Raw genomic sequence first — 225,507 nt, 5'->3', positions numbered from 1 at the left:
GTCACGAAGCCGCGGCGCACACCGGGCAGTTGCGTGCCGAATTAGCCAGACTAGATCAGCAAATCGGTCCCTACGATCAGATGATCGCGGGACATGCGCGCTCCATGGGCCTGATCGTGGTCACCAATAACCGTCGCGAGTTTGACCGAGTGCCAGGCTTGCGTGTCGAAGACTGGGTTACCGCTATAGGGAATTAGCGAGCAAGACGCTCGATCCGCCTTTGTCTGCATCACATGAATAAGGAGCAGCCTGCTCCATAGCGTACAGCCCAGCTGTCAGGCCTAGGAGCATAGCTAATGTCGTAACGATTTCGATACGTCGTTTGTTAATCGATACGGCTGTAGTGGGGTAGCGGGTCAATTGTAACGATTTCGCTACAGCGCAATGCGGGTTCTTTAGCTAACCCCTTGAAAACACTGGCCTTCACTCCTGGCATCACCCTTGCACCACCAGACCTATCTATCCATCAGGACAAAGGTCCGCAGGAGTCTGGTAATGAGTCTGCGCTATACCGAAGAACACGAATGGCTGCGTCAGGAAGCCGATGGCAGCATCACCGTCGGCATCACCGACTATGCTCAGGACTCGCTCGGCGACCTGGTCTTCGTGCAACTGCCGGAGCTGCGCAGCTACGCCCAGGGTGATGAGGTGGCGGTGCTGGAGTCGGTCAAGGCCGCCAGCAACATCACCATGCCGCTGGCGGGCGAGGTCCTGGCAGTCAACGAGGCGCTCAACGATGCGCCCGAGACCATCAACAGCGATCCGCTGAACGCCGGCTGGTTCTTCCGCTTCCAGCCCGCCAATGCCGAAGCCTTCGCCGCGCTGCTCGACGAAGCCGCCTATCAGCAACTGATCAAGGGGTAAGACCGCCATGTCGCTGCACGACACCCTCAGCACCGCCGACGAATTCGTCCCGCGCCACATCGGTCCGCGCGAGCTGGACGAGATCGCCATGCTGAATCTGCTCGGGTACGAGTCCCTGGACGCCATGACCGCCCAGGTGATCCCCGAGAGCATCAAGGGCACCAGCGTGCTGGACCTGCCCGCCGGGCTGTCCGAAGCCGACGCCCTGGCCGAGCTGCGCACCATCGCCGGCAAGAATCGCCTGCTCAAGAGCCTGATCGGCCAGGGCTACTACAACACCCACACCCCGGCGCCGATCCTGCGCAACCTGCTGGAAAATCCGGCCTGGTACACCGCCTACACCCCCTACCAGCCGGAGATCTCCCAGGGTCGCCTAGAGGCGTTGCTCAACTTCCAGACGCTGATAGGCGATCTCACCGGCATGCCGGTGGCCAACGCCTCGCTGCTGGACGAGGGCACCGCCGCCGCCGAGGCCATGACCTTCTGCAAACGCCTGGCGAAAAACAAGGCCAGCGCCTTCTTCGCATCCGTGCATTGCCATCCGCAGACCCTGGACGTCCTGCGTACCCGCGCCGAGCCCCTGGGCATCGAGGTGGTGGTGGGCGTGGAAACCGAGATCGAGGACCACGGCCGCTTCTTTGGTGCGCTGTTCCAGTACCCCATGACCACCGGCGAGATCCGTGACTACCGGGAGAGCATCCAGGCCTTCCAGGCCGCCGGTGCCCTGGTGGCCATGGCCGCCGACCTGCTGGCGCTGACCCTGCTCACCCCGCCCGGCGAGCTGGGCGCGGACGTGGCCATCGGCACCGCCCAGCGCTTTGGCGTACCGCTCGGTTTCGGCGGTCCGCACGCGGCGTACTTCGCCACGCAGGACAAGTACAAGCGCGACATGCCCGGTCGTGTCGTCGGCGTCTCCATCGACCGCCACGGCAACCCGGCCTATCGCCTGGCGCTGCAGACCCGCGAGCAGCACATCCGCCGCGAGAAGGCTACCAGCAACATCTGCACCGCCCAGGTACTGCTGGCCAACATCGCCAGCATGTACGCGGTCTACCACGGTCCCGAAGGCCTGACCCGCATCGCCACCCGGGTGCAGCGCCTCACCAGCCTGCTGGCCGCCGGCCTGCAGCGCCTAGGCCACGAGACCCAGCACACCGCCTTCGACACCCTGACCCTGGTGTTCGGCGCGCGCACCGCTGCCCTGCACGAGGCCGCCCGTGCCCGTGGCTACAACCTGCGCGACGTCAGCGCCGAGGCGCTGGGTGTGTCCCTGGACGAGACCAGCACCCTGGCCGACGTCCAGGCACTGCTGGAGATCCTGGCCGACGGCAAGCCCGCACCCCAGGTCGCCGAGCTGGGCGATGCCCAGGGCGTGGAAGTGCCCGCGGCGCTGCAGCGCCAGTCGGCCTTCCTGACCCATCCGGTGTTCGCCAGCCACAGGTCCGAGACCGAGCTGATGCGCTACCTGCGCAAGCTGGCGGACAAGGACCTGGCGCTGGATCGCACCATGATCCCGCTGGGCTCCTGCACCATGAAGCTCAACGCCGCCAGCGAGATGATCCCGGTCACCTGGGCCGAGTTCGGCGGTATCCACCCCTTCGCCCCGGCCGACCAGGCCGAGGGCTATGCCCAGCTCACCACCGAGCTGGAAGCCATGCTCTGCGCCGCCACCGGCTATGACGCCGTCTCCCTGCAGCCCAACGCCGGCTCCCAGGGCGAGTACGCCGGCCTGCTGGCCATCCGTGCCTATCACGCGAGCCGTGGTGAGAGTGAGCGCGACGTCTGCCTGATCCCGGCGTCGGCGCACGGCACCAACCCGGCCACCGCCAGCATGGTCGACATGCGCGTGGTGGTGGTGGCCTGCGACAAGCGCGGCAACGTCGATCTCGACGACCTGCGCGCCAAGGCCGAGCAGCACAGCGAGCGCCTGGCCGCGCTGATGATCACCTATCCGTCCACCCACGGGGTGTTCGAAGAGGCCATCCGCGAGATCTGCCAGGTGGTCCATGACCACGGTGGCCAGGTCTATATCGACGGCGCCAACATGAACGCCATGGTCGGTCTCTGCGCCCCGGGCCAATTCGGCGGCGACGTCTCCCACCTCAATCTGCACAAGACCTTCTGCATCCCCCACGGCGGCGGCGGTCCGGGCGTCGGCCCCATTGGCGTCAAAGCGCACCTGGCGCCCTTCCTGCCCGGCCATGCCCGGCTGGAACGCAAGGAAGGCGCGGTCTGCGCGGCGCCCTACGGCAGCGCCAGCATCCTGCCGATCTCCTGGATGTACCTGAAGATGATGGGCAGCGCCGGTCTGACCCGCGCCTCACAAATCGCCATCCTCAGCGCCAACTACATCGCCCGCCGGCTGGAAGAGCACTATCCGGTGCTCTACAGCGGCACCGGTGGCCTGGTGGCCCACGAGTGCATCCTCGACCTGCGTCCGCTCAAGGACAGCAGCGGCGTGACCGTGGACGACGTGGCCAAGCGCCTGATCGACTTCGGTTTCCATGCCCCGACCATGTCCTTCCCAGTGGCCGGCACCCTGATGATCGAGCCCACCGAGAGCGAGTCCAAGCAGGAACTGGATCGCTTCTGCGACGCCATGATCGCCATCCGCGAAGAGATCCGCGCCCTGGAAGCCGGCACCCTGGATCCCCAGGACAACCCGCTGAAGAATGCGCCTCATACCGCGCGCGAACTGGCGGGCGAGTGGACCCACCCCTACAGCCGCGAGCAGGCGGTCTTCCCGCTGCCAAGCCTGGTGGACGGCAAGTACTGGCCGCCGGTGGCGCGCATCGACAACGTCTATGGCGATCGCAACCTGGTCTGCTCCTGCCCGCCGATCGAAGCCTACGGCGAGGCCTAGGCCCTCACCCTCGGCTCTCTTCCCCTGGGAGAGGGCCGAGGTGGCGATCGCGTTAGACGTTGCGACCCGACAGTTCAGCGCTTGCTCGCTCCTCTTGCCAGGAGTGAGCAAGCCGCCACCCGACACGGAGCCCCACCATGTCCCTGCTCAAGACTTCGCTGCACGCCCTGCACCTGGAACTCGGCGCCCGCATGGTGCCCTTCGCCGGCTACGAGATGCCGGTGCAATACCCGCTCGGCGTGCTCAAGGAGCACCAGCACACCCGCGCCCAGGCCGGGTTGTTCGATGTGTCCCACATGGGCCAGGTCATGCTCGAAGGCGAGGAAGCCGCCGAGGCGCTGGAGACCCTGGTACCGGTCGACATCATCGACCTGCCCAGCGGCATGCAGCGCTATGCCCTGCTGACCGACGACAACGGCGGCATCCTCGACGACCTCATGGTCGCCAACCTGGGTGACTGCCTCTACCTGGTGGTCAATGCCGCCTGCAAGGAAGCCGACCTCGCCCACCTGGAAAAGCACCTGGGCGATCGCTGCCAGGTGCTGCCGCAATTCGATCGCGCCCTGCTGGCCCTGCAAGGTCCCGCCGCTGCCGCGGTGTTGGCGCGCCTGGCGCCGGAGGTGGCCGAGATGACCTTCATGCAGGTGCGCCGCGTCAAGCTGCTGGACCAGCCCTGCATCGTCAGCCGCAGTGGCTACACGGGCGAAGACGGCTACGAGATCTCGGTGCCGAGCGCTGCCGCCGAAGCCCTGGCACGCCAGCTGCTGGCCGAGCCGGAAGTCGAGGCCATCGGCTTGGGCGCGCGCGACTCCCTGCGCCTGGAAGCCGGTCTGTGCCTCTATGGCCATGACATGGATGCCGGCACCACGCCGGTGATGGCCAACCTGGGGTGGGCGCTGTCCAAGGTGCGTCGTGAAGGCAACGGTCGCGCCGGCGGTTTCCCCGGTGCCGAGCGTATCTTCACCGAGCAGCGTGAGGGCGTGAGCCGCAAGCGCGTCGGTCTGCTGGTGCAGGAGCGGGTGCCGGTGCGCGAAGGCGCGGAGCTGGTGGATGCCAGCGGCGCCAGTATCGGCCGTGTCACCAGTGGCGGCTTCGGCCCGACCCTGGGTGCGCCAGTGGCCATGGGTTATGTCGACAGCGACTTCGCCGCCCTGGATACCCAGCTGTTCGCCGTGGTGCGCGGCAAGCAGGTGCCGGTCAAGGTCGCCAAGACCCCCTTCGTGCCGCAGCGGTATTACCGCGGTTGATCTGCGTGTTGGGCTTCGCGTTGCTCACCCCAACCTACGGCCATGCTCTCTTAGGTTGGGTTGAGCGAAGCGAAGCCCAACGGCCCCTCAAGCCACCGGATAATCCCGGAACACCGACAGGGCCTCCGCTTCGGCGGCCAGGGCCTCCAGCGTCGGGTAATTGCGCCGCTCGATCAGCCCCGGTAGGGCGAAGTGCAGGAAGGTCCAGGCCACGGCCGTGTCGATGGCGTCCTGGCCAATACTGTCTTCACCCAGCGGTGGACGCGGGCCCAGCCAGGCCTTGTCCAGGGCGCCACAGGCCGCGCGCAACTGCCCTTCCACGCGCTGCTGCCAGGGTGCATGTCGCTTCTCCTCCGGCCGCAGGTCACGCTCGTACACCAGTTGCACCGCCTTCTCCGACAGGGCCAGGGCCAGGCCGCTGCGACCGAGGGCGGTCGCCCGGGCCGCATGGCCGCTCGGCCGCAATTGCCGACTGCCGCAGGCGAGATGCTGGGCATAGTCCAGAATCAGCGACGAATCCATCAACCGCTGACCGTCCAGGCAGATCAGCGTGGGGGCCTTGAGTACCGGGTTGAAGCTGCGAAAGCGCTCGACCTCGCGAAACAGCGACACCTGGCGCAGTTCGAAGGGCAGCACCAGCAGGCGAAGGGAGATCGCGACTCGCCGTACATAGGGGGAGTCGAGCATGCCGATGAGTTGCATGGGGCGTCCTGTCAGAAAGAGTGAATCCTGTTTCACGTGGAACGTCACCCTTGCCGTTTGCTTCACGCTGGGTGCCGCTCTGGACAAGACATTAAGGATTCGGCGAAGCTGCCACCAGCAAGAAATTCTGACCGGATCGTTAAGGAAGGCTTACATGTCGCGCGTGCCGCCGCTGAATGCCCTACGTTGCTTCGAGGCGGTTGCCCGTCTGGGCAGCGTGACCCGTGCCGCCAGCGAACTGAACCTCACCCATGCCGCGGTGAGTCAGCAGGTGAAGGGCCTGGAGCATCAGCTGGGCATGGTGCTGTTCGAGCGCCAGGGGCGCGGGATCGAGGTCACGGGCGACGGTCGGGTCTATGCCGAGCAGGTTCGCCAGCTGCTCGACGACCTGGGCGAGGCGACCCGGCGCCTGCAGGCCCGCCCGCGGCGCAACGAACTGGTGTTCGCCACCTTTCCCTCCTTCGCCACCCACTGGCTGCTGCCGCGACTGCCACGTTTTCGCGCCCTGCACCCGGAATATCGCATCCGCATCCAGACCAGCCTGGATTTCCAGGATCTGCGCCAGGGCATGGTGGATATCGGGGTGCGCATGGGGGAGGGACAGTGGGATGGCCTGACGGCGTTGCGGCTGTTCCAGGACGATGTGCTGCTGGTAGCGGCGCCTGGTTACAACGGTGGGCAACTGCCGCGCAGCCTGGACGAGGCCCTCGCGCAGCCGCTGTTGCACACGGAGGAAACCTGGCAGCACTGGGGCGAAACGGCTGGTCTGGGCGAAGCGGCGCCCAATCGCGGCATCAGCGTGAACGACTCCAATGTGGTGCTGGAGGCGCTGCGCCTTGGACAGACGCTGGCGCTAGAGCGGCGCAGCCTGGTGCAGGCCGCGTTGGACGAAGGTCGCCTGGTTCAGCTCAGTCCGGTGGTGGCGCCCTATCCCTATGCCTACTGGCTGGTCTGGCCGGAGCGCGCCGAATCGGCGGACAAGCAGGAGCGGTTCAGCGCCTGGATCCAGGCCGAGGTCGCGACCTATCTGGCCGCGCTGGAGACGCCGACGCCCGCTTAGGGCGTCGGGCGGAAGGTCCTAGCGCAGCAGCAGCTTGCGACGCCCGTCGGGCCAGACTTCCCAGAGTTGATCGTTGATGCGCTGCACCTGGCTGGTGGTACGGCGCATGGCCGCAATGCTGGCCCGCAGGGCCTGGCCGCTGGCGGTGTCGACGAAATTTCCGGCGCCGGTGCTCTCGGCCGTGGCGCGATCCATAGCTACAGTGTTCATTGACGCCTCCCAGAGCTCGGCTAAAGACGGCGAAAGTGCCGTAGCCCAAGGACTGTCCAGCACCGGCAAGATTCCGCGTCCGCGGCGGCCACCGTTCAAGCTGTGATCCACGTCCTGAGTGCGCTGTGGCCTATTGGGCGAATTTGCGCAAAGGCCATTTTCTGTACGGATATACAGATTAGGCCTTGCGCCACTCGCGCAGGCTTTGCATCCTGTGGCGATTCCCCTCGTGCGACGTCCGCCATGCAGCTGTATCTCTGCGAAAAACCCTCCCAGGCCAAGGACATCGCCCGTGTCCTCGGCGCCAGCCGCCGCGGCGAGGGCTGCCTGCAGGGGCAGGGCGTGACCGTGACCTGGTGCATCGGCCACCTGCTGGAAACGGCGCCACCGGACGCCTACGACGCCCGCTACAAGCGCTGGTCGCTGGACGACCTGCCCATCGTCCCCGAGCAGTGGAAGTTGCAGGTCAAGAAGACCACTGGCAGCCAGTTCAAGGCGGTCAAGCGCCTGCTGGGCGAGGCCAGCGAACTGGTGATCGCCACCGACGCCGATCGCGAAGGCGAGATGATCGCCCGCGAGCTGGTGGAGCACTGCCGCTATCGGGGGCCGATTCGCCGGCTGTGGCTGTCGGCGCTGGATGACGTCTCCATCCGCCGCGCCCTGGCCGCGCTCAAACCCGGTGCCGAGACCTATGGGCTCTATCAGTCCGCCCTGGGACGCTCGCGCGCCGACTGGCTGATCGGCATGAACATGAGCCGGTTGTTCACCCTGCTGGGGCGTCGCTCCGGCTACCAAGGCGTGCTCTCGGTCGGGCGGGTACAGACCCCGACCCTGCGCCTGGTGGTGGACCGTGATCGCGCCATCGCCGCCTTCGTGCCAGTGCCCTTCTGGACCGTGGAGGCGACCCTGGACGCCTCGGGTAGTCGCTTCCAAGCGCAGTGGCAGCCGCCAGAGGACGTCTGTGACGACCAGGGTCGCTGCCTAAAGCCCGAGGTGGCCCAGGCGGCGGCGAAGGCCATCGAGGCGGCCGGGCAGGCGCGACTGATCAAGCTCAAGACCGAGCGTATCCGCGAGGCAGCGCCCTTGCCCTTCGATCTGGGCACCCTGCAGGAGGTCTGCTCCAAACGTTTTAATCTCGGCGCCCAACAAACCCTGGACGTGGCCCAGGCGCTCTACGAAAAGTACAAGCTGATCACCTATCCGCGCAGCGATTGCGGCTACCTGCCGCTGTCCCAGCATGCCGAGGCACCGGCGCTATTGGCCGCCTTGCTGAGCGCTGATAGCGGCCTCGCGCCCCTGCGCGACCATCTGGACGCCAGTCGCCGCTCACGGGCCTGGAATGATGCGAAGGTCAGCGCCCACCACGGCATCATCCCGACCCAGGTGACCCGCGACCTGGGGCGTTTGAGTCCGCAGGAGCGCAATGTCTATGGCCTGATCCGCGCCCGCTATCTGGCGCAGTTCCTGCCGCAGCACGAATTCGATCGCACCCAGGCCGACTTCGAGGCGGGCGGCGAACGCCTGCGGGCCACCGGCAAGCGGCTGGTGGAAGCAGGCTGGCGTCGCGCCTTGCCCGAGTCGCTCACGCCGCCCAAGGGCCGCGAGGCGCCGCCGCCCCAGGCGCTGCCCGAGTTGCGCGAGGGTGAGTGCTATCCGGTGGTGGAGGTGCGCTGCAAGGATCAGCTGACCCAGCCGCCCAAGCCCTTCACCGAAGGCGATCTGATCAAGGCGATGAAGAATGTCGCCAAGCTGGTGGAGGATCCGGCGCTCAAGCAGAAGCTCAAGGACACCACCGGCATCGGCACCGAGGCGACCCGCGCCAGCATCATCCAGGGCCTGCTGGACCGCGGCTACCTGGTCAAGCAGGGCAAGGCCCTGGCGGCGACGTCGGCGGCCTTCGGCCTGATCGACGCCGTGCCTCGGGCCATCGCCGATCCGGGCACCACGGCGCTCTGGGAGCAGGCGCTGGATCGGGTGCAGGAAGGCGAATTGAGCCTGGCCGAATTCGTCACCAAGCAATCGGCCTGGATGGGCAAGCAGGTTGAGCGCTGTCTTGGCCTGACCCTGACCATCAGCGGTCCGCCGCCGGCGGGCAAGGGCGCGCCCTGGAAGAAGAAGCGGCGTACCGGCGGGACCAAGGCCAAAGCCAAGCCGGGTGGTGCGCCGACGCGCGCGCGCAAGCCGAGGGTCAAGCCTGGCTGAGGGCGGCGTGGAGATCAGGAGGTGCAGTCGCTGGAGCTGGCCTTAGCCTGGGCGTCGCGAATCACTATCGCAGTAACACTGGAACAATATTGAGACTCACGTCTGGAGGAGAAGCCCACTACCGCTCCAGACCGCTCCCTCTCCCAGTGGGAGAGGGTCGGGGTGGGGGCGCGAGGCCCCGCGTGACTTATTTCTTCTCGAACGCCGCCGCGGCAGTGGCATAGGCCGCTTCGTGATAGTCGAATTCGGCGGACTGCACCAGCAGGGTTTCCTCGTCCTCGGTGAAGGCGATCACCGGGCGATAGGACAGGCCGTCGGCCTTGATCTCGGCTTCGTCGATGAGCTTGGAAAGATCGAAGGCGAAGTCGCCGCAGATGGCCTTGGCCTGGGCGTCGGTGATGCCGTGCTTCTTCAGGGCATCGCGTAGCAGGGTGCTCCACTGGTATTGAAACTGGATACCCAGTTTGGCGTAGCTGGGACCGTAGTCGATTTCCATGAGTGTGTAACCGGGGCTTGGGAGGAGGGGGCGAACTCGCCACAGCGGCCAGCGAAATGACCGTTGTGAGCGCTGCCGGTGGCACTACGATGGCGTGCCCCAAAGCCCAGGCAAAGGGGGGCGGGCCGGACGGCCAAATCTAATGACCGAGAGGCCCGCACCCAGGGACGAGCGGTTATTCGTGGACGATGCGCGAGTGATCGCGGGTGTCCTTCATGAAGACGTAGACCAGCAGCGAGCAGGCGATGCAGCCGGTCACGTACCAGTAGTAGCCGCTTTCCATGCCGATGCTCTTGAACCACAGCGCCAGGTATTCGGCGGTGCCGCCGAAGATGGACACGGTCAGCGCATAGGGCAGGCCGACGCCCAGGGCGCGGATCTCGGTGGGGAACAGCTCGGCCTTCACCACGGCGTTGATCGAGGTGTAGAAGCTGACGATCACCAGCGCCACCATGATCAGGCCGAAGGCGCCCCACCAGGTGGTGACGCTACCCAGGGCGGTCAGGATCGGATAGGTGAACAGCGTGCCGAGCACGCCGAAGGCGATCAGCACCGGGCGCCGGCCGACGCGGTCGGAGAGGGCGCCGACGACGGGCTGCAGCAGCATGAACAGGAACAGCGTCGCCGCCGAGATGGAGGTGGCGTCGGTCTTGCTCATGCCCACCGAGTTGACCAGGTACTTCTGCATGTAGGTGGTGTAGGTGTAGAAGGCCAGGGTACCACCCATGGTCAGGCCGACCACGGTGAGGAATTCCTTGGGGTGGCGTGCCAGGGTGCGCATCAGGGATTCCTTGGACTTCTCGGCCTTCTTGAAGGAGCTGGTCTCTTCCATGCCGCGGCGCAGGTAGAGCGCGGTCACGGCGCAGGCGGCGCCGATCAGGAAGGGAATGCGCCAGCCCCAGCTTTCCAGCTGTTCGACGGTCAGGGTCTGTTGCAGCACGATCAGGGTGGCCAGGGCCAGTAGCTGGCCGGAGATCAGGGTGACGTACTGGAAGCTGGAGTAGAAACCACGGCTTTCCTTGGTCGCCATCTCGCTCAGGTAGGTGGCGGAGGTGCCGTATTCACCGCCGACCGAAAGGCCCTGCAGCAGCCGCGCCAGCACCAGCATGATGGGGGCGGCGACACCGATGGTGGTGTAGCTGGGGGTGAGGGCGATGATCAGCGAGCCGGCGCACATCATGATCACCGAGACCATCAGCGCGGACTTGCGGCCGGCCTTGTCGGCATAGAGGCCCATCAGCCAGCCGCCGATGGGGCGCATGAGAAAGCCCACGGCAAAGATGGCGGCGACGTTGAGCAGCTGGGCGGTCTGGTCGCCCTTGGGAAAGAAGGCCTTGGCGAAATACAGCGAGAAGGCGGCGTAGACGTACCAGTCGTACCATTCGACCAGGTTGCCGACGGAACCGCTGAAGATGGATTTGATGCGCTGCGAGGTGGTCTTGGGCGCGGTCTGGCCGGCCGCGAGGGTAGCGGTGCTATCCACAGGGATGTTCCTCTTGTCGTTGTTATTAGGGCGCTCGGGGCGTCGACAAGGGCTATAGCAGGGGGCGTGCCAGGTCACGAAGCCGCGTCCTGACTGGGTTTTTCAGCGGGGATCGGCGAAAGATCGCCGAAACCCATCTAGCAATGAGCGGATTTCCGCCTATGGCGCCTCAGTCGTCGTCGCGGAAGTCGGCGCGCACCAGACCATGGCGCTGCATCTTCTCGTTGAGGGTGCGCCGCGGCAGTTGCAACTCGTCCATCACCGCCTTGATCTCGCCGCCATGGCGAGCCAGGGCCGCGCGCAGACACTGGGCCTCGAAGGCTTCCAGCTGATCGGCCAGGGAATGGCCCTGGGCCGCGGCCGGCGTGCCCAGGCCGAGCACCTCGCGTTCGGCGGCGTTGGCCAGTTCACGGACATTGCCCGGCCAGCCGTGACCGAGCAACTGGGCCAGCCGCGCCGCGCCGGGCGGGGTGACCGGGCGCCCCAGGCGGGCGCCGGCCTCGGCGAGAAAGTGATCGAACAGCAGCGGAATGTCTTCGCGCCGCGCCCGCAACGGCGGCAGGTGCAGCTCGGCGACGTTGAGGCGGTAGGCCAGGTCCTCGCGAAAGCGCCCGGCGCGGGCCTCTTCCAGCAGGTCCGGCTTGGTGGCGGCGACGATGCGCAGGTCGAGGTCGATGCTCTGGTTGGAACCGAGGCGCTCCAGGCGCTGCTCCTGCAACACGCGCAGCAGCTTGACCTGCTGCGCCAGGGGCATGCTCTCGATCTCGTCGAGAAACAGGGTGCCGCCGTTGGCGTATTCCAGCTTGCCGATGCGCTTGCCCTGGGCACCGGTGAAGGCGCCGCTCTCGTGGCCGAACAACTCGCTCTCGAACAGCTGCTCGGGAATGGCCGCGCAGTTGAGCGCGACGAAGGCCTTGCCGGCTCGGGGACCGAAGTCGTGCAGGCAACGGGCGACCAGTTCCTTGCCGCTGCCGGTCTCGCCGCGCAGCAGCACGTTGACCGGTGTCGGCGCCAGATCGAGGATCTGCTGGCGCAAGCGCACGAGGCCGGGCGAGACGCCGAGCAGCCGGCGGGCGAGGGCGCTCTGGTCGTCGACCCGTCGGTGCAGCTGGCGGTTCTCCAGCACCAGCCGGCGCTTTTCCAGGGCGCGGCCGAGATCGCCGAGCAAGGCCTCGGGGCTGAAGGGTTTTTCCAGGAAGTCGTAGGCGCCCTGGCGCATGGCGCTGACCGCCAGGGCGACATCGCCGTGGGCGGTGAGCAGGATCACCGGCAGGTCGGGATCCAGCGCCTGCAGCCGGCCCAGCAGGGCCAGGCCGTCCATGCCGGGCATGCGCACGTCGCTGACCACCACCCCGGCGAAATCCGGCGTCACTGCCGCCAGGCAGTCCTCGCCGCGGGCGAACAGCCGCACCTGATGCCCCGACAGCTCCAGCCACTGGCGCACCGCTTCGCGGATGCTGGCTTCGTCGTCGACCAGATAGACCTGGGCTTGCATGGGGGCGTCCTCTCGCGGCCGGTGCGCCGCTACCTTGCCCGAACGTTGGCAGCCGGTCGAGTCCCCGACTGAGCGCCGGTTCAGCGGTGCGGCAGTCCGCGTGGGCGCTAGCCGGTTTCGGCCACCGCAGGCAGTCGCAGCTGGAACACCGCGCCCTCCACAGCGTTGCTGGCCGTCAGGCTGCCGCCCTGGGCCTGGACGATGGCCGAGGAGACCGCCAGGCCCAGACCGAGGCCTTCGCCGACCGGCTTGGTGGTAAAGAAGGGATCGAACACCTGGTCGAGGTGCTCGGCGGCGATGCCGCCGCCGTTGTCGGCCACCTCCAGCAACCAGTGTTCGCCCTCCTGCGCGAGGCTGACCCGGACCTGCGGTCGGGGTCGCTCCGCCACGGCGTCCAGGGCGTTGCGCAGCAGGTTGACCAGCACCTGCTCCAGGCGGATGGGGTCGCCCAGCAGCCAGGCCGGACGCGGCAGCTCCAGGATCAGCTCCACGGCCAGCTCGGCGCGGCGCGCCTCCAGCAATTCCAGCGCCTGGTCCACCACCCGGGCCAGATCGACCCGTTCACGCAGACCGGCGGGGGTCTTGCGCGCATAGGTCTTGAGATGGCCGGTGAGACCGCTCATGCGGGTCAGCAGGCCATCGAGGCGTTCCAGGGCGGCGCGGGCTTCGTCCAGCCGACCGTGATCCAGCAGCAGGCGCAGACTCGCCAGGTGCATGCGCTGGGCGGTGAGCGGCTGGTTGAGTTCATGCACCAGGGCCGCCGACATCTGCCCCAGGGCGGCCAGCTTGGCGGCCTGCACCAGGCCGTCCTGGGCGGTGCGGAGTTCCGCGGTGCGGGCCTCCACCAGTTGCTCCAGCTCCAGGCGACTGCGCTGGCGCAGGCGCTGCAGGCGGCGCCGTTGCGCCCACAGGAGACCGGCGCAGACCAGCAGCAGCCAGGCGCAGGCGGCGGCCAGCGCCGCGCCCGGGCCGCCACCCTGCAGGTCGCGGGTGGGCCGCAGCAGGTGCAGGGTCCAGCCTTCGCTGGGCAGCGGCAGGCTGTCCCAGAGGTAGTCGGCGCTGCCTTCGGGAGCCTCGATGTGGGCCACCTGGCGCTGCTCGCCGAGCACTAGCTGCTGGCGATAGGGCAGGGGTTGCAGGGTGCGCCTGTCGTACTGGCGGGTGGTGGCCAGTTCGGCGCGCTCGGCTGGGGTCAGCTCGCGCAGCAGGCGATAGCGCCAGGCCGGGCGATTGGCGGCAAAGACCACGCCGCGCGCATCGCTCACTAGCAGGACCTCGGGATGCTCGCCCCAGCGGGCCTCGATGGCGGGGAATTCCAGCTTGACCACCACCGCGCCGAGAAAGCGCTCCTGGGCGTCCAGCACCGCATGGGAGAGGAAATAGCCGGGAATGCCGGTGGTGACCCCCACGGCATAGAAGCGGCCGCTGCCGCCGGCGAGGGTCTCGCGAAAATAGGGCCGGAAGCCGTAGTTGTGGCCGACATAGCTGGTGGGCAGCCGCCAGTTGCTGGCGCCGATGGCCAGGCCGCTGCGATCCAGCAGCTCCAGGGTCGAGGACTGGGCGGCCGTGTTCAGGCGCTCCAGCTTGAGATTGAGGCGCTCGGTGGCGGCGGCATCGGGCGGGGTGGTGAGCGCGGCGATCAGCTCCGGGTCCTGGGCCAGCACCGTCGGCAGGGCGCGAAAGCGGTCGATCAGGGTTTGCAGGCCGCTGGCATGCAGGCGCAGCTGTTCCTGGCCGAGCAGGCTGGCCTCGGCCAGGCTCGCCTGTTCGGCGCGATGCCAGGCCTGGCTGCCCAGCAGCAGGCAGCCGAGCAGGGCGAGCAGCAGGACCGGCAGCAGGCGCAGGGCTGGAGGCATGACAGGGGACCGTGACCGGGATGGCCGGACGATAGCACGGCGGGGAGGGGACGGCTCAGGCCGAGGCGGCGGTGCGCTGGGCGATCTGTTCGGGCTGGAAATCGCAGGTGAAGCAGCTGCCCTCGCCGGGCACGCTGTGGATGTCCAGGCCGCCACGATGGCGGATCAGCACGTGCTTGACGATGGCCAGGCCCAGGCCCGTCCCGCCGGTACTGGAGGCGCGGCTGGCGTCGAGGCGATAGAAGCGCTCGGTCAGGCGCGGCAGGTGGCGGGCGTCGATGCCGGGGCCGTTGTCCTGCACCGCGACGTGGGCGCCCTCGGCGTCCTGCCAGGCGCGCACCCGCACCTCGCCGCCTTCGGGGCTGTACTTGACGGCATTGAACACCAGGTTGGAAAAGCAGCTGCGCAATTCGGTCTCGCTGCCCAGCAGCGCCAGGCCCGGTTCGCACTCCAGGCTCAGGCGGTGGCCCACGGCGCCGGACAGGGCGCGGCCATCCTGCAGGATGGAGGCGAGCAGCGGCTCCAGCACCACCGGGCGGTTGTCGGCGGGATAATCGGTGGCTTCCAGGCGCGCCAGCAGCAGCAGGTCGTCGATGGTGTGCTGCATGCGTCCGGCCTGCTGCTGCATCTGCCCCAGCGCCCGCCGCCAGCGCGGAGTGGCGTGGTCGGCATTGTCCAGCAGGGTCTCCAGGTAGCCGGTGATGACCGTCAGCGGGGTGCGCAATTCATGGGAGACGTTGGCGACGAAATCCTTGCGCATCTGTTCCAGCTGGTGGAGGCGGGTCACGTCGCGCACCAGCAGCAGCCGATCGCCTTCGCCGAAGCGGGTGACCAGGATGTGCAGGTATTCATCGTCGTTGAGCGGCGAGGCCAGTTCCAGCGGCTCGCCGTAGTCGCCACCGAGAAAGTAGTCGGAAAAGCGCGGGTGGCGCACCAGGTTGGTGATGGGCTGGCCGAGGTCCTGGGGCTGGCGCAGGCCGAGCAGGGTTTCCGCGGCGCGATTCCACCACTCCAGGTTGCCGTGGCGATCCACCAGGATGATGGCGTCGCGCAGGGCCTCGGTGGAGGCCTGGGCACGGCCGATGACGGCGAGCAATTCCTCGCGCTGACGCTGTTCGTGGCGCTGGCGGCGATAGAGCCGGTCGAGCACCTCGCCCCATAGCCCCTCGGCTTCCGGCGGCGCGCCCGGGGCTTCGCTCAGCAGCCAGGCGTGCAGGCGCAGCAGGTGCCTGAGGGTGACCGCCAGATAGACCGCCAGTCCCAGGGCCACCGCCAGGCCGACATGGCCGAAGGGCCAGCCGGCCAGGGCGCAGCCGGCGACCACGGTCGCCAGCTGGGTGGCCAGACGGGAGCGCCAGTTGATGTTCACGGCGGCGGTGATCCCGCGTCAGAGTTTGGTGGAAAAGCGATACCCGGTGCCGCGCACCGTCTGTACCAGGTTCTCGTAGGTTTCGCCGAGGGCCTTGCGCAGGCGGCGGATGTGCACGTCCACGGTACGCTCCTCGACATAGACGTTGCCGCCCCAGACCTGATCCAGCAACTGGCCGCGGGTGTAGGCGCGTTCCTGGTGGGTCATGAAGAACTGCAGCAGCCGGTACTCGGTGGGACCCATCTCTGCGGGGGCGCCGTCGATGGTCACCCGGTGGCTGATCGGATCGAGGATCAGGCCATTGACCTCCAGCGGACCGTCGCTCTCCATGTGGCCAGTGCGGCGCAGCACGGCTTTCAGGCGCGCCACCAGCTCGCGGGGCGAGAAGGGCTTGGTGATGTAGTCGTCGGCGCCGGTTTCCAGGCCCTGAACCTTATTGTCCTCGTCGCCCTTGGCCGTGAGCATGATGATGGGGATGGCGTCGGTCAGCTCGTCGCGCTTGAGGCGGCGGGCCAGTTCCAGGCCGGAGGTGCCGGGCAGCATCCAGTCGAGCAGGATGAGATCGGGCTTGCGATCGACGATCAGGGCGTGGGCGTCCTTGCTGTTGTCCGCCTCCAGGCATTCATAGCCCGCCATTTCCAGGGCCACGGCGATCATCTCGCGAATGGGCGCCTCATCGTCGACGATCAGGATGGATTTACCCGTCATGGAGCGCTCTGCCTCTCGAGTCCTTGCAATGTGCCGTGCATTAGATAGCGCCAATATTGCAGCTATGTGACAAGGCTGTCATATCTAACTTATATCCCACAATATGGGATGACGTATCACATATTGAGATTTCCCTGCGAGGCTTCTAGAGTGAAGGCCATGAACGACAATAATTCCAATAAGGGCGAAGCGCCCAGCGGGGCCCAGGCCCTGTTTCGCGGTCTGGCCGTGCTTGAAGCCGTGGCCGCCGGGGCCGACAGCCTGGCCCAGGTCGGCGCCGCCATCGGCTGCACGCGCAGCACCACCCATCGGCTGGTCGCCGCCCTGACCCAGGCAGGCTATCTGCGCCATGACGGCGGGCGGCTGATCCTGGGCAGCCATCTCATCGCCCTCGGCTACCAGGCCCGCGAGCAGCTGCCGCTGACCGGTGTGGCCCGGCCCCATTTGCAACGCCTGGCCCAGCACTGTGGCGACACCGTGCACCTCGGCGTGCGCGAGGGCGGCGATGTGCTCTATCTCGACAAGCTGCCGGGCAGCCGGGGGCTGGAGATGAGATCTCGCGTCGGCCTGCGCATGCCGCTGGCGCTGACCGGGGTCGGCAAGGCGCTGATGCTCGATCTCGCCGAGGGCGAGTGGGAGGCCCTCTACGGCGAAGGCGTGGCCCGGCGGACCGGCCAGCCCGGCCTGCGCGAGGACTTCCTGCCTTGGGCGGACTATTGCGCGCGGCTGCGGCGCCACGCCGCCGAGGGCTATGCCCTTGATCTGGAAGAGAACGAACTGGGCATCCGCTGCGTGGCCGCACCCATCCGCGGCGCCGACGGCGCCATCGTCGCGGCCCTCAGCGTGGCCAGTGCCATCCCCTATATGCCCGAGGCGCGGCTGCATGAATTGCAGCCCGAGGTCACTGCCTGCGCCCGGGCCATTTCCCGCGAACTCGGCTGGAGTCCCGCATGACCGCCACCCCGCACCTCATCGGCCTCGACTGGGGCACCTCGTCCCTGCGGGCCCAGCTGTTCGACGCCCAGGGCGCCGTGCTGGAAACCCGCAGCCGCCCCTGGGGCATCATGCATGTGCCGGATGGCGACTTCGCCGCGGCCTATCGCACCCTGGTGGGCGACTGGCGCGAGGCCCAGCCGGACCTGCCCGCCATCGCCTGCGGCATGGTCGGCAGCCGCGGCGGCTGGCGCGAGGTGCCCTATGCCGACTGCCCGGCCGACGTCCACAGCCTGGCCGCCGGCCTGCTGCGCCTGGACACGGGTTGCGGCGAGCTTCATCTGGTCCCCGGGGTGATGCAGCGCGGCGCCTTGCCCAACGTCCTGCGCGGCGAGGAAACCCAGGTGTTCGGCGCCCTCGAACTGGAGCCGGACCTGGCCGCCGAAGCCCTGCTGGTGCTGCCCGGCACCCACAGCAAGTGGGTGCGGGTGCGTGACGGTCGCCTGACCGACTTCGCCACCTACATGACCGGCGAGCTGTTCGCCGTCCTGCGCGAGCATTCCATCCTCGGGCGACCGGCTGCCGAAGCCGGTCCCGAGGCCAGCGCCGAAGCCTTCCGCCTGGGCCTGGTCACCGCCCGTGATGCCGGGGCCGAGGGCCTGTTCGGCCGCCTCTTCACCGCTCGCAGCCGGGTGCTGGCCGGAGAGCTGGGCGCGGCGCACAGCCTCGACTACCTGTCCGGCCTGCTGATCGGCGAAGAGCTGCGCAGCCAGGTCGCCGCCCTCAAGGGCGCCCCCTGCCCACCCCTGGTGCTGATCGGCGACGCGGCGCTCTGCCAGCGCTATCGCGACGCCCTGGCGCTGTTCGATATCCACCAGGTCCGCCTGCTGGAGCAGGCCACCCGGGCCGGGCTCTGGCGCCTGGCCCAGGCCGCCGGCCTGCTCCCCATCACTGGAGACTCCCATGCTTGAACCCTATCTCAAGGACCTGCCGTTGATCGCCATCCTGCGCGGCGTCACCCCGGACGAGATCGTCGCGGTCGGCCGTGCCCTGTACGACGCCGGCTTTCGCGTCATCGAGATCCCGCTCAACTCGCCGCAGCCCTTCGAGAGCATCCGCCGACTGACCGCGGAGCTGGGCGAAAGCTGCCTGATCGGCGCCGGCACCGTGCTCACCGAGGCCCAGGTGGCCGAGGTGGACGCCGCCGGTGGCCGGCTGATCGTCTCGCCCAACGCCAACCTGGCGGTGATCCGTGCCAGCAAGGCTGCCGGCCTGGTCAGTGCCCCGGGCGTGGCCACCCCCTCGGAAGGTTTCGCCGCCCTCGACGCCGGCGCCGACAGCCTCAAGCTGTTTCCCGCCGAGCAACTCGGCCCGGCGGTGGTCAAGGCCTGGCGCGCGGTGTTTCCCAAAGAGCTGGCGCTCTTGCCAGTGGGCGGCATCACCCCGGACAACATGGGCCCCTACGTGGCCGCCGGCGCCAACGGCTTCGGCCTCGGCTCGGCGCTGTACAAGCCGGGCCTGAGCGTCGCCCAGGTCAGCGCCAATGCCCAGGCCTTCGCGGCGGGGTGGCGGGCGGTAAAGAACGCTTAAAGCTCGCGGTCATGGACCGCTCCTACAAGAGCCTGTAGGAGCGTTCGCAGCGGCGAACCGCCATGACCGCGAGCTGCTCAATCCCTCGATTCCAATAATTACTGTCGAGATTCCCACACCATGAAGATCACCAAACTCACCACCTATGTCGTCCCGCCGCGCTGGTGCTTTCTCAAGATCGAGACCGACGAGGGCATCCACGGCTGGGGCGAACCCGTGCTGGAAGGCCGCGCCCACAGCGTGGCGGCGGCGGTCGAGGAACTGGCCGACTACCTGATCGGCAAGGACCCGCGCAACATCGAAGACCACTGGACGGTGCTCTATCGCGGCGGCTTCTATCGCGGCGGCGGCATCCACATGAGCGCCCTGGCCGGCATCGACCAGGCTTTGTGGGACATCAAGGGCAAGGCCCTGGGCGTCCCGGTGCACGAATTGCTCGGCGGCCAGGTGCGCGACAGCATCCGCGTCTATTCCTGGATCGGTGGCGACCGCCCGGCGGAGACCGCGGCCCAGGCCCTGGAGCGCCAGGCCAAGGGGTTCACCGCCATCAAGATGAACGCCAGCGAAGAGATGCAGTTCGTCGACACCTACGACAAGGTCGACCAGGTGATCGCCAACGTCGCCGCCATCCGCGACGCCTGCGGACCGCACTTCGGCATCGGCGTGGACTTCCATGGCCGGGTGCACAAGCCCATGGCCAAGGTGCTGGTGAAGGAGCTGGAGCAGTTCCGCCTGATGTTCATCGAGGAGCCGGTGCTCAGCGAGCATCACGAGGCGCTCAAGGAGATCGCCCTGATGAGCAACACGCCCATCGCCCTGGGCGAGCGACTGTATTCGCGCTGGGACTTCAAGCGCATCCTCCAGGAAGGCTACGTCGACATCCTGCAGCCCGATCCGTCCCATGCCGGCGGCATCACCGAGACGCGCAAGATCGCCAACATGGCCGAGGCCTATGACGTGGCCATCGCCCTGCATTGTCCGCTCGGCCCCATCGCCCTGGCGGTCAATCTGCAGCTGGACGCCAACTGCTACAACGCCTTCATCCAGGAGCAGAGCCTGGGCATCCACTACAACCAGGGCAACGACCTGCTGGACTACATCAAGAATCCCGAGGTGTTCAACTACGCCGATGGCCACGTGAAGATCCCCCAGGGACCTGGGCTGGGCGTCGAGGTCAACGAGGAGTTCGTCAAGGAACAGGCCGCCATCGGCCATCGCTGGCGCAATCCGATCTGGCGGCACAAGGACGGCAGTTTCGCCGAGTGGTAAATCTTCGATTCAACGCTGCTGCGCTTGCCGGAGCGGCGTTGAAAGCCGGTTCGAAATGCTCATGCACTCGATGTGCACTCCGCTTGCTCACCGGCTTTCGCCTTGCTCCGCCTGCGCTCGCGACGCGTTGCTTTCGAAGATTGGCGCCGCTGCTCCCTCACCCCAGCCCTCTCCCCAAGGGAGAGGGGGCAAGAGCAGGAGCTACGGCCCCGCCGCTCGCATCCCCTCTCCCTCTGGGAGAGGGCCAGGGTGAGGGAAAAGCAACGCCACTGTTAATGGCCAGACACACCGCTGGCCCCTCACCCCAACCCTCTCCCGAGGGGAGAGGGGGCAAGAGCAGGAGCGCGGGACTCGATCTCCGCACTGACCATCCCCTCTCCCCTTGGGAGAGGGCCAGGGTGAGGGCCGCCGCGGCGCCCTGAACCCCAGACAGCAACAACGCTCGCCACAACGTCAATTACAGGACCCGAGCCATGCCAACCCCTACCCAGGCCTCCCCGGCGGCGGCTACGTCCGCACCGACCCTGGCCAAGCCCAGTCGGGCGCGCTTCTTCATCATGACGCTGCTGTTCGTCACCGTGGTGATCAACTATCTCGACCGCAGCAACCTCTCCATCGCCGCCCCGCACCTGGCCCAGGACCTGGGCATCGAGCCGGTGCACATGGGGCTGATCCTCTCGGCCTTCGGCTGGACCTACGCCGCCATGCAGATCCCCGGCGGCTGGCTGGTGGACAAGGTCGCCCCGCGCATCCTCTACCCGGTGGCCATTGCGCTCTGGTCGCTGGCCACCATCGGCCTAGGTTTTGTCGGCAGCTTCATCGGCCTGATCATCCTGCGTCTCGCCGTGGGCGCCCTGGAGGCACCGGCCTATCCAATCAACAACCGGGTGGTCACCACTTGGTTTCCCGAGCGCGAGCGGGCCACCGCCATCGGCTTCTACACCTCCGGCCAGTTCGTCGGCCTGGCCTTTCTCACCCCGGTGCTGATCTACCTGCAGCAGACCTTTGGCTGGCACATGGTCTTTGTCGTCACCGGTGGCGTCGGCATCCTCTGGGCGGCTGTCTGGTATCTGATCTATCGCGAGCCCAAGGACTTCCGTGGCGCCAATGCCGCCGAGGTCGCGCTGATCCAGGAGGGCGGTGGCTTGGTCGATCTGGAGCAGAAGAATCGCAGCCGCGCCGCCTTCCAGTGGCGTGACCTCTGGAGCGTGCTCAACAAACGCAAGCTCTGGGGCATCTACATCGGGCAGTTCTGCCTCAACTCTACCCTCTGGTTCTTCCTGACCTGGTTCCCCACCTACCTGGTGAAATACCGCGGTATGGACTTCATCAAGGCCGGCTTTCTCGCCTCGCTGCCGTTTCTGGCTGCCTTCCTCGGCGTGATCTGCTCGGGCCTGCTGTCGGACTGGTTGGTCCGCCGCGGCACCTCCGTGGGTCTGGCGCGCAAACTGCCGATCATTGGCGGCCTGCTGATCTCCACCAGCATCGTCGGCGCCAACTTCGTCGACTCGCCCGCCCTGATCATCGCCTGTCTGGCGCTGGCCTTCTTTGGTAACGGCCTGGCCTCCATCACTTGGTCGATGGTTTCGGCCATGGCGCCGGAGCGACTGATCGGCCTCACCGGCGGGATGTTCAACTTCATCGGCAACCTCTCGGCCATCTGCGTGCCCATCGTCATCGGCTTCTTGGTCAAGGACGGCAGTTTCGCCCCGGCCATCGCCTTCATCGGCGTGACCGCGCTGATCGGTGCCCTCTGCTATGGCCTGGTGGTAGGCAAGGTGGAACGTCTGCCCGAATAAGGGCGACTAAAGAAGCGCTCGCAGGAGGCGCCTCCCGTCCTGGATGCGGAGGCGCTCTGCCACCGGCCTTGCCGGACCCATAACGACAACAAAGGAGTCTCCTCATGCCTCTCGCTCGCCGCACCTTTCTTGGCGTGTCCCTGGCCGCCTCGGCCGGTCTGGTCGCCAGTCGCGCCCTGGCCGACGACAAGTTTGGTCTCACCCGCAACTGGGAAGGCAAGCCGCCCATCGTCATGCCCGATCCCGCCTGGGAGATCCACGACCAGGCCTTCAAGGGCCGCCTGGGCAATGCCTTCGTCGAGCGCCTCTGGTCCGGTGGCCTCTGGACCGAAGGGCCGGTGTGGATGGCTGACTGGCGCTGCCTGCTGTTCAGCGACATCCCCAATGCCCGGGTGATGCGCTGGAGCGCCGACGACGGTCACGTCAGCGTCTATGACGACCAGTCCCACAACGCCAACGGCCACACCCGTGATCGCGAGGGCCGGCTGATCAGCTGCGAGCACGACAGCCGCCGCGTCACCCGCCGCGAGTTGAACGGCAGCGTCACGGTGCTGCTCGACCGCTTCGACGGCAAACCACTGAACGCGCCCAACGACGTGGTGGTCGGCGCCGATGGCGCCATCTGGTTCACCGATCCGGGCTACGGCATCCTCGGCGCCTACGAGGGCCACAAGGCCGAATTCGAGCTGCCCACCAACGTCTATCGCATCGATCCCCAGGGCAAGGCCACGGTGGCGGCGGGGGATTTCGGCCGCCCCAACGGCCTGGCCTTCGCGCCTGATGGCAAGCGGCTCTATATCAGCGACACCGCTGGCGGCGGCAATCCCGGCAAGCCCAACCACCTGCGCGCCTTCACGCTGAAGGATGACGGCACTCTGAGTGGTGGCGAGGTGCTGATCGACGCCAAGGAGCAGGGCGTGATCGACGGTTTCCGCGTCGACAGCGACGGCAATCTCTGGTGCAGTTGGGCCGGTTCGGCCGAGCAGAACAGCGTGCGGGTCTTCAATCCGAGCGGTCAGCCGCTGGCCACCCTGCACCTGCCGGAAACCGTCTCCAACGTCGAATTCGGCGGCCTCAAGGGCAATCGTCTGTTCATCACCGGCGGCGGTTCGCTCTATGCCACCTATGTGAACGCCCAGCCCGCGCGGCTCTGGTAAGGGCGTCTCACCGGCCGAACCAAGGGTCGTTAGACAGGTCTGTAACAAGCGGATACGGAACGACCCGCGACAACAAGATCGCCCACAAGGCGAGCGAGGAGCCTCAGTCATGAGCAACACCACTACCAACGCCGATGGTCACGTCACCGAAAAGGCCCAGCCTAAGGCGATCTTCGCCTGCCTGATGGCCGCCCTGGCTGGTCTGATGTTCGGTCTCGACATCGGCGTCATTTCCGGCGCCACCAAATTCATCCAGCAGGAATTCCAGATCTCCGATCAGGTGATCGAATGGATCGTGTCCAGCATGATGGCCGGTGCTGCCCTGGGCGCCCTCGGTGCCGGCTCGCTGTCGGCCAAGCTGGGTCGCAAGAAGTCGCTGATGCTGGGCGCCGTGCTGTTCGTGATCGGCTCGATCCTCTGTGGCCTGGCCACTTCGCCGACCATGCTGATCTTCGCCCGCTTCCTACTCGGCCTGGCCATCGGCATCGCGTCCTTCACCGCGCCGCTGTACCTGGCCGAGGTCGCTCCGGAAAACATCCGCGGCTCAATGATCTCGCTGTACCAGCTGATGATCACCGCCGGCATCCTGATTGCTTTCCTCTCCAACACTGCCTTCAGCTACTACGAAGCCTGGCGCTGGATGCTCGGCATCATCGCCATCCCCGGGGTGCTGTTCCTGATCGGCGTCTTCGCCCTGCCCGACAGCCCGCGCTGGCTGATCATGGCGGGTCGCCGCGAGGAAGCGATCAAGGTCCTGCACCGGCTGCGCGGTGACGAAAAGGTCATCCAGCAAGAGGTCGCCGAGATCGAAGAGCAGCTCAAGGTCCCGCAAAAGGGCTGGTCGCTGTTCAAGGAGAATCCCAACTTCCGCCGCTCGGTGGGCCTGGGCGTGCTCCTGCAGGTGGTGCAGCAGTTCACCGGCATGAACGTGGTGATGTACTACGCGCCGCGCATCTTCGAAGGCATGGGCTACGACACCGCCGCCCAGATGTGGTTTACCGCCGCGGTAGGTCTGACCAACGTGCTGGCCACCTTCATCGCCATCTTCCTGGTCGACAAGTGGGGCCGCAAACCCATCCTCTACACTGGCTTTGTGGTCATGGCCGTGGGTCTGGGCGTGGTCGGCACCATGCTCGGCATGGGCAACCTGAGCCATGGTCAGCAGACCTTTACCGTGATCATGCTGCTGATCTTCATCGTCGGCTTCGCCATGTCGGCCGGTCCGCTGATCTGGACCCTGTGCTCGGAAGTCCAGCCGCTCAAGGGTCGCGACTTCGGTATCGGCTGCTCCACCTTCACCAACTGGATCGCCAACATGATCGTCGGCGCCACCTTCCTGACCATGCTGGGCACCTTGGGGCAGGGCACTACCTTCTGGATCTATGCCGGACTGAACGTGGTGTTCATCTTCCTGGTGTTCCTGCTGGTACCGGAAACCAAGGGTGTCACCCTAGAGCGCATCGAGCGCAATCTGATGCAGGGCAAGCGCTTGCGCGATCTCGGTCAGTAGGTTCGAGCGCACAAGAAAACGCCCGGCAATGCCGGGCGTTTTAGTTAGCGGTCCCAACCTCTATGTCGGTGCTTGGCATGCTTCCAGCCCCTGCCGGGATGGTCGCGATAGCGGCGGTCGTCCCGGCCGCTGTCGCCTAGGTTGTTGCCCAGGGCGCTGCCAGCACCGCCACCCAGGGCGGCGCCAACCAGGCCGCCGGTGCTGCCACCGACACGATTGCCGATCACGTTACCGCCAGCGGCGCCAAGGCCACCGCCAAGGGCGGCCTCGGTACGATTGCGACGGTCCGCGCCCAGTACACCACCTGCTGCACCTCCCACGCCGGCACCGATGGCCGCACCGGTGCTACCGCCGACCTGCTGGCCGACCAGAGTACCGAGCACACCACCTACGGCGCCGCCGAGTCCGGCTTCGGTATTGCCCGCATAAGCTGGGGCAACGCCCGCCAGGGCAAGCAACAAGAACAGGGCTGAAGGTTTCATGGAGTCCACTCCGTGGTAGAGACGAGTCGATCCTCGGCAAAAATCGCTGCCCTGGCAAGTACCGAACGATCGTTTGAATGGTAAAGGTTGTCTTTACCCATTACTTTGATTTCCTTGAACAAACCTATACGGGAATAATAAGTCTCGCGCCGCTGAACGTGTCTGGAACAGGGTCTGCAGCCTGGCCCAGGCTGGTCTAGACTCAAGGCGATCGCGCTGCCAAGGGGACTCCATGATCCGTGCTTGTCTGTTGTCTGTTGTCTGTTGTCTGTTGTCTGTTGTCTGTTGTCTGTTGTCTGGCTGTCTCCTGTTCCTTGCCAGTGCCAGCGCTTCGGCCTGGGAATACACCCTCATCGCTTCCGATAAGCCGGTGCAGAACTGGAGCATCAGCAGCGATCGCCTGGGTCTGCGCGATGGCCTGGCCTTTACCGTCGGCGTGCACCGCCTGAGTGGCGGGCGCCAGGAGGGCTCGGTGCTGATCGAGATCGATACCGGCGCTATGCAACTCACCGTGGTGGCGACCCGCGGCATGAACGTCCTGCGCGCCCAGGCCGGCACCCTGCGACTGGGCTGGGATTCCCCGGTACGCGAGGTGGTCAATCCGGCCTTCGTCAACCTGGAAAGCCGCAATGGCCTGGGCTGGCTGGAAGGCTTCAACGAACTGGTGGCGCGCGCCGGCTTCGAGTGGGTCGGCCATCCGGGCATGGACAGGGGGCAGCTGCTGACCCTGCATGGCCGGGCCAGCTACCTGCCGGCCAGCCAGGTGGTGCTGACCATCGACGAACAGCCACCACACCGCATCAGCCTCAGGGGCGTGCTGCACGAAGAGGCCTTCAAGCAGGCCAACTTCCGCATCGACACCGAACTGGTGACCCAGGCCGGGGCCACCGGCTTCACCCTGCACGACCGCCTGACCAACCAGGGGGCACATACCGCCGAGTACCAGGTGCTCTATCACAGCAACTTCGGTCCGCCGCTGCTCGGCGAGGGCTCCCGGTTCGCCGCTCCGGTGCGGGAGGTGTCACCCTTCGATGCGCGGGCACGCCAGGAGCTGGGGGAATGGCAGGCCTATCGCGCGCCTATGCCGGGCTATGGCGAGACGGTCTACAACCTCTACCCCTGGGGCGACGATCAGGGGCGCAGCCTGGCGGTACTGCACGATCACAGCGCCCACCAGGGCGTGGCGCTGGCCTTCAATGTGCGGGAGCTGCCGGTCTTCACCCTGTGGAAGAACACCGATGCCAAGGCCCAGGGCTATGTCACCGGCCTGGAACCGGGCACCAGCTTTTCCTACAACCGCAGCCAGCAGCGGGCGCTGGGGCTGGTGCCGCGGATCGAAGCCGGCGGCACACGTGACTTCACCCTCGATTATCGGTTGCTGGCCACCGCCGCCGAAGTCCGGCAGGCGCTGGCGCAGGTCGAAGGCATTCGCCACGGACGGCCGACCAAGGTCCGAGAGGCGCCGCTGGCTCAGGAGCCCTAGCGGTCGGGCTAGCGCCGCGCGGGCAACGGCCGGGTGCGACCGCTGCCATCAATGGCGACAAAGACGAACACCGCCTCGGTCACCTTGCTCCATTCGCTGGACAGGGGATCATCGCTCCAGACCTCGATGAGGATCTGGATGGAGCTACGGCCCACCTCCAGGGTGTTGGTATAGAAGGAGAGCTGTGCGCCCACGGGCACCGGCGTCATGAAGGCCATGCGGTCGATGGCCACCGTGGCCACGCGGCCAGCCGCCAGGCGACTGGCCATGGCGCTGCCGGCCAGGTCCATCTGGGCCACCAGCCAGCCGCCGTAGATGTCGCCGAAGCCGTTGGTCTCGCGGGGCAGAGCGGTGATCTGCATGGCCAGGTCGCCCTGGGGGATGGGATCTTCTTGTTCGAGCTCTTCGATCATGACAGGGCCCTCGGGAGCCCGGATAGGTAGGTAACGTTCAGCATCTGCACGCAAGAATGCTGCCAATCTCTCTGGGGAGATCGTTAGGGGGCTACAGTATAACGCCTGGGGCAGGGCGGCTCGACCGCTTTTGCACCAGCATGGAACAGTCATAGCTCGGCAGATGAGCCCTGAATGGGCACTGAATGAATAGCGGAAATTCCTTGCAGATTTGCTATCGTGGAGACCGTGCACGGCCAGGCAATCCAGAGGGTCGTGCACGTCCGATGATCAGGTAATGATCGGTAGACCTGCTGCTGCCGTGCTCCACAAGAGCGCAGGCGGCGCGGTGCAGGTCCGGCGCCCATCCGGCGACCCGCCCGATCCCTGCCAGCCGCCCAGGCGGACGGTCACTCGGGGCCGCGTCTTGTCCGCTACACCCGGAGGGATGCCAGAGGCCGAATTTCCTTTGCGCTCCTCTCTTGTCCGGGATCCTCGATGAAACTGCAATCTGCCTCCGCGCCACTCACGTCGCGCCCTCTGGGCCGCAACGACTATAAGACCCTCTCGCTGTCCGCCCTGGGCGGTGCGCTGGAGTTCTACGACTTCGTCATCTTCGTCTTCTTCGCCGCCGTGGTGGGGAAGCTGTTCTTTCCCGCCGACATGCCCGACTGGCTGCGGCAGATGCAGACCTTCGGCATCTTCGCCGCGGGTTACCTGGCACGCCCGCTGGGCGGCATCATCATGGCCCACTTCGGTGACCTGCTCGGGCGCAAGAAGATGTTCACCCTGAGCATCTTCATGATGGCGCTGCCGACCCTGGGCATGGGCCTGATGCCCACCTACGCCCAGATCGGCGTGGCCGCGCCGATCCTGCTGCTGGTGCTGCGCATCATCCAGGGCGCGGCCATCGGCGGCGAGGTGCCCGGTGCCTGGGTGTTCGTCTCCGAACACGTCCCCGGCAAGCACGTCGGCTATGCCTGCGGCACCCTGACCGCCGGCCTCACCTTCGGCATCCTGCTCGGCTCGCTGATGGCGACCCTGATCAATACCGTCTTCACTCCGCTGGAGGTGACCGACTACGCCTGGCGCTTCCCCTTCATCATCGGCGGTGTCTTCGGCCTGTTCTCGGTCTACCTGCGCCGCTGGCTGCACGAGACGCCGGTGTTCGCCGAACTGGCGATCCACAAGTCGCTGGCCGAGGAAGTGCCGCTCAAGGCGGTGCTGCGCGACCATCGCAGCAGCGTGATCCTGTCCATGCTGCTGACCTGGATGCTCACCGCCGGCATCGTGGTGGTCATCCTCATGACCCCGACCCTGCTGCAGACCCAGTACGGCTTCTCCGCCGCCATGGCGCTCAAGGCCAACAGTCTGGCCATCGTTTTCCTGACCCTAGGCTGCATCGTTTCCGGCGCCCTGTCCGATCGCTTCGGCAGCGGTCCGGTGTTCATCGTCGGCGGCCTGATCCTGGCGCTGGCCAGCTGGTCGCTCTATGCCGGTCTGAAGGTCCATCCGGAATGGCTGTTCCCGCTCTACGCCTTTGCCGGTGCGGCGGTCGGCGTCATCGGCGGCGTGCCGCGGGTGATGGTGCTGGCCTTTCCGCCCAAGGTGCGCTTCTCGGGGCTGTCGTTCTCCTACAACGTTGCCTACGCCATCTTCGGCGGCCTGACGCCCATGGTCGTCACCCTGATGCTCAAGGAGCATCCGCTGGGCCCGGCCTGGTACGTCATGGGGCTGGCCCTGCTGGGCGTGGGTATCGGCTGCTACCTGCTCAGCCGCGAGCGCCGCGCCGCCGCCCTGGCGCCCGCCTGACCCCGACCGTTCACGCCGCCCGCACCGGCGGCGTGAACGGGTTCGCCAGGCCGACCCGCCAGGGCGACCTCGGCATGGCCAAAAACGCCATCCCCACAGACGCCGTGCTTCGCGAGGACTAGGCTCGAACCGCTAGAGCCAGTCCAACAACAACAGCGAGGTGCAACATGTCCGGTAATCGTGGCGTCGTCTATCTGGGCGCGGGCAAGGTCGAGGTGCAGACCATCCCCTACCCGAAGATGGAAACCCCGCAGGGCAAGCGTATCGACCACGGCGTCATCCTGCGCGTGGTCTCCACCAATATCTGTGGTTCCGACCAGCACATGGTGCGTGGCCGGACCACCGCGCCCGAAGGCCTGGTGCTCGGCCACGAGATCACCGGTGAGGTCATCGAAGCGGGCCGTGACGTCGAGACCCTCAAGGTCGGCGATCTGGTTTCGGTGCCCTTCAACGTCGCCTGCGGTCGCTGCCGTACCTGCAAGGAGCAGGACACCGGCGTCTGCCTGACCGTCAATCCCTCGCGCGCCGGCGGTGCCTATGGCTACGTCGACATGGGCGGCTGGGTCGGCGGCCAGGCCGAATACGTGCTGGTCCCCTATGCCGACTTCAACCTGCTCAAGCTGCCGAATCGCGATGCGGCCATGGAAAAGATCCGTGACCTGACCTGCCTGTCCGACATCCTGCCCACCGGCTACCACGGCGCCGTCACCGCCGGCGTCGGCCCGGGCACCAGTGTCTATGTGGCCGGTGCCGGCCCCGTGGGCCTGGCCGCTGCCGCCTCGGCCCGCCTGCTGGGCGCCGCCGTCGTCATCGTCGGCGACGTCAATCCGGTGCGCCTGGCTCACGCCAAGGCCCAGGGCTTCGAGATCGCCGACCTGTCCCTGGATACTCCGCTGCACGAGCAGATCGCCGCGCTGCTGGGCACGCCGGAAGTGGATTGCGCCGTGGATGCCGTCGGCTTCGAAGCCCGTGGCCATGGTCACGAAGGCGCCAAGAGCGAGGCTCCGGCCACGGTGCTGAACTCGCTGATGGGCATCGTGCGGGTGGCCGGCAAGATCGGCATCCCCGGTCTGTACGTCACCGACGATCCGGGCGCGGTCGACGCCGCCGCCAAGCAGGGTGCCCTGAGCATCCGCTTCGGTCTGGGCTGGGCCAAGTCCCACAGCTTCCACACCGGCCAGACCCCGGTGATGAAGTACAACCGCCAGCTGATGCAGGCCATCATGTGGGATCGCATCAAGATCGCCGACATCGTCGGCGTGCAGGTGATCACCCTGGACGAGGCCCCGCGCGGCTACAGCGAGTTCGATGCGGGCGTACCGAAGAAATTCGTCATCGATCCGCACAAGCTGTTCAGCGCGGCCTGACCATCGCGCCGAGGGTTTTGTCCGGGAATGCTGGCCATTTGGCATTCTCGGGCAAAGCCTGCAGTCGTTTGCCACACCAAAGGGTCTACCCTCGCAGCGTCCGATTCGGGCGCTGTTTTTTTTGGTGCTACAGACGAGGCCAGTATGACCCCGCATGTCCTTTCGACCCTTCGCCGTATCCTCCCCTCACTGCTCGTGGCGTCCGTGCTGCTGCTGGGCAGCAACCTGGCCCGTGCCGAGGGCGGTGTGTCCTTTCGCTTTGCCGAAGAAGGGCAGGGCTGGATGCTGCGCGGCCCGGTCGATGTCCTCAAGTGGCCCTTCGTCTATGACCGCAGCCGTGAACGCGTGCGCAACACCCTGGTACGGCTGGACGGCGATACGCAGGTGCGGGTGATCGAGACCCGCTCCTTCCAGCGCTGGAAGCGCATCGAGCTGCAGCAGGATGGCCGTACCGTGCTGGGCTGGGTGGAAAGTTACAGCGTGCCCGAAGCCATGCGCCTCGACTGATCGGGAGCAAAAGGCCACCGCCACCAGTCACACCTCTGGTATCCCACTCATTCCAGAGGAGCGACGCATGTCCGCGATCACCCGTCTTCAGCTCAACGACGGTCACCACATTCCGCAATTCGGTCTGGGGGTCTGGCAGACCGCGGCCGAAGAGACCGCCCAGGTGGTCAAGACGGCCCTCGACCTGGGCTACCGACACATAGATACCGCCGCCATCTACGGCAACGAAGAGGGTGTCGGCAAGGCCATCGCCCAGGCCGGTCTGCCGCGTGACGAGCTGTTCGTCACCACCAAGCTGTGGAATGCCGACCAGGGCTACGACAGCGCCCTGCGCGCCTTCGACACCAGCCTGGCCAAGCTGGGCCTGGAGCATGTCGACCTCTACCTGATCCACTGGCCACTGCCGGAAAAGGGCCTGTTCCTCGACAGCTGGAAGGCGCTGATCGAATTGCGCAACCAGGGTCGGGTGAAGTCCATCGGCGTATCCAACTTCCGTCAGGCCGATATCGAGACCCTGCTGACCGAGACCGGCGTGGTGCCGGTGGTCAACCAGATCGAGTGCCATCCGCTGCTGCAGCAGCAGGAGTTGCGCGACTTCAACACCTACAAGGGCATCGCCACCGAGGCCTGGAGTCCGCTGGCCCAGGGTGGCGAGCTGCTCGGCAGCCCGGTGCTGCAGCAACTGGCCGCCAAGCACGGCAAGACACCGGCCCAGGTGGTGCTGCGCTGGCATATCCAGCTCGGCAATATCATCTTCCCCAAATCCAAGACGCCCAAGCGCATCGAAGAGAACATGCAGATCTTCGACTTCACCCTGGACGACGAGGACCTGCGGCAGATCGCCGGGCTGAATCAGGACAAGCGCCTCGGTCCCGATCCCGCCACCTTCAACGGCTGACGTGCCTGGGGCGCCGCGATGAGCGGCGCCTCTGTATGCCTGGCGTGCAAGGCGCCAGTGCCTGTATGCTGCGCGGCCCTTTCGGGACACCTCATGCCGGATCGGCATAGGGCAGGCGACAGCGGCATTAGACATACCCCGTTACCCTCTGGCAAAAGTGTGACGCCTTGGTGCTCCTCGTCCTTTTCGAGCACCGTTTCCGCAGCCTGAACGCACCCTCCACGTTGGCGTTGCATGCGCTTTGCGCATCACGACCCGGCACGGTGACGTTCGTCCCGAACTCCATCCAAATAGAACAAAGGTGTCGGTACATGACCAAGCCCAAACTCAGCCTCGCGTGGCAGATCCTTATCGGCCTCGTGCTGGGGATCGCCGTCGGCGCACTGCTCAATCACTTCAGCGCCGAGAAGGCCTGGTGGATCTCGAACGTCCTCAAGCCGGCCGGCGACATCTTCATCCGGCTGATCAAGATGATCGTGGTGCCCATCGTCATCGCCACCCTGGTGGTCGGCATCGCCGGCGTCGGCGACTCCAAGAAGCTCGGTCGCATCGGCCTCAAGACCATCCTCTACTTCGAGATCGTCACCACCCTGGCCATCGTCGTCGGCCTGTTCTTCGCCGACAGCGTGCAACCCGGTGCCGGCATCGACATGAGCACCCTGGGCACCACCGACATCTCTCAGTACCAGAAGACCACCGCGGAAGTGCAGCATGACCACGCCTTCATCGCGACCATCCTCAACCTGATCCCGTCCAACGTCTTCGCCGCCGTCGCCCGTGGCGAGATGCTGCCGATCATCTTCTTCGCGGTGATGTTCGGCCTGGGCCTGGGCGCCCTGCCGGAAGCCACCCGCGAGCCGGTGGTGCGCGTCTTCCAAGGCATTTCCGAGGCCATGTTCAAGGTCACCCACATGATCATGAACTACGCCCCCATCGGCGTCTTCGCACTGATCGCGGTGACCGTGGCCAACTTCGGCTTCGCCTCCCTGCTGCCGCTGGCCAAGCTGGTGGTGCTGGTCTACGTCGCCATCGGCTTCTTCGCCCTCGGCGTGCTGGGTCTGGTGGCCAAGCTGTTCGGCTTCTCGATCTTCCGCATCATCCGCATCCTCAAGGACGAGCTGATCCTGGCCTATTCCACCGCCAGTTCGGAAACCGTGCTGCCGCGCATCATCGAGAAGATGGAGGCCTATGGCGCGCCCAAGGCCATCACCAGCTTCGTGGTGCCCACCGGCTACTCCTTCAACCTCGACGGCTCCACCCTCTACCAGAGCATCGCGGCGCTGTTCATCGCCCAGCTCTATGGCATCGACCTGTCGCTGAGCCAGCAACTGCTGCTGGTGCTGACCCTGATGGTCACCTCCAAGGGCATCGCCGGCGTACCGGGCGTCTCCTTCGTGGTGCTCCTGGCCACCTTGGGCAGCGTTGGCATCCCGCTGGAAGGCCTGGCCTTCATCGCCGGGGTGGATCGAATCATGGACATGGCGCGCACCGCCCTGAACGTGATCGGCAACGCCCTGGCTGCGCTGGTCATCGCCAAGTGGGAGGGCCTCTACGACGCCGAGAAGGGCGCCGCCTACTGGGCAGCCCTGCCGCACCTGAAGAGCACCGCCAAGGTCGAGGAGCGTCCTCAGGCCACCCGCGGTGAAGCCCTGCGTGATTGAGTGGCTAGCTAGCTGAGAACGGAGCCCGGCCTTGTGCCGGGCTCCGTCGTTTCAGCGGTCGAGAATGGCCGCGTAGCCTTCGCGATAGCTGGGGTAGCGGGGCGTCCAGCCCAGCGCCCGGGCGCGGGCGTTGCTGCACCTCTTGCTGCCGGCGCGGCGCAGCTGGGCTTCGTCGGACCAGAAGGTGATGCCCAGGCGCGCCCGCAGCCAGTCCACCACCTCGTCCAGCGGCGCCGGATCGTCGTCCACGCCCAGATAGAGAGCGTCCAGGGCGACGCCTTCGCGATCCCGCTGCAGCAGCAGCGCCAGCAGGCCGGCGGCGTCCTCGACGTGGATGCGATTGCCATACAACGGCGGTTCGCGGGTCACCCGGGAGCCCTCGCGCACCTGGCGCAGCAGCGCCTCGCGGCCCGGGCCATAAATGCCGGTCAGGCGGACCACGCTGGCGGGCAGGCCGCTGCCCAGCGCCAAATCCTCCGCCTCGCGCAGGATGCGCCCGGAAAAGCGCTCGGGTTCGGCGGGGGCGGTCTCGTCGACCCAGGCGCCATCGCCCTGGGCATAGACGCCGCTGCTGGAGACGAACAGCAGGCGTTGCGGATGCTGGTCGCAGGCGGCCAGCCAACCCAGCAGGTGGCGCAGGCCATCGACATAGGCGGCGCGATAGCCGGCTTCGTCATGGTGGGTCGCGGCGGTGGCATAGACCACCTGGTCAAGGGGCTCCCGCGGCCAGGCGGCCGGTGGCGTGGGGGAGGCCAGATCGCCCGCGACCGGCAGCAACTCGGCGGGGAGGGCGGCGACGTTGCGTCTGAGGCCGAAGACGCGATGGCCCTGGGCGACCAGTTGCAGACCAAGACGGCTGCCGACATCGCCGCAACCGGCGATCAGGATGGTGCTCATCGGTGTTTCCTTCTGCAAAGGCCTGGACAGACGGCCAGGGTAGCCTGCGCCCGGCTGTGGTCCAACCCGGGAGAACAGGCAGCTGCCCGTCGCGCTTGGCCGTTGATAGAGACAGCCGCTAAGATTGGCCGGCACCCCATGGAATTTGACTATGACCCTGACTGAACTGCGCTATATCGTCACGCTCGCCCAGGAACAGCACTTTGGCCGAGCTGCCGAGCGTTGCCACGTCAGCCAGCCGACGCTGTCGGTGGGCGTCAAGAAGCTCGAGGACGAGCTGGGCATTCTGATCTTCGAGCGCAGCAAGAGTGCCGTGCGTCTCACCCCCACCGGCGAGGGCATCGTCGCCCAGGCGCAGAAGGTGCTGGAGCAGGCCCAGGGTATCCGCGAACTGGCCCAGGCCGGCAAGAACCAGCTCACCGCGCCGCTGAAGATCGGCGCCATCTATACCATCGGGCCCTATCTCTTTCCGCACCTCATCCCGCAGCTCAACCGCGTGGCGCCGGAGATGCCGCTGTACATCGAGGAAAACTTCACCCACCTGCTGCGCGACAAGCTGCGCACCGGTGAGCTGGATGCCGTCATTCTCGCCCTGCCGTTCAACGAGCCGGACGTCCTGACCCTGCCGCTGTACGACGAGCCCTTCTACGTGATGATGCCGGCGCGGCACCCCTGGACCAAGCTCAAGACCATTCCGCAGAACCAGCTGAGCGACAAGAGCCTGCTGCTGCTGGGCGAAGGCCACTGCTTCCGCGACCAGGTCCTGGAAGCCTGTCCGACCGTGCGCAAGCACGAGGAAAACAAGAATTCCACGGTGGAGTCGTCTTCGCTGGAAACCATTCGCCACATGGTGGCCTCGGGCCTGGGTGTCTCGGTGTTGCCGTTCTCGGCGGTGGAGAGTCATCACTATGCGCCGGGGATCATCGAGGTACGGCCCTTCGAGCGGCCGGTGCCCTACCGCACCGTGGCCATCGCCTGGCGCGCCAGCTTTCCGCGGCCCAAGGCCATCGAGGTGCTGGCCGACTCGGTCCGCCTGTGCTCGGTGGCACGGCCTGAAGCCAAGGGCGTCGTGCAGCCAGCATGAGTGAACTGGCCGCGACGCCGGTCACCGCCCTCAAGGGGGTCGGCGCCGCTCTGCAGGAGAAACTCGCGCGGGTCGGCCTGGAAACCCTGCAGGACGTGCTCTTCCACCTGCCGCTGCGCTACCAGGACCGCACCCGCATCGTGCCCATCGGCGCCCTGCGGCCCGGCCAGGACGCCGTGGTGGAGGGCATGGTCGCCTCCGCCGAGGTGCTCATGGGCCGTCGGCGCAGCCTGCTGGTGCGCTTGCAGGACGGCAGCGGCACCCTGTCGCTGAGATTCTTCCACTTCAGCCAGGCGCAAAAGGACGGCCTCAAGCGCGGCACCCTGCTGCGCTGCTATGGCGAGGTGCGCCCCGGCGCCTCGGGCCTGGAGATCTACCACCCCGAATACCGCGCCCAGGACGAGAACGCCCCGGCGCCGGTCGAGCAGACGCTGACGCCCATCTACCCGACCACCGAAGGCCTCACCCAGCTGCGCCTGCGCCAGCTCAGCGCCCAGACGCTGGAGCGGCTCGGGCCCGAATCCCTGCCCGACTGGCTGCCGCCGGAGATGGCCGAGCACTATCGCCTGGGACCGCTGGCCGATGCCCTGCGCTATCTGCACCGACCGCCGCCGGATGCGGACCTGGAAGAGTTGGCCGAGGGTCGCCACTGGGCCCAGGAACGGTTGGTCTTCGAAGAATTGCTGACCCACCAGCTGTCCCTGCAGCGCCTGCGCGAAACCCTGCGCGCCCAGCGCGCGGTGCCCCTGCCGGCCGCTCGCCGGCTGCCGCAGCTGTATCTGGACAACCTCGGCTTCACCCCCACCGGTGCCCAGCAGCGCGTCGGCCGCGAGATCGCCCATGACCTGGCTCAGCCCGAGCCCATGCTGCGGCTGGTGCAGGGCGACGTGGGCGCGGGCAAGACGGTGGTCGCCGCACTGGCCGCCCTGCAGGCTATAGAGGCCGGCTACCAGGTGGCGCTGATGGCGCCCACCGAGATCCTCGCCGAGCAGCACTTCCTCAACTTCCAGCGCTGGTTCGCCGCTCTGGACATCGAGGTGGCCTGGCTGGCCGGCAAGCTCAAGGGCAAGGCCCGTGCCAGCTCCCTGGAGCGCATCGCCGCCGGGGCGCCCATGGTGGTGGGCACCCATGCGCTGTTCCAGGACGAGGTACGCTTCGCCCGCCTGGCCCTGGTGGTGATCGACGAACAGCACCGCTTCGGCGTGCAGCAGCGCCTGGCCCTGCGCCAGAAGGGCGTCGACGGCCGCCTGGCGCCGCACCAGCTGATCATGACCGCCACCCCCATCCCGCGCACCCTGGCCATGAGCGCCTATGCCGACCTGGACACCTCGGTGCTGGACGAACTGCCGCCGGGACGAACGCCGGTCAATACCGTGAGCGTCACCGACAGCCGTCGCGAGGAGGTGGTGGAGCGGGTCCGCGCCGCCTGTCACGAAGGGCGCCAGGCCTACTGGGTCTGCACCCTGATCGAGGAATCCGAGGAACTCACCTGCCAGGCGGCCGAGACCACCTACGAAGAATTGCAGCTGGCCCTGGCCGAATTGCACGTCGGGCTGATCCACGGGCGCATGAAGCCGGCGGAAAAGGCCGCGGTAATGGCCGAGTTCAAGGCCGGCAATCTGCAACTGCTGGTGGCCACCACGGTGATCGAGGTCGGGGTGGATGTGCCCAATGCCAGTCTGATGATCATCGAGAATCCCGAACGCCTGGGTCTGGCCCAGCTGCACCAGTTGCGCGGGCGCGTCGGACGGGGTAGCGCCGTGAGCTATTGCGTGCTGCTGTTCCATCCGCCGCTGTCGCAGATCGGTCGCGAGCGGCTGGCTATCATGCGCGAGACCAACGACGGCTTCATTATCGCCGAGAAGGACCTGGAATTGCGCGGCCCGGGCGAGATGCTGGGGACCCGCCAGACCGGTCTGCTGCAGTTCAAGGTGGCCGACCTGATGCGCGACGCCCACTGGCTGCCGGCGGTCCGGGATGCCGCCCAGGAATTGCTGGCGCGCTGGCCGAGTCATGCCGGTCCGCTGCTGGAGCGCTGGTTGCGCCACGGGCAGCAATACGGCCAGGTTTGACAAAGCTTATACAGACGACGCTACCTGCGGAGCCGAATGGTTATACTCCAGGGTGTACGTGAGGAAGAAAATGCCATGACCGATGTAGCGCTCGCTTCGCCCCTCCCTGAAGTCCCCCCTTCGATCCAGCAGTTGCTTGCCCAGTTGAACCTGGCCTACCGACCCACCCCGGCGACGACGCGCCAGCCGCAGGCGAATCGGGTGCATACGGTGCTCCTGAGCGACAGCGTCGGCATGCTGCTGGTGCTGCTGCCCGAGGATCAGTTGCTGGATCTGCGCCGGCTGGTGGAATTCACCGGGCGGCAGCTGGCGGTGGTGGCGCCGGAGCGGCTGATGCGCACCCTCGAGCGCTACGAACTGGATGTCCTGCCGGGGCTGCCGTCGCTGACCAATTCCCCCTGCCTGTATGACGAGCGCCTGCTGGATGCGCCCCGGCTGCTGCTGGAATCCGGTGAGCGCTCGCTGCTACTGGAAGTTGAAACATCTGACTATAGGCGCCTGCTGAATCAGGCCACCGCCGGCAGCTTCGGCATCCCGGCGGCCGGTATCCAGCCCAATCTGCGGCAACCGGAGCGCGACGAGGCGGAAATTCTCCATGCCGCCACCGCCTTCACCGCGCGACGCATCCGCCAGCGCCTGGAAGAGACGCTGGAAATCCCGCCACTGTCCAAGACCGCGGAAAAGGTCATCAAGCTGCGGGTCGACCCCGACGCCACGGTGGACGACCTGGCCAATGTGGTGGAGACCGATCCGGCGCTGGCGGCCCAGGTGATCAGCTGGGCCGCCTCGCCCTACTATGCCGCGCCTGGCAAGATCCGCTCGGTGGAAGATGCCATCGTGCGGGTGCTGGGCTTCGACCTAGTGATCAACCTGGCCCTGGGCCTGGCCCTGGGCAAGACCCTGAGCCTGCCCAGCGACCAGGCACAGAACGAGACGCCCTACTGGAAGCAGGCCATCTACACCGCCGCCCTGATCGAGGGCCTGGCGCGCGCCATGCCGCGTGCGGAGCGACCGGAGATGGGCCTGGCCTATCTCGGCGGCCTGCTGCACAACTTCGGCTATCTGGTGCTGGCCCACGTCTTTCCGCCGCACTTCTCGCTGATCTGCCGCCATCTGGAGGCCAACCGCCAGCTCGATCACCAGGTGGTCGAGCACCACCTGCTGGGCATCACCCGCGAGCAGATCGGCGCGGCCCTGATGCGCTGCTGGGAGATGCCCGAAGAGGTGGTGACGGCGCTGCGCTTCCAGGGCGATCCGGGCTACCAGGGCGAGCAGGCGGTCTATCCCAACCTGATCTTCCTCGCCGTGCAGCTGCTGCGTGCCGAGGGCATCGGCAACGGCCCGGCCCAGCCGATTCCCGACGAGCTCTATGCGCGCCTGAGCATCGATCCGACCAAGGCGCGGGAATGCATGCAGAAGATCCTTGGCGCCGAAGCCGCCCTGCGCGAGCTGACCGGCCAGTTCAAGTAAGCCGCTGATCGGGCCTCGGCGGCGCCCGCCGCCGGGCCAGACGCCAGACAACAAAAAACCCGCCGAGGCGGGTTTCCTGTTCAAGGGGCGATCAATTACTTGATCTTGCCTTCCTTGTACATGACATGCTTGCGCACGACCGGATCGAATTTCTTGATTTCGATCTTTTCGGGCTTGGTGCGCTTGTTCTTGTCAGTGGTGTAGAAGTGGCCGGTACCGGCACTGGAAATCAAACGGATCAATTCACGCATGACGAATCCCCTTAGAATTTTTCGCCGCGGCTACGCAGCTCGGACAGTACGGTTTCGATACCGCGCTTGTCGATGATACGCATGCCCTTGGCAGAAACGCGCAGACGCACGAAGCGCTTCTCGGATTCTACCCAGAAACGGTGGTGCTGCAGATTCGGCAGGAAACGACGACGGGTTTTGTTGTTAGCGTGGGAAACGTTGTTCCCAGTAATCGGACCCTTACCGGTTACTTGGCAAACTCTCGACATGGCTCAGCCCTCATAAACCTCATGCCAAACCCGGCATGGGTTGGCCGCTTGTAACTGTATTGATTCCTGTTTTGACGGGGAGAGCCGGCAAATGCCGGGGACCTGAAGCGGCCATACCCCGAAAAAAGAGCGCTGTTTTATACCAGAAGTACTCTGGCATAACAAGGTAGGGCGACGGATGAAATGCCCGCGCACCGGGCGCTATGCGAGCCCGGCCGGAATGCCAACCGTTCGTCGGTCAGAAGCATTGTGACGGACGGACGGGTGGTCTAGTTTAGAGCGACTGCCATTTTCAATCCACGTCCGTCAGACGACCGCCCGCGGCGCCCGTCAGCCGTTGCCAGCCACCTGGGCGCCGTCTGCCCACTTCGGATCCACAAGGAATCGTTCTATGCGTCTCGCCGCCTTGCCTCTGCTCTTCGCGCCCCTGCTGGCGCAGGCCGCCACGCTCAGCGTCTGTACCGAAGCCAGTCCGGATGGATTCGACGTGGTGCAGTACAACTCCCTGACCACCACCAATGCCTCGGCCGACGTGCTGATGAATCGCCTGGTGGAATACGACGCCAGCGAAGCCAAGCTGGTGCCGAGCCTGGCGCAGAGCTGGACGGTATCGAGCGACGGCCTGACCTATGATTTCGCCCTGCGGCCGGACGTGAAGTTTCACCACACCGACTACTTCACCCCCAGCCGTACCCTGACCGCCGACGACGTGGTGTTCAGCTTCCAGCGCATGCTGGACAAGGATCACCCCTGGCACGCGGTGGCCAAGAGCGGCTATCCCCATGCCCAGTCGATGCAGTGGCCCAAGCTGATCAAGAGCGTGGAAAAGACCAGTGACCTTGGCGTGCGCATCGTGCTCAACAGCCCGGACGCCACCTTCCTGCCGACCCTGAGCATGGGCTTCGCCTCCATCTATTCCGCCGAATACGCCGAGCAGTTGCTCAAGGCCGGCAAGACCGCCCAACTCAATGACGAACCCATAGGCACCGGTCCCTTCGTCTTCAAGCGCTACCAGAAGGATGCCGCGGTGCGCTACGCGGCCAATCCGGACTACTTTGCCGGCAAGCCCAAGCTGGATGGGCTGATCTATGCCATCACCCCGGATTCGGCGGTGCGCCTGCAGCGACTCAAGCGCGGCGAGTGCCAGATTGCCCTGTCGCCCAAGCCCCAGGATCTGCAGAGCGCCCAGGAGGACAAGAGCCTGCAGGTGCTGCAGACGCCGGCCTTCATGACCGCCTTCGTCGGCATCAACACCAGCCATCCGCCGCTGGACAACATCAAGGTGCGCCAGGCCATCAACCTGGCGTTCGACAAGCAGAGCTATCTGAAGGCGGTGTTCCAGGACACCGCGGTGGCCGCCGACAACGTCTATCCGCCCACCACCTGGGGCTATGCCAAGGACGTGCCGGCCTACCCCTATGACCCGGCCAAGGCCAAGACGCTGCTGGCCCAGGCGGGCCTCAAGGACGGCTTCAAGACCACCATCTGGACGCGCCCCAGCGGCAGCCTGCTCAATCCCAATCCGCAACTGGGTGCCCAGATGCTGCAAGCCGACCTGAAGAAGATCGGCGTCGATGCGCAGATCCAGGTGATCGAGTGGGGTGAACTGATCCGCCGCGCCAAGACCGGCGAGCACGACCTGCTGTTCATGGGCTGGGCCGGCGACAACGGTGATCCGGACAACTACCTGACGCCGCAATTCTCCTGCGCCTCGGTACAGTCGGGGCTGAATTTCGCCCGTTATTGCGACAAGACCCTGGATGGCGCCATCAGCAAGGGCAAGACCCTGTCCGACCAGATGGCACGCGCCACGGTGTATCACCAGGCGCAGCGCATCATCCACGACCAGGCGCTGTGGCTGCCGCTGGCGCACCCGACGGTGACGGTACTGGCGAATAAAGGCGTCGAGGGCTACCAGCCCAATCCCTTCGGCCGCCAGGACTTCAGCAAGGTCAGCGGCGGTCGCTAGGACCGCCTGTAGCCCGACCGCCCGGGCGCGATGAGCGGGCCGTAGCCAGACCTAGCGCCAGGGCCGGCCGTCGGTACGCTCGACCTGCCTGACCTTCTGCTGGATGGCGGCGCGCGCCAGCATGTGGGCGCTGACCGGCGCGGTGATGAAGATGAACAGGGCGATCAGCAGTTCGTGCAGGCTGAGGCCCTCGCCCTGGACGCTGAAGAACAGCATCGAGGCGACGATGGTGCTGCCCACGCCCAGGGTGGTGGCCTTGGTCGGACCGTGCAGGCGCATGAAGAAGTCCGGCAGCCGGTACAGGCCAATGGCGCCGATAAGGGCGAAGCTGCTGCCGATGAGCAGCAGGGCGCAGATCAGGAGTTCGAGCCAGAAGGGCATGGATTTTCCTCTCTAGAAGCTGTTCATGATCTTGCGAGCTAGAGCCAAGCAAGGCGAAAAGACTTGAGGAAGCGGATCGGACTCGCGCCCGAGTTTACGAATGGTAAATGAGCATTCCGAAAGTCTTTTCAACGCCGCTTGGCTGACGCGCAGCTGATCAGGGATAGGTTCTCAGTCGATGATTTCGCCATGCAGCATGTGCTTGCCCAGCGCCACGGTGCCGACGAAGCCGGTCACGGCGATGAGCAGCGCCGCTTCGAAGAAGACGTCGGTGGCCAGCCAGATGCCGAACAGGATGATGATCGCCAGGACATTGATATAGAGCGTATCCAGCGCCAGCACCCGATCCGGGATGTCCGGTCCCTTCACCAGGCGATAGACGTTGAGCACGGCGGCTACGCCCATCATCCCCATACACAGCAGGGTCACGTAGGTGAGCATTCGAAGATCTCCTTGAGCGGGGCTTCATAGCGCGTCTTGACCTGGCGGATCACCTCGTCCTTGTCCGCGACATCGAGACCGTGCAGCAGCAGGGTCTTGCGATCGCCGCTGAGGCCGGACGAAACGGTGCCGGGGGTGAGGGACACCACGCAGGCGAGCAGGGTGAGCAGGAATTCGTCCTCGATGTCGATGGGGACCTCGATGAACGCCGGCTTGAGCGCCTCGGTCCGGCCCAGCACCAGTCGCGCGACGTGCAGATTGGCGACGATGATGTCGTACAGCACCATCAGCATGTAGCGCAGCAGGAGCAGGGGACGGCGCAAGCGAGGGGCGTGCAGCAGGAAGTCCTGGCAGAGCAACGGGATGCCCCAGCCGAGCAGCAGGCCCAGCAGCAGCTGGCCGGGACTCAGGCTGTTGTTGAGCAGCAGCCAGGTCAGGGTCAGCAGGACGGTGAGCAGCGGGTGTGGCAGCAGGCGCCAGCGCTTCATGGGCCAACCCCCCGGACGATGTCGAAGTAGGGTGCGACGTCCAGCAGTTGCCGGGCGGTCTCTAGGACATAGCCATGCAGCGGCGACGCCAGCGCCATCAGCAGCGGGCTGCCCAGCAGCAGGCCGAGGGTGGCGGCGAGCTGGACGGGATCGAGGCGCACCTCCAGGGTCGCGCCCTTGCCGCGCCAGAACAGCGTGGTCCCGGCACGAGACAGGGCGATGAGCATGCCCAGCCCGCCGAGCAGCACCACCGGCCAGATGATCAGTGCCGGCCAGGCGGTACCGGTGGCCTGCAAAAGCATCACCTTGCCGAGAAAGCCGGGGAAGGGCGGCAGGCCGGCAACGGAGATCGCCCCGAGAAAGAACAGGCCGCCGAGCAACCGTGGGTGACGCAACGGCGGACCGCTCTTGAGCAGGTCGCCTTGCCCGCCACGCTGCTGGGCGATGAGATCCGCCAGCAGGAACAGGGCGCCGGCGATCCAGGTGCTGTGGACCAGATAGAACAGCGTGGCGGCCAGGCCGGAGACGCTGCCCAGGGCCACGCCGGTCAGCAGCATCCCCACCGAGATGACCACCAGGTAGCCGAGCAGGGCCTTGAGATGGTGGGCGGCCAGGGCACCGAATACCCCGGCGGCCAGGGTGATCGCCGCCAGTGGCCAGAGCCAGGGCAGCACGTAGTGGGCCAGGGGCCCGGCGGCCGCGCCGAACACCAGCAGGAAGACGCGGACGATGGCGTAGAGCCCGACCTTGGTCATGATGGCGAACAGGGCGGCGACCGGCGCACTGGCCGCCGAATAGGCGCTGGGCAGCCAGAAGTACAGCGGCAGGATGGCGCCCTTGAGGCCGAATACCACCAGCAGCAGGAAGCCCGCGGCGGCCAACAGGGGCGCGCGCTCGGGGTCGGCGCTGGCGACCCTCAGGCCGAGGTCGGCCAGGTTCAGGGTACCGAGCAGGCCGTAGAGCAGGCCGATGCCGATCAGGAACAGCGCCGAGCCCACCAGGTTGAGCACCACGTAGTGCAGGCCGGCGCGTACCCGCGCGGGGCCGGCGCCGTGCACCAGCAGGGCATAGGAAGCGATCAGCAGGATCTCGAAGAAGACGAAGAGATTGAACAGGTCGCCGGTGAGGAAGGCGCCGTTGATACCCAGCAACTGGAACTGGAACAGCGCGTGGAAATCCGGACCGCGCGCGTCGTCGCCGCGGCAGGCGTAGAGCGCCGCGCCCGCGGCCAGTACGGCCACGGTAGCCAGCATCAGCGCGGCCAGGCGATCCAGCAGCAGGACGATGCCGAAGGGCGCCGGCCAGTCGCCGAGGGCATAGACCTCCAGTTGGCCGCTGCCGGCCCGCTGCAGGAGCAGCAGCGCCAGTGGCAGCAGGGTCGCGGTGGCGAGCAGCGATAGCCGGCGCGCGGTACGGGCGGACAGCCGCGGGCGCATGAGCAGGAGGGCGCCCATGAACAGCGGCACGAGGATCGGCAGGATGATCAGGTGCTTCATCGGCGCGGCTCCTCGCCATCCACGTGGTCGGTGCGCAATTCGCCCAGGGCACGCAGCGACAGGGCGACCACGAAGGCGGTCATGGCGAAGCCGATGACGATGGCGGTGAGCACCAGCGCCTGGGGCACCGGATCGGCCTGCTCGGCGGCCTTGCCGATCACCGCCGGCACGCCGGTGCGCAAGCGGCCCATGGCGAACAGGAAGAGGTTGACCGCGTAGGAGAGCAGGGTGAGGCCGAGCACCACCGGATAGAGGCGCGCCCTGAGCAGCAGGTACACGCCGCTGGCGGTGAGCACCCCGAGGGCCGTGCAGAACAGGATCTCCATGCTAGAGCACCTCCTGGCTGGAGCCGTCCGTGTCCTTCTCGTCCCGGCTGACGTGGCCCAGGTTGGAGAGGATCAGGAGGGTGGCGCCGACGACGGCGAGGTAGACCCCGAGATCGAAGATCAGCGCGGTGGCCAGTTCGGTCTTGCCGATCAGGGGGATGGCGAAGTAGTCGAAGGCGGTGGTCAGGAAGGGCCGGCCGAACGCCAGCGAGCCCAGCCCGGTGAGGGCGGCGATCAGCACCCCGAGGCCGCAGAGGGCGTGGTAGCTGATCGGCAGGCGCCGCTGGGTCCAGGTCACGCCATGGGCCACGTATTGCAGGATCAGGGCGATGGCGGTGATCAGGCCGGCGATGAAGCCGCCACCGGGCAGGTTGTGGCCACGCACGAAGATGAAGGCCGACACCAGCAGCGCCAGCGGCAGGAGCACCCGGGCCACGTTGTTGAGGATCATCGGATGGCTGTCGCGCGACCAGGGCGTGCCCTTGGGGTCGACCAGCGGATGCGGCAGGTGCAGGTGCTTGAGCAGGCCATAGACGCCCGCCGCGGCGATGGCCAGCACGGTGATCTCGCCGAGGGTGTCGAAGCCGCGAAAGTCCACTAGGATGACGTTGACCACGTTGTAGCCACCGCCACCGGACACCGAGTTGGCCAGGAAGAAGTCGCCAATGCCGGTATAGGGCCGGGTGAGCACGGCATAGGCCAGCAGCGCTACCAGCAGCCCCAGGCCGCCGGCCAGCAGGACGTCGCGCAGGCCGCGCAGGCTGCTGGATTCGATGGGGGTGCGATCGGGCATGAAGAACAGCGCCAGTACCAGCAGGATGATGGTCACCACCTCCACCGACAACTGGGTCAGCGCCAGGTCGGGCGCCGAATAGCGGGCGAACAGCAGCGAGACGATCAGCCCCACGGTGCTCAGGGTCATCAGCGCCTTGAGTCTATTGCGGTGGAAGAACACCGTCAGCACCGCGGTCAGCATCAGGATGCCCAGGCCCAGGGCGGTGAGTGGATCGAAGGGCGACAGGGCCACCGGGCCGTGAAGGCTGTCCAGGCCGGACAGCGCCGCCACCAGCAGCACCAGGGTGGCAGCCAGCATCAGCGCGATATAGCCCTGCAGCGAGCCGCTTTCCAGGCCGAGGGTCAGGCGCTGGGCGAAGCCAGTCAGCCGACTCATGCTCTTCTCGAAGACCTGGAGGGCATCGATGTCGGGCAGGCCCTGCTGCCAGCGGAACAGCGGCTGGCGGAAGGCATAGACCAGCACGCCGCCGACCATGGCGACGAGGCTCATCACCAGGGCGGTGTTGAAGCCGTGCCAGATGGACAGGCTGTAGTCGGGCAGGCTGCCGCCGAGGGCGGCGCTGGCCCCGGCGGCCAGCAGCGGCGCCACGGTGTAGCCCGGCACCACGCCCACCAGCAGGCAGAGCAGCACCAGAATCTCCACCGGGATCTTCATGTAGCGCGGCGGCTCGTGGGGCGGATAGTGGGGCAGGTCGCGCGGTTCGCCGTTGAAGAAGACGTCGTGGATGAAGCGCAGCGAATAGGCCACCGAGAAGACCCCGTAGAGCACCGCCACCGCCGGCACGATCCAGCTGAAGCTGCCGAACAGGCCGTGGTTGAGGGTCTCGTTGAAGAACATCTCCTTGCTCAGGAAGCCGTTGAGCAGCGGCACCCCGCCCATGGCCGCGGCAGCGACCATGGCCAGCACCGCGGTGTGCGGCATGTAGCGCCAGAGTCCGGCCAGGCGGCGCATGTCGCGGCTGCCGGTCTCGTGGTCGATGATGCCGGCGGCCATGAACAGCGAGGCCTTGAAGGTGGCGTGGTTGAGGATGTGAAACACCGCCGCCACGGTGGACAGCTGGGTGTCGAGGCCGAACAGCAGGGTGATCAGGCCCAGGTGGCTGATGGTGGAGTAGGCCAGCAGGCCTTTGAGGTCGTGCTGGAACAGCGCCAGGATGGCGCCCACCACCAGGGTGGTGAGGCCGGTGAGGGTGACGATGTAGAACCACCATTCCGAATCGGCCAGTGCCGGATAGAGCCGCGCCAGCAGGAAGACTCCGGCCTTGACCATGGTCGCCGAGTGCAGGTAGGCCGAGACCGGCGTCGGCGCGGCCATGGCCTGGGGCAGCCAGAAATGGAAGGGGAATTGCGCGGACTTGGTGAAGACGCCGAGCAGCACCAGGATCAGCGCCAGCGGATAGAGGGCATGGCCGGTGATCAGCGGGCCGGCGGCGAGGACGTCGGTGAGCTCGAAGCTGCCGACGATATGGCCGAGCAGGAGGATGCCGGCGAGCAGGGCCAGGCCGCCGCCGCCGGTGACGGTCAGCGCCATGCGCGCGCCCTGGCGGGCTTCCTTGCTGTGGCTCCAGAAGCCGATCAAGAGGAAGGACGACAGGCTGGTCAGCTCCCAGAACACCAGCAACAGCAGCAGATTCTCCGCCAGCACCACGCCCAGCATGGCGCCCATGAACAGCAGCAGGTAGGCGAAGAAGCGCCCGACCTTTTCATCCTTGCTCAGGTAATAGGTGGCATAGAGGATCACCAGCAGGCCCATGACCAGGATCATCAACGCGAACATCAGCCCCAGGCCGTCCAGGCGCAGGCTGAGGTTCAGCCCCAGCGCCGGCAACCAGTCGACCCGCTGCAGCAGCACGGCGCCATCCAGGACCGCGGGCAGTTGCGTCGCCAGCAGGGCCAGGGCCAGGGCCGGGGCCACGGCGGTGCCCAGGGCGCAGGCGCGCCGGCCGAAGCGATCGGTCGCCAGCGACAGCAGTGTTCCCAGGAAGGGCAACGCGATGATCAGCGCCAATACCATGCCTGCATCCTTTAGCTGAGCGCCTCACGGCGGTTGGTAGATGGGGCTCCCTCAGACCTCGAGCGGCATTCGATCCCTCCACGCGGCGATCGCCAGAATGGCGAAAGGCGGAGAAATCGATGTTCGAGTTTCGTACAAGAACAGAAGGTTTAATAACCTAAGGTGATAATAAAAGAGAGACCACAAAATCCTAGCCCCGTCTCCCTTACAAAATATTAGGAAACAGCCAGGCAGCGTCCAGCACAGGACGCAAACGCCCGACGGGCGCTATTCGGGTCTCACTGAGACCTCTGGGACGGGATTTTGCTCAGATCTGCGCGGAGGAGGGCTACCCGGTGCGGTGCCCAAGGCACCGCACCGGGTAGCGGAAGAAAAAACCCGACACGCCAAAGGAGCAAGAGAACACGCGTGTCGGGGGTAAGCGCCGGCGGTTAGCGCGCCGGCGCGGGGGAAGCGTTGCCCTGGGCGAGACGGGTGGGTTGCACGTCCCAGCCGCCACCCAGGGCCTTGTAGAGGGCGACGATGCCGCGATAGAGCTCGATTTCGCCCTGGGCCTGCTGGTCCTCGGCGGCCAGGCGTTCGCGCTGGGCGTCCAGCAGCACCAGGAAGTCGGTACCCCCCTCGCGGTAGCGGATCTCGGCCTGGTCGGCGGCGGCGCGGCTGGCCACCGACTGGCGGATCAGCGCCTGCAGGCGCTCCTGGCGACGGCCATAGTCGCTAAAGGCGTTGGCACTCTCTTCCAGGGCGGTCAGCACCTGCTGCTCGTAGTTGGCCAGGGCCTCTTCGGAGCCGGCGCGGGCGCCGCGCAAGCGGGCGCGGACGCTGCCCAGGTCGAAGGCCGCCCAGCTGATGCTCGGGCCAAGGCCCCAGGCGCGGGCGGCACTGCTGCCGATCTGCGAGCCGCGTCCGGCGGTAAAGCCGAGAAAGCCCGAGAGACTGACCCGCGGGAAGAGGTCGGCGGTGGCCACGCCAACGTCGGCGGTGGCGGCGGCCAGCCGGCGTTCGGCGGCCGCCACGTCCGGCCGGCGGCGCAGCAGCTCGCCGGGATCGCCGATGGGCAGGCGCTTGGCGATGGCCGGCAGGGCCTTGGGTGCGAGATCCACGCTGAGGGCATCCGGGCGCTGGCCGAGCAGCGTGGCGATGCGGTTGCGCGCGCGGGTGGCCTGGGCCTGGAATTCCGGCAGGCTGGCTTCGGTGGCGGCCAGGCGCGCTTCGCTGCGCTGCACGTCCAGGTCGCTGCCCATGCCTTCATCTCTGAGGGTCACGGTCAGACGGCGCGCTTCGCGCTGGTTGCCGAGGTTGTCGCGGGCAATGCGTTCGCGCAGCTGGGCGCCGCGCAGGTCGCCATAGGCGTCCACTAGTTCGGCGATTAGGCTGACCTGTAGGCCGGCGAGGTCGGAGGCTGCAGCTTCGGCGCGGGCGTCGCTGGCTTCCAGGGTATGGCGCACGCGACCGAACAGATCCAGCTCCCAGGCCATGTCCAGACCCAGGTCATAGCGGTCGCTGTTGACCCGCTCCTCGGTGAAGCCGGGTTGCTGGGCCTTGCCGAGCTGGCTGCTGGCGCGGCTAGTGACCGTAGGATAGAGATCATTGGCGTCGTCGTCCCGCAGCGCGCGAGCGGCACGCAGCCGAGCGAAGGCCGCGCGCAATTCGCGGTTGCCATCTAGGCTACTGGCGACCAGGGCGTTGAGGGCCGGGTCCTCGAACTGGCGCCACCAGAGTGTCTCGAAGCGGCCCTGGTCGTAGACGGCGGGCTGCTGGCTGGCCTGGAGTTGCGCGGGCGCCTGCTCGGGCGCCTGGTAGTGCGGACCGACGGCGCAGGCGGAGACCGCCAGCGCCAGCAGCAGGGGAGCGAAAGCCTTCATGCCTGGGCCTCCTGGGCAACGGCGGAGCGGGCCTGGCGACGCTCCACGAAGGCGCGTACCAGCACATAGAACAGCGGTGTGAGTAGCAGGCCGAAGAAGGTCACCCCGAGCATTCCGGAGAACACGGCGACGCCCATGGCATGGCGCATCTCGGCGCCGGCACCGGTCGAGGTCACCAGGGGCACCACGCCCATGATGAAGGCGAAGCTGGTCATCAGGATGGGTCTCAGGCGCAGGCGGCAGGCCTCCAGCACCGCGGCGACGCGGTCCTTGCCGGTGGCCTGCTGGTCCTTGGCGAACTCGACGATGAGGATGGCGTTCTTGCACGCCAGGCCCACCAATACGATCAGGCCGATCTGGGTGAAGATGTTGTTGTCGCTGCCGGCCAGGATCACTCCGGTGATGGCCGAGAGCAGGGTCATGGGCACGATCAGGATCACCGCCAGCGGCAGACTCCAGCTCTCGTACTGGGCGGCCAGCACCAGGAAGGCCAGCAGCACGCAGAGCGGGAACACCAGCAGGGCGGTATTGCCGGAGAGGATCTGCTGGTAGGTCAGCTCGGTCCATTCGAAGGTCATGCCGTTGGGCAGCTCCTGCTTGAGCAGCCCCTCGATGGCCGCCTGGGCCTGGCCGGAGCTGTAGCCCGGGGCCGGCGCGCCGTTGATCTCGGCGGTCAGGAAGCCGTTGTAGTGCATCACCCGATCGGGGCCGGCGGTGTCGCTGATCTTGACGAAGGTGGACAGGGGCACCATCTCGCCGCGGTCGTTGCGCACCTTGAGCTGGCCGATCTGCTCGGGCTCCAGGCGGAAGCGCTGGTCGGCCTGGACGTTGACCTGGAAGGTACGGCCGAAGCGGTTGAAGTCGTTGGCGTAGACCGAGCCCAGGTAGGCCTGCAGGGTGTCGAAGATGGCGTCGATGGGCACGCCGTGGGTCTTGGCCTTCTCGCGATCGATGTGGGCATCGATCTGCGGCACGTTGACCTGGTAGCTGGTGAACAGCGACTCCGGCGCCAGTTCCGGCAGCTGCCGCGCCTTGGCCAGCACGCTCTGGGTCTGGGCGTAGAGCTCTTCGTAGCCCAGGTTGCCGCGGTCCTCCACCTGCAGGCGGAAGCCGCCGATGCTGCCCAGCCCCTGCACCGGTGGCGGCGGGAAGATGGCGATGATGGACTCCTGGATGGCGGCGAATTCGCCGTTCAGTTGGGCGGCGATGGCGCCAGCCGACAGCGAGGGATCACGGCGCTCCTCGAAGGGCTTGAGGGTCACGAAGACGATGCCGCTGTTGGGGCTGTTGGTGAAGCCGTTGATGGACAGGCCGGGGAAGGCTACGGTGCTTTCCACGCCGGGGTGCTTGAGGGCGATGGCCGACATGCGGCGGATGACCTCTTCGCTGCGATCCAGGGTGGCGGCGTCGGGCAGCTGGGCGAAGGCCACCAGGTACTGCTTGTCCTGGGGCGGCACGAAGCCGGTCGGCGTCTTCACCAGCCCCAGGCCGGTCAGGCCCAGGAGGATCACATAGAGCACCAGCACGATGGAGCCACCGCGCAGCACCCGGCGCACGGCGCCGACATAGCCGTGGCTGGCCTTGTCGAAGAAGCGGTTGAAGGGGGCGAACAGCCAGCCACCGAACAGCCGGTCGAGCAGGCGCGAGAAGCGGTCCTTGGGCGCGTCGTGGCCCTTGAGCAGTACCGCGGCCAGGGCCGGCGACAGGGTCAGGGAGTTGAAGGCCGAGATCACCGTGGAGATGGCGATGGTCAGGGCGAACTGGCGATAGAACTGCCCGGTGAGACCGGAGATGAAGGCGGTCGGCACGAACACCGCGCAGAGCACCAGGGCGGTGGCGATGATGGGCCCGGTCACCTCGCCCATGGCGCGCCGGGTGGCGGCCACCGGATCGAGGCCGAGGCCGATGTTCCGTTCGACGTTTTCCACCACCACGATGGCGTCGTCCACCACGATGCCGATGGCCAGCACCAGGCCGAACAGCGACAGCGCATTGAGCGAGAAGCCGAAGGCGTGCATCACCGCGAAGGTGCCGATCAGCGACACCGGCACCGCCGCCAGCGGAATGATCGAGGCGCGCCAGGTCTGCAGGAACAGGATCACCACCAGTACCACCAGGATGATGGCTTCGAACAGGGTGTGCACCACGGCCTCGATGGAGCCGCGCACGAAGATGGTCGGATCGTAGACGATCTCGTAGTCCATGCCCTGGGGGAAGCCCTGCTTGAGCTCGGCCATCTTGGCGCGCACCTGGTTGGACAAGTCGATGGCATTGCTGCCGGGGCGCTGGAAGATCGGGATGGCCACCGCCGGCTGGTTGTTCAGCAGGGATCTCAGGGCGTACTGGTTGGAGCCCAGTTCGATGCGGGCGATGTCGCGCAGCCGGGTGATCTGGCCGTCGCTGCCGGCGCGCACGATGATGTTGGCGAATTCCTCCTCATCCACCAGGCGGCCCTGGGTGTTGATGGCCAGCTGGAAGCTGGTGCTGCCGGGGGCCGGCGGCGCGCCGAGGGCACCGGCGGCGACCTGGCGATTCTGCTCGCGGATGGCGGTGACCACGTCGCTGGCGGTCAGGCCGCGCGAGGCGACCTTGTCCGGATCGAGCCAGACGCGCAGGGAATAGTCGCCCATGCCGAACAGCTGGACATCGCCCACGCCGTCCAGTCGCGCCAGTTCGTCCTTGACGTTGATCAGGGCGTAGTTGGACAGATAGAGCATGTCGTAGCGCTGATCCGGCGAGGTCAGGTGCACCACCATCGCCAGGTCCGGCGAGGCCTTGTCGGCGGTCACGCCGAGGCGCTGCACCTCTTCCGGCAGCTTGGGCAGGGTGCGGGTGACGCGATTCTGCACCTGCACCTGGGCGGTATCCAGGTTGGTGCCCAGGGCGAAGGTGATGGTCAGGGTCAGCTTGCCGTCGGCGGTCGACTGGGACGACAGGTAGAGCATGTGCTCCACGCCGTTCATGGCCTGCTCCAGGGGCGCGGCGACGGTCTCGCCGATCACCTTGGGGTTGGCGCCGGGGAAGGTGGCGCGCACCACCACGGTGGGCGGGACCACCTCGGGGTATTCGCTGATCGGCAACTGGAACAGCGAGATGGCCCCGCCGATCAGGATGATCAGCGAGAGCACGGCGGCGAAGATCGGCCGGCGGATGAAGAACTGGGAGAAGTTCATCGGAGCAGTCCTTGAGCGAAAGGCGTGCAGAGGCGCAGCCATCCCGGCCATGGGCCGCTCCTACCGGCACGGACGCCATCGTAGGAGCGGTCCATGACCGCGATACCGCGATGCCTGGACGGGAGAAAGTCTGAAACGGGACGGGGTGGAGCCTAGGGTCTAGCGACTACCTACCTTGAGCGGCTGGGTAGGCGCCGGCAGGCTGGCGAGGACCGCGTCGCGCTGGCGCTTGAGGGCAGCCAGGGTGGTGGCATCGGCCATGGGCACCGACTGGGCGTCGACGGTCATGCCCGGGCGCACCCGCTGCAGGCCGTTGACCACGATGCGATCGCCGGCTTCCAGCCCCTTGCGCACGATGCGCAGGCCTTCCAGGCGCGGACCCAGGTCGACGGTGCGGTAGGCCGTCTTGCTCTGGCCATCCACCACCAGCACGAATTTCTTGCCCAGGTCGGTGCCCACGGCGGCGTCCTGGATCAGGGTGCCGTCGTAGGTGCCACTGCCCACCAGGCGCAGCCGGGCATAGAGCCCCGGGGTGAAGCGACCGTCGGCGTTATCGAACACGGCGCGACCATGGATGGTGCCGGTGCGCGGATCGAGCTGGTTGTCCATGAAGTCCATGTGGCCTTCATGGGAAAAGTCGTCCTCGTTGGACAGCGCCATGTAGACCGGGCTGGCCGTGCCGCGCTGACCCTGGCGAGCCAGGGCCTGCTGCTTGAGGAAGACGCGCTCGTCGGCGTCGAAATAGGCATAGACCTTGTCGGTGGAGACCAGGGTGGTGAGACGGGTGTCGCCGGCGTTGACCAAGTTGCCGGCGGTCACCTCGGCGCGGCCGACGCGCCCGTCGATGGCGGCGCGGACCTCGGTGAAGCCCAGATTCAGGCGTGCGGCATCCAGTTGTGCCTGGGCGGCGGCGACGCTGGCCTTGGCTTCCTGGGCGGCACTGCGGCGGGCCTCGACGATTTCCGCGGAGATGGCGTTGCTGCTGCGCAGGCGTTCGCCGCGGGCGGCTTCGTCGGCGGTACGACTGGCGCTGGCGCGGGCCTGTTGCAACTCGGCTTCGAGGCGCTTGACCTCGGCCTGGAAGGGGCGCGGATCGATCTGCAGCAGCAAGTCGCCACGCTTGACCCGAGCCCCCTCGTGGAAGAGTACGCGGTCGACGTAGCCGGAGACACGGGGACGCACCACCACGGACTCGGGCGCTTCCAGGCGGCCGGTCACCTCGTCCCATTCCACCACCGGCTGGCGCAGCACCTCGGCGGCGCTCACCTTGGGCGCGGGCGGTGCGGCGCTGGCCTGGGGATGGGAATCGCCGCAGGCGGCCAGGAACAGCGTTGAAGTCAGGGCCAGGGGGCCGAGGGTTTTCGCGAAGAGATCCATGTTCGAGTCCGCCCGAGGTGGAAAGAGGTCAGGGAGGCGAGTCTGCCGCCGCGCGCGGGCAGCGACGAATCGAAGGGCTCGAACTTATTTATCGATGGCGATGATGGTTTTGTTGAAGGTATCGCTGGCGGTGATGGCCCTTGCTGGAAAGGGCCGTCGTTGAGCCGTTCTGCCGGAACAGGGGTGGCTCTGTGCCTCAAAGACTGTCCGGATCGCCAATGAACATCTGGATGCGCGACCTCAGCCAGCGTTCGCCGGGATCGTGATCCTGGGCGCCGCTCCAGGCCATGGGCAATTCATGGCTGCCGTCGCGCAGCTCTTCCGGCGGGTCCTCGTACCTCAGGCCACCGGTGCTGGCCAGCAGGCGCGCGGTGTAGTCCGGCACCATCACCAGCAGATCGGTTTCCGCCAGCAGCGAACCCAGGCCGTTGAACTGGGGCACCGCCAGCACCACCCGGCGCTGGCGACCGAGCTTGTCGAGCAACTCGTCGATATAGCCGGTGAGATCGCCGGCATAGGACACCAGGGCATGGGGGCGGGCGCAGTATTCGTCCAGGGTCAGGCGTCCGGGCTTGCTGTCGGCGCGCAGCACCTTGAAGCCGAAGCGGCGTACCGGCCGGCGCTTGGCATTGGCCGGCAACTCCTCGGTATAGCCCACCGCCACGGTGATCTCGCCGGAGGCCAGCATGCCAGCGGCGGTCAGGTAGTTCATCCGCCGCACCACCAGGGTGGTGCCGGGTGCCTCGATGCGGATGCGCCTGAGCAGCGGCGGCAGCAGGGCGAATTCGACGTCGTCGGACAGGCCGACGCGAAACACCCGGTCGGCGCTGGCCGGCTCGAAACTCTGGGTGCGGCTCACCGCGCTGGAGATCTGGTCCAGTGCCGGCGACAGCAGGGCGGCGATCTCCTGGGCCCGCGGGGTGGGTTCCATGCTGCGCCCGGTGCGGACGAACAGCGGATCGTCGAACAGGGTGCGCAGCCGCGCCAGGGCCGCGCTGATCGCCGGCTGGCCGAGAAACAGCTTTTCCGCGGCACGGGTGACGCTGCGCTCGAGCATCAGGGTCTCGAACACGATGAGCAGGTTGAGGTCGACGCGACGCAGATCGGTACGGTTCATTCAGGCCCCGGCAGGGAGTGGATCGATACCCCCGATGTCCATTATCGATGGGGATGCATAGAATCCTAAGGGAAGGCTGGTTAGAGTCCTAGTCATAGCAGTCCGCCTCGGCAAACGTCCCGGGGTTGGCATCAACGCGAGGTAATGCCATGTCCCGCCTGATCCAGTTCACCGAATTCGGCCCGCCGGAGGTGCTCGCCTGCATCGACCGGCCCACGCCCGTGGCGGGTCCAGGCGAGGTGCTGGTGCGGGTAGCAGCCATCGGCGTGAGCTGGTACGACGTGCTCTGGCGGCAGAATCTGGCGCCCGAGCAGGCCGTGCCGCCGGCCGGTCTCGGCTGCGAGCTGGCCGGGGTGGTCACCGCCCTGGGCGAGGGCGTGGCCGACCTGGCGGTGGGTGATCGCGTGGCCAGTTTCCTGGGGCACGACATCAATCGCTACCCGGCCTATGGCGACGACCTGGTCTATCCGGCCACCTCCCTGGTGCGCTACCCGGACGTGCTCAGCCCGGTGGAAGCCGCGGTGCACTACAACCCGCTGCTCACCGTCTACACCGCGCTGATGCACCAGGCCCGGCTGCAACCGGGCGAATGGGTGCTGATCACCGATGCCAGTCGCTGCTGCGGCCCGGCGTCCATCCAGCTGGCCAAGGCCCTGGGTGCCCGGGTCATCGCCAGTACCCACGATGCCGGCGACCGTGACTACCTGCGGGAGCTGGGTGCGGAAAGGGTCATCGCCGCCGAGGAAGAGGATCTGGTCAGCCGTATCGCCAGCATCACCGACGGCGTCGGCGTGCACGTCGCCCTGGATGCCCTGGGCGGTCCGCAACTGGCGCTGCTCGGCGAGGCCATGGCGCCCCGCGGCCGGCTGCTGCTCTACGGCCTCAACGGGGGCAACCAGACCCCGCTGCCGGCCTGCGCGGCCTTCAAGAAGAAATTCAAGCTCTACATCCACTGCGTGCAGGACTTCACCGGCCAGCCGGAGATGGGCCTGGAAGCCGATTGCGCTGCGGTGCGCGAAGCCCTGCAGCACATCGACCAGCTGACCCGCGATCGCCTGCTCAAGGCGCAGATCAAGCAGGTGTTTCCCTTCGAGCAGTTCGTCGAGGCCCACCGCTGCATGGAGCAGTGCCCCACCCGGGGCCGCGTCGTCCTCAGCGTCGAGTGATGTGCCGATAATAAAAAACCCACGCCTGGGCGTGGGTTTTTTTCATGGCCGCTCGGCCTAGGCGGCGGCTTTCTTCTGCAGCGGCGGCGTGGCGCGGTTGACCCGCGTCTTGGCGCCGAAGAAGGCCACGCTGAGGAAGTGCAGCGGACTGATCCGTTCCAGCACCAGTTTAAGCGCCACCGGCAGGAACAGGCCCATGACCATGCTGACGGTAAAGACCACCCAGACGTCGTGCACCTGCAGCTTGTTCAGCACGATGCGCGCACCCGCGGTGCCGAAGACGTGGAACAGGTAGATCTCGAAGGAGAAGTACCCCAGCCAGGCCAGCGGCTTGAAATAGAAGCGGCGGGCGATCAGCAGGCTGATGGCGGCGAGCCCCAGGGCAGTGCCCACCACGGCCATGTCGCCTTCGTCGAGATCGACCAGCTCGAACAGGTAGGCCTGGTCGATAGCCACCAGGATCACCAGGGCCACGGCCATGGTCACGACATTGCGTTGGGTGATGAGCTGCGCGCCGAAGCGGTAGAGACCCAGGCCCAAGAGGAAGAAGGGGAACAGCTGCACCGCCTTGTAGAGGCTGAACAGGTCCGGGAAGCTCTCCCAGGCGAAGGACGCCGCCAGGGCCACGGCGAACACCAGGCCGAAGTTGCGCAGGGTCAGCAGCAGGCCGGCTTTCTCCAGCAGGGCGATCACCACGAAGATGCAGAAGATCGACTGCAGGAACCAGAAGTGCGCGTAGCTGAAGAAGTAGATGCTGAAAATGTCGGTCAGCTGCGGCTTGTAGTTGGTGTTGGGCACCGCCATCTGCAAGGCGAAGAACAGCGTGGACACCACCAGCAGGGGAATGCCGATGCGTTTGAACTTGCCCTGGTAGAAGCGAGACAGATCGCTGCCGGTATTCACCGGGCGCAGCGCATAGACGTAGCCGGAGATGGCGGTGAACAGCGGCATCCGGACATAGACGAGGGAATCGTAGAGATAGCGCAGCACCGATTCGTCCGGCACCTTCATGCCCAGGGTCGACGAACTGCCGATGACATGGCCCGCTACCATCAGAAACAGCGCCAATCCGCGAATCGTCTCGATGCGCAGATCCTTTTCAGGCGTGGTCTTGGTCATGCTGAGTCCTCTGTACTAGCTAAGCGAGACAGCGTTTCCACGGGAGTGGGAAAGGATGTCGGCGCATCAGATCATCTGAGCCCGGTGAGCTTAGGCTAGTTCGTTAGCTTCCTTGCGGTAAGGACGGGAAAAGTCCGGCTTTTCTTGCGCTGCATCACTTTTCTGTGAATCGATTCCTGGAAGTGTGAACTTGCAACGGCTGCGAACGGCGTTGATTAAGGTGGCATTGTGCCAGGCTTAAGCTGTTCTTAAGCCAATCCGCGGTAGGGCGGAGGCGGCCGGTCAGGCCGCCCTAGAGAGCACCTAGACGAACGCCTTGCCGTCCAGAATCGCCTTGCGCCAGCGGGTGATGCGCACCTCGCCCGGCAGACCGGCGCTGGTGAAGGGATCGCGGGCGATAAAGGCTTCCGCCTCGGCGCGGGTTTCCACATCGACGATGTAGACGCTGCCGCTGGCGGTCTCGCCATCGTCACTGAGTTTGGCGCCGCAGGCCAGCAGGGCAGCGGCGTTCTCGCGCAGGAAATCCAGGTGGGCCGGGCGATGCTGCTGGCGCAGGGCCAGGCTGTCCGGCTTGTCGAAGGTCTCGATCAGAAAAGGCATGGCAGGCTCCGATAGGGTCGACGGCCCCGGTGGCCGCCGCTGGCGCAGGGTGGCGCGATCCTAGTGTCAGCGTCAATCGGACCTTGGCCTGCTCTCCCTGCCCGGCCCGGGCATAGCCTTAGCAGAGAAACGTATTAAACATCTTGGTCTAGGTAGGCCAGGCTTACCTTTCCAAATGGAATATCAGGAAGGTCGCCATGTTTCGCTCCCCTCTCCGACGCTGGCTGGCGCAGGGCGCCGTTCTGCTACTGGCACTTGGGATGCTCGCCCCGGCCCAGGCCGCCGACCAGGTCCTGCGCATCGGCTATCAGAAGGGCGGCGGTCTGCTGGCGGTGCTCAAGGCCCAGGGCACTCTGGAGCAGGCCCTGGGCGCCCAGGGCTATCAGGTGAGCTGGCGCGAATTCCAGGCCGGCCCCCAGTTGCTGGAGGCCCTCAACGCCGGCAGCATCGACGTCGGCTACACCGGTTCACCGCCGCCGATCTTCGCCCAGGCGGCCGGGATCGACCTAGTCTACCTGGGCGCGGAACCGGCCAGCGAGGCGGTTGAGGCCATCCTGGTGCCGACCGCCTCGCCGATCCGCGACGTGGCTGGGCTCAAAGGCAGGAAGGTGGCGGTGCAGAAGGGCTCGAGCGCCAACTTCCTGCTGGTCGCCGCCCTGGAAAAGGCCGGGCTGAGCTTCAAGGACATCCAGCCGGTCTATCTGCCGCCCGCCGATGCCCGCGCCGCCTTCGCCAACGGCTCGGTGGATGCCTGGGTGGTCTGGGACCCTTATCTCGCGGCCATCCAGCAGAGCCAGCCGGTGCGGGTGCTGGCCGACTACAAAGGGCTGTTGCATGCCAACAGCTTCTATGAAGGGTCGCGCCGCTTCGCCGACGCCCATCCCGAGGCGATCCGCCTGCTGCTGGCGGAACTGGCCAGGGCCGGCGCCTGGGCCAATGCCCACAAGCCGGAGGTGACGCGCATCCTGGCCGAGCAGATCGGACTGCCGGAAGCGGTGATCGCCACCTGGCAGGCGCGTACCGGTTATGGCGCGACGGCGCTGACGCCGGAGATCATCGCCACCCAGCAGCAGACCGCCGACATCTTCAAGGCCCAGGGGCTGATCCCCCGGGCGGTGGACGTCAGCCAGGCGGTTTGGCGGGCGCCCTAGCAGACTTTGAGTGGTCTCTAGGCGCGGCGGGGCAGGAGGTAGCCCAGCAGGAACATCCCGGCGGCGGCCACCACCACCGAGGGGCCGGCCGGCGTGTCCTGGTACCAGGACAGGGTCAGGCCCAGGCAGACCGCGGCCATGCCCAGCAGGCTGGCGCCACAGGCCATCTGCTCGGGGCTGCGGGCATGGCGCTGGGCGGTGGCGGCGGGAATGATCAGCAGCGAGGTGATCAGCAGCACCCCGACGATCTTCATGGCCACGGCGATGACGATGGCCACCAGCAGCATCAGCGCTAGGCGGATCCAGGTCACCGGCAGGCCTTCGACCTGGGCCAGCTCCTCGTGCACGGTGATGGCCAGCAGCGGACGCCACAGGCAGGCCAGGGCCACCAGCACCACGGCGCTGCCGCCAAGGATCCAGCGCAGATCGGCCGGGCCCACCGCCAGCAGATCGCCGAACAGGTAGCTCATCAGGTCGATGCGCACCTCGTGCATGAACGACAGCGCCACCAGCCCCAGCGACAAGGTGCTGTGGGCAAGGATGCCCAGCAGGGTGTCGGCGGCCAGGCCGCGGCGGCGCTGCAGCACCACCAGCACCACGGCCAATGCCAGGCAGCCGACGGTGACGGTCAGGGTCGGACTGACATCCAGCAGGAAGCCCACGGCGACCCCGAGCAGGGCGGCGTGGGACAGGGTGTCGCCGAAATAGGCCATGCGCCGCCAGACCACGAAGGAGCCGAGGGGACCGGCAACGAGGGCGAGGGCGAGACCAGCGAGCAGGGCATACAGCAGGAAATCAGCCATGCTTGCAGTGGGCTCCATGGACATGCGGGGTCTTGACCACGCTGCCATGCAGGTCGTGGGCGTGATCGTGGTGATGGTGATAGACGGCGAGGTTGCGCGCACTCTGGCCGAACAGCGCCTGATAGGCCGGATCGCCGCTGACCTGCTCGGGATGGCCGGAGCAGCAAATGTGGCGATTCAGGCAGATCACCTGGTCGGTGGCGCCCATCACCAGATGCAGGTCGTGGGAGACCATCAGCACGCCGCAGCCATGGCGCTCGCGCAACTGGCCGATCAGTCGGTACAGCTCGCTCTGGCCGTTGATGTCGACGCCCTGCACGGGCTCGTCGAGCACCAGCAGTTCGGGCTGGCGAAGCAGCGCGCGGGCCAGCAGCACCCGCTGCAGCTCGCCGCCGGAAATGCTCTGCAGGGGACTGTCGATGACGCCCTCGGCGCCTACCTCACCCAGGGCGGCCAGGGCACTGGCGCGATTCACGCCCGGCACCAGGCGCAGGAAACGCAGCACCGACAGTGGCAGGGTGGCATCCACCTGCAGCTTCTGCGGCATGTAGCCAATGCGCAGCCGCGGGCGACGCCAGACACTGCCGCGATCGGGCGTGAGCAGGCCGAGCACGCTGCGCACCAGGGTGGTCTTGCCGGCGCCATTGGGGCCGATGAGGGTGACGATGCGGCCGGGGTCCAGGGTCAGGCTGACCTGGTCGAGCACCGCCTGCCCGGCAAAGGTCACGCCGACATCCTGCAGCCGGATCAGCGCCTCGCTCATGCCTGCTTCCGGCAGGCGGCGCACTGACCGACCACTTCCACGGTCTGGCCTTCCACCTGGAAGCCCACGGCGCTGGCGCCGTCGAGGATGGCCTGGTGCACCGCCGGCTGTTCCAGCTCGATGCTCACCTGACAGCTGCGGCAGATCAGGAACTGGCCCTGGTGGGCTTCGCCGGGATGGTTGCAGCCGACGAAGGCGTTGAGCGAGGCGATGCGGTGCACCAGGCCGTTCTCGACCAGGAAATCCAGCGCCCGGTAGACGGTGGGTGGCGCGGCTCGGCGGCCGTCCTGCTCGCTGAGCACGGCCAGGATGTCGTAGGCGCCAAGCGGCTTGTGGCTTTGCCAGACCAGCTCCAGCACCCGCTTGCGCAGGTCGGTGAGGCGCACGCCGGCGCGGCTGCAGAGTGTGTCGGCCTCGGCCAGCGCGTGGGCGACGCAGCGCGAATGATCGTGGGGCCGAAAGGCCAGGGGGGCGTCGGACATGAAACAGTACCTTGAGAGCCAGGACGTTATTATATTGCACCTCTCTTAAGAATCGGGATTTTCACGTGCCGCGCCTCCTACCCCTCGTCGCCTCCCTGCTGCTCGCCTGCACCCTGCTGCCCGCCCAGGCCGAGGTGAAGGTGCTGACCAGCATCAAACCCCTGCAACTGATCGCCGCGGCCATCCAGGACGGCGCCGGTCAGCCGGCTGTGCTGCTGCCACCGGGCGCCTCGCCGCACCATTACGCCCTGCGGCCCTCGGACCTGCGCCAGGTGCGCGAGGCCAACCTGGTCTACTGGATCGGCCCGGATCTGGAGACCTTCCTGCCGGCGGTGCTTAAGGAACGCCAGGGTCCCAGCCTGGCCATCCAGGAATTGCCCGGCCTGCATCTGCGCCGCTTCGGCGCAGAGCATGCGAACGCCCATGACGACGATCACGGCGATGAGCACGAGCACGAGCACGAGCACGGGCATGCGCACGGTGATGAACAGGGCGGCGAACCGGAATACGCCCACGACCACGACCATCGTCCGGGCAGCCTGGATGCCCATCTCTGGCTGAGCCCGGCCAATGCCCGGGTGATCGCCACCCGGCTGGCCGCCGACCTGAGCCAGGCCGATCCGGCCAATGCGCAACGCTACGCAGCCAACCTCAAGACCTTCGAAAGCGCACTGGCCGCCAAGGATCAGAGCTTGCGCACCCAATTGGCGCCGCTGGCCGGCAAGCCCTATTTCGTCTTTCACGAGGCGTTCGACTATTTCGAGGAAGCCTATGGCCTGAGCCATCGCGGCGTCTTCGCCTTGGGCGCCGACGTCCAGCCCGGTGCCCGTCACGTAGCCGCCATGCGCGAAGAACTCAAGGCCGCCGGCCCGACCTGCGTCTTCACCGAGCCGCCGCTGCAGCCAAAGATCGCCACCACCCTGAGCAGCGGTCTGCCGGTGACCCTGGTGGAGCTCGATCCCCTCGGCGCGCACATTCCGGCCGGCGCTGAAGGCTATGTCCAGCTCCTGCAGAACGTGGCCGACACCCTGGGCGGCTGCCTGGGCAAGCTGCCCTGACCCTCCGCCGGGCGACGGATCGGTAACCGCTGCCATCCGTCGCTCTCGGGCCACTTCGCGGCCGTTCAGCTTGCGTTCAGGACGAGTTCAGGCAGCGTTCAGGGCCATTGGCCTAATCTGCAACTGTCAGATCAGCAACGCCGAGGTCGCCCGGACATGTTCACCCTAGCGCAGCTCCCGCTACGGCAGATCGTCTGGACACTTCGACCCGACCTGGCGATGTTCATCCTTGTAACTCCACTGCAGGGTCACCAAGTCAGCTCTGGTCCCCTGTAGCCGTCTCGCGACGGAGCCGTCCCCCAACGGCAGTTTCCGATCCCCATGAAGTGCTCCTTACCTCTCCAACTGGAGAGGTTTTTTTTGCCTGGAATAAAGTGAGTGACGCCGTCCATATATTCCCCGCGCTCGCCGTCAGCCCGCCAAAGCCGCCATAATCGGTGCCGGGGCGTCGCTGCGCGCAGCGTGAGCTACGTGCGGTCGCAGCCACAGAGAGTCTCGTTAGCTGTTCAGGAGTCTGCATGAAGATCCTCGTCGTCGAAGACGAAAACCTGCTGCGCCACCACCTCAAGGTGCGTCTGGGTGAAGCCGGTCATGTCGTCAATGCCGTGGCCGATGCGGAAGAAGCGCTCTACAGCGCCCGCGAATTCCACCACGATCTCGCCATCATCGACCTGGGCCTGCCCGGCATGAGCGGCCTCGATCTGATCCGTCAGCTGCGCAACCAGGGTGCCACCCTGCCGATCCTCATCCTTACGGCCCGCGGCAGCTGGCAGGACAAGGTCGAGGGCCTCGGTGCCGGGGCGGACGACTACGTGGTCAAGCCCTTCCAGTTCGAAGAGCTGGAGGCGCGCCTCAATGTGCTGCTGCGCCGCTCAGCGGGTTTCGTCCAGCCGAGCATCCGCGCCGGCTCGCTGAAGCTGGATCTGGGCCGCCAGCAGGCCTTCAACGAAGAACAGCCGCTGCAGCTGACCGCCTACGAATACCGGCTGCTGGAATACCTGATGCGCAACCACCAGCAGGTGATCACCAAGGAGCGGCTCATGGAGCAGCTCTACGACGATGACGGCGAGCATGACAGCAACGTCATCGAGGTGCTGGTCGGCCGCCTGCGGCGCAAGCTGGAAGCCAGCTGCCAGATGCAACCCATCGAAACGGTCCGGGGCCGCGGCTACCTGTTCACCGAGCGCTGCCAGTGATCCGTTCCTTTCGCGTGCGGCTGCTGCTCAGCGCGGCGCTGCTGGTGATCGTCTGCCTGGCGCTGATCGTGCCGGCGATCCGCAATGCCTTCGACCGTACCGTGGAAAACTTCGTCGCCGCGCGGCTGGAGGCCAACGCCAACACCCTGATCGGCGCGGCGCGAGCCATCGACGGGCGCCTGGCGATGCCGGAGATGATCGCCGAGGAGGTCTTCGACCGACCCGGTTCGCCGATCCTCGGCTATGTCTACGACCAGAACGGTCGCCTGCTCTGGCGCTCGCGCTCGGCGATCAAGGAGCGGCCCAACTACCGGCCGACCTTCGACGGCGGCGGGGTCAAGCTGGTCAAGGCCACCGATGACCAGGGCCAGGGCTTCTTCGTCTTCGATCGCGAGGTGCTGCTGGGCAATCCGCCGGTGGCCGGCTTCAGCGTGGTCACCATGCAGCCGGCCGAGGAATACGAACGGCTGCGCGCGACCTTCGTGCATCAGGTGATTCTCTGGCTGGTCGGGGTGCTGGGTGCGCTGCTGGTATTGCTGGCCCTGGTCATGCAGTGGAGCCTGAGACCGCTGCGCCGCCTCAGCCAGCAGCTGGACGCCGTGGAAACCGACCAGCGTGAGCTGCTCGACGAAAAGAACGTGCCCAGCGAGATCAGCCGCCTGATCCGCTCGCTCAACCGCCTGCTCGATCACGAACGGCTGCAACGCGAGCGCTACCGCGACACCCTGGGTGATCTGGCCCACAGCCTGAAGACCCCCTTGGCGGTGTTGCAGGGGGTGACCGAAGAGTTGCGCCGGCAGCCGCAGCTGGATCAGGAGGTCGGCACCCTGCAGACCCAGATCGAGCGCATGAACCAGCAGGTGATGTACCAGTTGCAGCGGGCCACCCGCCAGGGCGGCGCGGTGCTCAGCCGGCCGCTGGAACTGGCGCCGCTGCTGGACTCCCTGTTCAGCACCCTGGACAAGGTCTATGCCGAGAAACGCGTTCAGGCCGAAATGGACCTGCCGCCGAATCTGCGGGTGCAGGCCGAGGAAGCCGCCATGCTGGAGGTGTTCGGCAATCTCCTGGAAAACGCCTATCGGCTCTGCCTGACCCAGGTGCGGGTCAGCGCCCGCCGCCATACCGAGCACTGGGTGCTCGACATCGAGGACGACGGCCCGGGCATCCCAGCCGAACGGCGCGAAAGCGTGCTGCGCCGCGGCATGCGCATGGACAGCCGGCACCCGGGACAGGGTATCGGCCTGGCGGTGGTCCAGGACATCCTCGAAGGCTATCGCAGCAGCCTGACCATCGACGAGTCGAGTCTGGGCGGCGCCCGTATCCGCTTCCGCCTGCCGGCGGCGATTTCCCCGGAGCGGCCTTCCTTGGTGCACAATGGCGCCAGGACGTGACCCATGGGTCATGGCTTGCGTCTGCTCCTGATAGTGAAATTCTGTCTGTAAGGACCCCGGCATGAGCCGCGACTGCCGTCACCTCGAATCCCTGTTGCACCACGATATTCCCATCACCAAGGCCCTGGGCCTGGAAGTCCGCGACTGGAGCGAGCAGCGCCTGCAGCTGCATGCTCCGCTGGATGCCAACATCAACCACGCCAGCACCATGTTCGGCGGCAGTCTCTATTGCGTGGCCGTACTGGCCGGCTGGGGCTGGCTGTACCTGCGTCTGCGCGAAGCCGGCATCGAAGAAGGCCACATCCTCATCCAGGAAGGCCAGATCAGCTATCCACGGCCCATCACCGCCGACGCCCTGGCCTATGGCGAACCGCCCGAAGCCCGCGCCTGGGAGCGCTTCGAGACCACCTTCCGTCGCCGCGGTCGCGCGCGCATCACCCTGCAGTCGCGCATCGTCACGGAGAGCGGTGAGGATGGGGTGCGCTTTATCGGTCAGTACGTGCTGCACCGCTGACAGCGGGCGCGGCATGCAAAAGGGCGACCCTGGGGTTAATGCCAGTCAGTTAAGAGCTTCACCTTGACGCCTGACTGTCGTCGCACAGAATCCGGTGCTTGATTCCTCAAGCACCGGATTTTTTATGCGTATTGCTCAAGCCTTGGAAATGACTCGCGAGCTCTCTTCGGCCACACAGACACTGGAGGCCCTGGGCGAACTGCTCGATCCTGAGCTGGTCAAGACCGCCCTGGAAACGGCCGGAGTCGCTACCCTACGCAAACGCAGGCTGCCGCTGGAATCCATGCTCTGGTGCGTCATCGGCCTGGCCCTGTTTCGTCGCCTGTCGGCCTGGGATGTGGTCAACCAACTGGACATCATGCTGCCCGGTCAGAAGCCATTGGTAGCGCCCAGCGCGGTGGTGCAAGGCCGTCAGCGATTGGGAAGCGACGCTGTACGGGAGGTGTTTCAACTGACCCAACAGCGCTGGCATGAGACGGCCGAACATCCAGGCTGGCAGGGGCTGCGCTTGCTCGGTGTGGACGGCGTGGTCTGGCGCGCTCCGGACACGCTCGAAAATCGCGAGCGCTACGGCTCGGCGATCAATCAGTACGGTGATGGAGGATTTCCCCAGATCCGCATGGTGTGCCAGATGGAACTGACCAGCCATTTGCTGGTAAGCAGCGCCTTCGACGCTTATGCCAGCAATGAAATGAAGCTGGCCGAGCAATTGATCGAGGGCACCCCCGACCATTCGCTGACGTTGTTCGACAAGGGCTTTTACTCTTTAGGTCTGCTACATCGCTGGCAGCGAACCGGTAACGAACGGCACTGGCTATTGCCACTGCGCAAAGACGCCCAATACGAGGTGATACGCTCACTGGGCAAGCAGGATGCGATTGTCAGCCTTCGAACTTCGCCGCAGGCCCGCCGACAATGGCCCGGCTTGCCGGACACCTTGCAGGCGCGACTGCTGAGCAAGACCGTCAAGGGCAAGCGGCGCCAGATCCTTACTTCCATGACGGACCCTGGGCGTTTCGTCTCCGATGAGATCGTCGATCTCTACAGCCACCGCTGGGAAATCGAGCTCGGCTATCGTGAGATCAAGCAGGGTCTACTCGATGGCCGTTACACGCTACGCAGCAAAACGCCCGACATGGTGGCGCAGGAGCTATGGGGGCTACTGCTGGGATACAACCTACTGCGTTATCAGATGGTACAGATGAGTCGCCAGTGCCCGGGAGTTCATCCCTGCGAGATGAGCTTCTCCGCCTGCAGCTGGGCCATCCTGAAATTCCTGCTGAGCCTTTCGCTGAATAGCCCTGGCAACATCCCACGTGATATGGCCGAACTGCACGCCTTGGCACCGCACTTCGTTCTACCGCATAGGCGCGATTACCGGGCCTATCCGAGAGTCATCAAGGCCAAGCCCTCGAAGTATCCGACCAGAAAAAAAATGCCAGTCAGCTTAACTGACCGGCATTAACCCTGGGGTCGCCCTTTTTTGTGGCCGTTCCCCGACTAGCCGTGGGGGTGCGGCTCGGACTTCGCCTGCTGGGCGGTATTGGTGTCGGGCAGGTTGTCCGGCGGCACGGCCAGGGCCCGCAGGGCGCCGGACATGATCTCGCTGAAGGTCGGCGCCGAAACCAGGCCGCCGAAGTAGCCTTCCTTGGTCGGGGTATCCAGCATCACCGCCAGCACCAGCTTGGGATCGGCCGCCGGTGCCATGCCGACGAACATCGAACGATAGGCATGCTCGGTGTAGCTGCCGGAGCCGGCCTTACGCGCGGTACCCGACTTGCCGGCCACGTGATAGCCGGGCACCCGGGCGCGGATCACGCCACCGTCGTCTTCCACCACGTGGTTGAGCATCATGCGGATGCGCCGGGCGATGGTCGGGTCCATGGCCTGGACGCTCTGCTGCTTCTGGTCCTTGAGCAGGGTCAGGGGCGTCAGCTGGCCGTCGTTGGCGATCACCGAATAGGCCTGGGCCAGTTCGGCGACGTTGACCGCCAGGCTGTAGCCAAAGGACATACTGGCCGTGGCGATCTGCGACCACTTGGTGTGGCCGGGCAGGTAGCCGGCGTTCTCGCCCGGGAAGCCCAGTGCCAGGGGGTTGCCGAAGCCGACCCGGCTGAGCTGTTCGTAGATGGGCAGCGGCCCGATCTGCAGGGCCACCTTGCTCATGCCGATGTTGGAGGAGTTGAGCAGCACGCCGGTCATGGTCAGTACGCCGCGCTTGGCCACGTCGTGGATGGTATGACCGTCGATGGTCATCCAGCCCGGCGCCACGTCCACGGTGCTGTTCTCGTTGAACTTGCCCGAGGCAAGGGCCACCGACATGCTGAACGGCTTGATCACCGAACCGGGCTCGAAGGCGTCGGTCAGGGTGCGGTTGCGCATGTTGGGGATCTGCAGGGTGGCGCGGTTGTTAGGGTTGTAGGAGGGGAAGTTGGTCATCGCCAGGATCTGGCCGGTCTTGGGATTGACCAGCACCGCCGACCCGGACTGGGCGCCGAACTTCTCCACCGCGGTCTGCAGGGCGCGATAGGCAATGAATTGCAGGCGTAGGTCGATGGACAGGGCGACGTCTTTGCTCGGTTGCGGCTGGCGCACTACGCGGATGTTCTTGACCACCGAGCCACGCGGATTGATCAGCACCTCGCGCACGCCGCCCTTGCCAGCCAGCCAGTCCTCGAAGCCGAGTTCCAGTCCCTCCTGGCCATGGCCGTCGATGTTGACCATGCCGATCACCTGGGCTACCAGGTCGGAGCTGGGGTAATAGCGCTTGTATTCCTTGATCTGGCGTACCCCGGGCACGCCAAGGGCCATGATGTTCTCGCCATCGATGGGCGACAGCGCCCGGGCCAGGTAGAGGAAGTGCTTTTCCGGATGGCCGAGGATCAGGTTGCGCAACTCGGCTTCGGGCTTGTGGATGGCCTGGGCCAGGCGACCCAACTGGTCGGCGCTGTCCTGCATCTCGGCTGGATTGCACCAGATGGTCACCACCTCGGTGGAAACCGCTAGAGGCGCACCGTTGCGGTCGGTGATCATGCCGCGGGTGACCGGAATGGGAATGTGGCGCACCGAGCGGCGGTCGCCCTGGTCGCCGAGGAAGGCGGCGTCGATCAGCTTGAGGTAGGTGATGCGGCCGGCGACCACGCAGGTCAGCAGGATCAGCACGGCGACCACGACATAGAAGCGATAGCGGGGTGCGGCCGTCATGGCGGCTCCTGCGCGAGAAGAGGGCTTGGGCATGGTCACAACTGGTTACAACCGTCAGGGACGCGCATGGTAACTGGTCCAGCCATCGGCCGGAAACCGCTGGGCGGTCAAGGGCGGTACACTGCGTACATGAGCGACATCCCCCTGCGCGACCTTTCCACCCCTATTGTGACCTGCGAGAGCTGTCAGGCCTGGTGCTGCCGCCAGGAAGTCCTGCTGTTCGACGATGTCGGCGTGCCTGCCCGCTACATCGAGGAGGACTGGACCGGCACCCGCATGAGGCGTCTCGACGACGGCTGGTGCGCGGCCCTGGATCGTGAGCAGATGAACTGCAGCATCTACGAGGTACGCCCCTGGGTCTGCCGGATCTTCGACATGGCCGGTCCGGAATGCCTGGAAGAACGGGCGGACATGAAAAGGGCGATGGAGAGCGGCGAATTCTAGCGTCGCCTTGGCCGTGATCAGGTGTGTACAGAGTGGATAACGGCGCCAGCCTTATCCACTTGGTATTGGCGAGCGGCCTGTGGAAAAAAACGTTGCGCGGTTTTCCACGCTACAGGGCTGATCGTGGGCCCATGGCCGCGATCAGAGCCTCAACGCAGCTTTTGCGGCTTGTAGGCGCAATAGTTCGGACGCGGACCGACCCTTGGGTGGTTGCGGCAGGTTTCCGGACGCTGGTCGTATATGGTGCACAGCCGCGTCTTGGGATGCAGATAGATGCAGTCGTTGTTGGACAACCGCACCAGGGTGAACAACCCGGTCTTGGCGTTGAGGCGTTCGACCACGCCGTCCTTCTTGAGCCGCTTGGCGATGTCCTTGAGCGGCTCGCCCTTCTCGAACTCATCCACCACGCCCATGCGGATCAGATCGGACAGGCGGGCTTCCACCGGCAGGGTGCAGCAGCTGGACACGCAGTCCAGGCACATGGCCTTGTCGTAACGGATCCAGGTTTCGGTGCGATCGAGATCGGCACCGAGAATGCGCAGTATCTGAGCCATGGCTTACTCGGCGAAGGTGACCTGACCATCGGCCAGGGAGGCGACACGGGCTAGGGATTCGACGCGATAGCCCTGGGCATCCAGTTCGGCGCGACCGACTTGGAAGGACTTCTCGATGACGATGCCCAGACCTACGACCTGGGCCCCGGCCTGACCGATGATGGAGATCAGCGCCTTGGCCGCCTTGCCGTTGGCGAGGAAGTCGTCGATGATCAGCACCCGATCGTCGGACGAAAGGTGCATGGTAGAGACGGCGATCGTACTTTCCGTCTGCTTGGTAAAGGAGTAGACGCTAGCCACCAGCAGGTTGTCGGTCAGGGTCAGTGACTGGTGCTTGCGGGCAAAGATCACCGGCACGCCCAGCTCCAGTCCGGTCAGCACCGCCGGGGCGATCCCCGAGGCTTCGATGGTCACGATCTTGGTGATGCCGGCGTCGGCGAAGCGGCGGGCGAACTCCTGACCGATGTCGCGCATCAGCGCCGGATCGATCTGGTGGTTGAGGAAGGCATCGACCTTGAGCACCTGCTCGGAGAGTACTTGGCCTTCGCTGCGAATCTTGGCTTTGAGGCGTTCCACGCGGACGGTCCTTTAACGGCAACGCCCGGGCCTGAGTACAGGACCGGGTCTGGGAATACGGGAGGGCGGCGATTGTGCCCTATCTTTCAAGAAAGTCGTTAGTTTGCCGACAAATCGTCTTATAGCTATCCGCAACGGATAGCGAACGCTTGCCGGTGGCTGGCACAGGAGTGGTCGAACATGGGTGTTTTGTTGTCACCGGGGATTCGCGTATTGAGCCAGTTCGGCTTTGCCCGCAAGTTCGCCCTGCTACTCGTGCTGTTCATCCTGCCCCTGGCGGTCAGTCTCTGGCTGCTGGGCGCCGATTTCCAGGCCAAGCTGGCCACCGTCAGTGGCGAGCACAGTGGTGTGCGGCTGCTGCAACGGCTCGACGCCGTGGAAGAAGAACTCACCCTCCGGCGCAACCTGACCGCGCGCTGGAAGGCGATCGACACCAGTCGCCAGGAGACGCCGGCCGTGCAGGCCGCCATCGCCGCCCTGGAGAGTCGCAACGATAGTCGTCGCGAGCGGCTCGCCCGGCTCGGACAGCAACTGGAGATCGAAGGGGCTGGCGCGGATGTGCAGGCCCGCTTCAAAACCCTACAGCAGGCGCTCGCCGGGCTCGAGGTCGCGGATCTGCGCGGCCTGGGCTGGTGGCCGGACGGCTACGACAGATTCACCGCCGCCCTAGGCGCCGTCCAGGCGCTGCGCGAGGAAATTGCCCTGGACAGTGGCCTCATCCTCGATCCCTGGCTGGAAACCTATCTGCTGATGCAGATCGGCACCGCCCAGTCGGTCGAGTTGTACGAACGCCTCGGCCGCCTGGCCAGCGTCGGCCAGGCCAGCGTGGTCTCCGGCCAGTTCAGCCTGCAGAGCCGCCTGCAGCTGCGCGACCTGCGCGCGCGTGTCGGTGACTCCAGCGAGAGCCTGGCCAAGGTCGCTGTCTTGCTCGGCAACAAGCTGCCCGCCGACATGGCCGGCTGGAAGGACGACTACCAGAAGGTCAGCAGCCAGCTGGACGCCAGTCTCAAGACCCTCGATCAGGGGGTGTTCGGCGGCGAGATCACGCTCAAGCCGGAGCAGTTCGAAGCCACCCTGGACGGGGTTCTGCAGGGTCTGCAGACCTTCCGCCAGCAGACCCTGAAGAACCTGGATCAACGGCTGCAATACTATGGCGCCGATGCCGTGCGCAGCTTTGGCGCCATCGCCGCCGGCTTCGGTCTGCTGCTGGTGGTGACCTGCTATCTGCTGCTGTGCATGCAGGCTGCCATTCGCGGCAGTGCGCGGCGCATCACCACCCTGGCCGAAGGCCTGCGCGATGGCGATCTGACCCGCTCGGCGCAGGTGAGTGGCGAGGACGAATTGGCCGAGATCGGGCGCGCCCTGGACCTGGCCGTGGTGCAGCTGCGCGGCAGCCTGCAGGCGGTCGAGCAGGAGAGTCGCCAGGTGGGCACGGCTTCCGGCGAACTGGGTCAACAGGCCGAGGCGGCGCTGGGCGCTGTCGAAGCCCAACGCCAGCAGATCACCCAGATCGCCACCGCGGCCACCGAACTGGCCGCCACCGCCCAAGGCGTGGCGCGGAGTTGCGAAGAGGCCGCCGGCCGCGCCGAGCAGATGCGCGGCATCGCTGAGGCCAGCCAGAGCGACAGTCGCCAGACCACGGCCAACATTCAGCGCCTCAACCAGCGCCTGGACGAGACGGCTGGGGCCATGGCCCAGGTCAATGCCCAGGCCGGGCAGATCCAGCAGGTGGTGGACGTCATCCGCGGCATCGCCGAACAGACCAACCTGCTGGCGCTCAACGCCGCCATCGAGGCGGCCCGGGCGGGTGATCAGGGAAGGGGTTTTGCAGTGGTCGCCGACGAGGTGCGTTCGCTGTCGCAGCGTACCCAGGCCTCCACGGCGCAGATCGCCGGGACCGTCGGCAGCCTGAGCGGCACCGTGGCCCAGGCCGTGTCCCTGATGCAGGATGCCTGTGGCCAGGCCGCCAGCGACGCCCAGTCGATCACCGGGCTGGGACGGCGACTGGAAGAGATCGCCGAGTCGGTACAGGGCGTCTCCGACACCCTGGTGCAGATAGCCACCGCCGCCGAGCAGCAGGCGGTCACCGCCGATCAGGTCAGTGGCAACATCCAGCAGGTCGATGGGGCCGCGGCCGATCTGCTCGGCAACGCGCGCACGGTGCAGAGTACGGCGGTGGGTCTGGAGGCGGGCAGTCGCACCCTGACAGCCAACACCACCCGTTTCCGCCTGGGCTAGAGCGCAGAAGGGGCGCCTCTCAGGGCGCCCCTTCCACTCACGGAATGGCTGATCAGGCGCGGGTATCGAGCAGCCGGCCCAGGGTTTCCTGCGAGGCCTGCATGACCTTGGTACCGGCCAGCGCCTGGTACTTGCCGACATCCAGATTGACCAGTTCGCTGGCCAGATCGGCCTGGCTGTTGGTGGTCGCGCCCAGGGCTTGCTGCTCGTTGCGCGCCGTCTGGGAGGCGAGGGCGGCACCGGCCTTTTCGACCGTACGGCTACCGTTCTGGTAGGCCTGCACCCCGGCATAGAGCGAATTGCTTGATGTCACGTTCATGGACAGGGTCCTCGACGGTGATGTCAAAGGGCTATTGAAGCAGCTTTGACGCCAAAGAACCAGCAGTCCGTGTCGCCGCCTGTGTCCGGCTATTGCCGGATGGTCGCCCGGTTGCCCTGGCCGCTCTGGCGCAGATCGAGGCCGTTGCCTGGGCTTGCCTGACTGATCGAGGCGTACTGGCCAGCGCCCTGCTGGCTGGCGCTGACCCGGGCATCGCTGGCCAGCCCCGCCTGCAGGAGATGGCCGTCGCCCACCTGCTCGACGCCGAGTTCGACGTTGTCGCCGACCCAGACCGCACTGATCTCGTTGTCGTTGCCATGGGCAGCCAGGGTCAGGTGGGAATCGTTACCGCCGATCAGGACGCCGGCGCTGTTGCGCTGGCCCTGCTGTTGCAGTTCGAGGCGATTGCCATTGCCGGTCACGCTCGCCTGGACCGCGTTGTCGTCGCCCAGCTGGCGCACGCTGACGCTCTGGGGGCGATCGGCGCGGCTGTTCTGCTGCACCGCCGCGCTGTTGCGCTGGCCGATCTGGACCAGCTCCGCGTCCTGCTGTCGCGTGCTCTGGCGAATCGTCGCCCGGTTGTCGTCACCCCGCTGCTCGACCACCGCCCGATTGGCACCGCCGCCCTGCAGCAGCTCGACCTCGTTGCGCGCGCCCAGGCTCAGTACGTCCTGGACATGATCGTCGCCCACCTGCCTGAGTCGCGCGGCGCTGTCGCGACCATCCTGGAACAGATTCAGTTCGTTGCGCTCGCCCTGTTGCTCGATGCGCAGCCGCTGATCGTCACCGCCCTGGCGTACCAGGGCTTCGTCGAGCAGGCCGCGCTGGACGATGTCCACCGTGTTGCGCTGGCCATGGCCCTGATAGACATAGGCGTGGCTCTGGCTGGCCTCGCGCTGGTCGATGAGGACCTCGCGCGCACCTCCGGCCGCCTGGGTGACATTGGTGAAGTTGCCGACGCCGCCCTGCTCGACGCGGGTACGGTCGCCCTGGGAGGCGCTCTGGGTGAGATAGGCCTGGCTGGCACGACCGCTCTGGCTGACCTCCAGGGTGCCCTGGCGGGTATCGGGTTCCTGGCTCAGGAAGGCGCCGAGGCGCTCGCCGCGCTGCTCCACGAGGGTCTGGTTGTCCAGCGCCCAGGCATGGCTGGTCAGGCCGAGCAGGCCCAGGCAGGTCAGGAATTTGAAGGTAGGCACTGGGGCGATCCGGCAGCGGTAGACAGGGCAGTCTGCCGCCGGCCTGGCCCTGCGGCCATCGCCCGAAAGACTGATATCAGCCCGGCAGGCGCAGGTGCGCGGCGACTGCGGCAGGGGTGGCCGCGGCCAGGTGCGGCACCGTGCCCAGGCAGGGCGCCGGCAGGCGTTCGTGCAGGGTGGCGAGGTTGTCGTCCAGACGCAGGGTGGCCGGGGCCACCAGATTGGCCACCCAGCCGGCCAGTGGCAGGCCGTCGGCGAGGATGGCCTCGGCGCTGAGCAGGGCGTGGTTGATGCAGCCCAGGCGTACTCCCACCACCAGGATCACCGGCAGACCCAGCTCGCGGGCCAGATCGGACAGGGACTCGCGGCCGGCCAGGGGCACGCGCCAGCCACCGGCGCCTTCCACCAGGCTGAAATCGGCCTGCAGCGCCAGTATCCGCCGCACCGGTGCAGCCAGGGCGGCGACGCTGAGGTCGATGCCGGCTTCGCGAGCCGCCAGGTGCGGGGCGATGGCGGGTTCCAGGGCGATGGGATTGATGTCGCTGTAGCCGAGCGGCAGCGAGGTCTCGCCGAGCAGCGCCAGGGCGTCGCCGTTGCGCAGGCCCTCGGCGGTGCGTTCGCACCCGGAGGCCACCGGCTTGACCCCTGCGGTGGCGAGGCCCTGCAGCCGGGCTCGGTGCAGCAGCCCGGCGGCGATGGTGGTCTTGCCGATCTCGGTGTCGGTACCGGTGACGAAATAGGCGGGCATGGCGGTCATTCCTTGCGCAGCAGGACGTGGATTACCTGGTAGGTGGCGGGCAGCCCGGCGGGCTCGCGCAGGCCCTCGTAGGCCTGGGTGAAGGCGGCCAGGCGCTGGCGCCCGGTGAGGCCCTGGGGGCGCCCCTGGTTGAGGTTGTGGGCGCCAATGGCCTTGAGGTGCTGGGTCAGGGCGCGCAGATCGGGGAAGTGCAGCCGCTCGGGTACGACCTCCAGCGTCAGCACCTGCAGGCCACTGGCCTGGGCGGCTGCGGCATAGGCCGCCTGCTGACGGAAGCGATTGACGTGCACCTGGTCGTCCACCTGGGCCCAGCTCTGGCGCAGTTCGTCGAGAGTGCCGGCGACCAGGCTGCTGAAGGCCAGCACACCGCCTGGCCGCAGGATGCGGCGCGCCTCGGCGAGCACGGCGGCCAGGTCCGGGCACCACTGCAGGGCCAGACTGGAGAGGACGAGATCGCAGCAGGCGTCGCGCAGCGGCAGGCGCTCGGCGTCGGCGGTGAGGTAGTGCCGGGCGCCGGCGCCCTGGGCACGGGCATGGCGGAGCATGCCGGGCGCCAGGTCCAGGGCCAGGCCTTCGGCCTGCGGATGGCGCTGGGCCAGGACGCGGCTGCAATAGCCGGTGCCACTGCCCAGATCCAGCCAGCGTTGCGGATGCAGAACGGGTAGCCGGGCGAGCAGGCCGTCGGCGACCCGGCGTTGCAGCAGGGCGGCGCCGTCGTACTGCGCGGCGGCGCGGGAAAAGGACAGCGCCACCTGGCGCTTGTCGGGCAATACGTCAGCCATCGCGTCCTGCATAGATGAATTCACGGATACGGGTGGCCACCTCGTCCGGGCGTTCCAGGGGCAGGCCATGGCTGGCGTGCTCCAGGACCTCGACCTGGGCGTTGGGCAGCTCGTCGCGCAGGGCCTGGGCAGCCGTCGCCGGGACCAGGGCGTCATGGGCGCCGAACAGGTGCAGCTGGGGACCGCTGAAGGCCTGCAGGGCGGCGCGGGTGTCCAGGCGCGCGAGCAGCTCCAGACCGGCGATGACCACCTCGGGGTCGATCTCGGGCAGGGTCACCTGCAACTGGCGGGCAAGGGTGCGGCTGTCGCGCGCGCCCTGGGCCACCAGCAGGGTGAAACGCCTGAGGGTCTGGTCGGCGTCCAGCGAGCAGGCCTCGAAGAAATCGGTGAAGACGCTGCGCGCCATGGCGGTCTGCCAGCCGGCGCGGGCGACGAAGCAGGGATTGCTGGCCAGGGTGATGAGGCCGTGCACGCCCTGGGGGCGGCGCAGGGTGAATTCGCTGGCGAGCATGCCGCCCAGCGACCAGCCGGCCAGCCAGCCGCCCTCGGCGATGCGGGCTTCCAGGTCGGTGAACCAGGCCTGGGTGTCGGTCAGGGTCGGCAGCGGTTCGATCAGCACGTCGAGAAAGGGTGCCTGCTCGACGAGTTCGTCACGCAGGGGCTCCAGCGGAGCGTTGCCCAGGCCCCAGCCGGGCAGCAAGATCAGGGTATCGCGCATGGGTCGGTCACTTATCCGCGTCAGGCGGTAATTCGGCCATGGCCTGGGCCAGAGCGTCGAGCAAGAGGTCCACGTGCGCTTCGCGATGGGCCGCCGTCAGGGTTACCCGCAGGCGGGCACTGCCGGCCGGTACGGTGGGCGGTCGGATGGCGGTGACCAGGATCCCGCGTCGGCGCAGGGCGGCGGAGAGTGCGAGGGCGCGCGCGCTGTCGCCGACCAGGATGGGCTGGATCGGCGTGGCGCTGAGCATAAGGTCCAGGCCGAGAGCCGTCGCGCCCCTGCGGAATCTCTGGATCAAAGTGTGCAGAAGCTCACGGCGCCAGCCTTCCTCACGGACGAGCTGCAGGGCGGCGAGGGTGGCGCAGGCTACCGCCGGCGGCTGGCTGGTGGTGTAGATGTAGGGCCGAGCGAACTGGATCAGGGTCTCGATCAGCGCTTCGTTGCCGGCGACAAAGGCCCCGGCGGTGCCGCAGGCCTTGCCCAGCGTGCCGACCAGCACCGGGACCTGACTCTGGTCCAGGCCGAAATGCTCGACGATGCCGCCACCGCTGGCGCCCAGGGTGCCGATGCCGTGGGCATCGTCCACCAGGGTCCAGGCGCCGTGACGCTGGGCGACCTGGCAGAGTTCGGGCAGGGCGGCCAGATCGCCATCCATGCTGAAGACCCCGTCGGTGACCACCAGGGTGTCGCCTTCGGCCTTGGCCAGGCGCGTGGCCAGGCTAGCGGGATCGTTGTGCAGATAGCGGCCGAATCGCGCGCCGCTGAGCAGGCCGGCATCGAGCAGGGAGGCGTGGTTGAGGCGGTCCTCCAGCACCGTGTCGCCACGCCCGACCAGGGCGGTGACCGCCGCCAGGTTGGCCATGTAGCCGGTGGAGAACAGCAGGGCGCGCGGCCGCCCGGTGAGTTCGGCCAGGGCCTCTTCGACCTGGTGGTGCGGACCGCTGTGGCCGATCACCAGGTGCGAGGCGCCACCCCCCACCCCCCAGCGCTCGGCGCCCGCGCGCAGGGCGGCGATCACCTGGGGGTGATTGGCCAGGCCCAGGTAGTCATTGCTGCAGAAGGCCAGCAGGTGTTCGCCATCCACCACCACCTCGGGGCCCTGGGGCGCTTCCAGCAGCGGGCGGCGCCGATAGAGGTGCTCGGCGTGACGCTGGGCCAGGCGGGCGGCGAGGTCGAAGGCCATGGGGTTCTCGATCAGGTGGCAAGGCCCCTCACCCCAGCCCTCTCCCAGGGGGAGAGGGGGAAGAGCAGGAGGGAGCGCGGGGTCAGGCAGTGGCGGCGTCGTAGAAGAGTTCGCCGTTGCGCTGTTCCACCAGGGCCTGCTCGATGGCGGCCTGGTGCACCTCGTCGGCGTGCTCTTCGCGGGCTTCGGGCTGGATGCCGAGGCGGGCGAACAGCTGCATGTCCTTGTCGGCCTGGGGGTTGCCGGTGGTCAGCAGCTTTTCGCCATAGAAGATGGAGTTGGCGCCGGCCAGGAAGGCCAGGGACTGCATCTGCTCGTTCATCTGCTCGCGACCGGCGGACAGGCGCACATGGGACTTGGGCATGAGGATGCGTGCCACCGCCAGGGTGCGGATGAAGTCGAAGGGATCGACGTCCTTCTCGTCGGCCAGCGGGGTGCCCTGGACCTTGACCAGCATGTTGATCGGCACCGACTCGGGATGCTCGGGCAGGTTGGCCAGCTGGATCAGCAGGCCGGCGCGGTCGTCCACCGACTCGCCCATGCCGAGGATGCCGCCGGAGCAGATCTTCATCCCGGCTTCGCGGACGTAGGCCAGGGTCTGCAGGCGCTCGCCGTAGGTGCGGGTGGTGATGATGCTGCCGTAGAACTCCGGCGAGGTGTCCAAGTTGTGGTTGTAGTAGTCCAGGCCGGCGTCGGCCAGGGCGCGGGTCTGCTCCTGGTCCAGGCGGCCGAGGGTCATGCAGGTCTCCAGGCCCAGCGCCTTGACGCCTTGCACCATCTGCAGGACATAGGGCATGTCCTTGGCGGACGGGTGTTTCCAGGCAGCGCCCATGCAGAAGCGGGTCGAGCCGATGGCCTTGGCCTCGGCGGCCGCCTCCAGCACCTTCTGCACCTCCATCAGCTTTTCCTTTTCCAGGCCGGTGTTGTAGTGGCCGGACTGGGGGCAGTACTTGCAGTCTTCCGGGCAGGCGCCGGTCTTGATCGACAGCAGGGTGGAGACCTGCACGCGATTGGGATCGAAGTGCTGGCGATGCACGCCCTGGGCCTGGAACAGCAGGTCGTTGAAGGGCTGCTGGAACAGGGCGCGGACTTCGGCGAGAGTCCAGTCGTGACGCAGGGCGGTAGCGCTCATGGGAGATCCTCGATGCAGGGGGCGGCCAGGTGCCGGAGCGGGGCCGATGAATGCGGTCGACCTTAGCCGAAGTCCGGGTTGACTACTGCTCATAAAATGAGCAATTGCCGGATTTTTTGCAGGGAGATTGATGGAGTCGTAGGTTGGATTGAGCGCTAGTGGAGCCCAACAGGGCTGGCACGGTGCTGGTTGTTGGGCTTCGACGGCGGAGCCGTCTCAACCCAACCTACGCGCTAACCCCCTCTTCCTTTGGGCGAAGGTTGGGGTGAGGGCGAAGCCTAGAGCATCCGCTCCAGCCCCACCGCCTTGACCACCCAGGCGTTGAAGCGCCGCCAGGCGCTGCCCGGTTCGTGGTGCAGCACCCGGGGCTGGCCGTCGCGCTCGCTGACCCACTCCAGCCGCACCTGTCCGCGATCCTCGACGCGCTTGACCGCATAGGAGACGCTCGGGTCCATGCCCTGCAGCATCAGCTGGCGCAGGCGACCGGTAAGGGCCGGGCTGTCCACCAGGATGCCGACCTCGGTGTTCCACAGCACCGAGCGCGGATCGAAATTGAAGGAGCCGATGAAGGACCAGCGCCCGTCGATGGCCATGGCCTTGCTGTGCAGACTGGATTCGGATTCGCCAAAGCTGTAGGGCAGGGCGGAGCGTTTCTGGTCCGGGCGGGCGCGCAACTCATAGAGCCTGACTCCCTGGGCCAGCAGGGCCGCGCGATAGGGCGCATAGCCGGCGTGCACGGCGGGTACGTCGGTGGCTTCCAGGGCGTTGGTCAGCACCCGGACATCGACGCCGCGGGCGGCCAGGCCACCCAGGTAGGCGACCCCCTGATTCATCGGCACGAAGTAGGAAGAGACCAGTAGCAGTTCGTGCTGGGCGCCGTCCAGGGTCGGTTGCAGCTGATGGGTGAGCAGCAGCTGCCAGTCCGGTTCGTCCTCGGCCAGCACCTTGCGCGGCGCATCCCAGAATGCCTGGGCATGGGCCCAGGTCAGCTCCTGCAGCCAGCCATCGAGCTGGGGCGCGGTGGCGTAGCGCCGCAGACGGTTGTACAGCGCCAGGTCGCGGGTGCGTTCGCTGTCGAGGTAGTGATGCAGCCGTGCGCGCAGCCGCACCAGCGCGGTGGGCGAGGGGGCGAACCAGCGCAGCCGCCGGGCCGGCTGGCTCAGCGGACTGTTCCAGTACTGGTCGAAGCTGGTGCCCAGCTGGCGTGCCACCGGACCGGCGGCGAGCAGGTCGAGATCGGTGAAGTTCATCTCCGGGCGGGCATCGAAGTACTCGTCGCCCAGGTTGCGGCCGCCGACGATGGCCACGCTGTCGTCGGCCAGCCACAGTTTGTTGTGCATGCGGCGGTGCTGGTGGTTGAGATCCACCAGGCGGCCCAGGGCCCGGGTCGGACCGGTGCTGCGGCCCAGGTGCAGCGGATTGAAGACGCGGATCTGCACATTGGGATGGGCCGCCAGCACGGCGATCTGGTAGTCGTTGCCGTCGCTGCTGGTGTCGTCGATGAGAAAGCGGATGCGCACGCCGCGATCCGCCGCCTTGAGCAGTTCGTTGACCAGCAGCCGCGTGGTCAGGCCGTCGTGGACGATGTAGTACTGGATGTCCAGGCTGCGCTGAGCCTTGCGGATCAGCTCGGCGCGAGCGGTGAAGGCGTCGGTGCTGGTTTCCAGCAGACGCAGACCCGACAGGCCCGGATGGGTGGCGCCGGCCATGCGCACCTGGCTGTCCAGGGCGGTGCCGGCGACCGGCAGGACCTGAGAGGCGTGGCGCGGAATCGGCGTGGCGCAGCCGGCCAGCAGCGCCAGCAGCAGGGGCACGACCAGGCGGATCACAGGCTGTCCTTGAGGCGATACCAGAGCATGCCCAGGGCCAGCAGCGGCGACCTCAGGTGGCGACCGCCGGGAAAGCGCGCATGGGGCACCCGGGCGAACAGGTCGAAACCGGCCGACTGGGCGAGGATCGCCTCGGCCAGCAGGTGACCGGCCAGGTGGGTAGCGTTGACCCCATGACCGGCATAGGCCTGGGCATGGAAGACATTGGGGTGCTCGCGCAGCCGGCCGATCTGCGGCAGGCGATTGGCGCCGATGCCGATCATGCCGCCCCAGGCGTAGTCCACCCGCACGTCCGCGAGTTCGGGGAAGACCTCCAGCATCTTCGGCCGCATGTAGCCGGCGATGTCCCTGGGATCGCGTCCGGAATAGTGGCAGGCGCCGCCGAACAGCAGGCGGCGATCGGCGGAAAGGCGGAAGTAGTCCACCGCCACGTTCTGGTCGCAGACCGCGCGATTGCCTGGCAGCAGGCGCGCGGCGCGTTCGGCGGACAGCGGCTCGGTGGCGATCACATAGCTGCCGGCCGGCAGGACCTGGGCGGCGAGATCGGGTTGCAGGTCGTCGATATAGGCGTTGCAGCAGAGCACCAGGGTATCGGCCGAGACCCGGCCGCGGGCGGTGTGGACGCGCACCCGGGGGCCGTATTCCAGGCGGGTGACCTGGCTGTCTTCGTGCAGTTGCACGCCCAGCGCCCGGGCCGCGGCAGCTTCGCCGAGAGCCAGATTGAGCGGATGCAGGTGGCCGGAGCCCTCGTCCACCAGGGCGCCCTGGTAGCGGTCGGAGCCGACCACCTCGGCCAGCCGGGCCTTGGGCACCAGGCGCAGCGGATGGGGATAGCCCAGGGCCCGCAGCGCGGCATGCTCTTCCTGCAGGTGCTGCCAGTGGCGCGGCTTGTTGGCCAGGTCGGCGAAGCCCCAGGTGAGAGCGCAGTCGATGCCATGGCGGGCGATGCGCTGACGCACCAGGTCCACCGCCTCGAAGCCCAGGCGCTTGAGTTCGCGCACCCCCTCGGTGCCGATGACCGGTTCGAATTGCTCGACGTCATGGCCGACGCCGCGGATCAGTTGGCCGCCGTTGCGGCCGCTGGCGCCCCAGCCGATGCGGCGGGCTTCCAGCAGCACCACCCGGGCGCCGCGCTCGGCCAGTTCCAGGGCGGTATTGAGCCCGGAAAAGCCACCGCCGACCACGCAGACATCCGTTTGGACCTCGCCCTCCAGGGGCGGAAAGTCCAGTTCCAGATTGGCGGTGGCGGCGTAGTAGGAAGGCGCGTGGGGCTGCATGGCGACGTCTGGCTGACCTGGCGAAGGCGCAATCCTAAGCCGCGGGGCGCCCGGCTACCAAGGTGAAACTCATCGGCAACTGGGCGTCCTGGTCTTGATAGAGGTCGTAGTCGACCTCGCGATTGGAGTGTGGATGCTCTTCCAGCCGTTGCAACCTCAGGCCGGCATCCAGGCAGGCGGTGACGATGGCGCCCAGGGTGTGGATGTGCCAGTAGCTCGGCGCGCCCTGGCCGTGATCCACGCCGTCGTAGGCGATGAGGTGGTCGCTCACCAGCGGCTCGCGGCGGAAGTAGCTGTAGCGCGGCACCAGCGGCTGGTCCGCCTGGGGCTCGAAGACTTCCAGGAAGGGATGGGTCTCGTAGATCACCAGGCGCCCACCCGGGGCCAGCAGGCCTTGCACCGCGGCGAAGAAGGCCGGCAGGTCCGGCATCCAGTTCAATACGCCAATGGTGATCAGCACCAGGTCGTGCTGGCCGAGCCCGGCGGGCAGGGCATAGATGTCGGCCGCCACCAGTCGCGGCGCCAGGCCCGCCGCCGCGGCCAGCTGCTCGCCCTGGGCGAGAAAGGCCGGCGACTGGTCTATGCCCAGCGCGGGACGGCCGCCAAGGCTGGCCAGGGAGAGCAATTCGCGGGCGTTGTTGCAGCCGACCTGGGCGCAACTCAGGCCGCGGATGTCTAGTGCGGTGAGGGTGGCGGTCAGGCAGGCGTCGAGGACCGAAAAGCCAGGTTGCCGTGCCTGTTCCAGCAGGCGCTGCCAGTCCTCGCCCTGGGCATGGAGCGGCGCCGACAGCTCCCAGGCCTGGCGATTGGCGGCGGTGATAAGTTGGCGTTGGCGGGGATCCATGGCGTGGCCTGCTTGGCGATCTGACGAAAGACCGCAGCCTAGACGGTGATCCCCGGGGTTGCCAGCCGTTAGTCCGGCACCGGCAGACTCAGGGTCTCCTTGATCTCTTCCATCACGATGTAGCTCTTGGATTCGCGCACATGGGGCAGCTTGAGCAGGATGTCGCCGAGCAGCTTGCGATAGGAGGCCATCTCGGAGATGCGCGCCTTGACCAGGTAGTCGAATTCGCCGGAGACCAGATGGCATTCCAGCACCTGGGGCAGCTTGAGCACGGCGCGGCGGAATTCCTCGAAGGTGTCGCCGGACTTGTAGTCCAGGCTCAGTTCGACGAATACCAGCAGCCCGGCCTTGAGGTGCTGCGGATTGAGGCGGGCGTTGTAGCCCTGGATGATGCCCTCGCGCTCCAGCCGGCGGACGCGCTCGGTGCAGGGCGTGGTGGACAGCCCCACCCGCTCGCCCAGCTCGGTGAAGGAGATGCGGCCATCGTCCTGGAGGATGCGCAGGATATTGCGGTCGATCTTGTCCAGCTCGCGTCTGGCCTGGTGATGGGTACGCATCGCGGGGGTCTCTGCCAAAGGGGTCTTTACCGGAAAATTACTCCGAATATAGGCAATTCTTCAGTGATTAGCACTGCGACCGGCTTTCTATACTTGCCGTATCTGCCTTCATTCCGACGAAAGCCGGCGAAATTCTCTCGCCGGCCAGGAGCTAGCGATGCGTGTACTGGTTTTGGGTAGCGGCGTCATCGGCACGACCAGCGCCTACTATCTGGCCCGTCAGGGTTTCGAGGTGGTCGTGGTTGATCGCCAGGCCGGTCCCGCCCTGGAGACCAGCCATGCCAACGCCGGTCAGGTCTCGCCTGGCTATGCCTCGCCCTGGGCCGCACCCGGCGTACCGCTCAAGGCGCTGAAGTGGCTGTTCCAGAAGCACGCGCCCCTGGCCATCCGCCTGACCGGCGACAGCAGCCAGTACCTGTGGATGGCGCAGATGCTGCGCAACTGCACCGCGGCCCGCTATGCGGTCAACAAGGAACGCATGGTGCGGCTGTCCGAATACAGCCGCGACTGCCTCGACGAGTTGCGCCAGGACACCGGCATTGCCTACGAAGGCCGCCAGCTGGGCACCACCCAGATCTTCCGCACCCAGCAGCAGGTGGAGGCCGCGGCCAAGGACATCGCCGTGCTGGAGCGCTCCGGCGTGCCCTTCGAGCTGCTCGACCGCGACGGCGTGGCCCGGGTCGAACCGGCGCTGGCGGCGGTCAAGCACAAGCTGGCCGGCGGCCTGCGCCTGCCCAACGACCAGACCGGCGACTGCTTCCTGTTCACCAATCGCCTGGCCGAGGAGGCCCGCCGCCTGGGCGTGGAATTCCGCTTCGGCGCCGAGATCCAGCAACTCAGCGCCAGTGGCGATCGCATCGACGGCGTCAGGGTCGATGGCGAACTGCTCACCGCCGATCACTATGTCCTGGCCCTGGGCAGCTATTCGCCACAGCTGCTGGCGCCCCTGGGCATCCGCGCGCCGGTCTATCCGCTCAAGGGCTATTCGCTGACGGTGCCCATCGTCGATGCCGCCATGGCGCCGACCTCGACCATCCTCGACGAGACCTACAAGGTCGCCATCACCCGCTTCGACGATCGCATCCGCGTCGGCGGCATGGCCGAGATCTGCGGCTTCGACCTGAACCTGGATCCACGCCGCCGCGCGACCCTGGAAATGATCACCGGCGACCTCTATCCTCGCGGCGGCGACCTCGCCCGGGCCAGCTTCTGGACCGGTCTGCGACCCGCCACCCCGGACGGGACCCCCATCGTCGGCGCCACCCGCTATCGCAACCTGTTCCTCAATACCGGGCACGGGACGCTGGGCTGGACCATGGCCTGCGGCTCCGGTCGCCTGCTGGCCGATCTGATCGCCCGCAAGCAGCCGCAGATCAGCGCCGAGGGTCTCGACATCTCCCGTTATTCCGCTACCCAGGAGTCCCCGCGCAATGCCCGTACAGCGTCTGCACACTGATCGCCGCCTCAGCGAAATCAATATCCACAACGGCACCGTCTACCTGGCCGGCCAGCTGGCCGACGACTTTTCCGGCGACATCTACCAGCAGACCCGCGAGACCCTGGCCAACATCGACAAATTCCTCGCCGAGGCCGGCAGCGACAAGCAGCACATCCTGGTGGTGACCATCTTCCTGCGCGACATCGCCCTGCACTTCGAGGGCATGAATCGCGCCTGGGACGAATGGGCCGCCCAGGGCGCCACCCCGGGTCGCACCACCGTCGAAGCCAAGCTGGCCAAGCCGGACATCCTGGTGGAAATGAACGTCATCGCCGCCGTCAAGTAAGGCCTGGGCCTGCTTCCCCCTCTCCCTCTGGGAGAGGGCCGGGGTGAGGGGCTTTTCGGCCCCTCCCAAATCTCTCCTTCCCTCTCCGAGACCGCCCATGCGTCCCGCCCGCGCCGTCATCGACCTCGCCGCCCTGCGCCAGAACTATCGCCTGGCACTTGAACTCTCCGATGCCCGCGCCCTGGCGGTGATCAAGGCCGATGCCTATGGCCATGGTGCCGTGGCGGTGGCCAGCGCCCTGGCCCAGGAAGCCGACGGCTTCGCCGTGGCCTGCATCGAGGAGGCCCTGGAGCTGCGCGCCGCCGGGATCCGTGCGCCCATCCTGCTGCTGGAAGGCTTCTTCGGCATCGACGAATTGCCGCTGATTGCCGAGCATGATCTCTGGACGGTGATCCACGCTGACTGGCAGCTGGAGGCCTTGGAGCGGGCCACCCTGGCGCGGCCGCTGCAGGTCTGGCTGAAGCTGGATTCCGGTATGCACCGGGTCGGCTTCTTTCCCCAGGACTACGCCGCCGCCTACCGGCGACTGCTGGCCAGCGGCAAGGTCAGCGGCATCGTCAAGCTGACCCACTTCGCCCGCGCCGACGAACCGGACAGCCCGGCCACCGCGACGCAGATCGCCACCTTCCGCGCGGCCACTGAGGGCCTGCCCGGACCTACCAGCCTGCGCAATTCGCCGGCGACCCTGGGCTGGCCCCAGGCGGCCGGTGACTGGGTGCGCCCGGGGCTGATGCTCTATGGCGTCTCGCCCTTCGCTACGTCCCAGGCTGCCGCCGAACGACTGCAACCGGTGATGACCCTGACCTCGCGGGTGATCGCCGTACGCGAACTGCCAGCCGGCGAGCCGGTGGGCTATGGCGCGCGCTTCGTCACCGCCGGGCCGACCCGGGTCGGCGTGGTCGCCCTGGGCTATGCCGACGGCTATCCGCGCCACGCGCCCAATGGCACCCCGGTGGCCATCGAAGGCCGTCCTGGCCAACTGATCGGCCGGGTATCCATGGACATGCTCACCGTCGACCTCACCGATCATCCCCAGGCCGGGGTGGGCAGCGAGGTGGAATTCTGGGGCCGTCAGGTGTCGGTGGCGGACCTGGCGGAACGCTGCGACACCATTCCCTACCAGTTGCTGTGCAACCTCAAGCGGGTGGCGCGCAGCTATCACGACTAGGCCCTGGGCAGGGCCTCCGGGCGCTGCTGCCGCCAGGCGAACGCCTTGCGGGGGCCGCACGTCCGTCGTGGTGTTGTAAATCTCGAACAGCGTTGCCATGATGCCGAACACCGTGCCGTGGCACGCCTTCAGCGCGTGGCCTGGCCACGTCTCACCCGCCTGCTCGAGGAGTCTTTCCCACCTTGGACGTCGGTGCTCGCCTGCAAACCATCCGTACCCTCAAGGGCCTCTCCCAGCGCGAACTCGCCAAGCGTGCCGGGGTGACCAACAGCACCATCTCGATGATCGAGAAGAACAGCGTCAGTCCCTCCATCAGCTCGCTGAAAAAGGTGCTAGCCGGCATCCCCATGTCCCTGGTGGAATTCTTTTCCCTGGACCTGGAGCAGGACACGCCGACCCAAGTGGTCTATCGCGCCCATGAGCTCATCGACATCTCCAGTGGCGCCCACACCGTGCGCATGCGCCTGGTCGGTCGGGCCCATCCCAGTCGCGCCCTGGCCTTTCTCGACGAGACCTATCCGCCCGGCGCCGACACCGGCGAAGAGATGTACGCCCATGAAGGCGAAGAGGCCGGCCTGGTGGTGGAAGGCCGCCTGGAGCTGACCGTGGGCGGCGAGGTGCACATCCTCGAACCCGGCGACAGCTATTACTTCGAAAGCAGCCGCCCGCATCGCTTCCGCAATCCCTTCGAAGCCCCCGCCCGGCTGATCAGCGCGACCACGCCGGCGAATTTCTGAGCACCCGCGGCAAGGCGGCTGTAGGGTGGAAAACGGCGCCGCCTTTTCCACCTGGAGGCCGGTGCGGGAGCGGCCCTCACCCCAACCCTCTCCCGGAGGGAGAGGGGGTTGGCCGGGTGGGCGTTTGTCCACAGCGCTCCAAGACAGATCACGATCGGCCGCCGCGATAGGAGTCTCAGCAGCGAATCGCGGCCATGGGCCGCTCCTACAGGGGTGATGCTTTTGTAGGAGCGGTCGCTACGGCGCACCGGCATGGCCGCGATAAAGACAGTTGCTACTACGAGCCAGTCCCCCATAACTCCCCTTCATCGATCCCCAGGGCCGCCAGCTCCGCCCGGCGTAGCGGTTCGTCCTGGGCGAGAAAGAATTCGTCCAGTTGCGGCGGCGCCACGCCGCTGGCCAGGAGCAGGGCGTGGGCCTGGCCGCGATGGTGCAGTTGGTGCACGAAGAGATGCTGCAGGGTGCGCAGTCGCCCTTCCCGTACCGGGCCGCTAGCGCGGGGCAGGGTGATGAGCTGGGTCAGTTGCTGGGAACCGAGGTTGCGACACAGGGTGATGAGGCGCTGGTCACTGGCGCTCTGGGCCGCACGCAGCGCTGCCAGGTCAGGCCAGTCGGTATCCTGGTAGGGCCGAGGCTGATCGTGCAGCGCATCGAGATAGAAGCGATCGACATCGAGCAGATGGCCGAGCAGGGCCCAGAGCGAGCCGAAAAAGGCGGCGGGTTGGGGCGTCCGCAGGGCCGCGACCGGCAGCAGGGCGCAGGTCGCCAGCAGGCGGTGGTTCGACCAGCGATTGTTGCAGGCCTGGGCCAGCAGCAGGGTAGTGGTCATGGGCAGGTCCTCGGCAAGGCGCACGGACACCTACTGTAACCTGCGGCGATGTGGCGGAGGTCGCAGCCTGGACACCCTTGGCATTGAGCCGCTGCCGGCACTTTGCCATGCTCCGCCGCTCTGCTCTTTTTTATCTGCAAGGATGCGCCTGATGCCTAGAATTTCGCCCTGGTTCGGCCTGGTCGCCGCCCTGTGCCTGGGTGCCCCGGTCCGGGCCGCCGACTCCGTCTCCCTGCCCGACCTGCCCTACATCCCCCTGGGCGTGGTCGGCCACGACAACAACGCCGCCTATCCCGATGTGCAGATGGAAAGGCGCCTGCAGCTGCTCGACCGCTACAACCTGCGCAGCTATCGCTCGGGTGAATTCCTGCTGCTGGATCTGCCCCGCCTGGATCGCCTGGTGGCCCTGGCCCGGCAGTACCACATCACCCTGCGACCGGTGATCACCCAGCAACTGACTCAGGCCCAGGCCTATGCCTTGGCCAAGCGCTACGCCAAGGACATCAAGATCTGGGAGATCGGCAACGAGCAGGACTATTCGCGGGTCGGCGCCGGCATCCGCATCAGTCGACTGGTGGACATCTATCGCGGCATCCGCCGGGCCTCCGACGAACTGGACGCCGGCCTCGAGACCACCATCAACGTGATGTCCTGCAACCCCGACGACCGGGGCGCCAAGGCCCGTTGCCCGGGCGATCACCTGGGATCCATGTGGTTTCTCGATCAGGCCCGGGCCGCCGGGTTCGCGTTCGACCACATCAGCTTCCACTACTACCCGCACTACCGCGACCGCGGCCGCTGGATGGATCTCTACCTGGGGCAGATGCGCGCCATGGCGGAAAAGTACCGAACGCGGATCTTCTTCAACGAGGTCAATTGCGGCGAGATCTACCAGGGCGCCACCGATGGCGGCCGGCCGGGCGATCAAGGCTGCCATGACAGCCTCGAAGCCATCCTTTCCGAACTCAATGGGCGCTATCGCGACATTGTTCGCGAGATCAACGTCTACGAATTGCTCGACGAGCCGAGCCATCCGATTGCCCATGAGCGTCACTTCGGGCTGATGTACGACCTGGACCGCCCAAAACCGGTCATGGAACTGATCCGCCGCTATGCCGGCAAGCCCTGAGCCGTCAGAAAGCGGACAAACCTGACTTCAACGCGAAAACAGGTCTCATGGGTGACCGAATGGTCACCGACGAGCGGTAGACAAAGTGCCATCATCGGCACCGTACATCTGACAAAACGCTGCGTTTACCCCTGCTTCGTGATGGCACGGGTTCTTATTGGTCTAGCGCTTGCACTAGGCTTTGCAGGTGCTAGGGAAACGATCTTCCCCGGCAGTTTTCCTGCTGTACCGAGGTGGGATGCACGGATCGAATCGCGCACCTCGGCCTATCTGGTTCCTTCTTGATGACAATCCTTAGCTCCATCTCCCGCCGCCTGCCGCGTCAGGCGCTGCTGTTGCCTGCCCTGTTCGCCACCGCTTCGCTTGCCACCTCCGCCCAGGCCGTTGACCTGGTCGGTCTCAACTTCTCCGGCGCCACCTTCGCCGCCCAGGTACTGCCCGGTGTCAACGACCGCAACTTCATCTTCCCGGCCGAGAGCCATTTCCAGCAGTGGAGCGCCAAGGGCGTGAAGCTGGTGCGCTTCCCCATCCTCTGGGAGCGCCTGCAATCGTCCATGGGGGCCAATTTCGATCCCACCTACGCCGGCCTGATCGATCGCACCCTGGGCTACGCCCAGAAGTATGGCGTCAAGGTCATCCTCGATCTACACAACTACGCCCGCTACCAGGGCAAGGTCATCGGCGCGGGCGAAATCCCCTACGAGGCCTTCCAGAATCTTATGACTCGTGTCGCTCAGCGCTGGGGCACCCATGCGGCGCTCTATGGCTACGACATCATGAACGAGCCCCACGACGCCGTGAGCAACTGGCCGACCGCCGCCCAGTACGGCATCAATGGCGTGCGCGCGGTCGATTCGACCCACCCTATCTTCGTCGAAGGCAACGGCTGGGCCGACACCACCCGCTGGCCGCAGTGGAACGATACGCTGCTCAAGCTCAACGATCCGGCTAACAACCTGATCTTCATGGCCCAAGCTTTCTTCGACACCAGCCTGAACGTGGCGACCCTCTCGCCCAGCTATGGCGTCGAGCGCCTCAAGCCCTTCGTCACCTGGCTCAAGGCCAACAACAAGCGCGGCTTCATCGGCGGCTTCGGCGTACCTGACACGGATGCGCGCTGGTTGCCCATTCTCGACGGCATGCTGGCCTATCTGAAGCAGAACTGCATTCCGGCCACCTACTGGGCCGCCGGCCCGGGCTGGGGCACCTACAACCAGGCGGTCGAGCCGATCAATGGCAAGGAGCGTCCGCAGTGGGCGGTGCTGGCCAAGTACCTGGACAAGGACAGCTGCGCCGGGATCGGCCCGCAGGTGACCCCGACTGCCGCCACACCCCCCAGGACCGAGACCGCCACGGGCGGTGCGACCGCGGGCACCATCGGCGGGACCGGTGCCGCCGGTACTGCCGGAGCGACCAACGGCACCACCACCGGTGCCGCGCCGGCCACGGGTACCAGCACCACGGGCACCACCGCAGGCAGCACGCCCATGGCTGGCGCTGTCACTGGCACCACCGCCAATGCCGCGACCTCGTCCAAGCTGACCACCGTCGAGCAGCTCTACCTGGCCTACTACGGCCGGGCAGCCGATGCCGGCGGCCTCAACTACTGGGCCTCGCGCCTGGCCAGCGACATGAGCGTCGAGCAATTGGCGGCCAACTTCGCCGGCAACAGCGAATCGACTGCCCTCTATGGCTCGCTGAACGGTCCGGCCCTGGTCAACCAGGTCTACCAGAACCTCTATGGCCGCAGCGCCGACAGCAGCGGTAGCGCCTACTGGACCAGTCGCCTGGCCAACGGCGTCACCTCGCGTGCCAACCTGCCGCTGGAGGTCATGCGAGGCGCCGCGGGCGACGACAAGACCACCTTCGACAAGAAGGTGAACACCGCGCTGGCCCAGGGCGCCACCACCACCACGCCGACCCCCGCGGCCAGCGTGCAACCGGTGCAGAACGTGGTCCTGCCGGTCGCCAGTGGCAGCGTCTCCTCGGCGCCGTTGACCGGCTACAAGAACATCCCCCTGGGGGTGGTCGGGCACGACAACAGCGCCGCCTATCCGCCTGCCGAGATGGAGGCCCGCCTGCAGCTACTGGCGGCGCGCAATCTGCGCACCTATCGCTCCGGCGAGTATCTGGTGACCAACCTGCCCGAGCTGGATCGGCTAGTGTCCCTGGCCCGCAAGTACAACATCACCCTGCGGCCGGTGATCACCCATAAGCTGACCCAAGCGCAGGCCTATACCCTGGCCAAGCGCTACGCCAAGGACATCAAGATCTGGGAGATCGGCAACGAGCAGGACTACGCCAAGGCCGGTGCGCAGGATCGCATCAACACCCTGGTTGGCATCTATCGCGGCATCAAGCAGGCCTCGGACGAGCTGGGCGCCAACCTCAAGACCACCATCAACGTGATGGCGTGCAACTCGGATGATCGCACCACCACCTCGCGCTGCCCGGGTGATCGCAATGGGGCCATGTGGTTCCTCGACCAGGCCAAGGCATCGGGCTTCAACTTCGACTACATCAGCTTCCACTACTACCCCTATGTCGACGACAAGGGCTACTGGATGGACATGTACCTGGGCCAGATACGCGCCATGGCCAACAAGTACAAGACCAAGGTGTTCTTCAACGAGATGAACTGCGGCAACGTCTACCAGGGCAACACCGACGGCGGCCGTGACGGCGATCGGGCCTGCTACGACAGCGTCAAGCAGATGCTCACGGTGCTCAACACCAGCTACAGGGACGTGGTGGCCGAGATCAACGTCTACGAACTGCTCGACGAGCCGACCCTCTCGGTGGTCCACGAGCGCCACTTCGGGATGATGTATGACCTCAAGCGTCCCAAGCCGATCTTCGACATGGTGACCAGCTTCGCCAAGTAAGCCCTCGGCGCGGCCACACCACCGCCCCCGCTGCCTGACCGGTAGCGGGGGCGGTATCGTTTTGGGGGAGCGGCAGTGGGTAGGCCCTCACCCTAACCCTCTCCCAGGGGGAGAGGGGACTGACTGGCTTGGGGCGAAACTTGGGGTGACTTCGGATGCCCTCTCTCCCTCCGAGAGAGGGCTGGGGTGAGGGTGGCCGCCCACTGGAAACCTTCCCCTCAACCCCGCTTGAGCATCGCCCGCATCGCCGCCAGGGCGTCGTTGCCGCGGGCGGCCTTCTGTTCCTGAGGCGCTTCTTCCAGGCCTTCCCACTGCAGGTCCTCGGGCGGCAGTTCGTCGAGGAAGCGACTGGGGGTGCAGTCGATCAGCTCGCCGTACTGCTTGCGCCGGGTGGCGTAGGTGAAGGCCAGGGTCTGGCGCGCGCGGGTGATGCCCACGTAGGCTAGGCGGCGCTCCTCCTCGATGGTGTCGGCTTCGATGCTGGAGCGGTGCGGCAGGATTTCCTCTTCCATGCCCATGATGAACACATAGGGGAATTCCAGGCCCTTGGAGGCGTGCAGGGTCATCATCTGCACCCCGTCGGCACCTTCCTCTTCTTCCTGCTGGCGTTCGAGCATGTCGCGCAGGACCAGCTTGGCGATGGCATCCTCGATGGTCATCTGGCCGTCTTCATCCTTTTCTAGGATGTTCTTCAAGGCATCCAGTAGGAACCAGACGTTGCCCATGCGGAAGTCGGCGACCTTGTCGGAGCTGGCGTTCTGGCGAATCCAGTTCTCGTAGTCGATGTCCATCACCATGCTGCGCAGGGCGCCGATGGGATCCTCGCCCGCGCAGTTCTTGCGGACCCCGTCCATCCAGCGCTTGAAGCGCGACAGGCGCTCGGTGAAGCGGGCGTCCAGGTGCTCGCCCAGGCCGATTTCGTCGGCGGCGGCGTACATCGAGCGATCCCGGCTGCCGGCATAGTTGCCGAGCTTTTCCAGGGTGGTGGAGCCGATCTCCCGGCGCGGCACATTGATGACCCGCAGGAAGGCGTTGTCGTCGTCCGGATTCACCAGCAGGCGCAGATAGGACATCACGTCCTTGACCTCCTGGCGGGCGAAGAAGCTGGTGCCGCCGGAGAGCCGGTAGGGAATCTGGTGGTGCTGGAGCTTGAGCTCCATCAGCTTGGCCTGGTGGTTGCCGCGATAGAGGATGGCGAAATCCGCGTAGGGCCGCTGGGTCTTGAGGTGCAGTGTGAGGATCTCCAGGGCGATGCGCTCGGCCTCGCCATCCTCGTTCTTGCAGCGCAATACCCGGATCGGATCGCCGTGGCCCATTTCGCTCCACAGCTGCTTCTCGAACACGTGGGGGTTGTTGGCGATGAGCACGTTGGCGCACCTGAGGATGCGGCTGGTGGAGCGGTAGTTCTGCTCCAGCATCACCACCTTGAGCGAGGGAAAGTCGTCCTTGAGCTGCATCAGGTTTTCCGGTCGCGCGCCGCGCCAGGCGTAGATCGACTGGTCGTCGTCGCCCACCACGGTGAACTGGGCGCGCTCCTGCACCAGCATCTTTACCAGCAGGTACTGGCTGGTGTTGGTGTCCTGGTATTCGTCCACCAGCATGTAGCGGATGCGGTTGCGCCAGCGCTCCAGCACCTCGGGATGCTCCTGGAACAGCTTCACCGGCATCAGGATGAGGTCGTCGAAGTCGACCGCGTTATAGGCCTTGAGGGTGCGCTGGTAGTGCAGGTAGACCACCGCGGCGGTCTGCTCCTTGGGTGTGCGCGCCTTTTCCAGGGCCTCCTCCGGCAGGATGAGGTCGTTCTTCCAGTTGCCGATGTAGTTCTTGATCTCGTCCAGGCCGTCGTCGCCCTGGTATTCCTTCTGCATGATGTCGGTGAGCAGCGCCTTGATGTCGCCCTCGTCGAAGATCGAGAAGCCCGGCTTGTAGCCCAGGTGCACGTACTCGCGGCGGATGATGTTCAGCCCGAGGTTGTGGAAGGTCGAGACGGTCAGGCCGCGGCCTTCGCCGGCTTTCAGCAGGCTGGCCACCCGCGCCTTCATCTCGCGCGCCGCCTTGTTGGTAAAGGTCACGGCGCAGATGTACTGGGCGCGGACGCCACACTGCTGCACCAGGTAGGCGATCTTGCGGGTGATGACGCTGGTCTTGCCGGAGCCGGCACCGGCCAGCACCAGCAGGGGACCGCTGATGTAGGCCACGGCTTCGGCCTGGCGGGGATTGAGCTTGGACATGGCGGACCGGGGTGACGACGCTGGGCGGGGGATTCTACCAGCGCCGGTCAGCCCCGGTCTCAGGGCTTGGGCGGTGGCGCGACGAAGGTCAGCTGGCGCGGATAGCCGTACTTCTCGCCGGGCAGTACCGGACTGTCGAGGAACACGCCCATGCTGCGGCCGAATTCGCTGACGTGGGTGACGGCATAGTCCTGGCCGTCGGCCAGACGGACGATGGCGCCCGGCTTGAATTCCTCGCGATTGCGCTCGGTCACCGGGATGGAAATGCCGGCGGCCTTGCGGTAGATGCCCTTGAGCCAGTCCTGGTTGGTGAAGTCGTTGATCGGGGTGTTGAAGCGCCCCGGCAGGCGCTGCAGATGGCGTCCGGTACCGGGGGCGTCGTCCACCACCAGGCGCCGGGGATAACCCACGGCCTCGGCATCCAGCGGCTTGCCCTCGACGAACACGGCCAGGTTGTCGCCGACCCGCTGGACCTCGGTGATGGCGCGCCACTCGCCGTCGCCCAGCTGGACCTGCCGCCCGCTGATGAAGCCCTCGACGTTGGCCGGGGTCGCCGGAATGGTCACGCCGGCCACCCGGCGCAGGACGCCACGATCCCAGTCTTCGTTGCTGAAGTCGTTGATGGAGCTGGAGAGGAGTGGCTGGGGAGCGGAAGTCTCGTGCGATGGGCTGGCGGTCTGTGCTTGGGCCAGCGGCAGGCCGAGACAGCAGGCGCAGAACAGCAGGGCGGAGAGAGCCAGGCGAGTGGGCATAGAAGTCATCCTTAACGCAGGTTTCTTGTCGGTCCCATACCGGGAGTGGGCGATAGACCCCTGATGTCCTCCGGCGTTTGGCGAGCGTGGCGCAAAGCGGCAATTTTTTACCCGCGCGGCGCCGAACGGCAAGGGCTGCGTTAACCTGGGGCTTTTCCCACGGAAGTCCAGCCATGCATTCGATCCTCGCCGCCGTCCCCCTGGCCAAGGCCTATCGGCTGCTCAACCACGGTCCCACGGTGCTGGTCAGCGCCACCCACGCCGGTCGGCGCAACGTCATGGCCGCGGCCTGGGCCATGGCGGTGGATTTCGAGCCGGGCAAGGTGGCGGTGGTGCTCGACAAGCAGACCTGGACCCGCGAATTGCTGGAAGCCGAGGGCAGCTTCGTGCTCAGCGTGCCCTGCGCCGCCCAGGTGGATCTGGTGCAGACGGTAGGCAACACCAGCGGTCGCGAGCTGGACAAGTTCGCCGCCTACGGCATCGAGACGCTGGCGGGCGAACAGGTCAGCGCGCCGTTGATCGCCGACTGCGTGGCCTGGCTGGAATGCCGTGTGCTGCCCGAGGCACACAACCAGCAGGGCTACGACCTGTTTCTCGGTGAGGTGCTCGCCGCCCGGGCCGATACCCGGGTGTTTCGCGAAGGCCGCTGGGATTTTCGCGGCCAGGATGGCCTGCGCACCCTGCACCACGTCGCCGGCGGTCACTTCCTAGTGATCGGCGACGGCATCCAGGGGCAGATGCTGACGCCGAAAGCCTGAGACCGCCGACGCCAGTGCCTGGCGCCGGCGCGGCCGGGGTCAGACGCGGAAGCGCGCGACCATCTGCTGCAGATCGCCGCCCAGGCGGGCCAGTTCGTTGACCGATGCCGCGGCGTGGGCGTTGGCAGTGGCCGATTCCTCGGCCAGGCCGCTGACCTTGACCACGTTGCCGTTGATCTCCTCGGCCACCAGGCTCTGCTCCTCCACCGCGGTGGCGATCTGCTGGTTGAGACCTTGGATCTCCGCTACCGCCTGGTAGATGACCTCCAGGGCGCGCTCGGCGTCCTGGGCCAGGGTCACGGTACCCAGGGTACGGTCGCGACTGGCCTGCATCCGTGCACTGGCTTCGGTGGTGCCCTGCTGCAGGGTGGCGATGAGTTCGCCGATTTCCTGGGTGGACTCCTGGGTCCGCTGGGCCAGGGAGCGGACCTCGTCGGCCACCACGGCAAAGCCACGGCCCTGTTCGCCGGCGCGGGCGGCTTCGATCGCGGCGTTGAGCGCCAGCAGGTTGGTCTGCTCGGCGATCGCCTTGATCACGTCGATGACGCTGCCGATGCGACCGCTGGCGGTGTCCAGGCGCTCCATGGCAGCGCCCAGGCCCTGCACCTCTTCGGCGGCCAGGGTGATTTCCTGGGCCGCGCGCTTGACCGTGCGACTGCCTTCGCGGGCCATGCTGTCGGCGTTCTGCGCGGCGCTGGAGGCGTTGGCGGTGTTTTGCGCGACGTTATGCACCGTGGCCGCCATCTCGTTCATGGCGGTGGCCACCTGATGCATCTCGTCGCGCTGCTGGGTGGCGCCACGGCTGGTCTGGACGCCAAAGGCCGAGAGTTCGTCGGCCGCGCTGCTGAGCTGTCCCACGCCGCTGGCGATGCCACCGACCAGCTGGCGCAGGTCATCGGCCATGGCCTGGGTGGTGCGTTGCAATTCGCCCAGCTCGTCACGCCGATTGATCTCGCTGCGCTGGGTCAGATCGCCGGCGGCGACGCGCTTGAGCATGGCCATGGCGGTCGCCAGCGGCTGGGTGATCTGGCGGGTGATCAGCCAGGCGGCGGCGATGCCGATCAGCAGGGCGATCAGGCTACTCAGCAGCAGCTTGAGCAGGGCGGCCTGGCGCTCGGCCGCAGCGGACTTGAGCTGGCCTTCGCCCAGTTGGTCCAGCAGCTGCACCAGCTTGTTGCCCTGCTCCTGGAGGCTGGCAACGGCGGCCTGGGCCTGGCGATTCTGGGCGACGATGGATTCGAAGAAGGCGCGATAGCGGGTCACGTCCTGGGTGGCGCTGTAGAGGCGCGCGGCGGTATCGCCGTCGATCTGCTTCTGGGCGCTGGCCAGGGTCTTGAGCAGCTCGTCGATGACCTTGAGGGTCGCCTGGGACTTGCTGTCATCGGGGGTGCCGAGGAAGCGGCGGATGGCCAGGCGCACCCCGACCATCTGCGCCTTCATCTCGGCCAAGGCCTTGAGGTCGGCGGTGCTGTAGCTGCCACCCGGAGCAAAGACCAATTCGAACAGCTGGTCGAGGGTCTCGGTAACGGTGTCGGAGACCCGGGTCAGTTCCTTTTGCGCGTCGGCGCTGGTCTGGTTGGCCTGTTGCAGGGCAGCGAAGCGCTCCTGATAGGTCTTCATCTCCTGCTGGATGCTGCCCAGGATGGCGACGTTGGCCGGGTTGGTCAGCAGGGTGAGGCCCTTGCCGATGTCTGCCGTCACCCTGGCCAGGGTGGCCTGTTGCCGGGTGCCGTTGGCGGCGCTGGGATCGAGCAGATAGGCCTTTTCGTCGATCCTGACGTCGAGCACGTCGGCCTTGAGCTGACCGCTGTAGCGCGTCTTGTTGATGCGCTCGAGCAGGGTGTTGGCGGTGAAATAGCCGAACAGCGCCACCACCGTCACCATGACCAGCAGGGCACCGAAGCCCAGCGCCAGCTTCTTGGAAATGCCGAGATTGCTCAGCCAGGAGGCTTTGGATACAGACATGGGAATTCCGGAAGAAAGTACGAAGACCCCCTTCATCGGCCGTCCCGATCGATACTTGAAAGCCGCACGTCAGGGCCGCCTGGATCGCGGCCCCGCCGCCGACGGCGGGCGCCGTCCGCGGTGGTGCCGGATGGCTTCAGGCGGTTTCGCGGCTGTGCATGGGAACGGGCAACTCCAGCTCCAGCACCGAGATCAGCGCATTCTGCTGACGCTCGTTGAGCTGGCGAAAGCGCTGCAGCAGCAGTTGCTCGCTGGCATTGAGCAGCTCGTCGTCCGCTTCGACATGTTGCTGTTCCAGCACGCCGTCCTGTACCAGGCTGCGTTCCAGCCAGGCGACGATCTCGGTGTTCATGCTGTGCCGATGGGAGCGGGCCACGGCGGCGATGCGTTCACGCATCCCGTCGGGCAGGCGGACGACGAATTTTTCCGTGGGAATACCGGCGGGAGCGCGGTGGACGTAGGGCATGGAGGACCTCCAATACGAATGGACTGACGTCAAAGCGCCGACAACAGCAGTCGACCGGCGAAGAAAACCAGCACCAGGCCCATGGTTCTCTCGAACCAGTGGCCCAGGCGCAGGAAGGTCTGGCGAACGCGTGGACTGGAAAACAGCAGGCTGACCAGGGCGAACCAGCCGGCGTTGACCGCGCACATCCACAGGCCATAGAGGCCCTGGACGGTCAGCGGCGTGCTGCCGCTGACCACGGTGGTGAAGATGGCCAGGAAGAACAGGGTTGCCTTGGGATTGGTGGCGTTGGTCAGGAAGCCGGTGAGGAAGGCCTTGCCGGGCGACTGCCGCTGTAAGTCGTCCTGCTGCCACTGGCTATCGTCCAGCGGCGCGGCGGTGGGCTTGCTGCGGATCAGGTTGAAGCCCAGCCAGAGGATGTAGGCGCCGCCGACCACCTTGGCGACCCCCAGCAGCCAGGGCGTGGCGTGCATCAGGGCGCCGATGCCGAGCAGGGTGTAGAGCACGTGGACCGAGATCCCGGCGCCGATGCCCAGGGCGGTGCACAGGCCGATCAGGCGCCCGTATCTCACGCTCTGCCGCACGGTCACGGCGAAATCCGGACCGGGCGCCAGCACGGCGAGGAAGTGGATGGTCGCCAGGGCGAGGAATTCGCTCAGGTAGGGGGACATGTCAGCTCCAGTACGTGAGGGGTTCGGCCGCCCCGCGATAGCCCACGAAGCACGACAGCGACAGCCGTGGCTGGTCGTTGCCGGGCGTCACGGCGTGCATGCGGCGGGAATTGAAGATAATCAGGTCGCCCGGTTCGGGGCGGATGGTCAGGCAGGGCGGGCCGAGCCGGTCGGGCTCGATGCCGTAGCTGTCGCCGCGCAAGGCGTCGAAGGCCGCCGGCGACAGCTCGCGTGACCAGAGCTGCAGTTCGCCACCCAGGCTGGGCATGGTCAGGTAGACGTTGCAGGCCAGCTGGGTGACCAGGCTTTCGGCTTCCTCGCTGCCCGGCGCGTCCTTGGCGAAGATGTCGTGGTGGGCGAGAAAGCGCACCCCAGGCTTCACCACCCGCGACAGGCCGACGTACATCTTGCGACCCCAGAGGGTCTGCAGGCGGGCGCCGGCGGGCCAGACCTCGTCGAGGGTGCAGCGCACCAGGTCGATGGGGTTGAGATAGGGGCGGCAGCGCCGGCGCAATTCTTCCAGGTTGCTGGCGACACTGGCGAAGTAGTCGTCCATCTGCGCGCGCTGGTGTTCTGCCTCGTAGAAGGCCATGCCGATGCGGCCGATGCTGGGGGCATTGGTGTAGGTGGCGAAGCCGTTGCCGAGGATCTGCTGGCCGAGGTCGTCGGCCAGCGGGCGCGGCACGAAGCGGCGCACCCGTACCGCCAGCAGGCGTTCTTCGGTGAGGCGGAGCAGGCTCTCGGTGTCGAGAGCGTCGAGTTCGAGCAGCATGGCGCTTCCTTTCTGCGGGTGAGGTGAGCGGTTGATCAGGCGCCAGCCATGTCGTAGCTCACCAGCAGGCGTCCCTTCTTTTCCTTGACGCCCAGGGCGCTCAGGGGGCCGACCGCGCGCAGGGAACGCACATGGGTCCCGCCGCAGGCATAGCGCGCCACGTCCTCGCCAAAGCGCACCTGGCGCTGGCCATCGGCCTGCACCTCGACGTGCAGCGGCAGGTCGTCCTCCACCAGAGCGTCGAAGTGCGCCTGCAGGGATTCGACGTCCAGGGCGCAGGTATCCTCGCCCGGAATGAATTCGATGCGGCCTTCGCCCGGCCAGTGATGGGCCTTGACCGGCTTCCAGCCATGGGTCTCGCCGATGTGACCGAGCAGATGCCCGGCCGAATGCAGCCGCGAATGCAGCTGGCGTCGGTCTGCGTCGACCCGGGCCAGCACGCGGCCGGGCGCCAGGGGGCGGGTGGTGTGGTGCAGGATGCGGTCGCCGTCCTGGACCACCCGGGTCACCTCGGCGGTACCGATCCAGCCGGTGTCGCTGGGCTGCCCACCGCCCTGGGGATGGAAGGGCGTGGCCAGCAATTCGACGACGTAACCGTCCTCGGCGGCGCTACAGGCGTGGACCTCGACCTCGGCGATCAGGCTGTCGCTCAGAAAATACAGGCGCTCGGTCATACGTCTACTACCTAGAAAACGAGAAACATCCTCATTCTAAAGAGCGCACGCAAGGGTGATAATCCACCCTCTCTCCAAAGGAATTTTGCGCTGTGAGCATAAATCTTCCCCTGCCGCTGCTCAGCGAGATGGCCATTTTCGTGCGGGTGGTGGAGAGCGGCAGCTTCTCTGCGGCGGCCCGTCAGCTCGGTCTGACCCCGTCTTCCACCAGTCGCAGCGTGGCGCGCCTGGAGAAGGCCCTGGGCACCCGCTTGCTCAATCGCAGTACGCGCAAGCTGCGGCTGTCGGAGGCGGGGGAGGAGGTCTTTCGGCGCTGCAGCGACATGGTCGGCGCCGCGCGGGCGGTGCTGGAGGTCAGTGGCCAGTTCAACCAGGCGCCGGCCGGCATCGTCCGGCTGTCGGTGCCCAAGGCGGTGGGCAGCACGGTGATCCATCCGCACATGGCCGACTTCCTGCGGCGCTACCCGGCGGTGGACGTGCAGTTGCTGCTGGAGGACCGCTATGTCGATCTGATCGACGAGAACGTCGACCTGGCCATCCGCATCACCGACCGGCCACCGCCCGGACTGGTGGGCCGCCAGTTGCTGACCATCGAGCACCTGCTCTGCGCCACGCCGCAGTACCTGGCCGAGCACGGTCGGCCCACCCATCCCCGCGATCTGGCCGGGCACAGCTGCATCTACCTGGCGGAAGAGCCGGCCGATTCACGCTGGAAATTCCGCCAGGGTGCCAAGGTGGTCCACGTCAATGTGCGCGGGCGCTATGCCGCCAACCACACCGGGGTGCGCCTGGACGCGGTGCTCAACCACATCGGCATCGGCAGCCTGCCGCTGTTCACCGCCCAGGCGGCCCTGGCCCGAGGCGAGATCGTCCAGGTGCTGCCGGAGTGGTCCTTTCTGCCGCACTACCATGGCGGCGCCTGGCTGCTCTATCCGGCGACCCGCCACCTGCCGCCCAAGCTCAAGGTGTTCATCGACTTTCTGGTCGAGCGCCTGGGCGACCAGGCGCTGCGCCCCGGCCAGGGTGCCGCCGCGCTGCCCGAGCAGCGCTTCCAGGAATTGACCATTGGCAGCTAGGCCACATCTGATCCGTCTTTCGTGATGCTTTTCACAAGTCCTGTTACAACTGGCAGTATTAGGTGAAACGATTCACCTAACGTTTCTCTGCCTGCCGCATCGCGCTTTTCTCTGGGCCATGCTCCCTCGTGGCCCGCCTGCGCGGGTGGATCGGGTTGCCACCGCGATCCTTGCCCTGGCAAAACAAGAAAGGATTTCCCCATGCTCGCTTCATCACCCTCGCTCGCCGCACCCGTGGCGGCCACCCCGCGCAAGGGGCTGGTCGTGCTCATCGCCGTGATCGCCGCCCTCGGCGGCCTGCTGTTCGGCTACGACACTGGCATCATCGGCGTCGCCCTGCTCGGCCTCGGCCGCGAATTCGCCATGGACGACACCGTCAAGCAGCTGGTGACCGGCGCCATCATCTTTGGCGCCCTATTCGGCTGCCTCGGTACCGGCCCGATCTCCGACCGCCTCGGCCGCCGCAAGACCATCATCGGCGTGGCCCTAGTGTTCGCCCTGGGCTCGGTGCTTTCGGCACTGTCGCCCAACGTCACCCTGCTGATCCTGTCGCGCTTCCTGCTCGGCCTGTCGGCCGGCAGCTCCACCCAGATCATTCCGGTGTACATCGCCGAGGTAGCGCCGCCGGAGCACCGCGGCAAGCTGGTGGTGCTGTTCCAGTTCATGGTGGTATTCGGCATCACCGTGGCCTACTTCACCGGCTTCGCCCTGGACGAGCACTGGCGCTGGATGTTCGGCCTCGGTCTGGTGCCGGCGCTGATCCTGCTGGCGGGCATGACGGTGCTGCCGGAAAGTCCGCGCTGGCTGCTGGTCAAGGGCCGCGAGGCTGACGCCCTGGCGGTGCTGGAGCGGGTCCGCGGTGGCAAGGCCGCGGCCGAGGCCGAACTGGCCGAGATCAAGACCGTGAGCAACGCGCCGGAAGGCAACTGGAGCGATCTGTTCTCGCCCTGGGTGCGTCCGGCCCTGCTGGTGGGCGCCGGCATCGCCATGTTCTCGCAGATCACCGGCAACAATGCGCTGATCTACTATGCACCGACCATCCTCACCCAGGCCGGCTTCTCCGACCAGACCGCGGTGCTGGCCACCGGCTGCAGCACCATCCTGGTGGTGATCATGACCGTGGTCGGCAGCTTCCTGGTGGATCGCATCGGTCGCCGCCGCTATCTGCTGACGCTGATTCCCGGCTCCATTGTCGCCCTGGCGATCATGGGCTACCTGTTTCAGGGCGCCGGCCCCCAGACCGACGTGGAGCGCTGGACGGTGGTGGCCTGCCTGGCCGCCTACCTGATGCTCAACTGCGGCGGTTTCGGTGTTTGCATCTGGCTGATCAACGCCGAGGTCTATCCGCTGTTCGTGCGCGGCAAGGGTGCCAGCGTCGGTGCCTTCAGCCACTGGGGCTTCGACCTGCTGGTGACCCTCACCACCCTGAGCCTGGTGACCAAGCTGGGCGCCGCCCACACCTTCTGGCTCTATGCCGGGATTTCCCTGGTGGCGCTGCTGTTCATCTGGCGCCTGGTGCCGGAGACCAAGGGCAAGAGCCTGGAGCAGATCGAGCACGACCTGCGCGAGCGGCGCTTCTTTCCCTATCAGCGGAAGGGCTGAACGCGAGCTCCGGTGCTAGGGTCGCAACAGGAGCGGAGATAGAGCTCCGCTCCTGTTCGCCTGTGCCGGAGTCCTGCCATGCGCCCCCTCACCCTCGATCTCGATCTGCTGGCTGCCGCCCTCGACAGCCGGGAGCGAGGCACCCACTTCCTCGACCTTGCAAGCGGCGCCCTGCGCCTGCTCGATCCGGACGACCTTAGTCTGGAAGAACGCGAGGAACTGGAAGATCCCGAACGCTACCTGCCGCTGCCGCGCCTGACCCAGGAGCATCGCCTGGAGCTACGCGAAGCCTTTCTGCACCAGCTGCGCCATCCCCACGCCCAGCCGCTCCTGCGTGCCGCCCTGGAGAGCCGCCGGCCGATTCGTACCTTCGACTACGAACTGGACCTCTTCCCGTCGGTACGCGAGGCCTGGCAGGCCTTTGCCCTGAGTCGTCTCAAGGAAGAAGTGCTGGTACTGCTGGACGAAGCCGGTCTGGAAGCCCTGCCGGCGGATGGGCGGATGCCGCTGCCGGACGATGTCCCCGAGGGCATCCGGCGGCGACTGGAGAAGGGGCGGGAGCCTTGAAGCCCATCATCCTTAAATTCGCTGATCGCTTCAGGTCGCCAAGGCGGTCGGTAGCATGCTGGCACTGCGCATGAGGTCAGGCAGTCCTTGTTCTTCGATGGCATAGACGCCGCGCTCAGCTTTCCAGATAAGGGCCTTCTCCTGTAAGGCAGACAACGCCTGCTGCACATTCTGCGCATAGGCTGCCTCCTGAGCCTGGGCTTCGGGCATGCCGGCCAACTGCAGCATCTCGGCATATTTGCCGAGAGTGGCCAATTCGAAAGGGGCGTAATCCTTGCCCTGGATCGCCATGACCTTCAACACCGCTGCCTGAATGGGTGTGAGGCTGCGAATCACCGATAGGGCGCTCTCGGACATTTCTCGCACATGCTCGTCGACGGCCTGGGCGAAGGCGACATTGCCCTCGGTGGCATCGACGATCATCGAGTACTCGAGCACCTCACGGGCTGCCTGCAGCGCCTCGGGGCGATAGCCCGCTGCGACGAACTTGTTCCAGACCACTTCTGGATCCAGCGGGAATTCAAGTTTGGACTGCGCACAGAACCAGTCCACATAGCCTCTGTCGAGATGGGGAAAGTTGACCAGGGGCGCATTGAAGAAAGCCTGGTCGCGACTGTTTCTAAGCATGGCCAGCTTGTCCCGGCTAGAGCCGGTGCAGATGAGTCTCAGGCCGTGGTGGTGCGAGCCATTCAATTCGTCGCGGGCAGCCTTGAGGGCGAAGAGCGTATTGCTGCCGGCGGCTGTGGTTACCGCATGCTGGGCTTCGTCGATGATCAAGGCTATGGGTTTGCCCAGGCTGTCGGAAAGCGCGGCGAGCGCAGCGGCCAGGGTGACGCCCTTGGCTTTGCCGATGCTGCCGGTATCTATCTCGACCCCACCCACCTTGAGTTTCACCACGCCACTTTGCTTGGTCAGCTTGGCGATCAGACCAAGATTGCGTTCGATGGCAACCTGAACCGCCTGGTTGATCAACTCAGCCGGATCAGCTTGTCGATTCGACCAGAGATCGACGTAGATCACCTCGGCCCCTGCGAGCTGAAGTGCCGGCGCCAGATCTTCACGCATGAAGGTGGTCTTGCCGGTGCGCCGTGGTGCCGCCAAAAAAAGACCAGGATGCAGAGGGTCTGCCATGATCTTGGCGGCATAGGTAGTGGCCATGGCGTGGCGGTGATAGAAGCGCTCAGACATCGACAAGTCCCTATTTAAAGGCGATTAAAGTCGATTATAGATCTTTATAGATCTTTATAGATCTTTATAGATCGTCGCCCTGATGTCTGTGCAACGCTAGTCATGCCCGTGCCGATAGAGCTTAAGCTCCACCATCAGGTCGTCGGTGAGGGTTTCCAGGTGGGCCTGCAGGGCCTCGAGTTCGAGGTCCGCCGGAAGCGCCAGCAGGGCGGTGGCGTGGAACAGCGCCTCGCTGCTCATGGGTGCCGGGCGGGTCTCGGTGGACAGGCGCTCGACGTTGACGCCTACCTGATGCAGCGCCCGGGTGATGTCGCGGACGATGCCGACGCGGTCGTTGCCCAGCAGGTCGAGCTGCACCAGCGGCGCACCCACCGCAGCCGGCTGGCCGGGTTCGCCGACCAGGATGCGCAGGCCGGGAATGGCCAGCTGCTGCAACGTCTCCACCAGGCCGTTGCGCAATTCCGGCTCCACTTCCACCGAGAGGATGCCGGCGAACTGGCCGGCCAGGTGGGCCATGCGGCTCTCCAGCCAGTTGCCGCCCTGGGCGGCCACGCAGTCGGCCAGGGCTTCCACCAGACCGGGGCGATCGGGGGCGATGACGGTCAGGACCAGGTGTTCCATGGCGGGCTCCAGGGCGGGCAGAAGGAGTCTCCAGTCTAGCCCGCCCGATCGCCGCCGGCCTACTGGATGTCTTCGGGTTTGACGATCACCCAGTGCTGGTCCGCGTTCACCGCCACGCCGGCCTTGGCCTGGCCTTCGGCGTTGCTCTTCATCATCGCCTCGATCTGGGTGCGGTACTTGGACTTGCGGTCGATCCACAGATGGATGCCGTTCTTGGCGGCGTCCACGCCCTGGAACAGCATGGTGCCGTCGCTGACCGGGGTGTCGCCGCCGACCAGGATGGGTTTCTTCCAGGGATCTATATAGGTGAGGATGGCTGCGTACTTGCCGGCGAACCAGGTGGCCGGAGTCCAGAGATACGGCGTGACCTGCAGCTTCAGGTTGGCCTGGGGATCGTACTTGCCTTCGGCGATCTGCTTGCGGGCGGTGGTCAGGGCACCGGTGGCCGGGTCCTTGAGCAGGGTGGTGACGCCGATGACGTTTTCCGGTTTCACGCCATAGCCATAGCGCGGGTCGGCGGCCACCATGCGCACCAGCTCCTCGTGGGCGGCGCTGATCACATAGACCTCGATGCCGTTCTCCATCAGCTTGTGATAGAGCTCCTGCTGGCCGGTGAAGGGCTTGGGCGGGTTGATCTCCACCGTCTCGATCTTGTCGTCCTTGCCGTAGTAGGTGGCGGGGATCGGCTTGCCGTAGGCCATCAGCTCGTCGACGTAGTCCTTGAGCTGCTGCAGGGTGAAGCCGGAGAACACCTGGGCGACCCAGGGGTAGCAGACCAGGTCGTCGACCTCGCACAGTCGGTAGTAGTAGCTGTTGAGGCTTTCCTTGTGGCCACCGACGTCCTTGAAGGGGATCAGCTTGAGCGAGGGATCCAGGGTGTCGCGGGTCAGCACGCCCTTCATCTCCAGGAAGGGCAGCAGGGCCTCTTCCAGGTCGTAGCGATAGCTGGTGTTGTCCATGTCGAACACCGCGTAGTTGCCCTTATTAGCATTGGCGGCGATAAGGGCGTCGAGCTGGCGGGCGGCATCGGCCGGCCAGTGGGTCAGCTCGGTGGCGGCAGCGGTGAGGCTGAGCAGACCGCCGGCCAGGCCGGCGAGAAGGCGGGGGAGGGTGGGCATCGGCGGGCTCCGGCACGGCGACCGCGGTATGCGGTCATCTGGTCTAGACCATAGCAAAAGGTCATGACAGTTCGATGCGCGGAGCGACCTGGGTGGGCGCGAGAGCGGCAGGGCCTGCCGCTCTGCGACAGCCCTGTCAGGCGGTTACGGTCTTGAAGCGCGGCTGGGCGTTGCCCTTGAACAGGGTCAGGGTCGCGACCAGGCCGAGCACGGCGGCCAGGGTCAGCCACATGCCGGGGGCGGCCTTGTTGCCGGTCTCCTGGATCAGCCAGGTGCAGACCATCGGGGTAAAACCGCCGAAGGTCGCGGTGGCCAGGCTGTAGGCCAGGGAGAAGCCGGTGGTGCGCACATGGGCCGGCATCACCTCGGTCAGGGCCACCACCATGCCACCGTTGTAGGTGCCATAGAGGAAGGACAGCCACAGCTCGACCATCAGCAGGCGCGAGAAGCCCGGGGCATGGGTCAGCCAGATCATCGCCGGGTAGGCGGTGAGGATGGCCAGCACGGTGGCGAAGATCAGCAGCGGACGACGGCCGACGCGATCGCTCAGGGCGCCCATCACCGGCAGCCAGATGAAGTTGGAGATGCCCACGCAGGCCGTGACGATCAGGCTGTCCAGATCGGTCAGGTGCAGCTCGTGACGGCCGAAGGTCGGGGTGTAGGCAGTGATCAGGTAGAAGGAGGCGGTGGTCATGGAGACCATGGCCACGCCCGCCAGCACCACGCCGAAGTTCTGGCCGATGGAGGTCATGGTCTCGCCGAAGGTCGGCCGATGCTTGCGCGCCTCGAACTCGGGGCTTTCTTCCAGGGAACGACGGATGATGAACAGGAAGGGCACGATCAGGCAGCCGATCAGGAAGGGAATGCGCCAGCCCCACTCACCCATTTCGGCGGGCGACAGCCAATGGTTCAGCAGAGCGCCCAGCACGCCGGCGAAGACCACCGCGACCTGCTGACTGGCGGACTGCCAGGAAACGAAGAAACCCTTGCGCCCGGGGGTGGCGATTTCCGACAGGTAGACGGACACGCCGCCCAGTTCGACGCCGGCGGAGAAGCCCTGCAGCAGGCGGCCGAGCAGTACCAGCAGCGGCGCGGCGACGCCCAGGGTGGCGTAGCCCGGTACCACGGCGATCAGCAGGGTACCTAGGGCCATCAGCGCCAGGGTGACGATCAGGCCGTGGCGACGCCCGTGGCGGTCGATGTAGGCGCCGAGGAAGATGGCCCCCAGGGGGCGCATCAGGAAGCCGGCGCCGAAGGTGGCCAGCGACAGCATCAGGGAGGCGAGTTCGTTGTCGCCGGGGAAGAACGTCTTGGCGATGGCCGTGGCATAGAAGCCATAGACCATGAAGTCGTACATTTCGAGGAAGTTTCCGCTGACGACGCGGAAGACGGATTTGGCTTTCGAGGTGGTGGCCATGACTGCTAGCTCGGATTGAGTTTGTTATAGGAGACAGCTCGCGCAGGGCGCCCAGACCTCTCGCGGGTGGGTCGCGCTATTTGTAACCTTATGTGTTGCAAAAGCGCGCTGGCAAGCTGAATCGGACCGGAACCCCCGAATTTCATGGGTTTGAAAGGTTATTGAAAGGTTCGCGACATTACGTCTGGAAATTATTGTCCAGTTGACACGTTGTCGCAGTTCAGGTGGCAAGCATTTGCCAGAACGCCGCCCCGACTCCGGCCAGACTTTCCCCGGCGATGAGGCCGGCCGCGGCGGCCAGGGCGAAGCGCTCGGCCAGGCCCGGCGCTCGCCAGCGCACCAGGGCGGTGAGCAGGGCGCCCAGGGTCATCATCAGCGCCACCGAGGCCGGCAGGATGAAGGCCAGCCCCAGGGCCGCCGAGCTGGGTAGCCAGTGCGCGCGGCGGTCGGGCAGCAGGGCTTCGGCCAGGCCCAGCAGCAAGCCGACCAGGGCGCCCAGGACGATGCCCAGGCGCATGGCGCCATCGAGGGCACCCAGGCCCTGGGTCAGGGTCTCCGCCACCGCCTTCCACTGGGCCACCGCCGGTGCCGGCCAGGCGGCGCTGAGCAGCAGTGCCTGGGGATCGGGAATCAGCAGGCGGTAGGTGAGCACCCCGGTCACCGCCCCCAGGGCGATGCCCAGGCACTGGGCGACTACCTGCTTGGCCGGGGTGGCGCCGATGGCCTGGCCGACCTTGAAGTCGTTCATCAGGTCGGTGCTCTGACCCGCCGCGCCGCCGGCGGTATTGGCGCCCATGAGGTTGATGTTGACCTGCCCGGGGGCCGCCAGGCCGAAGGTCAGCTGCGACAGCTGGCCGATGGCACCGATGGGCGGGATGCCGGTGGCGCCGACCACCCGCGCGGCCATGGCGGCGAGAAACAGCGCCAGGGGCAGGGCCAGCAGCGCTAGCCAGGGATCGATGCCGAACAGCCGCACCTGCAGCACCACCACCAGCAGAGCCGCCACCAGCAGCAGCGCCAGCGGCCAGACGCGGGGCCGCCGCCAGTCCTGGCGACGGCGTTCGGCGCGGGGCAGGGTGATCAGCCGCACGGCCAGCGCAGCCAGGGTGGCACTGACCATCAGGCTTACCCCGGGCCAGAGCAGCCATTGCACCAGGAAGGCATATTGCGGACCGCTGGCGCCGGCCGGCAAGGCGGCGATACCGCTGGCCAGCAGCCAGGGCGCTACCGCGCCCCAGGCCAGCAGGGTGCCGAGCAGCAGCGACAGTCCTACCCTCAGGCCGATGATGCCGCCGAAGCCGAGCAGCAGCAGCGAGGGATCGAAACTAAAGGTCAGGCGTTCCAGGGCCAGCGAGGGCGCGACCCGTGGCAGCGTCCAGGCGAAGCTGTCCACCAGCTTGACCGCCGCCGACAGGGCCAGGGCGCCCAGCAGCACCCGCAGGCGGCTCAGGGCTTCGGCACCGCTGGCATAGACCTGGCGCAGCGCTTCCAGGGTGGCCAGGCCCTCGGGGAATTTCAGGCTGGCATCGGCCAGCAGCAGGGGCCGCAGATACCAGGCCACCCAGATGCCGAGAAAGCTCACCGCGAACACCCAGCCCATCAGCGGCAGGGTCGGCAATTGCTGGCCGGTCAGCAGGGTGTAGGCCGGGATGGGCGCGACCAGACCGCCGGAGACGATGCTGGCCGCCGCCGAGGCCACGGTCTGGTTGATGTTGCTCTCGTGCAGCGTCCAGCCCGGTTGCTGCAGGCGGCGACCCAGACGGTGCCAGAGGCCGTAGCTCACCAGCAGGGCGATGATCGACATGTTGAACGACCAGCCGATCTTGAGGCCGGCATAGACATTGGCCGGGGTCAGCAGGATGCCCAGTAGCGCCCCGGTGAGCAGCGCCCGGGGGCTGAGTTCGCGCTCCACGGGCAGCGGCAGGTCGGCGGCGGCGTTGGCAGTGGGCAAGAGGGCCTCCTCGGTCAGGCGATCATGGCGTGGTCAGGGGACCCCCGGGCGTGGCGGTTGGTTCGCGCCCTCAGAGTGGCGCCCGGTCCAGGTCTGGCGCAGGGCCTCGATCAACTGGCGCAGGCCGGGTGGCGGCTGGCGCCGACTCGGGTAGTAGATGCACAGCGGCGCGCCGGGCGAGGCCCAGTCGAGCAGCACCTGCTCCAGGCGACCGTCGCGCAATTCGTCGGCCACCCGCCACTCCAGGCAATAGGCCAGGGCCAGGCCGTCGAGGGCGACCTGGATCGAGGTCTCGGTCTCGTTGACCGTGAGCGGGCCGGGCACGTCGATCGTCCGCGTAGTGGCGCCGCTGCCCAGCTCCCAGCGATAGAGGGCGCCGTTGCCCAGCCGCAGGCGCACGCAGCGATGCTCGGCAAGCTCCTCCGGCTGCTGCGGTCGGCCGTGACGGTCGAGGTAGGCGGGGGCGCCCACCACGATCCAGCGCAACTCGTCGGTGAGCGGCAGGGCCACCATGTCCTGGGGCACGGTGTCGCCATAGCGGATGCCGGCGTCGAGGCCGTCGGCGACGATGTCCACCGGGCGATCCTCGACACTGATGTCCAATTGCAACTGCGGATAGGCCGCCAGCAGCCGGGGCAGGGTCGGGGTCACCAGCAGCCGCGCCGCATCGCGCGGCACGCTCAGGCGCAGGCGCCCGACCGGGGCGTCGCGGTGCTGGTCCAGCTCGCCCAGGGCCTCGCCGATGAGGGCGAAACCCTGTTCGAGCTTTTCCGCCAGCGCCGCGCCGGCCAGGGTCGGCACCACCGAGCGGCTGGTGCGATTGAGCAGCTTGACCCCCAGCCGGGTCTCCAGCTGGCGCAGGGCATGGCTCAGCGCCGAGGTGGTGACGCCCAGTTCGATGGCGGCCTGGCGGAAGCTGCGCCGCCGGACCAGGGCGACGAAGACATTGAGATCGGCCAGTTCGCCGCGATTCAGGGTAGGCATGCACAATCCTCGCGCGATAAGAGCCTGTTCAAAGTCTGCTGCGCGTCGGCCAAACAACGTTGAAAATGCCTTCGGAATGCTCATTTACCATTCGTAAACTCCGCTTCCTCAGGCATTTTCGCCTTGTTTGTCTCTAGCTCGCGAGCCTTTGAACAGGCTCTAAGGGTCAAGCGTTCGTTGAGCCCTATTCAACGCCTTTTGAATTAGCCTCACAAGGCTGATCCTTCCGACTTGGCGTTCCCGCCTGGAGCTTTCCATGACTGAAACCCTACGCATCCCGGGTATCGATACCCCCGTTTCCCGCATTGCCCTCGGCACCTGGGCCATCGGTGGCTGGATGTGGGGCGGTACCGACGAAGCCCGCTCCATCGAGACCATCCGTGGCGCCGTGCAGGGCGGCATCAACCTGATCGACACCGCGCCGGTGTACGGCTTTGGCCGTTCCGAGGAAATCGTCGGCAAGGCCCTGGAGGGCATCCGTGACCAGGCGGTGATCGCCACCAAGGTGGCCCTGGAGTGGCCCAACGAAGAGGTGCGCCGCAATGCCAGCGCGGCCCGCATTCGCCAGGAGGTGGAAGACTCCCTGCGGCGTCTGCGTACCGATCGCATCGACCTCTATCAGGTGCACTGGCCCGATCCCCAGGTACCCCACGAGGAAACCGCGCGCGAACTGGAGCGCCTGCGGCAGGCGGGCAAGATCCTCGCCATCGGCGTGAGCAATTATTCGCCCGAGCAACTGGAGGCCTTCCGCCAGTTCGCCAACCCCTCCACGGTGCAGCCGCCCTACAACCTCTTCGAACGCGCCATCGAGGCCGACGTGCTGCCCTACGCCCAGCGCCATGGCCTGGTGGTGCTGGCCTATGGCGCGCTGTGCCGCGGCCTGCTGTCCGGGCGCATGAATGCGCAGACGCAATTCGATGGCGACGACCTGCGCCAGGGCGATCCCAAGTTCCAGGCCCCGCGCTTCGCCCAGTATCTGGCCGCGGTGGAGGCCCTGACCGCCTTTGCTCGCGAGCGCCATGGCAAGTCTATGCTGGCCCTGGCGGTGCGCTGGATCCTCGACCAGGGGCCGACCATCGCCCTCTGGGGCGCGCGCAAGCCAGAGCAACTGCAGGGCCTTGACGAAGCCTTCGGTTGGCAGCTATCCGCCGAGGACCTGACCGCCATCGACGCCATCCTCGCCGAGCACGTCAAGGACCCGGTAGGTCCGGAGTTCATGGCGCCCCCTTTACGCTGATCTGCCGGGAGCGGGGCACCCTGGCCCCGCCCCGTTGCCCAATGTACTCAGCCACAAGAGGTGAGCATCATGGCCAAGCGCGACGATCTCGACCACAAGCCGGAAAACGCCGGCAAGGTCGGCGAGACCCACAAGGAACTCAATCAGGGCGGTGAAGAACAGCGCCCGCAGAACGACAAGCGCCCCGAGCAGCCCAAGGAAAATCCCGATCCGGGTTACTGACAGGGCACAAAAAGTAAAGGCGCCTGGGTGCAGACCCGGGCGCCTTTGCTGTCTATGGCCGGGGTCATCGGATGACCCCGGCAGTCTTGCCGGTCAGAAGCTGCGTGGTGGGGTGGCCATGCCACTCTCGTCACCTACCGCTCCAGGGGTGATGCCTGTGGCCGCGGTACGACCGACATTCATGCCCGCGGTCGCCTGGGTGGACCCCAGGGTACTGCCAGTGCCTGCGGCGGGTGAGCCGGCCATCGACTCGACCCCCGCATCGGGATCGTTACCCAGGTTGCTGGACGAAACCCCTGCACCGCCTTGCTGGCGCCTGTCAGGACTGGCCTGGCGCGCTTCCTTCGCCACGTCCTGTCCCGCCGCCTTGATCTGCTCGTAGCCACTGCTGGCTGCCTGCTTAGCCTTGGTGGTGAGCTTGTCGCTATGCTTGCCCAGGGCGCGATCCTCGGTCTCGGTACGCGGCAGCGAGGTCCCCAGCAGGGCGCCAAGGGCGATGCCCAGCGCACCGACCACTAGTGGCTGTTCGCGTAGCAGGGTCTCGAAGGTACCCTTGAGCTGTTGCGCCTGGTCGGCCAGGGCGTCCTTGGCGTGAGCCGCGCTATCGCTCAGCCGCTCCCCGGTCTCGGACGCCTTGACCGATACGCTCTCGCCCAGTCCGGTGACCTTGTCGCGCACGTCGTGACTGCCACGGTTCAGGGAATCACGGGTATGGCCTGCGCTGTCGGCGACCGAGTCCAGCGCACCGGACAACCTGTCCTTGAGCGGGGTGCCCGTGGTGGCCGGCGCCGGCGTGCGATTCTGCCCCAGCGCCAGCCACAGCAGACCCACAGAGGTCAGTACGGCCGGCACCGGATTGGCCTTGAGTGTGTTGTCCAGGTTATGGGCGAATTCACCGCCATGGCCCTTGGTGTAGGACAGCGCCTGGTCGAACAGCTGGCCTGGGGACAGACGGCTTTCCAACGCGCCCACCAGGTCCTCGATGTGCCCGCGCTTCTGGTCGATTTCGCGTTCGAGTTCCTCGGGATTCTTTCTTGATTCCTGATCGATCTGATCGGTGATGCTCATTGTGCGGCCCTCCGTACGGCGTCCTTGTCCTTCTGCAGGCTGTTGACGGTGCGATCAGGCGTGAAGTGGGACGGCTCGAACTGCTTCTTGCCCGACTGCAGCATGATGAAACCGATCACCATGACCACGGCGCCCACCAGCAGCGCGGCGGCCCAAGGAGTGAGGTACTGGGAGAGGAAATAGACGATGCCCATGAGCAGCACGATGAAGCCGGCCAGCAGCACGATGGCGCCGGCCGCGACCCCGGCCACACCGGCCTTGGTGGTGCGCAGCGACTCGCCCAGTTCGGCCTTGGCCAGCGCCAGTTCCTTGGTGAACAGCGCCGGTACCTCGTGGACCAGCTGCTTGACCAGGCCGACGACCGAAGTATCGCCCTCGGTGGAACGCGGAGTGGGATTCTCATTGATCATGGCTGCTTGTCTCCGCTCAGGGTGGGACGGTCCAGATGGCTGGACGAGATGCCGGTGTTCAGGCTGCTGTCGGTACGCGCCGGGTTGATCGCCGCACCGCCGATGGGGTCACCGCTGCCGGTGGTGGTCGGCGTGTGGATGCCAGGACCCTTGGGAATGTTGTTGGTGTGGATGACGTCGGCTCCGGCCGCCGGCTCCACCAGTTCGTTTTCCGCAGCGACCGAGGGAGTGGTTAGCGAGGGCATCTCGTTCGAGCCGCTGACACGCGGGCTGCTACCGGTGTCTGGCTGGCTGGAGGCCTTGAGAAAGCGCGACAGGCCAAAGCCGATGGCGATGCTGCCGGTAAGGAACAGCGCCGGGTTGTCGCGGGCCAGGGTGCCGGCCTGGTGCAACAGCTGCTCGGCGCTCTTGCCGCGCAGATCCTCGGCCAGACCGGTCAGGCTCTGCGCCATGTCGCTGACATAGTGCGCCAGGCCCAGGGTGTCCTTGTCTTCCAGTTCGTCAGCGGCCGCCTGAGCACTCTGGGCAATGGCGCCGAGCTGGTCGGCCGCGGTATCGCGGTAGTGTTCATAGTGCGCGGCGCCTTCTTGCTTGGCGTCCTGCACCGTGTCCCGAGCGACATCTTTCAGGTCGTGCAGATGGGCTTCGGCCGAAGAGCCTTCCGTGGCCTGGGAACGGGATCCGTTCGGCGTATCGAGGGGATTCGTCATACTTGGGTACCTGTTGCAGAACCTTGTAGTGGCCGGCAGAGAACTCTCGGCGACCGTTTGTGTGCCTTACCTTTAAGGTGACCGGGCGGAAAGACATGCAGTTCGCGCCAAGTAGTCGTTTAATGGCACAACGGACAAACGGCTTTACCTACAACCCTAGTTACAAGCGTAGCGGCAAGACCAGGCATGGCCTCTAGGGCGGACAATGAAACGAAGTCGCAATAGTGGCGACCATTCGTCTTGCCCATCATGGCGATACAGGAATTCGATGAACGATTTTTCCTTTGCCGGGGTCGATTTCCACAGACGTTAATGTTCGCGCCACTACAGCGAACCTCTTTTTTCTTTCACGTCCTGACAGGAGATCTCTCATGGCCGTTGCCAATGCCAAGCAAGAACTCAAGACCGTTTCCAGCGTCAAGCAGAAGGCCCATCAGGGCGAAGACGCCACCCTGCAGAACCAGCAGGCTGTAGGTGAAGCCCTGGCCGTGCTGCTGTCCGATGTCTTCGCGCTGTACATCAAGACAAAGAACTACCACTGGCACATGAAGGGCTCGCATTTCCGCGACTACCATCTGCTGCTGGAAGAGCAGGCTACCCAGCTGTACGGCATCACCGACCTGATCGCCGAGCGCGCCCGCAAGATCGGCCAGCCCACCGTGCGCTCCCTGGAGCAGATGGTGCAACTCAAGCGCTTGGCCAGCAGCGATGCCACCGACCTGTCGGCGGACCAGATGCTGACCGAGCTGCACGACGACAACCAGTCGCTGGCCGCCTACATGCGCACCACCCATACCCTGACCGACGACGCCAATGACGTGTCCACCACCAGCCTGCTGGAAGAGTGGATCGACCAAGCCGAAGAGCGCGCCTGGTTCCTGGGTCAGACCGTCGGCAAATAAGCCGCGGGAGCTGTCAAAAAGCCCGTCTCCGGACGGGCTTTTTCATGGGCGCTCGCCAGGGCGCGGGGTTGGTGCTGGTACTGGCGCGGGGTGCAGCCGAACTCGCGGCGGAATACCGCGTGCAGGTACTGCGCCGAGGTGAAGCCACAGCGCCGGGCGACTTCCGCCAGGCTCGGGCCTTCTTCCTGCAGCGCCACGGCTGCGGCGGCCAGCTTGAAGCCGAGAATCTCGTCATGGACGCTGCGCCCCAGTTCGCGGCGAAAGGACGCCTCCAGGGCCGAGCGAGAGATGCCGACATAGCTGGCCACCTGGTCGGTCTTGATGCCCTGGCAGGCGTACTGGCGGATGAAGTGCAGGGCGCGCATCACCTGGGGATGCCGCACCGGCTGGTGGCGACTGGAGGCCTGGACGTTGATGCCCTCCGGCGGGATCAGCACCCGTGGCGCCCCCAGTTCGACGCCGTGCAGGCGCTGGTGCAGCAGTCGCGCCGCCTCCCGGCCGATGGCCTCGGTCCCCTGGATCACCGAGGTCAGGGGGACGCGGGTCAGGGTGCGCGCCAGCGGATCGTTGTCGATGCCTACCAGCGCCACCTGTTCCGGCACCGGGATGCCGGCCGTGAAACAGGCCTGCAGGAGTTGCCGCGCCCGGGCGTCGGTGACGGCGAGAATGCCCACTGGCTTGGGCAGGGCTTCCAACCAGGCGATCAGCTGTTCCACCGCCGTATCCCACAGCGGCGCGCTGGTCTCCAGGCCGCGATAGATCTCCACCGGCAGGCCGTCGCGGCGGAGCAGGGCGGCAAAGGCCGCCTCGCGCTCGCCGGCCCAGCGATTGGTGTCGGCGGCGGGCAGGCTGAAGCAGGCGAAGCGGGTCAGCCCGGATTCGATCAGGTGGTCATAGGCCAGGCGCACCAGGGCGGCGTTGTCGGTGGCCACGTAGGGAATGCCGGGCGGGTAGTCGGTCGGGGCCGCGTAGGAGCCGCCGACGGCCACCACCGGCAGCGCGCTGTGGGCCAGGGCGGCGCTCACCGCCGGGTCGTCGAAGTCGGCGATGATGCCGTCGCCCTGCCAGCGTTCGATGCCCTTGAGCCGGCAGAGGAAGTCCTCTTCGAGGAACAGTTCCCAGCGCGCCCGGGTGCCGCTCAGGTAGTTGCCGATGCCGGTGAGGATGCCTCTGTCGTAGATCTTGCTGCCGTTGAACAGCAGGGCGACGCGGTGGACGGGCGGCTGGCTGGGCATGGCGGGGTTCCGGCAGGAGGCGCGGGCGGGGCTCCAGACTACGACCGGCGAGCCCACCTCTCAAGCGGCAAAATCGCACTTGGCTCTGGTGATTTTCACAATAGGCAGCCCGGGTGGCGGCGCTACCATCGACGCAAACCGGTACGCCGTATCGGGTGCGACAGATAAGAACAAGGACAACGCCATGGCTTATTTCCCCAATGTCGAGAAAGTCCGCTACGCCGGACCCGACAGCGATTCCCCGCTTGCCTTCCGCCACTACGAAGCCGACCGCCTGGTCATGGGCAAGCCCATGCGCGAGCACCTGCGCATGGCGGTCTGCTACTGGCACACCTTTGTCTGGCCGGGTAGCGATGTCTTTGGTCAGGGCACCTTCCAGCGGCCCTGGCAGGCAGCGGGTTCGCCCCTGGAGCAGGCCCGCGCCAAGGCCACCGCCGCCTTCGAATTCTTCAGCAAGCTGGGCGTGGACTACTACTGCTTCCACGACACCGACGTCGCCCCCGAAGGCGCCAATTTCACCGAGTACCACGAGAACTTCGCGCGCCTGGTGGACGATCTGGAGCGCCACCAGAGCGAGTCCGGCCTCAAGCTGCTGTGGGGCACCGCCAACTGCTTCAGCCACCCGCGCTATGCCGCCGGCGCCGCCAGCAACCCCGATCCGGAAGTCTTCGCCTGCGCCGCCACCCAGGTCTGCACGGCGATGAACGCCACCCACCGCCTGGGCGGCGAGAACTATGTGCTGTGGGGTGGCCGCGAAGGCTACGAGACCCTGCTCAACACCGACCTTAAGCGCGAGCGCGAGCAACTCGGCCGCTTCATGCGCATGGTGGTGGAGCACAAGCACCGCATCGGCTTCCAGGGCGATCTGCTGATCGAGCCCAAGCCCCAGGAGCCCACCAAGCACCAGTACGACTATGACGTGGCTACCGTCTTCGGCTTCCTGCAGCAGTTCGGGCTGGAGAAGGAGATCAAGGTCAACATCGAGGCCAACCACGCGACCCTCGCCGGGCACAGCTTCCAGCACGAGATCGCCAGCGCCGTGGCCCTCGGCGTGTTCGGCAGCATCGACGCCAACCGCGGCGATCCGCAGAACGGCTGGGACACCGACCAGTTCCCCAACAGCGTCGAGGAAATGACCCTGGCGATCTACGAGATCCTCAAGGGCGGCGGCTTCACCCGCGGCGGCTTCAACTTCGACGCCAAGGTGCGGCGCCAGAGCCTGGACGACGTCGACCTGTTCCACGGCCACGTGGCGGCCATGGACACCCTGGCGCTGTCGCTGGAGCGCGCCGCGGCGCTCCTGCAGGACGATCCCCTGGGCAAGTTCAAGGCCGAGCGTTATGCCGGCTGGGACCAGACCCTCGGTCAGCGCATCCTCGGTGGCCAGCTGAGCCTGGAGCAACTGGCCGAGCACACCTTCAGCCAGGGTCTGGCGCCCCAGCCGGTGAGCGGTCGCCAGGAGCTGCTCGAAGGCGTGGTCAACCGTTACCTGTACCGCTAGCGATCGCGAGCGGGTCGGCAGAAAAGCCTGTCTGACCCGCTTGTGCAAGTGCGCTGAATCGTTACACTCAAATCCGTTCTCTCGCTCCACAACAACAATAACCAAGGACGCCACCATGAATTTCAAGACGACCCTGCTCGCCGGTCTGCTCGCCCTGTGCACCACCGGTTTCGCCCAGGCCGACGCCCAGCATCCCAAGATCGGTTTCTCCATCGACGACCTGCGCCTGGAGCGCTGGGCCCGTGACCGCGACTATTTCGTCGCCGCCGCCGAGCAACTCGGCGCCAAGGTCTATGTGCAATCCGCCGACGCCAACGAGCAGCGCCAGCTGTCGCAGATCGAGAACCTGATCTCCCGCGGCGTGGATGCCATCGTCATCGTGCCGTTCAACGCCACGGTGCTGAACAACGTGGTGGCCGAGGCCAAGAAGGCCGGGGTCAAGGTGATCTCCTATGATCGTCTGATCCTCAACGCCGACATCGACGCCTATATCTCCTTCGATAACGAGAAGGTCGGCGAGATGCAGGCCGGTGGCGTGCTCAAGGCCCAGCCCAAGGGCAACTTCTTCCTGCTCGGCGGCGCGCCCACCGACAACAACGCCAAGATCCTCCGCCAGGGCCAGATGAAGGTCCTGCAGCCGGCCATCGACAAGGGCGACGTCAAGATCGTCGGCCAGCAGTGGGTCAAGGAGTGGAACCCGACCGAGGCCCTGGCCATCGTCGAGAACGCCCTGACCGCCAACGACAACAAGATCGACGGCATCGTCGCCTCCAACGACGCCACCGCCGGCGGCGCCATCCAGGCCCTGGCCGCGCAGAAGCTGGCCGGCAAGGTCGCCGTGTCCGGTCAGGACGCCGACCTCGCCGCCATCAAGCGGGTGATCGCCGGGACCCAGACCATGACCGTCTACAAGCCGCTCAAGCTGATCGCCTCCGAGGCGGCCAAGCTGTCGGTGCAACTGGTGCGCAACGAGAAGCCGGCCTTCAACTCCAGCTACGACAACGGCACCAAGAAGGTCGACACCCTGCTGCTCACCCCCACTGAGCTGACCAAGGCCAACGTCGACCTGCTGGTCAAGGACGGCTTCTACACCCAGGCCCAGATCGACGGCAAATAACCACTGGCCACCGGCTGGCCGTCTGACGCCTGGCGTCGGGCGGCCCCTGGGCAAGGAGCGGCCATGGCCGACTATCTGCTGGAAATGCACGGCATCGCCAAGAGTTTTGGCGGGGTGCGGGCGCTGGACGGCATCGATCTCAAGGTGCGTCCGGGCGAATGCGTAGGGCTGTGCGGCGAGAACGGCGCCGGTAAGTCCACCCTGATGAAGGTCCTGTCGGCGGTCTATCCCCACGGCACCTGGGAAGGCGAGATCCGCTGGGACGGGCGTCCGCTGGAAGCCCAGTCCATCGCCGAATCCGAGGCGGCCGGCATCGTCATCATCCACCAGGAACTGACCCTGGTACCCGATCTGTCCGTGGCCGAGAACATCTTCATGGGCCACGAGCCGCGTCGCTTCGGCGGGCGGCTGGACTACCCGACCATGCTGCAGCGCTCGGCCGAGCTGATGCGCCGGCTCAAGGTGCCGGACATGAACGTGGCCCTGCCGGTGTCCCAGTACGGCGGCGGTCTGCAGCAACTGGTGGAGATCGCCAAGGCGCTGAACAAGAACGCCCGGCTGTTGATCCTCGACGAGCCGACCTCGGCGCTCACCACCTCCGAGATCGCCGTGCTGCTGGACATCATCCGCGACCTCAAGGCCCAGGGCGTGGCCTGCGTCTACATCTCGCACAAGCTCGACGAGGTGGCGGCCATCTGCGACACCATCACGGTGATCCGCGACGGCAAGCACATCGCCACCACGCCCATGGCCGAGATGGACATCGACCGCATCATCACCCAGATGGTCGGCCGCGCCATGACCAACCTCTATCCACAGATCCCCCACCAGATCGGCGAGGTGATCTTCGAGGCGCGTCACTTCACCTGCCTGGACGTCGACAATCCCCAGCGCAAGCGCGTCGACGACGTCTCCTTCGCCGTGCGCGCCGGCGAGATCCTCGGCATCGCCGGGCTGGTGGGCGCCGGGCGCACCGAACTGGTCTCGGCCATCTTCGGTGCCTACGACGGCCGTTACGAAGGCGAGGTCTGGCTCAATGGCCAGCGCATCGACACCCGCACCCCGCTGAAATCCATCCGCGCCGGCCTCTGCCTGGTACCGGAGGATCGCAAGCGCCAGGGCATCATTCCCGACCTGGGCGTGGGCTCGAACATCACCCTCACGGTGCTGGACAGATTCGCCCACCTGAGTCGCATCGACAGCGAGGCGGAACTGTCCTGCATCGACACCGAGATCGCCCGGCTACAGCTAAAGACCAGCAGCCCCTTCCTGCCCATCACCGGCCTCTCCGGCGGCAACCAGCAGAAGGCGGTGCTCGCCAAGATGCTGCTGGCGCGGCCCAAGGTGCTGATCCTCGACGAGCCCACCCGCGGCGTCGACGTCGGCGCCAAGTTCGAGATCTACCGGCTGATCGGCCTGCTCGCGGCGGAGGGCGTGGCCATCGTCATGGTCTCCTCGGAGCTGGCCGAGGTGCTCGGCGTCTCCGACCGGGTACTGGTGCTCGGCGAAGGCCGGCTGCGCGGCGATTTCCCCAATGAGAATCTGACCCAGGAGCGGGTACTGGCCGCGGCCCTGGGCACCACCGAACGGGCGGTCGCCCAAGCCCGGGAGCACTTCTGATGCACGCCGTGAAACAGCTGTTCACCCGTTACAAGATGCTCGCCCTGCTGATCGCCGTGGCCCTGATCTGGCTGTTCTTCAGCTGGCAGACCGAAGGCGGCTTCGTCACCCCGCGCAACCTCTCCAACCTGCTGCGGCAGATGTCCATCACCGGCATCCTCGCCTGCGGCATGGTGCTGGTAATCATCGCCGGCGAGATCGACCTGTCGGTGGGCTCGCAACTCGGCCTGCTCGGCGGGGTGGCGGCGATACTCGACGTCACCTACCACGTGCCCCTGCCGATCACCCTGCTGGCGGTGGCCGCCGGCGGTCTGCTGATCGGCCTGATCAACGGCTACCTGAGCGCCTATCGGGGGATACCGTCGTTCATCGTCGGCCTCGGCGGCATGCTGGCCTTTCGCGGGGTGCTGCTCGGTCTCACCGGCGGCGTCACCGTCGCCCCGGTGTCGCCGGAACTGGTCTACCTCGGCCAGGGCTATCTGCCGCCGGTGGTGGGCAGCGTCCTGGGCGTGCTGCTGTTCGCGGTGGCCGTGGTGCTGACCTGGCGCCAGCGCAGCAAGCGCAAGACCCTCGGCCTCGCTCTGGCGCCGCTGTGGCGCGACGTGCTGCGGGTGGTGGTGATCGGCGTGGTGCTGGTGGCCTTCATCCAGACCCTCAACCGCTACGACGGCATCCCGGTGCCGGTGCTGATCCTGCTGGTACTGCTCGGGGTGTTCAGCTACATCACCAGCCAGACGGTATTCGGCCGGCGCATCTATGCGGTGGGCAGCAACCTGGAAGCCACGCGGCTGTCGGGCATCAACGTCCAGGCGATCAAGCTCGGCATCTTCGGCCTGATGGGCGTGATGTGCGCCCTGGCCGGTCTGGTCAACACCGCCCGCCTGGCCGCCGGCTCGCCCTCGGCCGGCACCATGGGCGAACTGGACGCCATCGCCGCCTGCTTCATCGGCGGCACCTCCATGCGCGGCGGCTCGGGCACCGTCTACGGCGCCCTGCTCGGCGCCCTGGTGATCGCCAGTCTGGACAATGGTATGTCCATGCTCGACGTGGACAGCTACTGGCAGATGATCGTCAAGGGCAGCATCCTGGTCCTGGCGGTCTGGGTCGACGTCAGCACCCGCACCAGCCGGCGCTGAGCGGCATGGCCAGGGGTGGATGAGGCTGCGCCGTCATCCACTCTGCAGCAGAGCTTCCTCTCACGCCGTAGCCCCCCCTCTCCCTCAGGGAGTGGGCTGGGGTGAGGGCGACTCAGCCAACGCTCAATCCCCCGGCCAACTCCTCTCAGCTCTCGAACCGCTGCACCCGCGGACCACGCTGGCGCAGGTCGGCGAGGCTTGCCGGGCTCAGGGTGCCGAGCGCCCGGTCGAGATCGCGCTGCAGATCCTTGATCACCGTGGCCAGGGTGGCCGTGCATTCCAGGCTGCACAGGGGAATCGCCTTGGTGACCGTGACCGCGCGGGCCGTGTCGGTGACGGTGAACAGCAGGGTGCGATCGGCGCGCCGCGGGACGGCCAGGCAGGAGTGCGGACTGAAGGCGGTGATCAACATGTCGATGGCGTCTTGCATGGGCCGTTCATCCTTGGCGTGACCGGGGAAGCGTCCGCGTCAGACGCCCCCAGGCGCTGAAAGGTTCATTCCAGAGCGCTGGCGTGGGTAGGAAGCTTTCCTGCGCGCGGGATCGCTCGGCGGCGGAACGCCTGCCGGCTGTTCCTCGGCCGCGACCGACAGTCCCCACCGGGAGGGTTCCATGCGCAGCCCGGCCCGGCTGCTGTGGACACGCGGGACGCCGCGCCATCCATCCCGCGCCTTTGACGCCCGCGCCGGGCTGCGGCAGAGTGCGCGCCCTTTTGGTGGTGCGGAGTCGGCGATGAATGCGGTGGTGGTGGCGGTAGGACTCATGCTGATGCTGAGTCTGGCCCGGGTGCATGTGGTGGTGGCGATGATCGCCGGAGCGGTGGCCGGTGGCCTGGTCGGCGGCCTGGGTCTGGAAGGCACCCTGCTGGCCTTCAACGCCGGCCTGGGCAATGGCGCCAAGGTGGCGCTCTCCTATGCGCTGCTGGGCGCCTTCGCCGTGGCCATCAGCCAGTCGGGGCTAGCGCACATGCTGGCCGATCGCGCCCTGGCGCTGATGGAGCGGCAGGCCAGCCAGGGCGGACGTTCGCTGCGCTGGGCGCTGCTCGGTCTGCTGCTGGCGGTATCCATCGCCTCGCAGAACATCCTGCCCATCCACATCGCCTTCATCCCGCTGCTGGTGCCGCCGCTGCTCTATGTGCTGACGCGCCTGGAGCTGGATCGCCGGCGGCTGTCCTGCGTCATGACCTTCGGCCTGATCGCCCCCTACATGTTCCTGCCGGTGGGCTTCGGCAGCCTCTATCTGCACGACATCCTGCTGGCCAGCGTGGCCCGCGCCGGCGTCGACGTCAGCGGCGTGGACCCCAGTCGCGCCATGCTGCTGCCGGCCCTGGGCATGGTGGTCGGCCTGCTGCTGGCGGTCTTCGTCAGCTATCGCCGGCCGCGACAGTACGACCTCAACCTGGTGGCGCGCACCGAGCGGGCCGACCGCCCCTACAACGGCCGCACCCTGCTGGTGGCGCTGGTCGCCGTGATCGCCGCCTTTGGCGTGCAGCTCTGGCTGGACTCCATGATCCTCGGTGCCCTGGTCGGCTTCGTGGTCTTCACCGCCACCGGCGTGGTGCGCTGGCGCGAGGCGGACGACCTGTTCAGCGAGGGCGCGAAGATGATGGCGGTGATCGGCTTCATCATGCTCACCGCCGGCGGCTTCGCCGAGGTGCTGACCGCCACCGGCCAGATCAAGGACCTGGCCGCCACCGCCGCCGGCCTGATCGGTGACAACCGCGCCCTGGGCGCGCTGCTGCTCCTGCTGCTGGGCATGCTGGTGACCCTGGGCATCGGCTCGTCCTTTTCCAGCGTGCCCATCCTCGCCGCCATCCTGGGGCCGCTGTGCCTGCACCTGGGCTTTTCGCCGCTGGCCATCGTCTGCCTGATCGGCACCGCCGGCGCCCTGGGCGACTCGGGTTCGCCAGCCTCGGATTCCACCCTGGGCCCCACCTCGGGTCTCAATGTGGACGGCCAGCACAGCCATATCTGGGACACCGTGGTGCCGTCCTTCCTGCACTTCAGCCTGCCGATGCTGCTGTTCGGCTGGGCGGCGGTGATGCTGCTGTAACCGGCGATTGCCGGCCGGGCGCAAAGCCCCGGCCGGGCGGGTCCAAGGCCTACAGCCCAGGAGCCGCCCCATGTCCAGCCCCACCTTCAGTGTCGAACCCCTCACCGCCGCCGACCTGCCGGCCACCACCGAGGTGGTGCGCCTGGCGTTCGCCACCTGGATGGGCGCTGCCGAACCGGGCGAATTCTGGAACGACCGCGACTATGTGCGAAGCCGCTTCGCCGCGCCCCACACCGCCTGGTTCAAGGCCCTCGACGGCGAGCGCCTGGTCGGCGCCGTCTGCGTCACCCGCTGGGGGCGCCACGGCATCCTCGGCCCGCTGGCGGTGCACCCGGAGTACTGGGACGCCAAGGTGGCCAAGGCGCTGATGGGCGCCGCGGTCGAGCAGCTCGACGCCTGGCAGCTGGTGCATGCCGGACTTTTCACCTTTCCCGACAGTCCGCGTCACTTGGGGCTCTACCAGGGCTTCGGCTTCTGGCCGCGTACCCTGACCGCGGTGATGGCGCGTCCGCTGCAAACACAGGCGGCGCCGCCGGCGCTGCGCTTTTCCCTGTCGGCCGAGCCCGGCCGGCTGCTGGCGGCCTGCGCCGAACTGGGCCGGGCCAATGCGCCAGGGCTGGACGTCTCCGCCGAGATGGCCGCGGTACGTGAACAGCAGCTCGGCGAGAGTCTGCTGCTGCAGGACGCGCAGGGCCGGGCGGAGGGCTTCGCCGTCTGCCATTTCGGGCCCCACAGCGAGGCGGGCACCGGGGTCTGCTATGTGAAGTGCGCGGCGGTCCTGCCCGGTACGGGGGCCGAGGCGCGCTTCGCCCGGCTGATCGCCGCCTGCGATGGCCTGGCCCGGGACCATGGCCAGCAGCGCCTGCTGGCCGGCGTCAACACCGCCCGCCTGGGGGCCTACCGCTGGCTGCTGGCGGAAGGGTTTCGCAGCGAGATCCTGGGCATCACCCTGCACCGGGGCGAAGCCCATTACGATCATCCCGAGGTCTGGCTGCTGGACGACTGGCGCTAACCGACCGGCAGAGCGGCGACAGGGAAAAAGGCTCTGGAACGGGCTAAAGAGCGAAGCGGTGAGGCCGATACAGGGGCTCGGATCGCGCGCAGCCCTTGCCGCGGCTGCTCCCTCTGAGGATTCGATCATGGCCTTGCTCAAGCACTACTCGATCATGCGCGCGCTGGATGTCCTGGCCGCAGCAACGGAGACCGTCACCCCCCTGGCCGAGAGCGGCAGCTTCCAGGGCGATCCTGCCCTGGCACGCCTGACCAAGGGGCTGCAGGCGCTGCTGGTACAGCAGCGGGAATTGCAGCAGCAGGTGCAGACGCTGAGTCAGGACAATGCCGCCCTGACGGCGCGCATGGCCGAAAGCGAGACGCTGGCCAAGCGCCTGGGGACCCGCTTCGAGCTGGTCAGCCAGGGTTCCAGCGAAGGCCTCTGGGACATGGAGGTGGTGGCCGGCGATCCGGTCAATCCGCGCAACGCCTTCTGGTGGTCGGATCAGTTCCGCGCCATGCTCGGCTTTCGCGATGAACGCGATTTTCCCAGCGAACTCGGCAGCTGGGCCAAGCGCCTGCATCCGGAAGACAGCGCCTGGGTGCTGGACGCCTTCGCCGCCCACATGAAGGATCGCAGCGGTCAGACCCCCTTCGATGTCCAGTATCGCATCGCCCTGAAGTCCGGCGAATACCGCTGGATGCGCGCCACTGGTGCCACCCTGCGCGACGAGCGCGGCGTACCGCTGCGGGTGGCTGGCTCCCTGCGCGACATCCATGACCAGCGCCTGCGCGATCAGGAACTGGACGTCACCCTGACCCGTTTCGAGTTGGCGCGGGAGATGCTCAACGACGGCCTCTGGGACATGGAGGTGATCGCCGGCGATCCGCTCAATCCCAGGAATCCCTTCTGGTGGTCGCCGCAATTTCGCCACCTGCTCGGTTACGAGACCGTCCAGGAGTTTCCCGATGTGCTGGACAGCTGGGCCTCGCGCCTCTACCCGGACGATCGCGAGCGGGTACTGGAGGCCTTCGGTGCGCACATCAATGACCGCAGCGGCCGCACCGGCTTCGACATCACCTATCGCCTAGTGCTGAAGAACAACGAGGTGCGCTGGTTCCGCGCCCGTGGTCAGACCCGGCGCACCGCCGATGGCACGCCGTTGCGGGTGGTGGGCGCGCTGGCCGATGTCCATGCCCTGCACGAGCAGGAATCCTTGCGCGGCAACCAGGAAGACCAGCACCGCACCATGGAAGAGAACCTGCAGAAGGTGACCGAGATCGTCGGCTCCATCCAGGGCATCGCTGCCCAGACCAACCTGCTGGCGCTCAATGCCGCCATCGAGGCTGCCCGCGCCGGTGAAGCCGGCCGTGGCTTCGCCGTGGTGGCGGACGAGGTACGCAAGCTGGCCACGCGCACCTCGGAGGCCACCCAGCGGGCGGCCGACATGATCCGCAAGTAAGGGCGCCTGGCTTCAGGCGTCGCCCGCGGTCGCCTTCTTGCGCGACCGGCTGCGCGGCTTGGGTGCCGGCGGGGCGACGCTGCTCTGGATGCCGCCGACCTGGGTCAGGTTGTCGTCGGGCTGGTCTTCCAGTTCGCGGTTGGCCTGAAACCAGTGCTCGAAATCCTGGCCATGGGGACGACCTTCGCGTTCCCAGATTTCATAGGCGCGCTGGCGGATGCGTTCTTCCAGTGTCATACCGGTAACTCCAAAGGGGCAGGGAAGAGCGGCCGGCAGCTCCGGCGCTCTTCCTGACTAGGCCCGAGACGACCGCGAAAAGTTTCTCCGGCGCTCCGGTCAGCCAGGCCTCGTTACCGCTTGCAGGGCTCTGGCACGGCGCTTCAGCGGCCAGGACCGTTCGTCGGTGTCCGGCTAGCCGTGCCAGGCGCGGCGATAGGCGCCCGGTGCCACCCCGTAGGCCTGCTTGAACTGGCGAGTGAGATGACTCTGGTCGGCGAAGCCCAGTTGCAGGGCCACGTCCAGGGGCGCCCAGCCGGCCCGCAGCAGGCCCTGGGCGCGGGTCAGGCGCTGCTGCTTGAGCCAGGCGTGGGGCGGCAGGCCCGTCGCCCGGCGGAACACCCGCAGGAAATGAAAGGGCGACAGCCCCACGGCCTGGGCCAGCTCTTCGAGGCTGGGCGGTTGCTGCAACCGCTGGCCGAGCAATTCGCGGGCGCGCTGAACCGCCAGGGGTTCTCGACCCGGCTGCGGGATAGTGCCCAGGCAGGCGTGGCGGCCGAACAGCAACAGCAGCGCCTCACGCCAGGCGGTTTGCTGCTCCAGCGCCTCGGCGCCATGGTCGGCCAACCGATGCAGCTGGCTGAAGGCCGCACTCACCTGGGGATCGTGCAGCACGCTGGTGGCGAAGGCCGGGGTGGCGTCCAGCGGGCATCCCAGTTCGGCGAAGACCGGCATCAGCTGCGCCAGCGTCGGATAGAAGCCGCGGTACTGCCAGCCTTCCTCGACCGCTGTCGCACCGGTGTGCAATTCGTCCGGGTTGATCAGCACCATGCTGCCGGCCGCGGCCAGGTGCTCGGCGCCGCGGTGGCTAAAGCGCTGGGCGCCGCGCTCGATCACGGTGAGCACATAGCCTTCGTGCACATGGGGGGCGAAGCGCTGGCGGCGATAGCGGGCGTGCAGCAGCTCGACGCCGCCCAGCCCGCGGGCCGACCAGAGGCGGGCGTTTTCCTGTTGTCCGTTCATGGCTCTCTCGTGGCACCGATCGGTTCCATCCTGGCGCTAGAGGAGCCAGCGTAGCAGGTAGAACACGCCCATGCTGAGGATCACCGTGGTCAGCACCCGCCGCGTCCAGAGCATCAGCCCCACCGCGGTCAGGGCCGCCAGCAGGTAAGGGTCGACCAGGGTCGCGGCCAGCGTCCTTTCGCCGGAGAACAGGATGGGGCCGCAGATGGCGGTGAGCATCCCGGGCACGGCGAATTCCAGGAAGGTGCGCAGATTGCGTCCCAGGCGCAGCGGCAGGCGCGGTTCGAGAAAGAGATAGCGATTGCAGAAGACCAGGACGGCCATGCCGAGCACGGTGGCAAGGATCATTGCAGGCGCTCCCGCAGGCGGCGCACCCCGAAGCCCGCGCTCATCCCCGCCAGGCCGCCCAGCACCAGGGCGCCCTGCCATTGCAGGTGATGCAGCCACACCGACACCAGCAGCGCAATGAGCACGCAGGCCACGGTGGCCAGGTCGCGTACCAGGGGCACCACCAGGGCGATGAAGGTGGCGGCGATGGAAAAGTCCAGGCCCAGGGCGCCCAGATTGGGCAGCACCCGCCCCAGCAGCAGCCCGGCCAGGGTGAAGAGATTCCACAGCAGATAGAAACTCAGGCCCATGCCCAGGGCGCGCCAGCGGTCGAAGCCGGCCGGTTGTTCGGTATGGTTCAGGGCGAAGAATTCGTCGGTGAGCAGAAAGCCGAAGCCCAGCCGCCAGGGCAGCGGCTGGGGCGCCAGGACACGTCTCATGTGCAGGCCATAGAGCAGGTGCTGGGAGGTCAGCAGCAGGGTGGTCAGCAGGATGGCGGCGAGGCCCGCGCCGGCCTTGAGCATGCCCAGGGCCACCAGTTGCGCCGCCCCGGCGAACACCAGCAGGGAAAAGGCCTGGCCTTCCAGCACGCTGAGTCCGGTCTCGATGGCCAGGGCGCCGACCAGGATGCCCCAGGGCGCGCAGGCCAGCGACAGCGGCATGATCTGCCAGGCGCCCTGGAGGAAGGCGCGGCGGCGGGAAGCGGTCATCGGCAGGGCTCCGGAAGGCAGGGGATGCCCAGGGTGCCGCACCGCGTCGCCGCCGTCTTGAACGTTCTTGCGCTGTGGCGCCCTCAGCCTTCCAGCAGGGCGAACAGCTCCAGGTACTGCCGGGTCAGCTTGTGGCCTGGGTCCAGGTGGATCAGCGGACGATGCTGCTGGTGGGATTCGCGCATCTTCACCGACGACATCAGCGGCGCCGCCAGCACCGGCAGATCACGCGCCTGGAGTTCCTCGATCAGCTGGCGCGGGGTGCTGGCCTGGGCGTGGTACTGGTTGATGATGATGCCCTCGACCGTGAGCTTCTCGTTGTAGTCCTCGCGGATCTCCTCCAGCTCTTCGATCAGGTCGTACAGCGCCTGCTGGGCGAAGACATCGCAGTCGAAGGGGATCAGGCAGCGGTCGGCGGCGATCAGCGCCGAGATGCTGTAGAAGTTCAGCGCCGGCGGGGTATCCAGGTAGATGCGGTCATAGTCTTCGCCAAGCTTGTCGAGGTACTTGGCGAGCTTCTGGATCTTGTACTTGGCTTCGAGCTTGAACTGCAGCTCGCTCAGCTCGCCCGAGGCGGCGATCAGATCCAGATTCGGCCAGGCGGTGGCATGGATGTTGGCCTGGGCCTTCTTGCCGCCGCTCAGGGTCTGCTTGAAGAAGTCGGCGATGCCGTGGGGCAGGTCGTCGCCCACCTGGCCGGTGAGGTACTGGCTGGAGTTGGCCTGGGGATCGAGATCCACCAGCAGGGTGCGATAGCCCTCGTGGGCGCTGATGGCCGCTAGGTTGCAGGCGATGCTGGACTTGCCGACACCGCCCTTCTTGTTGAAGACCACGCGGCGCAGGGCATGACCAGAGGGAGAGCTGTGTGCGTTCATTGAGTCGTCCCGACAGAGAGAAGAGGCCAGAGGTGCAAAGGTGTGGCGGTGGCGTTTCGCTTATACCGAAAGGCCAGGCGCAGACGATGACGAATTTATGGCCGTTGCATGACATTCATATGACGAGCCTAGCGCAGCGGTGGAACCTTGGCGTCTGCCCGACCTTCGAACTCGGCAAGCTCCCGTCGAGAATCCGCCATGAATACCCGCCGACTACCCGCCTTGCTGCTGCTCGCCTGCGCCCCTCTGACCCAGGCCGCCAACGACACCCAGTCGCCGGTCCCGGTGCCGGGTGCCCCCGCCCAGACCGATACCCGAGTGCTCGACGCCGGCGCCGACGTGCTGCAGCGCAAGCCGCCCATCGCCGCCCTCAACACCTACCTGGACGGCTTCCATTTCTACAACGGTCACCCCGCTAGCCAGATGGAAGCTCACCACTATTGCAGCGTCCTGGGCGAAGAGATGTTCCAGTGCGTGATCTACGACGGCAACGTCGCCGATGCCAAGCTGATGGGCGTCGAGTACATCATCAGCGAGCGGCTGTTCAAGACCCTGCCCGCGGCCGAGAAGGCGCTCTGGCACAGCCATGTGCACGAGGTGAAATCGGGTCAGCTGGTCGCGCCCGGCGTGCCCCAGGTAGCCGAGCACCGGCTGATGGACAAGCTGGTGCATACCTACGGCAAGACCTGGCACACCTGGCATACCGATCAGGACCTGCAGCTGCCGCTGGGCGTGCCCCAGCTGATGATGGGCTTCACCGCCGATGGCCAGCTCGATCCCAAGCTGCTCGCCGAGCGCGACCGCCGCCTGGGCGTCTCGTCCACCGAGACCAAGGCCGCTCGCGCCGACCTGCCCACGCCCACGGTCGTCCCCGGCGCCGATGCCTGGCAGCAGGGCAGGGTCATCCAGCTGCAGGACCCCACCGACCAGCTGCACAAGCACGCCGGCGAGCACACCGAGAAGGGCATCAACGCCAGTTCGAACAAGCCCTGAGGCCCGCCATCAGGGCGCGCCCGCCAGACGCTCGGGCCCACGCGCTGCCGTCCCACAGGCGTGGCAGAAATGCGCGAAGGCGCTCTTGCGGGTCTGGCAGGCGCCGCAGTGGTCGTGCAGGCCGATGCCGCAATGGGGGCAGAAGTCGATCCCCGGGTCCTTGAGGTCCACCGGCCGCTCGCAACCCGGGCAGACGCCCTTGGCCAGCCGCGCCAGGGCGGTGTCGTAGTGCAGCTCTTCGCGCCTCACGGTGTCCGGCTGGGCTTCCTTGAGCGCCAGACGGGCACGATAGTCCTGCAGGGCACGGATGGCATAGCGTCCGCCCAGGACGGTCAGGAGGATGCCCACCAGATAGCGCACATAGCCGCCATAGCTGGGTAGATAGGGCACCAGCTCGACGAAGAAGGCGAACAGCGCGAAGAAGATGAAGCCCCAGACGAAGGGCCACCAGGTGCTCTTGCGTTGCCGGACGAACAGCCAGGCCGCCACCGCCAGCAGGGGCAGGGTCAGCGCCAGGCGATAGAGAAAGACCCGCAGCTCGGCCTGCTGGCGCGCTTCCAGCCAGGCCGACTGCGCCGACTCACCGAGGGTGGCCAGGCTGCGCTGCGCATTGTCGGCGCGCTGCTCGGCATCCAGCAGCGCCTGCTGCTGGCGTTCCACCTCCTGCTCCGCCACCCGCTCGCCGGCCTTGAGTTCGTCCAGGGCGCGGCTGCGGGCGATCAGTTCGGCATCCTGCTCGGGGCGCTGGGTGGTCTGGCGGGTCGCCAGCCAGTTGTCGAAGGTCTCGCGATTGGCCTGGTAGCTGCTCGCGGCCGCGGTCTGCCGCAATTGCGCCTGTTCCAGGGCGTCGCTGGCCTGACGGCTGGCCAACTGGGCCTGGCGCTGGTCTTCCCGGGCCGCGGCGGTGGCGGCGGGGTCCATGAAGTCTTCCAGACGCTGCTGCTGCTCCACCTGGGGCAGATCGCCGACCAGGGTGCCGCCCAGGCCGATGAGAAAACCGGCGAACACCAGCGCCAGCAGCCAGAGGCCGCGGTTGAACCATTTTTCCGAGAGTCGCAGCGATTTGCCCATGGGTCCGTCCTGGTCGAAAGAAGGCTCAGCTTAGCCGCTCCCGCGGCGCTCCGTTCAGGCCAGCTTGATCGCCACCACCCCGGCGACGATGGCCAGGCCGGCGCAGATGCGGCCCAGCGGCAGGCTTTCATGCAGCCAGAAGACCCCGATCAGCAGGGCGAACAGCACGCTGGTCTCGCGCAGTGCCGAGACCAGGCCGATGGGGGCCTGGGTGGTGGCGACGATCACCAGGCTGTAGGCCAGCATCGACATGACCCCGCCCGCCAGCCCGGCGCGCCAGTGCGGACCGAGCCCGGCGAAGGCCGTGGCGCCGCGGCTCAGCCGCAGGACCAGCGCCGCCACCACCCCGTTGACCGCGAACAGCCAGAGGGCATAGGCCACGGCATTGCCGCTGGCGCGGGCGCCGAGGGCATCGGCCAGGGTGTAGGCGGCGATGAAGCTGCCGGTGGTGAAGGCGCAGACCAGCAGCGCCAGGCTGGGTGGCGTGCCGCGCCGAGCGCCGAGTAGCGCCATCAGGGCGAGCCCGGTCACCAGCAGGCCGAGGCCGAGCAGGGCGGGTGGCGAGAGCCTTTCGCCGAGAGCGAGAAAGGCCACCAGGCTGACCAGCAACGGCGCGCTGCCGCGGGAGAGGGGATAGACCTGGCCGAGATCGCCATAGCGATAGGCGCGGGCGAGAAAGGCGTTGTAGCCGATGTGCAGCAGGGCGGAGAGGGCGATCCAGGGCCAGGCCGCGGCGGGCGGCAGGACGACGAAGGGCAGCGCCAGCAGCGCGGCAAGGCCGGCGCCGATCTGGATCAGACTGGCGGTGAGAAAGCGGTCGAGGCCGATCTTGAGCAGGGCGTTCCAGCCGGCGTGCAACAGGGCGGCGAGCAATACCAGGGCGAACAGGGGCGTGGTCACGAGGCCTCCGGCCAGGCGGGTCCATCAGTCTAGCCTAGGGCGCCTTCCAGGAGGCCGCCCATGGCGCCGGAACCCTGGACGTTCCACACTGGCAGCCGTGTTTCGCTACCGCGCCAGGATGGCTGCCATGAATCCCTCTGCTTCTCTTCCGCCCGTGACACCACGGCATGGCGCGGTCGGCCTGGCGCTGGTCGCCGGTCTGTCGCTGCTGGCCGGCATGACCGATGCCATCGGCTTTCTCGCCACCGGCGACTTCGTCTCCTTCATGAGCGGCAATACCACCCGTCTTGCTGCCGATGTGGCGGCAGGCCGCTGGGCTGCCGCGGGGCATCTGGCGCTGGCCATCGGCACCTTCGTGCTGGGCAATGCCGGCGGTGTGCTGCTGCAGCGGCTGACCCGCCAGCGCGCCTGCCTGCTGCTCGGCCTGCTGGCCCTGCTGCTGGCGCTGGCGGCCAGCCTGCCCCTGGGCCACCTGGCGCTGCTGACCGGGGTATTCGCCATGGGCATGGTCAATGCGGTGGTGGAGCAGGTCTATGGCCTGCCCATCGGCCTCACCTATGTCACCGGCGCCCTGTCGCGTTTCGGACGCGGCCTGGGTCACTGGCTGCTGGGCGAACGCCGCCGCGGCTGGCGCATCCAGCTGGTGCCCTGGCTGGGCATGCTGCTCGGCGGGGTGCTGGGCGCTGCGCTGGAGGCGGGACTGGGCCTGGCGGCCTGGTACGCCAGCGCGGCCCTGGCCGCCATCCTGGCGGTGATCTTTCGCCTGATCCCGCGAGCCTGGCAACTGGGTTATCTGGCCTCATGAACGCAGCGACCCAGACCCTGGGCGTCCGCCCCCGCGATCCCGAACTCGGCCAGGCCAAGGTCCGTTTGGCCTTCATCCTGCCGGCCTCGGCCTACATCACCGGCGCCTGGGCCTGGGGGCTGTTCGATACCGCCATCCTGCTGGCCAACCTGCTGTGCTACGCCCTGTTCGCCGTGCTGGCCGTCGGCCTGTTCTTCGAGATCCGCCGGCGGCCGGGAGTGAAGCCCTGGCGGCGCCTGCTGGCCATGAGCCTGGACTTCAGCGCCATCACCTTTTCCTCCATCACCAGCGGCGAGGCCCTGCTGCCACTGTTCGGCGTGCTGCTCTGGGTCACGGTGGGCAACGGCCTGCGCTATGGGCGCGGCTACCTGCTGCTGGCCACCGGGCTGTCGCTGACCGCCCTGACCGCCATCATCGCCGGGATGCCCTTCCTGCAGCGCTATCCCACGGTGGCCCTGATGATGCTGGTGACCGCGTTGCTGGTGCCCGGCTACGTGTATTTTCTGCTGACCCGCATCCAGGATTCGCTGCACGAGACCCAGGCGGCCAACCTGGCCAAGGCGCGCTTCCTGGCCCAGGCCAGCCACGACCTGCGCCAGCCGATCCACTCCATCGGCCTGTTCACCGCCTGCCTGCGCAATGGCCAGCTGAGCGCCGATCAGGAGCGGCTGGTCGACAACATCGACCGCTCGCTGCTCGGCGTCGAGCAGCTGTTCCGTTCGCTGCTGGACATCTACACCCTCGATCAGAAGCAGGTCAGTCCGCGGCGCACGGTGGTCGATCTGGATACCCTGTTCGGCGACCTGGTGCGGCAGAACGCCGAGGCGGCGCGCTGGGCCGGGGTGGAGATCCGCTGGCGCGCCTGTGACCTGCAGGTCTACAGCGACCCGGCGCTGCTGCTCACCTCGCTGCAGAATCTGCTGTCCAACGCCCTCAAGTACGCCCCGGGCAAGCCCCTGCTGCTGGCGGTGCGCCGCCACCAGGGCCGGCTCGCCCTGGTGGTCTACGACCAGGGGCCGGGTATCGCCGCCGAGCACCTGCCGCACCTGTGCGAGGAATTCTATCGGGTGCGCGAGACGCGCGATCGCGACATCGAGGGGGTCGGCCTGGGGTTGTCCATCGTGCAACGCATCGCCACCCTGCTCGAGTTGCGGCTAATCATACGTTCGCACCCTGGCCGCGGTACCGCGGTCGCGCTCCAGGGTCTGCCGCTGGCCACCCTGCCGCTGGAGGCGCGCCCACGGCCGGTGAGCGGCCCCCAGCACCTGCTCGCCGGCTGGCGGATCCTGCTCATCGAAGACGACGCCAATGTGCTGCTGGCCACCGCGACCCTGTTGCGCAGCTGGGGCTGCGAGGTCACCACTGCCACCAGCATCCCCTCCGGCGCCGTGAGTTGCGACCTGGTGATCACCGATTTCGATCTGGATCGCAGCGCCTCGGGTGCCGACTGCATCGCCTATCTCAATCGGCTGCAGGGTCGGCGCATCCCGGCCATCGTGGTGACCGGTCATGACATTCCCCAGGTCCAGCAGGCGCTGGGCGACGCCGAGATCCCGGTGCTGGCCAAGCCGGTGCGACCGGCGGAATTGCGCGCCCTGCTGCTGGCCTTTCGCGTCGCGGCTAGCTGAGTGAGCGCTGGGAGCCAAGGCCGGCCTTGGCGCCGAAGGCGGCCGCCGCTGCGCGGCTGCTGACGCCCAGGGTACGCAGCAGAGCGGAGACATGGATGCGCACGGTAAAGGGCGAGATGGCCAGGATCCGGGCGATCTCCTTGTTGCTCAGGCCCTGGGTGATCAGGCCGAGCACCTCCAGTTGCCGCGGCGTCAGCCCCTGCACCCGGTTATCAGGCGTCAGGTTGACCGGGGCCAGGCTCGGCATGGCATAGCGCACCACAGGTTGTCCGGCGAGGCAGTCGGCGATCGCCTCGGCCATGGCCGCCGGCGGTAGCGCCTTGCCGATGAAGCCGTCCACACCGGCTGCCAGGATATGTTCGATCACCGTGGCGTCTTCCAGCATCGAGACCACGATCAGGGTGCTGCGCTTGAATTCCTGGCGCAGGGCGCGCAGCGAAAAGCTCAGGTCCTGGCCAGGATAGAGCAGGTCCAGCAGCAGCCCGCTGGGCGGCTCACCCTGGCGCGCCAGTTCCAGGACCTGATGCAGGCTGTCGGCCTGATCCACCTGCGCCTGTGGCTGCAGCTGGCGCAGAATGCGCACCAGGCCTTCACGAAACAGCGGATGGTCGTCGGCGACGATGAAACGTTGCATCTCTGGCTATCCTGGGGCCCGGAACACCGGTCGCAACGCCGGGGTGGCCCAAAGCCTTTAGTCTAGCGCAGCGGTCAGAAGTGGACCACTTGGTAAAACGCTTGGGCCGCCGCGGCGCTCAGCCGTTTTGCGCCAGGCCGCGCGGCGCGGCCAGCGGCTCCGGCGCAGCCTCCGCAGCGCCCGCGCCCAGCTTCCGCCGCATCAGCCACTCGAAGGCACCGGTCAGCAGCAGCGCCGCACAGGCCAGTCCGAATGCCAGACCCCACCAGACGCCATGGGGGCCGATACCCAGCTGGACGCCCAGCAGCCAGGCACCACTGGCGCCGATCAGGCAGTAGCAGAGCAATCCGCCGTAGAAGCCCAGGCGTGCCTGGCGGATACCCCGCAGCGCACCCTGGGCGATGCTCTGGGTACCGTCGAAGATGACGAACACCGCCGCGATCAGCACCAGCTGGCGTGCCAGCTCCGCCACAGGGCTCTGCGCATCCGCCAGGAACAGCCTCACCAGCCAGCCGGGAAAGCTCCAGAACAGCAGGGCGATGCCCAGCATCACCAGGGCGCCGCCGCCGATGGCCAGTCGCCCCACCAGCAGGGCTTCGCGCGGCCGCCCGGCGCCCTGGTGCTGGCCGATGCGGATGCTGGTGGCATAGGAGAGTCCGGCGGGCAACATGAACACCAGGTACACCAGCTGATTGGCGATCTGATGGGCCGCCAGCGCCGTGGCGCCCAGGGCGCCCATGCACAGCGCCGCCGACAGGAACAGGCAGGCTTCCACCGCATAGGTGCCACTGATCGCCAGGCCCTGGCCGAGGGTGTCGGCGAGGGCACGGCGATCCGGACGGCGCAGATAGCGACGCAGGGGATAGGCGGCATAGGCCGGATGGCGGGCGATATACAACGCCAGGCCCAGGGCCGCGCCATTCATCACCACCGCAGTCACCGCGCCGATGCCCGGCAGCCCGGGTTGCGGCAGGCCGCCCCAGCCGTGCAGCAGCGCCAGGTTGAACAGGGCATTGAGCAGCGCCGCGCCGAGCACGATGGTCAGCACCGGTCCGGGGCGGTCCAGAGCGCTGGTGAAGCCGCGCAGGGTCATGAACAGCAGATGGCCGGGCAGGGCGAAGGCCAGGCAACGCAGGAAGACGCCGGCCGCCTGACGACTCTCTTCGGGCTGGCCGGCCAGGGCCAGCAGGGGTTCGATATGCCACAGCAGGGTACCGGCCAGCAGCGCCAGCACCCCGGCGATCCAGATCCCGGCCGCAGTGACCGCCGCCACCCCTTCGGTATCCCCCGCACCCCGGCGCAGCGCCGCCAGATTGGCCACCGCGGTGATCACGCCCACGCAGATCACCGAGACGAAGGAGTAGACCGCCGCTCCCAGGCCGCCACCGGCCAGGGCTGCCGGGCCCAGGCGGCCCATCATCAGGGTGTCGGTGAAGACCATGGCCACATAGGCCAGCTGCGCACCGATCAGGGGCAGGGCGAGACGCAACAGCGCGAGCAGTTCGAGACGCGGCAGAGACATGGGTGGATCTCGCTGAGCAGGTGGCCGATGTTTGACAAGAACTCATTGTTGGATGCGGGCGCGCCGCCCACAATCGGAAAATAACCATGCCATCCATGAGTCTGAGTCATGCCCGAGCACCCCTCGCGTCTGCCGCCGCTGTATGCCCTGCGCGCCTTCGAGGCCGCCGCTCGCCACGGCTCCTTCACCCGCGCGGCCCAGGAGTTGTCGCTGACCCAGAGTGCGGTCAGTCGCCATGTGCGGACGCTGGAAGAGACCTTTGGCTGCCGCCTGTTCGAGCGCGCCGGGCGTCAGCTGGCGCTGACCGAGCCCGGCAAGCTGCTCTTGCCGGGGCTGAGCGAGGGCTTCGAGGCTCTGGCGCGGGCCTGCGGCAATCTCGCCGTGGCCGAGGGCACCCTGAGACTCAAGGCGCCCACCACCCTGTCGCTGCGCTGGCTGCTGGCGCGTCTGGCGCGCTTTCGCCAGCTCAGTCCGCAACTGGACATCCAGCTCACCAGCGTCTGGATGGCCAGTGACCGGGTCGACTTCGTCCATGAGCCCTTCGATTGCGCGGTACTGCTCGGCGACGGCCGCTTCCCGGTGGACTGGGAGGTGGTGCCGCTGTTCGAGGAGTGGCTGGTGCCGGTCTGCTCGCCGGCTGCCGCCCGGGAGGGCGCCTGGGACCTGGCGCGACTGCAGAGGGAAGAACTGCTGCATCCCACCTTCGACCGCCGCGACTGGCGCCGCTGGCTGCAGGCCATGGGCCTGACCCAGGCGGTGCCCCTGAGTGGTGGCCAGGTGTTCGACACCCTGGAGCTGGGCATGGCCGCTGCCGCGCGTGGCTACGGGGTTTCCATCGGCGATCTGGTGATGCTCGCCGAAGACGTGGCAGCCGGACTCATTGCCTTGCCCTGGCCCGAGGCGGTGGCCAGCGGTGATGCCTATTACCTGGTCTGGCCGCGCAATCGCCGGGGGCAGGCGCGCCTTCGCCAGCTGGCTGATTTCCTGCAGCGGGAAGTGGCATCCCAAAGCCTTCCAGAGGTCGTCCGCCATAAATAAGGCGCCAGACTGCTGTCATTCGCTTTAGTTCATCGTACCTCTGCCGATAAAATAAAAGTCAACCGCCAAGAAGACCGCCCTAGAGCGGTCGGTCCCTGATACCGCCCTTGCCCTCAAATTCGTACTGCCCTACAGGGATGTAGGCGCTTTGGAGCCCCCATGGTCATTTCCCCGCGTCGTAGTATCGCCCGACAACTTGCCTTGGCCCTCAGTCTGGTACTGATTGTCGTGATCGCCGGCAGCTGTCTGTTCGCCCTGCATGCCTTGAGCGTGTCCATCGAAGGCACCCAGCGCAAGCACCTGGGTAGCGAGGCCCGGCTGCTCTCCGATCAGCAGCAGACCTTTCTCAGCACCCTGAAGATCAGCACCCAACGGCTGGCCAACCTGTTCGAGCGCCGCTTCGATGGCGGCCTGAGCCTGGCCGGCGAGCGACTGCCCCTGGGCAGCGCCACGGCCCCCGCCCTGCTGTTCGCCGGTCAGGCGCTGAACAGCGACTTCAGCCAGGTCGACGACTTCACCCGGCTGACCGGTGGCGTCGCCACCATCTTCGTCCGCGATGGCGACGACTTTACCCGTATCACCACCTCGCTGAAGAAGCAGGACGGCAGCCGCGCCATCGGTACCCAGCTCGATCGCAAGCACCCGGCCTATGCCGGATTGCTGCAGGGTCAGAACTACGTCGGGCGCGCCCAGCTGTTCGGACGCTCCTACATGACCCAGTACACCCCGGTCCGCGACGGCGGCGGCAAGGTCATCGCCGTGCTCTTCGTCGGCTTCGACTACACCGACGCCCAGGCCCAGCAGCTGGCCCAGCTGACCCAGCTGCGCATCGGCGAGACCGGCTCCCTGGCCCTGCTCGACGAGCAGGGCAACTGGCTGGTGCCGCCGGCCAATGCGAAAAAGAATGACGAACTGCTCGCCGCGCTCAAGAGCGACCCCAAGCAGCGCGAACACACCTGGCAGGACGGCAATGAAGACTTCCTCAGCGTCAGCGCGCCGGTCGCCGGCGAAGGCTGGACCGTGGTTGCCACCCTGCCCAAGGCCGAGCTGGACGCCCCGGTGCACGCCGTGGGTCTGCGCCTGGCCATCGGCAGCCTGATCGCCCTGGTGCTGGCGGTACTCGCCTCGGTCGTCCTGCTGCGCCACAAGCTGAGGCCGCTGGGCCAACTGGTGGAGCGGGCCCAGGCCCTGGGTCGCGGTCAGCTCAGCGTGCGCGTCGAAGCGCGCAGCCAGGACGAGATCGGCGAACTCGCCCAGAGCTTCAACCAGATGGCCGATGCCCTGGCCTCCACCGTCGAGCAGGTCCGTGGCTCTTCGCGCGCGGTCACCGAGCGTTCCCAGCAACTGAGCCAGCTCTCCGACCAGACCCTGAGACGCTCCGCCGAGCAGTCCAGCCAGATCGATAGCATGGCCAGCGCCGTGGAGGAATTCAGCGCCACCGCCCAGAACATCGCCGACGGCATGCAGCGCACCGAACGCCTGGTGCAGGAAAACGCCCAGCAGACCCGCACCGGGACTCAGGCCATGCAGGGCGCCTCGGGCGCCCTGGAGCAGATCGCCGATTCCCTGGCCAGCACCGCCGAACTCATCAAGGGCCTGGACGGCCGCTCCCAGCAGATTGGCGGCATCATCGGCGTCATCAGCGGGATCGCCGAGCAGACCAACCTGCTGGCGCTCAACGCCGCCATCGAAGCGGCCCGGGCCGGCGAGCAGGGCCGCGGCTTCGCCGTGGTCGCCGATGAAGTCCGGCAATTGGCCGGTCGCACCAGCGAGGCCACCCGCGAGATCTCGCAGATGATCGGCGCGGTGCAGGGCGAGACCCAGCGTGCCATGGGCGCCATCGACGAAGGCAATCGCCTGATGGAACAGGGCCTGGCGCGCAACGCCGACGTGGCCCAGGCGCTGCGCAGCATCGACCAGCAGGTCGCCGAGGCGGTGGAGCAATTCTCCGGCATCGCCCAGGCCACCGCCGAGCAGAGCACCACAGCCACCGCCCTGAGTCGCAACATCCAGGCGATCGCCGTGGACAACGCCGCCCAGCGCGATGCCGCCGAGGTGCTGGCCGGTACCGCTGGCGAGCTGCGTCATCTGGCGGAAGACCTGAGTGCCGAGGTCGGTCGGTTCAGCTGACCGGCGCGTTCCGGCAGCAGCGAAAGGGAGGCTCAGGCCTAATGCCAGTCAGTTAAGAGCTTCACCTTGACGCCTGACTGTCGTCGCACAGAATCCGGTGCTTGATTCCTCAAGCACCGGATTTTTTATGCGTATTGCTCAAGCCTTGGAAATGACTCGCGAGCTCTCTTCGGCCACACAGACACTGGAGGCCCTGGGCGAACTGCTCGATCCTGAGCTGGTCAAGACCGCCCTGGAAACGGCCGGAGTCGCTACCCTACGCAAACGCAGGCTGCCGCTGGAATCCATGCTCTGGTGCGTCATCGGCCTGGCCCTGTTTCGTCGCCTGTCGGCCTGGGATGTGGTCAACCAACTGGACATCATGCTGCCCGGTCAGAAGCCATTGGTAGCGCCCAGCGCGGTGGTGCAAGGCCGTCAGCGATTGGGAAGCGACGCTGTACGGGAGGTGTTTCAACTGACCCAACAGCGCTGGCATGAGACGGCCGAACATCCAGGCTGGCAGGGGCTGCGCTTGCTCGGTGTGGACGGCGTGGTCTGGCGCGCTCCGGACACGCTCGAAAATCGCGAGCGCTACGGCTCGGCGATCAATCAGTACGGTGATGGAGGATTTCCCCAGATCCGCATGGTGTGCCAGATGGAACTGACCAGCCATTTGCTGGTAAGCAGCGCCTTCGACGCTTATGCCAGCAATGAAATGAAGCTGGCCGAGCAATTGATCGAGGGCACCCCCGACCATTCGCTGACGTTGTTCGACAAGGGCTTTTACTCTTTAGGTCTGCTACATCGCTGGCAGCGAACCGGTAACGAACGGCACTGGCTATTGCCACTGCGCAAAGACGCCCAATACGAGGTGATACGCTCACTGGGCAAGCAGGATGCGATTGTCAGCCTTCGAACTTCGCCGCAGGCCCGCCGACAATGGCCCGGCTTGCCGGACACCTTGCAGGCGCGACTGCTGAGCAAGACCGTCAAGGGCAAGCGGCGCCAGATCCTTACTTCCATGACGGACCCTGGGCGTTTCGTCTCCGATGAGATCGTCGATCTCTACAGCCACCGCTGGGAAATCGAGCTCGGCTATCGTGAGATCAAGCAGGGTCTACTCGATGGCCGTTACACGCTACGCAGCAAAACGCCCGACATGGTGGCGCAGGAGCTATGGGGGCTACTGCTGGGATACAACCTACTGCGTTATCAGATGGTACAGATGAGTCGCCAGTGCCCGGGAGTTCATCCCTGCGAGATGAGCTTCTCCGCCTGCAGCTGGGCCATCCTGAAATTCCTGCTGAGCCTTTCGCTGAATAGCCCTGGCAACATCCCACGTGATATGGCCGAACTGCACGCCTTGGCACCGCACTTCGTTCTACCGCATAGGCGCGATTACCGGGCCTATCCGAGAGTCATCAAGGCCAAGCCCTCGAAGTATCCGACCAGAAAAAAAATGCCAGTCAGCTTAACTGACCGGCATTAGGCTCAGGCCTCCCTTTTTCATTCCTGCGCACCTTGGCCCTTGCCTGGCTGCAATACTCTGACTACTGTATGCAAATACAGTATAAGAGGAGGGGTGTCATGGGCGTATCCAACGAGGCGGTGCAGGCCGTCGAACGCATGCTGACCACGCTGCGGGCGGAGCGGGACGATTATCGCGAGCTGGCCCACCAGTGGCGGGCCATGTGCTTCGAGCTGGCCCAGGAAAACCAGGCGCTGCGAGATCGCCTGCAGGAGCCGCCGCGACACTACGGCCCGCCTGCCGGCGCCTAGTGACTCGCCCGATACTGCAGCGCTTCCGCCAGCTGTGGCCGCTGGATTTCGGCCTGGCCGGCGAGATCGGCCAGGGTGCGGGCCACCTTGACCACCCGGTGCAGGGCGCGCAGGGACAGATTCAGGCGTTCGCCCGCGCCCTCCAGCCAACGCTGATCGGCCTCGCTCAGGGCGCAGACCTGGTGCAGTTGATCGAGGCCGAGCAGGGCGTTGGGTCGCCCCTGGCGCGCCAGCTGAATGGTCCGGGCGTCGGCCACCTGGCGTGCGGCTTCCGCCGTGGTGAGCTCACTGGCCGCTGAGGCGCCCAGCCGCAGGTGCTCGCGGGCTACCGTCAGGTGCAGGTCGATACGGTCCAGCAGCGGACCGGACAGCTTGCCGCGATAGCGCTGGATCTGCTCCGGGCTGCAGCGGCAGCGGCCGCTGGGATCACCCAGGTAGCCGCAGGGACAGGGATTCATCGCCGCCACCAGCTGGAAACGGGCCGGAAAGCGCACCCGTTCCCGCGCCCGGGCGATGACGATTTCGCCACTCTCCAGGGGCTCGCGCAGCACCTCCAGCACCTTGCGATCGAATTCGGGCAACTCGTCGAGAAACAGTACCCCGCGATGGGCCAGGGTGATCTCGCCGGGACCGGGTCGGCTGCCGCCGCCCACCAGCGCTGGACCGGACGCCGAATGATGCGGCTGGCGAAAGGGTCGCTGCGGCCAGTGTTCCAGCGGCTCGGGGCCGGCCACCGAATGGATGGCGGCCACCTGCAGCGCCTCTTCTTCATCCAGGGGCGGCAGCAGCCCTGGCAGGCGACTGGCGAGCAGGGTCTTGCCGGTTCCCGGTGGACCGGCCAGCAGGAGACTGTGGGCACCCGCCGCGGCCACCACCAGGGCGCGCTTGGCCGCCTGCTGGCCCTGCACCTCGGCGAGATCGGGATAGGGCAATGGGGTGCGCAGCAGGCCGCTGGGCTGATAGGGGGCCAGCACGGCCTGGCCACTCAGGTGACCGGCGAACTCCAGCAGGTGATCGACCGCCAGCACCCTGAGGCCACTGGCCAGGCAGGCTTCCTCGGCGTTGGCGCGGGGCACCACCAGGATGCGGCCGGCGGCTCGGGCCGCCAGCGCTGCAGGCAGCACGCCGCGCACCGCCCGCACCGCGCCCGACAGGGCCAGCTCACCCAGGCATTCATAGCCGTCGAGGCCCGGCGTCGGTAGCTGTCCGCTGGCGGCGAGGATGCCGATGGCCAGGGCGAGGTCGAAGCGGTCGCCGTCCTTGGGCAGGTCGGCGGGCGCGAGATTGAGGGTGATGCGGCGACTGGGGAATTCGAAGCCGGCATTGAGGATGGCGCTGCGCACCCGATCCTTGGCTTCGCGGACGGCGGTTTCCGGCAGGCCGACCAGGGCGAGGGCGGGCAGGCCATTGGCCAGGTGCGCCTCGACCAATACCGGCGGCGCTTCCACGCCCACCTGGGCGCGGGTATGAACGAGGGCAAGCGACATGATCTCTCCTTGATCATGATTCGCCAGACTCAGGGCTGCACCATCCTGGCGCGCCCTTGGGGATCAATCGGCGGGCGCGACGTCCGTGGCCGGGGTGACCGGCGGCCTGACCTCGGCGGTCTGCGGCTTTTCCAGCTCGGTCAGGCGTGCCTCGAGGGCCTCCAGGCGCGCACGGGTGCGGGCCAGCACGGCCATCTGGGCATCGAATTCGTCACGGCTGACCATATCGAGCTTGCTCAGAGCACCTTGCAGCAGTGCCTTGAACTGGCTCTCGATCTCGGCCTTGGGTAGCGGCGAGTCCTGACCGAACAGCCGGCTGGCCTGCTGAGTCAGGGAATCGAACAGCGAACGGGTCGTGGACATGGTTTATCCCCTGCAATGGATCAAGGCGCGAGTGTAGCACAGCGGGGTGTGCCACCCCGGGCAGCGCCTCTGCACCGCTTTGGTGCCAGTCCCGTGCCAGAGCTGTTCGCTGTTGGTGCAAAGTCCTGCCCGCCGGGCCGAGCGTTGCCCCTTCAGGAGGCGCGCCAGGCGGGCTGGCGCCCGAAATCCGTACGCCTTCACAAACCTGGCAAGCTTTCTGCTACTGCCGATGCAGAGACGGGCGTCAGAGGGCGCCTGGGGTAGGGGCGCGCTCTGGCCGCTTCTGCCGTAACCACGGCGATTACCACGCCAACGGTTAAACAGACGGTCACTGCGCTAGACTTGGGCCGGGGTTTGTTTTCCTGGGGCCAGTCAACTCAATCGGGAGAAGTTCATGAAACTAGTCACCGCCATCATCAAGCCGTTCAAGCTCGACGACGTGCGTGAGTCGCTGTCCGAGATCGGTGTGCAAGGCATCACCGTTACCGAGGTCAAGGGCTTTGGCCGTCAGAAGGGCCACACCGAGCTCTATCGCGGCGCCGAATACGTCGTCGACTTCCTGCCCAAGGTCAAGATCGACGTCGCCATCGCCGACGATCAGCTCGACCGCGTCATCGAGGCCATCACCAAGGCCGCCAACACCGGCAAGATCGGTGACGGCAAGATCTTCGTGGTGAATCTCGAGCAGGCCATCCGCATCCGCACCGGCGAAACCGACACAGACGCCATCTGACGCGCTAACCGACCGCCCAACCCCACACGAGCCCCAGGAGAAACAACGATGACTCTGCGCACCTACGCAGGGCTAGGAGCCCTCATGTCTTTCGTAGCGCTGCCGGGCCTGGCCATGGCCCAGGAAGCGGCTGCGGCACCAGCCATCAACAGCGGGGATACGGCCTGGATGCTGGTCTCGACGGCCCTGGTGCTGTTCATGACCATCCCGGGCCTCGCGCTGTTCTATGGCGGCATGGTGCGTGCCAAGAACGTCCTCTCGGTGATGATGCAGTGCTTCGCCATCACCGGTCTCATCAGCATCCTGTGGATGGTCTACGGCTACAGCCTGGCCTTCGACACCACCGGCATGGAGAAGGGCGTCACCAACTTCAATTCCTTCATCGGCGGTTTGGGCAAGGCCTTCCTGTCCAGTCTGCAGCATGATGCCGTGACCTCGGCCACCGCCCTGTTCCCGGAAAGCGTCTTCGTAACCTTCCAGATGACCTTCGCCATCATCACCCCGGCGCTGATCGTCGGTGCCTTCGCCGAGCGCATGAAGTTCTCCGCCATGCTGGTCTTCACCGGCCTGTGGTTCACCTTCGTCTACGCGCCCATCGCCCACATGGTCTGGAGCGGTGACGGCGGCCTGATGTGGGACTGGGGCGTACTGGACTTCGCTGGCGGCACCGTGGTGCACATCAACGCCGGTGTGGCCGGTCTGGTCGCGGCCCTGGTCCTGGGCAAGCGCAAGGGCTATCCCACCACTCCCATGGCTCCGCACAACCTGGGCTATACCCTGGTCGGTGCCGCCATGCTGTGGGTCGGCTGGTTCGGCTTCAATGCCGGTTCCGCCGCCGCTGCCAACGGCACCGCCGGCATGGCCATGCTGACCACCCAGATCGCCACCGCCGCTGCCGCCCTGGGCTGGATGTTCGCTGAGTGGATCACCCACGGTAAGCCGAGCGCCCTGGGCATCGCCTCCGGCGTGGTCGCCGGTCTGGTCGCCATCACCCCGGCCGCCGGTACCGCCGGTCCCATGGGCGCCCTGATCATCGGCCTAGCCGCTGGCGTGATCTGCTTCTTCACCGCCACCAGCCTCAAGCGCAAGCTTGGCTACGACGACTCCCTGGACGCCTTCGGCGTGCACGGCATCGGCGGCATCGTCGGCGCCCTGCTGACCGGTGTCTTCGCCGCCCCGTCCCTGGGTGGCTTCGGCACCGTCACCGATATCGGCGCCCAGCTGTTCATCCAGTTCAAGGGCGTGGCCTTCACCATCGTCTACACCGGTATCGTCACCTTCGTGATCCTCAAGGTGCTGGACGTGGTCATGGGTCTGAGAGTCAACGAGGAAGAGGAAACCGTGGGTCTGGACCTCACCCTGCACAATGAGCGTGGCTACAACCTGTAAGCCGCCGCTCTGGAAAAAGGCGCCGCGAGGCGCCTTTTTCATGTCCGCCATACGGCTGGAACAACCGCCATCCTGCTGTGTCTAGACTGCACGCCAGCGGTGTGCAATCACCGCTTTGCTTTTCCGATCGTCGCGCTAGAATGCGCGCCCAGTCAGTCGGCGGGGGTTGTTCATGTGGCTGCAGCGGAGCTTTTCCCTGCGCGCGCGCGCGCGTGGTTTCCATCTCGTCACCGCTGAGGTGCTGGAGCAACTGCCCGAGCTTGGCGAGTGCCGGATCGGCCTGCTGCACCTCTGGCTGCAGCACACCTCGGCCTCGCTGACCATCAATGAGAATGCCGATGGAGCGGTGCGGCGCGACTTCGAGCGGTTCTTCAATCAGCTGGTGCCCCAGGGGCAGGCCGGTTATGAACACGACTACGAAGGGCCGGACGACCTGCCCGCGCATTTCAAGAGCAGTCTGCTCGGCTGCAGCCTGAGTCTACCGGTCCAGGCAGGGCGCCTTGCCTTGGGAACCTGGCAGGGCATCTATCTGGGCGAGCATCGCGACCAGGGTGGCGCACGGCGCCTGATCGCGACACTGCAAGGCGAATAGCCAGGAATTTTTTTTAGGAGGCCGCGTCAAAACGCGCGGTCCGATTTTGCCAAAGTCTGTGGAGGCGGTTTATGAGCGACGAAGATATGGAGCAGGACGACCTGGAGACAGGCGCGGAAGAAGAGGGCGATAACGAAGACTTCGCTGCCGCAACCGACGACGCCGAGCAAGAGGAGAGCGGGGAAAGCGAAGCGCCCGCGTCCGGGAGCAAGGCCAAGAAGAAGCGTGAAGTCGAGCCCGAGGAACTGCCTTCGGTGGAAGCCAAGCAGCGCGAGCGGGATGCGTTGGAAAAGGCCATGCAGGACTTCCTGGCCCGTGGTGGCAGGGTTCAGGAGATCGACGCCAATGTAGTCGCCGATCCGCCCAAGAAGCCTGACAGCAAATATGGCAGTCGTCCTATCTAGGACCTTGCCATACCGCCTTCGAAACCCCGCCTCGGCGGGGTTTCGTCTATCTGGCAATTACAGCAGGACCATCACCATGATGAAGCCGGTGAAGGCCGCAGCCATGGTCGCAAGGCAAGCCATGCAGATTACATCATCTCTCTCATACATGTTGGCAGCGCCCTAAAGCCTAATGGGTGATGGCATTCTGCTCCTATGGCAAACATCTCCCTGTGTGGCTCATCGCAAAAGGCCATCATCTCGCCGCCGTGATGCCAAGCAGTTCACCAATGGCGGGGCGGACCGTAATAGGGTCGGGGTTCATAGGCCGGCTGGTAGGGGTAGTAGCCCCGCGGTACCGGTCGCCAGTGGGGGGCGCCATAACCCGGTTGTGGGTAGGGCTGGTAATAGCTGTAGGGATAGCGATCCCTGCGGTAATAGGGGTGATGCCGGTGATGCCGTCGAAATTCGCCTGCCGGCAGGAATTCGCCGCCCTCGGCGACCACCGCGGGGCGGTTTGCCCAGGGTTGCCCCTGGTCGGGACCCTCGTAGGCGGCAGCCAGGCCGCTGGCGGTCAGGGTGGCGGTCAACAGCAGAATCAGCGACGCTCGCGATGCCATGGTGCTCTCCTCGCGGCGCTCGATAGGCCGCGTCACCATGAAACACCTTTGGCGGTCAGCGGACGTCAGGCCAGGTAAAGGTCCGGTAAGGCCGCCCGCCGCCCGCCGCCCGCCGGCTCAGGCCCAGTCCAGGCCCTGCATGCCCACGGCGACGATGAGCGCCATGGCCAAGAGACCGATGCCGCACATCAGGATGGTCAGCTCCAGCTGATCCAGACGCCGCTTCATCCCTGCCACCAGTGCCATAAGGTAAAACCGATCAGCGCCATGACCAGGCCGAGAAACAACCGGTTCAGCCAGAGGCTGACGCCGTTCAGGAGTCTGAGCCAGAAGGGTGCGGTGGGCTCGACGGCAAGCGGACCGGGCTGAGCGACGGCTTCCTGAGCGAGAACGCCGGGCAGGGTGGGAGCGACAAGGGGGATCGAGGGGATGGGCATGCAGTGAGCGCCTCCGTGCGCCTTATGCGAGGTCTGGCTGCGCCCGATGGCCAGCCAAGGTCGAGCGGCGTCCTGAACAGGCTGCCACTTCTGCGCTCGATCATCGCCGAAATCCTCTACCGCCGGGGGACGACCTCGTGAAAAGGTCGGGCGGATCGCACTCTTTACCGCAAATGGCAGAGCACCTGAGGCCATGATGGCGACTCCTGGGAGACGCAGATCCCTGCGAGACTTGAGCGCCTGATCGGACCGGCGCAGTCTGGACGACCTTAGCGCGCCCTGGCGCGAGGCCCAGCGAGAAAACGTCATGCTCAATCTGTTTCGCGACCTGCCCGATGCCTCCGCGGCGGAGGTGTTCACCTCCCTGCTGGAGCGACCTGGCTGCCGCATCGAGCGGATCGTCTCCCAGGGCCAGACGACGCCGGCGGAGGCGCCCTGGCGGCAGGCCCATGAGGAATGGGTGCTGCTGCTGAAGGGCGCTGCACGGATCGCCCTGGAGGGGCGGGAGGTGGTGCTCGAACCGGGCAGTACGTTGTTTATCCCGGCTGATACCGAGCACTGGGTGACCTACACCGATCCCGCGGTCGCTACGGTGTGGCTGGCGATCCATCTCGGTGCGGTGGACGGGGCTCCAGCACCCACCTGAAGCGACACTCGGACTCTTCCGGCCAGGCACCAACGGCTCGGGTCACTGCAAAGGCGTCCTGAGCGGCAGGTGAAGGGCGCGCTCGGCCTTTGGATGCAAGCGGGTAAGAATCGCAGGCACAAAAAAACCGGCGCTAGGCCGGTTTCTCTGATTTCCGGATCCCGCAGGATCCGGAAGCTTGTCTTGGTGCCCAGGGACGGAATCGAACCGCCGACACGCACTGAAGAGCAGTAACCCCTTGGTTTGGCTGGACAGCAGTGGCTGCCAGACAGTTTGAGTGTACCCGGAATGTGTACTCGAAACATCCTCCTCGACCACGCCGTGCGGAGGAACAGCAGCGAAGTCGATACAATCACACCTCCGATGCGACATAAAACATGGAGCTAAAAATGACCGATGGATTAACGGGGCTATTCCTTGGTGCCGGTGCTTCTTATGACGCAGGTTTACCCGTCGTTTGGGAGCTCACCAAGGAGATCAAAAGGTGGCTAACTCCAGATAAGTTCAAGCAGCTCAATGCGGGTTGGCAAGGACAGGGCGCCGGTTTCTCCAGTGAGGTTGTGAGCGATTTTCTATCAATACTGGCAAGAGAAGATGTGCATTATGAAAGCATATTGGGCTACCTGGAGGTGCAATATGGTCGTAAAGCTGTTTTGTCTCAGCAGTATCACGGTTTGTACTCTTGGTTTGTAGAGCTTGTTTCGATCTTATTGTGCGAGCGACAATTAAAAAATAAGGAATTTCTGCGAAGAAGATTGAGCTGTTTTAATGGCATTCGCACTTTGATGGGCCAAAGTGCTCCTCTATGGGTCTTCTCGCTTAACCATGACGTAGTGATCGAAGCAGTTGCTGCTCACTTTGCTATTCCCATATATTCCGGTTTTGGAGAAGGCTTTATTAGTTTGCCTCGCCGCAGTCTTGATGGGCATATAATAGGAGAATTGAGGGCGCAGGTCATAAGGCGGGAGACGCTGGAACATGGCCCGATGGACTTCCCGAATCCTGCCGTTCCTGGGATTTATTTGCTAAAGATTCATGGTGCGTTGGATGTTTTTACGTTCAATGACGGGAAGGATGTCTTAAAACTCATTCCTGAAGAACTAAGTTTTGATGGTGTTATAGATTCACTGCGAATCTTAAATGAAGAGGTGATCTATCCTGAGCCTTCGCTGCCAGGTGGTAAGGTGAAGGTGCTTAACGAAATTGCGTACGCCGACGAAAATGGTGTTATGCAGTTTTTGAGGAGGAGTTTGCTGGCAGGTGCCTTTAAATTCTCACAGACAAGGCATCAGGTTCTTCCGAAGAGTTTTTTGAGGCATTTTGAGGGAAATATAAACCATCTACAAAAGCTGATTTGCATTGGCTATGGCTTCGGGGATCAGCATGTAAATCTGATTATTAGAAGCTGGCTGGAATTTTCAGAGGAAAGACGTTTGGAGATTGTCGGCCCGGCTGCGGAAATTCCAGCTTTTATTGCACATGTGTCCCCACAAGTTCTGCTTGTGAAAAAAACTGCTACCGAGTACCTGGATGACGTCTCAGGAACTGTTCGAAGTCACAGTGAGAAAGTGGAAAGAGAACTTTCGGAAATCTTTCGCGCTCGCGGGAGATCCAGCATTGATGCGGACTGGGCTAAGTTTATGGAGCAAGAGTCAAAGAGAGTTTCCGCTCGTTTGGCTGAGAACCTGTCCGCTGCACTGGCGACTGGAAGTACCGAAGGGCTTCAGCTGAATGTTTCAGATTCATACCCCTCGGAAGATGATCAAGCTTTGTTTGAAAGATTTTTACGGTTTATCAAGGGCGAGGACGGCGTTTAGATTTTAACTGTAAGGTTTCAGAATCAACCCGGTCTCGGTCGAAGGAACAAATGTTGCCATCTGCGTCATAAAGGACCCCGTCTTCTTGTCTAAGCAAAATTCCTTGGTCTATCAGCTTTTGGATGGCTGCATTGAGCTTTGTCCTGGTGCAGTTTAAATCAGTAAGGATGCCTCTATGCATGCCCGGCTTCCAAGGTTGTTTCGGTAACGCAATCCTCACTTGTTCTACAAACTCATCTGTAACTACTACGGGATCTCCTTGGACAAGCTCTCGGTCTTTACCCGATCCCTTGCCGCTGGATAATGTGGCTTTAATGGATTTGAATCCAGCTATTTGCCAGTGATCTGCAAAGTATTCAAGTGCTAAAATTATTTGGCTTGTGCCGGTCCAGTTAATAGTTGCATACTGTTTTTTCATCAAATCAGTTAAGATTGTCCAGATGCAATTTACGGTTTCGAATGTGATCAATTCGGAGTTGTATTTAGATAGCTCAGCATTTGTATAGTCGAATTTTTTGTAATGATCAGAGACCGCTATAAGAGCAATTATGTAACGCCATTTTTTTAGGAATTGGTCGTTTCGTTTGACGTGAGGGCGCAGTTTTTCCAACTCCGCGTCTGTTCTCTTGAGTATTTTTGCGATTGCAGGCCAGGCGTCAAGAATCACACTGCTATTAAATACTCGGTCATAGAGTATCTGTGATCTCATGAACTTAGATCTAAGTTTAGGCGCTTTGTGAGGCTCTTTCAGGACTAAAGCAAAAAAACCGGCAGCTGCATATAGGGGTGTTACCAAATCGCCAGGCATTTTGTCCTGATTTGCGTAAAAGTTTTTTCTCCTTTCGTAATAAAGTCCGTGCCTTGACATTATGTCTTCGATGTCGCGCTGTATCTTGTCTGTTGCGTGTAAGGATGCAAGCTCAACGTCCGTTTGATTGTTCGTGGCTCGGATGATTGAGTCGCGCACAGAAGCATCAGTCGTAACAATAACTTTTACTAAAACACATCTGTCGTCGTCTTTGAGCGATGAAGTTGAAATATGCCTGAAGATCGATTCTGTAGTCTGCAAGCCATTTACTATCTGGATGTCGTCCGCTTGTATGGACTTTCCGGTTATATTTGCTGATGATGCCAGTATGGTTACGCCATTATTTAACCACCAAAAGTCTGGTGAGTTTTCATTCTCTAATGTTTCTTTTATGTCTTCATTTACACGATTAAGACCCATAAAGTCTCGCACGTTTGAATCAAATAGATACCGCCTAAGAGACCCTTTGTCTGAGATAAATCCGAAATAATCAGAGAGGCGTGCTAATAGTACATATTGCTCCCCTTTAGACAGTACGTCTATGAAGGGTAGCTCAAGAGTGTAGTTGGGGTGCTTTCTATAAAGTTCTACTAACTCAGTTGAGCCTAAGAATTTAAATTCTGGTTTCGATGAGCCGAAGCTATCTTTTATGAGTTGCGCTATCTGCATGCCGCGAGAGATGACTTCTTCGCCAATTTCTGTCGTGTCGCCGCGAGAAGCATAAAATACATTTACACTAAAATTAGAGAGTCGAGGCGATAGGCGTCTATATGCGTACTTGAGTCGCTCTCTCGCTTGAAGTAACTGTTTAGAATAAGCGCCAGTCAAATCCGCATCGTCAATTGCGAAGTCAAGCAGCTCTGTGAGAGTCGCAATAAGCGCGTCAAGAGTCGCTTGCTTAAACGTATCATGGTGCTTGCAAGTGATTAGCACCAAATTGAGCTCAGAACCAGTCCGAGGCCAAGAAAAGCTTTCCGGATCTATCAGCAAGTGCCCATTTACAAATATATAGAAGCCGTCTATGCCGCCGTCTTGGCGACCATCAACTGATCCGGAAGTTAAGAGGTCATGTGATAGATCGTACTCTTTCAGGATCTGTTCGAATGCCAGATACTCAAAGGCTTCGTCCCGCCGAGATGAGGGCAATTGTTGTGCCAGTCTGTCATCTATTATTCCATCTACCAGCAGTTTATCGTTCTTGGCCATATCTTCCTTTGGTACCCGTTTAGGCTTTCAGAAAAGCTACAAGAATCTCGGGCTATGCCAGATACCCTTGCAAATATTCAGGGCTTCATCATTATAAGTTAGCTGCCGCCATTTTTGCCGAGCGAGAACCCGGTTGTGCAGGCATGCTGCATACTATCTTTTAAAATAGTGCAAAAAAATTCGAGAGCCCTTATTAAATACAATGCGCTAAGGATCCCCCCCTGCCGGTAGGCAGTACCATATGGTTGCCTCGACCACACCCTTTCAGTCAATCGTATTCACAACACTCATCTATGAAGGCGCCTTAAGCTGTTTATCTGACGATTTGGGTATACATCAATGGCTACACCGGGACCGAACCGAAACCGTGGTCTTGAGGTGTAGCGACAATTATCGTTGAGTATTCTATTCGATACATCTATTGTGGATACATCCAAATCGCTACAGGGCTTGCCTTACCATGATGATCCGCGCTTACCTCCGAGCATCGACCGCCGAACAAGACGCGACCCGAGCAAAGGATCAGCTTCGAGAGTTTGCCCAGGGCTTTGGTCATCGGGTGGCTGGCTACTACGTCGAGAACGAATCAGGTGCCACCCTCAAGCGTCCCGAGTTATTCCGGCTGCTGGCTGATAGTGAACCTGGGGATGTCCTGCTGGTTGAGCAGGTAGATCGACTGGCCCGTTTGAATGAGTCCGACTGGTCCAAGCTCCGCGCTGACCTCCAGGGGAAGGGGGTCCTCGTAGTCGCTATTGATCTGCCGACATCTCACCAAGCCATAAGCACCAACCGGGCGGCATCGGATGACTTCACCGGAAGGATGCTGGAGGCGATCAATACGATGCTGCTCGACATGCTGGCCGCAGTTGCTCGTAAGGATTACGAAGATCGGCGTAGAAGACAGGCTCAAGGAATCGAGAGGGCTAAAGCCGAAGGAGCCTATCGGGGAAGGAAGACGGACGAGGGCCTACACAGGCGTATTCGGACCTTGCTCGATGAGGGGAAGTCCATTCGGATGGTCGCTGGGCTGCTTGGATGCTCTACCAACACGGTTCAACGGGTCCGAGCCACGCTGTAGCGCGTTCCTACGCGAAATCTGAGGCACTCGCTTGGCAAATCTCCTTGCTCCATGGGCGCAGCGCGCAATGTGACGTGCGTGTAGCCAAAAAAATTGCGGCCCAGGAGGCGCACCACGGGCCGTTCGGCAGGTGGCCAATACATCTGGACGGGTCGCTGAGTGCGTGCAGCCTGCGGCCGCTCCGGGGCTTGCAAAAACCCTCACTGAAAGGAGTAACCACTTTTCAGGAGGACCACTCATGCCCGCCCAAGCTTCCTGTTCCATTGATCTGCCATCCCTGCTTTCTTCCGCCGCGCTGATCGAGCTGGACAACAAGATTCGCCGCCGAACGGACTTCTTGATTTCAATGAGAGCGAAGAGCGCTCCCAAGCCTGCTACTGCTCCAAATCTCGCGAAGACATCTAAACGAGGCCGGCCCGCGAGAGTCATCACTAATCCGTTCGCAGGCCTGATCGGACCCACCACCGGCTTCGGGCGCTATTCTTACCTTTCCTCGGACATCGTCGAGGGCATAGCTCGGTTGGACTGGCATGACCACGGACCGGATGAGGTCAGCAAGCCGCTTTCGGTCAGAAACTTGATGCTGATTCTTGAGGCTGTCGAGATGGTGACCACGGCTACCGTTAGCGAATTGCTCGGGATCGGAGCGCGTCATGCGCAGAGGTACGTTAAGGCAATCCAGTTGGCCATCCCGTTTTTGATGAGGTCCCGCCCAAAGCGACTGATTGACGATATGGAAGGGAACCTGCCGATTGGGCTGACGAGGTTCTGGGATGATACAGACCCCGTTCCGCCTTGCTCGATGGGCCTTGCCAAGCTGCACCAAGCGATAGGCATCGACGCCATTAAATTAACGCCGCATGTATAAGAAGCGACCCAGCTGCGCCGCTCAGACGCCCGCAGGTGCTCCTGGAATTAACGCCGCATGTATGGATGAACATTGAGGGCCAACAGGCTTCGCCAACGGAGACCCAGAAGGCCGGGGATCAAGATCAAAAAATCCATCCCTTCTCCAGGGGTCCTCAGAGGCCGACTTGATGGGCAAGCCATGGCAACTGCCAAGTTACTCATCAAACTCTCGGCCCCTGGTCTTCCGCTTGCCCTGCGTGTCACCTATTCAAAACTCCCCACTAATAGGGCATAGCACCAAGCTGCCCTCATTGCCCGTTGCTGAGTCAACCCCAATCCAGTCTTTCTGAGAGCGCTTTTCCTGCCACGCCGGTCCCCATTTTCTGGGGTCTGGATGTGTGGCTGAGGATGCGACCTGGAGGACGCTGTCAAAAGGAAAACAGACAAATGAACATCGAACAAATTAAGGCCACTGGCTACGTGACTACGCTCAACGGGTTGCCCGGTATGTCGTCCCAGGAGATTGCCGAGATCACCGGAAAGCGGCATAAGAACGTGCTTCGAGACATCCAAAAGATGGTCGAGGAGATCGGCTCCGATCTGAGCCAATGTCAGTTTATAGAAACCCAGGCACCTGATAGCTATGGCCGTCTTCAGCCGCTGACCATCCTCGATAAAGAGCTGACCTTTACGCTGCTCTCCCGGTACTCCTTCAAACTCTGCCGCCTCATCGTCAAGCGATGGTTCGAATTGGAGGGGGATGGTTTCGAGCGTGCATCGATTCGGGAGTCGGTGAGGACGTTGGCCGGCGAGAATCAAGCCCGGAATGCGATTCTCCGCAGTTTAAACAGAGGGCGACACCGGAAGACGCTGACAGCTGAGGAAAAGGAATACCGTAGGTTGTCCCGCTTAGCTTCATCTGAGGAGCACAAGGCTCGTAAACAAGGCCGGGAACATTTTTGAATACTTGATTCCTTGTTGTCCCGCATCGGTGGACAAACAGATCGGCTATTCAAATCGATGTTTTTTGCTGATGCGGGGCTGGGCTTTGGCGATGACTGTCGAAAGCGTAAATATCTTCCTGGCGTATTACCACGTACGGTCCATCGCGTCTTCTCAAAGCCAATCCGACCGGGCCGGCGGCCTATAGGGAGGGGGCGCGGCGGTCGTCTCCTTATCTGTAGGTCTCTCCCAGAAAGGACCTTCGGATTCAAAACAGAAGACTGGCAAGTCGAGCGATGCTGGGAAGCCTGGCTAAGTAATCGCGCTGAATGTGGAGCAGTTGGCGCTCCCCGTACTTGCGGCTGATGGAGCCGTTGTCGTGTCCAGTCATTGCGTCGTGAATTTCCTCGGGAATCCCCGCCTCTCGACACATGGTCTTGAACGCATGGCGGAACCCATGAGCCGGCCTAACTGGCGACTGTAGATCGACTACTTTTTTCAGATACTCGCCCCAGCGCTTTCCGAAATTGTGGCCATACCAGCCATCAGGGTTCGGGGTCAGCGAAGGGAACAGTTGGCCATCTTGGGGAAGCTCAGCGGCATAGGCGAGAAAGCCAAGCTCTATCAGGTCTGGATGCAAAGCGACCGCCCGATGACTGCCGATCGTTTTCATAGTCCGCTCGTCGTTGCCGTCCTCGTCTGGCGTGGACATGAGGTCCAAGTACCAGATTCCATCTTCACTCTGCCTCACCTCGCGGGCTCGCATCTGAGCGATCTCCTCACGACGAGCGCCTGAATAGCACAGAAGCAGCGGGAGCCAGAACCACGCTTTCCCGAACGATGCGCGAGGGGGTGACCATTCACCTCGGAATACGGGGCTGGAGAAGATCTGGACGAGTTCGTTATTCGTGTACGACTTGCGTGGAGCGGTACGTGAGGCTTTATTGCTGGCCTTGGCGAGTTGCTGCGTGATGCCCGAGGCGGTCACGGGGTTTTCTCCGAGGTATTCCATGCGAACCGCGTAGCTCAGGACCGCTGAGAGCGCCATGAGGCGGTTTTTAACCGTAACGGTACTGAGGCGAGGCAAATCGAGAGCATCGGCTTTAGCGAGCTGTTCTGGGGCGCTCAGAGCTCGTATTCCCTCACCCTTACTCGGGAGTCTCCGAAGGAGGCTTTGGAATTCCTCAATGGTTTTCCGTTTGATGCGTCCAACTGGCAGGTCGCCGAGCAATTCGATGAAGCGATTGATAGTCGCTCGGTACTCACCGATGCGCTTGCGAACATCGCGGCTATCGCCGTCCGTGTCACTGGTCCATCGTGCCCAAGCATCAAAGACTTGAGATAGCTTGTCCTCCACGCGTGGGCTGCGTGCAACTTCCGAGCTGAGTGGTGCGGCTGGTGGCATGGATAACGTAGCAGCGTGGTCATCGTTGTAGCGTCGTAGCGCGACTTCGGACAATTCCAGTTGCTTAGCAACGAATGCTTCTCGAAGCTGAGCCTCGAAGGATGAGCCGGGGGTGGCTGGGGGAAGATTGTGATGGGCAAGTTGTCCGGAAATCAGGCCATCGAGAGCCGTCCTGCGAATTTCCCCAAAATCTTTGCGGCGCAATAGGTCACGCGCTTTGCCGGAGCCGAAGCAGGACGCAAGGGTTTCAACCGATCCGTCGCTAAAGCAAATAAGAAACTGCTCGTATTCGCCCGACAGCTCCAACGTGTCGAGCTCTTCCTGTGCCCACCGGGCAGCCAGTTGGACTGCATCGAGCGCGGTTGGTTGGTAATCGCTCTGTGACTGGAGGCGGGCAAGGCGGAATAGCTCTTCGGATTTGGCCCATTCGGCAACAAAGCGGGTTTTCGCCTCGCGGGGACAGCTTGTCTGGAGGCTGCGCTTGTAGAACTCGCCCATATCTGGAAATAGCGGCTTCACGTCCTTCGGCACGCGGCGGCGGATGTAGTAGATGCCGCTTCGCTTGTCTTTGAAGGGTTGAGTCATAAATGCCATCGTGTACCCGCCATGTGTACTCAAGTGGGGCGGGTTACAGCTACTCCAGAACGACGAAACCCCCGAAACCTTGCGGAATCAGGGGCTTACTTGTCTTGGTGCCCAGGGACGGAATCGAACCGCCGACACGGGGATTTTCAATCCCCTGCTCTACCAACTGAGCTACCTGGGCAACGGGGCGCATTAAAAGCGTTTCTCGACCTTGTGTCAACAGTGAGCCCAAAAAATATTTAGATTTTTCGGGCGCTTAGCCGTCGACTCAGGCGCTGGGAGGTACGTAACCCTCGGCCTGGGCGTAGTCTTCACCGGACAGGAACTTGTCCATCTCGGCCTGCAGGAACTTGCGATCCTCGGCGTTCATCATGTTCAGCCGACGCTCGTTGATGAGCATGGTCTGGTGCTTCTGCCACTCTTCCCAGGCCTGCTTGGAGACGTGCTGATAGATGTCTTCGCCCTTGGCGCCGGGATAGGGCGGGCGATCGAGGGCGGGCAGCTCCTGCTTGTGCTTGCGGCACATCACGGTGCGGGTCATGCGGGTTCTCCTTTGAGCGCCTGCTCGGCGCGCTTGAGCAGTTTCTGCACCGGGGCGGCAAGGCCCAGGCGCGGCGGGGAGGCGAGGTTATACCAAAGCCAGTCGCCCTCGGCCACGCGGTGCTGGCGGTGGTCCACCTGTACCAGCCAGGGTTCGATGGCCAGCTGGAAGTGGCTGAAGGTGTGCACCAGGCCGGGCAGCGCCTGACGTTCGTCGATGACCAGGCCCTGGCGTTCGGCGAGGGCTTCGAGTTCGGCCGCATCGGCCACTTCCGGCGGTCCCCAGAGACCGCCCCAGAGACCGGTCGAGGGGCGACGCTGCAGGAGCACGGCATTGGCGTCGTTGACGAACAGCGGCATCAGCGTCTGTCGTTGTGGCAGGGTCTTGCGCGGCTTGGGCGTGGGAAAGGCGGTTTCCTGACCCAGCAGATGGGCGCGGCAGCCCGGCTTGACCGGACACAGCAGGCAGCTGGGCTTGCTGCGGGTGCAGAGGGTGGCGCCCAGGTCCATCATCGCCTGGGTGTAGGGGCCGACCCGCTCGTGGGGCATCAGGCGATCGGCCACTTCCCACAGGCGGCGGGCCACGGCGGGTTCGCCGGGATAGCCGGCGGTGGCGGTGTAGCGGGCCAGGACGCGTTTGACGTTGCCGTCGAGGATCGGGGCGCGGATGTCCATGCTCAGACTGGCGATGGCGCCGGCGGTGGAGCGGCCGATGCCGGGCAATTCGGCCAGGGCTTCGACGCTACGGGGGAATTCGCCGCCATGACGCTCCACCACGGTCTTGGCGGCCTTGTGCAGGTTGCGCGCGCGGCTGTAGTAGCCGAGGCCGGTCCAGAGGTGCAGGACCTCGTCTTCCGCAGCCGCGGCCAGCGCCTCGACGGTAGGGAGCGCCTGCATGAAGCGATCGAAATAGCCCAGGACGGTGGCGACCTGGGTCTGCTGGAGCATGATCTCCGAGACCCAGACGCGATAGGGCGTCACGCCCTGTTGCCAGGGCAGGTCCTTGCGACCGTGCAGGTCGTACCAGGCCAGCACGGCGGTACCAAAGTCGTCATCAGTCATCGACGTTGCAACAGCCCTCGGATGGCATTCTGGATGTCGGGGCTGATCTTATCACCGAGCTTCTCTTCGATTTTTTCGTTCAGACGATTGCCGGCGGCGCGGGCGACGATCTGGCCCATGGCCTCGCGATCCAGGCGGCAGGCCTTGGCGCCCAGCTCCAGGGGGCCGCGGCACTGCAGGGGCCACTCGATATCCGCATAGCGCTCGCCGACCTGGCAGCCAGGGTCGGAAGCGGCGTTGGTGTCGCCCTGCACGGTGATGCCCAGCCGGTAGTCCAAGCCGAGGGTGCGCAGGTCGATGTCGCCCGCGCCCTTCACCGCAAGGCCGGGCACGCTGACGCTGAGGTCCTGGTTGCGGGCCACGCCGTTGACGATGCTGAGGCTGCCGCTCAACTGGCGGAAGGGGGTGTTCTGGCGGCCATGGGGCAGCTCCAGCGGCTTGCGGTTGAGCAGGGCGATGCCCTGGCACAGCTGGCTTTCGACATTGGCGTCGATCAGCTGGCCGTTGCGCAGGGCGAAGCGCGCGGTACCGCCCAGGTTGTCGATCAGGGTGCGCTGGCTGGCGCCCGAGCTGCGCAGGTCGGCGTCCAGATCGAGCTGGCCTTCCACCGGCGGCTTCTGGCCCTGGGCCTGGAGGATGCGCTCCACCGGTACGCCCTTGATGCGCTCGCGGGCGGTCAGTTGCGGCTGGGCGCCGCGCACGTCGAGGGCGCCGTTGGCTTCGAAGCGACCACCGAACAGCTCGCCTTCCAGGGCACTGAGCTGCAGTTGGCCGTCAGCGGCCCTGGCCTTGAGGCTGGCGCCCTCGAAGGGCAGGCGATTGAGGGTCAGGTGCTGCAGGCCGAGGTCGACCTCGGCGTCCAGGCTGCGCAGGCGCTCCACCGGCAGCAGGGTTTCCTGACTCCAGGCGTGCTGGGTCGGCGCCTCGGGCAGCGGCGAGTTGCCCTGGGCGGCGATGGCGTCGACCTGGGCGACCTCTTCCTGGCGCGCGCCATTGGCCTGGCGCGCCGCGGCGGCCTTGGCCGGCAGGTAGCGATCCAGGTCCAGGCGATCGCCTCTGAGCTGGATGCGCAAGGCGCGGCGGGCGATGTCGGCGATGGCGACGCGGCCCTTGAGGGTGCTGTCGTCCAGCTGGAAGTTGAAGTCGTCCAGCGCCAGGGCGTTGCGGCTGGCCTGCACCTGGGCATTCATCTCGAAGCGCTGCAGGGTCTTGGTATCGGCCATGGCCGGCAATTCGACGCCGATACTGTCGAGGAAGGCGCGCAGGTCCAGGCGGGCGATGGAGACACGCCCGGCCAGCTGTGGATCGCTCTCCAGGCCGGTCAGCTTGAGATCACCGAGGGCCTTGAGGTCGTTGGCGGTGAGCTTGAGGCTGGTCCATTCGGCGGTCTGGGCGCGGCGGTCGACGGCCAGCTGGCCGCTGGCGGAATAGTTGACCAGCTTGCCGTTGAAGGGCTCGCCACTGGCGTCGCCGGTCAGCTGGAGATCATCCAGGGCGTACTGCTGGCTGGCCGGATCGAAGCGGAATTTGCCATTGAGCAGCACGGTGGCATTGACCGGCGGCTGGGTGGTGCTGGCGGTGCCGGCCAGCTTGATGGGAATGGGCGTGCCGGCGTAGATGGCCCCGGTCTCCAGGTCGATACCCTCGAAGGCATAGCGGGCGCCGTTGCGGGCATCACTGTATTCGACCCGGGAATTGCGCACGGTCAGGCTTTCGACATTGAGCTTGAGCGGCTGGTGCTGGCTGGTCGACTCACCGGAGCCGGAGGAGTCGGCAGGCGCCTTGGCCGGGGCGTCGCTCTGGTCCGCCTTGGGCGCCGGGCGGCCGATCTCGGCCCAGTTGGTGCGGCCCTGGTCATCGCGGCTGGCGGTGAGGTCCAGACCGTCGATCTTGATGTCGCTCATCTCCAAGTCGCGACGCAGCAGCAGCGGCAGCAGGCGGACCGAGAGGATCAGCCGCTGCACCTGCGCCAGCTGGCGATCGGGGGTGGCGGCGCTGGCCAGGGTGGCATCGTGCAGTTCGACGCCCAGCCAGGGGAACAGACTCCAGCCGATATCCCCCTTGAGCTGCAGGTCGACGTTGGCCTTGTCGCGCGCCAGCTGGCGGATCTCGTCCTTGTAGTCGTTGGGATCGACCAGGTGGGTGAGGGCGAAGCCTACGGCGACCAGCAGGAGCAGCAGGCCGACGAGGACGATACCCAGCACTTTGGCGAAAGCTTTCATGACGAGGAAATTCCTGTTCCGACGGGCGATGGCGCGACTGGCCAGTATAGGGGCTCGGTCGCGCCCGATGACATCGAGGTGTCGGCGCTGTGACAGCCGTGGTACTCGCCCGTTTCGTCGGATGGCTGATGCCGCCCGTACCCTGGCAAATGAGCAGGGCTGGCAGTTGGCTAGGGTGCGCTTTAATGTCGCGCACCTCTGGTCGGTTGGCGCCGTTTCTTTGACTCGTTTACGGGGAAGCGTGCAGGGAATGTCCACCGGCCTGGACGCAATACACTAGAAAAGGGCTGAACCCATGAGCACTACTCTCACTGCTGGCGGTGTCGCTTCGGCACGTCCGGCTTTCCTTTCCAAGGAGCGCATCGTCGCCCGGCCCGGTTTCAACCGCTGGCTGGTCCCGCCGGCCGCCCTGGCCATCCACCTGTGCATCGGCATGGCCTACGGCTTCTCGGTCTTCTGGCTGCCGCTGTCCAAGGCGATCGGCATCACCGCCGCCGTGGCCTGCCCGGTGGAAATGGGCTTCTTCGAGCAGATCTTCAGTGCCACCTGTGACTGGAAGATCTCCCAGCTCGGCTGGATCTATACCCTGTTCTTCATCTTCCTCGGCTGCTCGGCCGCCCTGTTCGGTGGCTGGCTGGAACACGCCGGTCCGCGCAAGGCCGGGGTCGTCTCGGCCCTGTGCTGGTGCGGTGGTCTGCTGATCTCCGCGCTGGGCATCTATACCCACCAGATCTGGATGCTGTGGCTGGGTTCGGGCGTGATCGGCGGTATCGGTCTGGGCCTGGGCTACATCTCGCCAGTGTCGACCCTGATCAAGTGGTTCCCGGACAAGCGCGGCATGGCGACCGGCATGGCCATCATGGGCTTCGGTGGCGGCGCCATGGTGGGTGCACCCCTGGCCGACGCCCTGATGCGTCACTTCGCTTCGGCCACCGAAATCGGTGTCTGGCAGACCTTCCTGGTCATGGCGGTGATCTACTTCGTGTTCATGCTGAGCGGTGCCCTGGGCTACCGCGTACCGCCGACCGGCTGGAAGCCCGCGGGCTGGACGCCGTCCACCAAGAAGGCCGGCAGCAACATGATCACCAATCGCCACGTCCACGTGAGCAAGATCTGGGGCATCCCGCAATTCTGGCTGGTCTGGGCCGTGCTCTGCCTGAACGTGACCGCCGGCATCGGCATCATCGGCATGGCCTCGCCGCTGCTGCAGGAAGTCTTCGGTGGCCGTCTGCTGGGCAATGGCCTGGCCTACGGTGAACTCAGCGCCGATCAGCTCAAGCAGATCGCCGCCATCGCCGCCGGCTTCACCGGCCTGCTGAGCCTGTTCAACATCGGCGGTCGTTTCTTCTGGGCGTCCTTCTCCGATTACATCGGCCGCAAGATGACCTATTTCGTCTTCTTCACCCTGGGCTTCGTGCTCTACGCCATCGTGCCCTGGACCGGTCACCTGGGCAGCGTGGCGCTGTTCGTCTTCGCCTTCTGCCTGATCCTGTCCATGTACGGCGGCGGTTTCGCCACCGTGCCGGCCTACCTGGCCGACCTGTTCGGTACCCAGATGGTCGGCGCCATTCACGGTCGCCTGCTCACCGCCTGGGCTGCCGCCGGCGTCTTCGGTCCGGTGCTGGTCAACTACCTGCGCGAGTACCAACTGAGCATGGGCATCCCCCGCGCCCAGGTGTACGACATCACCCTGTACATCCTGGCCGGTCTGCTGGTGCTGGGCTTCATCTGCAACCTGCTGGTGCGTCCGGTCGCCGACAAGCACTTCATGACCGAGGCCGAACTCGCCGTCGAGCGCGCCAATGGCCACGACAGCAACGCCGGTAGCGCCCAGGTGCTGGAGTGGAGCGCCGATCCCAAGACCAAGCCGCTGGCCATCGCCGCCTGGCTGGCCGTGGGCATCCCGCTGGCCTGGGGCATCTGGATCACCCTGCAAAAGACCGCCGCCCTGTTCAGCTGAGTCGCAGCCGAACCGGACGGTAACCGGGCGGCGTCCCCAGGCGGGCGCCCCTCGCGGCGGGACGCCTCGTCCCGCCGCGCTTTCGATCCAGCCCCCGCGCCCCTATAATATCGGCCCTTTCGCCCACCGATTTTCGCGGAGCAGGCTATGGCCGAACGCAAGGCAACCGTCGAGCGCAACACCCTGGAAACCCAGGTCAAGGTATCCCTGGATCTGGACGGCACGGGCGCAGCGCGCTTCGACACCGGGGTCCCCTTCCTCGAGCACATGCTCGACCAGATCGCCCGCCATGGGCTGATCGACCTCGATATCCACTGCCGCGGCGACCTGCACATCGACGACCACCACACGGTGGAAGACATCGGCATCACCCTCGGCCAGGCCTTCGCCAAGGCCGTCGGCGACAAGAAGGGCATCCAGCGCTACGGCCATGCCTATGTGCCCCTGGACGAGGCACTGTCGCGGGTGGTCATCGACTTCTCCGGCCGACCCGGGCTGCACTGGAACGTGCCCTTCACCCGCGCCACCGTGGGGCGCATGGACGTCGACCTGTTCCTCGAATTCTTCCAGGGCTTCACCAATCACGCCCAGGTGACCCTGCACGTCGACAACCTGCGCGGCGTCAACAGCCACCACCAGATCGAGACGGTGTTCAAGGCCTTTGGCCGCGCCCTGCGCATGGCCCTCAGCGAAGATCCGCGCATGGCCGGTGTCATGCCCTCCACCAAGGGGTGCCTGTGATGCAGACGGTAGCCGTCATCGACTATGGCATGGGCAATCTGCACTCCGTGGCCAAGGCCCTGGAGCACGCCGGTAGCCACCAGGTGCTGGTGACCGGCGATCCCGCGGTGATCCGCGAGGCGGACCGCATCGTGCTGCCCGGCGTCGGCGCCATCCGCGACTGCATGGCCGAGATCCGCCGCCAGGGCATCGATGAACTGGTGCGCGAAGTCAGCCAGGACCGTCCCTTCCTCGGCGTCTGCGTCGGCATGCAGGCGCTGATGCAGCGCAGCGAAGAGAACGGCGGCGTGGACTGCATCGGCCTGTTCCCCGGCGCCGTACGCCGCTTCCCGGGCGGCATGCAGGAAGAGGGCGAGACCCTCAAGGTGCCGCACATGGGCTGGAACGAGGTCAGTCACGTGCTCGACCATCCGCTCTGGCACAGCATCCCTGATCGCGCCCGCTTCTATTTCGTGCACAGCTTCTATGTCGAGGCCGGCAATCTGCGCCAGGTGGTCGGTCGCGGCCATTACGGCCTGGACTTCGCCGCGGCGCTGGCCGACGGCTCGCGCTTCGCCACCCAGTTCCACCCCGAGAAGAGCGCCGACTGCGGTCTGCAGCTCTATGCCAACTTTCTCGCCTGGGACGGCCGCTGGTAATGGCGCGCAAGCCGCCCGCGCCGCTGGTGACGATCGAGCCCGAGCAGAGCCAGCGCCTGGTCACGGCCTTGCAGACCCTGCTGGACGATCGCTTCGAGGTCCGCCTGGGACGGTTCGAAGTCGAGGAATTGCTGGATTTCTTCGCCCGCGAGTGCGGGCCGCTGTACTACAACAAGGCGGTTGCCGACGTGCAGACCCTGCTCAGGGAGCGTGTCGACAGCCTGGAAAGCGACATCTGGGCGCTGGAAAAGCCCTAGATCGCCCTCACCCCCGAGCCAAGGTATTGCCATGCTGATCATCCCCGCCATCGACCTCAAGGACGGTGCCTGTGTCCGCCTGCGCCAGGGGCGCATGGAAGATTCCACCGTGTTCTCCGACGATCCCGTGGCCATGGCCGCCCAGTGGGTCGACGGCGGCTGCCGCCGGCTGCACCTGGTGGATCTCAACGGCGCCTTCGAAGGCCAACCGGTCAATGGCGAGGTGGTCACCGCCATCGCCAGGCGCTATCCCGGCCTGCCGATCCAGATCGGCGGCGGCATCCGCTCGCTGGAGACCATCGAGCACTATGTGCGTGCCGGCGTCAGCTACGTGATCATCGGCACCAAGGCGGTCAAGCAGCCGGAATTCGTCGCTGAGGCCTGCCGCGCCTTCCCCGGCAAGGTCATCGTCGGCCTGGATGCCAAGGACGGCTTCGTCGCCACCGACGGCTGGGCCGAGGTCAGCGAGCTGCAGGTCACCGACCTGGCCCGTCGCTTCGAAGCCGACGGCGTCAGCGCCATCGTCTACACCGACATCGCCCGCGACGGCATGATGCAGGGCTGCAACGTGCCGGCCACCCGCGCCCTGGCCGAAGCCACCAGCATCCCGGTGATCGCCTCCGGCGGCATCCACAACCTGGGTGACATCCAGAACCTGCTCGACGCCCGCAGCCCGGGCATCATCGGCGCCATCACCGGCCGCGCGATCTACGAGGGCACCCTCGACGTCGCCGAGGCCCAGGCGCTGTGCGACAACTTCAAGGTCTGAGGACTCGGCAGTGATCGAATGCTCTTCTCTCGATGAGGTCCGCGCCGCGATCGACGGACTCGATCAGCAGATCGTTCAGTTGCTGGCGACGCGTGGCGCCTATGTCAGCCAGGCCGCCCGTTTCAAGAAGGACGATGCTGCAGTGCGTGCGCCACAACGGGTCGAGCAGGTCATCGCCAAGGTCAAGGCGCTGGCCGTCGAGGCTGACGCGTCACCTGTCGTGGTCGAGCGGGTCTATCGGGCGATGATCGCCGCATTCATCGACGCTGAGTTGGCGGAACACGCCACCCTGCAGCAACGTACCTGACTTCGTCTTCTGGAGAGAAACATGGCGCTGGCCAAACGCATCATCCCCTGCCTGGACGTGGACAATGGCCGCGTGGTCAAGGGCGTCAAGTTCGAGAACATCCGCGATGCCGGCGATCCGGTGGAGATCGCCCGCCGCTACAACGAGCAGGGCGCCGACGAGATCACCTTTCTCGACATCACCGCCAGCCACCAGGGCCGCGATACCACCCTGCACACCGTGGAGCGCATGGCCAGCCAGGTGTTCATCCCGCTGACCGTGGGCGGTGGCGTGCGCACCGTGCAGGACATCCGCAACCTGCTCAACGCCGGTGCCGACAAGGTCTCGATCAACACCGCGGCGGTCTTCACCCCGGAGTTCGTCGGTGAAGCCGCGGCACGCTTCGGTTCCCAGTGCATCGTGGTGGCCATCGACGCCAAGCGGGTCAGCGGCCCCGGCGAAACCCCGCGCTGGGAGATCTTCACCCATGGCGGGCGCAAGCCCACCGGCCTCGACGCCGTGGCCTGGGCGCAGAAGATGGAAGGCCTGGGCGCCGGCGAGATCCTGCTCACCAGCATGGATCAGGACGGCATGAAGAACGGCTTCGACCTGGGGGTGACCCGCGCCGTCAGCGAGGCGGTGGGCATCCCGGTGATCGCCTCCGGCGGCGTCGGCAATCTGCAGCACCTGGCCGACGGCATCCTCGAAGGCAAGGCCTCTGCGGTGCTGGCCGCGAGCATCTTCCATTTCGGCGAATGCACCATTCCCGAGGCTAAACGGTACCTGGCCGAAAAAGGGATTGTGATACGCTCCACAAAATCTTAAGCACCGGCGGTGCCGGCAGGGAGAGGGGCGTGCGCAAGGGAATCTGGGCCTGCTTGGCCGGTTTGCTGCTGGTATCCACCACGGTCAGGGCGGAGCTTCCGGCGGGTTATCAGCTGACGCTGCTGACGGAAAACTTCCCGCCCTACAACTTCTCCGTCGATGGCAAGAACTTCGCCCGCGAGGGCGAGCTCAAGGGCATCGCCGTCGACATGGTCCGCGAGATGTGCAAGCGGGCCGGCATCTCCTACAACCTCACCCTGAGATTTCCCTGGGAGCGGATCTACGGCATGGCCCTGGATCAGCCCGACCACGGCGTCTTTGTCACCGCCCGGCTGCCGGAGCGCGAGGGCCTGTTCAAATGGGTCGGTCCCATCGGCCCGGATGACTGGGTCCTGCTCGGTCGCGCCGACAGCCACCTGCAGCTGCGCAGCCTCGACGACGTCCGCAAGCAGCAGCTAAAGATCGGCGCCTACAAGGGCGACGCCATAGCCGAGAGTCTCGTCCAGCAGGGCTTCCAGCCGGATCTTGCGCTGCGCGATCAGGAAAACGTGCAGCGCCTGGTCAAGGGACAGATCGATGTCTGGGCCACCGGTGATCCCGCCGGTCGCTACCTGGCCCGCCAGGAAGACGTGACCGGACTCAAGATGCTGTTGCGTTTCAACAGCGGCGAGCTGTTCCTGGCGCTGAACAAGCAGACCCCCGACGAGGTGGTACAGAAGCTGCAGAAGGCCCTTGACGACATGCGCCAGAGCGGCGCGGTTCAGACCATCTTCAATCGATATCTGTGATCCCGGCGGGCCGAGCGATCGGCGCGGACGGTCTCCTGAGGAGAGAGCTATGCGCAAGTCCTGGTTGGCCATCGCCGCCGTGCTATTGAGTTGCACCCTCGGCCTGGGGACAGCCCGGGCGGAATTGCCAGCGGGCTATCGCGTGGTGCTGCTGACCGAGAACTTCCCGCCCTTCAACATGGCGGTGGACGACAAGAACTTCGCGCGTGACGATGCCATCGACGGCATCAGCGCCGATCTGGTGCGCGAGATGTTCAAGCGCGCCGGGATCGACTACAACCTCTCGCTGCGCTTTCCCTGGGATCGTATCTACAACCTGACCCTGGAAAGCCCCAACTACGCGCTGTTCTCCATGTCGCGCACCGAGTCCAGGCTGCCGCTGTTCAAGTGGGTCGGCCCGCTGGGCAAGACCCGCAAGGTGTTCATGGCGCTCTCCGGCAGCACCCTCAAGGTGCCGGACCTGGCCACGGCAGCCCGGCTGCGCGTCGGTGCCTACAAGAATTCCGCCGTGAGCCTGATGATTCAGGAAAAGGGCATCGTCCCCATCGACGCCCTGCGTGATCAGGAGAACATCGCCAAGTTGCAGAAGGGCGAGATCGACGTCTGGGCCACCACCGACGTGGTCGCCCGCTACCTGGCCAAGCAGCAGGGCGTCAGCAACCTGCAGACCCTGCTCAGCTTCCAGGAATCCGACCTCTACCTGGCCCTGAACAAGGACACCCCCGACGAGGTGGTGACCCGGCTGCAGCAGGCCCTGGATGCCATGCGCCGCGAAGGCCTGGTCGACAGCATCACCAACAACTATCTCTAGTGCGCCGCCGCGTGGCGAGTTGCGCTGGCGGTGGAGCGTTCGCCAGCGCCCTGTCTGGACGCGAGGTGCCAGGGATTTTGCATGGGCCCGGCAGCCAGACGGCGCCGCGAAGCCTTGATGGTCGTGGTGATGCCAGCCGCAGTGAGCGCTGAACGTTGTAAAGGGATACTCAACGAAACCTCGAAAATGCGGCCTTGCGTCGCCAGGGAGTTGCAATGCAAAAGCTGTGGTTGCGTCTTGCAGGGGTACTGCTGGGTTGCACGCTGGGCTTGACCCAGGCCCGTGCCGAGCTGCCGGATTACTATCAGGTCGTGCTCCTGACCGAGAATTATCCCCCCTTCAACATGTCGGTCGATGACAAGAACTTCGCCCGCGATGACGCCATCGACGGTATCGCCACCGATGTCGTCCGCGAGATGTTCAGGCGTGCGGGCATCAAGTACAGCCTTTCGCTGCGCTTTCCCTGGGATCGCATCTATCGGCTGACCCAGGAGACGCCCAACTACGGACTCTTCTCCGTCGCCTACACCGAGGCGCGCAAGGATCAGTTCAAATGGGTGGGACCCTTCGGCCGTTCGAGCTGGACCCTGCAGGCGCTGCCGGGCAGCAAGCTGGACATCAAGACGCTCAAGGACGCCGCCCGCTATCGCATCGGTGCCTATCGCAACGATGTGATCAGCAAGACGCTGACCGCCCAGGGCATTCCGGTCATCGACGCCCTGCGTGATCAGGAAAACGTCGACAAACTGGTGAAAGGCCAGATCGATATCTGGGCTACCGCCGATCCCGTCGGCCGCTATCTCGCCAAGCAGCAGGGGGTGACCGGCTTGCAGACGCTGCTTCGCTTCAACGAGGTGGATCAGTATCTGGCGCTGAACAAGGACACGCCTGACGAAGTGGTGACACGCCTCAAGGCGGCCCTGGAACAGATGCGCAGGGAAGGGGTGATCGACAGCATCACCAACAACTACCTCTGATGCCTGGAAGCCGTCCGCCGGTCGCTAGCGATAGCGACCGCTGCGGCCGTGCCCGGGCATGGCCTGGTTGGCGCGCAGGGCGATCATCTGCGGCAGGTCGATGACTTCCACGCCCTGGGCCTTGAGCAGGGGCAACTGCTGGGCCAGCACCGCCAGGGTCGCCGGGTGCGGATGGCCGATCAGCACCGCGCTGCCCTGGCGCTGGGCCAGCCGCACGCCTTCGGCCAGCTGGGCCGCCACCGCCGCCGGAGTGGCGTCGTTGTCGAGAAAGACATCGCGCGAGACGCTGGCCAGGCCGATCTTCTGGGCTTCCGCCGCGGCCACGGTGGCAGCGCTGGTGCGGCTGTCGAGAAACAGCAGGTGACGCTCCTGCAGGACCTGCATCAACTCGGCCATGGCCGGTCGGTCCGCGGTCATGCGACTGCCTTCGTGATTGTTCACCCCATCCGCCTCGGGTACCCGCTCCAGCGCCCGGTCCAGGCGTTGCAGGCGTTCGGCCGAAGACATCTCCGGATGCCAGGCATAGGGACCGCCGGCCGGGTCCATGGGCAGGTGCAGCAGCACGGTGCGTCCGGCACGGTGGGCCGCGGCGGCCAGTTCGGCGGCGTAGCGGGTCTCGGGGATGATCGCCAGGATCACCGGCGCGGGCAGTGCCAGGACCTGACGATCCCGGGCCGGATTCTGCCCGAGGTCGTCGATGACGATGGTCAGCTGCGCGGTGGCGGCCTGGGCGAGCGTGCCGACCAGGGCGAGCGCCCCGGCCAGTAGCCAGCGTCCAGCCCTCACGGGGTATGGGTGACGTTGAGTCCCTTGAGCAGCGACAGCGCCTGGGAGAGCTGGAAGTCGTCATCCTGCGGCCGCGGACTCTGGTTCGGCGCCTTGCTGCCGGTAGGCCGATCGGCGCCGCCATTGCCATTGCCCAGGTGACCGGCCAGATCGGCTTCGCGGAAGTATTCGTCGGCACCGCTCTGCGGGGTGACCTTGGCCGGCGCCACGGCGATGTCCGGAGTGATGCCCTGGGCCTGGATGGAGCGGCCGCTCGGCGTGTAGTAGAGCGCCGTGGTGAGCTTGAGCGCCCGGTCGTTGTTGAGCGGCAGCACCGTCTGCACCGAACCCTTGCCGAAGCTGTCGGTGCCCATGAGGATGCCGCGCTTGGAATCCTGCAGGGCGCCGGCGACGATCTCGGCGGCCGAGGCGCTGCCGCCGTTGATCAGCACCACCAGGGGCACCTTCTCGCTGGGATCGGCGGCATCGGCCGAGAAGCGCAATTCGGAATTGGGCAGGCGGCCCTTGGTGTAGACGATCAGGCCGTGGGTCATGAAGGCATCGGCCACCTCGACCGCCGACTGCAGCACCCCGCCCGGGTTGTTTCTCAGGTCGAGGATCAGGCCCTTGAGCTTGCCCTTGTTTTCCTGACGCAGCTTGGCGAGAGCCTTGACCGTCTCTTCGCCGGTATTCACCTGGAACTGTGAGATGCGCAGCAGGCCGTAGCCGGATTCGAGCAGCTGGCTCTTGACGCTGTTGACCTTGATCACCGCCCGCGCCAGCTTGACGTCGAATGGCTGGCCGCCACCGCGAACGATGGTCAGCACGATGGGGCTGCCCGGCTTACCGCGCATCTTGTCGACCGCTTCGTTGATGGCCTGGCCCTTGGTCGGCTGGCCGTCGATCTTGACGATCAGATCGCCCGGTTGCAGGCGCGCCTTGGCCGCCGGGGTGTCGTCGATGGGCGAGACCACCTTGATGAAGCCGTTCTCCTGACCGACTTCCAGGCCCAGACCGCCGAATTCACCGCTGGTAGTTTCCTGCAGTTCGGCGAAGTCCTTGGGTTCCAGATAGGCGGAATGCGGATCCAGGTTGCTGAGCATGCCCTTGATGGCGTTTTCCAGCAGTACCTTGTCCGACACCGGCTCCACATAGGCCGCCTTGATGCGGTCGAACACCTCGGCAAAGGTGCGCAGCTCGTCCAGCGGCAGCGGAGCGCTGGCCGGGGCCGCGGGCGCGGCGCCCGGTGCGACCGGCGTCACCGCAGCCGGCGTGCTCTGCGGCGATTGCGCCTGGACGACTCCGACGCCGCTGAACAGCAGGGCGAGGACCAGGACGGTGGGACGAAAGCGATGCGGCATGTGCAGCTCCTAAACCGAGGTGTGTCGCACTATCCCTGAGCACGGCACCAGATGACCGGGTCCGTCGGGCGGCCCTGTTGGCGGATGGCGAAGTACAAGGCGGAGGCTTCCTGACCGCCGCTGGCGCCGACGGTCGCGATGGCATCCCCGGCCTTGACCACGTCACCCGCAGACTTGAGCAGGCTCTGATTATGTCCGTACAGGCTGAGATAGCCATTCCCATGATCGATGATAACCAGCTGGCCGGCGCCTCTTAGCCAGTCGGCGAAGACCACTCGGCCGTCGTGCACCGCCTTGACCCGGGTGCCGGCCCCGGCCGCGATCAGGACACCGTCCCATTTCGCGCGGGGGTCGTCACCGCGGGCACTGCCGAAGCGGGCCACCAGACGGCCATCGACCGGCCAGGGCAGCTTGCCGCGGGCATTGGCGAAGGCGCCGCCATAGGCAGGTGCTGCACTAGACACCGCCAGCTCCGGGGCGTTCGAGGGGCGCGGGGCTTTCGGCTCGCTTTGCGCCTGGCGCCGTGCCGCTTCCCGCGCCTGGGCGGCGCGGGCTTCGGCCAGTTGTCGCTGCCGGGCTTCCTCGGCTTCGCGGGCCTGGCGCGCGAGGGTTTCCTCGATGGTCTTGAGCACCTTGTTCAGCGCTGCCTGATCCTGCTCGCGGTTCTCGATCTCGCGACTCTTGTCGCGGTAGTCCGCGTTGATCTTGGCCAACGCCGCCTGGCGCTCCTTGCGCACCTCGGCGAGCTCCGCCTGCCGCTTTTCCAGGTCTTCGCGGCGGGCGACCAGGTCGCCCTGTTCCTGCTGGATGCCCTGTTCCACCTCGCGCAACTCGCGCAGGGTGTCGTTGAAGCTGGCGAGCTGATCCAGCCGGGTGCGATTCAGGTAATTGTAGTAGGTGAGGGTGCGGCTGACCTTTTCCGGATGCTCCTGGTTGAGCAGCAGCTTGAGGTATTCCTGGCGGCCGCTCTGGTAGGCGGCGCGCACCTGCACGGCGATCAGCTGTTGTTGCTCAGCGCGAGACTGGTCGAGCTTCTTCTTGCGCCCGTCCAGCTCTTGCAGCTTTTTTTCGCCGTTCTCCAGCTGCTTCTGCAGCGAGTCGACCTGCTTTTCCAGCTCGCCCATCTGGGTCTCGGTGCCCTGCAGCTGCTTCTGCACGCCGGACTTTTCGGCCTGCACCTGCTTGAGGACCTTCTGCATCTCCTGGATTTCCCGGCGGGTCTGCTCGATCTGCCGCTGGGTATCGGCGCGGTCGTCGGCCAGGGCGGGAGCGAGAACGCTGGCAAGCAGGAGAAGGGCGAGAACACGGCGCATGCGAGGTCGTACGTTTCTAGGGCGAAGCGCCTAGTATGCCCGTCACATCCGGCAAAAAAAACGGCAAGGTACGCCGTTCAGCGTTCACAGCCCGACCAGGCGGCCAGGCTGCGAACGAGAGGGCATTTCTACTTCAATAGCCGACGGTGAAGCGGGTGCGGTGATGAGCGGGCCGTTCGACCTCGTCCAGCAGGGCCACGGCGAAGTCCTCGTAGGAGATATGACTGTCGCCGGCCGCGTCGAACAGCAGGGCATCGTCGTCCAGGCGGAACCGCCCGGTACGGGTGCCGGGCGCGAAGACCATCTGCGGGCTGACGAAGACCCAGTCGAGGTCGCTCACCGTGCGCAAGGTGTCCAGGGTGGCGATGCCGGCTCCGGCTTCGCTGCGGTATTCAGCGGGAAAGGCCGGCGCATCGAACAGCCGCGAGCCGTCCGGCAGATTCAGGCTGGCGGCGCCGCCAACGATCAGCAGCCGCGGAATGCCGGTGGCGCGGGCGAAGTCGACCAGGGCGCTCGGCGCGAGGTCGGCGAATCTCAGGCTGCTGATCAGCACCTCATGACCGGCCAGGGCCGGGGCGGCCTGCAGATCGGTGACATCACCGGCGACCACCGTCAGGTCGGGCCGCGCCGCCAGGCGCGCGGGATTCCGTACCAGGGCGGTGACCCGGTGGCCGCGGGAGAGGGCTTCGTCGAGCAGGCGGCTGCCGACGTTGCCGGTGGCGCCGAGCAGGGCGATGGAGGTCATGGCTGGATTCCTCGGAAGTGAAGGGAAGCCAAGCCTAGGCAGAGCCGCGGAAGCCGCCAAGGAGGCAGTTCGAGATGAGCTGGTTACCTGCGGATAACCCGGGGCCGGCGAGGGTATGGCGCCATCGGGGGGCTGTGTATACTGGCAAGCATTTTTAGCCCTCCTTGGATAGCTCTTTCATTATGGAATTTATCGGTCGGGCGGTTGAATTCGCCACCCATCATCCGCTTCTCGTCGCCGCCTTCCTCGCCATCGTCGCCCTGATGCTGTTCAACGAGACCCGTCGTGGCGGGCGCAGCCTGTCCACCGGCGAACTCACCAACCTGCTCAACCGCGAGCAGGGCGTGGTCCTCGATATCCGTCCGAGCAAGGACTTCGCCGCCGGGCATATCGTCGGCGCGCTGAACATCGCTCAGGAGAAAGTCGCCAGCAGCCTGTCTCTACTGGAGAAGCACAAGGCCAAGACCCTGATCGTGGTGGACAGCGCCGGCCAGCAAGCCGGCGCCGTGTGCGGCGATCTGCAGAAGGCCGGCTTCACCGCCGCCCGGCTGAACGGCGGCATCGCCACCTGGCGTGCAGAGAATCTGCCCCTGGTGAAGTGAACCCCTAGCGTGGCCGCCCCATCGGCCACTGGAGACCGCGCATGTCTGACGTCGTCATCTATACCAGTGCCTGGTGTCCCTATTGCCATCGAGCCAAGCACCTGCTCGATCGCAAGAACGTGGCCTACCGGGAAGTCTCCGTCGACGGCCAGCCGGCGCTGCGCAGCGAGATGGCCCGCAAGGCCGGTCGCACCAGCGTGCCGCAGATCTGGGTCGGCAGCACCCACGTCGGCGGTTGCGACGAGCTCTATGCCCTAGACCGAAGCGGACGTCTCGATCCGCTGCTGTCCGCCTGACCAACACTCACAACTCAAGGCCCTACCATGACCGACCAAGCCAATGGCGCCCAGGAAGACGGCGCTCAGTTCTCCCTGCAGCGCATCTACATCCGCGACCTGTCCTTCGAGGCGCCCAAGAGCCCCGAGATCTTCCGTCAGGACTGGCAGCCCAACGTCAACCTGGACCTGGCCACCCGCCAGAAGACCCTGGGCGACGACTTCCACGAAGTGGTGCTGACCCTGACCGTGACCGTCAAGAACAACGAAGAGACCGCCTTCATCGCCGAAGTGCAGCAGGGTGGCATCTTCCTGGTCAAGGGCCTGGACGCCGCCTCCATGGCCCATGCCCTGGGCGCCTTCTGCCCCAATATCCTGTTCCCCTACGCCCGTGAGGCGCTGGACAACATGGTGGTTCGTGGCTCCTTCCCCGCGCTGATGCTGCAGCCGGTGAATTTCGACGCCCTCTACGCCCAGGAACTGGCCCGCATGCAGACCGCTGGCGAAGCCTGATCGGCGCCGCTGCGGTACCGGACGCCCCTTGCGAGGGGCGTTCTGCTGTCCGGTCCCGGCTTTCTTGGGAAGTGCCTAGGCCCTGTCTGCCTCTGGCTCCCGCGCCCTTGCGCCCGCTCTGAGCTTGCGGCTGGCGCGCCAGAGATCGAAGCTGAACACGGCCAGGCCCGTCCAGATGCAGATGAAGGCGAACAGCCGCTCACGGGGGAAGGGCTCGCCATAGAGCCAGACCGCCTGGATCAGCACCAGCGTCGGTGCCAGGTACTGCAGGAAGCCCAGCGTCGAATAGGGCAGCTTGCGCGCCGCGGCGTTGAAGCACAGCAGGGGAATCAGGGTGACCGGACCGGCCAGCACGATCAGCAGGCCCAGCGAGGACTGCCAGGTCTCGGCCTCCAGGCTCACCCCCGGGGTCAGCAGTGGCAGCGCGACCAGGGCGATCGGCACCAGCATCCAGCTCTCCACCACCATGCCCGGCAGGGCGGCCACCGGCGTCTGCCGCCGCACCAGGCCATAGAAGGCGAAGCTCAGGGCCAGCGCCAGGGAGACCCAGGGCAGTTGCCCCAGGGTCCACAGCTGCTGGGCCACGCCCAGCACCGCCAGGCCCACGGCGATCCACTGCAGCGGGCGCAGGCGCTCGCCGAGAATCACCAGGGCGAGCAGGATGTTGACCAGCGGGTTGATGTAGTAGCCCAGGCTGGCCTCGACCACGTGGGCGTTGTTGACCGCCCAGATATAGACCAGCCAGTTGCAGGCCACCAGCGCGCCGGACACCGCCAGCCAGAGCAGCCGTCGCGGGTGGGCGCGCAACTCCGCCCACCAGCCGCGATGGCGCCAGACGAGCAGCAGGAGGGCGCTGAACAGGGCGGACCAGAGGATGCGCTGGAACAGGATCTCGGTCGCCGGCAGGGCCGCCAGCAGTTTGAAGAACAGCGGAAACAAGCCCCACAGCCCGTAGGCGGTAAGGCCCAGGGCGTAACCCTGGCGCAAGGCAGACATGAGGGATCCTTAGGCAGGCAACTTTCTTGTCCGGGCAGGATAGCTCAAGGGGCTGCGGGATGTCGGAATGGGTGGAGCTTCCTGTCGTCAGCCCTGGCAGGCTGGCATCCCGCCCTCGCGGCCATGGCAGTGCGCCGCTGCGTAGGCCGCAGGCATTGTCGGATCGCGGCCATGGGCGCGATCAGTGTTGTAGCCTGGAAAACGGCACAGTCTTTTCCATTGAAGAGTTCATCGCAGGGCCTGCCCTCACCCCGGCCCTCTCCCAAGGGGAGAGGGCGCATTGGCGCCTGTAGCGTGGAAAACGGCGCAGCCTTTTCCACTGAGTCGCACAAAGGCTAGAACAGTCGCAACGGCGCCTCGTCCAGCGCAGCGCGCTGTTCGCGCAGGGTGAGGATCTGGTCGCCCCAGTAGCGTTCGCTGCCAAACCAGGGAAAGCTCTTGGGAAAGGCCGGATCGTCCCAGCGACGCGCCAGCCAGGCGCTGTAGTGCATTAGCCGCAGGGTGCGCAGTCCCTCTATCAGGGCCAGCTCGCGCGGCTGGAAGTCGTGGAATTCCTCGTAGCCGTCCATCAGCTCGGACAACTGCGTCAGCCGCTCCTGGCGATCGCCGGCCAGCAGCATCCAGAGATCCTGCATGGCCGGGCCATGGCGGCAATCGTCGAGGTCGACCATATGGTAGGCGTCATCGCGACAGAGCAGGTTGCCCGGATGGCAGTCGCCGTGCAGGCGGATGACGTCGTAGCTGACACTCTCGAAGAGTTCGTCGAGGCGCAGGAGCAAGTCGCGCGCCACGGATTCATAGGCGGGCAGCAGGCTCTTGGGAATGAAATTGCCGGTGAGCAGGGTGTCCAGAGAGGCATGGCCGTAGCCCTGGACGTCCAGCGTCTCGCGGTGCTGGAAGGGTCGGCTGGCGCCCACCGCATGCAGGCGACCGAGCAACTGGCCGAGGCGATGCAGCTGGTTGAGATCGCCTGGCTCCGGCGCGCGACCGCCACGGCGAGGAAAGAGTGCGAAGCGAAAGCCGGCATGGGTGAACAGCGTCTGGCCATCGCGCTGCAAGGGTGCGACCACGGGCACCTCGCGCTCTTCCAGTTCGGCGGAAAAGGCGTGCTCTTCCAGAATGGCCGCATCGGTCCAGCGATCCGGCCGATAGAACTTGGCGATCAGCGGGGTCTCGGCTTCGATGCCGATCTGATAGACGCGATTCTCGTAGCTGTTGAGCGCCAGTACCCGGGCATCGCTGAGATAGCCCAGACTTTCGATGGCGTCGATGACCAGGTCGGGACTCAGATTTTCGAACGGATGAGACATGGCGCGCTCCTCGGTCACGGGGGACGATGGCGATTGCCACCCTGCATCCGGGAGATGCTAGCGCATGCCCGAGCCCCATGGCGAAGGCTCGAGCGCTATCCGCTCGCCGGTCAGGCGCCGATCACACCGCCGTCTTCGCGGCTGATGACCATCACCGAGGAACGGGGCTGACCATCCGCTCGTTGTTCCGGGAATTGGGAGCCGCCTTCCTCGCCGGGGTGCTGGATGCCGACGAACATCGTCCGGTAGTCCGGCGAGAAGGCCAGGCCGGTGACCTCGCAACCGACAGGGCCGACCAGGAAGCGGCGCATCTCGCCGCTGCGCGGATCGGCGCAGAGCATTTGATTGTTGCCCATGCCCTCGTAGTCGCCCTTGTTGCTGTACTTGCCGTCGGTGAGCACCCACAAACGGCCGGCAGCGTCGAAGCCCAGGCCGTCGGGACTGTTGAACATGTTCTCGGCATTGATCTGCTGCGAGCCTGCTTCCGGCTTGCCCGGGTGTACCTTGGGATTGCCGGCGATGACGAACAGATCCCAGTCGAAGCTCAGGGCCGCGGCATCGTCGTCGCTCTCGCGCCAGCGCACGATCTGGCCGTAGAGGTTATTGGCGCGGGGATTGGGGCCGCCCACTGGCATGCCGTCTTCACCGCGCTTGGTGTTGTTGGTCAGGGTGCAATAGACCTGGCCGTCCTTGGGGCTGACGGCGATCCACTCCGGACGGTCCATGCGCGTGGCGCCGACCTGGGTGCCGGCCTGGCGGGCGTGGATGAGCACCTCGGCCTGGCTGGCGAAGCCGTTGGCGGCGGTGAGGCCGTTCTCGCCATGCACCAGCGGCAGCCACTGGCCGCGGCCCTTGGGGCGGTTCGGATCACGGTCGCCTTCGTCGAAGCGGGCGACATAGAGGGTGCCATGATCGAGCAGCTCGCGATTGGCCTTGGGATCGTCCTGCAGGCGATCGCGGCTGACGAACTTGTAGATGAATTCGCCGCGCTCGTCGTCACCCATGTAGACCACTACGCGGCCATCGCGGGTGCGGGTAAGGGCGGCGTTCTCGTGTTTGAAACGACCCAGGGCGGTGCGCTTGACCGGCTTGGCCTGGGGATCGAAGGGATCGATCTCGGTGATCCAGCCGTGGCGATTGAGCTCGTTGGGATTCTGCGCCAGGTCGAAACGATCGTCGTGCAGGTGCCAGTCGTTCTCCACGCTGGCGTGCTTGACGCTGTAGCGCTTCTGGGCCGCATCGAACTTCAGGTTGGCATCGCGACTGCCGAAGACGTCGGTGAAGTTCTCTTCGCAGGTCAGATAGGTATGCCAGGGCGTGGCGCCGCTGGAGCAATTCTGGAAGGTACCCAGCACCTCGCGTCCGGCCGGGTCGGCGGCGGTCTTGAGCAGGTCGTGGCCGGCAGCCGGACCGCTGACGGCGATGGGCGTGTTGCCGTGCACCCGGCGGTTGTAGGGCGAGCCCTGGACGAAGTGCCATTGGCCGTCCACGCGCTTCACCTCGATCACCGAGACGCCCTCGGCGGCCTGAGCCTTGCGGGTGTCTTCCAGGGACTTGGGCGGCGTGCCGTGGCTGAGCAGGTAGCGGTAGTTGGTGTATTCGTTGTTGATCGCCATCAGTGCCCGATCCGGATCGTCCGGGAAGGGGTAGAAGGCCATGCCGTCGTTGTTGTCGCCGAATTGCACCGCCTGGTCGGCGGCGCTGGGGCTGCCATCGGGGCGGAAGGCCGGACCATCGGTGTGCAGCGGCTGGCCCCAGCTGATGAGCACGCTGGCGCGATAGCCGGGCGGCACCACCAGGGTGTCGGCGGTGGAGGCCGGGATGTTGGCGAAGCCGATCAGGGGATTGCCCGTGGCCTCGCTGACGGCGTCGGCCAGGGCGCTGCGCCCAAGCAGGCCACCGCCCAGGAACAGGGCCGCGCTGGCCAGGGCGCCGGCGCCGATGAAGCGGCGGCGGCTGAAGTGGACGAGGCGTTCGAGATCGGTCTGGTCGTTGTGCATGCTCATGGCTCCCTCACGGTGTGCAGGCGAGGCTAGTCAGACTAAATGACGTTTTGGTGACAATGGCTAGTCGCCGGGTGGTGGCGTCCGCGCCAGGCAATAGACGTCGACCCGCCCGGCGCCGGCGCGCTTGAGCAAGCGCGCCAGGCTGTCGGCGGTGGCGCCGGTGGTGAGGACATCGTCTACCAGGGCCAGGTGGCGACCTTGCAGCTGGGCGTCCTTCACCAGGGCGAAGGCCTGCTTGAGATTGCGCCGCCGCTGGTTGGCGCTCAGGCCCTGTTGGCTCTGTTGCTCCTGTACCCGCTGCAATAACCTGCCATCCACCGGCAGTTGCAGCGTCTTGCCGAGCCAGCTGGCCAGCAGGGCGGCCTGGTTGAAGCCGCGTTGGCGCAGGCGCAAGGGTGAGAGGGGAACCGGCAGCAGCAAGTCCGGGCGTGGCTGGCCTTCGTCGAACAGATGCTGCAGATGCCGCGCCAGCAGCGCCCCGGCCAGGCGACCGAGACTGCCCTGGTCGCGGTGCTTGAATCTGTTGATCAGGGTGTCGACCGGAAAGGCATAGCGCCAGGGCGCCAGTACCTGGTCGAAGGCCGGCGGCTTGACCAGGCAGCTGCCACAGAGGAGGCCGTCTACCGGTAGGGGCAGGGCGCAGCATTGGCAGTGTGGCCCGAGCCAGGGCAGTTCGTTGTCGCAGCCTTCGCACAGCGGCATTCCGGGCGGAAGCCAGGTGGCGCAGAGGGCGCAGTAGGTCCCGGGCCGCAGGCGTTGCCAGTGGCGCTTTAATACAGAGGAGAACGGTAGGGTCATGACGGCATCCGTGCCGAGCGAGAGCCCTACTGTGCCAGGCCGCCGGCCTGGCCACCAGTCAGCCGCGAATCAGCCAGCCCATCACCATCAGGCCCAGGATCAGCCAGATGACGCCGCCCACTATCGAGCGGGCCATGAAGGCCCGTACCGCGGCGTAGAGCAGCAGCAGGCCGATGGCCAGGACCACGAAGCTGATATAGGAGTCGTCCATGCCGATGGAGCGCGCCATGCCATGGAGAAAGTCGTGCACGGCATCGGCGATGCCGCCCAGGACCGAGCCGAACAGGTCGATGATGAAACGGATGACTTGGCCGAGCGCCGCGCCGAGCCAGTCGAAGAAGCCTTCAGTACGCATGGATGTTTCCAGATCCTTTGCAATGTCCCTTGGAACCCGCGAAGCCCGCCGGGTTCGCTGGTGATCCGCGCTACACTGCGCGTTTTCCGCAGTGTCTCTCAAGTTCTTAGTGATGACAGCTACCGACGCGCTACCCCTGATCCTGCTTCCCGGCCTGCTCTGTGACCAGCGCCTCTGGGCCACCCAGGCTGCCGACCTGGCCGACACCTGCCCGGTGTCCATCCCCGACCTCACACGCGACGTTGGCATCGCCGCGCTGGCCCGCCGGGTCCTGGCCGAGGCGCCACCGCGTTTCGCCCTAGGCGCCCTGTCCATGGGCGGCTATGTGGCCTTCGAGATCCTGCGCCAGGCGCCGGAGCGGGTAGTGCGACTGGCGCTGTTCGACACCATGGCCAGCCCGGATACCCCCGAGCGTGCCACCCAGCGTCGCGCCATGCTCGACCTGGCCGAACGCGGTCGCTTTCTCGGCATCAGTCCGCAACTGCTGCCACGCCTGATCCATGCCTCGCGCCTGGGCACGCCGGTAGCCGACACCGTGCTGGCCATGGGCAAGGCGGTGGGCAAGGAGGCCTTCCTGCGCCAGCAGCAGTCGATCATCGACCGCCCCGATTCGCGGCCGACCCTGGCCCAGATCCAGGTGCCCACCCTCATCGTGGTCGGCGCCCAGGATCAACTCACCCCGCCTGCCGAAGCCGAACTCATGGCGGCCGGCATCCAGGGCTCGCATCTGGTGGTGCTGGACGACTGCGGCCACCTGCCGCCACTGGAGCTGCCGGAACGGACCACGGCACTGTTGCGGGAGTGGCTGGCCTGACCCCTCGTCGCGGACGCTGAACCCCGGCGGCAGGCGGGCCTCCATTGGCAAAGCCCCCTGGAGTCCCGCATGGCGCATCGCCCATCACTGTCCATCCTCTCCCTGGTGCTGGGGCTCGCCCCCACCACCGTGGCCCTGGCCGCGCCAGTGGGGGCCGGTCAGCCCGAGCAGCTGCATTTCGCCGACGACGGCGTCATTCCCAATAGCCGCCTGCCCGTGCTGCTCTATCGCCAGGTTCCTCTGGAAGGGACCGACCGCGCGGCGGCGCTGGAGCGACTGTTCGCCGACAACGCCTGGCCGCCGCAATGGCGCTACGGCGTCTATAGCTACCATCACTATCATCCCAATGCCCATGAAGTGCTGGGCGTGGCGCGCGGTCGGGCTATCCTGCGCCTGGGTGGCGAGCAGGGGCAGGATGTGGAGGTGAGCGCGGGCGATGTGGTGGTGCTACCGGCGGGCACCGGCCACCGCAACCTGCAGTCCAGCGCAGATTTCCTGGTGGTCGGCGCCTATCCGCCCGATCAGCAGGACTTCATCACCCAGCGCGCCGATCCGGCCGCCCACGCCCGCTCGGTCGGACTGATCGCCGGGGTGTCCTTGCCGGCAAGCGATCCGGTGACCGGGCGCGAGGGCGCACTGCCGGCGTTCTGGCGCTAGCAGAGGCGGGTCAGGGTGGCCTCGTCGGGCTGACCGGCGAAAAAGGTCTTCAGCGCCTGGCGAAAGGGCTCGGGATCTTCGGCCACGGCGGCGAAGAGGGTGAGGCTAGAGTGGAACTTGAGATCGTCCGGTTGCCCGAACAGCGCGGTCGCGGACAGCTCCGGATGCTCCAGCGCCGCCGCGGTGATCTCCCGCAGGCGCGATCCCAGCAGCGGATGTGCGAGGTAGGCACTGGCCTCGTCGCGGGAGGCAATGGCGTAGTGGCGTGCCGTTTCGCTACGACCCAGTCCCTGGATCTGCGGAAAGATGAACCACATCCAGTGGCTGCGCTTGCGCCCGGCGCGGATTTCCGCCAGGGCGGTGGCATAGGTGCCTGCCTGGGCGTCGAGGAAGCGTTGCAGATCGTGGGTGGCGGGCATGGGGGAAACTCCGGGCCTTTTGCCTATCGGCAGACGGACCCGGAGGAAGTGCCGGTCACGAGACGAGCGGTCTAGCTGCGCACCGCGCGATAGCTGACCTCGCCGCCTTCGCTGACGTTGTCCAGGTCGATCCGGGAGGTCTCCGGCAGGCTCAGGCCACCGACCAGGCCCAGCAGGGCGATCAGGATCAGGTAGAGCGCTGGCGAGAGGTTGCTGCCGGTGGCGCCGATCAGCCAGGTCGCCATCAGCGGGGCGGTGCCGCCGAAGATGGTGTAGGCCAGGTTGTAGGTGATGGCGCCGGCGGTGTAGCGCGTGCGGGTCGGGAAGACCTCGCTGAGCAGCGGCGCCGTCACCACGTTGCACAGTACCGCTCCGGCGCCCAGCAGCAGCGAACCCAGCAGGGCGCTGCCGAACTGGCCGCTACTGGCCAGCAGCAGCGCCGGATAGACGCCCACCGCCAGGACCAGGCTGGCCAACACCGTGGTCATGCGCCGACCGATGCGGTCGGTGACACGTCCCAGCACCGGGCAGGCGGCTGCGGCGGCGAACAGGGTGATCAGGCTGATGGCCAGCGCCGCGGCCCGGTCGAAGCCGCCAGCCAGCTGCAGGTAGGTGGAGAAGTAGGTGGTGAACATATAGAAGGACAGCGCCGTCAGCGAAATGAAGGCGCCCAGGCGCAGGATGGAACGGCCCTGCAGCCTGAGCGTCTCGCCCAGCGGCGAATGGCTGACCTCATGGTCGGCTTCCAGGGCCTGGAAGGCCGGGGTCTCGTCCAGCTTCAGCCGCAGGTAGAGGCCGATCAGACCCAGCGGCGCGGCGGCCAGGAAGGGAATGCGCCAGCCCCAGTCGGCCATGGTGGCGGCGCCCAGCAGCCGCTCCAGGCCCCAGGCGGTCAGGGCCGCGCTGGCGAAGGCGAGAAAGGTCGAGACCGGCACGAAGCTGCCATAGCGCCCGCGTCTATCGCGCGGCGAATGCTCCATCACGTAGGCGCAGGCGCCCGCGTATTCGCCGCCGGCGGAAAAGCCCTGAGCGCAACGGATCAGCGTCAGCAGGATCGGTGCCCAGATGCCGATGGTGGCGTAGCTGGGCAGGATGCCGATCAGGGCCGTGGCGCCGGCCATGATCAGGATGGTCAGCGCCAGGACCCGTTTACGGCCGATACGGTCACCCAGCAGGCCGAAGACGATACCGCCCAGCGGCCGGAAGGCGAAGGCCACGGCGAAGACGGCAAAGGTCTTGAGCAGCCCGGCGGTGGCATCGCCACTGGGGAAGAAGTGCGCGGCGATCAGGGTGGCGAGAAAGCCATAAAGGGCGAAATCGAACCATTCGACGAAATTGCCGATGGACGCGGCGGAGATGACCTTGCGCAGGGTGGCGGGTGAAACGGAAGTCGCTGTCTGGCTCATGGCGGGCCTCGGGAAAGGGCGGAGACGGAGGCAGAAATGGAGCGCCTTGTTTTATTGTCGAGAGATCGGGGCGTACCGCAGCTTCCACCCTAATCCTTTTCCCGTGACCGAGCAGTCCCGCCAGCGACTTGTCCACCGTTGGAACCGACTTCAGGAGCCCCGCCATGACCATGACGACCACCTATGCGGAAAAGGAGCCCGCCCGCACCGATGTCGACGCCCTGCCCGGTGTCACCCTGCTGGAGTTCGGCGCACCCTGGTGCGGCCACTGTCGTGCCGCCCAGCCGCTGCTGGCCACGGCGCTCGCGGACTACCCCGGCGTGCGCCATCTCAAGATCGAGGACGGCCCCGGCCGCCGCCTGGGACGCTCCTTTCGCGTCAAGCTCTGGCCTACGCTGATCCTCTTCAAGGACGGCCAGGAACTGGCGCGGCTGGTGCGCCCGACGGCGGCGGCAGCCCTGCGCGAAGCCCTGGCCGAAGCGGACTGACCGGTCGTTCCACTCGTCCTCGCCACGCTTGACAGGGCAGGCCTGGAACATTAGTTTCAAACAACTGTTTAAACACCCTGGCGGAAGGTCTGCAGCGACGCTGCCGCCACCCTCGACAACAAGCATTCGCAAAGAGGTAACAGTCATGCCCGATTACAAAGCCCCCCTGCGGGACATCCGCTTCGTTCGCGACGAACTCCTGGGCTATGACGCGCACTACCAGAGCCTGCCCGGTTGCGGCGACGCCACTCCCGACATGGTCTCCGCCATCCTCGAAGAAGGTGCCAAGTTCTGCGAACAGGTGCTGGCGCCGCTCAATCGCATCGGCGACCAGCAGGGCTGCACCTGGAGCGAAGAGGGGGTGAAGACCCCCGATGGCTTCAAGGAAGCCTATGCCCAGTTCGTCGAGGGCGGCTGGCCGAGCCTGGCGCACAACCCGGCCCACGGTGGCCAGGGCCTGCCCGAGTCCCTCGGCATCTCCCTGTCGGAAATGGTCGGCCAGGCCAACTGGTCCTGGGGCATGTACCCCGGCCTGTCCCACGGCGCCATGAACACCCTGGAGCAGCACGGCACCGACGAGCAGAAGCACACCTACCTGGAAAAGTTGGTGACCGGCGAATGGACCGGCACCATGTGCCTGACCGAACCCCACTGCGGTTCCGACCTGGGCATGCTGCGCACCAAGGCCGAGCCGCGCGCGGACGGCAGCTACGCCATCACCGGCACCAAGATCTTCATCTCCGCCGGTGAACACGACATGGCCGAGAACATTGTCCACATCGTGCTGGCCCGTCTGCCCGACGCCCCCGCCGGCACCAAGGGCATCTCGCTGTTCATCGTGCCCAAGCGCCTGCCCGACGCCAGCGGCGCGGCCGGCGAGCGCAACGCCGTGCACTGTGGTTCCCTCGAACACAAGATGGGCATCCACGGCAACGCCACCTGCGTGATGAACTTCGATGGCGCTACCGGCTTCCTGATCGGCCCGCCGAATCGCGGTTTGAACTGCATGTTCACCTTCATGAACTTCGCCCGCATCGGCACCGCCCTGCAGGGCCTGGCCCACGCCGAGGTGGCCTTCCAGGGCGGTCTGAAGTACGCCCGCGAGCGGCTGCAGATGAGATCCCTGACCGGTCCCAAGGCCCCCGAGAAGCCCGCCGATCCCATCATCGTGCACCCCGACGTGCGCCGCATGCTGCTGACCATGAAGGCCTTCGCCGAGGGCAGCCGGGCGATGATCTACTACACCGCCAAGCTGGTGGATATCCTCAAGTACAGCCAGGACGAGGAGCAGAAGCAGCAGGTCGAGACCCAGATGGCCTTCCTCACCCCCATCGCCAAGGCCTTTATGACCGAGGTGGGTTTCGAGGCGGCCAGCCACGGTGTGCAGATCTATGGTGGCCACGGCTACATCGCCGAATGGGGCATGGAGCAGAACCTGCGCGATGCGCGTATCGCCATGCTCTACGAGGGCACCACCGGCATCCAGGCCATCGACCTGCTGGGTCGCAAGGTGCTGATGACCCAGGGTGAATCGCTCAAGGCCTTCACCAAGGTGGTGCACAAGTTCTGCCAGGCCAATGCCGAAAACGCCGAACTCAAGACCTTCGTCGAGCCGCTGGCCAAGCTGAACAAGGAGTGGGGCGAGCTCACCCTCAAGGTCGGCATGGCCGCCATGAAGGATCGCGAGGAGGTGGGTGCCGCCGCTGTCGACTACCTGATGTACTCCGGATATGTCTGCCTGGCCTACTTCTGGGCGGACATGGCCCGGGTCGCGACCGAGAAGCTGGCCGCCGGCACCGACGAGGCCGCCTTCTACCAGGCCAAGCTGGCCACCGCGCGCTTCTACTATGAGCGCCTGCTGCCCCGTACCCGCGCCCACGCCGAAGCGCTGCTGGCCGGCGCCGGCAGCCTGATGGCCCTGGCCGAGGAAGACTTCGCCCTCGGCTACTAAGCCGTCGCAGCTCCACTGAAAACCCCGCTCCGGCGGGGTTTTCGCTTTTTCGCGGGCGCGAAAATCCAGCCGTTGCAGACCTCCGATCGGCTGACCGCCAGGTCAGATCATGAACCTATGTCTCCCTTCCGGTTCGGTCTTACACTCGGGTCATACCGACAAGAACACCTTCCGAGGAGACTCGACATGGCTGACTACACCCCGCCGCTTCGCGATATCCGTTTCGTGCTGGATGCCGTCCTCAAGGTCAAGGACCGCTGGAGTCAGTGGCCTGCCCTGGCCGAAGTGGTGGACGGCGAGACCGCCGATGCCATCCTCGAAGAAGCCGGCAAGCTGTGCGCCCAGGAACTGGCGCCACTCAATCGCAATTCCGATGAGGAAGGCTGCCACTGGCAAAACGGCGAGGTCACCACGCCCCAGGGCTTCCGCCAGGCTTACCAGGCCTTTGCCGAAGGCGGCTGGGTCGGGGTCGGTGGCGATCCCGAATACGGCGGCATGGGCATGCCCAAGGTGCTCACCGCCCAGGTCGAGGAAATGATGCACGCCAGCTGCCTGGCCTTCGGCCTCTATCCGATGCTCAGCGCCGGTGCCTGCCTGGCCCTGCACGCCCATGGCAGCGCAGAACTGAAGCAGGCCTATCTGCCCAACCTCTACAGCGGCCAGTGGGCCGGCTCCATGTGCCTGACCGAGCCCCATGCCGGTACCGACCTGGGCCTGATCCGCACCCGCGCCGAGCCCCAGATCGACGGCAGCTACCGGGTCACCGGCACAAAGATCTTCATCACCGCCGGCGAGCACGACCTCACCGAGAACATCATCCATCTGGTGCTGGCCAAGCTGCCCGATGCCCCCGCTGGTTCCCGGGGCATCTCGCTGTTCCTGGTGCCCAAGATCCTGGTGGACGAGGCGGGTGCCCTGGGCGCGCGCAACGCCGTGGCCTGTGGTTCGCTGGAACACAAGATGGGCATCAAGGGCGCCGCCACCTGCGTGATGAACTTCGACGGCGCGGTCGGCTACCTGGTGGGCGAGGTCAACAAGGGCCTGGCCGCCATGTTCACCATGATGAACTACGAGCGCCTGGGCGTCGGCATCCAGGGCCTGGGTTCGAGCGAGCGCTCCTACCAGAATGCCCTGGCCTATGCCCGCGAGCGCCTGCAGAGTCGTTCGCCGGCCGGCATCCAGCAGGCCGCCAAGAACGCCGATCCCATCATCGTCCATCCCGATGTGCGGCGCATGCTGCTGACCATGAAGGCCCTGAACGAAGGCGGCCGGTTGTTCTCCAGCTATGTCGCCCTGCAGCTCGACACCGCCAAGTACAGTCCCGAACCGACCGAGCGCGAGCGAGCCGAGGCCCTGGTGGCGCTGCTCACCCCGGTGGCCAAGGGCTTCCTCACCGATCTCGGCCTGGAACTCTGCGTCGCCGGTCAGCAGGTGTTCGGCGGTCATGGCTACATCCGTGAATGGGGCCAGGAGCAGCTGGTGCGCGACGTGCGCATCACCCAGATCTACGAAGGCACCAACGGCATCCAGGCCCTCGACCTGGTCGGCCGCAAGCTGGCCGGCAGCCGCGGTGCTCTCTACCGGCCCTTCAGTGAAGAGGTCCATGGCTATCTGAGCGGTCTGCCGGCGGACAATGAATTCGCCGCACCCCTGCGCCAGGCGCTGGATCAGCTGGACGGGGCGACCGAATGGCTGCTGCAGGCCGGCGCCAGCGATCCCCACGAACTGGGGGCAGCCTCGGTGGACTACCTGCACCTGTTCGGCTATGTCGCCTATGGCTACCTCTGGGCCCGGGGGGCGGCCGCTGCGGCGGATCAGGAGGCGACCTTCGCCGAAGCCAAGCTGGCCACTGCGCGTTTCTATTTCGCTCGTCTGCTACCGCGCACCCTGAGCCTGGCTGCGGCCGTGCGCAGTGGCGCCCAGCCGCTCTACGCCCTGGCCGAGGAGGCGTTCTAAGCTGTTGACCAGCAAGGTAAAAAGCCATGTCGTGTAAGCTTTGGCTTACACCACGTCGCCGCGATAAGCCATCGCCTAGTCTCTGATAGCTGCGTAATCTACACCCATCGGATCGCGGTACAGGATGTACCCAGCGCTCCAGATGATTTCAAGGAAATATGGCCAGGATGGCCCCCCGGCACGGATGTCGGGCAGAGACTTACAGGGATAGATGGCCAAGGATTGGCGGCCTGACAAGGATGTCGGGTTAAGTCTGCGAAACCCCGCTTCGGCGGGGTTTTTTATTGCCTGCCGGAACCTGATTCAGGCCCTGCCAGTCTTAGAGGCATCTTCTTGCCTGCCCACTACTGGAGCCTGAAATGGACCTCATCCGCCTCATCTTCGCCATCATCCTGCCACCCGTGGGCGTCTTCCTTCAGGTCGGCTTCGGCGGCGCCTTCTGGCTGAACATCCTGCTGACGCTGCTGGGTTACATTCCGGGTATCATCCATGCCGTCTGGGTGATTGCCCGTCGCTGAACCAGCGGTCTGATCGCGGCCCGAATGCCGCGATCGCCTGGCTGACCCGAGGGTCAGCGCCGACCGGAGCGAAAGGGGCCGGAGGGCAAGCGTCCGTGCTAGGCGGATGCGCCTTCCATGGTCCTGTTCGAGGCCTTTCGGCCAACCCGTGTCGATATCCTTGATCGACCGTCGGTTGCGCCACGGTCAGTGACGACACCCCCCCGCAGGCCGAGGCTTTGCCGTCGCCGACCGTTTTGTCCCGTACAAGGCTTTCAGACCCCATGAATCGCGAGTCGCCCCTCGATCAGAAGCACTTCAGCCAGATCCTCAAGCGCAATCTTTCCCTGCCGCTGAGCATCGGTGTCTTCAGCGCGATCTTCTTCATCGCCATCATCTATTACCTGCTGAAGGTCACCCAGTGGGTCGAGCACACCGACCGTGTCATCAGCGAGGCCAACGCCAACTTCCGCCTGGTGGTCGATCTGGAAACCGGGATGCGCGGCTATCTGCTGAGCGGCAACACCGCGTTCCTGCAGCCCTATGAGCGCGCCCTGCCCAATGTCGAGCCGCAACTGGATGAGTTGAAGAACCTGGTCAGCGACAGCGCCGTGCAGATCCGCCGACTGGAGCGGATCGAAGCGGTACACCGAGAGTGGCGCCAATACGCCAGCCAGGTGATCGAGGCGCGCCGCACCGGGGGGGATTTCCAGACCCCCCTGAGCGATGGCCAGGGCAAGAATCGTATCGACAGCATCCGCCGCGACTACACCGACTTCATCGCCTACGAAGAGCAGATGCGCGCCGAGCGTACCGCGACGGCCAGCCGCATGACGGTGGTGTTCGTGGCGGCCTTCCTCGTCGTCAGCCTGCTGCTGTCGGGCATCATGGCCTTCTTTGGTCGCCGCGAACTCATGCGGCTTTCCGCGACCTACACCCGGCTGCTCGATCAACAGGCCGAGCACACCGATAATCTTGAGCGACAGAGCTGGTTCCGCTCCGGCCAGAATCAGCTGTCGGAAGCGGTCATCGGTCAGGCGACGCTGGCGCCGCTGGGGCAAAGCATCCTGCAATTCCTGGCGCGCTATCTCGGTGCCGCGGCCGGTGCCCTCTATGTACGGCTCGACGACGGCAGCCTGGAGCGCGTCGCCGACTACGCCCTCGACGACGAGGGTCGTCGCCGTCGCCAGCGCCTGGCGCCGGGCGAAGGTCTTGCCGGGCAGGCCGTGCTGGACGGTCGCCTAATGGCGCTAGACCAGTTGCCCCTCGACTACCTCAAGGTCAATTCGGCGCTGGGCGAGCGCCAGGCCAGCGCGGCGCTCATCGTGCCCATCGAGAACGATGGCCGGGTGAATGGTGTGGTCGAACTGGGCTTCCTGCGCGCCCTGCGTCCGCAGGACGAAGAATTGCTGACCCTGATCGCCGATTCCATCGGCTCTTCGGTGGAGGCCGCGCGCTATCGCCAGCGGCTGCAGCAGGTGCTGGCGGAAACCCAGCAACTCAACGAAGAACTCCAGGTACAGCAGGAAGAACTGCGCACCGCCAACGAAGAGCTGGAAGAACAGTCCCAGGCGCTCAAGGAATCCCAGGTTCATCTGGAGCAGCAGCAGGCCGAACTTGAGCAGACCAACGAGCAACTCTCCGAGCAGGCCCAGGAACTGCTGCAGCAGCGCGACGTGCTGGACGACCGCAACAATCGCCTCAACGAAGCCCAGCAACTGCTGGAAGACCGGGCGCGCGAGCTGGAACGGGCCAGCCAGTACAAGTCCGAATTCCTGGCGAACATGTCCCACGAATTGCGTACGCCGCTGAACAGCTCGCTGATCCTGTCCAAGCTGCTGGCGGACAACCCGGTGGGCAACCTGAGTGCCGAGCAGGTGCGCTACGCCGAATCCATCTATTCGGCGGGCAACGACCTGCTCACCCTGATCAACGACATCCTCGACATCTCTAAGGTCGAGGCCGGCATGCTGGAGATCCGCCCGGAGCAGATGTCCGTGCGCCGCCTGGTGGAAGCCCTGAAGACCGCCTTCGAGCCGGTGGCCCAGAACAAGGGTGTCGCCTTCGTGGTGGAGCTGGACGAGCGGATGCCGCCGACCTTCTTCAGCGATCGCCAGCGGGTCGAGCAGATCCTCAAGAACCTGCTGTCCAACGCCTTTAAGTTCACCGAGCACGGCCAGGTGACCCTGCGCCTGTCGCTGGAAGACGGCCAGCCCAGCTTCGCCGTGAGCGATACCGGCATCGGCATCGCCGCCGAGCAGCAGGAGCTGATCTTCGAGGCCTTCCGCCAGGCGGACGGCGCCATTACCCGTCGCTACGGCGGCACCGGCTTGGGGCTGTCGATTTCCCGCGACCTGGCGCTGCTGCTGGGTGGCGCCCTGGGCGTCACCAGCCAGCCGGGCGAGGGCAGTACCTTCACCCTGCACCTGCCACTGGAGTATCAGGAAGCCGCCGCGCCCGGTCTGCCGGTGACGCCGGTCGTGACGCCGGTCATGGCCCCGGCGCAGGCCACCACGCCGGTTGCAGCACCTGCGCCTTTCGCCACCCTGGCCGCTACCCCGCGTCCGCCCGCAGCGCCGCCGGTCACCGAGGCAGCGGCGCCGGTGGAGTCGGCCTTTGCCGACGACCGGGACAGCTGGCCCTATCCGGATCGTCGAGTGCTGGTGATCGAGGACGAGGTGCCCTTCGCGCAGATCCTCTTCGATCTGGCCCACGAGCTGAAGTACAGCTGCCTGATCGCCCACCGCGCCGAGGAAGGCTTCGCCGCGGCGCTGGAGTACCGCCCCGACGCCATCCTGCTGGACATGGGACTGCCGGACCATTCCGGTCTCACGGTGCTGGAGCGCCTCAAGGAAAATCCCCTGACCCGGCACATCCCGGTGCACGTGGTCTCGGCCTCGGATCGCATCGAGACCGCCATGCACATGGGTGCGGTCGGCTACGCGATCAAGCCCACCACCCGCGACGACCTGCGTGAGGCCTTCACCCGGCTGGAAGCCAAGTTCGCCGCCGGCATCAAGCGGGTGCTGCTGGTGGAAGACGATGCCCTGCAGCGCGACAGCATCGCCAAGCTGATCGGCGACGTGGATGTGGAGATCACCGCCGTGGAGATGGGCAGCCAGGCCCTGGAACTGCTGCGCGACGAGGTCTACGACTGCATGGTCATCGACCTCAAGCTGCCCGACATGGAAGGTGGCGAACTGCTGCAGCGCATGGCCAGCGAAGACATCTGCTCCTTCCCGCCGGTGATCGTCTACACCGGTCGCAGCCTGACCCGCGACGAAGAAGCGGCGCTGCTCAAGTATTCGCGTTCCATCATCATCAAGGGCGCGCGTTCGCCGGAGCGACTGCTCGACGAGGTGACCCTGTTCCTGCACAAGATCGAGGCCGACATGCCGCTCGATCGCCAGCGCATGCTGGAAAGCGCCCGCAGCCGCGAAAAGGCCTTCGACGGCCGCACCCTGCTGCTGGTAGATGACGACGTGCGCAACATCTTCGCCCTTACCAGTGCCCTGGAGCAGAAGGGCGCCAAGGTGGAGATCGCCCGCAACGGCCTGGAAGCGCTGGAGAAGCTCGACAACAGCGACACCATCGACCTGGTGCTGATGGACATCATGATGCCGATGATGGACGGCTACGAAGCCATGCGCGAGATCCGCAAGCGGCCGCACATGAAGAAGCTGCCGATCATCGCCATCACCGCCAAGGCCATGAAGGATGACCAGGAGCGCTGCCTCGCCGCCGGTGCCAGCGACTACCTGGCCAAACCCATCGACCTGGACCGGCTGTTCTCGCTGATCCGTGTCTGGATGCCGTCGCTGGAGCGGCTGTAGGTCATGAGCGAACGGCTGCAGGACATCGAGCTGAGGTTGCTGCTGGAAGGCATCTTCCTGAGATACAGCCACGACTTCCGCAATTACTCTAAGGCCTCGCTCAAGCGGCGGGTGCTGCAGGCGCTGACGCGCTTCGACTGCCCGAGCATCTCTATGCTGCAGGAGCGGGTCCTGCGTGATCCGGCGCTGTTCGCCGAGCTGCTGCAATTCATCACCATCCCGGTGAGCGAGATGTTTCGCGATCCGGGCTACTTCCTCGCCCTGCGCCAGCAGGTGGTGCCGGTCTTGCGTACCTATCCCTCGCTCAAGGTATGGATCGCCGGCTGCAGCACCGGCGAGGAAGTCTTCTCCATGGCCATCCTGTTCCAGGAGGAAGGGCTGCTCGACCGTACGCTCTTCTATGCCACCGACATCAATCCGCGCTCCATGGAAAAGGCTCGCCAGGGCATCTTTCCGCTGGAGCGGATGCGCGCCTACACCGCCAGCTACCAGAAGGCCGGCGGCACCCGAGCGTTTTCCGACTATTACACCGCGGCCTACGACGGCGCCCTGTTCGACAAGTCGCTGATCGCCAACGTGACCTTCGCCGACCACAGCCTGGCCACCGACAGCGTCTTTTCCGAGACGCAGCTGGTGTCCTGCCGCAACGTGCTCATCTACTTCAACAAGAATCTGCAGAATCGGGCGCTCGGCCTGTTTCACGAGTCCCTGAGCCACCGCGGCTTTCTCGGCCTGGGCAGCAAGGAGTCGCTGGACTTCTCCGCCTACGCCAGCCACTTCGAGCCGGTGGTGAAGCAGGAACGGCTGTTCCGCAGGCTCTAGCATGTTCCCGCCCCTGAAGCCGTTGCGCCTCATTGTCATCGGAGCCTCTGCCGGCGGGCTGCAGGTGCTGCTGCGCCTGCTTTCGACCCTGCCGGCCAGTTTTCGCCTGCCGCTGGCGGTGGTGCTGCACCTGCCGGACGATCGCAATTCGCGCCTGGCCGAGCTGTTTCAGCAGCGACTGGCCTTGCGGGTACGCGAAGCCGAGGACAAGGACGCTATACTGCCGGGCAGCCTGTATTTCGCGCCGCCGGGCTATCACCTGCTGGTGGAGGACGACTTCACCCTGTCGCTGTCACGCGACGAGCCGGTGCAGTTTTCCCGGCCGTCCATCGATGTCTTGTTCGAAAGCGCGGCCGATGCCCTGGGCGAGCAGGTCTGCGGCATCCTGCTCACCGGCGCCAACCAAGACGGCGCCAGCGGCCTGTACGCCCTGGCTCAGAATGGAGCGGTCACCGTCGTCCAGTCGCCGCAGTCGGCCGAGGTGCCGACCATGCCCGAGGCGGCGCTAAAGAGATTCCACCCGGATTTCGTGCTGGATGTGCCGGGCATCCATCTATTGCTCATCGAGCTGGAACGCGACCATGGCTGAAGTACCCGTCGAGCAGGCGAAGCTCCTGCTCGTAGACGACCTGCCGGAAAATCTCCTGGCACTGGAAGCCCTGCTGCGCAGCGAGGCGCTGGAGATCTTCCAGGCCAGCTCTGCGGAGGCCGCGCTGGAGCTCCTGCTGATGCACGAATTCGCCCTGGCGATCCTCGATGTGCAGATGCCGGGCATGAACGGCTTCGAACTGGCGGAGATGATGCGCGGCCTGGAAAAGACCCGGCACATCCCCATCGTCTTCGTCAGCGCCGCCGGCCGCGACCTCAACTACGCCTTCAAGGGCTACGAGAGCGGTGCGGTGGACTTCCTGCACAAGCCCCTCGATGTCCATGCGGTCAAGAGCAAGACCCGGGTCTTCGTCGATCTCTACTGGCACCGCAAACGCTTGGCCGAGCAATTGGTGGCCCTGGAGCAGAGTCGCCAGGAGCAGGAGATCCTGCTCGCCGAATTGCGCCAGACCCAAGTCGAGCTGCAGCAGGCGGTCCGTACCCGTGACGACTTCATGTCCATGGTCTCCCACGAGCTCAAGACGCCGCTCAACACCCTGATGCTCGAAGCCCAGCTGCGCCGCATGTACCTGGACAAGGGCAAGCTGGAGGCCTTCACCCCCGACAAGCTGGCCGGCATGGCCGAGCGCGACGAGCGGCAGATCCAGCGCCTGGTGCACCTGATCGACGACATGCTCGACATCTCGCGGATCCGCACCGGCAAGCTGTCCATCCGCCCCTCGCAGTGCGACCTCGCCGCCCTGGTCAACACCGTGGTCGACAGCTTCGCCTCGCAATTCGCCGCCGCCGGTTGCCCGGTGGAGCTGCACGCGGAAGGCCCGGCGCCCGGTTACTGGGATGAATTCCGCATCGAGCAGGTGATCACCAACCTGCTGACCAACGCCATGAGATACGGCGCCGGGCGTCCGGTGGAGATTTCCCTGCGCAGCGATGGTGCCGACGTGGAGTTGAGCGTCAAGGACCATGGCATCGGCATCCCGGTGGAGCACCAGGCGCTGATCTTCCGCCAGTTCGAGCGCGCCAGCGGCACCGAGAACATCGCCGGCCTGGGCCTGGGCCTCTATATCGCCGACCAGATCGTCAAGGCGCACCATGGCAGCCTGCACGTGGAAAGCATCGCCGGGCAGGGCGCGACCTTCCGCCTGCGGCTGCCCTGCCTGCCGACCTAGGCAGCATTGACAGGACCCCAGGCGCCCGCGAGAATCGCGAAAAGAGGTGGGATGTCGTACCTCTTGCCAGATAACTCCATAAGAAGGCGCCCGCTCATGTCCGAAGTCTCCTCGTCACCTTTTCATCGTCTGCTGCTGACCGGCGCTGCCGGCGGCCTGGGCAAGGAGCTGCGCCAGCGGCTCAAGCCCCATGCCGAGATCCTGCGGCTGTCCGACATCGCGCCGATGGATGCGGCCCAGGGACCAGCGGAAGAGGTGGTGACCTGCGACCTGGCGGACAAGGCTGGCGTCCATGACCTGGTGGAAGGCGTCGATGCCATCCTGCATTTTGGCGGCATCTCCACCGAGCACGCCTTCGAACCCATCCTCGAAGCCAATATCCGCGGCACCTTCAACCTCTATGAGGCCGCACGGCGTCATGGGGTGAAGCGCGTCGTCTTCGCCAGCTCCAACCATGTCATCGGCTTCTATCGCCAGGACCAGCGCATCGACGCCAGCGTGCCCCAGCGTCCGGACAGCTACTACGGCCTGTCCAAGGCCTTCGGCGAAGACCTGGCGACCTTCTATTTCGATCGCTATGGCATCGAGACGGTGAGCATCCGCATCGGCTCCTCCTTCCCCGAGGCGCAGAATCGCCGCATGCTCGCCACCTGGCTGAGCTACGAAGACCTGACCGATCTCATCCTGCGCAGCCTGACCACCCCCGACGTCGGCCACACCATCGTCTATGGCGCCTCCGACAATCGCGACAGCTGGTGGGACAACCGCCTGGCCGCGCACCTGGGCTTCCAGCCCAAGGACAACTCCGAGCAATTCCGCGCCAAGGTCGAGGCCCAGCCCATGCCGGCGGCGGACGATCCGTCGATGGTCTACCAGGGTGGTGCCTTCGTCGCCACCGGTCCCTTCGACGACTGAGGAGGGCCGCCATGACTGCCGAATTGCTCGTCGATGCCCGCAACGCCACAGGGGAGTGCCCGGTCTGGCACGTTGCCGAACAGGCGCTCTACTGGGTCGATATCCCGGCCAAACGGCTGCATCGCTGGACCCCGACAGATGTGCTGGACAGCTGGAGCGCGCCGGAAATGCTCGCCTGCATCGCCGCCCGTGCAGGCGGCGGCTGGCTCGCCGGCCTGGAAAGCGGCCTCTTCGCCCTGCAGGCCAAGGCGTCCGGCCAACTCAGCGGCGAGCGCCTGATCGCTCTCGACCATGCCCAGCCGGCGATGCGATGCAACGACGGTCGCTGCGATCGCCAGGGCCGCTTCCTGGTGGGCACCATGGTGCAGGACATGGCGCAGGGCGCCCCGGCTGGGCGCCTCTACAGCCATACGGCCGGCGACGGCGCCCGGCTGCTGCTGGACGACCTCATCGTGCCCAACGGCCTGGCCCTGAGCCCCGATGGTCGCACCCTCTATCTGTCCGACTCCCATCCCAGCCGCCAGCTGATCTGGGCGTTCGACTACGATCCCGACTCGGGCACACCCAGCAATCGGCGACTGTTCGTCGACATGAACGCCCATCCCGGCCGGCCCGACGGCGCCGCGGTGGATGTCGACGGCTGCTACTGGATCTGCGGCAACGATGCCGGCCTGATACATCGCTTCACGCCCGACGGCCGCCTCGATCGCTCCCTGGCCGTGCCCGTCAAGAAGCCGGCCATGTGCGCCTTTGGCGGACGCAACCTGGACACCCTGTTCGTGACCTCCATCCGTCCGGGTGGCGATCTGAGCGATCAGCCGCTGGCGGGTGGTCTGTTCGCCCTGGACCCCGGCGTGCAGGGGTTGCCGGAGCCTGCCTTCGCCGGCTGAAGCGGTCCCGGTTTAAGACACGGCAGGACTTTCGGACTGCGGCGTCCTGAGCGGTGCATGGCAACCTTGGGAAATCGGTTGTCATGCTTTTGTCATGAACATCGGCAGGGCTCACGCCCAGGCGGCTTATAATCAGATCTTATCCGCCGTAAACCGCCGCCATGACCTCTTCAACCGCAAGCCGCCCCACTGCCCGTTACTACGGCCTGGAATGGCTGAGATTCCTCATGGCGCTGTACATGGTCGTCTACCACCTGGGCGGGCTCTACAGCGATCTGCCGGATGCCTTCCGCCGCCTGGCCGGCATGGGCTTCTTCGCCACCAGCACCTTCTTCCTGCTCTCCGGTTTCCTGCTGGCCCACGTCAGCCTGGATCGCCAGGGCGCGCTCAAGGGCAGCTCCCGTGGCTTCGTCCTGCGGCGGCTGTGCAACCTCTATCCCATCCACCTGCTGACCCTGCTGGTCGCGCTAGGGCTGTCCTACTGGCTGTCCCAGGATTCCTGGCTGGAACACGGGGTGCCGGTCTACTACAACCAGCACCCCTATCTGCAGCTGGAGGAGGGCAGCACGCTGGACGAGATGCTGCCGCTGTCCTGGCTGGCCGCCACTACCCACGTGCTCCTGCAACTGCTCCTGCTGCAATCCTGGGAACCGCGCTTTCTCTGGCTCAACGGCGCCGCCTGGTCGATCTCGGCGCTGCTGTTCTTCTACCTGCTGTTCCCGCTGCTCGGCCCGCGACTGATGCGCCTGCGTCGCTGGGCCCTGGCTGCCGCCGTGCTCTGGGGGCTCTATCTGCTCGGCCCGCTGGTGGCCACCTGGGCCCAGGCCTTCGATACCGTCACCGTGGGCGTCATCCACCGCAATCCGCTGATCCGCCTGCCGGAATTCCTGCTCGGCATCCTCCTCTATCGCGCCGTGCAGGAGCCCTGGGTAGCCGAGACGACCCAGCGCCTGCGCGTGCCGCTGCTGCTGTTCGGCCTGACCGGCCTTTGGCTGGGCGCCCTGCTGCTGGAGGGTGATGGCCGCCGCTGGTTCTACCTGGTCCACAATGGCCTGCTGACGCCCTTCCAGGCTGCGGTGCTGCTGGCCTGCGCCACCTTCGGCGAACCCGGCCGCGCCGGCGTGCGCCGCCTGGCCCAGCGCCTCGGCGAGGCCTCGCTGTGCATCTTCGCCGTCCACACCCCACTGATCGGCGTGCTCGAACCCTGGACCCGCACCCTGCTGGGCTGGATGCACCTGGCCGGCGACAGCCTCGAAGACCTGGCCGAAGACGTCGGCGAGGTGCTGGCGCTGCCTATCCCCATTCCCGGCTGGATGCTGCCGCTGCACCTGGTGCTCATCGTCCTGCTCGGCCTGGCCATGCAGCGCTGGGTGGCCGGTCCGCTGCGCCGCTGGCTGCAGGCGCGGCTGCCCTAGTCTTAAGAAGGCCTTAAGCCGACTGGGCTAGCCTCGCCGCAGGAATCCGCAGCGGAGCTGAGTCTTGTCCAGCGAATACGAAGTCCACGGCCCCCACGACCACGAGGTGGAACACGCCGCCCGCGGCGCCCATCGCCGCGACAGCCTCACCGGCCGCATCGCCGTCACCACCGCCATCCTGGCGACGCTAGGCGCCCTCTGCGCCTACCAGGGCGGCAACGCCGAGAGCCTGGCGCTCTACTACAAGAACGAAGAAGCCATCGCCAAGACAGAAGCCGCCAACCAGTGGGGCTACTACCAGGCCAAGGGCGAAAAGCAGAACCTCGCCGACTTGGGCGCTGCCCTCGCGACCAACCCCGACACCGCCCAACGCTTCACCCAGGACAGCCAGCGCTACGCTCAGCAAAAGGCCGAGATCCGTACCAAGGCCGAAGCACTGGAGGAAAAGGTCATGGCCAACGAAGCCCTGAGCGAAACCCAGCTCCACCGCCATCACCGCTGGGCCCAGGCCACCATGCTGATGCAGGTCGCCATCTCCCTGGCCGCCATCACCCTGCTGACGCGACGGCGCTGGTTGCAGGCCGCGGTGTATGGGGTGGCAGGGGGAGGGGTCGCGGTTGGGATACTGGCGCTTTTGCACGTCTGAGTGCCCAAAGCGTGAAGAGCGATTTGCAGACACAAAAAAGCCGCGCAACGCGCGGCTCCTGAAAGCTGGTGGGCCCACACGGACTCGAACCGTGGACCAAAGGATTATGAGTCCTCTGCTCTAACCAACTGAGCTATAGGCCCTATAGCGCGGTGGAGTATACCGGGGGTGGCGGGGATCGCCAAACCCTTGTCGGGCATAAAAAAACCGGAGCCTGGGCTCCGGTTTTCTGGTGCAGCGGCTACGTCTTACTCGTCGAGGAAGGAGCGCAGGTGTTCGCTGCGGGACGGGTGGCGCAGCTTGCGCAGGGCCTTGGCTTCGATCTGGCGGATACGCTCGCGGGTGACGTCGAACTGCTTGCCCACTTCCTCGAGGGTGTGGTCGGTGTTCATGTCGATGCCGAAACGCATGCGCAGGACCTTGGCTTCACGGGCGGTGAGGCCGGAGAGCACGTCGCGCGTGGCTTCCTTGAGGCTTTCGCTGGTGGCCACTTCGATCGGGGACTGCATGGAGCTGTCCTCGATGAAATCGCCCAGGTGCGAATCCTCGTCGTCGCCGATGGGCGTCTCCATGGAGATCGGCTCCTTGGCGATCTTGAGTACCTTGCGGATCTTGTCCTCGGGCATCTCCATGCGCTCGCCCAGCTCTTCCGGGGTCGGCTCGCGACCCATCTCCTGCAGCATCTGGCGGGAGATCCGGTTCAGCTTGTTGATCGTCTCGATCATGTGCACCGGAATCCGGATGGTGCGCGCCTGGTCGGCGATGGAGCGGGTGATGGCCTGGCGAATCCACCAGGTGGCATAGGTGGAGAACTTGTAGCCACGGCGGTATTCGAACTTGTCCACCGCCTTCATCAGGCCGATGTTGCCTTCCTGGATCAGATCGAGGAATTGCAGACCACGGTTGGTGTACTTCTTGGCGATGGAGATCACCAGGCGCAGGTTCGCCTCGACCATTTCCTTCTTGGCGCGGCGGGCCTTGGCCTCGCCGATGGACATGGCGCGGTTGATGTCCTTGATCTGCGAGACTTTCAGCTCGTAGTCACGCTCCAGCTCGGCCAGCTGGGCCTGCTTGGCCTTGATGTCGGCCTGGAAGCGCTCGAGACCTTCGGCGTACTTAGGCTTGCCCTTGAGCAGGCCGGCGGTCCATTCGGTGTTGGTCTCGTTGCCAGGGAAGTGGCGCAGGAAATCGGCACGCGGCATGCGCGCATCGCGCACGGCGAGCTGCATGATGGCGCGCTCGAGGCCACGCACCCGCTCCAGGGATTCGCGCACGCGGATCACCAGGGCTTCGTACTGCTTGGGCACCAGCTTGATCGGCGAGAACAGCAGGGCCAGGGCGACGAATTCTTCCACAGCGTGGTCGTTGTCGCGGCCGTGCTTCTTCAGCACCTTCTTGGTCTTTTCCAGCTGCTCGGCGACTGCGCCGAAACGCAGGCGAGCCTCTTCCGGATCCGGACCGCCGTCGCCTTCTTCCTCGTCGGCGTCGTCGCTCTCTTCCTCGTCGTCCTTCTCGTCGTCCACGGCCTTGGCATCGGTAGCCTTGTTCGGGACGGGCAGGACCTCGCTCTCGTTCGGCAGGCTGCCGTCGTCGGGATCGATGTAGCCGGCGAGGACGTCGGACAGGCGACCGCCTTCGGTGGTCACGCGGGTGTATTCGCTGAGGATGTAGTCGACGGTACCCGGGAACTGGGCGATGGCGCCCATGACTTCGCGGATGCCTTCCTCGATGCGCTTGGCGATCTCGATCTCGCCTTCGCGAGTCAGCAGCTCCACGGTACCCATTTCACGCATGTACATGCGCACCGGGTCGGTGGTACGGCCGACATCGCTTTCCACTGCGGCCAGGGCGGCGGCGGCTTCTTCGGCGGCGGCTTCGTCGGTATCGGTTTCCGCCAGCAGCAGGGCATCAGCGTCCGGCGCGGTCTCGAATACGTTGATCCCCATGTCATTGATCATGCGGATGATGTCTTCCACCTGTTCCGGATCTGAAATATCCTCCGGTAGGTGGTCATTGACCTCCGCGTAAGTCAGGTAACCCTGCTCACGACCGCGGGCGATCAATTCTTTCAGACGGGATTGCTGTTGCGCTTTTCCGGACATAGGTACCCTTCCACTGAAGGCTTAGGCGGGCAAAAATAGCTGAACATTATAGCCGGTTAGACGGTGGTCGTGCCAGTTAGGTCACGGACCCCGCCGGACGGCTGAGGAGTTCGCGTAGGCGGTCCTTGTCTTCGGAGCTCAGTTCGCTCTGTCGCGCCTTGCGTAGGAGTTGCTCCAGCGAGCGATCACGCTGGCTGGCGGCTAACCTCGTTATGGTGTCGAAAAACTGTTGTTCAAGGTTGTCGCCGGCAATCAGCCACTCTTTTTCCGCCAGGGCGCGCAGCAGTCGCCCCTGTTCGGTGCCGTGCCAGCGGGCGATGAGCGCCAGAGTGCTCTGTCCCGGCTTCTTCTGCAGCGCCTCGACCAGGGCGACCAGCAGCTGGGCGTACTGATCGCTTTCCTCCGCCAGGTTGCGGGCGTCCTGTACCGCCTGGGCCAGATTCGGGTGGTGCAGCAGGCTACGCAGCGCGGCCAGCACCGGGGTCTCCACCTTGACCGGTGGCTGGCGGGGTGCCCGTTCGCCGCCGCCCTTGCCGTTGAAATCCTTTTTCCAGCCCTTGCCATCGCGCCCGCCCTTGCCCTCGCGGCGTGGCGTCCACTGCTGCTGCGCCGGCGCTTCCTCGGCATAGGCGTAGGCGTAGTCGCCATAGTCCATGGGTGGCGCATCCTGCGCCGGTGCGGACGGTGCCAGCTGGCTCAGGGCGTCGTTGCCGAGACCGGTGAGTTCGCTCAGGCGCTGGCGCATCAGCAGGCGCAGGTTGTTGCCGGGAATCTTCTCGATCAGCGGCGCCGCCAGGGTGGCCAGGTGCGCCTTGCCCTCCAGGGTGGCCGGGTCCGCTTCGATCATCAGTTGCTGGAAGAAATACTCGGCCAGCGGCTGGGCCTGCTGGACGAAGCGCGCCTGGAAGGCATCCGCCCCCTCGGCGCGCACCAGGGTGTCGGGGTCCTCGCCTTCGGGCAGGAACAGGAAGCGCACCCGGAAGCCGTCCTTGAGCACCGGCAGGGCCGATTCCAGGGCGCGCCAGGCGGCGCTGCGGCCGGCCTGGTCGCCGTCGAAGCAGAACAGGATGCTCGGCACGATGCGGAACAGCCGCTTGATGTGCTCTTCGCTGGTGGCGGTGCCCAGGGTGGCCACGGCATTGCGGATGCCCTGCTGGGCCAGGGCGATGACGTCCATGTAGCCTTCCACGACGAGGATCTCGTCCAGGTCGCGGTTGTGCTTGCGTGCCTCGAACAGGCCGTAGAGTTCCTGGCCCTTGTGGAAGACCGGGGTTTCCGGCGAGTTGAGGTACTTGGGCTTGTCGTCGCCCAGTACCCGGCCACCAAAGGCGATCACCCGGCCCCGGCTGTCGCGGATCGGGAAGATCACCCGGTCGCGAAAGCGATCGTAGCGCTTGCCGCTCTCGGCGTTCTCCACCAGCAGGCCGGCATCGAGCATGGCCTTCTGCTGCAGGTCGTCGCCACCCAGGTGCTTGCCCAGGTTGTCCCAGCCCGGCGGGGCGAAGCCCAGGCCGAAGTCCCGGGCGATCTCGCCGGTGAGGCCGCGCTTCTTCAGGTAGTCCACCGCCGCCTGGCGCTTGGGATGGTTGCGCAGCGCCAGGCGATAGAATTCGGCGGCCGCGGCCAGCAGCGGATAGAGCGGCGAGTCGGTGGGTTGCCGCGGTTTGCGCCGCCCGCCGCTCTCTTCGCGCGGCACGTCCACGCCGGCCTTCTTGGCCAGTTCCTCGACCGCCTCGGGAAATTCGAGGTTGTCGTGGTCCATGATGAAGCCCAGGGCGTTGCCGCCGGCGCCGCAGCCGAAGCAGTAGTAGAACTGCTTGTCGGGGCTGACGCTGAAGGAGGGTGTCTTCTCGTTATGGAAGGGGCAACAGGCCATCCAGTTCTTGCCGGCCTTCTTGAGCTTCACCCGTGCGCCCACCACTTCGACGATGTCGGTGCGGTTGAGCAGGTCGTCAATGAAGCCTTGCGGGATGAGTCCGGCCATGGTCAGCGTCTGGATAGAGGAGCGAAGAGCGGAGGGTGAGGCAGGCCAGATGGCCAGGAGGAGAGTCTAGCGCCAGCGGGCGCCTGGGCGAAGCGGGAAGGCCAGAAACAGACAACCCGACCAGAGGTCGGGTTGTTTGATGACGCCAGAGAAGCGCGGTAACTCAGTACAGACGCTCGCGACGGCGCTGCTCGCGCTGTACTTTCTTGGCGTGGCGCTTGACCGCGGCGGCAGCTTTACGCTTGCGCTCGGCGGTGGGCTTTTCGTAGAACTCGCGGCTACGAACTTCGGCCAGTACACCGGCCTTCTCGCAGGAACGCTTGAAACGACGCAGCGCTACGTCGAAGGGTTCGTTTTCTTTGACTTTGACGTTGGGCATCCAGGTCGTACCTTCAAATTTACCGAGGTTTAATCCAACGCTAGCGGCAAAAGGGCACGGGAAGCGTCGGTTTTTAAGGGTTGCGGATAGTAACGCTTCAACTGCCCCGCTGCCAACCCCCGGCGGACGAAAAGCGCTGGCCGGTGCCGGAAGCGGCGCTTATCATGCGCAGCCTGACATTCTATACCCTCGAAGGCTTATCTCCATGCGTGTTCTGGGACTGGAAACGTCCTGCGATGAAACCGGCGTCGCCCTCTACGACAGCGAGCGCGGCCTGCTGGCCGATGCGCTGTTCAGCCAGATCGATCTGCATCGCGTCTACGGTGGCGTGGTACCGGAGCTGGCCTCGCGCGATCACGTCAAGCGCATGCTGCCGCTGATCCGCGATGTGCTGGAAGAGGCGGGCAGCCGTCCCGCGGACGTGGACGCCATCGCCTATACCGCCGGCCCCGGCCTGGTCGGCGCCCTGCTGGTGGGTGCGGCCTGCGCCCAGGCGCTGGCGCTGGCCTGGGGCGTGCCTGCCCTGGGCGTCCACCATATGGAAGGTCATCTGCTGGCGCCCATGCTCGAAGAGCAGCCGCCGCAATTCCCCTTCGTCGCCCTGCTGGTGTCCGGTGGCCATACCCAGCTGGTGCGGGTCGATGGCATCGGCCGCTACAGCGTGCTGGGCGAGTCCCTGGACGATGCCGCCGGTGAGGCCTTCGACAAGACCGCCAAGCTGCTGGGCCTGAGCTATCCCGGTGGACCGGAGATCGCCCGTCTGGCCGAGCGTGGCGTCGTGGGGCGGTTCGTCTTTCCGCGGCCCATGACCGATCGGCCTGGTCTGGACTTCAGCTTCAGCGGCCTCAAGACCTTTACCCTCACCACCTGGCAGCGCTGCCGGGCGGCCGGTGACGACAGCGAGCAGACCCGCTGCGACATCGCCCTGGCCTTCCAGACGGCGGTGGTCGAGACCCTGGCGATCAAGTGCAAGCGCGCGCTGAAGCAGACCGGGCTCAAGTCGCTGGTGATCGCCGGTGGCGTCAGTGCCAACCGGGCGCTGCGGCAGAACCTGGAGCAGATGCTCGGCGAGCTGGGCGGCCAGGTCTTCTATGCACGGCCGCGCTTCTGCACCGACAACGGCGCCATGATCGCCTACGCCGGTTGCCAGCGCCTGCTGGCTGGTCAGCAGGAAGGTCCGGCCATCGCCGTCAAGGCACGCTGGCCCATGGAGCAGTTGGCGGCGCTCTGAGACGGGCGAAGGGCGTCGCCGGGTAATCCCCGGGAGACGCCAGGGTCAAAAATGACGTTCGGTGCCCTGGCGCAGGGCGCGCAGATTGTGCCGGTGGCGAATCAGGATGAGCAGGGCGAGCAGCAGCATGGGCGCCAGCAGATCCGCACGTTGCCAGGCGAACAGCGGCAGGATGCCGAGCACGGCTACCAGCGATGCCAGGGAGGCGATCCGCAGACTGGCGAACACCGCAGCCCAGAGCACCAGCCCCAGCAGGGCCGCCGGTGGATAGAGGCCGAGCAGCAGCCCGGCCGCGGTGGCGACGCCCTTGCCGCCGCGGAAATGGAAGTACAGCGGATAGAGGTGGCCGACCACGGCGGCCAGCCCGATCCAGGCATGCTGCAGGGGCGAAAGCCCCAGCTGCTGGGCGATGAGCACGGGAATCAGGCTCTTGCTCAGGTCTCCGGCGAGGGTCAGCAGCGCCAGCTTGCGCCCGGCCAGGCGCAGCATGTTGCTGGCGCCGGGATTGCCGGAGCCGTCGTGACGCGGGTCGCGGGTGCCGAACAGGCGACTGAGCAGCACGGCGAAGGACAGCGAGCCCAGCAGATAGGCCAGCAGGAGCAGCAGCCAGAACATGGTAGGGTTCCGCGCCAGGAGAAGGCTCGATTCTACCGACAGCCCGCCGCCCGACGATAGGCCGGCGGTGACGATCACACAGAGCACGGCAAAGGTGCGAGGCAAAGGCAGTGGACAAGGTTTTCATCGAGGGACTCGAGGTCGACACCGTGATAGGGGTGTATGACTGGGAGCGTGACATCCGCCAGTGCCTGCGCATCGATCTCACCATGGGCTGGGATATCCGCGCGGCGGCGGCGAACGACGAACTCGAACACACCCTGAACTATGCGGCGGTGGCCGAGCGCATCACCGTCTTCGCCCACGAGACCGCCTTCGAGTTGGTGGAGACCTTTGCCGAGCGCCTGGCCGCCCTGTTGCAGGCGGAATTCAAGCTGCCCTGGCTGCGCCTGCGCATCACCAAGCCCGGCGCGGTGCCGACCGCCCGTGGCGTGGGCGTGGAGATCGAGCGGGGGCAGGCGTGACTCGGGTCTATCTGGGGCTGGGCAGCAATATCCAGCGCGAGCAGCACCTGGGCATGGCCCTGGACGAGCTCGCGACGCTGCTGACCGCCATGCAGTGCTCGCCGGTCTTCGAAAGCGAAGCCGTGGGTATCCGCAGCGCGCCCTTCTTCAATCTGGTGGTGGCGGGCGACACGGCGCTCGACCCGGCGGCCCTGAGTCAGAGACTCAAGGCCATCGAAACCCGCAGCGGTCGCTATGCGCCGGATCGCCAGGGCCTGCCGCTGGACATCGACATCCTGCTGCATGGCGACCTGACCGGCGAGTTCGCCGGCCTGACCCTGCCGCGCGCCGAGATCCTGCGCAACGCCTTCGTGCTCTGGCCGCTGGCCCTGTTGGCCGGCGAGCGGCGGCATCCGGACAACGGTCGGCGCTTTGAAGAGCTGTGGCAGGAGATGCGTGGCCAGACCACTCAGGTGCTGCGGCCGGTGGCGTTCCGCTGGAAGGATGTCGAGTTGACACCGGCGACGCTGCTCAACGCCGATCGGGTATAGCGCGGCGGTCGTTGGGCTTCGCTGCGCTCAACCCAACCTACGGGAGCTCTTCCCCCCTCTCCCTTTGGGAGAGGGGCTGGGGTGAGGGCACGCCTCGCGAAGGCTCCCCAGTGGAAAAGGCTGCGCCGTTTTCCACGCTACGGCTCTCACACAGGCTCCGCTTCGCTCGGACAACCCCCTCTCCCTCAGGGAGAGGGTTGGGGTGAGGGTCGCTGGGGAAGAGCTGCGCTGTGCTCAGCGCCAACTTACGAAAGCTGGGCCAGGGCGTCGATGCGGGCCTGTTTGAGCGCCTCGCCCAGAGCCGCGCCCTTGAAGCCCTGGGCGACCAGGGGTTGGACCTCGACTCCACGCAACACCTCGGCTGCTTGACGCAGCAAGGCCAGCGGTGGCTCGCCTTCTTCGGTCCTGACTGCCGCCGCACAGGCGCAGGCCTGGAGGAATTCCTCGAAGCGCGCCGGGCGGCGCAGCACATCGAAACCCTGCAGCAGCTCGAACCAGGCCTCCGGCGTCAGCTGCCGGGCCCGTAGGGCCGTGGGTCTATGACGTGCCAGCAGCAATGCCAGCTCGGCGGGATCACGCGGGACCTTGAGGCGGGCGTTGATGGCCGCGTGCTGCTCTTCCGGTACGTCCAGCAACAGGCAGGCCCAGCGTACGCTCAGCGAGGCCTGGACCTCGGCGCTCTGGCGCAGGGTGGCATAGACCCGGGCGCCCGGCTCTGGCTGCTCGCCAGCGGACCCGGCAGCCACCTCCGGCAGCAGCGCAGTCAGGGCGCCACAATCGTGCAGCACCCGGATGAAGACATCGGGCCGCTCTTCGAGTAGGGCGCGCGAGATTTCCTTCCACAACCGCTCGGCGGTCAGGGCATCCAGCTCGCCGCTGGCGACCATCTCCTGCATCAGCAGCAGCGTTTCGGGCGCCACCTGGAAACCCAGGCTGCAATAGCGGGCGGCGAAACGGGCAACGCGTAGCACCCGCAATGGATCTTCGGCGAAGGCAGGCGAGACGTGGCGCAACAGGCGTGCCTGAAGATCCGCGCGCCCGCCATAGGGGTCGATGACCTGGCCATCGTCGTCTTCGGCCATGGCGTTGACGGTCAGGTCGCGGCGGATCAGATCCTGTTCCAGGGTGACGTCGGGTGCGGCGTGAAAGGTGAAGCCACCATAGCCGCGCCCGCTCTTGCGTTCGGTACGGGCGAGGGCGTATTCCTCGCCGGTCCGGGGATGCAGGAACACCGGGAAGTCGGCACCCACGGGACGATAACCCTGGGCAGCCAGGGCCTCGGCAGTGGCGCCCACCACGACCCAGTCGACTTCGGTCACCGGCCGGCCGAGCAGGCGATCGCGCACGGCGCCGCCCACCTTATAGATTTGCATAGAAAAAGACCTCCTTGCGGAGGTCTAGGATAGCCCGAAAGCCTGGCTCGGCTCAGATCGGCGAAGCCAGATCCAGCCGCCGGTCATGGTCGCGGCTCTCGTGGCGGGGCGGAACCTGGAAGCTGTGGGTGACATCTTCGCCCCTCATGCTTTCCAGACGAATGTCGAACCCCCAGAGTCGGTGCAAGTGCTTGAGCACCTCGTCCGTGGAATTGCCCAGCGGCTTGCGGTCATGCTGGAAATGGCGAAGGGTGAGCGAACGATCGCCACGCCGGTCCACGTTCCAGATCTGCACATTGGGCTCGCGATTGCCCAGGTTGTACTGGGCGGCGAGTTGCTCGCGGATCAGGCGATAGCCGCCGTCGTCGTGGATGGCCGCCACCTCCAGTTCGTCGCGCTGGTCGTCATCGAGGATGCTGAACAGCTTGAGGTCACGGATCACCTTGGGCGAGAGGTACTGCAGGATGAAGCTTTCGTCCTTGAAGCTCTTCATGGCGAAGGTGACCGTGGCCAGCCAGTCGCTGCCCGCGATGTCGGGGAACCAGCGGCGGTCTTCCTCCGTGGGGTCCTCGCAGATGCGCCGGATGTCGCGGAACATGGCGAAGCCCAGGGTGTAGGGGTTGATGCCGCTGTAGTAGGGACTGTCGAAGCCCGGCTGGTAGATCACCCCGGCGTGGGATTGCAGGAATTCGAACATGAAGCCTTCGGTGACCAGGCCCTCGTCGTAGAGATCGTTGAGCAGGGTGTAGTGCCAGAAGGTGGCCCAGCCTTCGTTCATCACCTGGGTCTGGCGCTGGGGATAGAAGTACTGGGCGATCTTGCGCACGATGCGGATCACTTCGCGCTGCCAGGGCTCCAGCAGCGGCGCGTGCTTTTCCACGAAATAGAGGATGTTTTCCTGGGGTTCGCTAGGGAAGCGCGCCCCTTCGTCATGCGACTCCTTGCCGGCCATCTTGGGAATGGTCCGCCAGAGGTCGTTGACCTGCCGCTGCAACTGCTCTTCGCGCTCCTTCTGCCGCTGGCGTTCTTCGGCGGCGGAGATGGGATAAGGCCGCTTGTAGCGATCCACCCCGTAGTTCATCAGCGCATGGCAGGAGTCCAGCAGTTCTTCCACGGCATCGATGCCATGGCGCTCCTCGCACTGGGTGATGTACTGCTTGGCGAACACCAGGTAGTCGATGATGGAGCTGGCGTCGGTCCAGGTGCGGAACAGGTAGTTGCCCTTGAAGAAGCTGTTGTGACCGTAGCAAGCATGGGCGATCACCAGCGCCTGCATGGTCATGGTGTTCTCTTCCATGAGGTAGGCGATGCAGGGATCGGAATTGATCACGATCTCGTAGGCCAGGCCCATCTGGCCACGGCTGTAGTGCTTCTCGGTGTGCAGGAAGTGCTTGCCATAGGACCAGTGGTTGTAGCCGATGGGCATGCCGACGGACGCATAGGCATCCATCATCTGCTCGGCGGTGATCACCTCGATCTGGTTGGGGTAGGTGTCCAGCGCATAGCGCTTGGCGATCCGGGCGATCTCCCGGTCGTAGGTCTGGATCAGCTCGAAGGTCCATTCCGAGCCGGTGGAGATGGGCTCACGTTTCATGACACGAGTCTCCGCTGGAACAGTTCGCGGAACACGGGATAGATATCCCCCGCCGAGACGATCTGCTGCTGCGAGAAGGAATCCGGGAAGGCGCCGCGGACGTTCTCGTATTCGTACCACAGCGCCTGGTGCTCGCGCGGGGTGATCTCTACATAGGTGTAGTACTGCATGAACGGCAGAATCTGCTTGGTCAGGATCTCTCGGCAGAGGGGCGAGTCGTCGTTCCAGTTGTCGCCGTCGGAGGCCTGGGCGGCATAGAGATTCCACTCGTTGACCGGATAGCGCTCGGCCATGACCTCCTGCATCAGCTTGAGGGCGCTGGAGACGATGGTGCCGCCGGTTTCCCGGGAGTAGAAGAACTCTTCCTCGTCCACTTCCTTGGCACTGGTGTGGTGCCGGATGAATACCACCTCAATGCGCTCGTAGTTACGCTTGAGAAACAGGTAGAGCAGGATGTAGAAGCGCTTGGCGATGTCCTTGGTGGCCTGGGTCATGGAGCCGGAGACGTCCATCAGGCAGAACATCACCGCCTTGGAGCTGGGACTGGGCTGCTTGGACAGCAGGTTGTACTTGAGGTCGAAGGTGTCGAGGAAGGGCACCTTGTCGATGCGCGCACGCAGCCGCTCGATCTCGGCCTCCAGTGCCTGGATGTCGCCCAGATTGTCGGGTTCCTCCACCCGCAGCCGCGCCAGCTCCGCCTTGGCTTCGCGCAGCTTGTTGCGACTGCCGCCGGAAAGGGCAATGCGTCGCGCATGGGAGGCGCGCAAGGTGCGGATGATGTTGATGCGGGCGGGGTTGCCCTCGTTGCTGATGCCGGCGCGGACCGTCTTGAAGGTATCGGTACCGGTCAGCTGCTTCTTGACCAGGTTGGGCAGCTCCAGGTCCTCGAACATGAAGTCGAGGAATTCGTCCTGGGTGATCTGGAAGGCGAATTCGTCCATACCTTCGCCGCTGTTGCTGGCCTTGCCCTGGCCCTGACCACCGCCGCCGCCCTGGGGGCGGGCGATGCGTTCGCCGCTGACGAATTCCTTGTTGCCCGGATGGACGATGGTCTGGCGGCCGCCCTTGCCCTGATAGAGGGCGGGTTCGTCGATGTCGCGGGCAGGAATGCTGATCTGCTCGCCGTGCTCCATGTCGGTGATGGAGCGCCGGCTCACGGCTTCCTCGACCGCCTTCTTGATGTGCTCACGATAACGCCGCAGAAACCGCGTGCGGTTCACCGTGCTCTTGTTCTTGCCGTTTAGACGCCGGTCGATGACATAGCTCATACAGGCCCTCCGGGCTATTGCAGGACACCACGACGACGCGGCTGGCGCGTCGTCGCGGGCTCAGCCTCAGGCTGCCTTACTGCGACTTGCGTACCCGTGAATACCACTCGGACAACAGTCGTACCTGCTTCTCGGTATACCCGCGCTCTACCATGCGGGTCACGAAGTCGCTGTGCTTCTGCTGGTCTTCCTTGCTGGCCTTGGCATTGAAGCTGATGACCGGCAGGAGCTCCTCGGTGTTGGAGAACATCTTCTTCTCGATCACCGCGCGCAGCTTCTCGTAGGAAAGCCAGCTCGGATTCTTGCCGTTATTGTTGGCACGGGCGCGCAACACGAAGTTGACGATTTCGTTGCGGAAATCCTTCGGATTGCTGATGCCGGCCGGTTTCTCGATCTTCTCCAGTTCCTCGTTGAGCGAGGCGCGGTTGAGGATCTCGCCGGTTTCCGGATCGCGGTATTCCTGATCCTGGATCCAGAAATCCGCGTAGAGCACGTAGCGGTCGAAGATGTTCTGGCCGTATTCGCTGTAGGACTCGAGGTAGGCGGTCTGGATCTCCTTGCCGATGAATTCCACGTAGCGCGGCGCCAGGTATTCCTTGATGAATCTCATGTAGCGCTCGCGGGTCTCAGCCGGGAACTGCTCGGCTTCGATCTGCTGTTCCAGCACATAGAGCAGGTGCACCGGGTTGGCCGCGATCTCGTTGGCGTCGAAGTTGAACACCCGCGAGAGGATCTTGAAGGCGAAGCGCGTGGAGAGCCCGTTCATGCCCTCGTCGACGCCGGCGCTGTCGCGGTATTCCTGGATCGACTTGGCCTTGGGGTCGGTGTCCTTGAGGTTTTCGCCATCGTAGACGCGCATCTTCGAATAGATGTTGGAATTTTCCGGTTCCTTGAGGCGCGAGAGCACCGAGAACTGGGCCAGCATCTTCAGGGTGTCCGGCGCGCAATGGGCATTGGCCAGGGAGCTGTTGACCAGCAGCTTGTCGTAGATGTGGATCTCGTCGGAGACGCGCAGGCAGTAGGGCACCTTGACGATGTAGATCCGGTCGATGAAGGCTTCGTTGTTCTTGTTGTTCCGGAAGGTGTGCCACTCGGATTCGTTGGAGTGGGCCAGGATGATGCCGCTGTAGGGCAGGGCGCCGAGGCCCTCGGTGCTGTTGTAGTTGCCTTCCTGGGTCGCGGTCAGCAGGGGATGAAGGACCTTGATCGGGGCCTTGAACATCTCCACGAATTCCATCAGACCCTGGTTGGCGCGGCACAGGGCGCCGGAGTAGCTGTAGGCATCCGCATCGTTCTGCGGGTATTCCTCCAGCTTGCGGATGTCCACCTTGCCCACCAGGGCGGAGATGTCCTGGTTGTTCTCGTCGCCCGGCTCGGTCTTGGCGATGGCGATCTGGTTGAGGATGGAGGGGTAGAGCTTGACCACCCGGAACTTGCTGATGTCGCCGCCGAATTCCTGCAGTCGCTTGGCCGCCCAGGGCGACATGATGCTACGCAGGTAGTGGCGGGGAATGCCGTAGTCCTCTTCGAGGATCTGGCCGTCTTCGTCGGGATTGAACAGCCCCAGGGGCGATTCGAACACCGGCGAACCCTTGATGGCGTAGAAGGGGACCTTCTCGATCAGGTGCTTGAGTTTTTCCGCGAGGGACGATTTGCCGCCACCCACCGGGCCGAGCAGATAGAGGATCTGCTTCTTCTCTTCCAGGCCCTGCGCCGCGTGGCGGAAGTAGGACACGATCTGCTCGATGCAGTCCTCCATGCCATGGAAGTCGGCAAAGGCGGGGTAGCGGCGGATGACCTTGTTGGAAAAGATGCGCGACAGGCGTGAATCACTGGTGGTGTCCACCAGTTCGGGTTCGCCGATGGCCATGAGCATGCGCTCGGCGGCACTGGCAAAGGCGGTACGATCCTTCTTGCAGATCTCAAGGTATTCCTGAAGGGAATACTCTTCCTGGCGAGTCGCTTCAAAACGCCCCTGGAAGTGACTGAAAATGCTCATGACGTCTCCTCGCTGGATACCCTGGACCAGCTTGGAATCGATGCCTGGAGCCTTGCCTTGCTGCCGGTGGGGAGCGGTCATGCCGGGCGACGAAAGATAACGTCCCTAATACCTTCGTTGTCGTCTTGCCTAATCGATCCGCCTGCAGAAGTAGGGTTGGGTTTCGAGAGACGCACGAAGGAGACCGATGGAAACGGTCCCCCTGGAATTCCCCCGAATCTCCAGTGGTTACACCGATGGTCCAAAGCCGGTTATCGAACCCGCCGTTTCCGAAGGGCCTGATTCCAGAATAGTCCTATCTGCGAGATGTGGAAGAGCCAATTCGGTTTATTCTTGTAACCACAGCGTCAAGCCGTTGTGTTAAACGGCCTCGCCACTTTCGGTCTGCTCGGGATAGCGGGTGCGCCAGTTTTCGAAGCCGCCGTCGACGCTGTAGACCTGGCTGAAGCCCTGGCCGGCCAGAAAGGCCGCTGCGCTCTGGCTGGAGTGGCCGTGATAGCAGAACACCAGCAGCGGCGCGTCGAGATCGGCGGCGGCGATGAAGTCGTGGATGTTCTGGTTGTCGAGGCGCTGGGCGCCGGCGACGTGCAGGGTGGCGTAGCTGTGCGGATCACGGATGTCGACGATCCGCGCGCCCTCGCTGCGCAGTTCCAGCGCCCGTTCGGGGGAGATACAGGTGAATTCGCTCATTTCTTCTCCTTGCAACTGCAGAGATGACGGCGGTTGCCGTCGACGTCGAGCAGGGTCATGTCGCCGCCCCAGACGCAGCCGCTGTCGAGCGCCTCGACATTGGGCGCCGCGCAGCGACCCTTGAGCGCGGCCCAGTGGCCGAACAGGATGCGCACGTCGCGGGTCAGCCGGTGATCGTGGCTGAACCAGGGGGCGAAACCGGCCGGCGCGCTGTCCAGGCCTTCCTTGCTCTTGAATTCCAGGCGACCTTCCGGGCTGCAGAATCTCATGCGCGTCAGGTAGTTGGTGATCAGGCGCAGGCGCTCCTGGCCCTGCAGCTCATCTTGCCAGAGCGCCGGCTCGTTGCCATACATCTGCTCGAGAAAGGGCACATGGGCCTGGTCATCGCGCAATACGGCTTCCACTTCGCCGGCCAGGCTCAGGGCCTGGGCCAGCGTCCATTGCGGCGGCAGACCGGCGTGGACCAGCACGCAGTTGCGCCCGGCGTCGTGCTGCATCAGTGGCAGGTTACGCAGCCAAAGCAGCAACTCGTCGCGGTCGGGCGCGTTGAGGATGTCACTGAGGGTGTCCTGCTTCTTCAGCCTGGCGCCGCCCAAGGCCACCGCCAGCAGGTGCAGGTCGTGATTACCCAGGACGCTGACCAGCGAATCGCGCATCCGGTACAGGTATCTCAGGGTTTCCAGGGACTGAGGTCCGCGATTGACCAGATCACCCACCAGCCAGAGGCGGTCCTGCGCGGGATCGAAGCGGACCTCGTCGAGGAGGCATTTGAGCGGGTCGAGGCAACCTTGCAGGTCGCCAACGGCGTACAGCGTCATCGGGACTCCTGGTGTGGGGTTTTAGAAGTTCGCGCAAGTTTTGGCGAGTGATTTTTTGGTCTGGGCCAGGCACTGCGACGAGTCATAGCAGGGCTATGGCGAGGAGTAGCAACGCTGCCCAGGGCGAAAAAGCGCCGCCAAAATTGTGTAGATAACTTCTGAAACACCACGCTAGTGCAGCGAGCCGGGTACGGCCAGGCGGAAGGTGGGGATAGTGGCCTCAAAGGTATGGCCATCGCTGGCGACCATCTGGTAGCTGCCCCTCATGCTGCCCACCTGGGTCGGCATCAGCGTGCCGCTGGAATAGCTGTGGGTTTCGCCCGGCGCGATCAGCGGCTGCTCGCCCACCACGCCTGGGCCGCGCACCTCCTGCGCCTCGCCATTGCCGTCGGTGATGATCCAGTGGCGGCTGAGCAGCTGCGCCGGCAGCCGGCCGTCATTGCGGATGCTCACGTCGTAGGCAAAGGCGTAGCGCTCCTGGCTGGCGCTGGATTGTTCGGGCAGGTAGCGGGTGGTGACCTGCACGGTGATGAGGTAGCGCGGATCGGGCTCGGTCACAAGAGGATTCTCGGCAGATACGGATGGAGGGGCTTCAGCTGGACGCCAGCTGGTTGGCCAGGCGCACATAGGCGGCCAGGTCCAGCTGCTCCGGACGCAGCCCCGGGTCGACGTCGGCGGCTTCGATGGCGGCGCTGTCCAGGGTGCCCTTGAGGGTGTTCCTGAGGGTCTTGCGCCGCTGGCCGAAGGCCTCGCGGACGACGCGCTCGAGCAGGACCGGATCGCGCGCCACATGGGGACGCTCGGTGTGGGGCACCAGGCGCACGATGGCCGAGTCCACCTTGGGCGGCGGATTGAAGGCGCCCGGACCGACGTTGAACAGGTGCTCCACGCGGCAGTGGTACTGCACCATGATCGACAGCCGCCCCCAGTCGCCATTGCCGGGCACCGCGGCCAGGCGTTCCACCACTTCCTTCTGCAGCATGAAGTGCATGTCGGCGATGATGTCGGCGAAGCTGAGCAGGTGGAAGATCAGCGGTGTGGAGATGTTGTAGGGCAGGTTGCCCACCACCCGCAGCCGATCGCCGGCGGCGATGCTGGAGAGGTCGTACTTCATGGCGTCACCCTGGTGCAGGGTGAACAGCGGATTGAGGCCGAACTTGAGTCGGAGCAGGGGAATCAGGTCCTGGTCCAACTCGATGACGTCGAGCCGGGCGCCACTGCCGAGTAGGCCTTCGGTGAGGGCGCCCTGGCCCGGCCCGATTTCCAGCAGGCGCTCGCCGGGTCGCCCGTGGATGGCGCGCAGGATGCGATGGATCACTCCGGCGTCGTGCAGGAAGTTCTGGCCGAACCTCTTGCGGGCGCGGTGGTGGTAGAGCTCGGTCATCAGGTGCTCCGGCGCAGGCAGCGAGCCTGCGATTTCAAGACGGCAAAGACCCACCAGTTTAGCAGACCCTTGACCGTCACCGGAGCGCTCAGAGGCTGTTCATAGCCTGCTACGCGTCGGCCAAACTGCGTTGAAAATACCCTGGAAGGCCAGCTCCGTCGGAGATGCTCCTTTACCCTTCGTAAACTCGCCCGCGAGTCCGATCCGCTTCCTCAGGGCTTTTTGCGGGGCCGCGCAGGCCTTGTTTGTCTCTAGCTCGCGAGGTTATGAACAGCCTCTTAAGTCACCGAACGGCGATGGGCCGCCATGCTGTAGGCGGTCTCTAGGGCGACCTTCAGACTGCCGGTATCGATGCGTCCGCTGCCGGCCAGGTCGAGGGCGGTGCCATGGTCGACCGAGGTGCGGATGATCGGCAGGCCCAGGGTCACGTTGACCGCGGCGCCGAAACCCTTGTGCTTGAGCACCGGCAGGCCCTGGTCGTGATACATGGCCAGGACCGCATCGCAGTGCTCGAGGTGCTTGGGCGTGAAGAGGGTGTCGGCGGGCAGCGGTCCGATGAGGTCGAGGCCTTCGGCGCGCAGGCTGTCCAGCGCCGGCTCGATGATCTCGATCTCCTCACGGCCCAGGTGACCGCCTTCGCCGGCATGGGGATTGAGACCGCAGACCAGGATGCGCGGCCGCGCCACACCGAAATAGCGCTGCAGATCGCCATGCAGGATGCGGGTCACGTCCAGCAGTGTCTGGCGATCGATGGCATCGGCCACCTCGCGCAGTGGCAGATGGGTGGTGACCAGGGCCACTCTCAGGCCGGCCGTTGCCAGCAGCATCACCACCTGGGAGGTTTGGGTCAGCTCGGCGAGAAATTCGGTGTGGCCGGAAAAGGCCACGCCGCCGTCGTTGATCACACCCTTGTGCACCGGCGCGGTGATCATTCCGGCGAAGGTGCCGTCGAGACAGCCCTGGCCGGCGCGGGTCAGGGTGTCCAGGACATAGGCGGCATTGGCGGTATCGAGCTGGCCGGTCAGCACCGGGGCACCCAGCGGGGTATCCCAGACATAGAGCGCACCGGCGGGTGCCGGGCGGTCGGGCCAGGCCGTGGGAGCGATCTCGATGAGCTCGATGGCGAGTCCCAGCTCGATCGCGCGAGCGGCCAGGAGGTCACGGCTGGCGATGGCGATCAGGGCGTGGGGCTGGGCCACGCGGGCCAGCAGCAGGCAGAGGTCGGGACCGATACCGGCGGGCTCACCGGGGGTCAGGGCGAAGCGCAGGGCCATGGCGGGCTCCGGAAACAAGAAGGCCGCAGGGGGTGCCTGCGGCCTTGAGGTTACTGCTTGATCTCGACGTAGGCTTCGTCGCGGATCTGGCGCAACCAGGTCTGCAGTTCCTGGTCGTATTTGCGGCTACGCAGGAGATTCAGCGCCTGCTGCTCACGCGCCTGCTGGGTGTTGTCGGTGGCCCGACGGCCCAGGACTTCCAGAATGTGCCAGCCGAAGGCGGTGCGGAACGGCTGCGACAGCTGGTTGACCGGCGAGTTGTTCATCACCTCGCGGAATTCCGGGACCAGGGATTCCGGATTGATCCAGCCCAGGTCGCCGCCATTGAGCGCCGAGCCCGGATCTTCCGAGAAGCTCTTGGCCAGGGTGGCGAAGCTCTCGCCGTTCTGGATGCGCTCGCGCAGACGCGCCGCCAGGCGCTGGGTCTCGGCATCGCTGCGCACGGCATTGGGCTTGAGCAGGATGTGCCGGACGTGCACCTCGTCGACGATGCTGGCCTCGCCTCCGCGCTTCTCCTCCACCTTGAGGATCACGAAGCCGCCGGGTACGCGCACCGGCTGGGTGATGCCGCCGACGCCGACACTGCCGATCAGGCGATCGAAGGGCGGGGGCAGCTGGGCGGCCTTGCGCCAGCCGATCTCGCCACCGTCGAGGGCGTTGTCACCGGCCGAACGGGCGATGGCCAGCTGGTTGAAGTCGGCGCCCTGGCGCAGCTGGTTGTAGGTGTCCTGGGCCTGGCGCGCGGCGGCGTCGAGACCGGCGGTGCCGGCGTTGTCCGCTGCCGGGATCAGGATGTTGGCCAGACGATACTCTTCGGACAGCTGCAGCTTGCCCAGGTCCGAGGCGAGGAAGTTCTGCACCTCCTGCTGGGTGACCTGCACGCGCTGACCGACCTGGCGCTGACGGACCCGGCTGATCATCATCTCGCGGCGGACCTGCTCGCGGGCGGCGTCGTAGGAGAGACCGTCGCGGGCCAGGGCCTTGCGGAAGTCGGCCACGCTCAGGCCATTGCGCTGGGCGATGGTGGCCACGGCCTGGTTGAGCTCCTCGTCGGAGATCTTCACGCCCATGCGCCCGGCCAGCTGCATCTGGATGTCTTCCAGGATCAGCCGTTCGAGGACCTGCTGACGCAGCTCGCTTTCCGGCGGTGCCGCGGCGCCGCGGCGGGTGATGTTCTGCTTGACCTCGTTGAGTCGCTGATCGAGCTGGCTCTGCATGACCACGTCGTTGTCGACGATGGCCACGACCTTGTCCAGCGGAACCACGGCAGCCTGAGCCAGAGGGGAGAGAGCGAGCGCCGCGCCCAGGGCGAGCGGGCGCAGGGCGTTACATAGCTTGGTCTTCACGTTCACGATAGCCTTGAATGCCTCTGTCCAGGAAGCCTTCGGTCTTGCCGCCGAAGACGTTGCCAAGTCCCTTGAGCACGATCTGCAGGAAGATCCCGCGATCGGCTTCGGAACTCTGGGCGGTGTAGAAGACGTCGTCTTCGCTCTTGAGCCAGTAGCGGCTGATCAGGCGCAGCTTCCAGCAGCAGTTGTCGTATTCGAAGCCACCGAAGGCTTCGAGGGTACGGCTCTTGTTGTAGTCGAACTGCCAGCGGGCAATCGCAGACCACTGGGGCACGATGGGCCAGATGAAGGAGATGTCGTGCTGGTCGACCTTGTAGTCGTCGCTGTTGTAGGTGAAGCGGCCGAAGTTCGGATCGAACACCCGGACGTTGTCACGATAGCGATAGCCGACGTTGAGGATCTTGCCCGGCTCGGCTTCCGGCTGGTAGTGGAACATGACACTGCCGGAGTCCGTCTGGTGCAGGGTCGGATCCCAGTTGAATTCGCCATTCACGCGCCAGTCGCGATTGAAGCGATACATGCCGGCCAGGGCATAGGGCGAGCGCGAGGTGGTGGCCTGGGGATTGTCGATGTTCTGCCCCAGGCTGCGGGCGTAGGCCAGGTCGTCCTTGGTCAGGCCGGGCAGCTGCACTTCGCGGTCGCGGAAGTAGAACAGCTGGCCGAAGCTGACGTTGGCGCGCTCGAAGCCGTTGGGCTCGATGAAGCGGCTGGTGGCACCCAGGGCCAGCTGGTTGGCGTCGCCGATGCGGTCGCGACCGGTGAAGCGGTTGTCGCGCCACAGCGAGCTGTAGCTGAAGGTGTATTCGCCGGTATCGAACACCGGCAGATCGTCCTGGTCACGGTTGGGTACGTAGAGGTACTTGGCGCGGGGTTCCAGGGTCTGCTTGCCGCCTTCGCCGAACAGATTCGAGGTGCGGTCGAAGTAGAGGCCACTGTCAAGGCTGAAGATCGGCACCGAGCGGGTCGGGCTGTCGTTGAAGCTGGTCACGCTGGAACCGGCCGCGGCACGACGGCTACCGCCAACCAGCGGCGAGTTCAGGTCGTTCTGGCCGGTGCTGTCCAGATCCAGGTCGTAGCGGGTATAGGCATAGCGCAGCGACGGCGTCAGGAAGCCCCAGGACGCGGTCATCGGGCGGGCGATGCCCGGCTCGACGTGGTAGCGATTGCCTTCGGCGCGGGTCAGGCCGAACAGGTTGACGTCCGGGCGGTTGCGCACGTTGGTGCGGTTGCCGTTGTCGTCCAGGTCGAAGTAGGTGTTGTCGTCGAAGCTGCGGGTGAAGCGCACCGCCTCGGTGTCATAGGTGAAGTCCAGGCCGCCCGGGTTGTAGGGCAGGGCGCCGCTCAGGGTCAGCTGCGGCAGGCGGTTGTAGGGCGTCACGTCGGAGACGGTAGCCAGCTGGTAGGCCTGGGCGTTGAGGCCGGCGACGAAGGTGTCGCCGCGGTAGGTCAAGCGGCCCTGCTGATTGACGTAGGTCGGCTTGTTGATGCCGAGGTCGGTGTCCAGGTCCTGGAAGTAGTAGGGATCGCTGATGCGGGTGTAGTCCACCTCGGCCATCAGGCGCGAATCCAGGCCGCTGCGATTCTTCCAGCCGTACAGCCAGCGGTTGTCGGTGGCTTCCGGTTCGCCCTCGTGCTCCGGGTCGGTGTCCTTGAGGTAGGAGCCGTAGACCTCGCCTTCGCTGCTGCGGGTCAGGTAGCGGAAGTCGCCCTCGGTCTGCAGGCCGTGCTTGGCCATGTAGCGCGGATAGAGGGTGGCGTCATAGTTGGGCGCCAGGTTGAAGTAGTAGGGCGTGGTGATCGCGAAGCCGGTGTCGCTGGAGGTGCTGATCGAGGGCGCCAGGAAACCGGACTGCCGACGGTCGTCGATCGGGAAGTAGATGAAGGGCGTATAGAGGACCGGGATGTCCTTGACCCGCAGCGTGGCGTTGGTCGCGTAGCCGAGGCCGGTGGCCGGATTCAGGGTAACGGTGTTGCCCTTGACCTGCCAGGCGTTGCTGCCCGGTTCGCAGGTGGTGTAGGTGCCATCCTTGAGGCGGATGATGGCGTCGTCGCCACGCTTGGCGTAGAGCGCGCTGCCACGGGCGCGGCTCTGGTGCATGACGAATTCGGCGTTGTCGACCTGGACCTGGCCATTGTCCAGCTGCATGTCGGCCTTGTCGCCGACCATCAGCAGGCCGTTGTCGCGGAATTTGACGTTGCCCTTGAGCTCGCCGCGATTCTCCAGCTGGTGCAGGTTGGCTTCCTGGGATTCCACCTGCATGCCGCCCTGGCGCAGCACCACGTCACCGGCCAGGGTGGCGACCTGCTGCTCCTGCTCGTAGCGCGAGGCCTTGGCGGAGATGTAGGTCGGGGCCTTGGCGGTCGGGGTGTCGTCGTACATGCCCGGACGCTGCGGCTCGACATAGGCACCGCTGCAGTAGGGACCGGTCTCGGCCAACTGGGCCGGGGTCAGCTGATCGCGCGGGACCCAGTCCAGGTGGCTGTAGTCGGCGCTGCGGGACTTGAGGGCGCGGCCCTTGCTCTCGGTGACCAGCACGGCAGCATCGCCCTTGCGCGCGGCGGGCTCCGCCGCGACGCCCTGGGTCTCGCCCTTGCTGGGGCGGGGCGGAATGGCCGCGGTGGGTGCCTGGGTGTTGCACGACCAGCCGCCGCCGGCTCCGGCGCTACAGCTGAACTGCTCGGCGGGGGCGGCGATAAGGGCGGTGACGGGCTGCATGGCGAGCAGGCTGCCGGTTACCAAGAGGGGAAATTTTCTGCGAAACGCGGGGGTTTTCACGGCCATCCTTAAAGTCGTCCTGCACGCCGGCCATTAAGGGGCCGCGGCCTCTCGATGGGCTCAAAAAGATAGCGGATAATAAAACATGACCTGCACATCGGCTAGGGCCGAGGGATCCGCTGTAAATGACTGAAGATGTTCGCTTAAACCAGATAGAAGACTGGCTGACCACCTCTCTACCGGAAATTTTCCGGGAACAGGCCTGGGGCGAGGTGCCCAAGGGTAGCCTGACCGCGGCCAGCAGCGATGCCAGTTTTCGCCGTTATTTCCGCTGGGCGGGCGAGGGCCGCAGCCTGATCGTGATGGATGCGCCGCCGCCGCAGGAGGACTGTCGTCCGTTCGTCCATGTGGCCGCGCTGCTGGCCGAGGCCGGGGTCCATGTACCGCGCATCCTGGCTCAGGATCTGGAGCGGGGATTCCTGCTGCTGAGCGATCTCGGCACCCTGACCTATCTGGATGTGATCAATGCGGCCAATGCCGACGATTATTTCCAAGCGGCCATCGATGCCCTGCTGGCTTTCCAGGGCAAGCAGCCGACGAACGGCAGCCTGCCGCTCTACGACAGGGCTCTGCTCGCCCGCGAGTTGAGTCTGTTTCCAGAGTGGTACGTGGGTCGCGAACTGGACATGACCTTCAGCGCCAGTCAGCTCGAACGCTGGCAGGCCGTCTGCGACCGATTGATCGACAGCGCCCTGGCGCAACCCCAGGTGCTGGTCCACCGGGACTTCATGCCGCGCAACCTGATGCTGAGCACGCCCAATCCGGGCGTGCTGGACTTCCAGGATGCGGTCATCGGGCCGGTGACCTATGACATCACCAGCCTGTTCAAGGACGCCTTCCTCAGCTGGCCGGAGCCGCTGGTGCAGCGCTGGCTGCTGGACTACTGGGAGCAGGCGCGTGCCGCCGGCATCCCGGTGCAGCCCGACTTCGCCGATTTCCAGCGCGCCTCGGATCTGATGGGCGTGCAGCGCCATCTCAAGGTGATGGGCATCTTCGCCCGCATCTGGCATCGCGATGGCAAGCCGCGCTACGTCGCCGATACCCCGCGCTTTCTCGCCTACATCCGTACCGTGGTGGCGCGGCGACCGGAGCTGGCCGATCTCGGCGCCTTGCTCGACGAGTTGCACGCCGCGCGGGTCGACGCATGAAGGCCATGATCCTGGCAGCGGGCAAGGGTGAGCGGATGCGACCGTTGACGCTGAGCCTGCCCAAGCCGCTGATCGAGGTGAACGGCCGGCCGCTGATCGAGCATCACATCCGGGCACTGGCCGCGTCAGGCATTACCGAGCTGGTGATCAATCACGCCTGGCTGGGCGCCCAGCTGGAAGCCGCCCTGGGCGATGGCGGCCCGCTGGGGGTCACCATCCGCTTCTCTGCCGAAGGTGAGCCGCTGGAGACCGGGGGCGGCATCTTTCGCGCGTTGCCACTGCTGGGCAGTGCGCCCTTCGTGCTGGTCAACGGCGATATCCGCACCGATTTCGCCTTCGGCACCCTGACCTTGCCAGCCGGTTGCCTGGCGCACCTGGTGCTGGTCGACAATCCGCTGCATCACCCGGGCGGCGACTTCGGTCTGGTGGACGGGCGGATCACCCTGGATGCCCCGGAAAATCTCACCTACAGCGGCATCGCCGTGTTGCATCCGCAGCTGTTCGCCGAGCGCACGGCCGGGGCCTTCAAGCTAGTGGACGTGTTGCGACCCGCCATTGCCGCCGGACAGGTCTCGGGCCAGCGGCTGGACGGTCGCTGGGTGGACGTAGGCACCCTGGAGCGGCTGGCGGAAGCGGAGCGGCTGTTCGGGACGGCTTCTTGAAGGTCTGGTTCTGGCCGCTGACGGTGCTGGGCTTTCTGGCCGGCTGGGCCGTGGCCAGCATTCCCGGCGCCCTGCTGGTGGCGCTGCTCGCCCATGCCGGTGAGCGCCAGCTGGGGCTGACTTCCCTGGCGGGCTGGAAGGCACGCTGGCAGGGGCGCCCCGGGCGCTTCGAACATCAGGCGCAATTCCAGATGCTCGGTCGTCTGGCCAAGCGCGGCGGTCGGGTGCTGACGGCCCACATCCGCCAGGCCGAAGGCGAGATCGAGCGTCTGGGGCTCGGCGCCGACGACCGCAAGAAGGCCATCGCCGCCTTCGAGCAGGGCAAGGGCGGCACCCTGCCGTCGACGGCCGACCTGCAGCGTCTCAGCGAGCGCAGCGAGGGCATCCTGCGCGCCTGCTGGCGCATGGTCTGGATCAGCGGCAGCGTGCGCCCTGGGGATCGCGACGAGATCCTCGGTTGGGGGCAGGCGATGGGTCTGGCCGAAGCCCAGGTGCTGGCCCTGCAGCCACCGGTGCAGGCGGCGCCGCGCCAGCCCGGCAGCGAAGAGAAGTATCGCAAGGCGCTGCAATTGCTCGGCGTTACCGATGACGCCGACGCCGCCACGGTCAAGCAGGCCTATCGGCGGCTGCTCTCCCGCCATCACCCCGACAAGAAGGCCGGTGCCGGGGCGGGCCAGTCGGCGGTCTATGCCGCTGCCCAGCGCACCGCCGAGCTGCATGCCGCCTATCAACTGATCAAGAGGCGGCGGGGCTTCCGCTAGCGGCCGGTGGCAGGCGATCCAGCCAGGCGCGCAGCCGGCGGACGGTCTGCTCCTGCTCCGCGGAGCGGTCGCCGGGAATCACCGGCAGGTCGATCTGCCGATAGCCCTTGTTGGCCTTTTGCGCCGCGCGCTCCTTGCGCCGTTGGGCGGCCGGTCCGGGTGCATGTACCAGGTCGGCGATCTGCAGATCGGTCTTGCCCATGGTAGCGTCCAGCCGCGGCGGCAGCCCCTGGGGCTCGCGACCATCGATGAGCACCAGTTGCCTGACCTCGGCTGGTTCCTTTTCCGCCAGATAGCGCGCGGCCCAATAGGCGCCGGTGCCGTGGCCGACCAGTACGATGGGGTTGGCGCTCTGTTGCAGTGCCAGGTCGATGCCAGCGGCGATGCGGGCCAGCACCCGGGCGGCCTGGGCATTGGCCGCGGCTTCGGGATCGACCGGCGCGACCGCCGCCTGGGCCGGTTCGCCGCTGCCGGCTTCGGCCTGGGTCGGGGCGGCGGGCGCCGTGCCGCTGCCACCGGTGACCGGCGGTGCCGTCTGCTCGCTGTTGGCCTGGGCGTCGGTGTCTGCCGGGGCGGTATCGCGCTCGATCGCCACCACCGGGTCATAGGGGTCGGGCAGGCTCAGGCTGATGGTCTGCCAACCGTAAGTGGGTAGCTCCTGGCGCACGGGGGCTATCACATTGGGCCAGTCGGCCGATTCGCCGTCGCCCGGCACCAGCACCACCGTCCCGCTGGCCTTGGCCCGGGCGGCGGGCACCAGCAGGGCAAGAAAGGACTCGTCGCCGGCCTGCAGGGTCTTCTGCTGCTCGGCGGGCAGCTGCCGCATCAGCGCCTGCTGCTGCTCCTGACTGCGCGTCAATGCTGGCGCCAGGGCTGTGGGAGCCGCAGGCGGTTCCGGCGCCGGGGTAGGCGCTTCTTCGGCACGCACCGGGGCGGCGAGGCCGAGCAGAAGGAGGCAGAGCGGCAGCAGGGCGGGCGACGACATCGACGGGAATCCTCGACAGGGGCACGGTTGACCCTGGCGAGCCTACCGCCGTTCGCCCCGTCGGGGCAGCGGGAACGCCCGAGCCGCATACGGATCTCCGTTACAATGCCGTCCTCAACCTTCGCCGAGGCTATCCCATGCAACCCTTCGCCATCGCCCCCTCGATCCTGTCCGCCGATTTCGCCTGCCTGGGCGAGGAAGTCGACAAGGTCCTCGCCGCCGGTGCCGACATGGTCCATTTCGACGTGATGGACAACCACTATGTGCCCAACCTCACCATCGGCCCGATGGTCTGCAAGGCGTTGCGCAACTACGGGGTGACCGCGCCCATCGACGTGCACCTGATGGTCAAGCCGGTGGATCGCATCATCGGCGACTTCATCGAGGCCGGCGCCACCGACATCACCTTCCATCCCGAGGCCTCCGAGCACATCGATCGCTCGCTGCAGCTGATCAAGGATGGCGGCTGCCGGGCCGGCCTGGTGTTCAATCCGGCCACCTCGCTGGACGTGCTCAAGTACGTGATGGACAAGATCGACATGGTGCTGCTGATGAGCGTCAACCCCGGCTTTGGCGGCCAGAAATTCATTCCCGGCACCCTGGACAAGTTGCGCGAGGCGCGCGCCCTGATCGATGCCTCCGGCCGGCCGATCCGGCTCGAGATCGATGGCGGGGTCAACGTCAAGAATATCGGCGAGATCGCTCGCGCGGGTGCCGACACCTTCGTCGCCGGCTCGGCCATCTTCGGCCAGGCGGACTACGCCGCGGTGATCCAGGCGATGCGCGCCGAGCTGGCCAAGGCCCGCTCGGTATGAGCGCTCTGGTGCGGCTCGGTGGCGGGCATCCGCCTGCCCTGGTGATGTTCGACCTCGACGGCACCCTGCTGGATTCGGCACCGGACCTGGCCGCCGCGGTGGACGCCATGCTCGAACGCCTGGACCGCGCGCCGGCGGGGCTGGACAAGGTGCGGCTGTGGATCGGCAACGGCGCCCGGGTGCTGGTGCGTCGCGCCCTGGCCGATGACATGCAGCACGACGGCGTGGATGATGCCGCCGCCGACCAGGCCCTGGCGCTGTTCATGGAACTCTATGGCGGCAGTCACGCCCTGACCCGTGTCTATCCCGGCGTGCTGGACAGCCTGGCGCTGCTGCGCACCCTGGGCGTGCGCCTGGCGGTAATCACCAACAAGCCGGAGCGCTTCGTCGCGCCGCTCCTGGCCGACATGGGCCTGGGTGGCTTCGACTGGATCGTCGGCGGCGATACCCTGCCGCAGCAGAAGCCGGACCCGGCCGGCTTGCTGTGGGTCATGCAGCAGGCCGGCGTGGTGGCCGGCCAGGCCCTGTTCATCGGCGATTCGCGCAACGACATCCGCGCCGCCCGTGCCGCGGGGGTGCGCTGCGTGGCCCTGAGCTATGGCTACAACCATGGCGAGTCCATCGCCCTGGAGCAGCCGGATCTGGTCGTCGACGATCTGCGCGAGCTGTTCATCTAGCACGCCGAGGTGGCCGGCCGGTTGCCATGCCGCGCCGGCTAGGCTACCGTGGCCCTTCAACCCCCCGCCTCAAGAGCAAGAGATCGCATCGTGGTGGTCACCCGCACAGGCTCCTCGCGAGCATGGATGAAAGTCATCAAGGCCCTGGCCCGTTGGCGCTGGCGCGCCTGATTTCGTCCTGGCCGGTATCTGACCGGCGCGCTGTGCACCCGACCTTTCGTTTTCCTCGCCACGAGGCTGATCATGACCCGCGACGATTTCCTGCGCCTGGCCGCTCAAGGCTATAACCGCATTCCCCTGGCCTTCGAAACCCTGGCCGACTTCGACACCCCGCTGTCCATCTACCTGAAGCTGGCCGACGGCCCCAATTCCTATCTGCTGGAATCGGTGCAGGGCGGCGAGAAATGGGGGCGTTACTCCATCATCGGCCTGCCGTGCAGCCGTGTCCTGCGCGTCCATGGTCATCGCGTGGTGGTCAGCGATGCCGGTCGCGAGGTCGAGGTGATCGAGCACTGCGA

The 225,507-nt window shown here is 65.8% G+C and carries 210 protein-coding genes and 2 tRNA genes (2 of these 212 only partly in view); 104 read left to right on the top strand and 108 right to left on the bottom strand.

Features of this window, described 5'->3' with window-relative positions:
- The 4 genes from vapC to gcvT all read left to right on the top strand — a co-directional run.
- Nucleotides 1-197: the final stretch of a tRNA(fMet)-specific endonuclease VapC gene (gene vapC, locus AABM56_RS22060; RefSeq protein ID WP_347883709.1), read on the top strand. 217 nt of this gene lie to the left of the window's left edge; only the last 197 of its 414 coding nucleotides appear in the window; the start codon falls outside the window, past its left edge; its stop codon occupies nt 195-197.
- Between the two features lie 298 nt (nt 198-495).
- Nucleotides 496-864: a glycine cleavage system protein GcvH gene (gene gcvH, locus AABM56_RS22055; protein ID WP_133860047.1), complete on the top strand. Its 369-nt coding sequence runs from the start codon at nt 496-498 to the stop codon at nt 862-864.
- 7 nt (nt 865-871) lie between these two features.
- Nucleotides 872-3,727: an aminomethyl-transferring glycine dehydrogenase gene (gcvP, locus tag AABM56_RS22050; RefSeq protein WP_133860046.1), complete on the top strand. Its 2,856-nt coding sequence runs from the start codon at nt 872-874 to the stop codon at nt 3,725-3,727.
- A 137-nt stretch (nt 3,728-3,864) separates the two neighbouring features.
- The gene (gcvT, locus tag AABM56_RS22045) at nt 3,865-4,974 is read left to right on the top strand and encodes a glycine cleavage system aminomethyltransferase GcvT (protein WP_133860045.1); all 1,110 of its coding nucleotides are present in this window, start codon (nt 3,865-3,867) and stop codon (nt 4,972-4,974) included.
- Nucleotides 4,975-5,061: 87 nt separating this feature from the next.
- On the opposite strand, the gene AABM56_RS22040 is transcribed toward gcvT, so the two are convergent.
- The gene (locus AABM56_RS22040; protein WP_133860044.1) at nt 5,062-5,676 is read right to left on the bottom strand and encodes a glutathione S-transferase; all 615 of its coding nucleotides are present in this window, start codon (nt 5,674-5,676) and stop codon (nt 5,062-5,064) included.
- 154 nt (nt 5,677-5,830) lie between these two features.
- On the opposite strand from AABM56_RS22040, the gene AABM56_RS22035 reads away from it, so the two are divergent.
- On the top strand, nt 5,831-6,736 hold the full coding sequence (locus AABM56_RS22035) for a LysR substrate-binding domain-containing protein (protein WP_347883708.1): 906 nt from the start codon (nt 5,831-5,833) through the stop codon (nt 6,734-6,736).
- An 18-nt stretch (nt 6,737-6,754) separates the two neighbouring features.
- Here the strand turns inward: AABM56_RS22035 and AABM56_RS22030 are convergent, their stop codons facing one another.
- On the bottom strand, nt 6,755-6,946 hold the full coding sequence (locus tag AABM56_RS22030; protein ID WP_158895221.1) for a hypothetical protein: 192 nt from the start codon (nt 6,944-6,946) through the stop codon (nt 6,755-6,757).
- 243 nt (nt 6,947-7,189) lie between these two features.
- On the opposite strand from AABM56_RS22030, the gene AABM56_RS22025 reads away from it, so the two are divergent.
- Complete coding sequence (locus AABM56_RS22025) at nt 7,190-9,148, top strand: DNA topoisomerase III (protein WP_133860041.1); 1,959 nt, start codon at nt 7,190-7,192, stop codon at nt 9,146-9,148.
- Nucleotides 9,149-9,335: 187 nt separating this feature from the next.
- On the opposite strand, the gene AABM56_RS22020 is transcribed toward AABM56_RS22025, so the two are convergent.
- The 6 genes from AABM56_RS22020 to phoB all read right to left on the bottom strand — a co-directional run bounded on the left by AABM56_RS22020 (nt 9,336) and on the right by phoB (nt 16,555).
- Entirely contained in the window at nt 9,336-9,644 is a 309-nt protein-coding gene (locus tag AABM56_RS22020; protein WP_017642364.1) for a hypothetical protein, read from the bottom strand.
- A gap of 175 nt (nt 9,645-9,819) precedes the next feature.
- Complete coding sequence (locus tag AABM56_RS22015; protein ID WP_133860040.1) at nt 9,820-11,127, bottom strand: MFS transporter; 1,308 nt, start codon at nt 11,125-11,127, stop codon at nt 9,820-9,822.
- 169 nt (nt 11,128-11,296) lie between these two features.
- Nucleotides 11,297-12,622, bottom strand: a complete 1,326-nt coding sequence (locus tag AABM56_RS22010; protein WP_133860039.1) for a sigma-54 dependent transcriptional regulator — start codon at nt 12,620-12,622, stop codon at nt 11,297-11,299.
- Between the two features lie 107 nt (nt 12,623-12,729).
- Nucleotides 12,730-14,478 carry an ATP-binding protein gene (locus tag AABM56_RS22005; RefSeq protein ID WP_347883707.1) on the bottom strand — a complete coding sequence of 583 codons (1,749 nt, stop codon included), beginning with the start codon at nt 14,476-14,478 and terminating at the stop codon, nt 12,730-12,732.
- A gap of 55 nt (nt 14,479-14,533) precedes the next feature.
- The gene (gene phoR / locus AABM56_RS22000) at nt 14,534-15,847 is read right to left on the bottom strand and encodes a phosphate regulon sensor histidine kinase PhoR (protein ID WP_133860037.1); all 1,314 of its coding nucleotides are present in this window, start codon (nt 15,845-15,847) and stop codon (nt 14,534-14,536) included.
- Nucleotides 15,848-15,865: 18 nt separating this feature from the next.
- A complete protein-coding gene (gene phoB / locus AABM56_RS21995; protein WP_133860036.1) occupies nt 15,866-16,555 on the bottom strand; it encodes a phosphate regulon transcriptional regulator PhoB in 690 nt (229 codons plus the stop codon).
- Nucleotides 16,556-16,714: 159 nt separating this feature from the next.
- Here phoB and AABM56_RS21990 point away from each other — a divergent pair, with 159 nt between their 5' ends.
- The 7 genes from AABM56_RS21990 (at nt 16,715) to AABM56_RS21960 (ending at nt 24,813) form a co-directional block, all read left to right on the top strand.
- Nucleotides 16,715-17,509 carry an IclR family transcriptional regulator gene (locus AABM56_RS21990; RefSeq protein ID WP_133860035.1) on the top strand — a complete coding sequence of 265 codons (795 nt, stop codon included), beginning with the start codon at nt 16,715-16,717 and terminating at the stop codon, nt 17,507-17,509.
- Nucleotides 17,506-18,459: a 2-dehydro-3-deoxygalactonokinase gene (locus AABM56_RS21985; RefSeq protein ID WP_133860034.1), complete on the top strand. Its 954-nt coding sequence runs from the start codon at nt 17,506-17,508 to the stop codon at nt 18,457-18,459. The genes AABM56_RS21990 and AABM56_RS21985 overlap by 4 nt, the downstream gene beginning before the upstream one ends.
- Complete coding sequence (locus AABM56_RS21980) at nt 18,452-19,078, top strand: 2-dehydro-3-deoxy-6-phosphogalactonate aldolase (RefSeq protein ID WP_133860033.1); 627 nt, start codon at nt 18,452-18,454, stop codon at nt 19,076-19,078. The genes AABM56_RS21985 and AABM56_RS21980 overlap by 8 nt, the downstream gene beginning before the upstream one ends.
- 120 nt (nt 19,079-19,198) lie before the next feature.
- Nucleotides 19,199-20,347, top strand: coding sequence for a galactonate dehydratase (dgoD, locus tag AABM56_RS21975; RefSeq protein ID WP_133860032.1), 1,149 nt, complete (start codon nt 19,199-19,201; stop codon nt 20,345-20,347).
- A gap of 473 nt (nt 20,348-20,820) precedes the next feature.
- Complete coding sequence (locus AABM56_RS21970; RefSeq protein ID WP_133860031.1) at nt 20,821-22,146, top strand: MFS transporter; 1,326 nt, start codon at nt 20,821-20,823, stop codon at nt 22,144-22,146.
- A 104-nt stretch (nt 22,147-22,250) separates the two neighbouring features.
- Nucleotides 22,251-23,303 carry an SMP-30/gluconolactonase/LRE family protein gene (locus AABM56_RS21965; protein ID WP_133860030.1) on the top strand — a complete coding sequence of 351 codons (1,053 nt, stop codon included), beginning with the start codon at nt 22,251-22,253 and terminating at the stop codon, nt 23,301-23,303.
- A gap of 109 nt (nt 23,304-23,412) precedes the next feature.
- Nucleotides 23,413-24,813 (top strand): sugar porter family MFS transporter, encoded by a 1,401-nt coding sequence (locus tag AABM56_RS21960; RefSeq protein WP_133860029.1) that lies wholly within the window; start codon nt 23,413-23,415, stop codon nt 24,811-24,813.
- A gap of 44 nt (nt 24,814-24,857) precedes the next feature.
- Here the strand turns inward: AABM56_RS21960 and AABM56_RS21955 are convergent, their stop codons facing one another.
- Complete coding sequence (locus AABM56_RS21955) at nt 24,858-25,295, bottom strand: hypothetical protein (RefSeq protein ID WP_133860028.1); 438 nt, start codon at nt 25,293-25,295, stop codon at nt 24,858-24,860.
- 370 nt (nt 25,296-25,665) lie between these two features.
- On the opposite strand from AABM56_RS21955, the gene AABM56_RS21950 reads away from it, so the two are divergent.
- Nucleotides 25,666-26,778, top strand: coding sequence for an aldose 1-epimerase family protein (locus AABM56_RS21950; protein ID WP_347884135.1), 1,113 nt, complete (start codon nt 25,666-25,668; stop codon nt 26,776-26,778).
- An 8-nt stretch (nt 26,779-26,786) separates the two neighbouring features.
- Here AABM56_RS21950 and AABM56_RS21945 read toward each other — a convergent pair whose 3' ends face one another.
- On the bottom strand, nt 26,787-27,188 hold the full coding sequence (locus tag AABM56_RS21945) for an acyl-CoA thioesterase (protein ID WP_026083995.1): 402 nt from the start codon (nt 27,186-27,188) through the stop codon (nt 26,787-26,789).
- A 480-nt stretch (nt 27,189-27,668) separates the two neighbouring features.
- Here AABM56_RS21945 and AABM56_RS21940 point away from each other — a divergent pair, with 480 nt between their 5' ends.
- From AABM56_RS21940 to gltP, 5 genes are all read left to right on the top strand, one after another.
- Nucleotides 27,669-28,982 carry an MFS transporter gene (locus AABM56_RS21940; RefSeq protein ID WP_133860027.1) on the top strand — a complete coding sequence of 438 codons (1,314 nt, stop codon included), beginning with the start codon at nt 27,669-27,671 and terminating at the stop codon, nt 28,980-28,982.
- Between the two features lie 167 nt (nt 28,983-29,149).
- Nucleotides 29,150-30,349 carry a formaldehyde dehydrogenase, glutathione-independent gene (gene fdhA, locus AABM56_RS21935; RefSeq protein ID WP_133860026.1) on the top strand — a complete coding sequence of 400 codons (1,200 nt, stop codon included), beginning with the start codon at nt 29,150-29,152 and terminating at the stop codon, nt 30,347-30,349.
- Nucleotides 30,350-30,493: 144 nt separating this feature from the next.
- A complete protein-coding gene (locus AABM56_RS21930; protein ID WP_133860025.1) occupies nt 30,494-30,856 on the top strand; it encodes a hypothetical protein in 363 nt (120 codons plus the stop codon).
- 67 nt (nt 30,857-30,923) lie between these two features.
- Complete coding sequence (locus tag AABM56_RS21925; RefSeq protein ID WP_347883706.1) at nt 30,924-31,754, top strand: aldo/keto reductase; 831 nt, start codon at nt 30,924-30,926, stop codon at nt 31,752-31,754.
- A gap of 311 nt (nt 31,755-32,065) precedes the next feature.
- Nucleotides 32,066-33,415, top strand: coding sequence for a glutamate/aspartate:proton symporter GltP (gene gltP / locus AABM56_RS21920; protein WP_133860023.1), 1,350 nt, complete (start codon nt 32,066-32,068; stop codon nt 33,413-33,415).
- A 51-nt stretch (nt 33,416-33,466) separates the two neighbouring features.
- Here gltP and AABM56_RS21915 read toward each other — a convergent pair whose 3' ends face one another.
- Nucleotides 33,467-34,312, bottom strand: coding sequence for an NAD-dependent epimerase/dehydratase family protein (locus tag AABM56_RS21915; protein ID WP_133860022.1), 846 nt, complete (start codon nt 34,310-34,312; stop codon nt 33,467-33,469).
- A 151-nt stretch (nt 34,313-34,463) separates the two neighbouring features.
- Here AABM56_RS21915 and AABM56_RS21910 point away from each other — a divergent pair, with 151 nt between their 5' ends.
- From AABM56_RS21910 to AABM56_RS21900, 3 genes are all read left to right on the top strand, one after another.
- Nucleotides 34,464-35,396 carry a hydrogen peroxide-inducible genes activator gene (locus AABM56_RS21910; protein WP_133860021.1) on the top strand — a complete coding sequence of 311 codons (933 nt, stop codon included), beginning with the start codon at nt 34,464-34,466 and terminating at the stop codon, nt 35,394-35,396.
- Complete coding sequence (gene recG, locus AABM56_RS21905; protein WP_263258648.1) at nt 35,393-37,468, top strand: ATP-dependent DNA helicase RecG; 2,076 nt, start codon at nt 35,393-35,395, stop codon at nt 37,466-37,468. The genes AABM56_RS21910 and recG overlap by 4 nt, the downstream gene beginning before the upstream one ends.
- Nucleotides 37,469-37,543: 75 nt before the next feature.
- Nucleotides 37,544-38,938: an aminoacyl-tRNA deacylase and HDOD domain-containing protein gene (locus AABM56_RS21900; protein WP_133860019.1), complete on the top strand. Its 1,395-nt coding sequence runs from the start codon at nt 37,544-37,546 to the stop codon at nt 38,936-38,938.
- 95 nt (nt 38,939-39,033) lie between these two features.
- Here AABM56_RS21900 and rpmG read toward each other — a convergent pair whose 3' ends face one another.
- Both rpmG and rpmB read right to left on the bottom strand, forming a co-directional pair.
- Complete coding sequence (gene rpmG, locus AABM56_RS21895; protein WP_007159904.1) at nt 39,034-39,189, bottom strand: 50S ribosomal protein L33; 156 nt, start codon at nt 39,187-39,189, stop codon at nt 39,034-39,036.
- Between the two features lie 11 nt (nt 39,190-39,200).
- The gene (gene rpmB / locus AABM56_RS21890; protein ID WP_007159903.1) at nt 39,201-39,437 is read right to left on the bottom strand and encodes a 50S ribosomal protein L28; all 237 of its coding nucleotides are present in this window, start codon (nt 39,435-39,437) and stop codon (nt 39,201-39,203) included.
- Nucleotides 39,438-39,828: 391 nt separating this feature from the next.
- Here rpmB and AABM56_RS21885 point away from each other — a divergent pair, with 391 nt between their 5' ends.
- Complete coding sequence (locus AABM56_RS21885; protein WP_263258649.1) at nt 39,829-41,406, top strand: ABC transporter substrate-binding protein; 1,578 nt, start codon at nt 39,829-39,831, stop codon at nt 41,404-41,406.
- A 51-nt stretch (nt 41,407-41,457) separates the two neighbouring features.
- Here AABM56_RS21885 and AABM56_RS21880 read toward each other — a convergent pair whose 3' ends face one another.
- From AABM56_RS21880 to AABM56_RS21835, 10 genes are all read right to left on the bottom strand, one after another.
- Nucleotides 41,458-41,787, bottom strand: a complete 330-nt coding sequence (locus AABM56_RS21880) for a Na+/H+ antiporter subunit G (protein ID WP_133860017.1) — start codon at nt 41,785-41,787, stop codon at nt 41,458-41,460.
- 171 nt (nt 41,788-41,958) lie between these two features.
- A complete protein-coding gene (locus tag AABM56_RS21875; protein WP_133860016.1) occupies nt 41,959-42,228 on the bottom strand; it encodes a K+/H+ antiporter subunit F in 270 nt (89 codons plus the stop codon).
- Nucleotides 42,213-42,716: a Na+/H+ antiporter subunit E gene (locus tag AABM56_RS21870; protein ID WP_133860015.1), complete on the bottom strand. Its 504-nt coding sequence runs from the start codon at nt 42,714-42,716 to the stop codon at nt 42,213-42,215. The genes AABM56_RS21875 and AABM56_RS21870 overlap by 16 nt, the downstream gene beginning before the upstream one ends.
- Complete coding sequence (locus AABM56_RS21865) at nt 42,713-44,212, bottom strand: monovalent cation/H+ antiporter subunit D (protein ID WP_347883705.1); 1,500 nt, start codon at nt 44,210-44,212, stop codon at nt 42,713-42,715. Before AABM56_RS21865 ends, AABM56_RS21870 begins: the two co-directional genes overlap by 4 nt.
- Nucleotides 44,209-44,538, bottom strand: a complete 330-nt coding sequence (locus tag AABM56_RS21860) for a Na+/H+ antiporter subunit C (RefSeq protein WP_017642337.1) — start codon at nt 44,536-44,538, stop codon at nt 44,209-44,211. Before AABM56_RS21860 ends, AABM56_RS21865 begins: the two co-directional genes overlap by 4 nt.
- Before the next feature lies 1 nt (nt 44,539).
- Nucleotides 44,540-47,347, bottom strand: a complete 2,808-nt coding sequence (locus AABM56_RS21855) for a monovalent cation/H+ antiporter subunit A (RefSeq protein WP_133860013.1) — start codon at nt 47,345-47,347, stop codon at nt 44,540-44,542.
- A gap of 431 nt (nt 47,348-47,778) precedes the next feature.
- On the bottom strand, nt 47,779-49,212 hold the full coding sequence (locus AABM56_RS21850; RefSeq protein ID WP_133860012.1) for an efflux transporter outer membrane subunit: 1,434 nt from the start codon (nt 49,210-49,212) through the stop codon (nt 47,779-47,781).
- Nucleotides 49,209-52,385: an efflux RND transporter permease subunit gene (locus AABM56_RS21845; RefSeq protein WP_263258652.1), complete on the bottom strand. Its 3,177-nt coding sequence runs from the start codon at nt 52,383-52,385 to the stop codon at nt 49,209-49,211. The genes AABM56_RS21850 and AABM56_RS21845 overlap by 4 nt, the downstream gene beginning before the upstream one ends.
- A 159-nt stretch (nt 52,386-52,544) precedes the next feature.
- Nucleotides 52,545-53,762 (bottom strand): efflux RND transporter periplasmic adaptor subunit, encoded by a 1,218-nt coding sequence (locus tag AABM56_RS21840; RefSeq protein ID WP_133860010.1) that lies wholly within the window; start codon nt 53,760-53,762, stop codon nt 52,545-52,547.
- Between the two features lie 196 nt (nt 53,763-53,958).
- Nucleotides 53,959-54,879, bottom strand: coding sequence for a LysR family transcriptional regulator (locus AABM56_RS21835; protein ID WP_027597405.1), 921 nt, complete (start codon nt 54,877-54,879; stop codon nt 53,959-53,961).
- Nucleotides 54,880-55,028: 149 nt separating this feature from the next.
- On the opposite strand from AABM56_RS21835, the gene AABM56_RS21830 reads away from it, so the two are divergent.
- Complete coding sequence (locus tag AABM56_RS21830; protein ID WP_133860009.1) at nt 55,029-56,045, top strand: zinc-dependent alcohol dehydrogenase family protein; 1,017 nt, start codon at nt 55,029-55,031, stop codon at nt 56,043-56,045.
- Nucleotides 56,046-56,102: 57 nt separating this feature from the next.
- Here AABM56_RS21830 and AABM56_RS21825 read toward each other — a convergent pair whose 3' ends face one another.
- Nucleotides 56,103-57,164, bottom strand: coding sequence for an acyltransferase family protein (locus tag AABM56_RS21825; protein ID WP_133860008.1), 1,062 nt, complete (start codon nt 57,162-57,164; stop codon nt 56,103-56,105).
- A gap of 303 nt (nt 57,165-57,467) precedes the next feature.
- A complete protein-coding gene (locus AABM56_RS21820; RefSeq protein ID WP_007159888.1) occupies nt 57,468-57,764 on the bottom strand; it encodes a YciI family protein in 297 nt (98 codons plus the stop codon).
- Nucleotides 57,765-57,961: 197 nt separating this feature from the next.
- Here AABM56_RS21820 and AABM56_RS21815 point away from each other — a divergent pair, with 197 nt between their 5' ends.
- Complete coding sequence (locus AABM56_RS21815; RefSeq protein WP_133860007.1) at nt 57,962-58,915, top strand: sulfonate ABC transporter substrate-binding protein; 954 nt, start codon at nt 57,962-57,964, stop codon at nt 58,913-58,915.
- Nucleotides 58,916-58,932: 17 nt separating this feature from the next.
- Here the strand turns inward: AABM56_RS21815 and znuB are convergent, their stop codons facing one another.
- Genes znuB through AABM56_RS21800 form a run of 3 tightly spaced genes read right to left on the bottom strand, consistent with a single transcriptional unit; the run spans nt 58,933 to nt 60,963 of the window.
- Nucleotides 58,933-59,718 (bottom strand): zinc ABC transporter permease subunit ZnuB, encoded by a 786-nt coding sequence (gene znuB, locus AABM56_RS21810; RefSeq protein WP_133860006.1) that lies wholly within the window; start codon nt 59,716-59,718, stop codon nt 58,933-58,935.
- Nucleotides 59,711-60,481 carry a zinc ABC transporter ATP-binding protein ZnuC gene (znuC, locus tag AABM56_RS21805; RefSeq protein WP_133860005.1) on the bottom strand — a complete coding sequence of 257 codons (771 nt, stop codon included), beginning with the start codon at nt 60,479-60,481 and terminating at the stop codon, nt 59,711-59,713. Before znuC ends, znuB begins: the two co-directional genes overlap by 8 nt.
- On the bottom strand, nt 60,478-60,963 hold the full coding sequence (locus tag AABM56_RS21800; protein WP_133860004.1) for a Fur family transcriptional regulator: 486 nt from the start codon (nt 60,961-60,963) through the stop codon (nt 60,478-60,480). The genes znuC and AABM56_RS21800 overlap by 4 nt, the downstream gene beginning before the upstream one ends.
- Nucleotides 60,964-61,028: 65 nt before the next feature.
- On the opposite strand from AABM56_RS21800, the gene znuA reads away from it, so the two are divergent.
- From znuA to AABM56_RS21775, 5 genes are all read left to right on the top strand, one after another.
- Nucleotides 61,029-62,021, top strand: coding sequence for a zinc ABC transporter substrate-binding protein ZnuA (gene znuA, locus AABM56_RS21795; RefSeq protein WP_347883704.1), 993 nt, complete (start codon nt 61,029-61,031; stop codon nt 62,019-62,021).
- A gap of 518 nt (nt 62,022-62,539) precedes the next feature.
- Nucleotides 62,540-63,217, top strand: coding sequence for a response regulator transcription factor (locus AABM56_RS21790; protein ID WP_007159882.1), 678 nt, complete (start codon nt 62,540-62,542; stop codon nt 63,215-63,217).
- Nucleotides 63,214-64,608, top strand: coding sequence for an ATP-binding protein (locus tag AABM56_RS21785; protein ID WP_133860002.1), 1,395 nt, complete (start codon nt 63,214-63,216; stop codon nt 64,606-64,608). Before AABM56_RS21790 ends, AABM56_RS21785 begins: the two co-directional genes overlap by 4 nt.
- A 61-nt stretch (nt 64,609-64,669) precedes the next feature.
- A complete protein-coding gene (locus AABM56_RS21780; protein ID WP_133860001.1) occupies nt 64,670-65,122 on the top strand; it encodes a thioesterase domain-containing protein in 453 nt (150 codons plus the stop codon).
- A 124-nt stretch (nt 65,123-65,246) separates the two neighbouring features.
- Nucleotides 65,247-66,587 (top strand): IS4 family transposase, encoded by a 1,341-nt coding sequence (locus AABM56_RS21775; RefSeq protein WP_263259874.1) that lies wholly within the window; start codon nt 65,247-65,249, stop codon nt 66,585-66,587.
- 35 nt (nt 66,588-66,622) lie between these two features.
- Here AABM56_RS21775 and AABM56_RS21770 read toward each other — a convergent pair whose 3' ends face one another.
- Nucleotides 66,623-68,326: a penicillin-binding protein 2 gene (locus tag AABM56_RS21770; protein WP_133862054.1), complete on the bottom strand. Its 1,704-nt coding sequence runs from the start codon at nt 68,324-68,326 to the stop codon at nt 66,623-66,625.
- Between the two features lie 129 nt (nt 68,327-68,455).
- Here AABM56_RS21770 and AABM56_RS21765 point away from each other — a divergent pair, with 129 nt between their 5' ends.
- The gene (locus tag AABM56_RS21765; protein ID WP_347883703.1) at nt 68,456-68,770 is read left to right on the top strand and encodes a YkgJ family cysteine cluster protein; all 315 of its coding nucleotides are present in this window, start codon (nt 68,456-68,458) and stop codon (nt 68,768-68,770) included.
- A 149-nt stretch (nt 68,771-68,919) separates the two neighbouring features.
- Here AABM56_RS21765 and AABM56_RS21760 read toward each other — a convergent pair whose 3' ends face one another.
- Nucleotides 68,920-69,324: a YkgJ family cysteine cluster protein gene (locus AABM56_RS21760; RefSeq protein ID WP_093255091.1), complete on the bottom strand. Its 405-nt coding sequence runs from the start codon at nt 69,322-69,324 to the stop codon at nt 68,920-68,922.
- A 3-nt stretch (nt 69,325-69,327) separates the two neighbouring features.
- Nucleotides 69,328-69,900, bottom strand: a complete 573-nt coding sequence (locus tag AABM56_RS21755; RefSeq protein WP_007159876.1) for a xanthine phosphoribosyltransferase — start codon at nt 69,898-69,900, stop codon at nt 69,328-69,330.
- A gap of 180 nt (nt 69,901-70,080) precedes the next feature.
- On the opposite strand from AABM56_RS21755, the gene AABM56_RS21750 reads away from it, so the two are divergent.
- Nucleotides 70,081-72,138 carry a methyl-accepting chemotaxis protein gene (locus tag AABM56_RS21750; protein WP_347883702.1) on the top strand — a complete coding sequence of 686 codons (2,058 nt, stop codon included), beginning with the start codon at nt 70,081-70,083 and terminating at the stop codon, nt 72,136-72,138.
- A 52-nt stretch (nt 72,139-72,190) separates the two neighbouring features.
- On the opposite strand, the gene AABM56_RS21745 is transcribed toward AABM56_RS21750, so the two are convergent.
- The 11 genes from AABM56_RS21745 to AABM56_RS21695 form a co-directional block, all read right to left on the bottom strand.
- Complete coding sequence (locus AABM56_RS21745) at nt 72,191-72,457, bottom strand: hypothetical protein (RefSeq protein ID WP_058791715.1); 267 nt, start codon at nt 72,455-72,457, stop codon at nt 72,191-72,193.
- Between the two features lie 89 nt (nt 72,458-72,546).
- A complete protein-coding gene (locus tag AABM56_RS21740) occupies nt 72,547-73,653 on the bottom strand; it encodes a hypothetical protein (protein ID WP_347883701.1) in 1,107 nt (368 codons plus the stop codon).
- Nucleotides 73,654-73,729: 76 nt separating this feature from the next.
- The gene (gene bioD, locus AABM56_RS21735) at nt 73,730-74,401 is read right to left on the bottom strand and encodes a dethiobiotin synthase (protein ID WP_208693527.1); all 672 of its coding nucleotides are present in this window, start codon (nt 74,399-74,401) and stop codon (nt 73,730-73,732) included.
- Nucleotides 74,402-74,406: 5 nt separating this feature from the next.
- A complete protein-coding gene (gene bioC, locus AABM56_RS21730; RefSeq protein ID WP_133862049.1) occupies nt 74,407-75,204 on the bottom strand; it encodes a malonyl-ACP O-methyltransferase BioC in 798 nt (265 codons plus the stop codon).
- Nucleotides 75,185-75,910 carry an alpha/beta fold hydrolase gene (locus AABM56_RS21725; protein ID WP_273862429.1) on the bottom strand — a complete coding sequence of 242 codons (726 nt, stop codon included), beginning with the start codon at nt 75,908-75,910 and terminating at the stop codon, nt 75,185-75,187. The genes bioC and AABM56_RS21725 overlap by 20 nt, the downstream gene beginning before the upstream one ends.
- A gap of 7 nt (nt 75,911-75,917) precedes the next feature.
- Nucleotides 75,918-77,093: an 8-amino-7-oxononanoate synthase gene (gene bioF, locus AABM56_RS21720; RefSeq protein ID WP_309737169.1), complete on the bottom strand. Its 1,176-nt coding sequence runs from the start codon at nt 77,091-77,093 to the stop codon at nt 75,918-75,920.
- 82 nt (nt 77,094-77,175) lie between these two features.
- On the bottom strand, nt 77,176-78,225 hold the full coding sequence (gene bioB / locus AABM56_RS21715; RefSeq protein WP_133862046.1) for a biotin synthase BioB: 1,050 nt from the start codon (nt 78,223-78,225) through the stop codon (nt 77,176-77,178).
- Nucleotides 78,226-78,503: 278 nt separating this feature from the next.
- The gene (locus AABM56_RS21710; RefSeq protein ID WP_347883700.1) at nt 78,504-80,054 is read right to left on the bottom strand and encodes a phospholipase D family protein; all 1,551 of its coding nucleotides are present in this window, start codon (nt 80,052-80,054) and stop codon (nt 78,504-78,506) included.
- Complete coding sequence (locus tag AABM56_RS21705; RefSeq protein WP_347883699.1) at nt 80,051-81,331, bottom strand: FAD-binding oxidoreductase; 1,281 nt, start codon at nt 81,329-81,331, stop codon at nt 80,051-80,053. The genes AABM56_RS21710 and AABM56_RS21705 overlap by 4 nt, the downstream gene beginning before the upstream one ends.
- A gap of 34 nt (nt 81,332-81,365) precedes the next feature.
- Nucleotides 81,366-82,175: a class I SAM-dependent methyltransferase gene (locus tag AABM56_RS21700; protein ID WP_347883698.1), complete on the bottom strand. Its 810-nt coding sequence runs from the start codon at nt 82,173-82,175 to the stop codon at nt 81,366-81,368.
- A gap of 68 nt (nt 82,176-82,243) precedes the next feature.
- Nucleotides 82,244-82,732, bottom strand: a complete 489-nt coding sequence (locus AABM56_RS21695) for an Lrp/AsnC ligand binding domain-containing protein (protein WP_007159864.1) — start codon at nt 82,730-82,732, stop codon at nt 82,244-82,246.
- A gap of 157 nt (nt 82,733-82,889) precedes the next feature.
- Between AABM56_RS21695 and dadA the strand changes: the two genes are divergently transcribed.
- The 4 genes from dadA to AABM56_RS21675 all read left to right on the top strand — a co-directional run bounded on the left by dadA (nt 82,890) and on the right by AABM56_RS21675 (nt 86,421).
- A complete protein-coding gene (dadA, locus tag AABM56_RS21690) occupies nt 82,890-84,188 on the top strand; it encodes a D-amino acid dehydrogenase (RefSeq protein ID WP_280308220.1) in 1,299 nt (432 codons plus the stop codon).
- Nucleotides 84,163-84,516 carry a RidA family protein gene (locus AABM56_RS21685; protein WP_347883697.1) on the top strand — a complete coding sequence of 118 codons (354 nt, stop codon included), beginning with the start codon at nt 84,163-84,165 and terminating at the stop codon, nt 84,514-84,516. Before dadA ends, AABM56_RS21685 begins: the two co-directional genes overlap by 26 nt.
- 97 nt (nt 84,517-84,613) lie before the next feature.
- Nucleotides 84,614-85,684, top strand: coding sequence for an alanine racemase (gene alr, locus AABM56_RS21680; RefSeq protein ID WP_347883696.1), 1,071 nt, complete (start codon nt 84,614-84,616; stop codon nt 85,682-85,684).
- Nucleotides 85,685-85,866: 182 nt separating this feature from the next.
- A complete protein-coding gene (locus AABM56_RS21675) occupies nt 85,867-86,421 on the top strand; it encodes a cupin domain-containing protein (protein WP_347883695.1) in 555 nt (184 codons plus the stop codon).
- 277 nt (nt 86,422-86,698) lie between these two features.
- Here AABM56_RS21675 and AABM56_RS21670 read toward each other — a convergent pair whose 3' ends face one another.
- On the bottom strand, nt 86,699-87,250 hold the full coding sequence (locus tag AABM56_RS21670; protein WP_347883694.1) for a DinB family protein: 552 nt from the start codon (nt 87,248-87,250) through the stop codon (nt 86,699-86,701).
- 151 nt (nt 87,251-87,401) lie between these two features.
- Between AABM56_RS21670 and AABM56_RS21665 the strand changes: the two genes are divergently transcribed.
- Nucleotides 87,402-88,379 (top strand): hypothetical protein, encoded by a 978-nt coding sequence (locus AABM56_RS21665; protein WP_347883693.1) that lies wholly within the window; start codon nt 87,402-87,404, stop codon nt 88,377-88,379.
- A gap of 284 nt (nt 88,380-88,663) precedes the next feature.
- Nucleotides 88,664-91,264 (top strand): cellulase family glycosylhydrolase, encoded by a 2,601-nt coding sequence (locus AABM56_RS21660; protein WP_347883692.1) that lies wholly within the window; start codon nt 88,664-88,666, stop codon nt 91,262-91,264.
- Nucleotides 91,265-91,482: 218 nt separating this feature from the next.
- Here AABM56_RS21660 and rep read toward each other — a convergent pair whose 3' ends face one another.
- Together rep and AABM56_RS21650 are read right to left on the bottom strand one after the other, a co-directional pair.
- Nucleotides 91,483-93,495, bottom strand: a complete 2,013-nt coding sequence (rep, locus tag AABM56_RS21655; protein WP_133862036.1) for a DNA helicase Rep — start codon at nt 93,493-93,495, stop codon at nt 91,483-91,485.
- Between the two features lie 59 nt (nt 93,496-93,554).
- Nucleotides 93,555-94,247: a hypothetical protein gene (locus tag AABM56_RS21650; protein WP_133862035.1), complete on the bottom strand. Its 693-nt coding sequence runs from the start codon at nt 94,245-94,247 to the stop codon at nt 93,555-93,557.
- Nucleotides 94,248-94,420: 173 nt separating this feature from the next.
- Here AABM56_RS21650 and AABM56_RS21645 point away from each other — a divergent pair, with 173 nt between their 5' ends.
- Entirely contained in the window at nt 94,421-95,005 is a 585-nt protein-coding gene (locus AABM56_RS21645; protein ID WP_285385679.1) for a flavin reductase family protein, read from the top strand.
- 39 nt (nt 95,006-95,044) lie between these two features.
- Here the strand turns inward: AABM56_RS21645 and AABM56_RS21640 are convergent, their stop codons facing one another.
- The 5 genes from AABM56_RS21640 to AABM56_RS21620 all read right to left on the bottom strand — a co-directional run bounded on the left by AABM56_RS21640 (nt 95,045) and on the right by AABM56_RS21620 (nt 99,553).
- Nucleotides 95,045-96,970 carry a methyl-accepting chemotaxis protein gene (locus AABM56_RS21640; protein ID WP_133862033.1) on the bottom strand — a complete coding sequence of 642 codons (1,926 nt, stop codon included), beginning with the start codon at nt 96,968-96,970 and terminating at the stop codon, nt 95,045-95,047.
- A gap of 136 nt (nt 96,971-97,106) precedes the next feature.
- Complete coding sequence (locus tag AABM56_RS21635) at nt 97,107-97,436, bottom strand: Arc family DNA-binding protein (protein WP_133862032.1); 330 nt, start codon at nt 97,434-97,436, stop codon at nt 97,107-97,109.
- 29 nt (nt 97,437-97,465) lie between these two features.
- The gene (locus tag AABM56_RS21630) at nt 97,466-98,107 is read right to left on the bottom strand and encodes a LysE family translocator (RefSeq protein WP_133862031.1); all 642 of its coding nucleotides are present in this window, start codon (nt 98,105-98,107) and stop codon (nt 97,466-97,468) included.
- A 1-nt stretch (nt 98,108) separates the two neighbouring features.
- Nucleotides 98,109-98,879: a 2OG-Fe(II) oxygenase gene (locus AABM56_RS21625; protein WP_347883691.1), complete on the bottom strand. Its 771-nt coding sequence runs from the start codon at nt 98,877-98,879 to the stop codon at nt 98,109-98,111.
- Nucleotides 98,880-98,914: 35 nt separating this feature from the next.
- On the bottom strand, nt 98,915-99,553 hold the full coding sequence (locus tag AABM56_RS21620) for an alanyl-tRNA editing protein (protein ID WP_347883690.1): 639 nt from the start codon (nt 99,551-99,553) through the stop codon (nt 98,915-98,917).
- Nucleotides 99,554-99,645: 92 nt separating this feature from the next.
- Between AABM56_RS21620 and AABM56_RS21615 the strand changes: the two genes are divergently transcribed.
- The 3 genes from AABM56_RS21615 to AABM56_RS21605 all read left to right on the top strand — a co-directional run bounded on the left by AABM56_RS21615 (nt 99,646) and on the right by AABM56_RS21605 (nt 102,798).
- Entirely contained in the window at nt 99,646-100,629 is a 984-nt protein-coding gene (locus AABM56_RS21615) for a LysR family transcriptional regulator (protein ID WP_133862028.1), read from the top strand.
- Between the two features lie 201 nt (nt 100,630-100,830).
- Nucleotides 100,831-102,231 carry a sugar porter family MFS transporter gene (locus AABM56_RS21610; RefSeq protein ID WP_133862027.1) on the top strand — a complete coding sequence of 467 codons (1,401 nt, stop codon included), beginning with the start codon at nt 100,831-100,833 and terminating at the stop codon, nt 102,229-102,231.
- Nucleotides 102,232-102,309: 78 nt separating this feature from the next.
- On the top strand, nt 102,310-102,798 hold the full coding sequence (locus tag AABM56_RS21605; protein ID WP_133862026.1) for a UPF0158 family protein: 489 nt from the start codon (nt 102,310-102,312) through the stop codon (nt 102,796-102,798).
- A gap of 30 nt (nt 102,799-102,828) precedes the next feature.
- Here AABM56_RS21605 and AABM56_RS21600 read toward each other — a convergent pair whose 3' ends face one another.
- The 6 genes from AABM56_RS21600 to AABM56_RS21575 all read right to left on the bottom strand — a co-directional run bounded on the left by AABM56_RS21600 (nt 102,829) and on the right by AABM56_RS21575 (nt 110,077).
- Nucleotides 102,829-103,986: an ATP-binding protein gene (locus AABM56_RS21600; protein WP_133862025.1), complete on the bottom strand. Its 1,158-nt coding sequence runs from the start codon at nt 103,984-103,986 to the stop codon at nt 102,829-102,831.
- 96 nt (nt 103,987-104,082) lie between these two features.
- The gene (locus AABM56_RS21595) at nt 104,083-104,607 is read right to left on the bottom strand and encodes a glycine cleavage system protein R (protein WP_133862024.1); all 525 of its coding nucleotides are present in this window, start codon (nt 104,605-104,607) and stop codon (nt 104,083-104,085) included.
- Nucleotides 104,608-104,666: 59 nt separating this feature from the next.
- Entirely contained in the window at nt 104,667-105,725 is a 1,059-nt protein-coding gene (locus AABM56_RS21590; RefSeq protein WP_263259324.1) for a haloacid dehalogenase-like hydrolase, read from the bottom strand.
- 136 nt (nt 105,726-105,861) lie between these two features.
- Nucleotides 105,862-107,142, bottom strand: coding sequence for an MFS transporter (locus tag AABM56_RS21585; protein ID WP_133862022.1), 1,281 nt, complete (start codon nt 107,140-107,142; stop codon nt 105,862-105,864).
- A 220-nt stretch (nt 107,143-107,362) separates the two neighbouring features.
- On the bottom strand, nt 107,363-109,093 hold the full coding sequence (locus AABM56_RS21580; protein ID WP_347883689.1) for an OPT family oligopeptide transporter: 1,731 nt from the start codon (nt 109,091-109,093) through the stop codon (nt 107,363-107,365).
- A gap of 33 nt (nt 109,094-109,126) precedes the next feature.
- Nucleotides 109,127-110,077, bottom strand: coding sequence for a LysR family transcriptional regulator (locus tag AABM56_RS21575; protein WP_133862020.1), 951 nt, complete (start codon nt 110,075-110,077; stop codon nt 109,127-109,129).
- 256 nt (nt 110,078-110,333) lie between these two features.
- On the opposite strand from AABM56_RS21575, the gene AABM56_RS21570 reads away from it, so the two are divergent.
- A complete protein-coding gene (locus AABM56_RS21570; RefSeq protein WP_133862019.1) occupies nt 110,334-111,314 on the top strand; it encodes an aldo/keto reductase in 981 nt (326 codons plus the stop codon).
- A gap of 69 nt (nt 111,315-111,383) precedes the next feature.
- Nucleotides 111,384-111,536, top strand: a complete 153-nt coding sequence (locus tag AABM56_RS21565; RefSeq protein ID WP_017639863.1) for a hypothetical protein — start codon at nt 111,384-111,386, stop codon at nt 111,534-111,536.
- 93 nt (nt 111,537-111,629) lie between these two features.
- Here AABM56_RS21565 and AABM56_RS21560 read toward each other — a convergent pair whose 3' ends face one another.
- The 3 genes from AABM56_RS21560 to AABM56_RS21550 are packed head-to-tail and all read right to left on the bottom strand — an operon-like array spanning nt 111,630 to nt 113,724.
- Nucleotides 111,630-112,604: a DUF3618 domain-containing protein gene (locus tag AABM56_RS21560; protein WP_347883688.1), complete on the bottom strand. Its 975-nt coding sequence runs from the start codon at nt 112,602-112,604 to the stop codon at nt 111,630-111,632.
- Nucleotides 112,601-113,014: a phage holin family protein gene (locus AABM56_RS21555; RefSeq protein WP_133862017.1), complete on the bottom strand. Its 414-nt coding sequence runs from the start codon at nt 113,012-113,014 to the stop codon at nt 112,601-112,603. Before AABM56_RS21555 ends, AABM56_RS21560 begins: the two co-directional genes overlap by 4 nt.
- A complete protein-coding gene (locus AABM56_RS21550) occupies nt 113,011-113,724 on the bottom strand; it encodes a hypothetical protein (RefSeq protein ID WP_263259327.1) in 714 nt (237 codons plus the stop codon). Before AABM56_RS21550 ends, AABM56_RS21555 begins: the two co-directional genes overlap by 4 nt.
- A gap of 371 nt (nt 113,725-114,095) precedes the next feature.
- Here AABM56_RS21550 and AABM56_RS21545 point away from each other — a divergent pair, with 371 nt between their 5' ends.
- Nucleotides 114,096-114,626, top strand: a complete 531-nt coding sequence (locus AABM56_RS21545) for a Dps family protein (protein WP_017639603.1) — start codon at nt 114,096-114,098, stop codon at nt 114,624-114,626.
- Here the strand turns inward: AABM56_RS21545 and AABM56_RS21540 are convergent.
- The gene (locus AABM56_RS21540) at nt 114,608-115,861 is read right to left on the bottom strand and encodes a DNA-binding transcriptional regulator (RefSeq protein WP_347883687.1); all 1,254 of its coding nucleotides are present in this window, start codon (nt 115,859-115,861) and stop codon (nt 114,608-114,610) included. The genes AABM56_RS21545 and AABM56_RS21540 overlap by 19 nt on opposite strands.
- A 184-nt stretch (nt 115,862-116,045) precedes the next feature.
- Here AABM56_RS21540 and xylA point away from each other — a divergent pair, with 184 nt between their 5' ends.
- From xylA to AABM56_RS21520, 4 genes are all read left to right on the top strand, one after another.
- Entirely contained in the window at nt 116,046-117,362 is a 1,317-nt protein-coding gene (xylA, locus tag AABM56_RS21535; protein ID WP_347883686.1) for a xylose isomerase, read from the top strand.
- A gap of 115 nt (nt 117,363-117,477) precedes the next feature.
- Nucleotides 117,478-118,479, top strand: a complete 1,002-nt coding sequence (gene xylF / locus AABM56_RS21530) for a D-xylose ABC transporter substrate-binding protein (RefSeq protein WP_059229005.1) — start codon at nt 117,478-117,480, stop codon at nt 118,477-118,479.
- Between the two features lie 63 nt (nt 118,480-118,542).
- A complete protein-coding gene (gene xylG, locus AABM56_RS21525) occupies nt 118,543-120,099 on the top strand; it encodes a D-xylose ABC transporter ATP-binding protein (protein ID WP_133862014.1) in 1,557 nt (518 codons plus the stop codon).
- Nucleotides 120,099-121,235: a sugar ABC transporter permease gene (locus AABM56_RS21520; RefSeq protein ID WP_059313241.1), complete on the top strand. Its 1,137-nt coding sequence runs from the start codon at nt 120,099-120,101 to the stop codon at nt 121,233-121,235. Before xylG ends, AABM56_RS21520 begins: the two co-directional genes overlap by 1 nt.
- A 145-nt stretch (nt 121,236-121,380) precedes the next feature.
- Here the strand turns inward: AABM56_RS21520 and AABM56_RS21515 are convergent, their stop codons facing one another.
- Nucleotides 121,381-121,665, bottom strand: coding sequence for a hypothetical protein (locus AABM56_RS21515; RefSeq protein ID WP_133862013.1), 285 nt, complete (start codon nt 121,663-121,665; stop codon nt 121,381-121,383).
- Nucleotides 121,666-121,966: 301 nt separating this feature from the next.
- Between AABM56_RS21515 and AABM56_RS21510 the strand changes: the two genes are divergently transcribed.
- From AABM56_RS21510 to AABM56_RS21500, 3 genes are all read left to right on the top strand, one after another.
- Nucleotides 121,967-123,286 carry a Na+/H+ antiporter family protein gene (locus AABM56_RS21510; RefSeq protein WP_133862060.1) on the top strand — a complete coding sequence of 440 codons (1,320 nt, stop codon included), beginning with the start codon at nt 121,967-121,969 and terminating at the stop codon, nt 123,284-123,286.
- A 70-nt stretch (nt 123,287-123,356) separates the two neighbouring features.
- Nucleotides 123,357-124,298: a GNAT family N-acetyltransferase gene (locus tag AABM56_RS21505; RefSeq protein ID WP_133862012.1), complete on the top strand. Its 942-nt coding sequence runs from the start codon at nt 123,357-123,359 to the stop codon at nt 124,296-124,298.
- Nucleotides 124,299-124,425: 127 nt separating this feature from the next.
- On the top strand, nt 124,426-125,739 hold the full coding sequence (locus AABM56_RS21500) for a PAS domain-containing methyl-accepting chemotaxis protein (protein ID WP_133862011.1): 1,314 nt from the start codon (nt 124,426-124,428) through the stop codon (nt 125,737-125,739).
- Nucleotides 125,740-125,751: 12 nt separating this feature from the next.
- Here the strand turns inward: AABM56_RS21500 and AABM56_RS21495 are convergent, their stop codons facing one another.
- The 5 genes from AABM56_RS21495 to AABM56_RS21475 form a co-directional block, all read right to left on the bottom strand.
- Entirely contained in the window at nt 125,752-125,976 is a 225-nt protein-coding gene (locus AABM56_RS21495) for a DUF2934 domain-containing protein (RefSeq protein ID WP_007159825.1), read from the bottom strand.
- A gap of 174 nt (nt 125,977-126,150) precedes the next feature.
- The gene (locus tag AABM56_RS21490; protein WP_133862010.1) at nt 126,151-126,978 is read right to left on the bottom strand and encodes an AraC family transcriptional regulator; all 828 of its coding nucleotides are present in this window, start codon (nt 126,976-126,978) and stop codon (nt 126,151-126,153) included.
- 36 nt (nt 126,979-127,014) lie between these two features.
- Entirely contained in the window at nt 127,015-127,326 is a 312-nt protein-coding gene (locus AABM56_RS21485; RefSeq protein WP_133862009.1) for an AzlD domain-containing protein, read from the bottom strand.
- The gene (locus AABM56_RS21480; protein WP_133862008.1) at nt 127,323-128,015 is read right to left on the bottom strand and encodes an AzlC family ABC transporter permease; all 693 of its coding nucleotides are present in this window, start codon (nt 128,013-128,015) and stop codon (nt 127,323-127,325) included. The genes AABM56_RS21485 and AABM56_RS21480 overlap by 4 nt, the downstream gene beginning before the upstream one ends.
- Nucleotides 128,016-128,098: 83 nt before the next feature.
- A complete protein-coding gene (locus AABM56_RS21475; RefSeq protein ID WP_133862059.1) occupies nt 128,099-128,857 on the bottom strand; it encodes a ParA family protein in 759 nt (252 codons plus the stop codon).
- 231 nt (nt 128,858-129,088) lie between these two features.
- Between AABM56_RS21475 and AABM56_RS21470 the strand changes: the two genes are divergently transcribed.
- The gene (locus AABM56_RS21470; RefSeq protein WP_133862007.1) at nt 129,089-129,883 is read left to right on the top strand and encodes an OBAP family protein; all 795 of its coding nucleotides are present in this window, start codon (nt 129,089-129,091) and stop codon (nt 129,881-129,883) included.
- Nucleotides 129,884-129,892: 9 nt separating this feature from the next.
- On the opposite strand, the gene AABM56_RS21465 is transcribed toward AABM56_RS21470, so the two are convergent.
- Both AABM56_RS21465 and AABM56_RS21460 read right to left on the bottom strand, forming a co-directional pair.
- The gene (locus AABM56_RS21465) at nt 129,893-130,954 is read right to left on the bottom strand and encodes a serine endopeptidase (protein ID WP_347883685.1); all 1,062 of its coding nucleotides are present in this window, start codon (nt 130,952-130,954) and stop codon (nt 129,893-129,895) included.
- Nucleotides 130,955-131,008: 54 nt separating this feature from the next.
- On the bottom strand, nt 131,009-131,854 hold the full coding sequence (locus tag AABM56_RS21460; RefSeq protein ID WP_133862006.1) for an EamA family transporter: 846 nt from the start codon (nt 131,852-131,854) through the stop codon (nt 131,009-131,011).
- A gap of 127 nt (nt 131,855-131,981) precedes the next feature.
- On the opposite strand from AABM56_RS21460, the gene AABM56_RS21455 reads away from it, so the two are divergent.
- Nucleotides 131,982-132,659, top strand: a complete 678-nt coding sequence (locus tag AABM56_RS21455) for a YoaK family protein (protein WP_263259329.1) — start codon at nt 131,982-131,984, stop codon at nt 132,657-132,659.
- Nucleotides 132,656-134,287 carry a hybrid sensor histidine kinase/response regulator gene (locus tag AABM56_RS21450; RefSeq protein ID WP_263259330.1) on the top strand — a complete coding sequence of 544 codons (1,632 nt, stop codon included), beginning with the start codon at nt 132,656-132,658 and terminating at the stop codon, nt 134,285-134,287. Before AABM56_RS21455 ends, AABM56_RS21450 begins: the two co-directional genes overlap by 4 nt.
- Here AABM56_RS21450 and AABM56_RS21445 read toward each other — a convergent pair.
- Nucleotides 134,280-134,921 carry a response regulator transcription factor gene (locus tag AABM56_RS21445; protein WP_263259331.1) on the bottom strand — a complete coding sequence of 214 codons (642 nt, stop codon included), beginning with the start codon at nt 134,919-134,921 and terminating at the stop codon, nt 134,280-134,282. The two genes, AABM56_RS21450 and AABM56_RS21445, sit on opposite strands and share 8 nt — an antisense overlap.
- 118 nt (nt 134,922-135,039) lie before the next feature.
- The gene (locus AABM56_RS21440) at nt 135,040-136,443 is read right to left on the bottom strand and encodes a NorM family multidrug efflux MATE transporter (protein ID WP_133862002.1); all 1,404 of its coding nucleotides are present in this window, start codon (nt 136,441-136,443) and stop codon (nt 135,040-135,042) included.
- 108 nt (nt 136,444-136,551) lie between these two features.
- Between AABM56_RS21440 and AABM56_RS21435 the strand changes: the two genes are divergently transcribed.
- From AABM56_RS21435 to AABM56_RS21420, 4 genes are all read left to right on the top strand, one after another.
- The gene (locus tag AABM56_RS21435; protein ID WP_133862001.1) at nt 136,552-137,481 is read left to right on the top strand and encodes a LysR substrate-binding domain-containing protein; all 930 of its coding nucleotides are present in this window, start codon (nt 136,552-136,554) and stop codon (nt 137,479-137,481) included.
- Nucleotides 137,482-137,640: 159 nt separating this feature from the next.
- On the top strand, nt 137,641-139,611 hold the full coding sequence (locus AABM56_RS21430; protein ID WP_263259332.1) for a methyl-accepting chemotaxis protein: 1,971 nt from the start codon (nt 137,641-137,643) through the stop codon (nt 139,609-139,611).
- A 127-nt stretch (nt 139,612-139,738) separates the two neighbouring features.
- Entirely contained in the window at nt 139,739-141,079 is a 1,341-nt protein-coding gene (locus tag AABM56_RS21425; protein WP_263259874.1) for an IS4 family transposase, read from the top strand.
- A 98-nt stretch (nt 141,080-141,177) separates the two neighbouring features.
- The gene (locus tag AABM56_RS21420; RefSeq protein WP_027597468.1) at nt 141,178-141,369 is read left to right on the top strand and encodes a hypothetical protein; all 192 of its coding nucleotides are present in this window, start codon (nt 141,178-141,180) and stop codon (nt 141,367-141,369) included.
- On the opposite strand, the gene AABM56_RS21415 is transcribed toward AABM56_RS21420, so the two are convergent.
- Nucleotides 141,366-142,856: a YifB family Mg chelatase-like AAA ATPase gene (locus tag AABM56_RS21415; RefSeq protein WP_347883684.1), complete on the bottom strand. Its 1,491-nt coding sequence runs from the start codon at nt 142,854-142,856 to the stop codon at nt 141,366-141,368. The genes AABM56_RS21420 and AABM56_RS21415 overlap by 4 nt on opposite strands.
- A gap of 63 nt (nt 142,857-142,919) precedes the next feature.
- On the bottom strand, nt 142,920-143,219 hold the full coding sequence (locus tag AABM56_RS21410) for an accessory factor UbiK family protein (RefSeq protein ID WP_263259346.1): 300 nt from the start codon (nt 143,217-143,219) through the stop codon (nt 142,920-142,922).
- A 394-nt stretch (nt 143,220-143,613) separates the two neighbouring features.
- Here AABM56_RS21410 and glnK point away from each other — a divergent pair, with 394 nt between their 5' ends.
- From glnK to sutA, 4 genes are all read left to right on the top strand, one after another.
- Nucleotides 143,614-143,952: a P-II family nitrogen regulator gene (gene glnK / locus AABM56_RS21405; protein ID WP_003096476.1), complete on the top strand. Its 339-nt coding sequence runs from the start codon at nt 143,614-143,616 to the stop codon at nt 143,950-143,952.
- 48 nt (nt 143,953-144,000) lie between these two features.
- Nucleotides 144,001-145,341 carry an ammonium transporter gene (locus AABM56_RS21400; protein WP_133861998.1) on the top strand — a complete coding sequence of 447 codons (1,341 nt, stop codon included), beginning with the start codon at nt 144,001-144,003 and terminating at the stop codon, nt 145,339-145,341.
- A gap of 172 nt (nt 145,342-145,513) precedes the next feature.
- Nucleotides 145,514-145,933: a secondary thiamine-phosphate synthase enzyme YjbQ gene (locus AABM56_RS21395; protein ID WP_007159806.1), complete on the top strand. Its 420-nt coding sequence runs from the start codon at nt 145,514-145,516 to the stop codon at nt 145,931-145,933.
- A gap of 71 nt (nt 145,934-146,004) precedes the next feature.
- Nucleotides 146,005-146,337: a transcriptional regulator SutA gene (gene sutA, locus AABM56_RS21390; protein ID WP_133861997.1), complete on the top strand. Its 333-nt coding sequence runs from the start codon at nt 146,005-146,007 to the stop codon at nt 146,335-146,337.
- 263 nt (nt 146,338-146,600) lie between these two features.
- Here sutA and AABM56_RS21385 read toward each other — a convergent pair whose 3' ends face one another.
- Both AABM56_RS21385 and AABM56_RS21380 read right to left on the bottom strand, forming a co-directional pair.
- Nucleotides 146,601-146,936: a hypothetical protein gene (locus AABM56_RS21385; RefSeq protein ID WP_133861996.1), complete on the bottom strand. Its 336-nt coding sequence runs from the start codon at nt 146,934-146,936 to the stop codon at nt 146,601-146,603.
- 224 nt (nt 146,937-147,160) lie between these two features.
- The gene (locus tag AABM56_RS21380) at nt 147,161-147,373 is read right to left on the bottom strand and encodes a hypothetical protein (RefSeq protein WP_133861995.1); all 213 of its coding nucleotides are present in this window, start codon (nt 147,371-147,373) and stop codon (nt 147,161-147,163) included.
- A 307-nt stretch (nt 147,374-147,680) separates the two neighbouring features.
- Between AABM56_RS21380 and AABM56_RS21375 the strand changes: the two genes are divergently transcribed.
- Nucleotides 147,681-148,019 (top strand): cupin domain-containing protein, encoded by a 339-nt coding sequence (locus AABM56_RS21375; RefSeq protein ID WP_133861994.1) that lies wholly within the window; start codon nt 147,681-147,683, stop codon nt 148,017-148,019.
- Between the two features lie 389 nt (nt 148,020-148,408).
- A complete protein-coding gene (locus AABM56_RS21370; protein WP_347883683.1) occupies nt 148,409-149,836 on the top strand; it encodes a hypothetical protein in 1,428 nt (475 codons plus the stop codon).
- On the opposite strand, the gene AABM56_RS21365 is transcribed toward AABM56_RS21370, so the two are convergent.
- Complete coding sequence (locus tag AABM56_RS21365; RefSeq protein ID WP_347883682.1) at nt 149,814-151,850, bottom strand: AIPR family protein; 2,037 nt, start codon at nt 151,848-151,850, stop codon at nt 149,814-149,816. The two genes, AABM56_RS21370 and AABM56_RS21365, sit on opposite strands and share 23 nt — an antisense overlap.
- Nucleotides 151,851-152,310: 460 nt before the next feature.
- On the opposite strand from AABM56_RS21365, the gene AABM56_RS21360 reads away from it, so the two are divergent.
- The 3 genes from AABM56_RS21360 to AABM56_RS21350 all read left to right on the top strand — a co-directional run bounded on the left by AABM56_RS21360 (nt 152,311) and on the right by AABM56_RS21350 (nt 154,740).
- Nucleotides 152,311-152,928, top strand: a complete 618-nt coding sequence (locus AABM56_RS21360; RefSeq protein ID WP_347883681.1) for a recombinase family protein — start codon at nt 152,311-152,313, stop codon at nt 152,926-152,928.
- Between the two features lie 238 nt (nt 152,929-153,166).
- The gene (locus AABM56_RS21355) at nt 153,167-153,796 is read left to right on the top strand and encodes a hypothetical protein (RefSeq protein WP_347883680.1); all 630 of its coding nucleotides are present in this window, start codon (nt 153,167-153,169) and stop codon (nt 153,794-153,796) included.
- 428 nt (nt 153,797-154,224) lie between these two features.
- Nucleotides 154,225-154,740: a Rha family transcriptional regulator gene (locus tag AABM56_RS21350; protein ID WP_347883679.1), complete on the top strand. Its 516-nt coding sequence runs from the start codon at nt 154,225-154,227 to the stop codon at nt 154,738-154,740.
- Nucleotides 154,741-154,987: 247 nt separating this feature from the next.
- On the opposite strand, the gene AABM56_RS21345 is transcribed toward AABM56_RS21350, so the two are convergent.
- The 5 genes from AABM56_RS21345 to AABM56_RS21325 all read right to left on the bottom strand — a co-directional run bounded on the left by AABM56_RS21345 (nt 154,988) and on the right by AABM56_RS21325 (nt 160,533).
- Nucleotides 154,988-156,709 (bottom strand): site-specific integrase, encoded by a 1,722-nt coding sequence (locus tag AABM56_RS21345; RefSeq protein WP_347883678.1) that lies wholly within the window; start codon nt 156,707-156,709, stop codon nt 154,988-154,990.
- 105 nt (nt 156,710-156,814) lie between these two features.
- Nucleotides 156,815-156,890, bottom strand: a tRNA-Phe gene (locus tag AABM56_RS21340).
- Between the two features lie 87 nt (nt 156,891-156,977).
- Nucleotides 156,978-157,250: an oxidative damage protection protein gene (locus AABM56_RS21335; protein ID WP_017639567.1), complete on the bottom strand. Its 273-nt coding sequence runs from the start codon at nt 157,248-157,250 to the stop codon at nt 156,978-156,980.
- On the bottom strand, nt 157,247-158,311 hold the full coding sequence (gene mutY, locus AABM56_RS21330) for an A/G-specific adenine glycosylase (RefSeq protein WP_133861993.1): 1,065 nt from the start codon (nt 158,309-158,311) through the stop codon (nt 157,247-157,249). The genes AABM56_RS21335 and mutY overlap by 4 nt, the downstream gene beginning before the upstream one ends.
- On the bottom strand, nt 158,308-160,533 hold the full coding sequence (locus AABM56_RS21325; protein WP_347883677.1) for an AsmA family protein: 2,226 nt from the start codon (nt 160,531-160,533) through the stop codon (nt 158,308-158,310). The genes mutY and AABM56_RS21325 overlap by 4 nt, the downstream gene beginning before the upstream one ends.
- A 295-nt stretch (nt 160,534-160,828) precedes the next feature.
- Here AABM56_RS21325 and AABM56_RS21320 point away from each other — a divergent pair, with 295 nt between their 5' ends.
- From AABM56_RS21320 to AABM56_RS21275, 10 genes are all read left to right on the top strand, one after another.
- Entirely contained in the window at nt 160,829-162,493 is a 1,665-nt protein-coding gene (locus AABM56_RS21320; RefSeq protein WP_133861991.1) for an OFA family MFS transporter, read from the top strand.
- A 147-nt stretch (nt 162,494-162,640) separates the two neighbouring features.
- Nucleotides 162,641-163,234, top strand: coding sequence for an imidazoleglycerol-phosphate dehydratase HisB (gene hisB, locus AABM56_RS21315; protein WP_058768514.1), 594 nt, complete (start codon nt 162,641-162,643; stop codon nt 163,232-163,234).
- Entirely contained in the window at nt 163,234-163,872 is a 639-nt protein-coding gene (gene hisH, locus AABM56_RS21310) for an imidazole glycerol phosphate synthase subunit HisH (RefSeq protein ID WP_133861990.1), read from the top strand. Before hisB ends, hisH begins: the two co-directional genes overlap by 1 nt.
- On the top strand, nt 163,872-164,129 hold the full coding sequence (locus AABM56_RS21305) for a DUF2164 domain-containing protein (RefSeq protein WP_133861989.1): 258 nt from the start codon (nt 163,872-163,874) through the stop codon (nt 164,127-164,129). Before hisH ends, AABM56_RS21305 begins: the two co-directional genes overlap by 1 nt.
- Nucleotides 164,130-164,160: 31 nt before the next feature.
- A complete protein-coding gene (hisA, locus tag AABM56_RS21300; protein ID WP_007159787.1) occupies nt 164,161-164,898 on the top strand; it encodes a 1-(5-phosphoribosyl)-5-[(5-phosphoribosylamino)methylideneamino]imidazole-4-carboxamide isomerase in 738 nt (245 codons plus the stop codon).
- 10 nt (nt 164,899-164,908) lie between these two features.
- Complete coding sequence (locus tag AABM56_RS21295) at nt 164,909-165,205, top strand: chorismate mutase (RefSeq protein ID WP_133861988.1); 297 nt, start codon at nt 164,909-164,911, stop codon at nt 165,203-165,205.
- A gap of 21 nt (nt 165,206-165,226) precedes the next feature.
- The gene (gene hisF / locus AABM56_RS21290) at nt 165,227-166,009 is read left to right on the top strand and encodes an imidazole glycerol phosphate synthase subunit HisF (RefSeq protein WP_007159785.1); all 783 of its coding nucleotides are present in this window, start codon (nt 165,227-165,229) and stop codon (nt 166,007-166,009) included.
- A 29-nt stretch (nt 166,010-166,038) separates the two neighbouring features.
- The gene (locus AABM56_RS21285; RefSeq protein ID WP_133861987.1) at nt 166,039-166,797 is read left to right on the top strand and encodes an ABC transporter substrate-binding protein; all 759 of its coding nucleotides are present in this window, start codon (nt 166,039-166,041) and stop codon (nt 166,795-166,797) included.
- 49 nt (nt 166,798-166,846) lie between these two features.
- On the top strand, nt 166,847-167,608 hold the full coding sequence (locus AABM56_RS21280; RefSeq protein ID WP_133861986.1) for an ABC transporter substrate-binding protein: 762 nt from the start codon (nt 166,847-166,849) through the stop codon (nt 167,606-167,608).
- Between the two features lie 215 nt (nt 167,609-167,823).
- Entirely contained in the window at nt 167,824-168,585 is a 762-nt protein-coding gene (locus AABM56_RS21275; RefSeq protein ID WP_133861985.1) for an ABC transporter substrate-binding protein, read from the top strand.
- A 24-nt stretch (nt 168,586-168,609) separates the two neighbouring features.
- Here AABM56_RS21275 and AABM56_RS21270 read toward each other — a convergent pair whose 3' ends face one another.
- From AABM56_RS21270 to AABM56_RS21255, 4 genes are all read right to left on the bottom strand, one after another.
- A complete protein-coding gene (locus AABM56_RS21270; protein WP_347883676.1) occupies nt 168,610-169,371 on the bottom strand; it encodes a divergent polysaccharide deacetylase family protein in 762 nt (253 codons plus the stop codon).
- A complete protein-coding gene (locus AABM56_RS21265; RefSeq protein WP_263259347.1) occupies nt 169,368-170,711 on the bottom strand; it encodes a S41 family peptidase in 1,344 nt (447 codons plus the stop codon). Before AABM56_RS21265 ends, AABM56_RS21270 begins: the two co-directional genes overlap by 4 nt.
- A gap of 29 nt (nt 170,712-170,740) precedes the next feature.
- On the bottom strand, nt 170,741-172,024 hold the full coding sequence (locus tag AABM56_RS21260) for a murein hydrolase activator EnvC (protein WP_133861982.1): 1,284 nt from the start codon (nt 172,022-172,024) through the stop codon (nt 170,741-170,743).
- A 133-nt stretch (nt 172,025-172,157) separates the two neighbouring features.
- Nucleotides 172,158-172,769, bottom strand: coding sequence for an NAD(P)-dependent oxidoreductase (locus AABM56_RS21255; protein ID WP_187980532.1), 612 nt, complete (start codon nt 172,767-172,769; stop codon nt 172,158-172,160).
- A gap of 182 nt (nt 172,770-172,951) precedes the next feature.
- Between AABM56_RS21255 and AABM56_RS21250 the strand changes: the two genes are divergently transcribed.
- The 3 genes from AABM56_RS21250 to secB are packed head-to-tail and all read left to right on the top strand — an operon-like array spanning nt 172,952 to nt 174,159.
- Nucleotides 172,952-173,371, top strand: coding sequence for a rhodanese-like domain-containing protein (locus AABM56_RS21250; protein WP_133861980.1), 420 nt, complete (start codon nt 172,952-172,954; stop codon nt 173,369-173,371).
- Between the two features lie 41 nt (nt 173,372-173,412).
- The gene (grxC, locus tag AABM56_RS21245) at nt 173,413-173,667 is read left to right on the top strand and encodes a glutaredoxin 3 (RefSeq protein ID WP_133861979.1); all 255 of its coding nucleotides are present in this window, start codon (nt 173,413-173,415) and stop codon (nt 173,665-173,667) included.
- Between the two features lie 27 nt (nt 173,668-173,694).
- Entirely contained in the window at nt 173,695-174,159 is a 465-nt protein-coding gene (secB, locus tag AABM56_RS21240) for a protein-export chaperone SecB (RefSeq protein WP_263259349.1), read from the top strand.
- 75 nt (nt 174,160-174,234) lie between these two features.
- Here secB and rarD read toward each other — a convergent pair whose 3' ends face one another.
- The 5 genes from rarD to AABM56_RS21215 form a co-directional block, all read right to left on the bottom strand.
- Nucleotides 174,235-175,155: an EamA family transporter RarD gene (rarD, locus tag AABM56_RS21235; protein ID WP_263259350.1), complete on the bottom strand. Its 921-nt coding sequence runs from the start codon at nt 175,153-175,155 to the stop codon at nt 174,235-174,237.
- Nucleotides 175,156-175,490: 335 nt separating this feature from the next.
- On the bottom strand, nt 175,491-176,465 hold the full coding sequence (locus AABM56_RS21230) for a serine/threonine protein kinase (protein ID WP_133861977.1): 975 nt from the start codon (nt 176,463-176,465) through the stop codon (nt 175,491-175,493).
- Nucleotides 176,466-176,575: 110 nt separating this feature from the next.
- Nucleotides 176,576-178,465, bottom strand: a complete 1,890-nt coding sequence (locus tag AABM56_RS21225) for a PhoX family phosphatase (protein WP_273862389.1) — start codon at nt 178,463-178,465, stop codon at nt 176,576-176,578.
- Between the two features lie 66 nt (nt 178,466-178,531).
- On the bottom strand, nt 178,532-179,269 hold the full coding sequence (locus tag AABM56_RS21220) for a ComF family protein (protein WP_263259352.1): 738 nt from the start codon (nt 179,267-179,269) through the stop codon (nt 178,532-178,534).
- A gap of 58 nt (nt 179,270-179,327) precedes the next feature.
- Nucleotides 179,328-179,624 (bottom strand): hypothetical protein, encoded by a 297-nt coding sequence (locus AABM56_RS21215; RefSeq protein WP_133861974.1) that lies wholly within the window; start codon nt 179,622-179,624, stop codon nt 179,328-179,330.
- Between the two features lie 112 nt (nt 179,625-179,736).
- Between AABM56_RS21215 and AABM56_RS21210 the strand changes: the two genes are divergently transcribed.
- Nucleotides 179,737-180,438 carry an alpha/beta fold hydrolase gene (locus AABM56_RS21210; protein WP_133861973.1) on the top strand — a complete coding sequence of 234 codons (702 nt, stop codon included), beginning with the start codon at nt 179,737-179,739 and terminating at the stop codon, nt 180,436-180,438.
- 69 nt (nt 180,439-180,507) lie between these two features.
- The gene (locus AABM56_RS21205) at nt 180,508-181,095 is read left to right on the top strand and encodes a cupin domain-containing protein (protein ID WP_133861972.1); all 588 of its coding nucleotides are present in this window, start codon (nt 180,508-180,510) and stop codon (nt 181,093-181,095) included.
- Here the strand turns inward: AABM56_RS21205 and AABM56_RS21200 are convergent.
- Both AABM56_RS21200 and AABM56_RS21195 read right to left on the bottom strand, forming a co-directional pair.
- Nucleotides 181,092-181,514 (bottom strand): DUF1810 domain-containing protein, encoded by a 423-nt coding sequence (locus AABM56_RS21200; protein WP_133861971.1) that lies wholly within the window; start codon nt 181,512-181,514, stop codon nt 181,092-181,094. The genes AABM56_RS21205 and AABM56_RS21200 overlap by 4 nt on opposite strands.
- Before the next feature lie 71 nt (nt 181,515-181,585).
- The gene (locus AABM56_RS21195) at nt 181,586-182,920 is read right to left on the bottom strand and encodes an MFS transporter (RefSeq protein ID WP_133861970.1); all 1,335 of its coding nucleotides are present in this window, start codon (nt 182,918-182,920) and stop codon (nt 181,586-181,588) included.
- 164 nt (nt 182,921-183,084) lie between these two features.
- On the opposite strand from AABM56_RS21195, the gene AABM56_RS21190 reads away from it, so the two are divergent.
- The 12 genes from AABM56_RS21190 to AABM56_RS21135 all read left to right on the top strand — a co-directional run bounded on the left by AABM56_RS21190 (nt 183,085) and on the right by AABM56_RS21135 (nt 198,111).
- Nucleotides 183,085-183,408 carry a thioredoxin family protein gene (locus tag AABM56_RS21190; protein ID WP_133861969.1) on the top strand — a complete coding sequence of 108 codons (324 nt, stop codon included), beginning with the start codon at nt 183,085-183,087 and terminating at the stop codon, nt 183,406-183,408.
- Between the two features lie 145 nt (nt 183,409-183,553).
- On the top strand, nt 183,554-185,359 hold the full coding sequence (locus tag AABM56_RS21185; protein WP_133861968.1) for a phenylacyl-CoA dehydrogenase: 1,806 nt from the start codon (nt 183,554-183,556) through the stop codon (nt 185,357-185,359).
- A gap of 186 nt (nt 185,360-185,545) precedes the next feature.
- Nucleotides 185,546-187,315: an acyl-CoA dehydrogenase C-terminal domain-containing protein gene (locus AABM56_RS21180; protein ID WP_263259353.1), complete on the top strand. Its 1,770-nt coding sequence runs from the start codon at nt 185,546-185,548 to the stop codon at nt 187,313-187,315.
- A gap of 359 nt (nt 187,316-187,674) precedes the next feature.
- Nucleotides 187,675-187,833: a YqaE/Pmp3 family membrane protein gene (locus tag AABM56_RS21175; RefSeq protein ID WP_007159763.1), complete on the top strand. Its 159-nt coding sequence runs from the start codon at nt 187,675-187,677 to the stop codon at nt 187,831-187,833.
- A 263-nt stretch (nt 187,834-188,096) separates the two neighbouring features.
- Nucleotides 188,097-191,645 (top strand): response regulator, encoded by a 3,549-nt coding sequence (locus AABM56_RS21170; protein ID WP_133861966.1) that lies wholly within the window; start codon nt 188,097-188,099, stop codon nt 191,643-191,645.
- Nucleotides 191,646-191,648: 3 nt separating this feature from the next.
- Nucleotides 191,649-192,467, top strand: coding sequence for a protein-glutamate O-methyltransferase CheR (locus tag AABM56_RS21165; RefSeq protein ID WP_133861965.1), 819 nt, complete (start codon nt 191,649-191,651; stop codon nt 192,465-192,467).
- Nucleotide 192,468: 1 nt separating this feature from the next.
- Nucleotides 192,469-193,056, top strand: a complete 588-nt coding sequence (locus AABM56_RS21160; protein WP_263259354.1) for a chemotaxis protein CheB — start codon at nt 192,469-192,471, stop codon at nt 193,054-193,056.
- Nucleotides 193,049-194,245 carry a hybrid sensor histidine kinase/response regulator gene (locus AABM56_RS21155; protein WP_133861963.1) on the top strand — a complete coding sequence of 399 codons (1,197 nt, stop codon included), beginning with the start codon at nt 193,049-193,051 and terminating at the stop codon, nt 194,243-194,245. Before AABM56_RS21160 ends, AABM56_RS21155 begins: the two co-directional genes overlap by 8 nt.
- A gap of 96 nt (nt 194,246-194,341) precedes the next feature.
- Nucleotides 194,342-195,160 (top strand): NAD(P)-dependent oxidoreductase, encoded by an 819-nt coding sequence (locus AABM56_RS21150; protein ID WP_133861962.1) that lies wholly within the window; start codon nt 194,342-194,344, stop codon nt 195,158-195,160.
- A gap of 11 nt (nt 195,161-195,171) precedes the next feature.
- The gene (locus AABM56_RS21145) at nt 195,172-196,050 is read left to right on the top strand and encodes an SMP-30/gluconolactonase/LRE family protein (protein WP_133861961.1); all 879 of its coding nucleotides are present in this window, start codon (nt 195,172-195,174) and stop codon (nt 196,048-196,050) included.
- A gap of 161 nt (nt 196,051-196,211) precedes the next feature.
- Nucleotides 196,212-197,465: an acyltransferase gene (locus tag AABM56_RS21140; protein WP_263259355.1), complete on the top strand. Its 1,254-nt coding sequence runs from the start codon at nt 196,212-196,214 to the stop codon at nt 197,463-197,465.
- A gap of 64 nt (nt 197,466-197,529) precedes the next feature.
- Nucleotides 197,530-198,111: a DUF4337 domain-containing protein gene (locus tag AABM56_RS21135; protein WP_133861960.1), complete on the top strand. Its 582-nt coding sequence runs from the start codon at nt 197,530-197,532 to the stop codon at nt 198,109-198,111.
- A gap of 66 nt (nt 198,112-198,177) precedes the next feature.
- Here the strand turns inward: AABM56_RS21135 and AABM56_RS21130 are convergent.
- The 4 genes from AABM56_RS21130 to rpsU all read right to left on the bottom strand — a co-directional run bounded on the left by AABM56_RS21130 (nt 198,178) and on the right by rpsU (nt 202,576).
- Nucleotides 198,178-198,254, bottom strand: a tRNA-Ile gene (locus tag AABM56_RS21130).
- Between the two features lie 105 nt (nt 198,255-198,359).
- The gene (rpoD, locus tag AABM56_RS21125) at nt 198,360-200,213 is read right to left on the bottom strand and encodes an RNA polymerase sigma factor RpoD (RefSeq protein ID WP_187980515.1); all 1,854 of its coding nucleotides are present in this window, start codon (nt 200,211-200,213) and stop codon (nt 198,360-198,362) included.
- A gap of 76 nt (nt 200,214-200,289) precedes the next feature.
- Entirely contained in the window at nt 200,290-202,197 is a 1,908-nt protein-coding gene (gene dnaG / locus AABM56_RS21120; RefSeq protein ID WP_133861958.1) for a DNA primase, read from the bottom strand.
- Between the two features lie 163 nt (nt 202,198-202,360).
- The gene (gene rpsU, locus AABM56_RS21115) at nt 202,361-202,576 is read right to left on the bottom strand and encodes a 30S ribosomal protein S21 (RefSeq protein WP_007159750.1); all 216 of its coding nucleotides are present in this window, start codon (nt 202,574-202,576) and stop codon (nt 202,361-202,363) included.
- Nucleotides 202,577-202,781: 205 nt separating this feature from the next.
- Between rpsU and tsaD the strand changes: the two genes are divergently transcribed.
- Nucleotides 202,782-203,807: a tRNA (adenosine(37)-N6)-threonylcarbamoyltransferase complex transferase subunit TsaD gene (gene tsaD / locus AABM56_RS21110; RefSeq protein ID WP_263259356.1), complete on the top strand. Its 1,026-nt coding sequence runs from the start codon at nt 202,782-202,784 to the stop codon at nt 203,805-203,807.
- A 45-nt stretch (nt 203,808-203,852) separates the two neighbouring features.
- On the opposite strand, the gene plsY is transcribed toward tsaD, so the two are convergent.
- Nucleotides 203,853-204,422 (bottom strand): glycerol-3-phosphate 1-O-acyltransferase PlsY, encoded by a 570-nt coding sequence (gene plsY / locus AABM56_RS21105; RefSeq protein ID WP_263259357.1) that lies wholly within the window; start codon nt 204,420-204,422, stop codon nt 203,853-203,855.
- Nucleotides 204,423-204,532: 110 nt separating this feature from the next.
- On the opposite strand from plsY, the gene folB reads away from it, so the two are divergent.
- Nucleotides 204,533-204,886: a dihydroneopterin aldolase gene (gene folB / locus AABM56_RS21100; protein WP_133861955.1), complete on the top strand. Its 354-nt coding sequence runs from the start codon at nt 204,533-204,535 to the stop codon at nt 204,884-204,886.
- A complete protein-coding gene (gene folK, locus AABM56_RS21095; RefSeq protein ID WP_133861954.1) occupies nt 204,883-205,416 on the top strand; it encodes a 2-amino-4-hydroxy-6-hydroxymethyldihydropteridine diphosphokinase in 534 nt (177 codons plus the stop codon). Before folB ends, folK begins: the two co-directional genes overlap by 4 nt.
- A 245-nt stretch (nt 205,417-205,661) precedes the next feature.
- On the opposite strand, the gene AABM56_RS21090 is transcribed toward folK, so the two are convergent.
- The 11 genes from AABM56_RS21090 to AABM56_RS21040 form a co-directional block, all read right to left on the bottom strand.
- Nucleotides 205,662-206,789 carry a multifunctional CCA addition/repair protein gene (locus tag AABM56_RS21090; RefSeq protein ID WP_133861953.1) on the bottom strand — a complete coding sequence of 376 codons (1,128 nt, stop codon included), beginning with the start codon at nt 206,787-206,789 and terminating at the stop codon, nt 205,662-205,664.
- Between the two features lie 52 nt (nt 206,790-206,841).
- Nucleotides 206,842-208,383: a SpoVR family protein gene (locus AABM56_RS21085; RefSeq protein ID WP_133861952.1), complete on the bottom strand. Its 1,542-nt coding sequence runs from the start codon at nt 208,381-208,383 to the stop codon at nt 206,842-206,844.
- On the bottom strand, nt 208,380-209,651 hold the full coding sequence (locus tag AABM56_RS21080; RefSeq protein ID WP_263259358.1) for a YeaH/YhbH family protein: 1,272 nt from the start codon (nt 209,649-209,651) through the stop codon (nt 208,380-208,382). Before AABM56_RS21080 ends, AABM56_RS21085 begins: the two co-directional genes overlap by 4 nt.
- A gap of 76 nt (nt 209,652-209,727) precedes the next feature.
- On the bottom strand, nt 209,728-211,650 hold the full coding sequence (locus AABM56_RS21075) for a PrkA family serine protein kinase (protein ID WP_133861950.1): 1,923 nt from the start codon (nt 211,648-211,650) through the stop codon (nt 209,728-209,730).
- A gap of 360 nt (nt 211,651-212,010) precedes the next feature.
- Nucleotides 212,011-212,340, bottom strand: a complete 330-nt coding sequence (gene glpE / locus AABM56_RS21070; protein ID WP_133861949.1) for a thiosulfate sulfurtransferase GlpE — start codon at nt 212,338-212,340, stop codon at nt 212,011-212,013.
- Nucleotides 212,337-213,158, bottom strand: a complete 822-nt coding sequence (locus AABM56_RS21065; RefSeq protein ID WP_133861948.1) for a symmetrical bis(5'-nucleosyl)-tetraphosphatase — start codon at nt 213,156-213,158, stop codon at nt 212,337-212,339. The genes glpE and AABM56_RS21065 overlap by 4 nt, the downstream gene beginning before the upstream one ends.
- Nucleotides 213,159-213,329: 171 nt before the next feature.
- Nucleotides 213,330-213,716: a Co2+/Mg2+ efflux protein ApaG gene (apaG, locus tag AABM56_RS21060; protein WP_187980506.1), complete on the bottom strand. Its 387-nt coding sequence runs from the start codon at nt 213,714-213,716 to the stop codon at nt 213,330-213,332.
- A 34-nt stretch (nt 213,717-213,750) separates the two neighbouring features.
- Nucleotides 213,751-214,542, bottom strand: coding sequence for a 16S rRNA (adenine(1518)-N(6)/adenine(1519)-N(6))-dimethyltransferase RsmA (gene rsmA, locus AABM56_RS21055; RefSeq protein WP_133861946.1), 792 nt, complete (start codon nt 214,540-214,542; stop codon nt 213,751-213,753).
- A gap of 278 nt (nt 214,543-214,820) precedes the next feature.
- Nucleotides 214,821-215,816 (bottom strand): 4-hydroxythreonine-4-phosphate dehydrogenase PdxA, encoded by a 996-nt coding sequence (pdxA, locus tag AABM56_RS21050; protein ID WP_133861945.1) that lies wholly within the window; start codon nt 215,814-215,816, stop codon nt 214,821-214,823.
- 50 nt (nt 215,817-215,866) lie between these two features.
- The gene (locus AABM56_RS21045) at nt 215,867-217,162 is read right to left on the bottom strand and encodes a peptidylprolyl isomerase (protein WP_187981267.1); all 1,296 of its coding nucleotides are present in this window, start codon (nt 217,160-217,162) and stop codon (nt 215,867-215,869) included.
- Nucleotides 217,143-219,947 (bottom strand): LPS-assembly protein LptD, encoded by a 2,805-nt coding sequence (locus tag AABM56_RS21040; protein ID WP_133861944.1) that lies wholly within the window; start codon nt 219,945-219,947, stop codon nt 217,143-217,145. The genes AABM56_RS21045 and AABM56_RS21040 overlap by 20 nt, the downstream gene beginning before the upstream one ends.
- Nucleotides 219,948-220,066: 119 nt before the next feature.
- Between AABM56_RS21040 and AABM56_RS21035 the strand changes: the two genes are divergently transcribed.
- From AABM56_RS21035 to AABM56_RS21025, 3 genes are read left to right on the top strand one after another with little or no spacing between them, the layout of a single operon-like run.
- On the top strand, nt 220,067-221,089 hold the full coding sequence (locus AABM56_RS21035) for an aminoglycoside phosphotransferase family protein (RefSeq protein ID WP_263259359.1): 1,023 nt from the start codon (nt 220,067-220,069) through the stop codon (nt 221,087-221,089).
- Nucleotides 221,086-221,751 (top strand): N-acetylmuramate alpha-1-phosphate uridylyltransferase MurU, encoded by a 666-nt coding sequence (murU, locus tag AABM56_RS21030; protein ID WP_133861942.1) that lies wholly within the window; start codon nt 221,086-221,088, stop codon nt 221,749-221,751. The genes AABM56_RS21035 and murU overlap by 4 nt, the downstream gene beginning before the upstream one ends.
- On the top strand, nt 221,748-222,512 hold the full coding sequence (locus AABM56_RS21025; RefSeq protein WP_133861941.1) for a DnaJ domain-containing protein: 765 nt from the start codon (nt 221,748-221,750) through the stop codon (nt 222,510-222,512). The genes murU and AABM56_RS21025 overlap by 4 nt, the downstream gene beginning before the upstream one ends.
- On the opposite strand, the gene AABM56_RS21020 is transcribed toward AABM56_RS21025, so the two are convergent.
- Complete coding sequence (locus tag AABM56_RS21020; RefSeq protein WP_263259360.1) at nt 222,487-223,497, bottom strand: alpha/beta hydrolase family protein; 1,011 nt, start codon at nt 223,495-223,497, stop codon at nt 222,487-222,489. The two genes, AABM56_RS21025 and AABM56_RS21020, sit on opposite strands and share 26 nt — an antisense overlap.
- A 137-nt stretch (nt 223,498-223,634) precedes the next feature.
- Here AABM56_RS21020 and rpe point away from each other — a divergent pair, with 137 nt between their 5' ends.
- From rpe to trpE, 3 genes are all read left to right on the top strand, one after another.
- Entirely contained in the window at nt 223,635-224,312 is a 678-nt protein-coding gene (rpe, locus tag AABM56_RS21015; RefSeq protein ID WP_133861939.1) for a ribulose-phosphate 3-epimerase, read from the top strand.
- Nucleotides 224,309-224,989 carry a phosphoglycolate phosphatase gene (locus AABM56_RS21010; protein ID WP_133861938.1) on the top strand — a complete coding sequence of 227 codons (681 nt, stop codon included), beginning with the start codon at nt 224,309-224,311 and terminating at the stop codon, nt 224,987-224,989. Before rpe ends, AABM56_RS21010 begins: the two co-directional genes overlap by 4 nt.
- A gap of 243 nt (nt 224,990-225,232) precedes the next feature.
- Nucleotides 225,233-225,507, top strand: partial view of an anthranilate synthase component I gene (gene trpE, locus AABM56_RS21005; RefSeq protein WP_133861937.1) — the 5' portion only. 1,204 nt of this gene lie beyond the right edge of the window; only the first 275 of its 1,479 coding nucleotides appear in the window; the start codon lies at nt 225,233-225,235; its stop codon lies off the right edge, out of view.

Origin of the sequence: Pseudomonas aestiva, assembly GCF_039908605.1 — a bacterium.
Lineage (GTDB): Bacteria > Pseudomonadota > Gammaproteobacteria > Pseudomonadales > Pseudomonadaceae > Chryseomonas > Chryseomonas aestiva.
This window is presented reverse-complemented; position numbering and strand designations above follow the sequence as displayed.

Coding starts and splice junctions, on each gene's coding strand:
- gcvH (WP_133860047.1), top strand. CDS start 496: ATGAGTCTGCGCTATACCGAAGAACACGAATGGCTGCGTCAGGAAGCC.
- gcvP (WP_133860046.1), top strand. CDS start 872: ATGTCGCTGCACGACACCCTCAGCACCGCCGACGAATTCGTCCCGCGC.
- gcvT (WP_133860045.1), top strand. CDS start 3,865: ATGTCCCTGCTCAAGACTTCGCTGCACGCCCTGCACCTGGAACTCGGC.
- AABM56_RS22040 (WP_133860044.1), bottom strand. CDS start 5,676: ATGCAACTCATCGGCATGCTCGACTCCCCCTATGTACGGCGAGTCGCG.
- AABM56_RS22035 (WP_347883708.1), top strand. CDS start 5,831: ATGTCGCGCGTGCCGCCGCTGAATGCCCTACGTTGCTTCGAGGCGGTT.
- AABM56_RS22030 (WP_158895221.1), bottom strand. CDS start 6,946: ATGAACACTGTAGCTATGGATCGCGCCACGGCCGAGAGCACCGGCGCC.
- AABM56_RS22025 (WP_133860041.1), top strand. CDS start 7,190: ATGCAGCTGTATCTCTGCGAAAAACCCTCCCAGGCCAAGGACATCGCC.
- AABM56_RS22020 (WP_017642364.1), bottom strand. CDS start 9,644: ATGGAAATCGACTACGGTCCCAGCTACGCCAAACTGGGTATCCAGTTT.
- AABM56_RS22010 (WP_133860039.1), bottom strand. CDS start 12,622: ATGCAAGCCCAGGTCTATCTGGTCGACGACGAAGCCAGCATCCGCGAA.
- AABM56_RS22005 (WP_347883707.1), bottom strand. CDS start 14,478: ATGCCTCCAGCCCTGCGCCTGCTGCCGGTCCTGCTGCTCGCCCTGCTC.
- phoB (WP_133860036.1), bottom strand. CDS start 16,555: ATGACGGGTAAATCCATCCTGATCGTCGACGATGAGGCGCCCATTCGC.
- AABM56_RS21990 (WP_133860035.1), top strand. CDS start 16,715: ATGAACGACAATAATTCCAATAAGGGCGAAGCGCCCAGCGGGGCCCAG.
- AABM56_RS21985 (WP_133860034.1), top strand. CDS start 17,506: ATGACCGCCACCCCGCACCTCATCGGCCTCGACTGGGGCACCTCGTCC.
- AABM56_RS21980 (WP_133860033.1), top strand. CDS start 18,452: ATGCTTGAACCCTATCTCAAGGACCTGCCGTTGATCGCCATCCTGCGC.
- dgoD (WP_133860032.1), top strand. CDS start 19,199: ATGAAGATCACCAAACTCACCACCTATGTCGTCCCGCCGCGCTGGTGC.
- AABM56_RS21970 (WP_133860031.1), top strand. CDS start 20,821: ATGCCAACCCCTACCCAGGCCTCCCCGGCGGCGGCTACGTCCGCACCG.
- AABM56_RS21965 (WP_133860030.1), top strand. CDS start 22,251: ATGCCTCTCGCTCGCCGCACCTTTCTTGGCGTGTCCCTGGCCGCCTCG.
- AABM56_RS21960 (WP_133860029.1), top strand. CDS start 23,413: ATGAGCAACACCACTACCAACGCCGATGGTCACGTCACCGAAAAGGCC.
- AABM56_RS21955 (WP_133860028.1), bottom strand. CDS start 25,295: ATGAAACCTTCAGCCCTGTTCTTGTTGCTTGCCCTGGCGGGCGTTGCC.
- AABM56_RS21940 (WP_133860027.1), top strand. CDS start 27,669: ATGAAACTGCAATCTGCCTCCGCGCCACTCACGTCGCGCCCTCTGGGC.
- fdhA (WP_133860026.1), top strand. CDS start 29,150: ATGTCCGGTAATCGTGGCGTCGTCTATCTGGGCGCGGGCAAGGTCGAG.
- AABM56_RS21930 (WP_133860025.1), top strand. CDS start 30,494: ATGACCCCGCATGTCCTTTCGACCCTTCGCCGTATCCTCCCCTCACTG.
- AABM56_RS21925 (WP_347883706.1), top strand. CDS start 30,924: ATGTCCGCGATCACCCGTCTTCAGCTCAACGACGGTCACCACATTCCG.
- gltP (WP_133860023.1), top strand. CDS start 32,066: ATGACCAAGCCCAAACTCAGCCTCGCGTGGCAGATCCTTATCGGCCTC.
- AABM56_RS21915 (WP_133860022.1), bottom strand. CDS start 34,312: ATGAGCACCATCCTGATCGCCGGTTGCGGCGATGTCGGCAGCCGTCTT.
- AABM56_RS21910 (WP_133860021.1), top strand. CDS start 34,464: ATGACCCTGACTGAACTGCGCTATATCGTCACGCTCGCCCAGGAACAG.
- recG (WP_263258648.1), top strand. CDS start 35,393: ATGAGTGAACTGGCCGCGACGCCGGTCACCGCCCTCAAGGGGGTCGGC.
- AABM56_RS21900 (WP_133860019.1), top strand. CDS start 37,544: ATGACCGATGTAGCGCTCGCTTCGCCCCTCCCTGAAGTCCCCCCTTCG.
- rpmG (WP_007159904.1), bottom strand. CDS start 39,189: ATGCGTGAATTGATCCGTTTGATTTCCAGTGCCGGTACCGGCCACTTC.
- rpmB (WP_007159903.1), bottom strand. CDS start 39,437: ATGTCGAGAGTTTGCCAAGTAACCGGTAAGGGTCCGATTACTGGGAAC.
- AABM56_RS21885 (WP_263258649.1), top strand. CDS start 39,829: ATGCGTCTCGCCGCCTTGCCTCTGCTCTTCGCGCCCCTGCTGGCGCAG.
- AABM56_RS21880 (WP_133860017.1), bottom strand. CDS start 41,787: ATGCCCTTCTGGCTCGAACTCCTGATCTGCGCCCTGCTGCTCATCGGC.
- AABM56_RS21875 (WP_133860016.1), bottom strand. CDS start 42,228: ATGCTCACCTACGTGACCCTGCTGTGTATGGGGATGATGGGCGTAGCC.
- AABM56_RS21870 (WP_133860015.1), bottom strand. CDS start 42,716: ATGAAGCGCTGGCGCCTGCTGCCACACCCGCTGCTCACCGTCCTGCTG.
- AABM56_RS21865 (WP_347883705.1), bottom strand. CDS start 44,212: ATGAAGCACCTGATCATCCTGCCGATCCTCGTGCCGCTGTTCATGGGC.
- AABM56_RS21860 (WP_017642337.1), bottom strand. CDS start 44,538: ATGGAGATCCTGTTCTGCACGGCCCTCGGGGTGCTCACCGCCAGCGGC.
- AABM56_RS21855 (WP_133860013.1), bottom strand. CDS start 47,347: ATGGTATTGGCGCTGATCATCGCGTTGCCCTTCCTGGGAACACTGCTG.
- AABM56_RS21850 (WP_133860012.1), bottom strand. CDS start 49,212: ATGAAGGCTTTCGCTCCCCTGCTGCTGGCGCTGGCGGTCTCCGCCTGC.
- AABM56_RS21845 (WP_263258652.1), bottom strand. CDS start 52,385: ATGAACTTCTCCCAGTTCTTCATCCGCCGGCCGATCTTCGCCGCCGTG.
- AABM56_RS21840 (WP_133860010.1), bottom strand. CDS start 53,762: ATGGATCTCTTCGCGAAAACCCTCGGCCCCCTGGCCCTGACTTCAACG.
- AABM56_RS21835 (WP_027597405.1), bottom strand. CDS start 54,879: ATGAACCGTACCGATCTGCGTCGCGTCGACCTCAACCTGCTCATCGTG.
- AABM56_RS21830 (WP_133860009.1), top strand. CDS start 55,029: ATGTCCCGCCTGATCCAGTTCACCGAATTCGGCCCGCCGGAGGTGCTC.
- AABM56_RS21825 (WP_133860008.1), bottom strand. CDS start 57,164: ATGACCAAGACCACGCCTGAAAAGGATCTGCGCATCGAGACGATTCGC.
- AABM56_RS21820 (WP_007159888.1), bottom strand. CDS start 57,764: ATGCCTTTTCTGATCGAGACCTTCGACAAGCCGGACAGCCTGGCCCTG.
- AABM56_RS21815 (WP_133860007.1), top strand. CDS start 57,962: ATGTTTCGCTCCCCTCTCCGACGCTGGCTGGCGCAGGGCGCCGTTCTG.
- znuB (WP_133860006.1), bottom strand. CDS start 59,718: ATGGCTGATTTCCTGCTGTATGCCCTGCTCGCTGGTCTCGCCCTCGCC.
- znuC (WP_133860005.1), bottom strand. CDS start 60,481: ATGAGCGAGGCGCTGATCCGGCTGCAGGATGTCGGCGTGACCTTTGCC.
- AABM56_RS21800 (WP_133860004.1), bottom strand. CDS start 60,963: ATGTCCGACGCCCCCCTGGCCTTTCGGCCCCACGATCATTCGCGCTGC.
- AABM56_RS21790 (WP_007159882.1), top strand. CDS start 62,540: ATGAAGATCCTCGTCGTCGAAGACGAAAACCTGCTGCGCCACCACCTC.
- AABM56_RS21780 (WP_133860001.1), top strand. CDS start 64,670: ATGAGCCGCGACTGCCGTCACCTCGAATCCCTGTTGCACCACGATATT.
- AABM56_RS21775 (WP_263259874.1), top strand. CDS start 65,247: ATGCGTATTGCTCAAGCCTTGGAAATGACTCGCGAGCTCTCTTCGGCC.
- AABM56_RS21770 (WP_133862054.1), bottom strand. CDS start 68,326: ATGACGGCCGCACCCCGCTATCGCTTCTATGTCGTGGTCGCCGTGCTG.
- AABM56_RS21765 (WP_347883703.1), top strand. CDS start 68,456: ATGAGCGACATCCCCCTGCGCGACCTTTCCACCCCTATTGTGACCTGC.
- AABM56_RS21760 (WP_093255091.1), bottom strand. CDS start 69,324: ATGGCTCAGATACTGCGCATTCTCGGTGCCGATCTCGATCGCACCGAA.
- AABM56_RS21750 (WP_347883702.1), top strand. CDS start 70,081: ATGGGTGTTTTGTTGTCACCGGGGATTCGCGTATTGAGCCAGTTCGGC.
- AABM56_RS21745 (WP_058791715.1), bottom strand. CDS start 72,457: ATGAACGTGACATCAAGCAATTCGCTCTATGCCGGGGTGCAGGCCTAC.
- bioD (WP_208693527.1), bottom strand. CDS start 74,401: ATGCCCGCCTATTTCGTCACCGGTACCGACACCGAGATCGGCAAGACC.
- bioC (WP_133862049.1), bottom strand. CDS start 75,204: ATGCAGGACGCGATGGCTGACGTATTGCCCGACAAGCGCCAGGTGGCG.
- AABM56_RS21725 (WP_273862429.1), bottom strand. CDS start 75,910: ATGCGCGATACCCTGATCTTGCTGCCCGGCTGGGGCCTGGGCAACGCT.
- bioF (WP_309737169.1), bottom strand. CDS start 77,093: ATGGCCTTCGACCTCGCCGCCCGCCTGGCCCAGCGTCACGCCGAGCAC.
- bioB (WP_133862046.1), bottom strand. CDS start 78,225: ATGAGCGCTACCGCCCTGCGTCACGACTGGACTCTCGCCGAAGTCCGC.
- AABM56_RS21705 (WP_347883699.1), bottom strand. CDS start 81,331: ATGCAGCCCCACGCGCCTTCCTACTACGCCGCCACCGCCAATCTGGAA.
- AABM56_RS21700 (WP_347883698.1), bottom strand. CDS start 82,175: ATGGATCCCCGCCAACGCCAACTTATCACCGCCGCCAATCGCCAGGCC.
- AABM56_RS21695 (WP_007159864.1), bottom strand. CDS start 82,732: ATGCGTACCCATCACCAGGCCAGACGCGAGCTGGACAAGATCGACCGC.
- dadA (WP_280308220.1), top strand. CDS start 82,890: ATGCGTGTACTGGTTTTGGGTAGCGGCGTCATCGGCACGACCAGCGCC.
- AABM56_RS21685 (WP_347883697.1), top strand. CDS start 84,163: ATGCCCGTACAGCGTCTGCACACTGATCGCCGCCTCAGCGAAATCAAT.
- alr (WP_347883696.1), top strand. CDS start 84,614: ATGCGTCCCGCCCGCGCCGTCATCGACCTCGCCGCCCTGCGCCAGAAC.
- AABM56_RS21670 (WP_347883694.1), bottom strand. CDS start 87,250: ATGACCACTACCCTGCTGCTGGCCCAGGCCTGCAACAATCGCTGGTCG.
- AABM56_RS21665 (WP_347883693.1), top strand. CDS start 87,402: ATGCCTAGAATTTCGCCCTGGTTCGGCCTGGTCGCCGCCCTGTGCCTG.
- AABM56_RS21660 (WP_347883692.1), top strand. CDS start 88,664: ATGACAATCCTTAGCTCCATCTCCCGCCGCCTGCCGCGTCAGGCGCTG.
- rep (WP_133862036.1), bottom strand. CDS start 93,495: ATGTCCAAGCTCAATCCCCGCCAGGCCGAAGCCGTGGCCTACATCAGC.
- AABM56_RS21650 (WP_133862035.1), bottom strand. CDS start 94,247: ATGCCCACTCGCCTGGCTCTCTCCGCCCTGCTGTTCTGCGCCTGCTGT.
- AABM56_RS21645 (WP_285385679.1), top strand. CDS start 94,421: ATGCATTCGATCCTCGCCGCCGTCCCCCTGGCCAAGGCCTATCGGCTG.
- AABM56_RS21640 (WP_133862033.1), bottom strand. CDS start 96,970: ATGTCTGTATCCAAAGCCTCCTGGCTGAGCAATCTCGGCATTTCCAAG.
- AABM56_RS21635 (WP_133862032.1), bottom strand. CDS start 97,436: ATGCCCTACGTCCACCGCGCTCCCGCCGGTATTCCCACGGAAAAATTC.
- AABM56_RS21630 (WP_133862031.1), bottom strand. CDS start 98,107: ATGTCCCCCTACCTGAGCGAATTCCTCGCCCTGGCGACCATCCACTTC.
- AABM56_RS21625 (WP_347883691.1), bottom strand. CDS start 98,879: ATGCTGCTCGAACTCGACGCTCTCGACACCGAGAGCCTGCTCCGCCTC.
- AABM56_RS21620 (WP_347883690.1), bottom strand. CDS start 99,553: ATGACCGAGCGCCTGTATTTTCTGAGCGACAGCCTGATCGCCGAGGTC.
- AABM56_RS21610 (WP_133862027.1), top strand. CDS start 100,831: ATGCTCGCTTCATCACCCTCGCTCGCCGCACCCGTGGCGGCCACCCCG.
- AABM56_RS21605 (WP_133862026.1), top strand. CDS start 102,310: ATGCGCCCCCTCACCCTCGATCTCGATCTGCTGGCTGCCGCCCTCGAC.
- AABM56_RS21600 (WP_133862025.1), bottom strand. CDS start 103,986: ATGTCTGAGCGCTTCTATCACCGCCACGCCATGGCCACTACCTATGCC.
- AABM56_RS21595 (WP_133862024.1), bottom strand. CDS start 104,607: ATGGAACACCTGGTCCTGACCGTCATCGCCCCCGATCGCCCCGGTCTG.
- AABM56_RS21590 (WP_263259324.1), bottom strand. CDS start 105,725: ATGCCCACCCTCCCCCGCCTTCTCGCCGGCCTGGCCGGCGGTCTGCTC.
- AABM56_RS21585 (WP_133862022.1), bottom strand. CDS start 107,142: ATGGCCACCACCTCGAAAGCCAAATCCGTCTTCCGCGTCGTCAGCGGA.
- AABM56_RS21575 (WP_133862020.1), bottom strand. CDS start 110,077: ATGCCTACCCTGAATCGCGGCGAACTGGCCGATCTCAATGTCTTCGTC.
- AABM56_RS21570 (WP_133862019.1), top strand. CDS start 110,334: ATGACTGAAACCCTACGCATCCCGGGTATCGATACCCCCGTTTCCCGC.
- AABM56_RS21565 (WP_017639863.1), top strand. CDS start 111,384: ATGGCCAAGCGCGACGATCTCGACCACAAGCCGGAAAACGCCGGCAAG.
- AABM56_RS21560 (WP_347883688.1), bottom strand. CDS start 112,604: ATGAGCATCACCGATCAGATCGATCAGGAATCAAGAAAGAATCCCGAG.
- AABM56_RS21555 (WP_133862017.1), bottom strand. CDS start 113,014: ATGATCAATGAGAATCCCACTCCGCGTTCCACCGAGGGCGATACTTCG.
- AABM56_RS21550 (WP_263259327.1), bottom strand. CDS start 113,724: ATGACGAATCCCCTCGATACGCCGAACGGATCCCGTTCCCAGGCCACG.
- AABM56_RS21545 (WP_017639603.1), top strand. CDS start 114,096: ATGGCCGTTGCCAATGCCAAGCAAGAACTCAAGACCGTTTCCAGCGTC.
- AABM56_RS21540 (WP_347883687.1), bottom strand. CDS start 115,861: ATGCCCAGCCAGCCGCCCGTCCACCGCGTCGCCCTGCTGTTCAACGGC.
- xylA (WP_347883686.1), top strand. CDS start 116,046: ATGGCTTATTTCCCCAATGTCGAGAAAGTCCGCTACGCCGGACCCGAC.
- xylF (WP_059229005.1), top strand. CDS start 117,478: ATGAATTTCAAGACGACCCTGCTCGCCGGTCTGCTCGCCCTGTGCACC.
- xylG (WP_133862014.1), top strand. CDS start 118,543: ATGGCCGACTATCTGCTGGAAATGCACGGCATCGCCAAGAGTTTTGGC.
- AABM56_RS21520 (WP_059313241.1), top strand. CDS start 120,099: ATGCACGCCGTGAAACAGCTGTTCACCCGTTACAAGATGCTCGCCCTG.
- AABM56_RS21515 (WP_133862013.1), bottom strand. CDS start 121,665: ATGCAAGACGCCATCGACATGTTGATCACCGCCTTCAGTCCGCACTCC.
- AABM56_RS21510 (WP_133862060.1), top strand. CDS start 121,967: ATGAATGCGGTGGTGGTGGCGGTAGGACTCATGCTGATGCTGAGTCTG.
- AABM56_RS21505 (WP_133862012.1), top strand. CDS start 123,357: ATGTCCAGCCCCACCTTCAGTGTCGAACCCCTCACCGCCGCCGACCTG.
- AABM56_RS21500 (WP_133862011.1), top strand. CDS start 124,426: ATGGCCTTGCTCAAGCACTACTCGATCATGCGCGCGCTGGATGTCCTG.
- AABM56_RS21495 (WP_007159825.1), bottom strand. CDS start 125,976: ATGACACTGGAAGAACGCATCCGCCAGCGCGCCTATGAAATCTGGGAA.
- AABM56_RS21490 (WP_133862010.1), bottom strand. CDS start 126,978: ATGAACGGACAACAGGAAAACGCCCGCCTCTGGTCGGCCCGCGGGCTG.
- AABM56_RS21485 (WP_133862009.1), bottom strand. CDS start 127,326: ATGATCCTTGCCACCGTGCTCGGCATGGCCGTCCTGGTCTTCTGCAAT.
- AABM56_RS21480 (WP_133862008.1), bottom strand. CDS start 128,015: ATGACCGCTTCCCGCCGCCGCGCCTTCCTCCAGGGCGCCTGGCAGATC.
- AABM56_RS21470 (WP_133862007.1), top strand. CDS start 129,089: ATGAATACCCGCCGACTACCCGCCTTGCTGCTGCTCGCCTGCGCCCCT.
- AABM56_RS21465 (WP_347883685.1), bottom strand. CDS start 130,954: ATGGGCAAATCGCTGCGACTCTCGGAAAAATGGTTCAACCGCGGCCTC.
- AABM56_RS21455 (WP_263259329.1), top strand. CDS start 131,982: ATGAATCCCTCTGCTTCTCTTCCGCCCGTGACACCACGGCATGGCGCG.
- AABM56_RS21450 (WP_263259330.1), top strand. CDS start 132,656: ATGAACGCAGCGACCCAGACCCTGGGCGTCCGCCCCCGCGATCCCGAA.
- AABM56_RS21445 (WP_263259331.1), bottom strand. CDS start 134,921: ATGCAACGTTTCATCGTCGCCGACGACCATCCGCTGTTTCGTGAAGGC.
- AABM56_RS21440 (WP_133862002.1), bottom strand. CDS start 136,443: ATGTCTCTGCCGCGTCTCGAACTGCTCGCGCTGTTGCGTCTCGCCCTG.
- AABM56_RS21435 (WP_133862001.1), top strand. CDS start 136,552: ATGCCCGAGCACCCCTCGCGTCTGCCGCCGCTGTATGCCCTGCGCGCC.
- AABM56_RS21430 (WP_263259332.1), top strand. CDS start 137,641: ATGGTCATTTCCCCGCGTCGTAGTATCGCCCGACAACTTGCCTTGGCC.
- AABM56_RS21425 (WP_263259874.1), top strand. CDS start 139,739: ATGCGTATTGCTCAAGCCTTGGAAATGACTCGCGAGCTCTCTTCGGCC.
- AABM56_RS21420 (WP_027597468.1), top strand. CDS start 141,178: ATGGGCGTATCCAACGAGGCGGTGCAGGCCGTCGAACGCATGCTGACC.
- AABM56_RS21415 (WP_347883684.1), bottom strand. CDS start 142,856: ATGTCGCTTGCCCTCGTTCATACCCGCGCCCAGGTGGGCGTGGAAGCG.
- AABM56_RS21410 (WP_263259346.1), bottom strand. CDS start 143,219: ATGTCCACGACCCGTTCGCTGTTCGATTCCCTGACTCAGCAGGCCAGC.
- glnK (WP_003096476.1), top strand. CDS start 143,614: ATGAAACTAGTCACCGCCATCATCAAGCCGTTCAAGCTCGACGACGTG.
- AABM56_RS21400 (WP_133861998.1), top strand. CDS start 144,001: ATGACTCTGCGCACCTACGCAGGGCTAGGAGCCCTCATGTCTTTCGTA.
- AABM56_RS21395 (WP_007159806.1), top strand. CDS start 145,514: ATGTGGCTGCAGCGGAGCTTTTCCCTGCGCGCGCGCGCGCGTGGTTTC.
- sutA (WP_133861997.1), top strand. CDS start 146,005: ATGAGCGACGAAGATATGGAGCAGGACGACCTGGAGACAGGCGCGGAA.
- AABM56_RS21385 (WP_133861996.1), bottom strand. CDS start 146,936: ATGGCATCGCGAGCGTCGCTGATTCTGCTGTTGACCGCCACCCTGACC.
- AABM56_RS21380 (WP_133861995.1), bottom strand. CDS start 147,373: ATGCCCATCCCCTCGATCCCCCTTGTCGCTCCCACCCTGCCCGGCGTT.
- AABM56_RS21375 (WP_133861994.1), top strand. CDS start 147,681: ATGCTCAATCTGTTTCGCGACCTGCCCGATGCCTCCGCGGCGGAGGTG.
- AABM56_RS21370 (WP_347883683.1), top strand. CDS start 148,409: ATGACCGATGGATTAACGGGGCTATTCCTTGGTGCCGGTGCTTCTTAT.
- AABM56_RS21365 (WP_347883682.1), bottom strand. CDS start 151,850: ATGGCCAAGAACGATAAACTGCTGGTAGATGGAATAATAGATGACAGA.
- AABM56_RS21360 (WP_347883681.1), top strand. CDS start 152,311: ATGATGATCCGCGCTTACCTCCGAGCATCGACCGCCGAACAAGACGCG.
- AABM56_RS21355 (WP_347883680.1), top strand. CDS start 153,167: ATGCCCGCCCAAGCTTCCTGTTCCATTGATCTGCCATCCCTGCTTTCT.
- AABM56_RS21350 (WP_347883679.1), top strand. CDS start 154,225: ATGAACATCGAACAAATTAAGGCCACTGGCTACGTGACTACGCTCAAC.
- AABM56_RS21345 (WP_347883678.1), bottom strand. CDS start 156,709: ATGACTCAACCCTTCAAAGACAAGCGAAGCGGCATCTACTACATCCGC.
- AABM56_RS21335 (WP_017639567.1), bottom strand. CDS start 157,250: ATGACCCGCACCGTGATGTGCCGCAAGCACAAGCAGGAGCTGCCCGCC.
- mutY (WP_133861993.1), bottom strand. CDS start 158,311: ATGACTGATGACGACTTTGGTACCGCCGTGCTGGCCTGGTACGACCTG.
- AABM56_RS21325 (WP_347883677.1), bottom strand. CDS start 160,533: ATGAAAGCTTTCGCCAAAGTGCTGGGTATCGTCCTCGTCGGCCTGCTG.
- AABM56_RS21320 (WP_133861991.1), top strand. CDS start 160,829: ATGAGCACTACTCTCACTGCTGGCGGTGTCGCTTCGGCACGTCCGGCT.
- hisB (WP_058768514.1), top strand. CDS start 162,641: ATGGCCGAACGCAAGGCAACCGTCGAGCGCAACACCCTGGAAACCCAG.
- hisH (WP_133861990.1), top strand. CDS start 163,234: ATGCAGACGGTAGCCGTCATCGACTATGGCATGGGCAATCTGCACTCC.
- AABM56_RS21305 (WP_133861989.1), top strand. CDS start 163,872: ATGGCGCGCAAGCCGCCCGCGCCGCTGGTGACGATCGAGCCCGAGCAG.
- hisA (WP_007159787.1), top strand. CDS start 164,161: ATGCTGATCATCCCCGCCATCGACCTCAAGGACGGTGCCTGTGTCCGC.
- hisF (WP_007159785.1), top strand. CDS start 165,227: ATGGCGCTGGCCAAACGCATCATCCCCTGCCTGGACGTGGACAATGGC.
- AABM56_RS21280 (WP_133861986.1), top strand. CDS start 166,847: ATGCGCAAGTCCTGGTTGGCCATCGCCGCCGTGCTATTGAGTTGCACC.
- AABM56_RS21275 (WP_133861985.1), top strand. CDS start 167,824: ATGCAAAAGCTGTGGTTGCGTCTTGCAGGGGTACTGCTGGGTTGCACG.
- AABM56_RS21265 (WP_263259347.1), bottom strand. CDS start 170,711: ATGCCGCATCGCTTTCGTCCCACCGTCCTGGTCCTCGCCCTGCTGTTC.
- AABM56_RS21260 (WP_133861982.1), bottom strand. CDS start 172,024: ATGCGCCGTGTTCTCGCCCTTCTCCTGCTTGCCAGCGTTCTCGCTCCC.
- AABM56_RS21255 (WP_187980532.1), bottom strand. CDS start 172,769: ATGACCTCCATCGCCCTGCTCGGCGCCACCGGCAACGTCGGCAGCCGC.
- AABM56_RS21250 (WP_133861980.1), top strand. CDS start 172,952: ATGGAATTTATCGGTCGGGCGGTTGAATTCGCCACCCATCATCCGCTT.
- grxC (WP_133861979.1), top strand. CDS start 173,413: ATGTCTGACGTCGTCATCTATACCAGTGCCTGGTGTCCCTATTGCCAT.
- secB (WP_263259349.1), top strand. CDS start 173,695: ATGACCGACCAAGCCAATGGCGCCCAGGAAGACGGCGCTCAGTTCTCC.
- rarD (WP_263259350.1), bottom strand. CDS start 175,155: ATGTCTGCCTTGCGCCAGGGTTACGCCCTGGGCCTTACCGCCTACGGG.
- AABM56_RS21230 (WP_133861977.1), bottom strand. CDS start 176,465: ATGTCTCATCCGTTCGAAAATCTGAGTCCCGACCTGGTCATCGACGCC.
- AABM56_RS21225 (WP_273862389.1), bottom strand. CDS start 178,465: ATGCACAACGACCAGACCGATCTCGAACGCCTCGTCCACTTCAGCCGC.
- AABM56_RS21220 (WP_263259352.1), bottom strand. CDS start 179,269: ATGACCCTACCGTTCTCCTCTGTATTAAAGCGCCACTGGCAACGCCTG.
- AABM56_RS21215 (WP_133861974.1), bottom strand. CDS start 179,624: ATGCGTACTGAAGGCTTCTTCGACTGGCTCGGCGCGGCGCTCGGCCAA.
- AABM56_RS21210 (WP_133861973.1), top strand. CDS start 179,737: ATGACAGCTACCGACGCGCTACCCCTGATCCTGCTTCCCGGCCTGCTC.
- AABM56_RS21205 (WP_133861972.1), top strand. CDS start 180,508: ATGGCGCATCGCCCATCACTGTCCATCCTCTCCCTGGTGCTGGGGCTC.
- AABM56_RS21200 (WP_133861971.1), bottom strand. CDS start 181,514: ATGCCCGCCACCCACGATCTGCAACGCTTCCTCGACGCCCAGGCAGGC.
- AABM56_RS21195 (WP_133861970.1), bottom strand. CDS start 182,920: ATGAGCCAGACAGCGACTTCCGTTTCACCCGCCACCCTGCGCAAGGTC.
- AABM56_RS21190 (WP_133861969.1), top strand. CDS start 183,085: ATGACCATGACGACCACCTATGCGGAAAAGGAGCCCGCCCGCACCGAT.
- AABM56_RS21185 (WP_133861968.1), top strand. CDS start 183,554: ATGCCCGATTACAAAGCCCCCCTGCGGGACATCCGCTTCGTTCGCGAC.
- AABM56_RS21180 (WP_263259353.1), top strand. CDS start 185,546: ATGGCTGACTACACCCCGCCGCTTCGCGATATCCGTTTCGTGCTGGAT.
- AABM56_RS21175 (WP_007159763.1), top strand. CDS start 187,675: ATGGACCTCATCCGCCTCATCTTCGCCATCATCCTGCCACCCGTGGGC.
- AABM56_RS21170 (WP_133861966.1), top strand. CDS start 188,097: ATGAATCGCGAGTCGCCCCTCGATCAGAAGCACTTCAGCCAGATCCTC.
- AABM56_RS21165 (WP_133861965.1), top strand. CDS start 191,649: ATGAGCGAACGGCTGCAGGACATCGAGCTGAGGTTGCTGCTGGAAGGC.
- AABM56_RS21160 (WP_263259354.1), top strand. CDS start 192,469: ATGTTCCCGCCCCTGAAGCCGTTGCGCCTCATTGTCATCGGAGCCTCT.
- AABM56_RS21155 (WP_133861963.1), top strand. CDS start 193,049: ATGGCTGAAGTACCCGTCGAGCAGGCGAAGCTCCTGCTCGTAGACGAC.
- AABM56_RS21150 (WP_133861962.1), top strand. CDS start 194,342: ATGTCCGAAGTCTCCTCGTCACCTTTTCATCGTCTGCTGCTGACCGGC.
- AABM56_RS21145 (WP_133861961.1), top strand. CDS start 195,172: ATGACTGCCGAATTGCTCGTCGATGCCCGCAACGCCACAGGGGAGTGC.
- AABM56_RS21140 (WP_263259355.1), top strand. CDS start 196,212: ATGACCTCTTCAACCGCAAGCCGCCCCACTGCCCGTTACTACGGCCTG.
- rpoD (WP_187980515.1), bottom strand. CDS start 200,213: ATGTCCGGAAAAGCGCAACAGCAATCCCGTCTGAAAGAATTGATCGCC.
- dnaG (WP_133861958.1), bottom strand. CDS start 202,197: ATGGCCGGACTCATCCCGCAAGGCTTCATTGACGACCTGCTCAACCGC.
- rpsU (WP_007159750.1), bottom strand. CDS start 202,576: ATGCCCAACGTCAAAGTCAAAGAAAACGAACCCTTCGACGTAGCGCTG.
- tsaD (WP_263259356.1), top strand. CDS start 202,782: ATGCGTGTTCTGGGACTGGAAACGTCCTGCGATGAAACCGGCGTCGCC.
- plsY (WP_263259357.1), bottom strand. CDS start 204,422: ATGTTCTGGCTGCTGCTCCTGCTGGCCTATCTGCTGGGCTCGCTGTCC.
- AABM56_RS21090 (WP_133861953.1), bottom strand. CDS start 206,789: ATGCAAATCTATAAGGTGGGCGGCGCCGTGCGCGATCGCCTGCTCGGC.
- AABM56_RS21085 (WP_133861952.1), bottom strand. CDS start 208,383: ATGAAACGTGAGCCCATCTCCACCGGCTCGGAATGGACCTTCGAGCTG.
- AABM56_RS21080 (WP_263259358.1), bottom strand. CDS start 209,651: ATGAGCTATGTCATCGACCGGCGTCTAAACGGCAAGAACAAGAGCACG.
- AABM56_RS21075 (WP_133861950.1), bottom strand. CDS start 211,650: ATGAGCATTTTCAGTCACTTCCAGGGGCGTTTTGAAGCGACTCGCCAG.
- glpE (WP_133861949.1), bottom strand. CDS start 212,340: ATGAGCGAATTCACCTGTATCTCCCCCGAACGGGCGCTGGAACTGCGC.
- AABM56_RS21065 (WP_133861948.1), bottom strand. CDS start 213,158: ATGACGCTGTACGCCGTTGGCGACCTGCAAGGTTGCCTCGACCCGCTC.
- rsmA (WP_133861946.1), bottom strand. CDS start 214,542: ATGACCGAGCTCTACCACCACCGCGCCCGCAAGAGGTTCGGCCAGAAC.
- pdxA (WP_133861945.1), bottom strand. CDS start 215,816: ATGGCCCTGCGCTTCGCCCTGACCCCCGGTGAGCCCGCCGGTATCGGT.
- AABM56_RS21040 (WP_133861944.1), bottom strand. CDS start 219,947: ATGGCCGTGAAAACCCCCGCGTTTCGCAGAAAATTTCCCCTCTTGGTA.
- AABM56_RS21035 (WP_263259359.1), top strand. CDS start 220,067: ATGACTGAAGATGTTCGCTTAAACCAGATAGAAGACTGGCTGACCACC.
- murU (WP_133861942.1), top strand. CDS start 221,086: ATGAAGGCCATGATCCTGGCAGCGGGCAAGGGTGAGCGGATGCGACCG.
- AABM56_RS21020 (WP_263259360.1), bottom strand. CDS start 223,497: ATGTCGTCGCCCGCCCTGCTGCCGCTCTGCCTCCTTCTGCTCGGCCTC.
- rpe (WP_133861939.1), top strand. CDS start 223,635: ATGCAACCCTTCGCCATCGCCCCCTCGATCCTGTCCGCCGATTTCGCC.
- AABM56_RS21010 (WP_133861938.1), top strand. CDS start 224,309: ATGAGCGCTCTGGTGCGGCTCGGTGGCGGGCATCCGCCTGCCCTGGTG.